The sequence below is a fragment of the Larkinella rosea genome (assembly GCF_003858635.1).
In the GTDB taxonomy this organism is placed as follows: domain Bacteria; phylum Bacteroidota; class Bacteroidia; order Cytophagales; family Spirosomataceae; genus Larkinella; species Larkinella rosea.
On sequence record NZ_RQJO01000017.1, the window covers coordinates 1 to 230,686 of the forward strand.

Consider the following 230,686-nt stretch of genomic DNA (forward strand, 5'->3'; position numbering starts at 1 on the left):
CCGGCCGGTTACGGCGCTGGACGTGCTTCCTTAGCACCGTAACGCAGGAGATGGCGATCAGCCACCAGGCTCTGCTGTGGCCGCATCCCGGTTTTTGCTCGGGGGCTTACTGGGCAGCAAGGCCCGGTTTTTTTCGAAAAAGTCCGGGCCTTACTTTTCAGGAAAGTCACTGGGTTACAGTTTGATGCCCAGTTTTTTGGCGATATCGGCAAACATTTGGGGGTCGATGTCGTCGGCCCCGGGAGCGTTGAGTTGCGGTTCTTCGTCGAGGTCGGGGGCCGGGAAACCTTCCGGCGATCCGAAAACCACCTCCACTTCCTGCCCGTCGTCGGGGTGCGGACCGTTCCAGATTAGCCCGGCCTGCTGGTAGTCATCCTGGCTGAAGGTATACAATTTCAGGTGCAACTTGTTCTCCATAAACTTTCGGGCCTCCGGGAAGGCATCGTTGCTCAAATCCGGAATCGGCAGCAGTTTGGTTACGGCCACGCCGGTCAGTTTTTCCAGCGCTTTGGCATAGGCCACCACGTGCAATCCCCCGCGAACCAGCAGATAGCCCACCATGGTCCGGGCGGTTGGATCATCGACCATTTCGTAGACCCGCATTTTATTGGCCCGGGCCCCACACTCCAGGAAGAAATTGTGCAGCAAATCCAGCTTCAGATTCCCGCTACTGAATACGTTGTCGCCGGTCCAGTAATGCCCCATTGAATCCATCGCGAGTGACGACTGGCCACTGGCAATAAAATGGTGGGTGTTGCGGGCATCGACGCCGTTGGCCAAGGGCCTGGTCGTGGGGTCGAAACCGCGTTTGCTGGCACCAGTAAGCAGCAGGTTGGTGGTATAAGAAACCACTTCGATGTGGCCATACTCTTCTCCAGCAATGCTGCAGATCAGGTCGTAGAACGGGCGAAGTTTTTTCCGGCCCCGGAAGTTAAACGACTGAAACGTGTAATTCATCAGGGTTGACATTTCCCCAAACTTGCCTCCGAGCAGTTCCTGTACCGCAGCCGCGCTGTTGGGCGAGGGGTTTTTCGGGGTAGGCAGCTCAATCGGCAGCCGGTCCATCTTCAAAATCATAACATGAGCTGGTTAAACGTGAATGTATTTAATCAACCATTCACCCTGCAGACGATCTCATTTTCGGGTTGAATAATGAGGATTCGGCCGGTTCAACTCAGGTAATTGCTACGGTTCTTGCCGATTTATTAAATACATTATTCAAGTTGCGAATTGAATACCCCAACGAACTGGCCATCCGGTTGATATGCTGTCATCTGGGGTTTGTACACGCCCTCAAACAAAGTTTACGCCGTACCCATGCCGCTGATTACCAGTGCTATCTGGAGCCGTCCGATCTGACCAGGCTCACCCGCTACACCACTATCCCGGCGGCTCTGCTGGATCGCCAGGCCGAGGATCTCCAGACGTTGCGGCAAACCGGCCCGGTGGATGGTTTCGCGTTCCTGGCCCTGAACGAATTGCTGGTTCGCTTCAGTGACAGCATGGGCCGCTGTGAGCGAATCAAAAACACGCTGTTTCCGGTGACGTACTGGTATTTTACCCGGGTGTTTATCTGGCTGCTGATTGTGATTCTGACCATCGATGTTGCCGAAGAAGCCGGCAGGTGGTCGATTGGGCTGGTTAGTTGGGTTTGTCTTTCATGTGACGCATCTGAACGGGCTGAATCTGGTCAATCCTTTCGATGGCAATCCGGCCAGCGTCCCGCTGGATTCGCTTGTGTGCACCATCGAAATCAACGTCTTGCAAACGCTTAACTCCTCTTCAATTCCCGGGCCGATCGAAGCGGTAGATGGCGAGTATATTCTATAGGTTGCCACTACTAAATCGAATCAACGTGCGGTTTTCAACTAGCAAACAATGTAGCGGTTCAGGGCGACATCCAGGTTTAGGAGGCAGAACGTCCGAACGCGTTGGAGGGTTAACATCGGCGATTTGAAAATTATACACTCGTCCTGGTCTGAACCACGAAAACCGGATTCCAGTCCTCATCCGGCGTATTTTCGTTACTTTTATCCCATGCAGACCGTTGAATCCCTACTTACGTACAATCGGCAAAACAGCAAGCTCGCCATCCGTCTTATTTCGCCTGCATTCGGACATCTCCCGTCTGAAATGGCGCAGCAATACGGCCTAACGCACCGAAAACCGCACTATTTTTTCCTCTTCATGCTAAAAGGTCATACCCGGCATGGTGTCGATCTCCAGCAATTTGATGTAAAAGCCAATGAACTTCTTTTTATCCTGCCTCACCAAATCCACCGGCTTCCGGCAACGAAGGAAGGGACGGATTACTTCAAACTTGGGTTTGATGAAAATTGCCTTTCCCGCTTACCCAAACACTATGCCTTCCTTGTCAACCCGTTTAACAGTCAAAAAATACCATTTTCGGCAGCGGCAACGGCGCGATTAAAAGCGATCTTCGAAATCCTGCTCAACCTGCTAAGCACAGTAGATACCGATCCTGAACTCATCCTGGCTCACCTCAACAGCCTGTTAGCCGAAATCAACAGCGCGTATTTTTCCACGGATAAAAGTCCGGCCGACGACAACCTGACCAACTACATCCGTTTTAAACTCTTCGTAGAAGATAACCTGACGGCTCATCCAACCATCCCTGAAATTGCCCAAAAACTTGCTCTCAACACCAACCGGTTATACACCCTTGTGAAACATTATTCCGGACGTTCTCCCAAAGAGTTCATCATCAGTCGTCTGATACTGGAAGCCAAGCGTCGTCTGTACTACGCGGAAAGTTCCACCAAAGAACTGGCTTATGACCTGGGTTTCAACGATCCTGATTACTTTTCCCGCCTGTTTAAAAAAGTAACCGGCCAGACCATCGCCACCTTCGTGCAGGATTTGTCCGGGAACTAATACGTTTTGTCCAGCCCATTCGCTGCCGGACTTCTGACCTTTGTTCCCGTACTTATTAATCAAGGTGATGAACAGAAAATTAGGAACAAATGGCCCACTGGTCTCATCCATTGGGTTAGGTTGTATGGGCATGTCGGGGGCGTACGGTCAAAGCGACGACAAGGAATCCATTGCGACCATCGAACGAGCCCTTGACCTGGGGCATAACTTTTTAGATACGGCTGATTACTACCGTTTGGGCCACAACGAAGAACTGATTTCCCAGGCCATTAAAGGAAAACGGAACAAAGCCTTTCTTTCCGTAAAAACCGGTCAGCTGGTCACTGCTGCCCCAGACGGCTCAATGGCACCCGGCCCGGTCAGCGGCCATCCAAATCACCTTCGCAACGCGGTTTTTTACAGTCTCCGCCGGTTGAAAACGGATTACATCGATCTTTACACGCCGGCACGGGTCGACCCGGCTGTTCCAATCGAGGAAACGGTCGGAGCCCTGGCCGACCTGGTCCAGAAAGGGCTCATCCGGTACATCGGTCTCTCGGAAGCCTCCGCTGAGTCGATCCGTAAAGCCGCTGCCGAACACCCCATCACCGCCTTACAGATTGAATACTCACTCTGGAGCCGCGATATAGAAGCCGAAGTCCTACCAACCATACGGGCATTCGGAATTGGGCTGGTTGCCTATGCTCCGTTAAGCCGGGGCTTTTTAAGTGGTGAAATCCGGACACCCCAGGATCTCAAGGACAGTCGCATCAACATGCCCCGCTACCAGGACGAAAACTTCGACAAGAACCTGGCGTTGGTTGAAAAGATCAAAACGCTGGCCACTGCAAAAGGCTGTACGCCCGCTCAATTAGCGATTGCGTGGGTCCTTGCCCAGGGGGACGATATCATTACCATTCCCGGCACCAAACGAATTCACTATCTGGAGGAGAACCTAGCCGCTGAAAACGTGCCGCTTAGCCGGGAAGACCTGCAAAGCATTGAAGCCATCGTGCCCGCCGGAATCGTTTCAGGCACCCGCTACCCGGAACGGTTTATGAATGCGCTAAATCGATAGGACTTCAAAGGATGCGCTGGTTCAGCGCATCCGAAATTTCTTTATTGGCCCAACCCCGTAATTCCGGCGTTTGCAAGCGATTCGCCAGCAACGGCCCGGTGGTGGCGCTGGAAGTAAAGCTATCGAATTCCCCAATTCTGAAGCGGGGCACATCAGTAGCGCAGGAAGAGTTGGGCCAGTTACCCATTCTGGTCGTAACGCCTTCGGCTGGCAATTATCCGTTTCGGGTGTGGAGGTAGTGGATATCGATTCGCTCTGGGATCGGTTGAGGGAAATGAAGACACTGGCTCAATCGAATTGAAAAGATAGATGCGGAGGCAAATGGATGGAGATCTATTTTTTCCAGGCATTCTAAAAATGGTCCAGCCAAAAAAAGACCGCTCAGCGGTGAATGGAAATAAGTTAGCTTCTAGCTGCGAAAACCACCGGTTTTGAATGGTCTATCTGGAAATGGGTAGCAAACAAAAAAGCCACTCACGGCTTTTTTGCTGTAAGTGGCTGATTGTCACTGTGGGCCCACTTGGAATCGAACCAAGCACCTACTGATTATGAGTCAGTTGCTCTAACCGAATGAGCTATAGGCCCCAACCGGAAAACCGGTACCTTTTCCAATTTGGAGAAAGGTAGGCAAATATACAAAAATCGGGTTCTCCTTCAAATCGCGGTCGTAAAAGTCGATCGAAATGCCCTGCAACACTCTTGGCCATTTTGGCGTATATTTGCCTTTGAACCTGTCCCATTCCACTTGGCTTCCCAGAACAAAAAAAAAATACTGAATGACCCCGTCTATGGGTTTATTACCATTCCAAACGATCTGACATTCGATCTGGTGGAACACCCGTATTTTCAACGGCTCCGCCGAATCAAACAGCTGGGACTATCGGAACTGGTCTATCCGGGCGCGTTGCATACCCGGTTTCACCACGCCTTGGGCGCCATGCACCTGATGGGGCAGGCCATCCAAACGCTGCGCAGCAAAGGACACGCCATTTCTGAACGGGAATGCGATGCCGTCCAAATCGCCATTCTGCTGCATGACATTGGTCACGGCCCGTTTTCGCACGTGCTGGAATACTGCATTCTGCAAGGCATTGCGCACGAGCGGTTGTCGCTTCTGTTGATGCAGGAACTCAACCGGCAATTCAATGGCAAACTCTCGCTGGCGATTCAAATGTTTGAAGGAACATACCACCGGCCGTTTTTTCACCAGTTGATTTCCAGTCAGTTGGATATGGATCGGATGGATTACCTGAACCGGGACTGCTTTTATACCGGCGTGGCGGAAGGAACCATTGGCGCCGACCGGATCATTAAAATGCTTGATCTGGTGGAGGATCATCTGGTAGTGGAAGCCAAGGGGATTCTGAGCATCGAAAATTTCCTGAGCTCCCGGCGGCTGATGTACTGGCAGGTTTACCTGCACAAAACGTCGCTCTGCGCCGAGTCGATGCTGGTGCAGATTATGCGACGGGCGCGGTTTTTGTTGACACAAACGGAGGGGAATCAGGATAAAAGTGATGCGGTTTTTACAACTCCCGCCTTGCGGACCTTTCTGTCAAAACCGGTAACGATGGAGGAGTTTGAAACCCATCCGGAATACCTGAACGCTTTTACGCAACTGGATGATTACGACATCTGGACGAGCATCAAATTCTGGAGCCAGCATCCCGACCGGGTTTTGTCGACGCTCTGTCACATGCTGCTCGACCGGCGGCTGTTCAAAATTACGATGTCTGATCAGCCGTTTGTCGGAGAATTGGTTCACGTAATTGAACAGCAATTGCTGAGTGCCGGTGTTCAACAGGATGAATTGTCCTATTTTCTGGTCGAAGGCGTTGCAACCAATTCGGCGTATTTACCGTCTATCGATAATATAAATATCAAGCTAAAAAATGACCGGATTATCGATATCGCCGATGCCTCCGATCTACCCGGTATTAAAGCGCTAACCAATATGGTCAGCAGATACTACGTCTGCTGGGCGAAAAACCTGTCTCAAAGGCCGGTTTGGTTGGTATAGTTCAATTTGTTCTCTACCTTAGCGGCACAAATATCCGAGTAATACAAAGCCCCAACGACGATTACGTCTACTCTATGGAATTTACAGTAAAGCAGATTGCTGCCCTGCTCGGCGGTACAGTTGATGGGAATGAATCTCTGAAAATCAGTCAACTGTCCAAAATTGAAGAGGGTAAAGAGGGGAGCATCTCGTTTTTAGCTAATCAGAAATACGAACCTTTTTTATACACAACAGCCGCTTCGGCGGTCATTGTCAGTAAAGATTTTCTGCCCAGACAACCCGTACAGGCCACCTTAATTTTCGTGGATAACTCCTATTCTGCGTTTACTATTTTATTGGAGCAGGTAAACCGGTTACAACGAGGGGATAAAGTAGGGGTTGAGCAGCCTTCTTTTATCGCCGATTCGACCCGGACGGGCGAGTACATCTACCGGGGGGCATTTTCGTACATTGGCGAGCATTGTGTGATTGGGCACAACGTTAAAATTCACCCACAGGCTTACATCGGTAACAACGTTACCATCGGCGATAATACCGTTATTCATACCGGAGCCCGAATCATCGACAATACGGTTATTGGGAAAAATTGCGTGGTGAAAGCCAATGCGGTGATTGGCAGCGAGGGGTTTGGGTTTGCGCCCGAAGCCGACGGCAGCTACCGGGCGATTCCTCAACTGGGCAACGTTATTATTGAAGACAACGTCAGTATTGGGGCTAATACCACGATCGATTGCGCCACGGTGGGTTCTACCATTATTCGACAGGGTGTCAAACTGGACAATCTGATTCAGGTGGCTCATAACGTTGAAATTGGTAAAAACACGGTGATTGCTGCACAATGCGGTATTGCGGGCTCAACGAAAATCGGCGAAAACTGCGTCATTGGCGGACAGACTGGCATAACAGGACATATTGTGGTGGCAAACCGAACGAAAATTGGTGGCCGGACGGGCCTCATGAACTCGGTGAAGAAAGAGGGATTATCGTTCAGTGGCATGCCCGCATTCGATGTGAAGGGTAATCTGCGCTCATCGGTCATTTTTCAGCGGTTGCCAACCCTCGAAAAACGCGTTGATCAGTTAGAAAAAAAACTAAACAAACAGTAGCTGCAAGCGAACGGTTCCTTACGGAATAACCGTTATCAAGTGGCAATAAAAGTCTTCAGGTCAGAAGCTTACGGAATGAATACCAAACAGCAGACAATACAAAAGGCAGTATCGGTATCGGGCGTAGGGCTACACACAGGCGTTATGGCAACCATGACGTTCCTGCCCGCACCCGCCCATCATGGTTACAAATTTCAACGCGTCGATTTGCCGGGCCAGCCGATTGTCGATGCCGACGTCGATAATGTGGTCGATCTGTCGCGCGGCACCACCCTCGAACAGAACGGTGCCCGCATTCATACCGTCGAACACGCACTCGCGTCGCTGGTCGGTTTGCAACTTGATAACATCCTGATTCAGCTCGACGGCCCGGAACCGCCCATCATGGACGGCAGTTCGATCAAGTTTATCGAAGCCTTGCAGGATGCCGGTATTGAAGAACAGAATGCGTATCGCAACTACTTCGAAATCAACGAGTACGTTCATTACAAGAACCCGGAGAAAGACATTGAAATTGCGGCTTTACCGCTCAGCGATTACCGGCTTACCGTCATGGTGGACTATAATTCGCGGGTGATTACGAGTCAGCACGCTTTCCTGAACGACATCAATCTGTTTTCGTCACAGATTGCCAATTGCCGGACATTCGTGTTTCTGCACGAACTGGAAATGCTTTATAAGCAAAACCTGATCAAGGGTGGGGATCTGACGAATGCCATCGTGATCGTCGACCGGGATGTCCGCGAAGGCGAACTGGATTACCTGGCTGACTTGCTGAATAAACCGAAAGTCAGTGTCAACAAGAAAGAGGGCATTCTGAATAACCTCGATCTGCATTATCCGAACGAAATGGCCCGCCATAAACTGCTCGATCTCGTCGGCGATCTGGCGTTGGTAGGCCGGCCCATCAAGGCGCAGATTCTGGCAGCCCGGCCGGGTCACGCGGCTAACGTGGCGTTTGCCAAGAAGATCAAGAAGTTGATGCAGAAAAATGCCGCGAACACGAGCCCGGCCTACGACCCGACTCAGCCACCGGTTTACGATTTCCACAAAATTGCGAGCTTACTTCCGCACCGCTATCCCTTCCAGATGATCGACAAAATCATCGCGCTGGACGAGAGCAGCGTTGTTGGCATAAAAAATGTAACCATGAATGAGCAATACTTCATGGGGCACTTTCCGGGAAATCCGGTGATGCCGGGCGTTCTGCAGCTTGAATCGATGGCCCAAACCGGCGGAATTCTGGTGCTGAGCACCGTTCCCGATCCGGAAAACTACTGGCCGTACCTGATCGGTATCGAAAACTGCCGCTTCCGGCGCAATGTCGTTCCGGGCGATACGGTTATTTTTCGGTGTGAGTTTATCTCGCCCATGAAGCGGGGGATTGTCAAAATGTCCGGGAGGGGGTACGTCGCCGGGCAGCTTGTCTGCGAAGCCGAAATGATCGCCAGTCTTGTTAAGAAAAAATAGGTTTAAGGTTTAAAGTATAACGTTTAAGGCAACAAACGGCTCCATTTCAGCGTCTATCCTTAAACATTAAACCTTAAACATTAAACATTAAACCACGAAGTTTAATGATTCAACCACTTGCATACATCCATCCTGATTCTAAAATAGCTCAAAACGTTGTTATCGAGCCATTTGCGATTATCCATAAGGATGTCGAAATCGGGGAAGGAACCTGGATCGGCTCCCACGCCGTCATCAATGAAGGAGCCCGCATCGGCAAAAACTGCCGCATTTATCCGGGGGTCGTCATTTCCGCCATTCCACAGGATTTGAAATTCAAAGGCGAGTATACGCTGACGTTTGTGGGGGATAACACCACCATCCGCGAATACGCCACGGTAAGCCGGGGAACGGAAGAACACCGCCGGACCGAAATTGGCAGCGACTGCCTGATCATGGCGTATGCGCACGTTGCCCACGACTGCCGGATCGGGAACCACTGCCTCATTGGCAATACCGTTCAGATGGCGGGCCACGTTCACCTCGGCGACTGGGCCATTATCAGCGCCTTCAGTGCGGTTCATCAATTTGCCAAAATTGGCATCCACGCCTTTATTTCGGGCGGTTCGCTGGTTCGGAAAGACGTTCCGCCCTTTTCCAAAGCCGCCCGCGAGCCGATTACGTACGCCGGTATCAACTCCGTGGGCTTACGGCGTCGCGGATATACTAACGAACAGATCAACCAGATTCAGGAAATTTACCGCTATATCTACCTCCGCGGGTTGAACAACGCCGAAGCGCTCACCCGCATCGACCTGGAATTGCCGCCTTCCGACGAACGCGACGAAATCGTCAACTTCATCCGCAACTCCGAACGCGGCATCATGAAAGGACCGTCGGGCCGGGAAGTGGGCGAATAATTAACAATGAATAATGAACAATGAAGCGCGTGTGTTTCATTGTTCATTATTCATTATTCATTTATGCAAATCACCACCGAACGACTTGGCAAGCGCTTCCGGCGCGAGTGGATTTTCCGAAACGTTGATCTGACGCTGCTGGCTGGAAACAGCTATACGTTTGTGGGGCCCAACGGGAGCGGAAAATCGACTTTACTGCAAACTATCGCCGGTGTCTTGCCCGCTTCGGAAGGAACGATCCGGTATTCAGTTGAAGAAAAACCGGTCGAAATCGACGACTGGTTTCGCCATCTGGTGATAGCCGCTCCCTATCTTGAATTGATTGAAGAATTGACGCTGCTCGAATTGCTGACGTTTCACCAGTCGTTCAAACCCTTCAAAAATGGGATCACACCCGATCAGCTTTGTGAATTGATGTACCTGAACCACGCCCGGAACAAGGAAATCAAAGCGTTCTCGTCGGGCATGAAACAGCGGGTAAAACTGGGGCTGGCCTTCTATTCCGACGCTTCCATTGTTATACTCGACGAACCGACCTCAAACCTTGACAAACAGGGTGTTGCCTGGTATAGCGAGCAGGTTCGACAGCTGTCCGGCCAACTGCTGCTGATCGGTTCCAACCAACCCGACGAATACGATTTCTGCCCCAACGTCATCGACATCAGCCGCTGGAAATAGGTTGCCTGTTCTTTTCGTAACACCCCAAAAACTAAGCATCGGTAACATATAGTTGCAACTCTTCCCGCCGTTATGGAGTCATGATGAGAAGATAGAGGTGAGACAAGAGAGTAGAGATCGTTTTTTTCCAAATTAGAGTAAAGTCTTTGCTCTCTTGTCTCACATCTTTCCTCTAAAATACCTATTTTAGAAATCGTTTTGATGTTGTCGGTCTATGTGGAGAACGTTTACTGTTTCTTTGATTTGGTTCACTTTCGGCCTGTTTGCTACGGTTTTTGCCGGTAAGCCCGGCGGAGCCGATCCGGCGAGCAATGCCGTGCGGTTTGTTCAGAATAAAGGGCAATGGGCTTCGGAAGTGCTGTTTCGGGCTGAATTGCCGGGCGGTTTTTTGTTTTTGAAAAAGCAGTCGCTTCACTACGTTTTCTACGATACCGAAGCGCTGGATCGAATCCATTTGGGCCAAACTACTCCGGCATCGGCCGCGTCCCGAACGGCGTCTCCTCCCGTACAATCCGAGCCCCTTGTGCGGGTTCACGGGGTGGAAGTTCAGCTTCAGAATAGCCGGTCTGACGCGCAAATCGAAAGTAAAAACCGCATTTCCGAGCACCTGAATTACTTTTTAGGAAATGATCCCAACCATTGGGCCAGTGCTGTACCGGCTTTTGGTGAGATCGTTTATCACGACATTTACCCGGGAATCGACCTGCGTATGTTTGCGTATTACCAGACAATGAAATATGAATTTCTGGTAAAACCGGGTGCGGACCCGTCGGTTATTCGAATGCAGTACGATGGCGCTACGGCGGTTCGTTCGGAGAAAGGACAACTGGTGGTTGAAACCAGTCTGTTGCCGTTTCGGGAAGAAAAACCGTATTCCTTCACCGAAAAAAATAACAAAACCACCGAAGTTCCGGCCGAATGGACGCTGGAAGGAAAAACCGCTTCGTTTCGTTTTCCGGCCCAATACGATTCCCATCAACCACTTACCATCGATCCGACGCTGATTTTCTCGTCCTATTCGGGATCGGTCAGTGACAACTGGGGCCATACGGCTACCTACGACAACGAAGGCAATTTGTATACCGCCGGAACCGTTTTCGGAAACAGTTTTAGCCCAGCCACCGGTGCTTTTCAGACCAGTTACGGAGCCGAAATTGACATAGCGGTTTTAAAATTCAGCCCGGACGGAAAGCAGTTGCTGTATGCTTCTTATTTAGGTGGTTCCACGGGCGAAACTCCTCACAGTCTGATTGTTAATAGTAAGAACGAACTGCTGATTTACGGCGTAACTTCATCCGTTAATTTCCCGACAACGACCAACGCTTACAACCGGAAATTTGCGGGCGGTACAGCGTATACGCCCATTGGAAATTCGCCACCCGAACCGGCCACTCCCATTCAGTCCATTTATTTCAGAAACGGAACGGACTTGTTTATTGCCAACATCAGCACCGATGGCCGGGCGTTGAAGAACAGTACGTACGTCGGGGGTTCATCGAATGACGGAATTAATTACGCCAGTTTATTTCTGGGTATCTACAATTACGGTGACGACCTGCGCGGAGAAATTGTGGTCGACAAGAACGACAACGTTTACGTGGCAACGGTAACCTTATCTGCTGATTTCCCAACAACTGCCAACGCTTCTCAAACAAAACTTCAGGGACCGGCCGATGCGATTTTGCTGCAATTGAGTCCGGATTTAAGTCAGTTAACCTGGAGTACCTATTATGGCGGTAGCGGTTACGATGTCGCCTATGCCCTCCGCACCGCCGAATCGGGAGCCATTTATGCCGTAGGAACCACGCTAAGTGCCGACCTGCCCGCCACCGCCGGAGCGTATCAGCCTCAGTTTGCCGGGCGGGAAGACGGTTTTCTGGTCAAATTCGTAAATAAGCGGCTGGAACGCAGCACCTATTTGGGCACCGTTGCCGACGATGCGGCTTATCTGATCGATCTGGATCCGCAGGAAAACCCACACGTATTTGGCTTAACCAAAGGGACTTACCCGGTTTCGGCGGGGGTTTATCAAAATGCCAGTAGTGGACAGTTCATCCACGCGCTTGATCCGTCTCTTTCCAAAACCATTTTTTCAACCGTTGTCGGTTCCGGTCGGGCCAATCCGGATATTTCACCGACGGCTTTTCTGGTCAACGAATGCGGTAACATCTATTTATCGGGCTGGGGAGGAACCGTAAACGTGCGAAATGGCATTCTGACCAGCAATACGAGGGGGCTGCCGGTAACCGCTGACGCGTATCGAAGAACAACCGACGGCAGTAACTACTGGATTGCGTTACTGGAACAGGGAGCAAAATCGCTCCTGTATGGCACGTTTTTCGGCAGCGAAAACCTGACCGGGCGGGGTGACCACGTCGATGGCGGCACCAGTCGTTTCGACAAAAGTGGGGTGATTTACCATGCGGCCTGTGCCTGCGGAGGTACCCATTTTCCGGTGACAACACAAGCATGGTCGCAAACCAACAAAAGCTCCAACTGCAACAATGCCGCGTTCAAGTTTGACATCGACCGTCTGAAGGCCACCTTCGATGCGTACCAGGGCACGCAAAAAGACGTGATCCAGGGATGTACACCCTTGACACTCAACTTCGTCAATACCAGCGAGGGGGGTATAACCTATGCCTGGGATTTTGGTGGCACCGGCACGTCGGCCAGCCCGACGCAGGTAAGTCATACGTTTGACAAACCGGGGGAATACACCGTTACGCTGACGGCCTTTAATAAACTAACCTGCAAGCGCGTCGATGTGGCTCAGAAGGTGATCAAAGTGTTTCCGGCCGATTTCAAAATCAGCAAAGACACGACCATTTGTGCCGGTCAGCCGGTGCAATTGCTGGCGAGTGGCGGCAAAACGTACGAGTGGACGCCGTCGCAGGGGCTGGCCAGTGCGACCGTGAGCAATCCGGTGGTCAATCCGACTAAAACGACCACATATGCCGTAAAAATGACGAACGAAAACGGGTGTTCAATGACAAAAAACGTCACCATCACGACGGATGATTCCTTCCGGCCCGTGGCTGAAGTCCGGCTGAGTTCGGAATGCGGTAAACCGATGAAAGTTGAATTGGTCAATAAAACCGCCGGAGCGACCGGTTTTCAGTGGGCGATGGGAAATGGCGATACGCTGAAGACCAACTCGCCGGAACCCTACCAATACGCGCAATCCGGGCAGTACCAGATTACGGTGACCTCCTCCAAAAACGGCTGTAGTCTGGCGCTCAATCTGCCGGTGACGATCGAAAACATGAGCGAAGTGCCCAATGTGGTAACCGCCAATAACGATGGCAAAAACGATGTTTTCAACGTCGGTTTTACGGGGGCAACACTGGAAATCTTTAACCGCTGGGGCAAGCAGGTGTACCGCAGCGAAAACTACAACAACTCCTGGGGGCGGGATGCCGCGAACGGTTTATATTATTACCTCCTGACAACGCAACGTGGCACCAAATGCAAGGGTTGGGTGGAGGTGCTGGAGTGATTTTTACGCCCAGTCTTTTTCTTCCAGCACGAAAATAGTCTCAAGGGCGACGTTAAATATAGAAGCAAGTTTCAACGCCAAAGTCGTTGAAGGAACGAACTTGCCAATTTCAATTGAATTTATCGTTTGTCTGGAAACGTTCACTTTGTCGGCTAGCTCAGCCTGCGTGATATTCAGCTTTGCCCGTTCAACTTTCAACGTATTTTTCATGTGCTGTCCGGTTATTCCCAGAAAAAATAAAATCGTACATAATAGATACTGAGGGCCAGGGCAAAAACGAGGATCAGAAAATGGTTAATGTCCGTGAGCTGGAACGAAATCAATTGATGCGTGTAGAGATTGGAACTGAGCAGTTTGAAACCGTAGGCCAGCGTGAGTGCAAGGAATGTTGAAGAGGCTTTCAGGAGAATGGCCCGTTCATCCTGTTTTTTCTCTTTGCTGATTAACAGGGTAAATAACCCGACGAGTAAAGGCAATTCTGCTCCCGCCGACGTGTCGATCAGGATGGTTACCATTCCGATTCCGATTAACAAAATGCCCACATATTTGATCAGGTGCCTCATGATACAAGAGTTTGGTTTTCTTGTCTAAAAGTACACTTTGTAAGATAAAAAGACAAATAAACTGTACTTTTATAAAGCCTTTTTTAATTCCTCCTGTTGGCCTGACGGGGGGAATATAAAAAAGTTTTCTCTGCCAATAGGGGTACGGTTTCTGACGCGGGTCATAGCGGCATACAACAACAAATGCATTCCAAATTGCTATGACAACGATGAAATTCACATCCATTCTTTCCGCATTTTTCGTCCTGGCCCTGGTGTCGCTGACTTCCTGCGACTTTGAGCGTATCGGCCCTTATGAGGAAGACGACCGTTCGTACGGGCTGACCAATTTCGATCGCCTGGATATGGGCAGTGCTTTCAACATCACCGTTCGGGCGGGGAGTACCTACAGCATCGAAGCGCGCGGCAACCGCCGGGATCTCGATGACCTCGATATGTATACGAGCAACGGTACGCTGCGCGCCAAATACCGGAACAATTCAAGAAACCGCCGGTACGACATGAACATCACGATTACCATGCCAACGCTTCGGGGCGTCGATTTTTCCGGTGCTTCCCGTTCCGACGTGAGCGGTTTTCAGGGCTTGCGCGAACTGGATATCAAGCTCTCCGGCGCTTCCCGCGCCACGGTTGATCTCGACGCCGACCGGACCAACATCGATTTGTCGGGCGCATCCGACCTCGATCTGGAAGGAGCCAGCGGTTTATTGATCGGCGATTTATCGGGTGCCAGCAAAATAGAAGCCTTCGATTATCCGGTCGATGAAGCCGAACTGGATTTGTCGGGTGCCAGTACCGCCCGCGTCAAAGTAGCCAAACGGCTCAATGTAACCGCCAGCGGAGCCAGCAGCGTCCGGTATCGGGGAACGCCGGTTATCAAGTCCAATACGTCCGGTTCCAGCACGGTTCGGCAGGATTGATTTTTTAGAGAAAAGAAGTGAGAATAGAGACAAGCGATTTCCATGGACTGTGATGACACAGTCCATTTCTTTGTCCGATATTCTGAAAATAAAGTGGGCTGTGAGGACATAGCCCCTGGAGAAAAAGAAAAGGAACACCGATAAGTGTTCCTTTTCTTTCTTCTCTATTCTCACTTCTTTTCTCTAAAAAATCAAACCACTTCCAGTTCCTGCGGTTTTTTGGGTTTTACTTTCTTCCCGGAAAACCGGGCAATGATCCGATCGACGACCAGGTACATGGATGGAACGATCAGCAGCGTCAGCAGGAGAGAAGAGGTCAAACCGCCGATGATGACCCAGGCCATCCCGTTTTTGGTTTCGGCTCCGGCACCACTGGCGAGCGCAATCGGTAACATCCCCAGAATCATCGCCAGCGTCGTCATCAGGATCGGGCGTAACCGCTCTTTTCCGGCTTCGATCAACGCATGGATCACGTCGTGCCCTTCGGCCTTCAACTGGTTGGCAAAGTCAACGATCAGAATCGCGTTTTTGGCCACCAGACCCAGCAGCATGATCATCCCGACAATCGAGAAAACCGTCAGACTTTCCATCGTCAGCGCCAGGGCCAGCAAGGCACCCACCAGCGCTACCGGAATCGAGAACAACACGACGAACGGATACACCACGCTTTCGTAGAGGGCCACCATGATGAAATACACCAGCAAAATGGCAATCATCAACGCCAGCCCCAGGCTTCCGAACGCGTCGGATTGTTGCTGCAACTGACCCAGATACTGAATCGAAACACCTTCCGGTAGTTTCACTTTCGCCATTTTGGTCTGAATATCAGTACCCACCGTTCCGACCGGCCGACCCACTACCTGCGCATTGATCGTCACCGATGAAAGGCGGTCGATGCGTTCCAGTACGCTTTCGCCGATCTGTTCCTGAACGGTTGCAAACTGCGACAGTTCAAACATTTTTCCCTGATTATTGACAAACGTCAGGCGACTGATGTCCTCCGGTTTGGTGCGATCGAACCGATCCAGGCTGATCAGAATGTCATATTCATTTCCGTTCTGTTTGAATTTCGACTGGTCATTGCCCCGAAATGCATTCTGCAGGGCCATCCCAACGTCGGCCGCATTGATGCCCAGTTGCGCCATTTTCTCGCGATCCAGATTCACGGTTACTTCCGGTTTTGGATCTTTCACCGAATATTTTACGTCCTGCGTACCCGGAATGGACTGGGTTACTTCTTTTACCTGCGCAGCCGCTTTCCGAATAGCCGTCAGGTTGGTTCCTTTCACGGCAATTTGAATCGGGGCCTGTTGCGCGCCCACGATACCCACCGGACTAACGGTTACTTTCACGCCCGGTATTTGTGCCACTTCTTTTTTCAGGATCTGCCCAAAACCTTCCGTGGAAACCGTGCGCAGTTTTTTATCGACCAGTTTCACGTTCAGATCGGCAATGTTGCTGTTCGATGAGGTCGCAATACCGCTGCTCGTATACCCCACATTCGTGAACACATTGGTCACTTCGGGGTGTTTCATGATGATTTGCTCGGCCCGTTGTGCCAGTGCATTTGTCTGGTAAATGGAAGCCGTCGGAGCCAGTTCAATCTGGACACTCATTTCGCTCTGATCACTGGCAGGCATAAACGCACCTCCGATGAAACCCGCTGGCACCAGCGCAATCGCCCCGACCAGCATGGCAAAGATACCCAGAAATACGTACCGTTTATGACCCAGCGCCCAGACCAGGATGCGGCCATAAGCCGCCGTCAGCCGATCAATCAAACTCTCAAAACCTAGGTTCAAACGGCCCCAGAGCGATTTTTTGCTCAATACTTCAATTTTGCCAAACCGCGAGGCCAGTAACGGCGTCAGCGTAAAGGACACCAGCAAACTCATCAGCGTCGAGAAAACCACCACCAGCGCAAACTCCCGCAGGATGTTCCCGATCAAACCGCCCGTCATTGCCAGCGGCACGAATACCACCACGTCGACGAGCGTGATCGCCAAGGCCGTAAAACCGATCTCGCTTCGGCCGTCCAATGCCGCTGTTCGTTTATCTTTCCCCATTTCGAGGTGGCGGTTGATATTTTCCAACACCACGATCGAGTCATCGACCAGAATCCCAACCACGAGTGACAAGGCCATCAGGGTCATCAGGTTCAGCGAGAAGCCCATCAGGTACATGAGCGCAAACGTCGGAATCATTGACGAAGGCAGCGCCACCAGTACGAACATGGCCGACCGGAAGCTGTGCAAAAACAACAGCATGACCAGCGATACGATCAAAACCGCCAGACCCATGTCTTCCACCACCGCGTGGGCCGACGCCAGCGTATAGACTGACTGATCGGAAGCAATGTTGAATTTCAGCTTGACCTTGCTGTATTGTTTCTCCAGCTGGGCGATTTTTGCCTGCGTCAACTGGCTGACTGACACCGCATTGGCATCCGACTGTTTCTGGATTTGCATCCCGATGGACGGCCGGGCGTTGATGTGGTTGATCGCCGTCGGTTTGGTCGTTGCATCCACTACTTCGGCAAGATCCTTCAATAAAACCTGGCTACCATTGGTTTTCCGGGCAATAATCAGTTCGCGTAACCGGTTGGTCGTTTCGACAGACGCGTCAAAACGAATCGAGTATTGCGATTCCTGTGTTTCCAACTGACCCGCCGGATAACTGGTGTTAGCGGCTGTAATAGCCTGCGAAACCTGACCAATCGATACGCCGTAGGCGCGAAGTTTTTCGGGATTGACGTTAATCTGAATTTCCCGTTCGTTCCCACCAATGATATTGACCTGACCAACGCCGGAAACGTTCGACAACTGCGGTTTTAAGTCATTGTCAATCAGGTCATACAACTCCGTCGGCGACAGGTCAGCCGTAACCCCCATCCGCAAAACCGGTATTTCATCGGTCGAGAATTTGTTCAGAATTGGTCGGTCAGCGCCGTCGGGTAACAGGTTGACAATCTGCTCCACTTTGCGCTGGGCATCCTGCTGTGCCAGCGTCGTGCTGACGCCGTTTTTGAGCTGAATAATCACAATCGACGCGCCTTCCTGTGAGGTCGAGGTCATGCGATCCAGACCTTCCAGCGACGACAGGGCATCCTCAATGCGTTTGGTGACGTTCGTTTCCACCTCATCGGCGGAAGCACCCCGGTAAGTTGTTGCCACGCTGATGACGTTGGCTTCGAACTTCGGCAATAAATTATAAGACAATTGCTTGTAACTCAGCGCACCGAACAGAATTAGTACGATGAATACGGTTGTTACCAGCAACGGCCGTTTGACAGCTATTTCGGATATTGACATTTTAGTAGTTTTTTAACGTACCCACGGACCGGCGGGCGCTCCCGTTTAGTCCGTGAAATCCTGATCAAGAGTGATGTTCTGGAAATTTAAGAATCTCACGGACTGAACGGGGTCGCCCGTGCGATCCGTGGGTACGTGCGGTTATTTCGTAATTTCTACGGGTTTGCCGTCGCTCAAATTAAGCTGGCCTGTTGTAACAACCTGATCACCAGCCGATAAACCGTCCAGAACCTCAATCGAATCGCCAAACTCCCGACCCACTTTAATGACGCGTTTCTTCACCGCATTGCCATTCACGATGTAGACGTACGGGTTTTTGATGCTTTCAACGAGCGCCATACGCGGAATCTGTAACGCTTTCTGGTTGGATTTCTGCGAGAAATCGACGTTTACAAATGTTCCGGCTTTTAAGCCACCGGCGTTGTCGATCGTAATTTCGACCGGATAATTGTGTTCGTCGGTGCCTTGCGGGGCGATGTACGAAATGCGGCCGTTGAAGGTTTTTCCGGGAAATACATCCGCCGAAACCCGAACCGTCTGGCCTTCGCGCAAACCGTATACATCACTTTCATTGACTGGCACCTGCACTTTCAGACGAGCCACATCCAGAACCGTTCCCAAAACCGTCCCGACCGTGATGTACTCACCCGGTTCGATGTTCTTCTTCACAATCCGCCCGCTGATCGGCGCTTTCACGTTTGCATCCGCAATTTGCTTCTGAATCTGTTCGGCCTGATTGATGGCGTTTTCGTAGTTGTATTTCGTCTCGTTCAACTGGATTTCAGTGGTCGCATTTCCGGCCAGCAAGGTTGTGTAGCGCGTCACGTCCTTTTTCAGTTTCTCGATGTTCAGCCGGGTGGCTTCCAGCGACAGTTCTTTCAGTTTGTTGTCCAGTTCCACCAGCGAAGCACCCTGACGGATCGAAGACCCCAGCTCAAAATTCACTTTCGTCACTTTTCCGGCAGTCGTGGCCGTAATATCCGCTTCCTTGAACGGAATCAGGTTACCGGTTTTGATCAACTGCTGGCTAACGGTCCCTTCGGCCACTTCCGTCACCGTCACCGGAATGGCCGTGCTGGTGTTGGTCGGCAACTGGTTTTTTTCGTCGATTTTCTTCTTGTTGGAAGCCAGCCGGAAGCCGATGAGTGACGAAACGGCTAAAATGGCTACTACAACGATGAGGGTTGTCTTTTTCATGGTATTCGGTTGTATAACTTGCTGTTGTTGACCGGTTTCGTGTTCATGTTGGTAACCCATAGCACGAAACCATGAACTCATTTATTGAAGTTGGTTATAAAAGCTGAGCAACGTGCCCTGCGATTTTTCGAGATCGAGCCGGGCCTGATAAAAATTGATGAGTGAATTGATGTAGTTCGACTGCGACTGTTGGTACGAATTGTCGGCGTTGATCAGATCCGTCAGCGTTTTGGTGCCCTGTTTGTATTGCAGGGTGGTGACGTTGTAAACCTCCTGCGCCAGTTTCACGTTCCGGTCGTCGTTCTGCACGTTGGCCTGCGCCCGCTGAATCTGCGATTGAGCATTATTGAACTGGAGCCGGTACGACGCCGTGTTCAACCGTTGCTGTTCTTCCTGCGTCAACACGGTCAGTTTGGCCTGCTGAATCTGGGCGTCGCGCTGAAAACCGTCGAAAATCGGAACATTCAGCCGCAACCCGATGCTTCCAAAGCCCATGAAGTTGCTGAACGAATTACTGAAATCATTCGCCAGCACCAGCGAGCCGTAGTTGGCCGAAAAATTCAGCGTTGGCAGATACCCGGCTTTGGTGCGCTGCAGCTGCAGCCGTTGCAGCGACAGATTGGTTTCGGCCTGCTGGAAAGAAACCAGGTTTTTAGCTTCGAACTGCGACGGCTCCAAGGTCGGTACCTGCTTCATAATCAGTGAATCGGTAAGCACCAGCGCCTGTTCCTGCGGCAAACCCATCTGGAACTTCAGGCGGTTCAGTGCCAGATTCAGATCGTTTTCGGCCAGCGACAACTGCGACTTTGAGTTGTTCTGATTCACTTCCGTCCGGGTGTAATCAACCGGCTGAATGACGCCGTTGTCCCGTTGCAGTTTCAGAACATCCAGTACCTGCTGCGTCCGTTCAATATTATCTTTCAGTAACGCAATCTGCTGCTGGGCGATAAACACCTGGTAATAATTGCTCGTGATGTTATAAATGATTTCCTCGCGGGTCTGGCGGGTGTTCAGTTCGGCGAGTTGCTGGTTCGGTTTGGCGGCTTTCAGGCCCAGCAACAACGATTTGTCATAAATCGGCTGGGTCACCTGCGCGTTGACGTTGGTCTGATATTTTGAACCCAGCGTAATCCGGGTGGGTTCGGTACTGCCTCCTAGACCGGCGGGCAATAAAGTCGATTGCAGTTTCAGGTTATCGGTGAAGTTTCCCGTTCCGCTAACCTGCGGCAAATACAGGCCGAGGGCCTGACGGGCTTGCTGGTTGGCGGTTTCGGTTTGGTACTGTGCAATCCGAACGGTGCCGAAATGCTGGAGGCCGTAGTCGATGGCACTTTTCAAGGTCCAGTTCGTTTGTGCCCAACCGGGCAGCGAAGCGGTTGTTGAAAGCATTAAAATAAGAGCAGCTAACTTTTTCATAATTGTATTATACTGAGAAAAACTTTTATTGTGGACATATCAACAGTAGACATATCAACTATTTATTCAAAAGAAAATCAAACTTCAATCAGTGTCATTACTTTCCGCAGTAACCGAACCAGCGTTTCTACTTCTACGGGCGTCAGCTGGCTGGTCACCTCGTCATCCAGTCGTTTCGCGGTATTGACAATTTTTTCGATAATCATTTTCCCGGCAGGAGTTAGCTGAATCAGATTCTTGCGCCGGTCGATACTATCGGGTGTAATCCGAAGATATCCGTCCCGTTCCAATGTGCGAATTGAACGTTGAATGCCCGATTTATCCTTCTGCAATATGTTGGCGATATCCTGTTGCGAGAGTAATCCATCCGGTGAACAGTTGACGACAAAAAGCACCGGAAGCTGTTCTAACTGGAGCGATGACCCGGCTTTGGCCAGATCCCGGTTTGCTTTCTTGGCAAATAAATGGGAAACCTGGTTGACATTAAATAGGACAAGATTACCCATCATGGCTACTATTCGTTCTTTGATCGTTGTTTCTTCGTTGGAGATCATGGCTGCAAACTTATAATCAGTTGATATATCAACCAAATTTTATCAAAAAAAGTTTTGTATTTTTTGAGGATACGGTTTCTTGTCGGGATGAACGGTAAACCGTACCCTCGGACCGGCGCGCGCCCCCGTTTAGTCCGTGGATACGTTAGTTATTCTTCATGATTCGGTCGGCAAGGGCGGGTGAAAACCGCTGGAGAAGCCGCAGGAGTTTTGTCTTGCCAATGGGAATCTCCAGCCGATCATTCCGAAAATGGGGCATGAATTCATCGACAAGTTGTTCGGGAGACATCTTTCCGGTTCCCCGGCCGGCCGTCATGGGCGTTTCGACCAAGGCCGGAATGATCTCGAAGACCTTAACCGACGTCGGTTCAAGCTGATACCGCAGTGCTTTCGTCACGGAGTGAATGGCTGCTTTTGTTCCGCCGTAAACCGGTGCCGATTTTTTGGGTGCATACGCCAAACCCGACGACACATTCACAATGGCGGCTTCGGGTTGTTTCAACAGAAGCGGCAACAGCCCATAAATCAGGTGCAGCGGGCTGGTCAGATTGACAGTGATTTCATTTGTAATTTTTCGGGAGCCATCCGGTTCGGTGGTCCAGTCGTAATTGTATTGCACGCCCGCGTTGTTGATCAGAATGGTAATGTCCTGATGTTCAGCCCGACAGCGCTGGATCAGCGCATCAACCTGGGCTGGATCGGCCAGATTGCAGGGAAGAGTGATGATTTCGGGAAACTGTATCTGGAGCTGATGCAACCTGGCCGGATCGCTGGCGACGACAAGCAGCCGGTTGCCGAAGTTGTAAAACCGCTTAACCAGTTCATAACCAATGCCCGAGGTGCCGCCTGTCAACAGGATCGTATGGTTAGTGACTTTCATGGGGAGCGGTTTTTAAACGTTCGTCAAATTCCCGGAAACCGTTTTCCTGCCCCATAATGAGATCGACCAGCTCGAAATACGGGCCACTGTAGATTTTGGTGTCCCGCAACCGCTCGATGAGCCATTGGTAATCCTTCAGATTACGCGTTCGGACAATTAAAAAATCAGAAACCCGGGCATGAAAATATTCGCTGTCAAACAATCGAACCTCGACCGTTTGGCTGACTTCCTGAAAAACAGGCCGTACCGTTTTTTCAAAATAGGTGTTTCGTTCGTTGCGGCTGAGCGAAAGCCATTGGGGCTTCGCGTTCAGCAAGAGCAGGATGGTGTATTCGGTTTCGCTTGTCATGGTCTGTTTTGGACGAGAACAGGTATTCGTCAGGGCAAAACTAGGGGACGCGAAACGGAAGAAAATTTACATAGGTAAAGAAATCAGCGACGGGCCATTTTTCGCCGAATGCGGCTTAACTGCGTCGGGGTGACGCCCAAATAAGAAGCAATGTGGTATTGCGGAATGCGTTGTTCCAGACCGGGAAACTGTTGCTGAAAGAGTTCATAACGGGTCTGGGCGTCGGACAAAACCAGTTCGATCTCCCGTTCTTCTTTTTGTACGAAAAACCGCTCCGCCAGCAATCGAGCCGCCCGTTCGAGATCGGGGGCGGTATCGTATAGGGCTGAAAAAGAAGCAAAATCGGTTACCAGCAATCGGCAATCGGTGAGCGACTGCTGCCAGATTTGATTGGGTTTTCCGGTAATCAGGGATGCGTAACCACCTATAAAAGACCCGGGTACAAAAAAATGTTTGTTGTATTCAACGCCCTCCCGGTTTCGGTAAAAAGCCCGCATGACGCCGTCTGTCAGAAAGCCAATCTGGGTCGCTTTCCGCCCGTCTTCCAGAAAAAACCGCCCTTTGGGTAGCTGAACTTCCGAAAAAAGAAGTTCCAGTTGCTGCCAGGTCTCTGAACGAATGGGCGTAAGACCGTTGAGGAAGGCTTTTAAGGTTTCCAAACTATATGTACCCACGGACTTTAGTCCGTGAGATGCTGGATAATTAAGTCGCTTGCTAGTAACGAAGTCTCACGGACTAAAGTCCGTGGGTACTAAACCGCATAACGGCCGGTGGCCGCGTAATGCTTCAGTTCGATGGTATCGCCCGGCAGCGGTTTGGTGTTCCAGTGGTGGTGAATTGCCAGTGCCGAGCCGAGTGCAGTGGCCTGCGCCATCGAAGCGGCAAAAACTTCCGTTTGCGGAAACGCGGATGCCAGCAAATTCATGTAGATCGGGTTTTTGCTAAAACCACCGTCCACAAAAATCCGCTTCACCGGAGAGTTTTCGAGCACCAGATTGGTCGAAATCAATTGCTGCGATACAATGTCCAGAATCAACTGGTGGTAGGCTTCTTCGTAGGTCCGGAAAGCCGACAGATCGCGGTATTTGAAGAGTGATTCCTGGAGCGGGGGCGCTTTTACATCTTTGAATTGATTGTCAGAATTCGGACGTGAATCCCGCAAATACTGGATGGTATCCGCGTCAAAATCCACCTGTTTGTAGAAATCGACGGCGGTTTCAAAATGCGCGGCAATGCGTTTGGTCTGCTGTTCGTGTTCGTACCCGGCAAAAAGCCGCGACGCCTTGATGGGTTGTCCCTGATAATGCAGGTAACACAGGCAATCGTATTGCAATTCTTCCGCCGTCAGCGGAATGGTATTGAACGGGTTCAGGCTGATCGACCAGGTGCCGGTCGAAATCAACACGAATGGTTCCTGAAACGACGCCAGATACGGGATCAAAGCCGCCGAACTGTCGTGCAGGCCGACGCCCACTTTGAGCGGATGATTCAGCCAGATGGCATTGAGAACGCTATCGGAGGTGAAAATGGGACCAAACAGTTTGTCCAGTTTTTCAGCAATAACCCAGTCGTGGTACTGTTTCTTGGTAAAATCCCACAACATCGTGTGGCAGCCAATGCTGGTAACATCCGTCAGGACCTGGCCGGTAAACAGGTAGCTCAGGTATTGCGGTAAGTGCAGCGAATACCAGATGCGACGGAATAACTTCGGTTTGTCATACTTGATGCGGTATAACATGAGTCCCGAATTCAGGCTGTCGAGCGCCGGAGAAGCGGTTTGCATCGCCAGGGTCGTCTCATCGCCGTAAGTCTGGTAGAATTTCTGCCGGATTTCTGCGGGGTACGGTTTCAGGTAATTATACAAATAACCGATCGGCCGGCTTTCTTCGTCGAGGTGAACAAAACTGGCGCCGTAAGTTGAGAAATTCAGGGCTTTGATTTCAAACTCGGGCAACGCCAGAACCTCCCGCAACAGGGTCTGAACCCAGGCCGTCAGCCGGGTCAAATCTTCGCAGGGATCACCATCATCGTCTACAATTTCCTCAAACGGCTCCGATCGTTCCCACACGATTTCATACCGCTCGTTGAACAGAAACAGCTTCTTATTCGTCTTCCCGACGTCGAAAATGGCAATAACTGGCGTTTTCATTTTTTGAATGAGTGACGGGGCCGCCCGCGCGGTGAGTGAATGATAGAATGAGTGAATAGCTTCGAAGGAAGTATGTAGTGGACGAAGCTATTCACTCATTCTATCATTCACTCATTCAAAATTAAATTTAAAGTCCTGTGGCGATGGTTTTTAGGCCACGTTCGCCGATGAGTTGCTGGCGGATGTTCAGTTGGCGGAATAAAGTCAGGGGTTGCAAGGCACCGCCCGCCCGCCGACGCGCTTCGGCCACCAGGGCGCGGACGTCGGTGCGGTAAGCTTCCTGCAAAATTTCCTGCGCCCGCACCACATCATTGGCTTCGCGGGCTTCTTCCAGTGCCACGCGATCGACCAATAAGGCTTGCGCGTACGCCAGTTGAATGGCTTCGACAGACTGCAACAAATCTTCCAGTGGATCCTTGACGTTGTGGCTGGCATCGATCATCCAACCCAGATCGGTCGCGTGATCCATGCCTTTGGCGTCCATGCCTTCAATCAATTCATTGAAAATCAGAAATAACTGATAAGGCCGAATGCTGCCAACCGTCAGATCGTCGTCGCCGTATTTGGAGTCGTTGAAGTGAAAACCGCCCAGTTTGCCTTCCATCAGCAGCAACGCAACGATTTGTTCGATGTTGGCATTTGGCAAATGATGCCCCAAATCGACGAGCGTGTAGGCTTTCGGACCCAGTTTATTGGCGTACAGCAAGGAGGCACCCCAGTCGCCGACGGTCATCGAATAGAAATTGGGTTCAAAGGCTTTGTACTCGACAAAGACTTTCCAGTTATCGGGCAATGCCGTGTAGATTTCCTGCAAACTTTCGTACGTCCGCTCAAACGCTTTCCGGAAATTGAGCTGTCCCGGAAAACAGGAACCGTCGGACAACCAGACCGTTAGTGATTCGGAACCCAAGGCAACGCCGTGTTTGATGACCTCAATGTTATGGTCGATCGCCTGTTGCCGAACCGCCCGGTCGACGTGCTGGAGCGAGCCAAATTTATAACTATGTTCCTGATCGGGCTGATCCTGAAACGTATTGGAATTCATGGCATCGAACCGTAACCCAAAACTGGCGGCCAGGCTTTTGATGGCTTCGCCGTCCTTCGGAATATCCCAGGGAATGTGCAGCGAAATCGCTCCACTGGATTGGTTCAGGGCATGCAGTAAGCCGACATCTTCAATTTTTTCCTCCAGCGAGCGCGGTTCGCCACCGCCCGGAAACCGGCCAAAGCGGGTTCCGCCGGTTCCCAGCGCCCAACTCGGAATGGCAATCTGGAAATCGATCAGTTTTTTGATGATCTCTTCCGCATTGGCAACTTCCTCCGTCCAGTACGACAGCTTCCGCTGGTGCGCTTCCAGTGCCTTCTGGTTATATTCGGCTATTTTATACGCTTCGAGTTTCATGAAGGGCTAGGGGTTTAAAGGGGTTATTTCGCGGAGATAAGCGGAGTAAAAGGAGTTTAGCAGAGAAAAAATAAACCTCTGCGTAACTCGGATTTACTCCGCTTAACTCTGCGAAACATTTGACTTTTATCTCACAAATGCCATTGCAACGCCACCATCGACGTTCAGGACGTTGCCAGTGGATTTGCTCAGCAGCCCGCCGACGAAGGCGAAACAGGCGTTGGCAATGTCGTCCGGCAGGATGATTTCGTTCAGTAACGTCCGTTTGGCATAGTAAGCGGGCAGTTCGGCCACCGTCACCCCGTAGGCTTTGGCGCGGCCTTCGGCCCAGGCACCGGCCCAGATTTTACTGTCGGAAATAACCGCATCCGGATTCACGACATTGACCCGAATGTGATCTTTGCCCAATTCGGCGGCATTCAGGCGGCTCAGGTGCAATTGCGCGGCTTTGGCCGAACCATAACCGGCATTGTTCGGACCGGAAACCAGACCGTTCTTACTGGCAATGTTGATGACGTCACCACCCAGTTTCTGTTTCCGCATGATTTCAACGCCCTTTTGCGTCACCAGGAACTGGCCTTTGACGAGCACGTCATACAGCAGATCCCAGTCTTTTTCCGTATGGTCTTCAATCGGTTTCGAGATCGACAAACCGGCGCAGTTGACCACGATATCGACACCGCCAAATGCCAGTGCTGCGGCATCGAATGCTTTGCTGATGGTTTCAGCGCTGGTTACATCAAGCGTCGCGGAGGTGTGCGTATCCCGGCCGTATTGCTGGCGGAATTCGTCGTCGGCACCTTTCAACCGATCCGGATCGTTGTCGTTGATCACCACCACCGCACCTTCGGCCACAAACCGCTTGGCGATGGCTTTTCCGATACCACCGGCGCTTCCGGTGATGAGCGCAATTTTGCCCGACAACGGTTTGGGTTTCGGCATCCGCTGCAATTTGGCTTCTTCCAGGAGCCAATATTCAATATCAAACGCTTCCTGACGCGGCAGTGAGGTATATTCCGATATGGCTTCGGCCCCCTTCATCACGTTAATGGCGTTGGTGTAAAACTCAGCCGCAACGCGGGCGGTTTGCTTGTCTTTGGCGAAGGCAAACATACCCACCCCCGGCCACAGAATGATCACCGGATTTTTATCCCGGATGGCGGGGCTGTTCGGGTGTTTACAGGTTTCGTAATACTCGGCATACATCGCCCGGTAGGCTTCGTAAGCCGGGGCGAGTTTTTCCTGAATGGCCGCCGTATCGGTCACATCTTCGTCGGGTTTCAGATCGAGTACCAGCGGACTGATTTTGGTACGCAAAAAGTGGTCGGGGCAAGAGGTTCCGAGTGGAGCCAGCCGGTCGAGGTCGTTGGAATTGATGAATTCGAGCACGCGTGCGTCGTCCGTGAAGTGCCCGACCATCGACGTATTATTTGAGCAGAAACCGCGTAAAATGGGCGCCAGCGTAGCGGCCTGATTCAGACGGGCGTCTTTTTCGAGACTTTCCAGTTTGGTACCCCCAAAAACCGGGCGGTTTTTACCGTAATTTTCTTCTAGGTATTCCGCGCATTTCTCAATGACTTCCAGCGTATTGACGTAGCTTTCGTAGGCCGTATCGCCCCAGGTGAACAACCCATGCGAACCCAGCATAATGCCCCGAATGCCCGGATTTTGCTGCAAACATTCGTCCATTTTCAGGCCCAGATCGAAACCGGGACGCTGCCATTCCACCCAGCCGATGGTGCCGCCGAACAACTCCTCCGTAATTTTTTTACCATCTTTGGCAGCCGCAATGGCAATGGCCGCGTCGGGGTGCAGGTGGTCGATGTGGGCAAAAGGCAGAAAACCGTGCAGGGGGGTGTCAATTGAGGGCGCTTTTGACGCTAAATCAAAAATGCAATGGTTGAACAATTCCACCATTTCATCTTCAAATTCGATACCGCGATAAATGTTTTTCAGGCTCCGCAACCGATCCACGTACAAAGCCGCCAACCCACTTTTTTTGAGCGTACCGATGTCTCCGCCGGAGCCTTTGATCCACATCACTTCGGTTTCTTTGCCCGTCAGCGGATCTTTGGCCATCGTTTTGCAGGAAGTGTTGCCTCCGCCGTAGTTGGTCAGCCGCAGGTCGGCACCTAAAAGATTAGAACGATAAATAAGGAGGGCAACTTCATCACCAGCCAGTTGAGCAGCTTTGGCTTCGTCCCACAAATAGCTTACATGACGAAACTCGTTCGCCTGCCGTGTTTTGTTCGTACTGAGCATATCGAATTGATGTCGGAACGCCGACGCGATTGAAACTTCAGGGCCTAATTAATCCATAAAGCGGTGATTTCACCAAATTATACCCAAAGATAAACGCTTCTGACAGGCTTACTTTCATGTACTGTCCTATTTTCTGTGTGAAAAATGAATTTTGTGTCTGTCAATCCGGCAATTTCAGGAGCATAAATACCATTTTCAGCGCATTTAAACTCTTTTTTGTTAATTGTGTTTTTTAAATAAAAAGTATAAAAACCGTATGTTGCCCATCGCCCCCGTCACCATTCAGAAAATCAGTCAATCTAATGACCCTCAGGAGCACACCGATTTACTGGCGGTGGAAGAGCCGCTGGAGATCCGGCTGGGATTTGGTCCTCCCGACGACCGGCAGCAGCGGAGCGTTGCGGTAACCATGCGGACGCCGGGACATGACGAAGAACTGGCACTTGGTTTCCTGTTTACCGAAAATATTATCGAAAATCCGTCCCAGCTCATTTCGGTCCGGCATTGTGTTTCCAACGCTGAAAAAAAAGGCAATGTGCTCCGTGTTGAACTGCAACCGAACGTCGAGATCGATTGGCAGCGGCTCGAACGGCACAGCTATACGGCATCCAGTTGCGGAATTTGCGGAAAAGCCTCCATCGAAGCCGTTCAGACGGTTTGCCAAACACCGATTCGTACCGGTTTTCACGTAGACCCGGAAATCATTCATGGTTTACCGGAACAACTTCGGGAAACCCAGCGGACATTTGCGTATACGGGCGGTTTGCACGCAGCGGCTCTGTTCGACGAAACCGGTCGGCTGGTCCTGGTTCGGGAAGACATCGGGCGGCATAATGCGCTGGACAAACTGATCGGGGCGGCTTTCTGGCAGGGCTGGTTGCCACTGAGCCGGTTTGGGGTGCTGCTAAGTGGACGCGTTGCGTTCGAACTGGTGCAGAAATCCTGGATGGCGGGCATTCCGCTGCTGGCGGCCGTTGGCGCTCCCTCAAGCCTGGCCGTCGAACTGGCGAAGGAAGCCGGAATAACGCTCCTCGGTTTTGTCCGCGATAACCGGTATAATCAGTACACGTTTGAGACGGCGCCATCCGGTTTTTCCGGATGAAAAATCAAGTGCCTTCATTACTTTTAGTAACCTTCTTCGTCTCAAGTGTATGTTCTGACATGGATTTATTCCTGCTGTTGTCAGAATTCCACCGTTAACACCTGAGCGTAATGACTTTACGAAAGACACCCCGACTGTTTTATGCCCTCGTTCTGGCAATTGGTTTCGCTTTTTCGGCCTGCGACAAGGACGATGACACAACAACGCCCGACACCGGTACATCCGTCGGAACCGACGTTCCCGACGTTTATAAAAAGATTTACGGCGCTTCGCAGATTTACGTCGAAGGCAATTACATCGTCGTGAAATCAACCGGTTTGCCGGATCATAAAACGCCGTATTATAAAGGAACGCAATGGGAATCAGCACTTTATGTGAATGATACGCGTTCCGGTTTTAAAATGAACAGCAATACCATTCTGTCGTTCAGCTACGTGTTTAAACTACCAAAAAATCCGACGGTAGCGTCGACGCATAAAGCGCTGGGAGCTGCCACCATCGGTGTGGCAATCAATGGTGTACCGCTTTTCAATCAATACCAGATGGAAAATCAGTTGCTGACGCCGGGCGCGGGTGAATACGTTTCGTTTGATTTGTACGGCGGGCATCCGACGCCTTTCAGCGAATACCACTACCACATTGAACCCAGCTACCTGACGGCCAGTAAAGGCAGCAGTTCGCTGATCGGTTTTTTGCTCGACGGTTTTCCCCTCTACGGCCCGGTCGAAAACGGTAAAACGCTGACGAGCAGCGACCTCGATGCCTATCACGGTCATACCAGCGCAACGGCGGATTATCCCAACGGCATTTACCATTATCACACCACCGCCGACGCTCCGTACATCAATGGGAATGGTTATTATGGCACGGCGGGTACCTGGTCGAAGTAAACTGCTCGGGTTACTGGCAGGAATCTGGATGTCCTGCCAGTCGTCGCCCGAATCCGTCTCCTTTGTGGATGCCAGTAAAATCCGGATTCAGGTCAAAGGAGGAATTACCTGCAGTGGTGATAAACCCATTTCAGGGATTTTATTTGAAACGGACAGACACGGCGATACAACCTTTCGGGTTTCTTTTGTAGACGGAAAAGAAGACGGAACCGCGCGATTTTTTTATCCCGGAAACCGCCTGCGCGAAGAGCGGTTTTTTGTGAATGGCTGGAAAGAAGGCGTTCACCGGGGCTGGTACGAAAACGGAAAACGCCGGTTTGAATACCATTTTCGGGATGATCTCTTCGAGGGAAATTACAGGGAGTGGTTTCCAAACGGAAAACCGTTCCGGAATATGCATTACGAAAAAGGGCAGGAATCAGGCGTTCAGCAAGTCTGGTATTCTTCGGGAAAAATAAAAACAAACTACCTCATCAAAGACGACCGGCGCTATGGTTTACTGGGCACCAAAAACTGCAGGAATGTGGCCGACAGTGTTTTTCGGAAGTAAGCTGCTGGCGATTGCGGTTTTTCTACTAGGCTGTCAGCACGAAACCGGTCAGCGGTTGCCGTATTATAATACCCCCGATTTTACACCGGTTTTTATCGAATCGGAAACCGAGGTAGCCGGAAAAATTCCGCACACGATTGGGGATTTTTCCTTCAAGGATCAGCACGGCAAAACCGTTAGTCAGAAGGACATCGAAGGCAAGATTCACGTCGCCGATTTTTTCTTTACCTCCTGCGGAATTATCTGCCCGCGAATGACCAAACACCTGAAATTGATCGAAAAGGCGTTTCCGAACGACCCGCATCTGGTGTTGCTTTCGTACAGCGTGACGCCCTGGATCGACAGCGTGGCCCGGCTGAAAAAATACAGCCTGACCAACGGAATTCAGTCGAAGAACTGGCATTTGTTAACGGGCCGTAAATCGGAAATTTATCAGTTAGCCCGGCAATCGTACTTTGCCGAGGAAGAGTTAGGGTTCAACAAAGACAGCACGGAGTTTCTGCATACCGAGCATTTTTTGCTGGTCGATCAACACAAACGCATTCGCGGCATTTACAACGGCACGCTCGAACTGGAAATGGAGCAACTGATTGCCGATATCAAAACCCTCCGCCAAAAACCGGAATAAGGCTGTAGTTGGGAGAATTGAGTCGGATTGCGTCAGATTAGTGGAGTTTTACTACCTTACACACGGCAACGCCGGGGCGGTTTTTGAAAACTATTCCCGATGACAGAAAGTTGTCGTTTGGGGCGTTTTTCCGCCCGAAGTTAGAACCCATGAAACTCGCTCCTGACACCTTAACCGGCCTGAGAATTACCAAACCAACAGAAACCGCTGCAGGGCTGACCGCCGTGACGGTTTCTTTGCAGCATGTCTTTCGGAATACGGACCTCATCCGGGGCTGGAAGGCACTTTATCACCTGAATCAGAAAAACGGGTACGATTGTCCGAGTTGCGCCTGGCCCGATCCCGACGACCATCGTTCGTCCATTGCGGAGTATTGCGAGAACGGGGCCAAAGCCGTTGCCGACGAAGTGATGACCAAACACACGGCCTCACCGGTTTTATTTCAGCGGTATTCGGTCGAGGAGTTGCGGCAAAAAGACGATTTCTGGCTGGGGCAGCAGGGCCGTCTAACCCAGCCACTGGTGATTCGGAAGGGCGGGACACACTACGAACCCATTTCGTGGGAAGACGCTTTTCAATTGATTGCCGGGCATTTGAATGCGCTGGATTCGCCGGATGAAGCGGTTTTCTACACCTCGGGCCGAACCAGCAACGAAGCGGCTTTTCTGTACCAGTTGTTTGTTCGGCAATTCGGTACGAATAACCTGCCGGATTGTTCCAACATGTGTCACGAATCGACCTCGGTTGCACTGGGCGAAACCCTCGGTTTAGGCAAGGCGTCGATTGTGTACGAAGACTTTGAGAAAGCGGACGTCATCATGATCATGGGTCAGAATCCGGGTACGAATGCGCCCCGCATGCTGACGCCACTGGAACAGGCCAAGCGCAATGGCGCGACGATTATCGCGGTTAATCCGCTGGTGGAAACCGGTTTGCTGGCGTTCCAGTTTCCGCAAAGTGTGCGCGACATGGTGTTGGGCGGGCAAAAACTGACCGATCTTTACCTGCAAATCCGCATCAATTCCGACCTGGCTTTCCTGAAAGCCATTTGCAAACTATTGCTAGACGAAGAAAAGAAAACGCCGGGTGCGGTGATCGATAAATCGTTCATCGAAAGATATACGGTTGGTTATGAGGATTTTATCACTAGTCTGGAACAGTATGAACTCAGTGATTTGGTCGGCCAAACCGGTTTATCGCTGGAAGAAGTGCAGCAGACGGTTGATCTTCTCAAACACACCCGGAAAATTATCATTTGCTGGGCGATGGGGCTGACGCAGCACCGCAACGCCGTTCAGACGATCAACGAGGTGATCAATGTCTTGTTGATGAAGGGCAGCATCGGCATCGAGGGTGGGGGAGCAGCTCCGATTCGGGGACACAGCAACGTGCAGGGCGACCGGACGATGGGTATTTGGGAGCGACCGAAGCCCGAATTTCTGGACAAACTGAAAACCGTATTCGGTTTCGAACCCCCGCGCGAACACGGTTTTAGTGTTGTCGAAGCCGTGCAGTCCATGCACAAGGGTGAAGCGAAGTTTTTTTTCGGGATGGGCGGGAATTTCCTGATGGCGGTTTCCGATACGAATTATACCGCCGAAGCGCTGCAACGCTGCAAACTGACCGTTCAGGTATCGACCAAATTAAACCGCAGTCATTTGATTCACGGCGAAACCGCTTTGATTTTGCCCTGTCTGGGCCGTTCCGATCGAGATAGCCAGGCTGCGGGTGATCAGTTTGTGACTACCGAAGCCACCACGGGTGTCGTGCAGCAGTCGCGCGGCACGCTGGAACCGGTTTCGAAACACCTGAAAAGTGAACCGGCTATTGTGGCCGAACTAGCCAAAGCCGTTTTCCATTCCAGGCACAACAACGTCGATTGGGACAAATTGATCAGCAATTACGATCACATCCGCGACCTGATCGAAAAAGTCGTTCCCGGTTTTGATCACTACAACGAACGGGTGCAGAAACCGGGCGGTTTTTACTTGCCCAATGGCCCCCGCAAACGAAAATTCGAGACCAAAGACGGCAAAGCCCATTTTTCCATCAATGTTCCCGAAAAGCTCGAACTTCAACCCGATGAGTTGCTGCTGATGACTATTCGCAGCCACGATCAGTTCAACACGACCGTGTATGGGCGCGACGATCGCTACCGGGGCATTCACAACGAACGGCGGGTGGTGTTTATGCACGCGGATGACATTGCGCACCGGGGCCTGAAACCGCAGCAGGTGGTGAATCTGCAAAGTCGCTACGACGGGAAAATCCGCACCGCCGAGCGGTTTGTGATCGTTCCCTACAACATTCCGCGCGGGTGTGCGGCTGCTTATTTCCCGGAAACCAATGTGCTGATTCCCATCGATCAGGTCGCGGAGGGAAGTCTGACGCCCATTTCGAAGTCGATTGTGATAACTGTGGAAAAGTAATGCTATTTATAAATGGTAACGAACTCAATCGGATATGAAAAATGTAGCCGGAATTTTAGCCGTTTTTCTGGGTTTAGTGTCTTTCTCCTACGGTCAGACACCCACCAGAATGCATTTTTTGAATGCAACTTCCAACATGTGGACTCCCCGAATACGCACCACCCGTAATCTGGATAAGGATATCAAAATTTTAAACAATGAATGGGCGGTTATACAAACGGACGAAGATAGCCTGGGAATCATGATCGAAGACCGACCCTATTACATTCATCTTGACCCGGGCAAAACGTATTATTTCGTTATCAATTCCAATGAGCACATGAAATTTTGGCTCCGGGAAGTATCCGAGCGGGAGTTTCTGTTTAATGCTCACTTTAACAAATCAACCCCGCCCAAAGAGTACCAATTAAGTGGCAAAGCAAACTGATGGGTAACCTTGCCTGCTTTTCTGCTGTGAATGGCGAGTTTCCGGATGTAGGTGCTACGATTCAATACACAGACGAACTTTTTTAAAAACCGGACTATTCTTTCCGTATTCATAAACACGCTTGAAACCGAAAATGTCTACTATTTTATTAACCGGCGGAGCTGGTGGCTTAGGCCGCTCGATTACCCAAAATCTGTTGAAAAACGGTCATACCGTCATTGCCACACTTGAACCGGGCGGCCACGCGCTCGATTCGCAACCCAATCTGTTGACGTACGAACTGGATCTGACGGACGAAGCCGGTTGTCAGGCGCTGGTTCAAAAACTGGTTGCTGAACACGGTGGTATCGACGCGGCAGTTTTATTGGTTGGCGGTTTTGCAATGGGTTCGATTGCCGAAACCGATTTTGCGGGTATCGAAAAACTGTTCCGGCTGAATTTTCAGACGACGTATCAGGTAGCCCGCCCGGTTTTTGAACAAATGAGCCAGCAGGCCGACGGCGGCCGCTTTATTCTGGTTGGTGCCCGACCTGCTTTGGTGCCGTCGGCGGGCAAACACATGGTGGCGTATGCCCTTTCCAAATCACTGGTGATTCAATTATCGGAACTAATTAATGCCGAAGGAAAGGATAAAAATATCGTTTCGACGGTTTTGGTGCCAAGCACGATCGACACGCCGGTCAACCGGAAAGCCATGCCCGATGCCGATCCGGCGAACTGGGTGAAACCCGAAGACATTGCCGAACTGATCGATTTTGTGACGTTCGGGGCCGGAAAAATGCTGCGGGAATCGGTTTTGAAGGTGTATAATAAGGCTTAAAAGGGCCTATTACCCTACGGCATCCTACTTGAATACAGTAATTTTCGCCTGGCAGCCGCTTTTAGAAATATGCACCTTTCTAATCTCTATTCACAGAAATTCTATTCTTTGTTAACCCCAAAAACCGCCCTGATTGGCCTGTTCTGGCTGATTGTTCATGCGGTTGCTGGTCAGAATCCGTCAGCCATCTGGTATAAACAGCCCGCTCGCAACTGGAACGAAGCGCTTCCGGTGGGCAATGGGCGACTGGGCGCAATGGTTTTTGGCCGGCCCGGTGAGGAATTGATTCAGCTGAATGAATCGTCGCTCTGGTCGGGCGGGCCGGTCAATACGAACCCGAATCCCGGCGTTGCGAAGTATTTGCCCGAAATCCGGGAAGCGCTTTTCAAGGAGGATTACGCGGCTGCGGCCAAACTGACGCAGAAAATGCAGGGTTTGTATACGGAAGCGTATCAGCCGCTGGGCGATTTACTGCTGAAACAGCGTTTTTCGGGGCAATCCACTGATTATTACCGCGATCTGAATATAAAAACCGCTACGTCGACCACGCGTTTCAAGGCCGATGGAGTCAGCTATACCCGCGAGATTTTCGTTTCGGCCCCCGATCAGGTCATTGTGTTGCGATTGACCGCCGATAAAAAAGGAACGTTGAACGTCACGGCGGCCACGCGGAGTCTGCACCCAGTCACAAAAGCCGTTGCAGGTCGCGATGAGTTGGTGATTCGCGGAAAAGCGCCTGCACATGCCGATCCGAATTACGTTAATTATAATCCAAAACCGGTTATTTACGGTGATTCTGCGGGTTGCAAGGGCATGCGGTTTGACTGGCGGGTGAAAGTGCGCTCGACGGACGGAACGGTTTCAGCCGACACCGCCGGAATCCGGATTCAGAATGCGACCGAAGCGGTTTTACTGCTGACGGCCGCTACGAGTTTCAACGGTTTCGACAAATGCCCCGACCGCGAAGGCCGGGACGAAAAACAACTCGCCGACGGGTATCTGAAAAAAGCACTTCCGAAACCGGTCGATGTGATCCGCAAAGATCATATTGCTGATTATCAACGGTATTTCAATCGGGCCAGCTTTACGTTGGCAAATCCGTCGCCGGTCAGTTTGCCGATGGACGAGCGATTGAAACGCTACGCGGAAGGTGGTGCCGATCCGGAACTGGAAAGTTTGTATTATCAATTCGGGCGGTATTTGCTCATTTCGAGTTCGCGACCCGGCGGCCCACCGGCCAATCTGCAGGGGCTTTGGAACCCCATGGTGCGGCCTCCCTGGAGCAGTAATTACACCACGAATATCAACGCCGAAATGAATTACTGGCCGGCCGAAATGGTCAATCTGTCGGATTTGCATGCGCCCTTGCTCACCTGGATCGGGTATATGGCGAAAACCGGCCGCGAAACCACAAAGAACTTTTACAACGCCCGCGGCTGGACGGTTCACCACAATTCCGACATCTGGGGGGCCTCCAATCCCGTCGGCGACAAAGGCAAAGGCAGTCCGTCGTGGGCCAACTGGGCGATGGGCGGAGCGTGGTTGTGTCAGCATTTGTACGACCATTACCTGTTTACGGGTGATAAAAAGTATTTGCAGGAATACGCCTATCCGTTGATGAAAGATGCCGCGTTGTTCTACACCGACTGGCTGGTGGAAGACAAACAGGGCCGTCTGGTAACCGCTCCGGCAACGTCGCCGGAAAACGTTTTCATAACCGAACAAGGCGCCAAACAATCCGTTTCGTTGGCCACGACGATGGATATGGGGCTGATTTGGGACGTATTTTCGAATGTGATTCAGGCGTCGTCGCAACTGGGGATCGATGCTGATTTCCGGAAGGAGTTGTCCGACAAAAAGAACAAATTGTTTCCGTTGCAGATTGGGAAAAACGGCAATTTGCAGGAATGGTATAAAGACTGGCAGGATGAGGACCCGCAACACCGCCACGTTTCGCACCTGTACGTGCTGCATCCGGGCCGCGAAGTGTCCCCGCTGACAACGCCGAAGTTCGCCGATGCGGCCCGCAAAACCCTCGAAATCCGGGGCGACGGCGGTACGGGCTGGAGTAAGTCCTGGAAAATCAACTTCTGGGCGCGGCTCCACGACGGTAATCATGCCTACAAACTGCTGCGCGAACTGCTGAAACTGACGGGCGTCGAAGGCACCGATTATGCCAGGGGGGGCGGTACCTATCCCAACCTGTTCTGCGCGCATCCGCCGTTTCAGATCGACGGCAATTTCGGCGGCACGTCGGGAATTGGTGAAATGTTGCTGCAAAGCCACGACGGTTTGCTGAACCTGCTGCCCGCCCGCCCCGATGTCTGGGCCACCGGTGAGGTGAAGGGTATGAAGGCCAGGGGCGGTTATGAAGTGGATATGAGCTGGAAAGACGGAAAACTGACCCGCGTGGCCGTTCGCTCGGCCCTGGGCGGAAACTGCCGGCTGCGATTGACGAACGCTCTCAAAGGAGACGGAAAAACCGCCCTGAAAATCGCCAAAGGACCCAATACCAATGCGTTTTACAAATTACCCGAAAACCGCTACCAAACCACCACGCCCGAAACCCCGGCCAACGGCGTCTGGATTTACGACCTGGCTACGGAACCCGGTAAAGAGTATGTTTTGCTAGGAGAAAAATAGACGTTGACGATGGCCCATTGACAATGGATGATTGACCATCGACCATTGACAAAATAGAAGAAAATAAAGATGTGAGAACCGGGAAATAAGGCGTATTCTTTACGCTCAAGTCCATCGACGATGGTCCATCGTCAATGGTCAACCATACTTTTTATCAACTTACCAAACCCAATTACCCATGAAAACCCTGACCTGCCTGATTGCATTATTATTGGTAAGCGGAACCCTGCTGGCGACCGAACCCACAAAAAAAGATGAGAAACAAGCCGTAGAACAGGCTGTCGAGAAGTTAAAGAAAGGCATTATTGACGCCGATGAATCGGCATTAAGCAGCATTACCGCCGATCAACTGACCTACGGACACTCGAACGGTCTTCTGGAAGATAAAACCGCTTTCATCAAGGCGTTGGTGACCAAAGAATCGGATTTTGTAACGATCGATCTGACCGATCAGACTATTTCAATTGTCGATAATACCGCCTGGGTGCGGCATAAACTATCTGGAACTACCAATAACAAGAACGTTGCAGGAAAAGTGAGTCTGTCGGTTTTACTGGTTTGGGTCAAGCAAAAAGGCGACTGGAAACTGCTGGCGCGGCAGGCCGTGAAGATTTAAAAACGTACCCACAGACTTTCGTCCGTGTTGTTAGAAGTCCATCTAGGAGGGTTCAAAACACGGACCAAAGTCCGTGGGTACGTTTCTACTTCTCCACAAACTTCTGCCCCTTCAACAGCCGGTTGACGGTTTCGGCCAGTCGTTCGATCTTCGTTTCTTCCGATTTCGCCGAATCGATCCAGCCGATGTACGCCTTTTGCTCTTCGGTGGAAAAGCTTAAATAAAATTGGTGCGCGATGGGTTCGTCTTCCAGACACAATAACAAATCGTTCTGGGTATCGACCGGCTGTTGGGCGGAAAATAAGGTGATTTGGACCCAGTCTCCTACTTTTTTACCAATGATTTTCCGGATTTCGGCTTTAACCGGCAGGAAAAGTTTCCCGTTTCCCATCGGCATCAGGGAGTAGTTTTTCAGTTCGTAACCATCGACATGGCCGTTTACTTTCACCCAGTTGAAGTAGGCCTTTTTGTCCGGAGTCACCTCGGGGAGCGCGGCATAGGTCCACCCCCCTTTTCCCTGAAATTTTTCCAGAAGGTAGGAGCCATCAACGAGCGGTTTTTCCATAGTGGGCGGGCGGATAATCTGCGTAATTCCCAAAGATAAGGGATAAATCCGACGCCCGGAATGAAACTGCATAAAGAGATTTTGAGGCTTTTAACGGCCTTTATTCAAGGTAAGAAACGCTTCTTCGGGCGACGATAGAAAGAGTTTATACAGATTGGCCGTGTTGCCGACATGGATTTCGTAGGTATTGTTTTCCAGCGCATTCAGCAGATCGTCAGCCACCACTTTGGGGGATATACCGTTAATTCCGCCGATTTCCTGCGAAAAATCCGTATTGACCAGGGGCGGCATCAACTCAAAAACTTTGATGGCCGTATCCTTCGCCAGGGTGTAGCGTAATGCCTGCGTATACGCGTGCAGGGCGGCTTTACTGGCCGAATACGTAGCCGTCGTGTGGCCGGGAACAAACGCCACAATGGACGAGACATTGACCAAGGCCGCTTCAGGTTGCTTCTTCAATAAGGGTAATATTTTTTCCGTTAAACCGATGATCGACAGGTAGTTGGTCGTCATTTCTTCCCCGGCTTTGTCAATCGCGTGAATGCCGTCTTCGGAAAGTGAATAATAAAAAGCCCGACCGGCATTGTTGATGACCAGATTCAGGTTTGGGAAGTCGTTGTTCAACCGTTCCACCAGTTGATCGACGTCCTCCGGTTTGCTGACATCCGACACGATCGCTGTCGTGTTTTCCAGTTGAGCAACTGCTTGTTGCAGGCGGTCGGCATTGCGCCCGGTGATGATGACCTGATTGCCGTTCTGGGCGAATAATTTGGCGATTTCAAAGCCGATTCCGGCACTGCCACCGGTAATTAAAACCGTGTTGTTCTGCGTTTTCATGATGCTAAAATGTAAGACTGTGATTGTTTGATTTTATATACCGATCGGTATATGATTGGGTAAAAAAATTAGCTCTCCGATTTGATCGTGATTTCGTGAATGAGTTGCCGGGCGGTTTCCAAAACCGTATTCAACACCAGTCCGTTGCGGGTGGTCCGGGTAATAAAAATCCCTCCCTGAATCAAGGCCAGGATTGATACCGCCATTTTCTCCGCGTCAATGTCTGCGTTAAATTCGCGAGCTACCATTCCGTTCCGAATGATGTCCGCCAGGTATTGCTGTGTTTTGGTCAGTTCTTCCGCAACTCGCATCCGTAGCGGTTCGTGCGTGTCATCGGCTTCGGTTCCGGCATTTAGCAGCGGACAACCGCCTTCCGGAAATTGCCGGATTTCTTCGGGAGAAAACAAATCAATAAAGGCCCCGAGCTTGTTTTTGTAGCCCGTCGTTTTGTCAAGTTTAGCCTGGATGATTTTCGCCCGAAGTGCGGCATTGAAATCAAAAACCGCCAAGGCAACGTCTTCTTTATTTTCGAAATTACCGTAAATACTGCCCTTCGTCAGCCGGGTCGCTTCCGTTAAATCGGACATCGATGTTCCCGCATACCCTTTCTTATTGAAAATACCGGCGGTCGTTTCAATAATGAACTGGCGGGTGGCCTCTGATCGGGGTGAAAATTTCATACGGCAAATATATACCGATCGGTATATGAAAAACAAACGTTTTCGAATTTATTTTTGATGACCATTTATTTTTCGCTCCTGACAGGCCTTTTCTGCCGCAATGGATTGTTGAATCCCCTTAATTGATGCATATTCAAGCTCAATATCATTGCTTTTGCGGTTATCGATAAGATGGAGCGTGTAATTTTGGCCATTCCAGTTTGTCGATTTGTAATCGACTGCCTTCACTTCCTGAGGCTGACCAAACTCCTGGCGATACAGGGCCTGTAGTTGGCCCGCCGATTCATACGAGTCTTTGGTATACAGGGTGGTTCGGATGAGCGTATCGCGTACAAATTCCAGTTCGGCGGTATGAAATTGAACCGCACCCATTTGTAAATACTTTTGCGAGGTGATCTGGTATTTTTTGGTGGCCTTGCAGGAATCAGCCAGCGTCAGCCGCATTTCAACTTTTCCCCTGAATTGTTCATAGGGAGCGTCTAACGTTAAATCTTTATAGCCCCGCTGGGCATCGACTCTGTCATAATGTTTTTCGGATGGTGTGCAACGGAGTACAACCAGCATCAATAAGCCGGGTAAAATCTTCTTCATTGAGAAACAAGGTTTTTTAGGAGAAGCGTGAAGCTACCCATTTTTGCAGTTATTCAGAAAAGCCGTTTTTGATTGGGGCATTGAACCGGAAAGCGGTACCGAGATGCCTCGATACCGCCCGGTGGAATCCGAATGATGCGCTCTGATTTTTGGGCACAAATCGGGTTAACTCATTTTCTCAATATTACCTTATCAGAGCTACTAATTTACTAGAAAGGAAGGTGTGGATAAGTGTCGTTTTCAGGGAGGGTACTCCAAATCATTTACTTAAAATCAAATAGGAACGGAAATAAAAAGGTTACCAAGGCGCACCAGAAACCGTAAATCGGCAAAAAGAGATTCATGGATTTGCCCACCAGCGAAAGGTCGGATTTGCGGCTTAATGCCCCCCAGAGCCGTATTCCGACCAGCAACAGATGAATCAGCATCAGTACATTCGCCCCCAGAACAGCCGCCCGGTTGGGGGTGAGGCCCCATTCCGAAATCCGGAACAATACCGCTGAAAGAGCAATTCCATTCACCAGGATAGTCACCGCCGACAAGAGAAAAAGAATGAGAATCTGAGTCGAATTCTTCCGTTCTGAAGATGCATCAGCGACTGAAAAAAAGATCAGCGCCATGACTCCAATCAACAACCCATTGAACAGCAGCAGGAACTCCCGGTCGTGATAAGGATCTTTTCCCGAGAAAACCATTGCCCCCAGATAAACCAGCAGCATCACCAGCGCAATCGGGCTGAACAGGTTGGCAATGAGCGGAGAAACCTTGTTGACCAGGGTAGGCTGCGTCTGGACGAGAAAAGTGCCTACCACGGGCACGGCGGCCAGCCCGGAAATGACAATGTATTCAAAATAAAACTTCTGGATGTCCCAGCCAATCAGCCTGAACAGGTTGATGGTGAGTGCGGTCATGAGTCCCCCCGAAATCAGCAGCAAGGCAATCATCACGGCCAGTTCGCCGTTGTACCGCAGAAAACTCAACCAGTTGATGCCATTTTTGGATTTTTCCCCGCCGAACGTGAAGCCCAGCAGTGCCCAGAGCAGCAGGGGTAAATGAATACACGACAGGATCAGGGTGTCGCTGCTCTGGTTTTGGGGTAAATAGTTGATGAACCCGACGGCAGCCAATATCACTCCGGCCAGCCAGAGCCCGGTTTTGGAGGCTATTTCATTTTTCCAGGCGAAATAGGCAATTAGCAGCGGGAAAACGATGAAGCCCAGATTACGAGTGTAGTAGAACTCTTCGTTTAGAGACAGGATTTTCGGAAGCTTGGCCAGCAAACCCGCCACTAAAGCCGCCGAAGCCACCAGGAGTCGCTCCTGCGGAGTTCCCCAAAACGAACTTTCGGAAATATAATTCAGTCGCTGGTACCAACCCTCGGCCAGCGGGTCGTTCTTCAGTTGAGGATACAGGGCATTAAACGCCGTTTTGAAGCTTGGCCGATTGGTCCGGTACAATTTTTCCAGTTGCCGGGGATTGTTCAGATTCAATAAAATTTCCTGATCCATGAATAAGTAGTCTTTTAAAGTACTTTGTGTTTCAAAGTTAAAGATGATTTTTAAATTCCAAAGAATTTGTGAAAACTTTTTTTCAGAGATATACCGTTCTTTTGGGCAAACGTTGGCCATAAACGCCAAAAACCGCTTGAGAGCGGTTTTTAGCGTAGACAACAAAATGGCTTTTCGGATTATTCCTTCGGTTTGGTCGACGAAGCGCCCCCCAAGGCGGCCGGGGTTGTGGTGCCTTCCGCCATGGCCGGATTACCATCCTTATCGAGTTCGACCACTTCATACCCAAGTTTTTGCAACCCCGGTTTGATCGCGGTTTTATTTCCGACAACCGTAATAATCAGGTTATTGACCGGTAACCGCTTTTTAGCGATGGCGTCGATTTCTTTCTTCGTCATGTTTTTCAGAATCTGGCTCTGCTGTTCCGCGAAGTTGCCTGGCAGATCATACTCAATAACCTGGTTGAGGAAGTTAGCTTTCTGGAATGAGGTTTCGTAGCGCAACGCATCCCGCTGACCCACCGAACTTTTCAGGAACGCCAGCTCGGATTCCGTAATTCCGGTTTTGCCATAATTCGTAATTTCCTTCACGAACTCGACCACCGAACTATCCGTTGCCGCGGCTTTTACACCCGCCTGAGCGGTGAACGGTCCGGGTGTTTTGGTGCTGCTGAACGACGACCGGGCGCCGTAGGTCCAGCCTTTATCTTCGCGCAAATTCATGTTGATGCGGCTGTTGAATGCACCACCGAGAATATAATTGGCGAGACCGGTTTTGAAGTAATCACCCGTTGCGTCGAAGGGCAGGTCGGTCAGATAACCAATCCGGATTTCCGATTGAGGCGCTTTGTCTTTGTCGATCAGGTAGATCCGGGTTTTGTCCACTTTCTTCGCGACACCCGGTTTGGGCAGGTCGACCGGTTTGGCGGGCCAGGTTTTCAGAAAACCGAGTTTCGGCAGGATAGCGGTTTTGTCGACATCGCCCACGACCACGAGGCTCGTAACGGAAGGCGAGAAGTTCTGCTGGTAAAATGCCTTCACGTCGTCGAGCGTAATGTTGGCGACGGTTTTCGTCGTTCCGCTCGTCGGTACGGCGCGGATATCGTCGCCGTACAGCAATTTGTTATACGCTTTGTTGGCGATCACCACCGGTTGCGTGCTCTGGTTGGCGATCAGTTCGATCTGCTGCTTTTTCAGGCGCTCAAAATCTTCCGAAGCAAACCGGGGCCGGAATAATTTTTCTTCCACCAGCGCCAGCGTTGCGTCCAGGTTTTTGGTTAGTGTCGAAACCGACACCTGAATATTTTCGGTGCTGGCGTAAATCTGGATGCTGCTGCCCAGTTTTTCGAGTTTCGCGTTGATCTCCTCGTTGCTGAAATTCTGCGTCGCTTCGTTCATTAAAGCCGCCGTGAGCTGGGCAATCCCGGCTTTCGATGGGTCTTTGGCCGAGAGCGTGTGGCCGCCTTTCACCGAAAACAACAGCGCCACTTCGGGCACTTCGTCGTTTTTAGCACCGATCACTTTCAGGCCATTCGGCAGTTTATCCGTCCAGAACGGCGGCACTTTAATGGCCGGATTTGGGCCGGAAGCCGGTTTTTTGCTACGATCGAACGCATCTTTGGCTTTCACGTATTTCAGTCCGTCATAACCATAATCCGGCGCTTTGTAGCCCTCGGTCACGATGGTGTAGTTGTCGGGATGCGCCACGATTTCCTTCTGATCTTTCGGGTAAACCGTCAGAATGACGCCACTTTTGCCTTTAACATACTGGTTGTACACCCGCATGATATCCGCCTTCGTAACGTCCTGATAGCGTTTTATTTCCTTTGGCAGGTAATTGGGTGTTCCGACAAACGTCTGAAAAGAAGCCAGTTGGGAAACTTTGCCCGACACACTCGACAGGTAACTGATGATGTCGGCTTCGCGGGTGGCTTTGAATTGAACCAAATCGTCGTCGGTTACCCCGCGTTTTTCAAACTCAGCCAGGGTATTACGAACGATCGCTTCGGTGCTATCCAGCCGCATTTTCGGGAAAGGTAAAACCGTGAACGTAAACTGGCCGGCCAGCTCCTGCGCCGGGTGGTCCACACTGGCCTGAACGGCTTTCTCGGTTTTAACCAGATTTTTGTAAAACAAGGAGCTTTTGCCACCCCCCAGAATTTGGGCCAGGGCGTCGAGCGGAGCTTCGTCGGGGTGAAAACGCGGGACGGTGGGGTACACCATTCGCAGCATCGGAAACCGGACGTTGTCTTCGTACGAGACGTAGCGGTCTTTGTCCAGCACGGCGGGCGGAACAATCGTCTTGCTCACCGCCGGACCTTTCGGAATGCTGCCGAAATATTTCTCCGCCAGTTGGACCACCTGCTTCGGATCAACGTCGCCACCGACGGTCAAAACCGCATTGTTGGGACCGTACCACCGCAGGAAAAAGTTCTTCAAGTCGTTGACATTCACCCGGTTCAGGTCTTCGATATACCCGATAGTGAGCCAGGAATAGGGGTGCCCGTACGGAAGCAGGTTCTTGGCAACGTACTCGCTGACCAAACCGTACGGCCGATTGTCGTAGTTCTGCCCCCGTTCGTTCTTCACCGTCGCGCGTTGAATTTCAAATTTTTTCTGGGTAACGGCATCCAGCAGAAAGCCCATCCGGTCGGCTTCGAGCCAGAGCGCGCGCTCCAGCTGGTTGCTGGGCACGGTTTCGAAGTAGTTGGTGCGGTCGGCGTTGGTTGTACCGTTCAGCGTTCCTCCGGCTTCGGTCACGATCTTGAAATGTTCATCGTCTGCAACGTGGTCGGAACCCTGAAACATCATGTGTTCGAAAAAGTGCGCAAAACCGGATTTGCCGATTTCTTCCCGCGCGGAACCCACGTGGTAGGTCACATCCACGTGAACGATCGGATCGGAATGGTCTTCGTGAACAACCAGCGTCAGACCGTTGGGTAAAATGTATTTTTGGTAGGGGATCAGTAATTCACCGTTTTTTCGGGTTACGGTTTCCACAAGTTTGGCCTGAGAGAAAGCCAGATGAGTGGATAAAAGGCTTAGAAGCCCAAGGCAATAGCTTATTTTTTTCATTGTATAGGCTGATGAAACTATACAAAGAAACCAGAATATATGCAGGATTGAAAGTGCAGTTCCTATTTAAGCGTGCTCATTCCGCCATCGACGCCCAAAATCTGGCCGGTGACCCAGCCGGATTCATCCGACAGTAAAAAGGTAACCATACCGGCAATATCGATGGGTGTGCCAATGCGGCCCAGCGGATGTCGCTTCCCGGCTGCTTCGATTCGGTTGGGCGATACCAACCCGACCGATTGTGCCAATGGTGTATCGGTGAGCGAAGGAGCAACGGCATTGAACCGAATGCCGTAGGGCGCATATTCGGCGGCCAGTGATTTTGTAAGTCCTTCGACGGCCGATTTCGACACGCTGACCGACGAATGAAGCCCGAAGCCGAGTTGGGCTGCTACGGTGCTGAACATCACGACACTGGCCGATTTCGACTGGATGAGGGCAGGGATGACGGTTTTCAGGATGGCAATAGCACCCAACACGTTCAGGGTAAAATCTTCCTGAAAATGTTCGGGCGTCAACCGGCCAAAAGCGGCCAGCCGAATACTTCCCGGCGCATACACCAGGCCGTGCAGGGTAGGCGGTAGTGCACTCAGATTGGCCTCGCCGGGCTGGGTGGCGTCCCACATTACATGCGTGGATTGGAGTCCGTCGGGTTGTCGCCGACCCGCCGTAAACAACGTTGCGCCTTCCGACTGAAGCTGCCGGGCGGTGGCCTGACCAATGCCGGACGACGCGCCGACAATCAGAATATTTTTTCCATTGAATCTGCTCATGTCCTGCAAACGCGGTGTGGAACCGTGTGGTTAGAAAAAAAGAAGATTTTTTGAAAAATTGTCGGTGACGTAAAACAAAATAAGCCCATTAGAAATCTAGTGGGCTTATCCTACTAACCTATGATGAAATAGTATTCTACGATTCAAAATTAGTATCTTAAAGTGATCTAACTATACCGTGCTGTCATGCTTTACAAAAATAGTTGGGTTATTTTTAAGTAATTTTATCGTTAGACCCGGCGGTTTTTCCGCTTTGTCGTTCAGGAGAGGGCAGGAAGGTCATTCTCGGGAAACTACACAGATTTGTTGAAAAATCACTATACATGGCTGTCATTTGGGGAGTTGTCTTGCATGCGCTCGGAGGATTTGCTTCCGGCAGTTTTTATTTACCCTATAAAAAAGTAGAAAGCTGGTCGTGGGAAAGTTACTGGCTCGTGGGCGGTATTTTCTCGTGGGTATTTGCGCCACTGGTTTTCGGTCTGATTACCGTGCCGAATCTGTTCGAGGTATTGGCGGCAGCACCGACTGAAACCAAATGGTGGGCCTATTTCTGGGGCGTCCTCTGGGGCTTCGGCGGTTTGACATTCGGCCTGACGATGCGGTATCTGGGCTTATCGCTTGGAATGGCCGTGGTTTTAGGGCTTTGTGCGGTTTTCGGCACCGTGGTGCCGCCCATCTGGCAGGGACAGTTCGGCACGCTGATGAGTACACTCTCGGGTCAAATCATCATTCTGGGCTTAGCGGTTTGTGTGCTCGGCATTTCCATCAGTGGCATCGCCGGAATGATGAAGGAAAAATCGATGACGGATGAACAGAAGAAGGAAACCATCGCCGAGTTTGACCTGAAGAAAGGGATTCTGGTAGCGGTTTTTTCCGGCATTATGAGCGCCTGCTTTTCGTTTGGACTGACGGCGGGACAGCCCATCGCCGAACTGGCCGTACAGAACGGCACGGATCCGCTTTACATGAACAACGCCCCGCTGGTGTTTATTTTGCTGGGCGGATTAACTACCAACGCGATCTGGTGTATCTATCTGAATATCAAGAATAAAACCTATACGGATTACGGAAACGTCACCGCGCCCGCGTTGAAAAACATTATTTTCTGTGCGCTGGCGGGCGTAACCTGGTACCTGCAATTCTTTTTCTACGGCATGGGCGACAGCAAAATGGGCGAATACCGGTTTTCGGGCTGGACGCTTCACATGGCGTTCATCATCGCCTTCAGTAGCTTCTGGGGGCTGTACCTCCACGAGTGGCGGGGTGCGAACCGGCAAACCATGCGAACGATCACGATCGGAATTGCCACCGTCGTTTTTTCAACCGTTGTGGTCGGTATCGGGAATTATCTGGCGGAATAAAAACCGTATGAACAGCCGAGTCTGGTATTTTCTGCTCCTTGCTATCGGTTTTTTCGGTACGTTTCCAAGCCGTGGACAGTCGGATAAACGCAAGGCGTTGTTCGTCATTGTCGACGGGATTCCGGCGGATGTGATCGAGAAACTGGCGAAACCGAATCTGGACGCCATTGCAAGAGAAGGCGGTTACGTCCGGGCGTATGTGGGCGGTCAGAAAGGGACCTATTCGCAAACGCCGACCATTTCGGCAGTGGGCTACAACAGTTTACTGACCGGCACCTGGGTCAACAAACACAACGTCTGGGATAACGACATCAAAGACCCGAATTACCAGTACTGGACCCTATTCCGGTTTTTCGAAATGCAGTATCCGCAGAAGAAAACCGCCGTTTTTTCGACCTGGCTCGACAACCGGACCAAACTGGTAGGAGAGGGACTTCCGGCCACCGGCCAGTTGCGTCTGGACTATTCGTTCGATGGTTTTGAGCTGGATACGCTCCATTTTCCGCACGACAAGGACAAGGAATACATTCACAGAATTGACGAAAAGGTCGTCGACGAAGCCGCTGCGTACATTCGACAGGAAAGCCCGGATTTGTCGTGGGTGTATCTGGAATTTACCGACGACATGGGGCACCGATACGGCGACAGCGAGCGGTTTTACCAGGCCATCCGCACGATGGACGACCAGATGGGGCGGTTGTGGAAAGCCGTTCAATACCGGCAGAAAACGTTCGGCGAAGACTGGCAGGTGTTCATCACCACCGACCACGGTCGTAGTGCCGACACCGGTAAGAACCACGGCGGCCAGTCGGATCGGGAGCGGAGTACGTGGATGGTCACGAATGCGAAAAGCCTGAATCCGTATTTCCGAAACGGAACGCCCGGCATTGTCGATATCATGCCGACGCTCGCCCGGCATCTGGACGTTACGATTCCCAAAGAACAGGCTTTTGAAATCGACGGGATTCCACTGACCGGAAAACTGTCGATCACCCATCCGACGGCGAAAAAAGAAGCCGGTAAAATTGCGCTAAGCTGGAAAGCTGCCGACGCCGAAGGCACCGTCAAAGTCTGGCTCTCGACGACCAATCACTTCGAAACCGGCCAGCGCGACCGGTATTTGCTCATGGACGAATTGCCCGTCAACGCCGAAAAAGCCGTCATCGACGTGTCGAAATTGCCGACCGGTTTTTACAAAATTGTATTGCAGGGACGCTATAACAGCCTGAATCGCTGGATTGTGGAGAAATAAAAAACAATCCCGGCAGATGAGCGAGTCACTTGCCGGGATTGTTTTTCGCTTACAAATTCTTCTTTTTCAATTCATTAACCGCATGATTGGCCGCCCGTGCCGTGATCGCCATGAAGGTCAGCGACGGGTTTTGGGTGGAGGTAGACGTCATGCAGGCACCATCAGTGACGAAGACGTTTTTGCAGTTGTGAAACTGGTTCCACTTGTTGAGCAGCGACGTTTTCGGATCTTTGCCCATCCGGACACCCCCCATTTCGTGAATGTCCAGTCCCGGCGCTTTGTCGGGTTTGTCGTGCGTCTGGATGTTCGTAAAACCGGCCAGCGTCAGCATTTCGGTCATCTGAGTATGAAAATCCTGAATCATCTTTTCGTCGTTGTCGTCGTACCCCACCGACACCCGCAGCAGCGGAATGCCCCAGTCGTCGGTTTGCGTTGAATCCAGCATTACGGTACTCGCTTCTTTGGGAATGGTTTCACCCATCATGTGCGAACCGACGCGCCAGTTGCCGTACTTCCGGTTGAAAAGACTCGTTTTTAATTCTTCGCCAATGCCCGCGGTATCGGCCCCGTTGATCCGGCTTCCGCTAAAACCGGCGGCATACCCGCGCAGAAAGTCCGTTTCCTGCTTGAAAACGTTGCGGAACCGCGGAATGTAACTGCCGTTTGGCCGGATTCCTTCGGTGGTTTTATCAAGTAAGCCTTCGTACTCGGCGGAAATGGTTGTTCGGAAATTATGGAAAGCCATGTATTTGCCCAGTAAGCCATTGTCATTTCCCAAGCCGTTCGGAAACCGGTTTGATTTGGAATTGAGCAGGATCAGGTTGGAGTTCAGGCAGGCGGCATTGACGAAAATGATTTTGGCATAATACTCGGTCGCCTGTTTCGTGTGCGCATCGATCACCCGTACGCCCGAAGCTTTGTTTTTCTTCTCGTCAAATAGAATCGAATGCACGACCGAATCGGGCCGTAACGTCATTTTTCCGGTTTTAGCCGCCCACGGCAGCGTCGAAGAATTGCTGCTGAAATAACCGCCGAACGGACAACCGCGCTGGCACAAATTCCGATTCTGGCACTGCCCGCGTCCCTGTTTCAGGTGAATTTCTTTGGGTTGCGTCAGGTGCGCACAACGTCCGATCACGATGGGCCTGGCGCCTTTGTAGTGCATCGCCATCTGGTCGGTGAAATGCTTCTCGACGCACGATTGCTCGTGGGGAGGAAGAAACTCGCCGTCCGGTAATTGAGCCAGGCCGTCCTTGTTTCCGGCCACGCCGATAAACTTCTCGACGTGGCTGTACCAGGGCGCAATATCGCCGTAACCAATGGGCCATTCGACGGCAAAACCGTCGCGGGCCGGGCCGTCAAAATCGTACTGCGACCACCGCTGGGTACCCCTCGCCCACATCAGCGATTTTCCGCCGACCTGATAGCCGCGAATCCAGTCGAACGGTTTATCCTGAATATAGGGATGTTCGGCATCTTTGACAAAGAAATGGGCCGCGTCCTCGTTGAACGCGTAACACCGGCTGGCAATCGGATTGGCGTCTTTCAGCGCCTTCGGAATCTGCCCCAGGTGGTCAAATTCCCAGGGATTCATCAGGGTCGTCGGGTAATCGGTGACGTGTTTGACATCGCGGCCGCGTTCCAGAACAAGTGTACGTAATCCCTTATCGCAAAGCTCTTTAGCTGCCCAGCCTCCGCTGATGCCCGAGCCAATGACAATGGCGTCGAAGGTGCGGTCCTTGACCGAATCAATATTGAAGTATGACATGAGTAGGAGAAATCAGTTGGTGATGACGTTCACGCAGCCGTGGTAAAAACCGGGTGCCATCACGTATTTCTGAACGTTGACCAGGTAATATTCCGAGTTGGTGTAGCCCCGGATGGTCAGCCCTTTGACCAGATTGGCAAATTGCTGCGTGGCCGGTTCGACGGAAGCTCCCATCTGCCGCAGCAAGTCGGTACGCTGGAGAGTGTCGCAGGATACGAACGGTTTGGTGTAGGCTTGCCGGGCGAGTTCGTCGGTTTTGGCCAGCCCTGCTTTCAGCAAATCCTGCGCCGACAGATCGTAGCAATCGTTGAGCATGCGCAAAATAAACTGGTGTACTTTCAGGGATTTGGCCCCCGGCGTGGTGGTTTCCGGAATGAACGTTTCGACCAGTTCGGCCAGCATTTCTTCCTCCGCCAGTGATCCGTAGGAAGTTTGCCCAACGGTTTCGGGTGTCCAGCCAGCGGCCCAGGAGGGGAGCGCGGCTATCGTTCCGGCAGTCACCAACAGACTCTTTAGTGCGTTACGGCGTTTCATTTTTTGCAGGTTAGTTAGCACTAAATTACGGAACACTTTTCGTTAATCCGCGTTGTCCGGTATTTTTTGCCCGAAAAACCGCCTGCTGACCTTTAAACAGAAATGTGTATCTTCGTGATGGCCGGGTAAGGGCCCCTCTTAGTTTTGTATGGGTGGTGATGCAGTTTTGTTTCTTTACGTTGGTTCGGTGGGGGCGATTTTCCTGCTGAACGCGTTTCAGTGGAGTTTTTCCCGTGACTGGATTTACGGCCTGTTTACCCTGCAGACGTTCATCTGGTTTGCTTACTCACTACTCCAGCGGTTGTTCCTCTCCAACGAGACCCTGACAACGGCTGATTACATGACAATCCATTCGACGGTGCATGGCCTGGCGCAGCTTGCGTACCTGGAGCTGGTGTATCGGCTGTTCAAGGTTGAAAACCGCCATCCCGGATTGCGACGCTGGTTTCGCTGCAGCCAGTTGATCGCCATTCTTTATCCGCTGACGGACGTTGCCCTGTTGCTTTACACCAACAAGGCGTGGCAGGCTACCTCGCTCAGTTTCGTTATTTCGACTTGTTACTGGATATTGCTGATAGGAAACTGCCTCTTGGGCATCTGGGTGGCTGCCCGGCGTCAGAATGCGGTTGGGTGGTTTTTTATGGCGGGTAGTTTTCTTTTGTTGTTGCACGAAACCAACTCGCTGGGCAATTACATTGGCCCCTTTTATCCGACGCCAACGACCGAATCGGGCATCAACCTGGCGAAACAGATTCTGGGCGGTGGCTTGATCCTCGAACTGATGTGTTTCTCACTGGCGCTGGTGTTACGTCAACGTCAGATTGCGGTGGCTCAGGCCGTGGAGCAAACACAACTGGAAGCCAAATTGGTGCAGGAACGGCTGGAAGCTGAATTAGTGCAGGAACGGCTTGAAAAGGAAAAAGCCGATGTGCAGCTCCGGGCGATGCAGGCGCAGGTCAATCCGCATTTTCTGTTCAACAGCCTCAATTCGCTGTCGTCGCTGATCGACGACGATCCGCAGCGGGCGGGCCGGTTTGTCGATCAGCTGAGCATTGTTTACCGGTATTTACTGCGCGCCAACGAGCAGCCTCTGACCACGCTGGCGAACGAACTCGACTTTATCCAGTCGTATTTTCACCTGTTAAAAACCCGCCACGGCGACGGCCTGACCGTCAATCTTCAGGTAAATGCCGACGATCTGGCGCAGTTGCTGCCACCCCTGACGCTCCAGTTGCTGGTCGAAAATGCCGTCAAACACAACGTCATCTCCTCCCGCCGACCGCTGTCGATTGAAATCCGCAGCGACGGAACCGGGCAACTCACCGTGCGTAACAACCTGCAACGCAAAACCACCCGTGTCTTTTCCAACGGCGTGGGCCTGGCCACCATTGCAACGCATTACCAGAAACTCCGCCAACCCGCTCCGGTGATCACCGAAGAAAACGGCCAGTTTGCCATTACGCTGCCGTTGATTGCGGCTTCGACGGATCTGGCGGAAGTGGAGTGAATCAATTAATAAACATCTCATCCACCAGCACCAGCCCCGGTTTGCCCTTACCGCCGTGCCATTCGGGGAGGGTGCACGGTTTGGCCACGATTTTCAGGTAGGCCACGGTCTGCGGTTTGAAGGTGCAGGTCACGTTTTTCAGGGAGTGTTCTTCCCCTTTGACGGGCATCGGCGGTTTTGTTGTCGAGAGCAGTTTTAGCTGTTCGCGGCTGTCGCCCCCCCAGACTTCGACGGAGCCCGGCGGGAAAATACCCGTGGCTTCTTCCACCATGATGCGCAGGGCGACGGACGAAACGTTGACCGGTTTTTTGAATTCGGCCATCAGCACCATGTCGTTGTTGCGAACGCCCGTCCAGTTGTTGGCCCAGGCCGGGCTGTTGGCGTTGAATGTGCCAAGTTTGTGATCAAAAAGCGATTTGGCACCTTCGGCCTGGTGAACCCGGTTCAGCGGCAGCAACAGGTTGACACTGTCGGGCGTGTAGGCACATTTGTAAAAATCGAAGGTCGCCAGACTGCTGCCGTACCAGCCATCCTTGTAGGCCTTGGCCTTAATGGTGGTCATATCGGTCAGGACGGTTTTGTTGTCGAAAACCGGTGAATGAACGCTATCGGGCTCCGTACCGTCGGTGGTGTACCGAATCTGCACGCCTTTGATCGGGTGGCGCAGCAGCAGCGGCATCGATTGCGCAAAGACCACGGAAGGGTTTTTGACTTCCGGCGGATTCAGCGTGAGCGGATTTTTGCCGTCGTCTTTAAAACCGGCAATAAACGTGATGTTTTTGTTCGCCTTTTGCAGTTGCTGAATCTCCGAACTGGTCACGGGCGTATCCCACAGCGCTACCGTTTTCAGGCTTTTCAATTCCCCGAGCTGCTTCTGCAATTCGGCGTAAGTCACCTTAGTTCCCGACAGCGTCAGGCTTTTCAATTGTTTTAAAGCAGCCAGATCGTTTAAGGTTTTTCCGGAAATATCGGTGAAATTCAGATCCAGTTTTTGCAGGTTTTCAAACTGGCTAATTGCTTTTAAATCCGCATCTTTGACCGGTAATTTGTTCAGATTCAGCGAAACAACCTGCTTTTTAATCTCACTTAATTCCTGCAATTTGTCGACAGAATACGTGCTTCGATTGTAAAGGTTAACCGCCAGGGCCGGCGATTCTTTGGCCAGTGGCGCAATCGTGCGGTAGTCATTGTTTAATTTCTGGACGGTTTCTTCATCAGCTGCTGAAAAATCATACTCCACTTCCACATGATCGGCGGGTTTAAACAACGAGGCAGCGATGCGACGTAGCGAATCGGAGGGAGGGAGGTCCAGCACCTTTTTGTTGAAGTCGGGGCGGCTTTTTGCCCACAGCGTCAGGAGCGTTAATTCGTCCGTTGTCAGCTGCGTTTTGCCCGTCGGCGGCATGTGTTTTTTGTCCTCCATCGGCATGTGAATCCGTTCGAACAACAAACCGGGATTCGCACTGTCAGCCTTGAATAACTTGCCGGATTTTCCGCCTTTCAGAATGGCTTCCACCTCCGCCAGATTCAATTGGCCCTTCAATTTTTCCGGATTGTGGCAACTGACGCATTTCTGTTCGAAAATCGGCTTGATCACGTCGTTAAACACCAGCGCCTGATCGATCGCAACCGGTTCAACTTTCCCCTGTTTGATGATTGGGCCGGTAATGAAGTTGTCGCCGTGCGTAATCACCGCGCCGTAATGACCCGCAACAATCAGGAATAAAACCGCTAAAACCGCTCCGGATCGGGCCACCGGTGCCTTGTACCACTCTTTGTTCCGGCTCCAGTAAATGAAACAGGAAAGGTAGAAAAGCCCAATCCCCGTCCACTTGTGCCACTGCAAAACGTCGCCGGAATATCCGTCTTCTTTGGACAGAAACAGGCCCATCACGACGGTTATTGCGGCCGACAACGCACCGACGAGTAGCAGATTAGACAGAAAACCGCGGTAAAATGCATTTGCCGCATACGAAGGATTGAAGCGAAAAAGCTCCATTGCCATCGCCAGCAACAGGATAACAATGGGAAAATGGAGAATAAGCGGGTGCATTCGCCCGAGGGGTTGGACCCAGGTCGGCACCACAATTTTACTTTCAAAAACCAACAGAAACAGTATAAAAATGCCAGAAGCAAACAACGCCTGCTCGGCCAGACTCTTGACCTTTTTAGTCATCACAAAAGCAATCCAGTGGGTTTAGGCAATCAGGTCATTAATAACTTTTCCGGAAACGTCCGTCAATCGATACCGGCGTCCGAGGTGTTTGAAAATCAGTTTTTCGTGATTCAGGCCCATCTGGTGCAAAATCGTCGCCTGAAAATCGTGGACGTGCACCGGATTTTGCGCAATGTTGTAACCCAGCTCGTCGGTTTCGCCGTAGACCATACCCGGTTTAATACCGCCACCGGCCATCCAGATGGTGAAGCAGCGGGGATGGTGGTCACGACCGTAGTTGTCGGCGGTCAGTTTACCCTGCGTATAGCTGGTCCGGCCAAATTCACCGCCCCAGATCACGAGCGTTTCATCGAGCAAACCGCGTTGCTTCAGGTCAGTCACCAGGGCCGCCGATGCCTGATCGACATCTTTCGCTTGTCTGGCAATTTCGAAAGGCAGGTTGCCGTGCTGATCCCAGCCCTGGTGGTACAGCTGCACAAAACGAACGCCGTTTTCGGATAACTTCCTCGCCAGCAGGCAGTTGGCTGCATAGGTGCCCGGTACCAGACAATCCGGGCCGTAGAGTTTGATAATATCGTCTGATTCTTTCGACAGGTCCATCACTTCCGGAACCGCCGTCTGCATCCGGTAGGCCATTTCGTATTGCTTCACTTTGGCCGTGATTTCCGGATCGCCAAACTCCTGATACGCCATGTCGTTCAGTTGCGCCAGGTTGTCGAGCATATCCCGGCGCGCGTGGCGGTCCATGCCTTCCGGGTCGCGGAGGTACAAAACCGGGTCTTCGCCCTTGCTGAACTGCACGCCCTGGTGAATGGAATCCAGAAACCCGTTCGACCACAGTTTGGAATACACGCCCTGCCCGTTTCCGATTCCGCGCGACAGCAAAACCGTAAAATTCGGCAGGTTTTTATTCTCATTTCCCAGGCCGTAACTCAGCCACGAACCCATGCTCGGGCGGTTTCCCTGCTGCGAACCGGTTTGCAGAAATGTCAGGGCCGGGTCGTGGTTAATGGCTTCGGTAAACATCGATTTCACGATGCAGAGGTCATCCACAATTTTGGCCGTGTAGGGAAACAAATCACTCACCCACGCCCGCGACTGGCCGTATTGTTTAAAATTGACAAACGAACCCACCAGCGGAAACGACGCCTGATTGGCCGTCATGCCGGTTAACCGCTGCGTACCGCGCACGGAGGGCGGGATTTCCTGCCCCAACATTTCCCGCAGTTTGGGTTTGTAATCGAACAGTTCCTGCTGCGAAGGAGCGCCGTTCTGGAACAGATAGATCACACGCTTGGCCTTGGGCGCAAAGTGCGGAATACCAGGTGGTAAGCTATCATCATCGGCGTTGTTTCCACCAAACAGATCCGGGATCATCAGCGATCCTAAAGCTGCGCTCCCCAGCCCCAGACTCAGTCGGGACAGAAAGCGACGCCGGTTAAAATTGAAGCCGTGTTCTAAGATTTCCTTTTCCATTTTATGACGTATCCACGGACTTGAATCCGTGTTTTTTGGCTTACTTTTCCTTGGGTTAATTTCGAAGATGAACTCACGGACGGGCAGTCCGTGGTACGTTAGGTTTTCGTGATCGTTTCTTCCAGGTTGTAAATCGTCGAAACGACGCGCATCAGGGCGGCCAGTTTCAAGCGATCGATTTGCGCCGGAATCGGGTATTCACCCACGGCCAGCGATTTTTCCGCCACCGGTTTTTTAATTTCCTTCAGCTCTTTTTCATAATAGGCCGTCAGCATATCAATTTCCTTTTCGCGCGGTTTGCGCCCCACAATCAATCGGAATGCTTTGCTGATCTTGTCCTTTTCTTCGCTTTTTTCCTGTAGTAAATTGGCCGCCAGAACGCGTGACGCTTCCAGAACCGTCGGGTCGTTCATCATCACCAGTGCCTGCAAAGGCGTATTGGTTTTCAGGCGTTTAACCTCGCACAAATCCCGGTTGCTGGCGTCGAAAATCGCCATCGACGGGGGCGGAACCGTGCGTTTGATGAGGGTGTACATCCCGCGCCGGTACAGTTTGGCACCGTGATCCTGCACATAAGTCGAGAGCAGACCCCGGCCCGAAGTGGCGCCTTCCCACAATCCCGGCGGTTGGTACGGTTTGACGCTGGGGCCGCCGATGGTTCGGTTCAGCAAACCACTGCTCGATAGTACCAGATCCTTGACGAACTCGGCCGCAATGCGGTACCGTGGGCCGCGCGCCAGGTAAATATTGTCCGGATCAACTTTCAGTTTTTCCGGCGTAATCACCGCCGACTGACGATACGTGGCCGACGTCACCATCTGTTTCACCAGTCGTTTGATGTCCCAGTTGTGGTCCATGAAATCGACCGCCAGCCAGTCCAGCAGTTCCGGATTGGTGGGCAAATCGCCCTGCATCCCAAAATCGCCGGAGGTTTTCACGATCCCTTTTCCGAAAAATTCCTGCCACAACAGGTTGACATAGACCCGGGCGGTTAGCGGATTCTTTTTGTCAAATAGCCACTGCGACAATCCCAGGCGGTTTTTGGGGTAATTTTTGTTGAAAGGCAGAATGGACGAAGGCGTTCCGGGAGTTACTTCATCCCCCGGCGCATCGTAAACGCCCCGCTTCAGAATGTAGGTTTTACGCGAGGTGTCCGGTTCCAGATCGCCCATGATCGACACAATTAATCGATTCGTATCCGGTTTATTGACAAACGTTAAAATGTTTTTGACCTCCGCATCGCTGATTTCCATCAGCGGTTTTTTGGCGTAGGTTTCCGGTCCACCAATCACCGATTCAATCCCGACTTCTTTCACATTATTGAAAAAAGCAAAGAGTTGATAGTACTCTTTCTGCGAAAACGGATCGTATTTATGGTCGTGGCAATGCGCGCATTCCATCGTAACGCCCAGTAACCCTTTCCCGAATAAATCCGTCCGGTCGGTGACGTAACCAATCCGGTATTCTTCCGGAATAACACCTCCTTCTTCCGTGATTTTATGATTGCGGTTAAAACCGGTCGCCAGCAATTGTTCCTTGGTCGAATTGGGCAGCAAATCACCCGCCAATTGCCAGGTCACGAAATCATTGTAGTGCATGTTTTTGTTGAACGCGTGGATCACCCAATCACGCCAGGGCCACTGCGTCCGGTAGCCATCATCCTGATACCCATGCGAATCGGCGTAGCGGGCAAGGTCCAGCCAGTGCAAGGCCATCTTCTCTCCGTAGGCCGGATTTTTCAACAATTGATCGACGGCTTTTTCGTAGGCGTTTGCACTATTGTCGGCCAGAAACTGATCCATCAGCGGCAACGACGGCGGTAAGCCGGTCAGGTCCAGACTTAACCGTTTCAATAACCGCTCTTTATCCGCTTCTTCATTGGGCGATAAACCTTTCTGTTCCTGTTTATGCAGGACGAAATAATCGATCTCATTTTTGGGCCATTCCTTTTTATCAACTTCCGGAAGAGCCGGTTTTTTCGGAGCAACAAACGCCCAGTGTTTCTCGTATTTGGCGCCCTGTTTTATCCATTTCTCAATCAGTTTAATTTGATGAGAAGTCAGTTTTAGATTGGACGAAGGCGGAGGCATTAACAACGACGTATCCTGCGTACTGATTCGCAAATAAGCTTCCGACAATTCCGGTTTTCCCGCCACCAGCGCGTGGGCCGTCGGGTTTTCCTGCAAGGCTTTAAAAGCATTTTCGGCAATGTCGAGCCGCAATCCTGCTTCCCGCTTATTGGCATCCGGACCGTGGCAAGCCAGGCATTTATCCGACAGAATCGGACGGATGTCAAAATTGTAGCTGACAACATCCGGCAGTTTCTCCTCCTCAACCCGACTGCCTGAACCCGTGTTACAGGCTTGTAGGGTAAATAAACTGCCCGCAAGAACACAGATCAAATAAAAGGACCACTTCAGCATATGAAAACAATCTTAATTCAATAAAAAGTCGAAATTCAGGAAATTTAAAAGAGGATGTGGGGCATTGCCATTCTGGAACAGGTAAGGCAATTTCATAAAATAACGAATCAGAACCTGATATGATTCATCCTGATAGTGATATTATTTCATAAATTTAGCCAAATTGTCCTTCGTTACCAACTGAAACGGGATCAGTATTTCTTTGTCGAATGCTTCGCCCTTGGCAATTTTGACGGCGGTTTCGATGGACTTGGCCCCCTGTTGCTCGGCGTTCTGGAAAACCGTCGCGTCGAGCGTGCCCTTCTGAACGGCCTGCAACGCATCCGGAATGGCATCGATGCTGACCACGATTACTTTATTTTTCAGGCCCGCGTCGGTCAATGCCTTGACGGCACCCATGCCCATTTCGTCGTTCTGGGCAAAAACCGCATTGATGTCGGCGCCGTACGACTGAATCCAGTTTTCCATCAGCGCCATGCCTTTGGCCCGGTCCCATTCGCCGGTCTGGTGAGCGAGCAGTTTCAGGTTTGGATATTGTTTCAGCACCTCCCGCGCGCCCTGTTCACGTTTGATCTGGGCGGCTTGCCCCATGTACCCGTGCATCATCACGACGTTGCCTTTGCCGCCCAGCTTTTCGGCGATAAATTTCATCGCAATCCGGCCTGATTCCACATCATCTGAACCGATGAAAGCCGACGGTTTGGCGGTGGTTTCAGAGTTTACATTGATGATGGGAATTTTAGCTGCCAACGCTTTTGTAACGGCCGGTGAACTGGCTTCTACTTCGCAGGGATTCATGATGATGACGTCGACTTTCTGCGCAATAAAACTCTCCACCTGCTCGATTTGCTTCAGGGCCGAACGCTCCGCATCGACGGTAATCAGCTCGACACCCAATTCCTTCGCTTTCTTCTCGATCTCGTCGCTGACATTGACAATAAATTCGTTCTGCATGCTGAGCATCGTAACGCCAACCGTCAGTTTTTTGCCTTCGCTTTCGCCACTTTTTTCGCTCGAAGTAGACTGGTTACAACCGCTTAGAAAAACGGAAAGAAGGAAGATGGCACTGAAAGAACTGAAATAAATACGTTTCATTTTTGAGGTTAAGGGGAATAGAGAATCAATTCTTAGTTTGATTTAAACTATCCAGCACAACGGCACCGATGATGATAATTCCCATCACAACCTGCTGGTAATAGGACGTGACGTTCATCAAATCCAGACCGTTGCTGATGACGCCAATCAGCAACGCGCCGATGAGCGTTCCGGTCATGGTTCCGGTTCCACCGGTCGTACTGGTTCCGCCGATAATGGCAGCGGCAATCGCGTCCAGCTCAAAACCAACTCCGGCGTTGGGTTGACCGGTTGTAATTCTGGACGTTAGCAAGATTCCGGCCAGCGCGGCCAGCCCACCGCAGAGCGTGTAAACGACCATTTTGACCTTGTTCAACTGAATACCGGAAGCTCTGGCAGCCGGTTCGTTGCCGCCCACCGCGTACATATACCGGCCCAATACGGTTTTTTTAAGAACGACCGAACAGACGATAAACAGCACAATCAGGATGATAATTGGAGTAGGAATACCCGCTAATTGCCCTCCGCCGATGAAATTAAACGAATCGGATAAATTCGAAATGGGACGTCCTTTACTGAGAATTAAAGCCAGTCCACGGCCAATGGTCATCGTGCCCAGCGTGACAATAAACGGTGGAACTTTGCTTTTGGTAATGACTAAACCGTTAAAAGCGCCGAGCAATAAACCAGCGGCTAAACCCGCAAGGATGGGAACAATGACGGGATAGGAATCCGGGTGGGCGAACATCGCAGCGACCACACTGGTTACGGCAACAATGGAGCCAATGGAAAGGTCGATGCCGCCCGTAATAATAACAAACGTTACCCCAAAAGCCAGTAATGCATTGATCGATACCTGCGTAACGACAATCAGTAAATTTGAGACCGTCAGAAACTTGGGCGTAACAACCGAAAGAACGAGGCAAATCAGCATGAATGCGATAAAAATACCGTATCTACCGATGCCTCTGATGCGTGTTTTATACGGTTTCTGGGTTGAATTACGGTCGGTTTTTAAAAGGTTTTCCATCCGGGTTAGTCAACGAAATGATCAATGTACCGCATAACTCATAATTGTTTCCTGCGTGGCTTCTGCTTTACTCAGTAAGGCGGTTTGTTTTCCCTGCGACAGCACCAGAATCCGATCGCTCATCCCCAGAATTTCGGGTAATTCAGACGAAATCATGATCACGGCAATGCCGTCGGAAACCAACCGGTTTATTAATTTATATATTTCAAACTTGGCACCCACATCGATTCCCCGCGTCGGCTCGTCGAGTATCACGAGATCAGGCGACGCCAGCAGGACTTTACCAATCACTACTTTCTGCTGGTTTCCCCCGCTCAGATACATCACTTTCTGATCCATACCGGCGGTTTTTATGCGCAGGTCCGCGATCATCTTGGTCGCCGTAGCCGCTTCGCTTTTGTCCTGAATAAACAGCCCGCGGGCGTGGTTCGGCAGGCTCGACAGGGTAATGTTGTGCTTCACCGACAGGCCGGGAATAAACCCCAGACCCTTCCGATCCTCGCTAACATAACCAATTCCCTGACGAATTGCATCCTGTGGAGTCTTGATAATAAGTTGTTTTCCTTTCAGGTAAATCTCACCGCTGTCGACGGCATCCAGTCCAAAAATGGCACGGGCGATTTCCGTCCGACCCGCACCCATCAAACCGGCAATGCCGAGCACTTCCCCGGCATGCACTTCAAAAGTGATATCGGAGAATTTCCCCGCCCGGCTCAGGTTTTTAACTGACAGAATCTCAGCACCTTTGTGACCGGTCGGTTCCGGAAATAGGCTGTCAATTTCCCGGCCCACCATCAGCTGAATCAGCGAATTGATCGTCAGGTCGGCGGCCGGTCTGGTGTCGATGTATTTGCCATCCCGCAAGACCGTAATGGTGTCGGAGATTTCAAATATTTCGTCCATTTTGTGGGAAATGTAAATGATCGCGACGCCTTTCTGCTTCAAATCTTTGATAATGCTGAACAGCGTGGCGACTTCTTTGTCGGACAGCGCGGAAGTCGGCTCATCCATGATAATGACCCGGGCGTCGTTGGAAAGGGCTTTGGCAATTTCCACCATCTGCATTTCGGCCACGCTCAGATACTTCATTTTGGCCGTTGGCGAAATGCTGACGCCCATTTGTTCCAGCAAAACCGCAGCCTGCTGATTCAGCTTTTTTTCATCGATCCAGCCGAATAAACCGCCGTTGGTTTCCCGGCCCAGAAAGATATTCTGCGCTACGGTCAGCTCGGGAACAATCAGGATTTCCTGGTGAATCATGGAAATGCCTTTCTTTAGCATTTCACTGACGTGACTGGCCTTCAATTCGCTTCCTTCAAAGAAAATCTCCCCCGAATCGGGTGTATGAAGACCGATCAGAATCTTCATGAACGTGGATTTCCCGGCGCCGTTTTCACCCATGAGCGCGTGAACTTCCCCTTTACGGAGGTTCAACTGAACCTGATCGAGCGCCTTTACGCCCGAAAACGATTTGGTTAATCCATGAACGGTCAGAATGTAATCCGGATTCATTATTGATGAAAACACAATGGGTTGGGAGAATTATCAGCCCACGCACGGTTCGAACCGTGGGAACAAAGAATAAATATTGGCTAAATCAAAACCGTTTTAACGGTTTCCGGGGCTCGGAAACCGTTAAAACGGTTTTGATAAAATCAAATATGATTCTGTCCCCGAAACCACGGTTCAGACCGTGGGCTGGTAATTACCTAAAACTATTTCTCCGTCCACTCGACGCCGGTGTCTTTCCAGCTTTTCGATTTGGCGGATTCGATGACGGCTTCGCACACTTTCTGGGTTTCCAGCGCATCCTTGAACGTGGGCGAGCAGGGCTCACCGGTTTCCAGACTTTTCAGGAAATCGGCCACCTGATGGACAAAACCGTGTTCGTAGCCGATACCCAGACCCGGCACCCACCATTTGTCCATGTAGGGTTGATCGCCATCCGTGACGTGAATCGAACGCCAGCCGCGGACAATGGATTCGTCGGAATGATCGAAGTATTCCAGTCGGTTCAGATCGTGCAGATCCCAGCGGATCGATGCGTGTTCGCCGTTGATTTCGAGCGTATAAAGCGCTTTGTGGCCACGCGCGTAGCGGGTCGATTCGAACAGACCCAATGAGCCGTTTTCAAAATGGCAGTGGAAAATACAGGCGTCATCAATCCCAACGGGTTGCACTTTGCCGGTCAGGGCGTGCATCCGCTCTTTCACAAAGGTTTCGGTAACCGCCGATACATCCGTGATGCCACCGTTGATCCACATGGCTGTATCAATACAGTGAGCCAGCAAATCACCCGTTACGCCCGAACCAGCAGCCTCGAGGTCCATCCGCCAGGTGCCGGTACCGCCCTGCGGAACGTCGGCGTTAATGGTCCAGTCCTGCAGGAAGTTGGCGCGGTAGTGGAAAATCCGGCCCAGTTTGCCGGAAGCGACGATCTGCTTCGCCAGTGAAACGGCGGGCAGACGGCGGTAGTTGTACCAAACCGTGTTGGCCACACCGGCTTTGTTGACGGCTTCCACCATTTTCTCGCCTTCGGCCAGGTTGCGGGAGAGCGGTTTTTCGCAGAGAATCATTTTCCCGGCGGCCGCTGCGGCAATGGCGATCTCGGCATGGGTATCGTTGGGCGTGCAGATATCAACGGCGTCGATGTCGTCCCGGGCTACGAGGGCTTTCCAGTCGGTTTCGATGGATTCGTAGCCCCATTGATCGGCAAACGCCTGTACTTTCTCGGCGTTGCGCGAGCAAACCGCCTTCAAAACCGGCGTGTATTCCAGGTCAGGGAAAAAATTGGGTACGCGATTATAACCATTGGAGTGCGTCCGGCCCATAAAACCGGTCCCGATCAATCCAATTCGGAGTTCTTTTTTAGCTGCCATTTTTTAAGTTAAGGTTTACAGTTTTCGATATACGGTTTTCGGCGTACCCATGGACTTTAGTCCGTGTTTTCCATATTGACCATGACTTAGCCCTGAAGAAAGAACACGGACTCAAGTCCGTGGGTACGTTAAAAACTGTATACTATTCACTCCATCCGTGCTGGTCGCGGACTTTGATGAGGGCTGCCAGGATGTCGTTCCAGGTTTGCTGTTTATACATGACCTCGTTCGGGAACATACAGCCATCCCAGCAAATGTGTTTGAAGGCTTTGGTGAGGTTGCCGTTTTCATCGCGGAGCCAGTAGCCCGCATCTTTGGCAATATCGAGTTTACCGTTCGGGTCGGTGGCCAGGCAGTGGCGACCGGTTTTGTCGTGCGAGCCGGTTCCGTGAACGGTTCCGTCATTCTGAGCCACGTGGAAATCGATGGTCCAGGGGCGCAGGGCTGCCGTCATTTTTTTCAGGCCTTCTTCCAGTGCAGCGCGGTCGCTCCAGTCGAAGTCGGCGGGCAGAATGCGGTCTTCGGGGCTGTTGTAACCCAGCATGTACAGCAAGGTGTGCGACATATCGGCCTGGAAGCCCATGTTCGGACGGTCGACAGCCGCCAGCGTATCGATCATCGTTTTCCAACTGTGCATACCACCCCAGCAGATTTCGCCTTCAGCGGCCAGTTTTTCGCCGTATTCAGCGGCTACATCGCAGGCTTCGCGGAAGGTTTCAGCAATCAGTTTGGTGTTGCCCGCCGGATCTTTCGCCCAGGTTTCGGGGGAACTGGCCGAGTCGATGCGAATGACACCGTACGTCCGAATGCCGATTTCTTTCAGGTATTGACCGTATTGACAGGCTTTCCGAACCATGTCGACAAAAACCGCCCGGTCTTCCTTACTACCCAGAACCGGTCCGCCCCAGATCGGAGCCACCAGCGAACCGATGACTAACCCGTGGGCGGCCACTTTATCGGCCAATTTCTTAGCCCCTTCTTTCGGGTCATTGATGTCGATGCTGGGATCGAACAGACCGACATCGACGCCGTCGAACTTCACACCGTCTACTTCCGCAGCCGCCGTCAGTTCCAGCATGGTATCGATCGGAATCAGCGGTTCAGAATCTGGACCTTTTCCCACCACACCCGGCCAGGTGGCGTTGTGGAGCTTGGGGAAACTATTTGTGCTCATGATGAAATGTTGGTTTAAGGTTTTAGAAAATCGTACCCACGGACTTTAGTCCGTGTTTTTTGAGCTATTTATTTGGTTACCTCGAAAACACGGACTAAAGTCCGTGGGTACATTACAATACTAAATCCGGATTAGCCGGGCCGAAGTGTTTCAGCATGACAATCGGATCGGTCGTCGACGGGTTGACGATGGTAACACCTTCCACGGCGGATTTTTCACTGATGAAAAATTCGTCGTTGGTCAGTTGGCCATAGCGAATCAGGGCCGGGGTTTCGATGTCCCAAACGCCCATTTTGCCGTGTCCCTGCATCACGATGATTCCGTAGGCGGCACTGTCTTTGATGGTAACGGTTTGACCCGGGAAAACCGTCAGTTCCTTGGCGCTGAACGCGTCGGATTTGTAGCAAACCCAGACTTCGCTGTAACCTTCGGCGGCCATTTCGGCGGAATCCTTCACCGGTTTCGGCACCATGTAGCGGTTGGCCATCATCTGCGGATCGACGTTCAGGTCCCAGTCAATGGCTTCCATCAGCTGGTCGTAGTCACCGATGCGGTCTTTCGGCGTGCCGTTCCAGAGCAATTCTTCCGGAATAATGGCCTCATTGACAAGGGATTGGTACATCGCAAAAACGTCAGACGCTTTTTGCGGTTCGTACGTACACAAACTACCCGGCGCGTGGAGCAGCCCCGGCGGAACATCCCAGCCCGTTCCCGGTTCCAGGCGATAGGCCATCGAGTAGTTGGTGATCTTGTTATCGCCTTTCGTGAAATTCTGCAGGCATTCCTTGATCTGTTCTTTGCTCGTTCCCGGCGCAATGCCGATGAACGTATAGGGGAAATCACCGCCGTGATTGTTCAGTTGCGGAGGGAAATAATAAGCCTCCGGTTTGCCCAACTGGCCGATCAGGGCTGCCTGCTCGTCGTTGTGGTGGAGGTGGTGGGGGAGTGGCCCCATGTTGTCGAAAAACTTGGAATACATCGGCCACGCACCGTATTCATTCCACAAGCGGTCGCCAATCAGTTCGCCTTTCAGCTCGTCGATGGCGTCTTTCAATAAAATTTTTTCTTCCGTTGTGCCGTCCGAATAAACGACTGCACTCAAGCCTTCGTTTTCGCCGGTCAGCGGACCATTTTTTGCGGGCGTTGTCGACGACAACCAGCGTTCGTCGATGCCACCGCGCTCACCGCCCAGGACGTAATAATCATCAGGATGTAACTTAATTCTCCGTCCGGGAACACAGAATGACCGGGGCACCCAGGTCGGAGCCAAACGCAAAATTCCTTTTCCCTGTTCCAGGGCTTTTTCTGCTAAACTCATTTTTCTCGTTGTTTTTAGTCAGCCAAATTTAAAAAATGTTCGATTTTATCGGTGGTATTCAGGATTTCAAGTTCCACATTGTAACTGCGGCTTTCGCCCGGCGCCAGAAAAATCAGTTCGTTCAACTCCCGGGCTTTGGCCTGTCCCATCGGTGGATGGGTGCCGGGTTCGATGCCCGTCACGTATTCGCCCGCGCCCCAGTGCTGCCAGTTGGTCAGCCAGGGAAGCTGCGATTTCTGAAACCGCATCGCCAGCGCAAAACCGAGCTGGGCGTTGTACAAACCGGCCGTACAGGTTCCGCTGTCGTCCGGGGTGGCGTCGATAATGGCGACTTCTTCCCCAAAACCGCTGTGGCTTTCCAGCGGAGCCGGGCATTTCCGGAAGTTATTCCCTTCCACAAAAATAAAATTCTCCTGATCGGGATGCCGGGGTTGCCAGGGGCCTTTCCAGATCAGATCAGTTCCTTCGTCGACCAGCGGCCAGCCAAAATTGAAATGGTACAGCAGCATGTGCGGAGCGGGCGTGTTGGCCCGGTTGATCACCTCGTCGTGAATCCGGATGGTCGGCTGCCCAAGCGTGCCGGAAATCGTCCGTCGTAATTCCAGACTCGGACCGAAAACCCGCGTCTGGCGAATTATCCCGGTGATGCTCATGTCCATCTTGCCGATGGCCGGATCAGGCTGAATGATGGATTCGATTTCGGCCGGAATGTTGCTGATTTCACCGTGCAAACCGCGCTCGCCGTAGGCATCCGATTCAGGACCGCCCACGTGCGTGAGGCCACAGGTAACCAGCAAACCGCCGTTGAACGTACGAAGCCAGTCGATTCCTTTATCCGAAAACGGCTGCGGAGGGGTAATGCCGGAATGGCTCAGCCAGGCCAAACCGTATTGGTTATAAAACGCATCGGCGATGTCCATCGCCCGGTCGATCACCACTTTGTAACGCAATCCGGTACCGGTATTGATCCAGGCAATGCGTGTACCGCGTCCGGCGCCGTTGTCCAGCACAGCGGTTTCGATTCCGCCCCATTGCGCCGGGTGAGAAAGTTTGGTATGCCAGTTTGGTTGTGTCAAATCTGTTTAAAGTTTACGGTTTACCGTTTTCAGTTTTCGGGAGCTGACGCATTTCTGTTCATGCGTCAGCTCCCGAAAACCGTAAACGGTAAACCGGACACCGTAACTTATTTTATTTCTTTCAGCAACAGATTGCGGTATTGCACCTTCATCGGCGGGCCGACGTGCACCTGAACGCCCAGCATTCCTTTGGCGGCTCCGTTAACCGTGTCTTCGTCGGTTACTTCACTCATCAGGATACCGTTGATGTAATGCTGCAGTTTGTTGCCTTTCACGATCAGGTGGAACGTGTTCCAGTCGTCGCTTTTAATAAAAGCCTTCAACGAGTCCGAACTACCCAATGAACCGGTTACGGTCAGGCCATTCCAGGCATTCCGGCTGACGTTGGCCCGAATGCCTTCCGGAGTTGCCGGACCCGTGTAGGGCTTGATGGTGGTTTTCTGCCCCCGGTACGCCAGCGTCGTCCGCTTGCGTTCCTCGTAATTCTGACCCGTGTAGTTTTTCTTGCCGTCGATGTCAGCCTGATAGCCCCGGAGTGCGAAGGGAATGTCGGTCAGTTGTTCACTGCGGTAATTGATACCGGAGTTACCACTTTCAGTAATGTTAAATTCACCTTTGAGCTCGAAATCAGCCGGTTGGCCGCCTTTCCAGATGATAAAATTGTTGGTTTTGAGGAGGGTTGTTGGGGTAATTTCACCGACCAGATTACCGTTTTCGGCCCGCCAGTACGTCGGGTCGGCGTCCCAGCCTTTCAGGGATTTTCCGTCAAATATTTTTACGTAGCCTTCTTTTTTTTCCTGCTTCGTCTGACCCACCGAAACCGTCGCTAAACCGCCGGTTAACAATGTTGTCAATGCCAGTCCGGTGGCAAGAAATTTAACATCTGATTTTTTCAGCATGGCATTTTCGATTTTTAACACTTGGACTATTTTCTACCAAAACGCAAAATCCCTGATTCCTCATGTAACGGAAGAACCAGGGATTTTGGTCAATTTATTTATCGCCTTTTGATGCTCCGCTACCGCCTTTGTACACAGCGTTATCCGGGTTTCCGCCCGCTTTCAGGAATGCCATCAGATCTTTCAATTCCTCCGGATTCAGCGAGTTGATCAGGCCCGGCAGCATGATCGATTCCGTCGAAAACTTGGTAGAAGTTACATCTTTCTTCGGAAGTTTCCGGGTTTGATCCGTAGCAAACGGGTTCTGGGAAATCGTATAATTCACTTTATCCTCAGAAAGCTGGCGACCGACAACCGATTGCCCGTTTTTCAGGTAGTAAATGGTGGACGCATACTGGTCCGAAACCGCTTTGTTCGGGTTGATGATGGCGTCCAGAATATCTTTGTTTGAAAACCGGGTACCGAGTTGCGTCAAATCCGGACCTACATCACCTCCTGAGCCCTGAACGGAGTGACAACGACTACAGAGAATGGCACCATAGATTTTTTTGCCTTCCTCAAAATTACGTCCTTTCAGATCTTCACCAACGGCAGCAACGGCATCGTCTAACTGCCAGCGCCGACCGGGGCCTTTGGGCGCATAGCCCATCGACAGGTCATTACCTGACGATGTGAGCAATTCGGCACCAGACATTTTGTTATACTTGTCAAACTGGTCTTTAGGAACATGGGCCAATGCCAGTTTGCGGGCGCGGTCAATAAAACCAACGTAACTACGGCCACCCTGGTATTTGAACGCATTTCCGAACCAGGTGAAGTATTTGTTCCGCAGTTCGGGCGTCCAGCCGGTTTCTTCGCGGCTCAGCATCACGGCGTAGTAGGTCTGTTGCAGTGGCGGTACTTTTTCCAGCATTTTGGCAATGTCCAGACCATACTGCGGGTTGCGCAGAATCAAATCGGAAGATGCCGTTGAAGGTGTCAGATTAAGATCGGCCATGCCCGGTTCTTCTTTCTTTTCCATCAATGCCAGTGTTTTGGACACAACACCCGGCGCTTCCAGGTAGATCAGCACTTTACTCAGTCCCCGGTTCAACAAGGCGGTTTTGGCCGGATAATACGGATTCAAATAAGCAATTACTTTGGCTTTGTCGGCGTCGGCAGGGGCGCCCATCCGAAGGAAAATCAGCTCAAAAGCCCGCAGCACATCGAATTGCTGCGATTCCGGCAGTTGAGCAAAGTTAATTTTCAACAGCGTATTGATGGCTCCGCTTTTTACGGATTCGCTGCCTTGCCGGGCCAGGGCTACGATGGCCTGCGTTGCGCGCTGCGGATTGGTTTCGGCCAGTGCCTTATCTTGCCACTGAGCGACCGGCTGATGTTCCACAGCAATCCGGGCCGCGTAACGGACAAACCGGTCGGGGTGGTTCAAATTCGGCCAGGCAGCGGCTAAAGCCGCCGGATTGGGCTCCAGGTGGTATTGTTCCAGACTGGTCCGCAGTTTATGCTCGGCTGTGATGTTGGGCGTCAAAGGTGCGGTTGACGTCGACTCGGAACCGTTGTAATAAACCCGGTACAGATCCGATTCCAGTCGACGACCACCGACCAGGAAGTACATGGCACCGTCGGGACCGATCGAACCGTCCGTCAGCGGCAGGGGAGAGCCCGAAATAAATTCTTCGCGTTCGCCTTCGTAGGTCGCGCCTTTTGGTTTGAGGTGAATCGAGTAAATAATCCCGAAACTCCAGTCAAACGCGTACAGCGACTGGCGGTATTTTTGGGGAAACTTCGCATTTGAGCCGTAAAAAACGTTGGTCGGGGAGCCCTGGCCAATGTTCACCAGGGGAGGTAAATTGTCCGGATTGCCGGGCAACCATTTGCTGTTCCCCGTGCGCCAGCCAAATTCGGCTCCGCTCGGAACGTGGCAAATGCGGGTCGGACGATACCAGGGGGTACCAAAATCCCACTCCATGTCGGAATCGTAGGTGAACATGTCCCCGTTTTCGTTAAAAGCCACGTCGAACTCGTTCCGGAAACCGGCTCCGATCAGTTCCCAGCGTTTTCCTTCGGGGTCGATATTGGCGACCCAGCCACCCGGCGCCATCCGGTCGTTGGCATGGCCACGAGGATCTTTGATCAACGGAAACAGGTTGTCTTCTTTCCAGTTAGAGGGCAACCGGTAAGCATCCATCTGGGGAACGTCCGTGTGGTTACCGGCAACCACATAAAGCGATTTTTTATCCGGGGACAACACAACGCTGTGTGGTCCGTGTTCTCCTTCGCCTTTCAATTCCCGGAGCAAGGTAACCTTATCGTATTGGTCGTCACCGTCCGAATCCTGCAGGCGGTATAAACCGCTGGACTTCGGAAAACGGGGATTAGACCGGTTATTGACCATTACATAAAGGCTATTGAATGCATAGAGCAATCCCTGGGCATAGCCCATTCCCAACGTATCCTTGCCAACGCTCAATTTCTCAACGGTGGGTTTGGTCGAGCCGGAACCGATCTTCGGAATAGTCAGTCGGAATAGACCGCCGTATTGATCGGAGCAAATCATACGACCTTTGTCGTCAAACGTCATCGAAACCCAGGAACCCTGGTTATTTTCGGAGGGACTGTACAAATGTTCTGCCTTAAAACCGGGCAGCAGTTTTAGCTTGTCGACTTTCGGACTTTCGGCCCCCTGGCGGTTCGTTTCCGGATACCGTAAGGTCACCCAGGATGCTCCGACCAAAACAAGAGCCGAGACCGATAACACGAGTTTGGCTGCGTTGAAGCGTGAAAACATAAGAAAATTAGATAAAGGTTTAATTAAGTACTGTTACTATTTGTCCGAAGACCACCGGTAACGATCCGGTTTTTATCTTAAAATCGTTTTGGCTGACTGTCCCGACTGATTCCCGGAATACGAACCGGTTCGGCCAGTCCGGCCGGAAGTAATGTATTTTCTTCCCCCTGAACTGCGCATACTTTTCATTTCTTCGTACAGCCTCGCCAATAAAGCCATTTCGGCGGGATGTCGTAACCTGTACTGTCAGGGTATTTTCACCCGGTTTCGGGAATTTGGTCACATCAAGTTGATAAGGCGCAAAGAGCCTTTTTCCTACTGACTTGCCATAAACGGATACATTCGCTGTAAAAAATACTTTGCCCAAAGCCACGCCGTAATGCATCGCCGGATCAACGGTTTTCTGGGTGAAAGAAGCCGAATAAACGCTTTCGTCGGACTTGTATGTCCGTTGATCGTTTCCGGACGCATACCGCTCCATCCAACCGTAAGGTGATACTTCGTAGCTGTCGTTTCCGGTTGCGGTCTTTATGTTATCGTTTTCGGGAAGGAGGTAATCGTAGGTTTTGTCAACGATCATCGGATCGAGGTGATCGATGACGTAGTTTGTTTTGGATGAAGCAATGAACGACGGATTTCCGACGGTCGGAATCGACCCGGCGACAACAATCCGCCCATTTATGTCGGCAGGAGCCTGCCAGCGAGCTTTCGGGTTCGTACCTATCGTGAGGGGTTGCACTTCAACACCGGCAAAACCGTTGTCGGCCAGTACTTTAATTGTGCGCCGGAGTTCCTCGCTCGTGATGGCGTTGCCGGGTAACCACCAGCGGGTAAAGGGGCCAAATGCCCGGGGCGCTTTTTGAAACGTGGCGGCATCGAAGTCAAAATACGGAAACCATTCGCTGGACTCAGCCGACGCGTTCGGTTCCGGCCCGCAGGCTAAACCGGCCAGACTGACCAACCTAATGACTAACGTACGTTTCTTCATAAAACCAGGTGAGCAACTCGAAATCGTATTTGTCAGCGCTACGCAAAGCGGCTAAAAAGAATAAAAACCCGACCGGTTTTCGGAAAAACCGGTCGGGGTAAGGTCATTAAAAATTAGGCGTCAAAGCCGCTTCAACGGCTGGCAGACCATAGTAGTCGTCCAGAACCGTAAAGGCGTTTGGTGGCGGAACCGCCCCTTTCGGGAAATAGTAGTCCAGCGGATTGGCCTTCACTTTCGCACCGTACGCACCGATGATTTCCTTCACACGGCCCGTCCGGGTCAAATCAAACCAGCGTTTGTTTTCGAAAGCCAGTTCAACGCGTCTTTCCTTAAAGATGGCTTCCCGCATGGTAGCCTGCGACGTAGCCGTGGTAGCGGCCAGACCGGCCCGGGCCCGTACCTGATTCAGATAGGTAGCTGCGTCGGCGGTTTTTCCCTGCTCGTTCAAGGCTTCTGCCAGGAACAGCAGTACTTCCGCATAGCGGTAAACCGGCCAGTTCTGGCCCGTGTTGTTGTGCAGCGAGTGCGGCCGAACGTATTTTTTGATGTACGGATACACCTTGTTGTCCCGCAGACTCTGGCTGAGGGTTACGTAACCAATGGAGATATCCTTCCGTTTATCGCCGGTTTCATAGGCCGCAATCAGGTCCGGTGTCGGAATGTTGTTACTCTCCTGCGAGGTAGGCTGCGCATTCGAAGTTCCGGTAAACGGTTGCAACTCAGCCGCGGTGATCGGCGAAGGCATGAAGCGGTACATCTGGTTACCGTTGTAGCCCGCAGATCCTTCCATATACTGAATTTCAAAAATCGACTCCTGGTTGTTCTTGTTGGTAGCCGTGAACGAAAAGGCATTGTTGTAATCAGGCATCAACATATAACCGTCGTTAGCCACAACATCCTTCAGCACGGTTTCTGCCTGAGCCCATTTTTTCTGGGTGATGTATAGGTTTGCCAGCAGCGTTTTAGCCGCACCCGAGGTGGCGCGTCCGGCTTCCTGTTTCGCTTTATTCAACAGGCCTTTGCTAGCGTCTGTCGCGTCTTTTTCAATTTGCGCGTAGACCTGATCGGCCGTTGCCAGCGGTGAAGCCGCATCTTCGCGACTGGTAACCGGCGTTAAGTGCAGTGGAACTTTACCAAACAGGCGGATCAGATCAAAATAAGCAAAGGCCCGCAGGAACTGAGCCTGTCCTTTCAAATTGTTTTTGGAGTCAGCTCCAAAATTGACTGCGTCAATGGTCGTTAGAATCTGATTGGCTCGCGCAATGATCTGGTAATTAAGGCGATACTGCACCAGCACGTTATCGTTGGCCGTTACACCGTTAGCCGTTGGAACCGCAAAATCGGCAACGTTCTCCGTGGCATCAACGGCACCATACAGTGTGTTCCGACCATAGTAGGTATTATCGGAGTGCATCTCCTCCAACACCCAGGCCCGCTCGTTAAACATCTGCCGAAGCGGTGCATAGGCCGCATTGACAGCCTGCTGGAAGTCAGCTTCCTTGCTGAAAAAAGTGGCCGAACTCAGAGCGGTTTCGGGCACAACGACTAAGAAATCCTTGCAACTGCTTAAGACAAAAGCCATAAGCCCGGCTGCGATGTATTTTGTTTTCATTCCTGATCAGAATTAAATAGTTTAAAAATCGGCCAGACTTAGAAATTCAGGTTGATGCCCAGCGTGTAGGTACGTGGAACCGGGTAGCTGGAGAAGTCAACCCCCTGGCTCAGGTTACCACCATCGCCATTTCCATCACCTTGTGCACTGGTTTCCGGGTTTGGTCCACCGGTGTATTTCGTGAATACATACACCTGTTGGATGGAAGCGTAGAGACGAGCCGATTTAAAGAATTTGTTGATCGCACCGATGTTGTAACCCAGCGTGATGTTTTTGATCGTGAAGAACGAGGCATCGGCCAGGAATTGCGTACTGTTCCAGTCGCGTTCGATACCGGTAAAGTTACCGCCGTTATTGGTGGCGCCAAACATGCCGGCACCCGGCGTGATGACGGTCGTAGCCACGCCCGCTGCGTTGTTTTGGACCCGGAAACGATCTTTCACACCTGCAACCATGTTGAAAACCGCATCGAGGTTGGCCGTGCTGTAGAGGTGGCGAACCCAGAGTTGGTTACCGTATGAACCCGATCCTACGACGGAGAAATCCCAGTTTCCGTACGTCAGGGTGTTGGTAATCCCGTAAAGGAATTTCGGGAAGGGCGTGCCAATGATGGTGCGGTCATCGGCATCACCACCGTACGTAATTACGCCGTCGCCGTTCACATCTTTCATTTTGATCGTACCAATGGCCGAGCGACCCGGAATGATCGGTGAGTTTTTCAGCTCTTCCGCGTTTTGGTAGTACCCTTCCTTGATCAAACCGTAGAACTGGCCGAACGGCTGACCCACCTGCGTAATGTGGAACGAACCGTATACGCGGTCGATGCCCGGAGCCAGCGAAACCACCTTGTTCCGGTTGAACGAAATGTTGGCGTTGGTCGTCCATTTCAGTTTGCCTTCCGTGTTACGGGTTGTCAGAGCGAATTCGTGGCCCCAGAATTTAATCTCACCGATGTTATCGTTGAAGTTACCAAAACCGGCTTCCTGTGGAATCTGTACGGCGTACAACAGGTTGGTAGTCCGTTTCGAATAGTAGTCATACGTGAACTGAATCCGGTCGTTGAGAATACCCAGGTCTAAGCCTAAGTCAAGCTGTTTGGTCGTTTCCCAACCCAGGTTGTTGTTCGCCAGGGAGGTTACCGCGGCACCCGTGGCTACGGTACTACCAAAAACCGAGTTGACGGTGTTGTTCACCAGCGCGTATTGGGTGTAGTTACCGATGTTGTTGTTACCGATTACCCCGTAGCTGGCCCGCAGTTTAGCAAAAGACACCTGTGAGATACTTTTTACGAAATCTTCATCCGAAATAACCCAGCCAGCGGATACCGACGGGAACGTACCCCAGCGGTTGGCCGAACCGAACCGCGAAGAACCGTCCGTCCGGATTGCGGCCGTCAGCAGGTATTTTCCTTTGTAGTTATACGACAAACGCGACAGATACGACGTCAGTGTCCATTCGTTCACGCCATTGGTCGTACCACCCCGGTTGATGTTCAGCGCGCCCTGGATTGTTGGCAGCCGGTCGTCGGCGTAGGTGTCGGCCTGAATTCGGGAGAATTCCTGGTGGTACCGCTGGTTCGTAAAACCGCCCAGCAATTCGAAGTTGTGCTCGCCGAAAGACCGCGAGTAGGTAGCCGTATTTTCGTTCAGCCAACCTACGTTCTCCAGACTTTGACGGATCGAAACGGCCGTGGTTGGAATCGGAACGTTGATTGCGCTCGTAGCCGTCGACGGGTTGAAGAAGAAAAACTTGTTGTTTTCAAACTCGACGTTGATTGTCGATTTCAGGTTCAGACCTTTGATCGGGCTATATTGAATGTACGCATTGCTCAGGATCTTGGTCTGTTTGGTTTCGTTGACCAGTTCCTTGGCGGCCCGTACCCAGTTCGGATAAGCAAAGATGTTCCCCGTACTGCCCGGGAACTGGTTAAACTTGGTCAATTCACCGTTTGCATCGTAAATCGGCATCACCGGCCAGGTGTGCAAAGCGTTGAAAAGAATACCGGTTCCGCGGTCACCGTCGGTACGGGGCGTGTTATCGAAAACATATTGCGGAGCCACGTTAAAGCCAACCCGGACTTTTTCAGAGATGTCGTAATCCGTATTCATCCGAAGGGAATAGCGGTTGTATTTGGTATTCAAAACCACCCCTTCCTGATTGAAGACCCCGGCAACAATCGACGTTCTGGATTTTTCCGTGTTCGATGAAATACTCAGGTTGTAGCTCTGAATGGGAGCTTTCCGCAGCAGGGCGCCATACCAGTCGTTGTTTTTTCCTTCGTATTGTGAAGGATTCTGGAATTCGACCGGAACCGCCTGGCCCTGATCTTCGTAGTATTCTTTTTTGAACTGCGCAAATTCAACGGCGTTCAGCATTTTAACCCGGCCTTTTTCCGGAACCTGCTGCATGCCGTAATAGGCGTTGAAACTGACGCTGGTCTGACCCGCTTTTCCGCGCTTGGTCGTCACCAGCACAACGCCGTTGGCAGCCCGTGAACCGTACAGCGAGGTTGAAGAGGCATCTTTCAATACCGTAATTTCCTCAATTTCATCGGGGTTGATGGCACCAATGCTACCGGTAATCGGAAAACCATCGACTACGTACAGCGGATCGCTACCGGCCGAAACCGATAACTGGCCCCGAATCCGGACCGACATCCCCTGACCGGGTTTCCCCGTCGTCTGGTTGATTTGAACCCCCGCCAGACGCCCCTGTAATTTCTGAGTCACCTGCGAAACCGGAATGTCTTTCAGTTCCTTTGCGGATACGGTTTGAACGGCACCGGTTACTTCTTTTTTCAACTGGCTACCGTAACCGACCACGACCACTTCCGACAGCGTCTGGTCATCGGGCTTCATTTTGATCGTCAGGTTGGTTTGCGAGCCAACGGTAATTTCCTGTTTCAGGTAACCCACGGAGCTGAAAACCAAAACCGCCCGTTCGCTGGTAACAGAAATTTTGAATTTACCCTGGGCATCGGTCGTGGTTCCCTGGCTGGAGCCTTTCACAACGACGTTGACACCGGGCAGGCCGGAACCGGATTCGTCGGTTACTGTTCCGGTAACATCGGCCAGAACGGCCGGGGCATTGGTTGTTGGCTTGTTCTTACTGACATCACCATCGGTATTGGCCCAAACGGTGCTGGTTACTAAACTCACTAACAGACACGGAACCAGCATCTGTTTTACATAAAATCGGGGATCACCCAATGGAGTAATACATCTTTTCATAATCGAGAAGGTAAATAGTTTAAGAAAATGAACGCCCCACGTTGACGTGGAGGTGAGGCCCTGACGATTCTGACATCCTGGACTCGTTTTCATTGTTTTGACTTAGAGCATGTTTGAGATTTGGTTAAGTTTCACTTACGACGTTAAGGTGGTGCTTTTAGGAATAATAAAAATCAAACCTGAAGCTTGCACGGATGCATTAAATGCATGAGCAAACTACAAGTTATTATCAAATTAGTTCAATTTACGGAGAGGTAAGGCAATAACTATCCTTTACTCTGCTGTTTTTTGCAAAAAAGAGCGTTTTTTTAGGATAATAAGTCCATAACGGCTTTTCCCTTGCCGTCAGGCGTCGTGTAGAAGGGGCGTTTTTCGATTTCGTATTGGGTGTCCGGCGCAATGCCCAGCGCGTGGTAGATGGTCTGGTGGATGCCGTCGATTTTTACCGGATTTTCGATGGATTTACACGGGCGTTCGTCAGCGGTTTTTCCGTACACAAACCCGCGCTTGATCCCCCCGCCAAACATCAGCACCGAGGCACCGTCGGTAAAGTGACGGTGCATTCCGTAAAACTTCATGTCCGACAGAATGTCCGGCTGGTTCACCTGTTCTTTTACTTTCTCGCCCGGACGACCTTCGACCATCATGTCGCGGCTGAATTCGCTGGCGAGAATGATCATCGTCCGATCCAGGTGACCGGTTTTGTCCAGATCCGCCACGAGTTGGGCCACCGGGCCGTCGATCAGTTTCTTCATGTCCACCATCCGCGTATGGCCGTTTTCGTGGGTGTCAAACCCTTTGAACGGTTCGTATTCGGTGGTCACACTGATAAACCGCGCGCCCTGTTCGGTCAACCGGCGGGCCAGCAGACAGCCCAGGCCAAACTTACCGGTATTGTAGATATCGTAGCTTTCTTTCGGCTCCGTACTCAGGTCAAAGACCTTTGCTTCGGGCGAATTTAGAAGCATATAGGCCTGCTCCATCGAACGTTTGAGCGATTCTTTCTGGTAGTCGCTGCCAAACTCACCGATCGGGCTGTTGCTCACCAGGTCGTTGTATAGCTGGTTCCGACGTTCAAACCGGCTCGAATTCATCCCCACCGGCGGACGCACGCTTTCCAGTCCCTGACTGGGGTCGGGGATAAAGAAAGGACCAAATTCATTGCCCAGAAAACCGGCGGTGTGGAAGGCCTTCAACTCTTCGGCTTCGCCCACCGTAAACCGCTGACCAATGTCGATAAACGCCGGAATAACCGGGTTTTTCGGCCCGAGTTCCTTGGCAATCCAGGAGCCAATGTGCGGAGCGGCAACGGTTTGAGGTGGTTCGTAACAGGTATGCCAGTGGTATTGGTGCCGCGAATGCAGAATAAAGCCCAGATCGGCCGAAACATACGACCGGATCAGCGTTCCCTTGTCCATCACTTTCCCGATGGACTGAAGTCCTTCCGAAAAATGAATGCCGTCCAAAACCGTTGGAGCCGATTTGAACGTACTCAGAACCCGGTTTCCTTCCATACCGGTTTCGAAAGGGGTATACCGCTTCGGATCGAAGGTTTCGGTATGGGCCATGCCCCCGGCCATCCAGAGCAGAATAACCGTGTCGGCAGTACCGTCGGTCTGACCGATTTTCTTGGTTTTACAGCCTGACAGGAGACTGGCCATGGGAGCGCTCGCTGCTAAAGCCGCCATCGTGGCGGCACTTGTTTTTTGCAGAAATTCCCGTCTGTTCCAGGTGCTTTTCATGGTTGTATTATCTTGAATAATTAATTAATCAATTGAAATTCAGGGTGCAGGCTGATGGCCCACACCAGATCCTGGATGCCTTCAATGCTCGGCTTCTTGCCGACAATTTTCTCGGCAACGGCCAGTTCCTTGGGTTGCGGCTCGCGTCCCAGGGCTTTTCGATACAACTCCTTCACGATCAGATCCGAAGTCGGGTACTTGGCTTTCCAGATGATGGCCCCATTTTTCAGCGCGGTGTTAAACTTGGCCCCGTTGGTCAGTTCGAGCGCTTGCAGGAGGTTGGCCTGGGAAGTCCGGCTGGTACTGACGGTTTCACGATTCGGACGACCCAGAGCGGTCAGGAACGGGTCGTTTTTCACGAGCGATGCCCGTGGGAACGGAATTTCCTGCTTGATGGTTTCGGGCAGGAGTTTGGTCGCCAGCGACGTATCGCCATAAACCGGGTTAAAGACAATGCTGACGGCGTCGGCAAACTGTTCGGCCGACAACCGACGGCGCACCATGCCTTCAAACACGTAGGTCGGAGCCGTCAGCAAGGCTGGGTCTTTCACGCTGATCGAGGGTAACTGATACGTTTTCGACGTCAGGATGGTTGTCATCAATCGCTTGATGTTGTAGCCATTGGCCGTGAAATCGGATGCCAGCCAGTCGAGCAGATCCTGGCTCCAGGGTTCGTTGTCCATCATATCGACGGGCTCGACCAGGCCACGGCCCAGCAATTGTGCCCAGATGCGGTTTACGAGCGTCCGGTAAAGCCGTCCATCTTTCGGTTGTACCATGAACTCCGCCAGTTGGCGAAGCCGTTCGGGCGTCGGTGCTTCGCCGTTGATTGTTCCCAGTTCCTTGAACAGAATCCGGCGTCCGGCCATTTTGCCGGTCGGTTTGTCGCAACGGTGAATTTCCAGCGTCGTATCGGAAAATACGTTGGCAAAGGCGTAGGAGTCGGCCAGTTTCCAGTCGCTGATGAAACTGTCGTGGCAGGATGCACATTTCAGGTTCAGTCCTAACAAGACCTGCGCCACGTTCTGAGCGGCCTGCATTTCAGTACTTTGGCTCGAATTAATGGTTCCGCGCCACTTGATGCCTTTGATAAATCCGGCCGATTCTTCGGTCGGGCTCACCAGCTCGCGTACAAACTGGTTGTACGGTTTATTATTTTTCAGTGACGCATACAGCCACTTCGTGATGTCGAACCGGCCTTTGGTGATGTAACCGGTGCCGGAATAATCATTGCGCAGCGCGTCATTCCAGAACGTGAGCCAGTGCTGGGCGTAATCTTCGTTGCGATTCAGCAATTCAGTTACCAGAATTTCGCGTTTGTTCGGGCGCGGATCGGCCGTAAAAGCCTGAATCTGTTCGGGAGTCGGCAACAATCCTATCACGTCCAGGTACACCCGACGAATGTAGGTATGATCGTTCACCACGGTTTTCCAGGCAATTTTATTCTTCTGGAAGTATACGTTAACAAACCGGTCGATCGGGTTGGTCAGGTCGCCGGTTGCCGCCGGAATTGCGGGCAGACGAGGTTCCAGAGCGGCTACGCGGTAAATGCTTTTTTCGGCACCACTGGGCCAGGGGGCACCTTGTTTGATCCAGAATTCGAGCACGGCGATTTCTTTTTCCGTGAGCCGTTTGCCTTTTGTCGGCATGGCGTCGTCGTGACCCGCCGGGAGTTTAACCCGCCGAATCATATCACTGTCTTCGGGGTGACCGGCTTTCAGAATCGGGCCGTTTTCACCCCCTTTGAAAAGGAGTTCTTTCTTGTCCAGCCGCAGTTCGCCCTTCGTTTTGGTGGCGCTGTGGCAACTGTAGCAGTTGTGGGCCAGAATGGACCGGACTTCCAGGTTCAGGTCCTCAATCTGCTTGGGATTCAGGGGTTGATTCGTAGTACTGATGAAGGCAAGGTTAGGATTGGGTGCCGAAGGCGATTCCTTTTCGCTCCCAAATGGCAAAACACTGGTCAGGTAATCTTCGCCGTGCGTTAACAAAGCGCCGTAATGACCGGCAATGGTTACGCCAAAAACCGTCAGAAAAAGCAGCGTCCGATACAACGCCTGACGACCGGAGCGCAGTGCAAAAACCGTAATCAGGGCGAGCGCCATGGTGGCAAGTCCTGACCACTGGTGGACAGTTACGGTTTGGCCGCCGTATTCCTCCTGGTTAATCAAAATAAGTCCGAAGGCTGCGGCAATCACCGAACTGATGGCGCCGATCCAGACCAGGGCGGTAATACCGGCCCGCATATCGTTCGATTTCCGGGACCAGCCGATGATTTCAAGCAACAGAGCCACACAAAGCAGACCGACCGGAAAATGGACGATCAGCGGATGCAGACGACCCAAAAACTGCCAAAGCCAAAAAGATTCTGTTAAAACGGTCACTGGTTATGTTGGGTTGTATGGGGTTGAAAAAAGGGTTACGGTTTGCGGTATTCAGTTTACGGTGGTGGAAGCATTCTGTTCCTGCGCCAGCCAACCGTAAACCAAAAACCGCATACCGTAAACTACTCTTTAAATTAAACGAACCAACACCGGTTTTTAGTAGCCCGGATTTTGGGTTAATTTACTACTGATCAGGATTTGTGGGGCCGGAATTGGAAGGTAATACTCGTTGTCCGTATACACATAATCCAGTGCGTTGAAGGCAATTCCTCCCCGGTCGACAGTCGGTTTCGCTTTTTCTTTCGCACCATACGCATTCATGAAAGCCGTTAGCTCGGCGGGCGTTTTGGTTCTGCGCAAATCGAACCAGCGGTGGTTTTCAAAAGCCAGTTCCACTCGGCGTTCTTTCATAATGGCATCGCGAAGGGCCACTTTGTCCAGCCCCGCAACGGCTGCCAGACCGGCCCGTTTCCGAACCTGATTCAGGTAATCAAAAACCTCAGCCGATGGGCCGGTCGCTTCATTGATCGATTCCGCCAGCATCAGCAAGACGTCGGCATACCGCAACACCGGCCAGTTGTTATCCGTCCGACCGGTAATGGTGTGCGGATACGTAAACTTGATGATATACGGAATATTAACGACCGTTCCGTTCAAGGTATAGCTGGTTTTCAGAGAAACATCTTTGCGCAGGTCGCCCGGTTCATAAGCCGCAATCATGTCGTTGGTTGGAATGTTCCGTCCGCCCGGCGTGGTGTTGGCAAAACCGGTAACGGCTCCGGCCGACAACCGGGGTGCAAAGGTGTAGGCAAAAGAACTCCACTCGCCAAGGTCATTACCGCCCTGAAACTGAATTTCAAAGATGGATTCGGGACCATTCTTTTTCGCCGGATTGAAGTTGTCGGCATACAGCGGGTTCAGCGTATAACCGGTAACCTGCTTCAGCGTGGTGACGGCATCGGCGTATTTCTTCTGCGTCAGATAGGTTTTACCCAATAAACTCAACGCAGCCCCTTTGGTCACCCGTCCGGCCTGAGATGTCGGGTAGGAAGCGGGAAGCACTGCTACAGCTTCTTTCAGATCTTTTTCAATCTGGGCCCACACTTCGGTTTGTGGAGAACGCGTCAGGTCAAAAGCCGCATCCGGTTTGTCGAGGGTTTTGGTCACCAGCACAACGTCGCCAAAGTATTGGACCAGATTAAAGTAGGCATACGCTCTGATAAACTTCAGCTGACCTTCGATGGGGGCTTTTACAGCCGCGTCGACCGAACTTCCCGCCATTTTCTCCAGCGTATAGTTGATGTTGTACATCATGGAATAATACTGATTCCAGACGTTGGCAATCTCCCCATTTCCCTGGTTGACGGTCGAAAATTCGAACGCTTCCCAACCGGCCGCACCCCCGCGGTCGAGCGGGTTGAAATCGAGGGTCGTGTTGTCCGACGGAAACTCCTGAAAGATGTAAGCCGATGTCGTAATGGTCTGTAATTGACCATATACCCCGTTCAAAGCCTGCAACAATTGGGTTTCAGTTTTGTAAAAGAGGTCGGAGCCGATCCGGGTTGGGTCGGTCGTCACCAGCATATCATCTTTGCACGAAAACTGAGCAAGACAAAAAAGAATTGTACCTATTGCGGTTATTTTTTTCATGTCTGATTCGATTAGAAGTTTAATTTGATACCCGCAGCGAATGTTCTCGGAATGGGATACGACTCGTCGTCGTTGTTTAGTTCGGTTCCACCGCGCACCCCGGCATCCGGGTTGTTACCCGGGTATTTCGTGAACATGAGCAAGTTGTTACCCGTTATGAAAATCCGTGCATCGCTCAGGATGGATTTCACTTTCGGCAGGTTGTAACCGATGGTGACGGTTTTCAGCCACATGTAGCTACCATCATAGACATACCGTTCGCTGCTTTCGCGTGACCATTTAAAGTAGCTGGTACCCCCCTGCGAGTTTTTCGCGTTTGGATTCGAGCCTGGATTTTCCGGTGACCGCCAGCGGTCTTTGGCTTTGTCCAACACGTTGAACACACCGTCCATGTTCATCGTCGATGCCTCGATGTTCCGATACACGTCGAAGTTCTGCGCACCCACGAACATCACGTTCAGGTCAAACCGCTTGTAATCGGCGGCAAAAGTCCAGGCCCAGGTAAAGGCCGGATTCGGATTGCCGATTTCCACCATGTCCTGCGTATCGTAGGTAATCACGCCGTCGCCGTTGGTATCCGCGAATTTCATGGCACCCGGAATGGCTCCGTCCTGCTTCGGCCAGGCATCGATTTCGGCCTGGGTATTGAAAATGCCCATCTTCTTGTAGCCGTAGATCATCCCGATCGGGCGTCCCACTTTCTGAACGTTGTAACCGCCGTAGAAACTACCGTAGTACAGCATGTCATTGGCTCCTTTGATGGCCAGGATTTTACTGCGGTTGAAGGTAATGTTGGCGTTGGTCCGGAAGTTGACCGGCCCGATGTTGGTGCGGAAATCAGCCCCGATTTCAAGCCCTTTGTTTTGCACTTTTCCGATGTTGGCCAAGCTGGTCGTAAAACCGGATACGGCTGGAATCGAAATCGGCAGCAGCATGTCGTTGGTAATCTTTTTGTAGTACTCCAGGTTCAGCGTCAGCTTGTTGTTGAACAAAGCCAGGTCCATACCGATATCCAACTGGTTCGATTTTTCCCATTTCAGCTCCGAGTTGGCAAACGAGCTAACGACTTTGCCGGCGGCAAACGCATTGCCCAGGATGTAGTTGTTGGCACCTACGAACGCCAAACTCGGGTAGTTACCGATGTCGTTGTTCCCCGTCACCCCGAAGCTGGCGCGGAGTTTCAGGTCGGAGAGCCAGTTCGTTTTGGGCATGAACGACTCTTCCGAAATCCGCCAGCCCACCGAGGCCGCCGGGAAATTACCGTATTTGTTTTTAGCCCCAAACCGCGAGCTGCCTTCGCGACGGAACGAAGCCGACAGCAGGTATTTGTCCTTGTACGAGTAGTTGGCCCGGGCCAGGGCGGCCAGGTTAACCCAACCAAATTCGTAAGATGTCGACGAACGAATGGAAGCGGATCCTAAGAAGGGAACCAGATCATCAGGGAATGTATTACCTGAACCGGTAAATCCGCGCACGCGCTCCTGCTGAGCCGTGTAACCCACCAGGAAATCCAGGTTGTGCTGATCACCGATTTTTGGATTGTACGTCAACAACTGATCCAACGAATAATTGACCAGTTCTTCCGTATTATCCGTTTCAGTCGCAATCCGCGGAGGAGCACCCGCTGTACCTGACGCTACCGACAAACCGATCGTCGACGGGACGTATTCCTTGTACGTATTGTTGTTCAGCTTGATGTTGGCCGACGTTCTGAACTTGAAATCTTTCAGGAACGAGACTTCGACAAACGCATTGGTCAACAGATCGGCGATGCTTCTTCTGCGCAGCACATTTTCCAGAACGTACAGGGGGTTCGGGAAACCGAATACGCCGTCGACCCCATTGCTATACGGCTTCAGGCTTCCGTCTGCATTGTAAGGCGTATCCCGTGGATCCATCAATAACGCACCACCCAGCAACGCACTCCGGCCGTCGGTATTGGCCAGATTTTGACGGGTATAGGTGCCGTTGATATTCAAACCCACATTGATGAACTTGTTGACCTGACCACCGAGGTTGGAACGAATCGAAAACCGGTCATAATTCGTTTTCTTGACGGTTCCGTTTTCCTTGTAATACCCTGCCGAAATCATGGCTTTCAGCGGCCCCTGACCGGAGGTAATGTTCAGGTTAGCGTCGGTATACGGAGCATTATCGTTTAGAATCAATCCGTACCAGTCGGTCGAATACTTGGTTTGCTCCGGATAGCGAAAACCGATGGGCACTTCGTCGAGTGTCGGCTCCCGTTTTTGCAAAATACGGATCTGATCTTCAAAAATCTCTTTCTTAAACTGGGCAAATTCCACCCCGTTCAGCATTTTCACCCGTCGGGTCATGGGCAGCGACTGAATACCGTAATCCAGCGAAAAACCTACATTGGTTTTACCTTCCTTCGCATTTTTGGTCGTAATCAAAACGACCCCGTTAGAACCTCTGGCTCCGTAAATAGCCGTCGAAGCGGCATCTTTCAACACCGAGATGCTTTCGATGTCATTCGGGTTCAGGTTCTGGCCGACGGATGTTCCTACGGCAAAACCGTCGATAACGTACAATGGGTTACTACCGGCACCCAGCGAACCGACACCCCGCACGCGCACTTCAAAGGCACCACCTGGCGTACCACTTTTCGTTTTGACAACGACCCCCGCAGCGCGACCCTGCAACATCTGGTTCATGTTGTTGGCCGGTTGCTCGCCGATGTCTTTCATGTTGATAACCGAAACCGCGGAGGTAATATCCTGTTTCCGTTGCGAACCGTACCCCACAACGACCACTTCTTCGAGGGCTTTGTTGTCGGCGGCTAACTGAACATCGATCCGGGTCTGGTTGCCCACAATCACTTCTTTAGAGACATAGCCCACGAACGAAAAAATCAGGGTGGCATTGTTTTCCGGTACATCCATCCGGTACGTTCCTTCGGCATTGGTCGACGTTCCCCGGGTGGTCCCTTTCAGAACCACGCTGACACCGGGCAGACCTTCTCCTTTTTCGTCTTTGACACTGCCGGTAATCGTCCGGTCGAGGGGGGCATTTTCGCGGGCATACAGGCTCGTGGCAGCCAGTATGGACAGGCAGAGCAGCAGGAGCGATGCTCGGATGAAGCTACCCGGGATGGGTATGAGTTGTAAGGGTTTTTTCATTGTTTTTTAGTTAAACGATAGAATAACGGTTATTTTTCCAGTTTGTCAATGGACACTTTGAAAGGCCGATTGAGCGAAATAGGGTACTGCCGATTAAGATGGGGAATTACCGTGTGGCTGGCCCTGAAAAGGCGCGGGAGTAAAGGGCTTTTAGCATAGTCGTTGGGTTTAGTGAAAAAATAAAGGGCGGTTTGGTGTCGGCAACCTATTTGTCATGCTGCCACCATTTTAGGTTGATCGTCTGATTATCGGTTGCTTTTTCGGCCTGTGTTCGGTGTTGAATTTTGGCCCAGAGTAGTTCTTCCAAGTGATTTCTGGGCAGGTTTTCGGTTTTTTCTTCGTGTTCCTGATCCAGTAAATCATACCAGTAATCTAGCATCTGTTTTTCGTCAGATGTGCAACTGCCATCCATGTAGCGTTGAAGCAGTCTTAAAAAATCGCTACGATTCGTGTGCATTCTCAGTGTAAAACCGGAATAATCAGTTCAGGGAAGGAATAGCCTATACAACTACGTCAATCCTGAAGAAAAAAACCGCAAATCGTTCTGTAAAATAGCGGAATATTTATATTATCATAAGGCTACTTACTAAAAGTTCTTAGTTTTATCACATCATTAGCCGCAAAGCGGACGAATTAGCCACGCAGTTATTATACTAAGTGAAAATTGAAATAAACCAAGCCGTTTGAATTATTAAATTTTTTCAAAAAAAGAAGGAAACAGGTAAGTACAGGATAGGGCGTAGGGCTAAAATGGAAATCTTAGAATATAATTTTAGTCTTTTCGGGGAATACTCTCCGCAAAAACGCACAGGCAGACCCACTATAGCGATCTTCTATGGAATATTCGGTTTTAAATGATGTCGTATTGGTAAAACTTCTCCAGACAGGTGATGAAGAGGCTTTTCAGGCGATTTATCGCAAATACTGGCATCCTCTTTTTGTCGTAGCCCGGAAGAAATTGTACTCGCAGGAGAACGCTGAAGAATTGATTCAGGACCTTTTTGTGGACTTGTGGGAACGGCGGGAAACGATTCAGATTGACGAACTGAAGAAGTATTTATTCGGTGCGGTGAAATACAAAATCCTGAACCACATCAAAGCCCTGATCATTCGGCAGAAATACGAAAATTTCAAGATTGCTGATCTACCCGAATCCGATTACCAAACCGAAAACCTGCTGGCTTACGAGGATTTGAACAAAGCCCTCGAGTTGGGCATTGCCCATCTGCCCGATAAAACCCGGCAAATCTTCCGCTTAAACCGTCTGGAAAACCACTCGGTCCGGCAAATATCCCTGCTGCTGCGCATCCCCGAACGGACGGTCGAATACCACATTATGCAATCGCTGCGAACCCTTCGGTTCCACCTGAAAGAATACGTGGGAGCGGTTTGACGGTTTAGCCGAAGCGGTTTTGGTTATTCTTTATACTTCTTATCCAGAATCAACTTAATTCCGTTCAACTCATCCACTGCAAAGACATTTTCCGGTGGTACGATGCCGCGTGCAATCCAGTTGCTTACAACCATTGTACTTTTCAGATTATGTCGCTTCGTATACTCTTGAAGTGTAATCCATTCAGTCAGGTCGAGCACTTTCCCTTCCGACACTAAAAACCGTTTTCCTTCCTCAATTAGCTTATCCGATTCGGCCAGTAGTTCCTGTATGCTCTTTTTTTGCGTAGTTTCCATAGAGGTTATTGTTAAAAGATACCGCTCGCATTACGCTTCTTCGAGACCCCGAATAATTTTCAAAAATTCGGCTATCCGGTCAAGCAGTTGATTTTTTCAGTTAATTCGTCACTTTGGTCTCGTAATGCTTGCTTAAGCGTTGCGAGTTGCATCCGAAGGTGTAAAATCAATTGTTGTTTTTGGGTCATAGGGTAAAGTTGCCAAGTAATATACCTCTTGTTTTGTTACAAAACAAGAGGTATATTTTTCATTAGTTCTATTTGCTCAACTTTAATGAGACTGTTTTTACCAGAAAGTGTCACATTTTTCAAATACCTTCAATGGAACTTCACGAAAGAACGGAATGCAACTCCCTAAACCCGTCCGAATTCAAATCGTTACCGCTCTACTTTGGGTCTTGACTGTTTTTGCGGTTCAGGCTCAGCAACTTTCGCCCGCCATCCGCTTGAATCAGGTCGGTTTTTATCCGAAAGCCACCAAAATTGCCATCGTTGTTGGCGAGTCTCCGGCCGATTTTCAGGTGACGACGCCGGATTTGAAGAAAGTCGTTTTTAAAGGGCAGCTCAGTGAGCCGCGTCAAAACAGCATTTCCGGCAAAACCGCCCGAACCGCCGACTTCTCGGCCCTGAAAACCGCCGGAACTTTCGTCGTACTGATTCCCGGTTTGGGTCATTCGCAGCCGTTCGAAATCAAAACCGATGTGCACCGCGCCGTGGCAATCGGTTCGCTGAAAGGCTTTTATTACCAGCGCGTTTCCGTTGATCTACCGGAAAAATATGCGGGCCGCTGGAGCCGCCCGGCCGGGCATGTGAAGGAAGACGGGCAGGTGCTGGTGCACCCGTCGGCGGTTTCGCCGGGGCGTCCGGCGGGTACGGTTTTGTCGTCACCGAGGGGCTGGTACGATGCGGGCGATTACAACAAATACATTGTTAATTCGGGTATTACAACCGGGACATTGCTGTCGCTGTACGAAGACTTTCCGCCGTTTTGCCAGAAATTTCAGACGAACATTCCCGAAAGCGGTAACCAATTACCGGACGTTCTGGACGAATCGCTCTGGAACCTGCGCTGGATGCTGACGATGCAGGACCCGGCCGACGGTGGGGTTTATCACAAGCTGACCAACGCCCGGTTCGACGGGATGGTGATGCCGGATAAGGCCACGAAAGAACGGTATGTCGTACAGAAAAGCGTAACGGCGGCTCTCGACTTTGCCGCCGTGATGGCGCAGGCCAGCCGGATTTTCAAGTCTTTTGCCCGGAATTTGCCCGGTTTAAGCGATTCCTGCCGGACGGCTGCTGTTCGGGCGTGGAAGTGGGCCCGTAAAAATCCGGATCAGTTGTACCGCCAGAATGCCCTAAATGAGCAATTCGACCCGGATGTGGTTACCGGCGAATACGGCGACCGCGACGCCAGCGACGAATGGATCTGGGCCGCGGCTGAATTGTACGTGACGACGAAGGATGATGCGTATTATAAAGCCGTCAACCTGTTTCCGGACACTAAAATGCCACTGCCTTCCTGGGCGCAGGTCCGGTTGCTGGGGTATTATACGTTACTGCGGTTCGAAAAAACGCTGACGCCAGTTGGGAAACAGGATTTACCCCGTTTGAAGCACCAACTGACCGGTTTTGCCGATGAGTTAATTCAAGATGTGGATAAACAGGCTTACCAGACCGTGATGGGAAAAACCGCCCGGGATTATATCTGGGGCAGCAGCGCCGTTGCGGCCAATCAGGGCGTCGCGCTCATTCAGGCGTATCGGTTGACGAACGACAAAAAATACCTGCGGGCTGCGCTAACGAACCTCGATTACCTGCTGGGCCGGAACGCGACGGGCTATTGTTTCGTCACCGGTTTTGGTGATAAACCGGTCATGAATCCACACCACCGTCCATCGGTGGCCGATGGTGTCGAAGCGCCGGTGCCCGGTTTGTTGTCGGGCGGGCCCAACGGCAATGCGCCCAAACAGGATAAATGCGAGGGCTACACGGCGACCTCGGCGGACGAGATGTTTATCGACGCGTCGTGTTCCTACGCGTCCAACGAAATTGCCATCAACTGGAACGCTCCGCTGGTTTATGTAGCCGCTGCATTGGAAGCGTTACAAACCAGCTTGTGAAACCGGTTTTCGAAAAAAGAGCAGGAGGTTTGCCAACCTGTTGCGGTTGACAAACCTCCCTTTTTATAAACCGGGTTAGTGTACTTAATTCGCTTTCAGAAGTTTAATGGTCTGTGCCTGGCGAAGACTCGAAACCCGCAACAGAAGAATACCTGAAGCCGAATTCGGAACCGATAACCGCTGAGGTTCGGTGGCAGCCGCCTGTTCGATGTGTCGTTCGGCGATAGTCCGGCCCTGCAAATCGGTTAGTAAAACCCGCAGCGGTTCACCTTCGGCACCCCGGACTTCAAACTCCACCTGATTATTCTGAATCGGATTTCCCAGCACCACTACCTCGAGCGTTTTTTGATTTTCCGCCGATTCAGTCGCCACTCGGCTACCACTTGGACAACTCAGGGTTTTAGGTGCCCATTTCAGGACGTAATTGCTGTTATAAACCTTTGCGCTGATCGTATACGTCTGCCCGTTTTTGATACTGGCCGGGGTCGGGAAGCTGTACGCGTGCTCGCCGTTGCCTTTTCCCTGATCTTTTAGATCCTGCCGAAAAATGTTGGCGTCGATGGTGCCGATGGAATTACCGTTGGCGAAAAACTCCAGTTTCATCACCGTATTCGGTTTGTCTTTGTCCCAGACCCAACCCCGGATACTCACACATTCCACTTTGTCGAGGTATCCTTCAAAATTACCGGTAACGACCGGACCCGGATTGGGATTATTGACAACGGGCTGCACAATCACCGTGGCACTCGATGTCGCACTTACGCAGCCGCTCACGTTGCAGGTGGCCGAATAGACAAAGGTGCCGGTGACGGAAGTCGGTACGGTGATGGTGCCGGTTCCGGAGGTATTGCCGGGACCGGTCCAGTTGAGCGTGCCGGTGCAGTTCGAAACCGTCAGGACCACCGCCGGCGCATTTTGTGTCACGGTAACGCTAGTCTGACCATTCGATGCCAGGTTTGGCGCGGGTGGAGCCACGCAGGGATTCAGGCGGAACAGTTGTTTCGATCCGTTGGAACCCGTTGCGGCAAAGTACAGCACGCCGTTGATCGGGGTTAATTCATAGGGCGAAGAATCGGCAGCACCGGGGTTCACATCGGCGACCAAAACCGTTCCTGCTTCGGTGCCGTTGCTTTTCCAAAGTTCAAAGCCCTGGGATGCGGTTTTAGCGCTCATGTATAAAACGCCCCCCATATCCGCAAAGCTCGTGGGTTCGGAGGCATCCTGTCCAGGGTTGATGTCTTTGACCAAAACCGTTCCTCCACTGGTGCCATCGGTTTTCCACAATTCGCGGCCGGTGCCGTAGTAATTGGCCGTAAAGAAAATCTGGTTATTGACCACGGTCAGAAAACCGGGTATGCCGTTCGCGTCAGCTATGCCGGGCCAAATATCTTTTAGCAGCGTCGTTCCGGCCGCTGTGCCGTTACTCTTCCAAAGTTCGGTTCCGGCGGTTGGATCATAAGCTTTGAAATAGGCGGTTCCGTTCAGGTTGGTAATGAAAGACACCTCAGAAGGAAAAGGGCCGGGATAAATGTCTTTCACCAGCACGGTTCCGGCGGATGTGCCGTCGCTTTTCCAGAGTTCACTGCCTGTCGCTGATTGCCAGGCTACAAAGTAGAGTGTGCCGTTGATATTGGCCGGATAGGCAATACTGGACCCGTTGATGCCAGGATTGATGTCTTTCACCATCACTGTTCCAACGGATGTGCCGTCGGTTTTCCAGAGTTCCGACCCATTGGCCCCGTTGTTCGCTTTAAAAAAGAGCGTCCCATTGACGTTGGTCAGGTACTGCGGATCGCCGTGGGCCGAGCCGTAGTTAATATCCTTCACCAGGGTAGTTCCGGCTTCGGTGCCGTTGCTTTTCCATATCTCAGAACCGTTAGTGCCATTATCGGCCCGAAAAAAGAGCGTCCCGTTGACGTCCGTCATCCAGCCCGGGGTGGAGTCGTAACCACCCGGGCGAATGTCTTTTACCAAAACCGTACCGGCCGCCGAACCATCGGTTTTCCAGAGTTCGATGCCGGTCGAACCGTTGTTGGCGGCAAAGAAGACGGTATTGTTGATCACAATCAGACGGGCTGGCGACGAACTGGCCGCACCGGGGTTAATGTCTTTCAGTAAAACCGTCCCACCGGCTGTGCCGTCGCTTTTCCAAATCTCCAGGCCCGTTGAACCGTCGTTGGCGCTGAAAATCAGCGTACCATTCAGGCTGACGATTTCGGTAATTCCGCCGGAAAAACTTTTGAGGGATATCGGTTGGGCCTTCGCCGAAAGAAAGGGAAGCCAACAAGCCAGCAAATGCGTGAGAAACGTAAATTTCTTCATGATGTTCAGTAGTAAATGGTGTGGATTCGTGACGAATGATGCAAAAGTAGAACTGGGAAGTAACCAGATGCCAGTCAGAATAAACAACCGGTCAGTCTGACCCAATAACCGGCGGCATTCGGGAATACCTGACGCATCCGGTTTGGTACCAGGCGGACGAACGGAAGGATGTATCACAAAAAAGGGATAGGATCGCCGAAAACCGGTGATCCTATCCCTTTTTTGTGAATGAGAACTTAACTAATTGACTTATTGTCAGCTTTATAGCTGGCGCATCGAAAACCGCTTTCCGGTTACATTTCAACCATCGCTTTAATAACGCCGTTGGCCGGATTCAGAAAACTGGCAAACTGGTCTTTCACCTGACCAAACGACACCCGATGGGTAATGTAGGTAACCGGGTCGATCAATCCTTGTTTCAGGGAGTTCAGAACGTGTTCGAAATCCTGCCGTGTGGCATTCCGGCTGCTCATCAGCGTGGCCTCCCGCTTGTGAAATTCCGGATGGCTCAAGGTGATTTCTCCGCGCTGGAGCCCCACCAGCACATACCGCGCGCCGTGGGCCATGTAGTGAAACGCGTTGTTGATAGCCGCCTGATTGCCGGTTGCATCGATTACCACCGTCGGCATGTCGCCGTTGGTGATTTCGCGCAGTTGCTCCGTTACATCGGCAGAACGGGCGTTGATCGTGTAGGGTACCTGCAATTTTTCCCGGCAAAACGCCAGTCGGGACTCGTTGACGTCCATCGCAATGACCTGACCGCCCGCAATCCGGGCAAACTCCATGACGCCCAGGCCGATAGGTCCGGCGCCAATGACCAGCACAAATTCGCCCGGTTGCACAGCCGCCCGTCGGATGCCGTGCGCCCCAATGGCCAGCGGTTCGGCCAGCGCCAGCTCGTCCAGACTCAGGCCGTCGCCGTGCACCAGCGAATAGGACGGCACTTTCAGGTATTCGACCATGCCGCCGTCCATGTGAACGCCCGACACCTTGAGCTGAACGCAGCAGTTGGTTTTTCCGGCGCGGCAGGCCACGCAGGTTCCGCAGTAGAAATAAGGAAGAATGGTCACTTTTTCGCCTTTCTCAAAACCGGATGCACCGTCGAACTCGACCAGCTCGCCCGCCAGTTCATGCCCCAGGATGCGGGGATATTCAAAAAAAGGCTGCGTTCCCTGAAACGAGTGCAGGTCGGTACCGCAAATCCCGATGCGTTTCATTTTGATGATGGCGTGGTCCGAACTCAGTTCCGGTTGTACACCGGGCCGGTATTCAAACTGGCCGGGTGTTGTGCATACTAAAGTTTCCATGGTCGATCAATGCCCGACTTTCCTGATGTGTTGAATCGGTTTTACAAAGGAAAGACAAGTGACTGAAGATTTTTTCTATTTTATTATCAGTATAGTAGGATATTTTAACATTCTTTCAATACGGGCTCCCAACCCGTTTTAAAAACAAGCCTCTGCTGCCTATTTAAGCGGTATTAATATATTTATTTTATAGAGACAGTATAAAATGTGGTTTTCTTCGTTATAAGATTTACATTGTCCAACGGTGGATCAATAGCACAATTTAGAATCAGGGGAGCGAATACGGTCGTCAGTAATAATTGGTTGACAGGTGCCTTGTAACCCGGCAGGTGAAATATGACGACGACAAACGTAAAGTTCCTTAACAAGGACAAGTCAACTTTTTTTCCGGTGCTCCGGACGCGAATTGAGCGGTATTTTCAGGAAAATGAAATCTGCAAATCCGGCGGCTCTCCCATGCTTGGCAAGGCCATTTTCATGCTGAGCCTTTATCTGGTGCCTTACGTGCTCATTCTGACGAATGTATTCCCCGCCTGGGCCATGCTTGTCATGTCAGGAATGATGGGAATTGGTATTGCCGGCGTCGGCATGTCGGTGATGCACGATGCCAACCACGGTTCTTTTTCGACCTCGCCCTGGGTTAACAATCTGTTCAGTGGCAGTTTGTATTTGCTGGGTGGGAATGTCTACAACTGGAAAGTGCAACACAATACGCTGCACCACACCTACACCAACATCGACCAGCTGGACAGTGATATAACGGGCAAACCGTTTCTTCGGCTTTGCGATCAGCAGCGGTTGCACAAAATGCACCGCTACCAACACCTCTACGCGTTTGTGCTGTACGGCCTGATGACGTTTTCTTTCCTGGTGAAAGATTTTCGGCAGGTGGGCGAATTCAACCGGAAAGCGAAACAGAAATTAACCAAATCGTTCTCTGCGCGCGAAATCGGTATTTTGTTGGTAAGCAAGCTAATGTATGTCTTTTTTGTTTGTGTTTTACCTTTGCTGATGACGGACATCACGTTCGGGCAGTGGGCAATCGGTTTTTTGCTCATGAACTTTGTCGCCGGTTTTGTATTGAGCGTCATCTTTCAACTGGCTCACATTATTGAAGAAGTCCATTCGCCGATTCGGAATGATCAGGGAAATATCGAAAATGCCTGGGCCATTCACCAACTGGAAAGCACGGCCAATTTTTCGGGTCACTGGCTCATGTCGTGGTGCATTGGCGGACTAAATTACCAGATTGAACACCATTTGTTTCCATCCATCAGCCACGTTCATTACCCGGCCATTGCGCCGATTGTTCAGGAAACCGCCCGGCAATTTGGCCTGCCTTATTACCAGAAAACATCGATTTTCGACGCCCTCGGTTCTCACATTAATATGCTGAAAAAACTGGGACGACACGCCGAGCAAACCGTAACCGCCCAACGTGTCGTGTGCACTCCCCAGCCGGTTATCAGCAGTTCCCAACCGATTGGATAAATCGGATTATCCCCGTTTTACTCTTTTTACCGTCTGAATCTGATCACGACCGGCAACGCACAGCAGATCCATGCCCACCGGATGATTGGCAAACGGCAAATGGTTTTGCTTAACTTCCAGCTGGCTTTCGGAGATGAGATGCCCGTTCAAATCGGTCTGAACCGGCAACCGGGCGGTTGGCAAAACCGTACAGCTGCGCCAGAATAAGGAATAAGAGTAAACAAGTTGTTTTCAGTAGTGTGTAGTTGTAATGTTCAGAATCTAAAATTACCGCGTCGGCTGAACACCCCGTCTATGCCCGACCAAAGGTGCCGATCAGGTGAATAAGTGAACCGTTTTGGCAGGGAATGCGCGATTTGTGCCCGATCCTTCTTAATTTGAGTTCCAACCTGATGACATCGCGACATGACTAAATTGGTACTGACTGCTTTTGCCCTGCTTGGTTTTGCCTTCGCAACGCGCTCTCAATCCCTTTCGCCCGACGAGAAAAAAGTTATTGCGACGGCCCGGCAGTTGCAACCCGAAACGGAGAAGTTTCTGGAAAAAACCGTGAACATCAACAGCGGAACGCTCAATCTGGAGGGGGTTCGGGAAAACGGGAAATTGCTGGCCGGTGAGTTCGAAAAGCTGGGGTTCAAAACCGAGTGGGTTTCGTTGCCCGACTCGCTCAACCGCGCCGGTCATCTGGTAGCCACCCGGCAGGGCAAGCGCGGTAAAAAGCTGTTTTTGATTGGACACCTGGATACGGTTTTTGAAAAAAGCCTGCCGTTTGATCCTTACAAGCGGGTCAATGATTCGACGGCGACGGGTCAGGGAACCAACGACATCAAAGGCGGTAATGTGATGATCATTGCTGCATTGAAAGCACTGCACACCCACGGTTTGCTGGACGATGTATCGATTACGGCTTATTTTACCGGTGACGAAGAAAGCAGTGGCGGACCCGAAAGTCGGCGGGATTTCATCGAACGGGCCAAAAAATGTGACATTGCGCTGGCGTTTGAAGGGGCGCAGGGACTTTCGCAGGTTACGACCGGTCGGCGCGGTTCCAGTAGCTGGACGCTCAACGTGGCCGCCCGAACGGGTCATTCATCCCGGATTTTCAGCGATTTAGGGTACGGAGCCATTTTTGAAACCGCCCGGATTCTGAACGAATTCCGGCGCGTGCTGGGGCAGGAACAATACCTGACGTTCAACCCCGGCCTGATCGTGGGTGGTTCGGAAGTGAAATACGATGATAATGCGGCCAAGGCCGAAACCACCGGCAAAACCAACATCGTGGCACCGGCGGCCCTGGTGAAAGGCGATTTGCGGTTTATTTCGGAGAAACAAAAGGAGAGCGCCCGCGTCCGGATGCGTGAAATTGTGGAAAAAAGCCTGCCGCTGACCAAAGCCAGCATTACATTTTCCGACGGTATTCCGGCAATGGAACCGTCGGAAAAGAATGAAAACCTGCGCAAAGTGGTCGATCAGATTAGCCGCGACATGGGGCTGGAGCCCGTTAAATCGGGTGATCCGGGGTCGCGGGGCGCGGGCGACGTTTCGTATGTGGCCGAATACCTGCCGTGTCTGGACGGTTTGGGTGCGTCGGGCAGAGGGGCGCACAGCATCGAAGAAGACATCAATCTGAAACACTATCCGCTGCTGATTCAGCGGACGGCCGTGTTGATTTACCGCCTGACGCGGTAGTAAACGGAAACCATACACCCAAACTCTTTTGATTTTTCATGGATCAAGATTCGGAAACCCTGATCATTGGCGCCGGTCCCTTCGGACTGGGCCTGGCGACCTATCTTCAAAAACGGCAACATGATTTCCGACTGGTCGGGCATCCAATGGCGTTCTGGAAGCGGCACATGCCCGCCGGAATGCTGCTGCGGTCGGGGGTAGAATGGCACCTTGATCCTGATAATCAGTGGACCATCGAGCGGTTTCTGACTGAACGCGGGGAATCAGCCGAACAGGCTGAACCGCTGGCGCTGGAATGGTATCTGGCTTATTGTGAGTGGTTCATTCGCCAGGCAGAGCTTCCGGTACAGGAAACCTACGTAGCACAGCTCAGTCGAAACGAGACCGGCTTTCGGGCAACGCTGGCGGATGGTTCCAGCGTACAGGCCCGGCAGGTGGTGATCGCGACCGGTTTTTATTCGTATGCCCATGTGCCCGCGTTGTTATCGGAACTGATTCCGTCCGCCCGATTGCGGCACACCCGCGATGCCATCGATCTGGCGGCTTATCGGGGCAAACGGGTACTCATTGTTGGCGGTCGCCAGAGCGCATTTGAGTGGGCGGCCTTGATACGGGAAGCCGGAGCCGCCCGCGTCGATCTGAGTTACCGACACGATACGCCCCAATTTACGGTTTCGGACTGGTCGTGGGTGGAAGCGCTGGTGGCCGGGATGGTCGCTCAGCCCGGCTGGTTCCGGCAATTACCGCCCGAAGAAAAGGAAGTTCATCGTCTGCGGCTTTGGACGGAAGGCCGGTTGAAGCTGGAGCCCTGGCTTGCCGACCGGATTTTTCAGCCGGAAGTGGGCCTTCATCCCCGAACACAAGTAAGGGCGGTTACCGAAAAACCGGGTGGATTGTCCGTGACGCTGGATTCGGGCGAAGAACTGGAGGTCGATGACGTGATTGCTGCCACGGGGTATCAGGTCGATATTCGACGGCTGCCGTTTCTGAGTGAGTCGTTGTTGACCGACTTGGAAATTACGAACGGTTTTCCGGTTTTGGACGAGGGGTTTCAGAGTAACGTGCCGGGTTTGTATTTCAGTAGTTTTCCGGCGGGGCAGGCCTTTGGGCCGTTCTTTGGCTTTACCATCGGCGTTCGGGCAGCCTCCCGGATTTTGGGAGCGGTTCTGAATCGGCAATAGGTTTTCGGTTTACGGTGGGCTGGCGCATTCATTTACAGGCGTTAACCGCCGAAACGACAACCCGCCGAAAACCGTATACTGTAAATCGAAAACCGCCTATCGAAAACCATTCACGAAATAACGCGTTTATTCGATGTCCACACGCTACATCGTATGAATCGTATCACTGTTTCGCGGGCGCTTGCGCCGGTTTTGTTGTTTCTGCTGGCATTGCCGCTACAGGCCCAGTTTAAGCTCGATCTCGAATCGGGGGTTGTCCTCGGAACGCCGTATACCGAGGTTCGAATTCCGAATCGGGGCGGCACGCTGGTTGATCTGGCCAAAGAGTTGAGCGTAAATCCTAAAGTATTTTACCGGGCCCGCCTGGGGTATACGATTGGTAACCGGCATACCATCTCGGCTTTGTACGCTCCCCTGACGGTTCGGTACCAGGGAAGTTTCGACCGGGATATCAATTACAATACCATCGTATTTCCGGCCAACCAGCCTACGACGGTTTTTTACAAATTCAACTCCTATCGGCTGACGTATCGTTACGATTTTGTGGTGCGCGAAAACTGGCGGGTCGGTGCCGGTTTTACGGCCAAAATCCGGGATGCCAACGTGCGGTTTGAAGGGGAATCCAATCAGACGGGCTATGATAACGTCGGGTTTGTGCCGCTGCTGAATTTCTACGCGGCCTATTCGCCCACCGATCGCTGGACGGTTTTGTTGGAAGGCGATGCGCTGGGCGCGAAGGTGGGCCGGGCGGAGGATATTTTTGTGGGTGCGGCTTACCACGTCAGTCCCCGGTTGGGTATTAAACTGGGGTATCGTGTGGTTGAAGGAGGAGCCGATTCGGATGAAATCTATACGTTTACCTGGATCAATTATGCCTCGGCGGGTTTGCTGCTGACGTTTTAACTCGCTAAAACAATATACGGTTTTCAGTAACTGCGCGCAGGAACGCATCAGTCACCGAAAACCGTATACCGAAAACTGCTAACCGATTAGATACCAGTTCCTTTCAGCTTCAGAATGGTGCCATAACCATAGTCAAGCAGGTAATACGTATCGCCCTCAGTCTCGCTCAATTCGATGTCAATCGCATGGCTAATGGGGTAGTTAGGGGTAATTGACAACGTGCCTGCGTTCTCATTCGCTATCCGGGAAGGATTGCTGGGATTAAAGGGCCAGCCATATTCCGTTACGATAGGCTTTCCGCCGGGTGTTAATACGATGTCAGTACCTGACGTAAAGCCGGTTTTATAATCTGAAACAGCAGGTACAGCCCCGGGAGTTATCTGGAGAATTCGCGAAGCTCCAGGGAAGAAAGGTCCTCCGGTTAGGGTAGAGATCAAAAATTTAGAGCCATCGTAAACAATACCGGTCGGCACCGCATCCGGGGAGCCACCGGGAGGGGTAAATGGACCTACTTTGGCGTAAACAGTGAATACTTTTGTGTTTTTGTTTCGGCAAAGAATAAGGTTAGCGGCCGCATCGGCGATGAATAAGTTTCCATCCGGACCCCAGGTCATGTTGTACGGGTCAGATTCGCCCGGCGTTTTACCGCTTTCAGGTTTGCTAATGGCGCCAATGTCTTCTCCTACCAAGGTACTGGCAGCCACGGGTGCGGTTGTACCCGGAACAAAACCCGAAACATCGTAAACGAAGAGTTTCGCATCGATTCCGTGCAGGATATACAGTTTTCCTTCTTTATACTTTAGGTGGGCCAACCCTTCTGCAAACCCTGATTCCTGAGTCGTGTACGAGTTGAAGCCGGTAATGACCGGATATTTAACTCCTGCCTGGGTGATAGCTGATACACTACCATCATTATTCCCCGTTCCATTTTCGGTAACGAAAATCACATCGCCTTTTCCAATCGTCAATCCAATGGGTGATTTCAGATTCTCAACGGTTGTGCGGGCTGTAGGGGGAGCTCCGTAAAAGAATGAAGCCGTAAAACCGGCGGGGCTTGGTACCTTGTGATCTTCTAACGTACCGCAACTATTGGCGGCAAAAAGTAAGCTGCCGATAACCAAAATGGTCAGCAGAAATTGACTTGTAGAACGAATTGTATTCATAATTGGAATTGTTAGGGTAAAATAGAATTAAACTTATTGTAGGGCACTAACTAAACGGAACGCGGTAACCGGAAAAGAAAAGACTGGAAATCAATGGGGGCGACTACGTGCTTATCGGATAAAATTAACCTCCAGTACATTATCGTAATGATATTTTTTGCAACGAGCTGAAATGCCATTTTAAGAATGAAATTGTAGGCTTGCTTACGAATACGGTACGAATTTAAGGTGAATCCTGTCCGATTTACTGCCGGAGACGGCTTCAATCAGAAACGATCGGATCCCCTAAATGGCTCTAATAACTTACGTAAAACGTAATGGTTTCAAATGTATAAACCTTTGCTCATCCATCAGGCGATAATTTATTATGTGGTGACATTTTCCCGGATTGAAACCGCATTTAAAGTCGACTAAGCGGTTTTAGGCAGATAGCCTTAGCCCGGCAAACGATCTTTAACGAGATTGCTTTTCGCTCTAAAATCCACTTCTTCCAGAAACCAACAAAATGTCTCGGGAAGTCAATAAATATGTATAGGAATGTTGCAAAATAGACAATACAAATCCAAAGAAAAATTTTTCCTAAGACCGGTATTCTGAACGAGGGGAAACAGAGGAGGTTACGGCAAGTCCGCACACTTTATCCGTTTAATAACAGACTGCCAAATGTAGGGTATTGAGAATGATTTTTCCAACTCAACCGCATTTATTTTTATTTTAAGGCACATTCTGATCAAGGCAGTGTCTTCTCAAATTGTTCATAAACCTGTCGGTAACGCCGGTGACGGTCGGCATCCGGTTCGAACGTCTGACCAAAACCGACCTGGTGGGCGGCTTCCACCAGCGACGAAACCCGTCCGGTCGCTTTCATCGTCAGTAAAATGGCGCCAATGGCTCCGCTTTCGTTGCTTTCGTTCAGCCGAACCGGTACGCCAAAAATATCCGCCATCATCTGCACCCAGAACTCCGATTGGGCAAAACCGCCGTTGGCGTGAATCACTTTGGTTGGACCGGTATGGCGTGATAAAATCCGCTCGATCCGCAGTAAATTAAACAAAACACCTTCCAGGGCCGCCCGCACAAAATGCGCCCGTCCGTGCTGCCAGTCCACGTTCAGGTATGACCCGCGCACGGCCGCATCCCACAAAGGTGCGCGTTCGCCCTGCAAGTAGGGCAAAAACAGCAAGCCGTCGGAACCGGGGGGAACGGTGGCGGCTTCGGTCAGCACAGCCGCAGTTTCAGATTGCGTCAGTTTCTCCGAAACCCATTGCAGCACATTCGCTCCGTTGTTGGTCGGCCCGCCGACAACATAGTAATTCTTGTCGGTTGGGTCATTTACGTTCAGGATGTAGCTGAACAAACGGCCCTGTTCGTCGCGTAATGGCCGTTGCGAGGTTCGCCGAATGGCACCGCTCGTTCCAATGGTGATGGTGGTAATTCCCGCTTCAATCGCGCCCGCACCCAGGTTTGCCAGACAGCCATCCGACGCCCCAATGTATAATTTAGCCTCCGCCAGTTCGTCGGAAATGACTTTCGGTACATTCGAATTCTGCAACGGAACGGCGTAGGTTGTGGGCACCGGTTCCGCCAATTGTTCGATGCGCACCCCGGCAAACTCGAGCGCAGGCGCGTACCATTCCCGCCGGGCACTATCGAACAAACCGGTTGCGGTAGCAATCGAATAGTCGATCTGGTAGCGCCCGGTCAGTTTGTGCCAGATGAATTCTTTCAACGAAATCCAGCCGGTTGCCCGTCGCAAAAGCCGGAGGTTGTGATCGCGAAACCAGGCTAGTTTGCACAGCGGAATCATCGGGTGCAGGGGCGTACCGGTTTTTTGGTAGATGTCTTTGCCAAGTGGAGTTTGACGGAGCGCTGCCGCCTGCTTTTCCGCGCGGTTGTCCGACCACAAAATGGCGTTGGTAAGCGGTTTCCCCTGGTCATCGACGCCCAGAATGCTGTGCATGGCCGAACTGAATCCAACGGCTTCGATATGCCCCTTTTGCTGATTAACCTCCCGGCAAACTTCTGCCAGCACGCTGGTTAGATTCGTCCAGACGTCAACCGGGTCCTGCTCCGCGTAACCCGGTTTGGGGTTCAGCGTGGTCAGAGGAGCGGAGGCATGGGCGATAACCTGCCCGGTTTCGGGTTGAAAAGCGAGGGCTTTAACGTTTGTTGTGCCGATATCGACACCAAGGATGCAATTCATGAGTAAAGGAATGCGGCTTTTATCGTGCAAAGAAATGATAAAAACCAATAGCGATGACGGAAAAGGTCAGGTCACGTTATGGCGTCGGTTGAAAAACAGGCGGTTTTTTGATAAATTTGTTGTGTCTTTTTTCATACTATGTCTTTCCATAAATCAATTTCGGCGATTGTTTTTTTGCTTTTTGCGGGCTTACTCCTGGCCTGCAATTCAAAACAGAAGTCAGCCACACCCACTGAACCGTCTGGCCTGAGTGGTCAGGAACTGGCCCAAACCTATTGCAAAAGTTGCCACGCCTTTCCGTCCCCGGATTTGTTGGAGAAACACATTTGGAAACAGAAGGTTTTGCCGCAGATGGCCCTGCGGATGGGGTTTTCGGCCGATTCACTGTCGCCTTTTCGACAAATGAGCGACCCGGAAGAAATTCAGCGGGTGCTGGTTTCCGGCAGTTTTGCCAATTCACCCATGATACATCCCGACGATTGGGCGAAAATCACGGCGTATTACCTAGAAAAAGCACCCGAAAAACCGCTGCCCCAGGCACCGAAACCACCGGTTTCCTACGATTTACCTCTTTTCAAACTCCGCCAGCCCGCGCAATCGGTCGATAATCTGGTCACGTTGCTGCACTATGAACCGGAAAACCGGCGGATTGCCGTGGGAAGCCGACGCGGGAACTTATTTTTCCTGAACAATGAACTTCAAAAAGTCGACTCGGTCGTCACGTTCAGTGCGCCGTCGAGCCTGCGTACCCGAAAAGACGGAAGCCTGGATGTGCTGACGATGGGAACGATGGACCCAAACGACCTGCAGAACGGTGAACTTCTGCACATTAACCGAAACCCGGGGACGCAGAAAATTGAACGATCGGTTTTATTGAAACGGCTCCAGCGCCCGGTTGAAGCGACCTATGCTGACCTGAACGGCGATGGCAAAGAGGATATTCTGGTTTGTCAGTTCGGCTTTTACGTCGGCCAGTTGACCTGGTTTGAAAATGCCGGCTCGACCTACATTGAACACATTCTGGAGCCCGTGCCGGGAGCCATTCGCGCAACTGTAACCGATATGAACGGCGACGGCCGGGCCGAAATTGTCGTTTTGCTTTCCCAGAGCGACGAGCAGGTGGCCATTTTCAACAACGAAGGCGGGGGGCGGTTCTGGAAAAAAACCGTGTTGCGGTTTCCACCGGCTTTTGGCTCCAGTTACCTGGATATTGTCGATTTTGACCAGGATGGTGACATGGATTTCCTTTACACCAACGGCGACAACGCCGATTTTTCAAACTCGCTGAAGCGTTACCACGGCATTCGGCTGTTTCGGAACGATGGTAACTTCAGGTTTAAACAACAGTGGTTTTATCCCATGCACGGAGCGACGAAAGCCCTGGCGCGGGACTTCGACGGTGACGGTGATCTGGACGTCGCCGGCATTGCCTTTTACCCGGATTTTTCGCGCCGGCGCCCCGAGGGTTTTGTGTACCTGGAAAACCGGGGAAATAACCGGTTTCGGCCTAAATCGTTCCCGGAGTCGGCAATGGGGTCCTGGCTGACGATGGATGCCGCCGACGTCGATCAGGATGGGGACGAGGATATTCTGCTCGGTTCGTTTGCCTTTCGGGTGACTCCCACACCGAAGGAATTAATGGATCGCTGGCGAAAATCAAAAGCGGGCGTTATCCTGCTGGAGAATCAGACAAAAAACCGGGAGTGACATTCGGATTTGATTTGTAACTGGATTGTTATATTTATTTCCTTTAAGTAAAAATACTGTCTGAAAATAGGTCAATTACTCTTGCTTTGATTTTAGATTTAATTTAATTTCAAGCCGTTGACCAATCTCTGCCCCGTGAAAACCTCCATCGTAATTGCCGACAATCATCACGTACAGGCTCAGGCCCTCGTTGATCAGATTCAGAAGTTTGAGAATTATGTGGTGTGTTTTGTAGCCAAGAGCGGGCGTGATTTGATCCGGTATCTGAGCCGTGGCACGAAAACTGATATTGTATTGCTGGACGTCAGCCGGACTGAAACAGATGCGTTCGAAACGGCGGCTTACCTGAAAGATCATTTCCCGGGCGTTAAAGTGGTTGCCTTGTCGGGCGCCGAACAGGATGAAAATCTGCTGCGGATGTTCCTGAATGGCGTGCGGGGGTATTTACCCAAAGATTGTCGCCCCGCCGAACTGCGCCGGGCGCTGGACGAGCTGCGGGGCAAGGGCTACTATTACTCCGAATTTTCGACGGACCGGTTTTTCAGAAGCCTGCATTCCACGGCAAACCAGCCGCCAAAACCGTATTATAATTTCAGTCTTCAGGAGCACGTTTTTCTGAAAATGGCGTGCAGCGACCTCACCTACGCCGAAATTGCCGATAAGATGTGTGTCAGTACCCGCACCGTCGATGGCTACCGGGAGGCTTTATTCCAGAAAATGAACGTAAAAAGCCGGGTTGGTATGGCGCTGGAAGCCGTTCGCTGGGGTCTGGTCCAGTTATAAGCCGATTATCTGCAATTTTTCCAGTATTTTTGCGGTTGAGTAAGGCTGGGTGGTAACTACAGCTTTACGTTTCCTAGTTTCCGCTTCGGTACAGGTTACCTGTGCCGTTTACTGTTCCAAAATACCACATGGCTAAAGTTTCTGATCACATCCGTCAGGCAAACGGAAAAACGATCTTTTCAATTGAAGTTATTCCCCCCATTAAAGGCGACAATCTCAAAAACCTGTTAGATAATATTGAGCCGCTGATGGAGTTCAGGCCGCCCTTCATCGACGTTACCTACCACCGCGAAGAATATATCGAACGGCCCGAACCCGACGGTACGATCAAAAAAATCGTTACCCGAAAACGACCCGGAACGGTGGGCATTTGCGCGGCAATTCTGCACAGATTCGGCGTTGATCCGGTGCCGCACGTTTTATGTGGCGGTTTTACGAAGGACGAAACCGAAGATTTTTTGATCGACCTGAATTACTTAGGCATCGATAATGTGCTGGTGTTGCGGGGTGATCCGGCCAAACCGTTCGATACGTTCAAACCCAAGACCAACGGCTATTCCTACGCCAGTGAGCTGGTTAGGCAGGTCGCCAACATGAACCGGGGCATTTACCTGCACGAAGGCGAAACCCCGATGACGCCCAGTAATTTCTGCATCGGCGTGGCGGCTTATCCCGAAAAACATTTTGAAGCAATCGATCACGATACTGATTTCAACTACCTGAAACTGAAAATCGAAAATGGCGCCGATTACATCGTAACCCAGATGTTTTTCGATAATCGGAAGTACTTTGATTTCGTGAAGCGGTGCCGTCAGGAGGGCATTACGGTGCCGATTATTCCGGGATTGAAACCGCTCACTACACGCAGGCAATTGCAGGTGCTGCCCCGGCTTTTTCACCTCGAAATGCCGTCTGATTTCGTTAAAGCGGTGGAAGCCTGTGAGAACGACACCCAGGCACGGCAGGTCGGCATCGAATGGTGTATCCAGCAGAGCCGCGAACTGACCAAAGCCGGTGTGCCGGGGCTTCATTTTTACACGATGGGGAAATCGGATAATATTGTGAAAATTGCCCAGGCGGTTTTTTGATCGCGTCAGCTAAAATCTGAACTGGGATTACGCCGATTAAAAGATTAACTGGATTAAATAATAAGTAAAGTCATGCCAGTTAATCCTTTAATCGGTGTAATCCCAGTTCAGACTCCTTTTTCTTATGAAACCCTTCCTTCTTTTTGTTAGCCTATTCATTAGCTCATTCGCTTTTGCCCAAAATTCTGCCGCTGAAAAAGCTGTTCTGGAAGTTGAAAAACAGCGCTTCGATGCCCAGGTGACCCGGAATTATGCGGTTTTGGAAAAAACCTTGGGTGATGAGCTGCTCTACAATCATTCCAACGGCAACCAGGATACGAAGCAGTCCTATATCCAATCGCTCAAAGACGGCAAACAGTCGTACGAATCTATTGGCGTGCAGGAACAGACGGTTCACGTCTACGGCAACACGGCGGTGATTACCGGAATTTGCCTGGTCAAAGCAACCAATAACGGGCAGAGCATCAATTCAAAACTGCGCTACACGGACGTCTACGTGAAGAAAGGGGCGCAGTGGCAAATGGTGGCCTGGCAGTCGCTGAAATTGGCTAACTGAACTATGATTACGGTGATTTTGATGCTGGAAATGATCATTAGATTCCGGTGAAGTGATTAGTAAAATCACTTTTTATCATCAAAATCACCGTAATCATAGTCCACGACGCACCGTTCTTTCTTCAGCAATTCCAGCCCGCCGTCTTCGAGTCGCATGCGGGATTTTTCGTTGTCGAAATCTTCCTTGTAGGCTTCTTTCAGTTCTTTCCGTTTCATGGCTTCCAGAAACCGCCGGGTTTCGTCGGGCGTTTCGAGCAACAGGGGCGGCACTTCGGTCGTTTTGTGGTCGTCGTCGGTGGCTACCATCGTGAAATACGAGGTATTGGTGTGTTTGATGGTTCCGGTACGGACGTTCTCGGCAATGACTTTGATGCCGATCACCATCGACGTCCGGCCGACATAATTGACCGACGCCATCAGCGAAACCAGTTCACCGACTTCCACGGCCTGCCGGAAATTGACGCCATCGACTGAAACCGTCACGCAATAAGCCCCCGAATGTTTGGACGCGCAGGCAAAAGCGACTTTGTCCATCAACGACAGCAGAATACCGCCGTGAATTTTGCCGCCGAAATTGGCGTAGGAAGGAATCATCAGCTCAGTGAGCGTGGTGCGGGAGGAAGCGACGGATTTGGGGGCCATGAACTGACTATGATTACGGTGATGGTTATGATGATAATGATAAATCAATTTTTCAAAATAATCATAAGCATCATTGAAATCACCGTAATCAAAGCCCAAAAAAAGGCACCGCGTGGAAGCCGACGGTGCCTTTAACAAACCTAATCAAGAAATATTTTTTACAGGAAGAAGGGAGGAAAGGGCGAAAGGAGAAAAGTATTGTTACCGCTCTTTTTCTCTTCCTTCTCTCTTCCCTCCTCCTTTTTTCTTAGACCGAAAAACTCTCTCCGCAGCCGCAGGTCCGGCTGGCGTTGGGGTTTTTAAACTGAAATCCTTTGCCGTTCAGGCCGTCGGAAAAATCCAGTTCGGTGCCCGCCAGGTAGAGCAGGCTCTTGCGGTCGACGTAAATTTTAATGCCTTTGTCCTCCACAATGTGGTCATTGGGTTGCTGAGCCGTATCGAATTGCAGATCATACATCAGACCGGAACACCCTCCGCCCTGCACTGCGACGCGAATGGCATAGTTGTCGTTCAGACCATCTTTCTGGCGAAGTTCGACAATTTTATCTTTGGCTTTATCCGTTACCGAAACCATGTTAGTACGTAATAGTTAGACGCTAAGGTAAAAACCGCTTCCCGAAAAGAAAAGTTTCTTCAAAAACTCTGCGTAACTCTGCGGTTCTCTGCTCAACTCTGCGAAATAACTTTATAACTTGAAAGCGGTTTCGCGGAGTTAAGCAGAGAACATTAGAGATTAGCGGAGAAATGTTGACGAATGTAGAGCATATTGGGATTGCGGTGAAGAGCCTGGCGGTTTCCAATGACTTGTTTACGAAGCTGTTGGGCTGTAACCCCTACAAGTCCGAAGCTGTGAAATCGGAGGGCGTGACCACCTCATTTTTCAAGATCAATCAGACGAAAATCGAATTGCTGGAAGCCACCAACCCCGACAGCCCGATTGCGAAGTTTCTGGAAAAAAAGGGCGAAGGCATCCACCACATCGCCTTTGAAGTCCCGGATATTTACGCCGAAATCGACCGACTAAAAACCGAAGGATTTACCCCGCTCAACGAAACCCCCAAACGGGGTGCGGACAACAAACTGGTTTGCTTCCTGCACCCGAAAGAAACGAACGGCGTGCTGGTGGAGTTGTGTCAGGAGATAAAACCGTCTTGAACCAGGATTACACGGATTAAAGGATTTACAGGAGAGTTCGACTTAAATGATGGACAGGACTTCGACGAACTCGCGAAACAATCCCGTTCCTTCAAGCATTTTCATGAGCAAGTCGTTACCTTTCTGGCGAAATACTAAAACCACAGACCTATGAAATACTACCATTCCATCATAGATACCATCGGCGATACGCCCCTGGTGAAGCTGAATAAAGTGACCAAAGGCATCCGGGGGACGGTTTTGGCGAAGGTCGAATATTTCAACCCCGGCAACTCGGTGAAGGACCGCATCGCCGTTCGGATGATCGAGGACGCGGAGAAAGCCGGTACCCTCCAGCCCGGCGGCACCATCATCGAAGGGACGAGCGGCAATACCGGTTTTGGGCTGGCGCTGGCGGCCATTGCGAAAGGCTACAAGTGCATTTTCACGATGGCGGATAAACAGTCGAAGGAGAAAATCGACATTCTGCGGGCGGTGGGCGCCGATGTAGTGGTGTGCCCGACCAACGTGGAACCCGACGATCCGCGCTCGTATTACTCCGTCGCGAAACGCCTGAACCGCGAAATTCCGAATTCGATTTACCCCAATCAATACGATAATCTCTCCAATACGGCGGCTCATTACGACACGACCGGCCCCGAAATCTGGCGCGATACCGAAGGCAAAATTACGCACTTTGCTGCGGGCGTCGGAACGGGCGGAACGATTTGCGGAACGGCCAAATTCCTGAAAGAGCAAAATCCTAACGTTGTTACCGTCGGGATCGATACGTACGGTTCGGTGTTCAAAAAATACAAAGAAACTGGTATTTTCGACCAGCGTGAGGTCTATCCGTACCTGACGGAAGGAATTGGCGAAGACATTTTGCCGCAGAACGTCGATTTCAGCCTGATCGATCATTTTGTGAAAGTAACCGACAAAGATGCGGCCATTATGGCCCGGCGGTTATCGAAGGAGGAAGGGCTTTTTGTGGGGTGGTCGACGGGTTCGGCGGTGCATGGCGCGCTGGAGTGGGCGCGGGAAAACCTGAACGACGACGATGTGATGATCATTCTGTTGCCCGACCACGGCACGCGCTACCTCGCGAAAATTTACAACGACACCTGGATGAAGGACCACGGTTTTCTGGAATCCCGCGAGTTTTCGACGGCCCGCGACATTGTTCGCAGCAAAAATGGAAGTGGGGCACTAACGACCGTTGACAAGAGCCTGAAAGTAGGCGACGCCATCCGGTTGCTTAATCAGCACAGCATTTCCCAGATTCCGGTGACGGAAACCAACGGCGATATCGTCGGCAGCCTGACCGACTCGACCATCCTCAGCAAATTGATCGAAGACCCCGCTGTCAAAGACCTGACCGTTGGCGAAGTGATGGACAAACCGTTCAAATTTGTTGCACTCGACAACACCGTCGATGTGCTGTCGTCATTGATCGACCGCGACAACAAGGCGTTGCTGGTTCGCGATGAGAATCAGCAGGTTCACATCATCACGCAGGCGGATTTGCTGGCAGCGATCACCAATTAAATGATGAATGATGAATGATGAACGATGGATTGAAAAACCGCAATCAAGTCGCAGGGATTTTCTCAAAACCGCCTTGGCGAGCGGGCCGCTGTTGGCAACTGTGCCGTTGGTCGGGCAGTCCGGTGCGCTGACTGAACGGGCGGATTGGAAGAATGTGCGGCTGAGTTGCAATCTCTATTCATTCAACGAACCGCTGACGAAAGGCCAGATGACGCTGGAACAGGTGCTGGAATTTTGTGCCGACCTGGGTTTCGATGCGGTTGATCCGACCGGCTATTACTTCCCGAATTACCCGGTTCTGCCCGACGACAGTTACGTTTACCAGATCAAACGGAAAGCGTTTCGGCTGGGGCTCGACATCAGCGGCACCGGCGTTCGGAATGATTTCACCCTGCCCGACCCAAGTCGCCGAAAAGCGGAAATTGAGCTGGTTCGGAAATGGATTGGCGTTGCGGCCCGTCTGGGAGCACCGGTTTTGCGAATTTTCTCCGGAATCGGCAAGGAACTGAAACCGGGCTATCACCGCGATGAAGTGACGACCTGGGTGGTCGATGCGATCCGGGAATGCACCGAACACGCAGCCCGTCAGGGCGTTATTATTGTGCTGCAAAACCACGCGGATTTTATCCAGACGGCGGACCACGTGCTCGACATTGTCAAACGGGTTGATTCGGAATGGCTGGCGGTTAATCTGGACATTGGTAGCTTCAAGATCGGCGATCCGTACGCGCAAATCGCCCGCGTTGCGCCGTTTGCCGCGACCTGGCAGATTAAGGAAAACCTCTTCGTCGACGGACAGGAAACCGTAACGGATTTAGCCAAAATTATGGAAATTGTCCGCCATTCCGGTTATCGTGGGTACCTTCCCATCGAAACCCTCGGCAAAGGCGATCCCAAACAGAAAGTCCCCGTCTTCTACGAAAAAGTCAAAAAAGCGCTAAAGAGTTAAGGATAAAAAAGAACGCGTCAGCCAATTCATAATTCATTTCCGGTTGTCTTCGCCCGAAACCATCCCAATGTAACTCCAGTAGCGGCTTTCGGCGATTTCCTCGTTGCCGACAGCGTCTTTGATGGCGCAACCGGGCTCGTTGATGTGCAGGCAGTTGTGAAACCGGCATTGGTTCAGGCGGTCGCGCATTTCGGGGAAATAGTGACTGATTTCTTCCTTTGCCATGTCGGCTAAACCTAATTCTTTGATACCGGGCGTGTCGATAATGTACGTATCGGGCGCAATTTCAAACATTTCGGCGAAGGTCGTCGTGTGAACGCCTTTGTTGGCGAAGGTCGAAACTTCACTCGTGCGGAGTTGCAGGTCGGGCGCGACGGCATTGACCAGCGACGATTTTCCGACGCCCGAATGCCCCGCTAACAGACTGATTTTGTGATCCAGTAAGTTTCGGAAAACGTCGACGTTGGCGCCTTCGGTGGCCGATGTTTCCAGACAGTTGTACCCAATGCTCTCGTAGAGATCAATGATTTCGCGCTGGTAGTCGAGGGCTTCGTCTTTCAGAATATCGGCTTTGTTGAAAACCAGCGTGGTCGGGATGCGGAACGATTCGGAGGTCACTAAAAACCGGTCGATGAAACCGAGTGACGTTCGCGGAAATGCCAGCGTCACGATCAAAACCGCCTGGTCGAGGTTGGCGGCCAGAATGTGTCCGTGGCCGGTTTTATGGACGGATTTTCGGATGATGTAATTCTCGCGGGGCTCGATGTCGGTGATGACCACGGTATTTTCGAGTTCGTCTTCCAGTTCGAACTGCACGCGGTCGCCCACGGCAATCGGATTGGTGACCTTCAGGCCCTGAATCTTGAATTTGCCTTTCAACCGGGCGCGGTAAATGTGTCCGTCGTCGTTGCGGACTTCGTACCAGGAACCGGTGGAGCGTATGATTAAGCCAGTTTGCAATGCTTTACGTGTTGTTTCGCGGAGTTGAGCGGAGTAAAATAGAGTTAAGCGGAGTTTTTAGATCGGGATTGAGAACTCGGCTTATACCTTCTTTTAACAAGGTTACGTGAAAATTGATTAATAAACCTAATCGAAATTGGCCTAACTTTAGATAGGTGAGCAGTTGGGCAAAATGAACATCCGTTAAGGCCTCAACTGTTTTTGTTTCCACCACGATTCGCCCTTCCACCAATAAATCCATTCGATAACCGTGATTCAACCGAACTTCTTTATAAACAATTGGCATTGGCTTCTCCCGCTCCACATACAACCCATATTCCGATAGTTCATACTGTAAGCACTCCTGATAAGCGGATTCCAGCAAACCCGGCCCCAGCGCCCGATGAACCTCAATCGCTCCTCTAATAATCTGATACGACAACTTACTATCCTCCATATACCTCCGCTAAACTCAGTGAAACTCTGCTTATCTCCGCGAAACAACCGTGCCCCTCACGATTTCCATCACTTTAGACGTAGCACCCGTATTCAGAGTAACGTAATCACCGGAAATCGCTGAAGCCTTCGATGGGTCTGCATAAATCCGCCGGAAAACCGTATTGAGTTGATCGGAGTCGGAAACCGGAAAAGCCGCCCCGGCCTTCACCAGATCGACCGCTTCCTGAAACTTGCCGTAGTTTGGCCCGAAAAACAGCGGCATCCGAAACGTGGCCGCTTCCAGAATATTATGAAGCCCTTTCCCAAACGCGCCACCGATGTAGGCAAATTCGCCGTATTGATACAGCGACGATAGCATGCCGACGTTGTCGATGATCAACGTGCGAAAGGGGTGGAGGGTTGAATGGTTTCCTGCCTCCGAAAACCGCACGGTTTGGCCGGGGAGCTGGCTGCGCCAGCGCTCAATTTCGTCGTCGTGGATTTCGTGGGGCGCAATGATGACTTTCAACGGCTGGTCGAATTGCTTCAGGAACGGAATCAGCACGTCCATGTCAGCCTGCCACGCGCTGCCGACCACCAGCAGGGGCGTGTCGGCTTTAAAATTCCGGGCAATCGGAATGATTTTTTTAGCGTCGGCTACCTGCTTCACCCGGTCAAACCGTGTATCACCGGCCAGTGTCACGTTGGTCACGCCAATGCTTCTCAGCAGATCGACCGATTCCTGATTTTGCACCAGAATGTGATTGAAAAACCGCAGGAAATTTCGATAAAAACCGCCATACGGTTTGAAAAAGATCTGATCGGGGCGGAAAATGGCCGAAAACGAAAAAACCGGGATGTGCCGGGCGTTGAGTTCGCGCAGGTAGTGATACCAGAATTCGTACTTGATAAAAAACGCAACTGCCGGTTTAACACAATCGATAAATTGGCGGGCGTTGGCGGGCGTATCGAACGGCAGATAGAAAATATAATCCGCACCGGCGTAGTTTTTCCGGACTTCGTAGCCCGAGGGCGAGAAGAACGTCAGCAGAATTTTATAACCGGGATACTGTTGCCGAAAAGCCTCCATGACCGGTCGTCCCTGTTCAAATTCGCCCAATGAAGCGGCATGAAACCAGGCAATTGGTGCTGCATTATCAGCCAATTTTGCGTTAATTTGTTGTAACCATCCATCCCGTCCCCGAATCGCCAGTCGGGCTTTGGGGTGAAAGAAAGCCGCAACCTGGAGGGTGGCCTGATAAAGTCGGATGGACGTTGTATAGAGTGCGGAAAGCAAGCGGGTGGTTCGTTGGTTCGAATCCGTAAAATTACAAACTCAATCGGTATCTTTTAACTCATAAGCCCATGCAATCGTATGATACACTCGTCGAAGCCCTCGACGACCTGAAAAAGAAGGGGTACACGCTCGATTTCAATCTGGCTAATGACGGCCTTTTTTGCCGGGATAAAGACCTGCAACTCAGCCCCCGACAGTTTCACATCGTGGATTATTACCGCTTCGAAGGCATGAGCGATCCGGACGACAACACGGTTTTGTACACCATCGAGTCGATCGACGGTCACAAGGGGACACTGATCAGTGCGTATGGGCCTTACGCGGATGAAATGTCGGGCGAAATGGTGGAAAAATTAAAAATTGCCTGATCCGGTGCGAAACTTTTCTAACCCAATATGGCTTATATGCACGTAGTTACGTGTGAACAAGCATATGAACTGGAACAAACTGCAGGATAACGCCCAAATTGCCCAAATCAAAGAAGAGTCGGCTGAACAGCCGGTTTTGATTTTCAAACACAGCACCCGCTGCTCCATCAGTTCGACGGCTTTAAGCCGTTTAGAGCGCAACTGGAGCGATTCGGCCGGAATTAAACCGTATTTTTTAGATCTGATTTCGTACCGTCCGGTGTCGGGCGAGGTGGCCGACACGTTCGGCGTTGATCACCAGTCTCCGCAGGTTCTGCTGATTCAGAACGGCGAATGCATTTACGATGCCTCTCATTTTGAGATTTCGTTCGATGAGCTGAAACAACAGGTTGTCACGGTATAATTCAATAATCGAATTTGATAGAAGCACCCGTATCTTGGTAAAGACCGGGTGTTTTTTTGTGTGCGAAACCTGTCAGCGCCGGGCCGTTGATACGGTTGCAGACAGGGTTTCATCCTTACATTTGGCACTTTGCGCAAGACTGTTGTAATTTCGTTTGTAATCGCTATCGCAGGAGGTCTTCTGATCGGAATCGGGCGGTAATGACCTTTACTCGTTCTCAGCAAAAATGACATCAAAATTCATTTCGATCAGTGATAGCATTATTGAGCAGATCAAAACCGGCGAATTGCAGCCGGGTGATCAGATTCCGTCCGAAAATGAGCTGATTAAACATTTTAAAATCAGCAATACGACGGCGCGTAAAGCGCTGCTTGAAATTGAATCGAAAGGCTGGGCCAAGCGTATAAAAGGGAAGGGAACGTATGTTTTAAACCGGACCGACGATCATCATTTAATCCGAACATTGGGTTCGATTTACGCGACGCGACGCGGTTTTCACGATAGCCTGATTGCCGAAGGATTTACGCCCAAAAATATCGTTCTGGAAAAAACCATTCTCGAAGATGGCATTTCATCCGAAATAAATGGCCGGCATTTTATCATCGAAGGGCCGGTTTTAAAACTGCATCAACTTCGCTACGCCGATGATTTACTGATCAAAGACGAAGTCAAATACATTTCACTAACGCTGTGCCCGAAGATCAATAAAATGCCGACAGAAATCTCGTATTTTAAAGTCTACGAGAATAGTTATCACCTGAAAATCAATGAGGTGCAGCAGACGTTGGGCGTAACGATCATGCAGCCCAATACCAATAATTTCGAACTGACCAAAGCCACTCCGGCCTTCGTATTAGACAGCGCAGTCATCTGTACGGGTGAGAAAGTAGTCGAAATTGAACGGTCTTATTACCACGGCGATAAATACAAGTTTGCCGTCATTGCCAGTCCTGAACATGATTACCGCCCCGCCAAACCGATTACTTCGTAAACCACTTGACCAACTCGTTCGCAATCAATTGGTGCCCGGCCAGATTGGGGTGATTGACGGATGCCATATACTTCACTAAATCGCCCCGAATCGCTATTTTTTTGAATTGAGCGTACGAATCGACCAGGCCGATATGGTGCGTTTCGGCTAGTTTTATAATCTGGTTGGTGTGCAATTCCAGATCATTTCCGGCGGTTTTTATATCGACCCGCTGATCGGGTGATGGCGTCAGTAAAATGATTTTTATATTTTTTGAAAGCGCCGATTGAATCATTTTCTCCCAGGCTTCTTTCGCTTTCTCAAGCCCGGCACCGCGATCGTTCAGTGCATAATCGATGAATAAAACATCCGGTTTATGAACGAGCACTTCCTGTTCGAACCGCTTCTGGCCGCTCAATGAATTTTCTCCCCCAATCGCCGTAACGATCACATTAATAACCGCATACGGATATTTTTCTTTCAATTTTGCCAGCACCAGATTCGGGTACGATTCCAGCGTATGGACTTCATGATTCTCCCAATACCCCGCCGGAACCGAATGGCCGTGAAATACCAGATTGATCGTGCGATTTTTCGGCCATTCGATGACTAATTCCTTTTTTAGATCGGACAAATACGTCTCAGAATCAGCAATTTGGGCTCTAATTTTAAACGTCAATCCCAGAAACAGGGCAAAAAACAGCGTAATTTTATTCATTGAAAAACTGGTTTTAGGGTCAATTTTTACTTTTTGGATCGGGCATGTATTTCTCAAACCAGTCGGCCAGCACGCCCAGATCGGTCTCCCAGGTTTCATCCCAGCCGTGCGCACCGCCCTGGTGAATAATGAGTTGCGCCGGAACACCCTGCGATTTGAGTTTGGCAATAAACCGCTCCGACTGTTCGAGCGGCACCAGCGGATCGACGGTCCCGTGAAGGATGAGGGTCGGGGCCGAGTCTTTGGAAATCGCGTGAAAAGGCGACAGATCCTGCATCACTTTCCATTTTTCCTCCCGCGATTTACCTTCGACGCCAAACTGCGGCCAAAACCGCCGAACGGTGTCGCATTCGACAAATAACCGCCCGGTATTCCCGTAATTGGTCAGATCGGCGGGCGGAAAAAAACACGCAACAGCCTGAACCTGGCTGGAAACCTGATCGATGGGGTTAACGCTTTGTCCGTTTGCGGCAGTAGCTATCGGAGGCCGAGCCACGCCCGTGCCGATGGCCGTGGACAAATGACCGCCGGAACTCATGCCCGAAATGCCCAGCCGGTTGGGGTTTACGCCGTATTCTTCCGCGTGGTAGCGAATAAACCGGACGGCCCGGTGAATATCCTGCACCGCTTCACTCACCAGAAACCGGGGCGCCGAACCGTGGTACACCAGAAAAACCGTTTGCCCGCGATCCGTAAAGTAGTGAAACTGAGCCATCCGCTTTTCGAGCATGTTCAGGTCGGAATGCCAGCCGCCACTGGCCATAAAAATAACGCCAATGCCGTTGGGTTTGGCAGGTTTCAGCACGTCCAGCGTAAGCGCCATTCCGAACTTGGTGCCGTATACGACGTGGCGAATGCGAACCGGTTCGTCAACGCCAATCCACAGCCGCTCCCGAAGGCCGGGAACAGCCGCATGGCTAATTCCATAAAAGCCCAGGAGTACGATTAAAAGGATATGTTTCATAAGCCTGTCAGCGAATGGTTTTTACGGTTTTAATCGTCACCGGCCCCAATAAACCAGATTCGATCAGGGGCAATTCACCCCAGGGAACGAAGTTTTTGTTGGCTTTTGTAATGTTGGTTTTGGTGAATTTTTCACCGGTAAGGGCGTCACCGGTGAGCCGGTTCGACCACGTATTGGCGACTTCTACTTTTAACGTATTGTTTCCGGTTTTGACAACATCGGTAATATCAACCCGATACGGCGGTGTCCAGACGATTCCCAGCGGCTGAGTGTTCAGCCAGACTTCACCGACTTTCGATACATTCCCGAGATCGAGATAAACCCGCTGATTTTGCGCTGAACCGGAGGTTGGGTTGTACTCAAAAGACGTTTGGTAGGCGGCTATACCCGAAAAATAACGAATACCTTGCTGCTCCGATTGGGTCCAGGAAATCAGCTTCGGAAAGGTGGCCGACTCGGGAGCGCCCCAACCCTTCGGAAAAGTGAGCTGCCACGGTCCAGCCAGTGTTACGTCGAACAAGGAATTATCAACCTGCTCAAAACCAGCTTCTTTTTTTAACTCAAAGGCACCGGCCTGAAAAAGGGTCAACCCGTTGGGCGTAAATGCCAGATGCGGTGGATTTTCGCCGGAACCGGTTAGTTCGGTATGGTGAGCCGGAGCAGTTTCTTTCGAAAAAACCACGAAATAAGAACCGTAAGGCGGCAGCGAAACTGGGAGTTGCGTGCGTCCATCGGCCTGATAATACACCGTAACCGGAGCGGTTTCGCCCGTTTGTGGGTTCCAGATTTCGGGGGTTTTATCCGCCTGACGGAAGGAACAATTCCGCGAAATCCATTGATTGGTCGTGTTTCGGATCAGGTAAAAATCTAATTCGCCGTTTCGGTGGTGAATGTAATCCAGGGGTGTTTCGCGTTGATCCACTTTTTGATCGCTATAACTGAAATCGGGCAAAATTCTCAGTTCTTTCAAAACCGGTAAAGCCGGTTTTTGATCCACCAGACGACCACCTTGATCCACCAGTTTTTTTAATTTGTTCCGAACTTCCGACGGAATAATACCTTCATTACCAATGCTTAGTACTTTATATCGCCCGACTCCCGGCAACACCCATTCACCGTTTTCAACGGTCAGATCACGCAGGAGAACTTCTGTATTGACAACCTCGTAATCATATCCCGGCCCGACTGAAAACCGGGTGTTTTTGGGCGGAATCAGGTTCGGAATGGCGTCGCCGTAATAGTGCAGCACATCAGCGACGAACACGGTTTTTTGCAAAATGTACGACACCCGGCTGAGGTAATCGTTGAACGGTTTTACCTTCGGCCACCAGGTGGTCCGGTCGTTGTAATGCGTACCGGCAAAATAGGCAATTCCGGGATGCCCCATAACCGCCGGATTGTGCGGAAAACCGTGAATGACCAGCCGGTTCATGCCTTCACAGAACGCCCGGTCGGCAATCACTTTCAGGTCGGAGGGACCTTCCTGCCAGTCCCAGTAACTCGTAAACGATTCTTCCTCGACGATGCCACGCTTGTAAATGTGCGACGCAGCCGCGATTTCCTTCACCAGCCAGATCATGTCGACCAGGCTATCTTTGTCGTTTTCCAGAAAAAACTCCCGGTTATACCAGTATTCCCCGCGCGGAACGTCCAATGAACCCAATGCCTTTAGCGTTTCGACCGGAATGTGGTGCAAATGACCCGGCCCGCCCGATTCGGAAATGATCTGCAACCCGTAACTATTGCAGATTTCCTTGGCTTTCCGGTAATGGTTATTGATCATCAGTTCGGACAGCGTTTTGTCAAAATCGAACTGGAAATTTTCCGCCACCTCCGGCCGATACCAGTCTTTGTTGTAAATGGCCGGCAGAAATTTGTAGAGATCGTAGCCATTCAGTTTTTTAAAAGCCGCCGGTAGGGAGGGCGTCCAGGTAAATTCTTTCGCTTCGTAACTGGCTAGATACAAGTTCTTTAGCGCGCTTTTGCTGAAATCGCCGAGCACCGGTTTTAACCGATCGATGAAATACATCACGTGCATCCGCGTGGCTGTCGAATCAAAATGATCGATGATCGGGCCGAGCGAATTGGGCGTAGGGCGGATCAACTGCTCACCCGAATTGGAACAAACGTAGCGGTAAACATCCCACGCACCCGCCGGCGCTTTCCAGTTGAGCTTTTCGGTTTTGGGGTCGAAAAAAGCCGTCACGTTGATGACTTTTGTCGTATCGAGCTGCGAGGTTTGACCGGCAGGCAGGGCAATCACGGCCACTTCTTCATGGTACGCCGGTTTGCCGTCGGCTCCGTAAACGATGGGCCGGGGCTGGCCTTTTTTGTCGGGTGTAATGGTCGGAAACGGTAATTTAATAGTCTGATCACCAGCGGTTTTTAATGTTGTTTTGGAATAATAAATGGTTTTGGCCGCGTGCTGCGGTTTTACCCAACTTCCCCCGGCGTTCCAACTGCTGGCGAGGTTCAGGCCCACTTCCAGGTCGAGTTTTCCGGCTTCCCGAATCGCCATCGCAATGTTTTTGACCGACTCTTCACTCATGAAAGCCGGACCCGCCGGAATGAGCTGATTCGGGTCGCTGGCCGGTGGCAGACCGATCTCGAACAAATCGACGCCACCTAATCCGGCGTTTTTAATCGCGACCAGTTCTTCCTTCAGCCGGAGCGTATCGACATACCCGTTCAGCCACCACCAATAGACTTTCGGTCGGGCCGGAATCGGCGGATTTTTGAAACCTTCTTTCAAGGTTGAGTAACTTAACGTTTCGGTTTCGGGGGCGGTTTTCTGGCACGAAACCATTGAAACGATGAGTCCTATTCCCAACAGGCAGGAGTTGAATTTCATCGGAAGGGGAAAGTTAAGGGTTAGGAAATCTTACCAGAATGCCACCAGATCACCGGTTACATTCTCGACGACATAATGTTTGCCGTACTTTTTATCGCCGGTTTTAAAGGCGGTTTTGCCTTTTTTCCACGGATAACTCGCGTTGGTATAGACGTTTAAGCCTTGCTCCGTGACTGCATCGTCCGGGTAAATCCGCACGGTGGCATTTTTCAGGCCCGTCAGTCGAACGCAACGTTTCATCCGTTGAACCCCCGAGGTCATTTCCTGACAGGAAACCATCCCTTCCGGTTGATCGATGAAAAACCGGCTTTCGCGGTGCCAGGCTTTGGGCAGGGAATAAACTGAAAAGCCGTCGGCCAGTTCGGTTTCGTAGCCCGTCAGAATAGGCGCGCCCTGCGGCAGTTTGAACCGGTGGGTGAGGGTGGTGTTGGGACAATAGCCGGAAAACAGAAAACCGTTGCTGCTGCGGGAAATGGTCAAAACCGGGTTTTTGACCGATGGGTTCTTTTTATCGACCCGGTAATCGACGCCGAATTCCTTCAAAACATACCGCATCAGCAGCGGTCCGGTGAACAGTTCTTCCGGATTGTCGGGCGTCAATAGTTTGCCACCGGTGAACCTGCTCGAATTGGTGCCGCGCACATAAGCGACTTTTCCGCCTTTCCACTCCGGTTTTGCCCGAACCCACACTACGTCGCGTTCGTTGCCGGATTGCGTCATTCTGGCCAGGATTTCTGTTCCGTGGTCGGCTTTGTTTTTCACCTGCGTTGCAACACCGCCCCCGGAAAAGAGGGCCTGATGAATCAGTTTGTCGGGATATGGTTTGGCCAGTTTGTCGAGCGTAATCGATGAATTGACCTGAAATTCGCCTTCGAGAGCCGTGGTATTCTGCAGGTTCAGGAGGTTCAGAAAAGCGGTTCCTGCGTGATCGGCAGGGCCGTAAACCAGCAATTTGCCGCCGTTCTGAACGAAATCGATCAGCTTTTTTTCGAGTGACGAACCGGCTTCCGGCACAATCGAAACCAGAATCGACTCGTTGAAAAAAGCCGGTTTTTCGGTAATCACTTTCTGGAATGAACCGGTCGAAAGGATGGTATTCAGCGGAAAACCGTTGTTGATGGCTTGTCGGATGAGCCAGTCGCCGTAGTAAATTTCCGGCAGTCGATCGGGTTGTTTGTACGCCCAGCTGTGGTATTCCTCGAACGGATACACCCAGACAAGCGGCCCCGGCGCCGTCGGCGAATCGTAACGGGCTTTCAGAATGTGCGGAATCACCTCGTCGGGAACCTGCGCGGGCAGCTCGCCGTACGAATTGTCGGCGGTCAGAAAATTCAGGTGCGTCGGAAGCCGGATTTCGCCTTTCGCGTTGATGCGGGCTACGGCCATCGGCAGGTAAATATCGTGCGGTTCCTGCCCGTAGCGATCCAGCCACGGACTGTTGACCCACCACGGATCGTGGGTGTAATACCGAAACAGATACCGCTCGTCGGGCAGTTCGGCCATGCGCGACATGTATCCCACCATTTCCAGCCCGAAATCGCCGTCCAGAGCCGCCCAGGGCGAATTCGGTGGTGGCAATATATTGTATTTTCCACCGTAAATCTGCATTAAATCGACGCCGTCGCGCGCCAGATCCGCGCCAGTGGAGAGGTTCGTGCCGCGCGTCTGGATCTGAAATTTCGGGCATTCCTTGCGGAACAGATTCCAGAAGCCGGCAATCAGTTCTTTCGTGTTCGCCAGTTTTTCCGGCAGAAACGCTTTTCCGGTGAACGTCGCGCCCGTCGACGACCAGCCTTCGACGCCGAAGCCAAAACCGTTGCTGAGCCAGATGTAATCATAGCCCAAATCCGTTAGAAAATGCTGGCTCTGGCGACCCAGAAAGGTGCCGAACGGCGTATTGGCCGGGATGCCTTTCGGAAAACCGGCGTAGGATTCTTTGTCGGCGTTCAGGGTCGAATAGCAACTGACCATCGTTTTGTGGCCCATGGCGTTGCCGCCGAGGATTTCGGGGTGTTTTTTGTACTTGAACTCCGATTTGGCAAACTCCGGGCCGGGGTCGAAGGTCGCGCCGATCCGAACCGGTTTTCCGGTGATTTTTTGCCCGGTCGTTTTCAACGTCTGAATGATGAATTTCAGATCGCCGTAGGTAAACTTAGGTGGGTTTTCCAGGTATAAGTAAGCGCGTTCGTGCAGCGATAATTCCTTCGGCCCCGACCCCACTTCGTGTTCCGTATTCGGGTTGCCGATGTAGCGCGCCCATTCCAGCGGCTGATTCAGATTACCCTTGTAGTCCAGAATCTCCGATCCGTCGGAGGTCCAGAGCATGACGGAAACCGTATCGGTGTGGCGCAGCAGCGACTGCCACTGGGTGAATAACTCGGTGGCAACCTGCTGAATATAAGCCTTGTCGTTTTTCTTGAACGGCTTGAGCGAGGCTTCCAGCGTGATGTTGTGAAACGGTTTTCCTTTCAAGGTCGAGTCATCCAGATTCGGCGTTTCGACCGGATTTGTAAAACCGGTTAGGAGCAGGGTTAGTAAGATAGCTAGGCGCATGTTAAAAAGGTTGTTTCGCGGAGTTAAGCGGAGTAAAAAGAGTTACGCAGAGGTTTTATTTATCTCCGCTCAACTCTTTTTAACTCCGCTTAACTCCGCGAAATAGTTTAGTCCTCAATACCCAGGATTTTGCTTGATGACCGTCGGATTCAGGTCGACTTCGTTCTGCGGAATCGGGAAGATCAGCTCGAAATCATCCACTTTAAACGTCAGTTTCAGGCTGGCATAATGGGCATTCATCACGGTTTGCACCCGTCCGGTCCGCACCAGATCGAACCAGCGCTGCCCTTCAAATAAAAACTCGAGTTGGCGTTCTTTTTCAATGGCCAGCCGCAAACCGGCCTGGGTGGTTTCGGTTACATTCGCCAGTTTGGCCCGATTCCGCACCTGATTGATAAAGGGCAGTGCGTCGGCGGTTTTACCCTGTTCGTTCAACACTTCGGCGTACATCAGCAGCACGTCGGCGTAGCGGAGTTCCGTAAACGTAACGCTGCCGTCGGAAAGATCGATGGCTTTGAAATCGACAAATTTCAAGCCGTAGCGGCTGTACGATTTCTTGCCGCCGATCAGTAAAACCGAATCGTTGACCGAAACCGCCTTGCGGGCGTCGCCGGGTTCGTAGGCCTTAAGCACATCCAGCGTCGGTACGATCCGGCCGGAACCCTGCAGGTTGCCCGTAAAAATCGCCATGCTGGTAATGGCCGGGGTAAACAGCGCCGAATAATTGTTACCCATACTCCGGCCCGACACGTATTCAATCTCGAAAATGGACTCGCTCAGGTTGTTGTTTCCGTTGGTAAACAGCGTTTTATAATCGGCAACGAGTGAGTACGTTTTGGCATCGATGACTTCTTTCAACTTAGCCGCAGCCTGTTCGTAGTTTTTCATCGTCAGATACACTTTGCCTAAAACCGCTTTGACGGTCGGGCGCGAGGCCCGGGTGCGGTCGGTGTTGAGCGCAACTGGCAGCAACGTTTCGGCGCTTGTCAGATCCGCCAGAATCACCTGATACACCTGCGCGGCCGGTTTCGGCGCCAGATCGGCCGCGGCCACTTCTTCCGGACTGCCGAATTCCTTATCAACAATGGGTACATTTCCAAACAAACGAACCAGGTAAAAATAGCTGTAGGCCCGCAGGAATTTGGCTTCACCTTTGATGCGGTCTTTGGTCGCCTGGTCGAACGAAACCCCGTCGATGCGGTTGATGATCGCGTTGCTGCGTGAAATCGTATACAAACAGGTATTCCAGGCTCCCTGGATGTTACTGTTCGTCGAAACCACCGCATTCTGATCCAGCTGCATCTCGTTTACCGAGGGCGATGACCACTGAATTTCGGCGTTATCGGTCGTCAAATCACCCAGGTATTGCACGTTGGCGGTGCTGAACAAACCGCGAAACGTGCTGTAAACGCCCGTCAATGCTGTCTCAAAATCGTTTTGATTTTTGTAAAAAGTCTGGTCACTGATCTGGTATTCAGGGCTCAGGGCCAGAAAATCCTTGCAGGACGAGGCCGTAACGAGCAGAATGAGTAAAAGGAATAGGTTCTTTTTCATGGCAGTATCCAATTGATTGTCCTATGGCTGGATTAGAAGGTGACCCGAAGTCCAAGTGTGTACGTCCGCGGATTGGGATAGGCGAAAAAGTCGATGCCGCTCCGGGCAATGTTGTCGCCCGTGGTGCTGCCTTCGGGGTCGTAACCGGGGTATTTCGTGAACGTGTAGAGGTTGGTTGCGTCGGCGTAAACCGATAAAGCCTGTAATTTTAGTTTCGTCACCAATTCCTGCGGAAACGCATAATTGAGGTTGACATTCCGGATCCGGACGTACGAACCGTCGAACAAATACTTCGTGGTACCGGCGCTGAAACCGAACGCGTAGTCGTTCCGGATGGCTCTCGAATAGTCACCTTTACCCGGATTGGCTTCCGACTTCCAGCGGTCGGCCATGATTCCCAACTGGTTTTGAACACCGGCGCCATTCAGTGAAACTTCTCCTCCCTGAAAGTAAATTTCATTTCCCTGCGAACCGTTAATGCTGATATTCAGGGAGAATGATTTGTACGAAAACCGGTTGCCCATTCCCCACGTAAAATCCGGCCAGGGATTACCCACAATCGTGCGGTCGTTTTGGGTGATGGTTCCGTTTCCGTCGGCATCCTGATACTTATAGTCACCCGGCTGCACGCGTGGATGCTGTTTCGGGCTGGCGTTCACTTCCTCCTGCGTCTGGAAAACGCCCAGAATGTTCAGCAAACGGAAGCTGGAAATCGGATAGCCAACCTGAGCGACCTGGTAATCCGAGGTGGCGATGCGGGCCGTTGCGGAGTTAAGCGCCAGCACTTTGTTGCGGTTCCAGCTGATGTTAAAATCCGTATTCCACTGAAAACCGCCTTTGCGGATATTCTCCGAATTGATCGTCAGTTCAAGCCCTTTGTTTTCGACTTCGCCGATGTTCTGGAGCGAACTGCTGAAACCAGATGCTGCGGGCAGAATCACATTCAGCAACAGGTCTTTTTTGTGGGTACGATACGCATCGACCGTAACGCTCAGGCGGTTCTGGAATAACGCCAGATCAATTCCGACATTGGTTTGTACCGATTGCTCCCAGGTCAGCACGTTGTTGGCTAAACTACTGGGAACCACGCCCGAAACTACCTGCCCATTCGACACATTCCGCGAGATGCCCAATAACCCCTGACTGGCGTAATTCGGAATCAGGTTGTTTCCGGAAATACCGTAGCTCGCCCGGATTTTCAGGTCGCTGATAAAGCTGACCGGTTTCATGAACGACTCGTCGGTAAGCCGGTAAGCGGCTGAAAACGAGGGGAAGGTTCCCCAGCGGTTCTCGCGTCCAAACCGGGAACTGCCGTCTTGCCGGATGGTGGCTGTAAACAGATATTTGCCGGCCAGGGTGTAATTGACGCGGGCCAGCCACGACAGCATCGACCACTCACTTTTGAAATTGGTCCCGGACGTAACGGCTCCGGCGGCCAGGTAATGCACGTCGTCGGTCGGAAAATCGGAGGCTCCGGCCTGCACCACTTCGTCGGTATTTTTCTGGATTGTATAACCAATCAGGGCATCGAGATCGTGCTTTTCGCCAAATCGGTGCCGGTAATTCAGGGTGTTCTCGTTCAGCCAGTTCAGACTTTTGCCTTCCGTAACGCCCGCCGTGGCCGCGCCCGTCCGGCTGGTGGCCAGACCTACTTTTGAGGACTTCCACAGGCGGGTGATGTTGTTGGAATAGTTGACCCCAACCGACGTTTTGAAAACGAGTCCGTTTGCGATTTCGTATTGTAAATAGTTGTTGGTGAACACGTTGGTGTTATTCCGTTTGTCCGAAAACTCGGCCGCAATAATCAGCGGGTGTTCGACCGGAATGCCCGTTGGGTCCGAAAATTCGGAGTAATAATTGCCGTTGGCATCGTAAATCGGAATGGTAGGATCGCTGGCCAAAGCCGCCGAAATCAATCCCCGGTATTGCAGGTGACCTTCGGCGCGGGCAAAATCACCGTACGAATGCGCCCCGGAGAACGATGCCCCCAGTTTCAGTCGCGGAGTCAGTTGAGCGTCGACGTTCGTACGGAGTGTGAACTTCTTGAAATTAGAGCCAATGATGATGCCTTTCTGGTCGAAAAAACCGCCCGAAACGTAGTAGCTGACGTCTTTGCTGGTGCCACTGGCGGCCAGTTGGTAGTTCTGAACAAAGCCCTGCTGGAAAATAACGTCCTGCCAGTCGGTGCCATAGCCGGAATTCGCAAACTGATCGGGTGTCCGAAAACCCGGTTTGACCTGCGTGGCCGTGCTGCGGAGGTTGTTCGGATCCGAAGCTTTTCCGCCCGCAAACACCCAGGCGTTATCGCGCCCTTCAGCCACGTATTCGGCATACTCGCGGGGCGTCAGCAAGTCCAGTTTTTTCGCCAGTTGCTGAATACCACTCGAATGCTCAAAATTGAGGGTCGTTTTGCCCTGCTTGCCGCGTTTGGTCGTAATAATCACGACGCCATTCGCTCCGCGCGATCCGTAAATGGCGGTGGCCGACGCGTCTTTCAGTACCTGAATCGATTCGATGTCGGACGGATTGATGGTGCTGAGCGGATTGACCCGGTTGGTCGAACTGCTGCTGGCAATGCCGCTGGCGGTGTATGAACTGGAACTGAACGTGCTCAAATCGGAGCCGCCACCACCCGTTCCGATGGCGTAGCCATCGACCACATACAGGGGCGAGTTTCCGCCGGTTATTGAACTGATGCCGCGAATGACGACGTTGACGTTCCCGCCCGGTGCGCCCGACGTTTGGGTGATCTGCACCCCCGCGACTTTGCCCTGCATCATCTGATCGACACTCGTAGCCGATGGCACCGGTACCAGATCTTTGCTGGACAGGTTAACGATCGAACCCGTCAGATCCTTTTTGCGCTGGGTTCCGTAGCCGACCACCACCACGTCCTGTAATTGTTGCTGGTCGGTTTTCAGGGCGACATTGAGTACGGAGCGGTTTTTGATGGCGGTTTCAAAAGGCGAATACCCGATGAAACTGACGACGACGATGGCATTGGGAGCGATCGAAAGTTTGAAAGCGCCTTCGGCATCCGAGGTCGTTCCGTTGGTGGTTCCTTTTTCCGTAACGGTGGCGCCCACCAACGGCTGACCGTCTTCTTCGGCGGTTATTTTTCCGCTGATGGTCACTTTGGCGGTCGATTGCGCCCAGGCACCGTTACCGAGGGTGACGATTAACAGGCTGACGATCAGGAAGGATCGCAGACGATGGGTTAAGAAATAATTCATAGGACAAGGATTTAGAAGTGGTCTACCCGGGTTTTATCACTGAATAATGACGGATTCGATTTTCAGGTAATCGGCGATTTTTTGAATCGTTTCAGCGTGGTGGCCAACGCCCAGCGCGAAATGGTGGGTTGGGCCTTCTTTGATCCAGCGTTTCAGGAAGGTTCGCACGTCGGGTTTGAAAAAACCGCGCGTATTCGTGTTGCCCGTCGGCGGAATTGGCCCGGCCAGCGACTCGCCTTCGGCAATAATGAATTTCATCTTTCCCTCATACGTCGAACTGATACTCAGCATTGTAATCGGCCCCTGCTTGATCTTGAACTCGACGCCCGCGCCAAAACCGGGTTTGCCGTGGTATTTTTTTAGGCTTCGCAAAACCGGCTGGCCGTCGGCGATGGCGATGTTGTGCGGCCCGTCGTGGCCCACCAGCACAAAATCTTCTTTGAAATCGACCGGGTGAAATTCGGCGAAGCTGCCGCCGATGCCCAGGCGTTCCATGATCAGCATGGCGATGCAGGTTTTCAGATCCGATTCGCCACACATCGGAAAACCGGCACCCTGGAGCAGCGAGTTGCCCACAATCAGGTTCGACATCACCACGCGGGTGTCGCTGCCGTCCGGGCCATCGTAGTAGTACGCCAAACCGTCCAGTTTTTTGGCTTTGACAAACTTCTCCAACGCGACGGTTACCTGAGCGGCAATGCGCAGATCCGAGTCGCGGAGTTTTTCGGAAATGGGGTCAGAAACCGGGTCGGGGGTATCGAAAAAAGCCAGAATCCGCTCCTGCACCAGCTGAATTTCTTCTTCCGTGGCCTGCTGATACTGCGAGACAATTTCGTGCGCTTCACACTGGACAATGTGGGCACCGAAATGGGCGGTCAGCATCGTCGAGTCGGAATGCATGTCCAGCATGGCTTCGATGGGGTGACCAATATGACCGATTTTGGAAGTTTTGAGGTCGTGTAAAACCGTGGCAATCCGGCAATATTCTTCAATTTCGGCGTCGGCTGCGGGATCGTCATACAGCGTTCCAATGATCGTCTGGGGTACTTTTTTACCCATTCGGACGGCGACACCGGCAAATTCGGGCAGGGAGCAGATGTCGTCGTTATAAAGTTGTAAGTAGGTTGACGCGCGACTGTAATCCATCGCTTTATCGGGTTGAAGAGCCACCAGGACAATGGGCGTATCAATGCTTTTGATGACAATTCCAAACGTGCTCGAGGTCGCGTAAGTGAGCATGTCGCAGAAAATCAGGTCGAGGTTGGCAGCCTGGAGTTTCGGAACCAGTTCGTAGGCCTTGTTGACGTCGTCGACCAGGCCAAAGTCAATGATCTCCACCGAATTGAGCACTTCAATTTTTTCGATGAAAACCGCCTGCTTTTTCAGCATATCTTCGAGCAATCCGTCGAACTGGCTCCAGTATTTGAAATAGCCGACGCCAAATACACCAATTCGGGCGCGTGTTTTTTTTCGTTTGATAAAACCGGTCTGATCGACAGCGGTCGCGTGGTTCAGCGATTCGTTTTCCATATTTTGAAGGTTTATGTCTTTGTTTCGGTATGTTAACGCACTAAGTTGATTGGAGCAAAATTTCTGGAATACAGCGTTATAAATCAGAAAATCAGGTTATTGCAAACAGAAACCGGACCATTGGCGGATGACCTCATTCGTCAATCCGTCTGGACGCTTTTCGGAATGATTTCTACCGGTTGCGAATTGCTGAATACGGGTATGATTTTAGGAATCAGCCCGATCAGTAGCAGGAAAGCCAGCGGATACAGCAAGCCTGACGCGATCCAAAGCGGGCGGTATGAATAGTTCTGAATCACTACACCCATCAGCGGATTGAGCAATAGACCCGAAACCGCTCCCGCTGTTCCCGACAAACCAACGACGGTGGAAGTGGCTTTCTGTCCGAACATATCGGAAATGGCAGTGATGTAATTGGTGATCCAGAAACCGTGGGCAAACATGAAGACCGCCATGAGTGCAATGGCCAGATTGACCGACGAAACCCACTCGATCAAAGGGGTTGAAAGCGTGAGCGCAGCTGCAATCCCCATCACGGTTTTTCGGGCTTTGTTCACCGAATAGCCACGGGCAATCAACTGGCCGGAAAACCAGCCGCCGAGGATGTTGGCGATGCCCAGCGCCAGAAACGGAATCCAGAAAAGCCCTCCAATTTGCTCAAAGGACACATTTCGTACCGAACTGAGGTATTTTGGAATCCAGAACATCATGAAATAAAAAACCGGATCGAGCAGAAAGCGGATCAGGATGAATACCCAGGTCGGCTGCTTTTTGAACAATTCCAGAAACGGGATTTTAGTGGTTTTTTCGGAGTCGATGGGAGATTCTGTCACTAGCTGTTCTTTTTTCCAGGGAATACAAACCCACACAATGACCCAGGCAATACCGATCAAACCGGGGATCAAAAAACCGCCCCTCCAGCCGTAATGGGTTGATAGCCAGATTGTCAACGGCGGAGCCACAACTGCCCCAATGGCCGAACCACCGATGGCAATGCCGTTGGCGAGCGCCCGTTCTTTTTTGTCGAACCAGCGGAAAACCGTCCAGGCAGCACCCGGAAAACAACCCCCTTCGCCCACACCGAGCAAAAACCGGAAGGTTAGCAATTGCGAAAAACTGCTCATTACCGCGTGCAAGCTGTTGGCAATCGACCAGACTCCAACTGAAACCGCCAAGCCCATTCGGCCCCCAATCCGGTCGATGAGCCAGCCGCCCAGCGTAAACATGATGGCATAACTGATCAAAAAACTGGTATTGATCATGCCGTATTGGACATCCGTAATGTGAAACTCCTCCTGAATCTTCAGAATGGCGATCGACAGGACCTGCCGGTCCAGAAAGCTCAGGCCGGTTGCGATGAAAAGCAGGAAGACGATCAGCCAGCGGATGTTTTTTTGCATGGTTGGGAATAGGAATAGCGCGATTGAAAGTGAGACAGAGAGTAAACCCGTCTCGCTTCTCTGGTCTTAGCTCTTTTGTCTACACGCTAACTTAACGCACTAAGTTAGCGTTAACAAAGATAGAAGTGTGTTGAGGAGAAAATCAAGAGGTCCTGGTACTTTTTTTTAAATAAATTGCAGGAATCCAATCAGTAGGCCAGTTGGGTGAAATGGCAGAAACGAAGAACGGGCAGCGATGGTGAGTAATTTACGGGACAATTTCGGTCGTTTGCTGGTACCATTTTTCAAACTTAGCCATGAGTTGCTCCAGTTTGATGGGTTTATTGATGATATCATCCATCCCGGCTTCCAGGCAACTTTGTTCCGTTCCTTCGACGGTATTGGCGGTCAGCGCCACAATAACCGGTTGTTTGATCGGGGATTGGCGAATTAGCCGGGTCGCTTCCAGCCCGTCCATGACCGGCATCTGCATATCCATCAGGATCATGCTATACGCTTTGTCACGGATCGCTTCCAGTGCTTCCTGTCCGTTACTGACCATATCGGCCTGATAGCCCAACCGCTGGAGAATGTGCATGATCACCCGCTGGTTCATCACATTGTCTTCCGCCACCAGCAGAACGAAGGGATATTTTTCACAAAAATCGGCCGACAGTTTTTTCTGCAAAACCGGTTCCGGAGATTTCGGGATTTGCTGGTGAAGCGCATTCTGAACGTGTTTCATCAGGACGTGCTGTTTGATCGGTTTGTTCAGAACCGAAACAAAAAGCTGCCGCTGTTCATCTTTTAACTCCTCGCCAATGGAACTGAGCAGAATGAGGGGAATTTTGGGCAAACGGGTGCGGATCTGCCCGGCCAGCATCAGTCCATCCATGCCCGGCATTTGCATATCCGTAATCACCAGATCAATTTCCGGCGTTTTCGACAGAATCTCCAGCGCTTCGTCTCCGCCCGTAGCCAAAACCGGTTGGAGCTTCCAGGTTTCAAACTGTCGCTTCAGAATCGTCAGGTTGGTCGCGTTGTCGTCTACCACCAGGACGCGTTTCCCCTCCAGATCGATCAGGTTGTACCGGGTATAGGGAGTGAGCGTTTTTGTTCCGACGCGCGTCTGGATCGTAAAGGAAAACGTAGAGCCAATGCCCGGTTTGCTCAGCACGTCCATTGCTCCGTTCATCAACTGAACCAGTTTCAGCGAGATCGCCAGGCCCAGACCGGTACCGCCGTATTGGCGGGTGGTGGAGGCATCCACCTGCGAGAAGGACTTAAAGAGTCGCCCCAATTTATCGGCCGGAATACCAATACCGCTATCCTGGACATCGAACCGGATCGTCAGGGTGCCGTCCGCAGCGACGTGGTCCGGTTTTACAAATACACAGACTTCACCCTTTTTGGTAAATTTCAGGGCATTGCCGACCAGGTTGGTTAAAATTTGCCGGAGCCGCAACTGATCGCCCACGATTTGAGCCGGTACGTTTTCGTCAAGTTCGTAAATGAGGTCAAGGCCGAGCTGAGTGGCCCGGGTTCCGAAAATATCCAGTGTGTCTTCAATGCACTGCCGGAGGTTGAAATCCTCGTTTTCCAGCTCCAGGTTTCCCGATTCGATCTTGGAAAAATCTAAAATATCGTTAATCACGTTGAGCAGCGTATCTCCGCAACTGGCAATGGTTTCGGTGAACATTTGCTGCTCTTCCGTCAACGATGTTTCCTGCAAAAGAGCCACCATACCGATCACGCCGTTCATCGGGGTTCGGATTTCGTGACTCATCGTGGCCAGGAAGATGCTTTTGGCCTGATTCGCTTTTTCAGCCTCAATACGGGCTTTCTCCAGTTCCAGGTTGGAGGTGCTGAGTTGTTGGTTGATTTGTTTCAGTACTTCTTCGTTTCGTTTCCGTTCCAGCGAGAGTTGCGCTTCTTTTTGCAACTCCACCATTTCCATTGCCTGATGAAGCTGAATTTCGTTGTATTTCCGAAGCTGATAGGACCATAAACCGCTAATCAGAAAGATGACGGCTGCCAGCAGGATATGGATGACGAATGTCAATAGATCAAAGTAATCCAGCCGGGTGAAATAAATTTCGTTGACACCGCTGTTTTGGAGGTAACCAAAAACCGCATGGTGAACCAGCACAACGACCATCATGGGAATCTGCAATTTCCATTTCTGATACGTGATCAACACCGCGCTGCCAATAAAGGCAAAAAAATGCATTTCGAAGAGTCCGTGCATCTGGTAGATATACTGGGCCATAAACACCCCGTAAACCGCACTCAGAACATACTGATAAAGGTCGGAAGCAGGCAGCAGGGTTTTGGCGGAGTAATAGGCGACCAACGAAAGCCCGCCAACCCCAAGCGCAATCAACCAGGTGTCGTAAAACAAAGCCAGGGCGAGTCCGATCAGGAAATAACCGCTCAGAAAATAATTCATTAAGCGGTCGGACCGCACCTGAACGCCCGAGAGAAAGTCGTGGGTTGGGTTAAGGGATACGGCGGGCGGATACGCCACACGGGGTTGTACCGGAGGTGAAGTCATTTTTTACAGTAGGGCAGGCTACAGCCGTAAGACGTATGGGCAAGTTGGTCGAACACACGACCGGATTCGTTCTGCAACAACCCAGCAAGGGCCATTTTTGCGTAGCTGGTTTTCTCATCTGTGCAGTAGCGGCTCCGGTTGTAATTTCCACGAAAATAGAGACGATGTTGTGCGTCCAGCAAAACCGCCTGGGGAGTGGAATAAACCCCACACGATTTGGCGATGGATGGATCAAATAAAACCGGGATGTCCAGCCCTATTTTTTCCTGTATTTCCTGAACCGAGTACATTTTCGCACTCATCACAACGACGACGAAGTTTACTTTTTCCCCGAATTGTTTCACCAGGGATCGAAAATGGGGTGTATTGAACCGGGAACAGGGGCAGTTCGGATTGAAAAAATGAAGCAAAACCGGTCGGTTAAATGGTAACGCAGCCAGTTCGTTTACGGGAATGACGGTTCCGTTAGCTACCGGTTTATAATTTTCAGGAACAGGTGTGGGCAGTTGGTACATCCAATCGTTGTACCAGAATAATCCTCCCACGGCGGAAAGTAAAACGAGCAGCCACAGTAATACCAAACCTTTTTTTACCATGAGTTGAGCGCTCTTTTTGCCGGGAATCGGGTCGATAGATGGATGAAATCGGGGAATAATTCAATTTTATTCCTTCCGATTTTGATCTTATAAACGATCAAAATCGGGCAATAACAGTGCCATTTTCGTTTCAAAAGTTACCGTTTTTCCAGTATTGGTAATTTATAGGTGACAAATGGGGGCAGATACTGGGCTGATCCATCCGAAAAAAGCCGGAAAGCGATCCCAATTTCCAGACGTTCCAGACGAATTCTATTGGTAAGTTCTGGTGTGGATTAGCCCCGCAACGTAATCTTCGCGCGGTGGCAGACACCCCCGATGGGTGGGTTGAATTTGGAGACACTGACCTCAACGGTTTCGACGTTGGGGTAGCGTTTGCGGATTTCGGTGATGATGTTGTGAGAAATGTGTTCGAGCAGGCGGGCGGGGCGCTGCATGGCTTCGTGGGCGATGCGGTATAATTCGCCGTAGTTGACCGTCGTACTCAACTTGTCGACGCGGGCGGCTTCGGATAGGTCGGCAACCACCGTGATATCGACGGAGTACTTGTTGCCGATTTTCTGTTCTTCGTCGTAGAAGCCGTGGTAAGCGAAAAATTCGAGACCTTCAAGCGAAATTGTTCCCATACATGAGGAGGCCGACGGATTTCGGCCCGCCCGGCCAACCGGTTTGATTTTCGCCCAAAAGTAGAAGAAAAAAAGCGGACTCGGTGCCCGCCTGGTGTGATTAAATCTGATCGAAGAACGATCCGGCGCCTTTTTTCTTTTCGCCCGAATCCGATTCTTCGTGAACGGCCTGGGGTTCAGCGGTTTCGTCTTCTTCCGCTTCCTTTTCATCAACCGGTTCCGTAACGGGCAATCCGGCTTCGGCGGGTTCTTCGCCTTGAGCAGCTACCGGGTCTTCAAGGGTTTCAGCAGTTGACGTTTCCGCTACTTCGGCGGTGTGTTCTACGGCGTCATCCGTGGTTTCGACGTGCAGGGTTTCGGGATCGACCAGTGCCGAATCGCCGTCAGCTGGGCTTGTCCCCTTGGCCGCTGCGGGTTCTTCTTCCTGGTGCTGCGCGGTCACTTCGTCGATTTTGGCCTGCAGCGATTGCTGGTTGAATTTTTTCTCAAACCGGTCGACGCTGTCGATGGCGTTGTTGGCCAGCGTCCGGATTTGCTTGATGAGTCCTTCCTTGTATTTTTCCATCGCCTTGAAGTCGTGTTCCATCGACTTCAGGTCGTTCAGAATATTTTCCTTGATAAACCGGGCCTGATTCTCCGCGTCCTGCACCATCAGCGTCGAGCGTTTGCGGGCGTCGGCCAGGATTTCATCGGCTTTTTGTTTCGACTCGCCCAGGTATTTTTCGGCGGCTTTGTTGGCCTGATCCGTAATCTGGGTGCTGGTATCGTCGGCGGTTTTCAGCGTCTTGAACAGCGTCATCTCGATGTCCTTGAACTTGTTAAGTTCTTTCTCCGCCAGTTCAAGCTGCATCTTCAGCATTTTGCCTTCACTCGTCACGCGTTCCCATTCCTGCGAAAGAGACGCCAGAAAAGCATCTACCTCATCGGGGCGGTAACCGCCGAATCCTTTCTTTTCAAATGTATGCTGCCGTATCTCGATGGGCGTAATTTTCATAACTGAAAGGGTTAATGGTGACAAATGGTCACTTGTCTGCTAAAAGTAAAGTTATCCGACCGAAAATATCAATTTTTTACGCTGAAATTTGCCAAAAATCCGAAAAGTAACCAAATCATTTACCTACCGGGTAATTTCCCACACCGAAATCAGCCGATCGTCGCTGGCCGAAATCAATTGCTGTTGGTACGGACTCCAGAGCAATTTATTCACCGATGTGCCGTGTCCGGCGTGTCGGGCCCGATCGATGACCTTCAGGAGCCGGAATGTGGCAGCATCCCACACCTTGATGGATTTGTCCATACTGCACGTAGCAAATAACGCGCCATCCGGGCTGTAGCATATATGATTGATTGCGAATAAATGGGCGGCAATGTCATTTTGTTGACTGTACTTATCGTCGACAGCCCAGATTTTCAGGTGTGCATCGCGCCCCGCCGAGAGTAAAAACCGCCCGTCGGGCGAATACTGAACCGCAAAAATAGAATTGGTGTGCGCCGGAATGATTTTTTTTAGGGTGAGCAAATCGAGGTCGAAAATTCGGATCCCGTTATCGCTGTACCCAACGGCCACTTCCCGGCTGATGGGATTGATCGTGATGCTGCGGGCACTTTTATCGCTTACTTTCAGGTGTTTTTTGACGACAAACTCGGCCACATCCATCACCACAAGAACACCGTCGGACAAGGCCACCCAGGCCTGTCCTTCGAAGATTTTGATGTCGAACAGAGCCGCCGACGTAATTTGCGCCGAACGAATTTCCTGCTTCTGAACCGGATCAATAATGTGAATCCCGTCGTAATTTTGACCCACCCAAAGCTGTTTCCGTTCCGGATCGAATGCCAGGGCGTAGACCGACGCCGGAATGCGGGCCAGCAATGAACCCAGATCCGGTTTGTCCAGTTGCCAGCGAACCACCAGTCCGTCGGCACCAGCCGAAAAAAACTCGGTTGGCGAAGCGCCCGCATCCAACGTGTAAACGCAGTCGCGGTGACCGGCAAAGGTGTCAATTTTATGAACTTGCATACCTGAAAAAGGCTGAAAAATAGTGAATATCGAACCTTGGCGGGGCCGCCCGCGCGGTAACGAATATTGAAGAGGACTTCTACTTCCTTATTCGCTATTCATAATTCGCTATTAAATAAGTTGCGCCTTCGGCTATTTTATAATTTCGCAGTAAAACTAATTAGAAAACCGGGATATGTCCGTTTATCAAATCCATCGCCTTGGGGCCGACTGTACGGCGGTGTTGTGGGAAATCGAGGAAAGTGAGGAGGAGTTGCACGCGCAGGTAACGCTGACGGTTCCCGAACAGATGGAGTTGATCGAGATTACGCACCCGGCCCAGCGCGTCGAGTGGCTGGCGTGTCGGGCCGCTCTCCGGTCGCTGGTGCAGACCTACTGGTCGTATGCCGGTTTGTATAAAGATGAATTCGGAAAACCGCACCTGATTGGTCTGAAAGCGCATGTTTCCATTTCGCATACGTCAGGCTGGGCGGCTGCCGTCGTTCATCATTCCAAAGCCGTCGGGATTGATATCGAACCGTTTCGGGACCAGTTTGTGCGGGTGGTTCCGCGCGTTTTGTCCGACGAAGAAATCAGCCATGCCAACGGCGACCTGCATCGGCTGGCGGTGTACTGGTGCGCCAAAGAAGCGCTTTATAAATTGTATGGAAAACGCCAGCTCACGTTTCGCGAACACCTGCACGTCGAGCCTTTTGCCGATGGTGCCGGATTGCTGACGGGCCATGTTCGGTTACCGGACGATGTCCGCGAATTGAAAATTCACTATTTTGAAACCGGGCCGGGCATGCTGGCCATTGCGTTTTAACGTACCCACGGACAAATTGATTTAAGTTAAATAACCGACGAAATAACCACTTAATAGCCCACTGCTTTAGCTGTGGGTAGGCGAAAAGTAACCGACTGGAACGGAACCGTTTTAACGGTTTTTTCGGATGCGAAACCGTTAAAACGGTTTTTAATTTGGTTGTCTTTTCTCTTTACCCACAGCTAAAGCAGTGGGCTGATAAAAAGCCATTCGTAGGTACGCTATTTGTTCGTATAATCCGACAACGGCGGAGTCGCATCTTCGTCATACACCGCATTCAGTAATTGCTCGACCTCTTTCACCCGACCGGTATCGCCGATTTTCTCGAACGCCAGCATCAGATTCCGCAGGACGCGCCGGATGATATCCAGATTCGTGCAGGGCTGGTAGTAGGTGTCCGCCGGTTTCAGATTTAGCTGACCGATGTAATGGTCGATGTCCGACTTCGAGAACACCAGGCCGCGGTTGAACACATTGATGTAGAACTGCGTATGGTCTTTTTTATAGGTTAACACGAATAGGCTCGGCAGATTGACGCCGTAGATCGGCAGGTCGAGCTGCTGGGCAATCATCATGTAGATCACGCAGAGCGAAATGGGGTTGCCGCGCCGACTTTCCAGCACCACATTGATCATCGAATTGGACGGCGAATGAAAATGTTTGGTGTTGGCGGCAAATTTCAGTTTGTTAAAAAAGACGGTATTCAACGTTTTTACCTGATCGATCGGGTGCATTTCCGACTTGCCTTCCAGCCACACATCAAGGTAAAGTTGCTTGATTTCCTGCCGGATTTTATCGAGCGACAGATCCGGATATTGATAAGTTGCCACGATCCACAAGCCTTCCAGCAGGTCGATACCACCGGTTTCTTTCCAGATTGTTATTCGCTCCAGCACAGACTGGTATTGCAAATCATGGATCAATTCCTCAATTTTCTTCTGATGAATTGGATTAAAACTATCTTCCCATTCACTTTCCAGGTAGGGGATCAACTGGCCGCCCAACTCACGGATTTTCTGTTCAACATGTTCGGTGATTTCCTGGTCTTCATCGTCCAGCAAAGAAATCAATGCTTTTATTTCGTTGTCGTTTATCATGCCACTTCTGTGGGTTACGGTCCGACGTTTCGTTGGTTGAGTGCCAATAGGAACTTACCCGAAGATAAAAACTTATTTTTAGAAACCTACTGAATTTTATACTTTTGCCCCGCAAGAAATGGGCTAAACCCAAATTCTAAACTTCACTTTTTGAAAAATGATTTTCTTCTCAACCGGTTTGGGGAGAGAAATAATCCGGACATAACGGCAAGTTTTTTGCTTGATTCCGTCGTAAACTCAACGTTTGAACGAACTCCTTAAATGCCATCACTCAAATGAAAATTCTAGTCACTGGCGGAGCCGGATTTATTGGCTCGCATACGGTCGTTGAACTGCTGAATGCGGGCTACGAACCCGTTATTATTGATAATTTTTCCAACTCAAATCGCTCCGCTCTGGCTGGTCTCCGTCAGATTCTGGGCCACGATGTCCCCTTCTACGAAGCCGATATTAACGATCGGGAAGCCTTAAATGCCATCTTTGAAACCGAGAATTTTCAGGGCGTCATTCATTTCGCAGCCCACAAAGCCGTAGGAGAGTCGGTGGCAAAACCGTTGATGTATTACCGCAACAACCTGAATTCCACCATTCTGCTGCTCGACCTGATGCAGCAACACGGTGTTCCGAACCTGGTTTTTTCGTCGTCCTGCACGGTTTATGGGCAGCCCGACCAGCTTCCGGTAACTGAAGAAACGCCCCGGCTTCCGGCCCAGTCGCCCTACGGAAATACGAAAGCGATTTGCGAAGACATTATCCGCGACACGGTTCGGTCGGGAGCACCCATCAAATCCATCGCGCTGCGGTATTTCAACCCGATGGGCGCTCATCCATCCGGACTGATTGGCGAGCTGCCGTTGGGCGTTCCGGGCAATCTGGTACCGTTTATTACCCAGACGGCGGCCGGTATTCGGGAAAAACTGACGGTGTATGGCGATGATTACGATACCGCCGATGGCACCTGCATCCGGGACTACATTCATGTAGTGGATCTGGCCAAGGCCCACGTTCAGGCCCTGCGATTGCTCGATTCGCACCCAGAAACCGGTTTTTACGATATTTTCAACGTCGGAACCGGTCAGGGCAATACCGTGCTGGAGATCATCCGGACGTTTGAGGAGGTAAACAACCTGAAATTGAATTATATCATTGGCCCGCGCCGTCCGGGTGACGTCGAGAAAATCTACGCTCAGGTCGACAAAGTGAATAACGTCATGGGCTGGCGCGCCGAAAAAACGCTGGCGGAAGGCTTGCAGGATGCGTGGCGTTGGGAGCAAAACTTACAATTGAAAAACTCAATCGTTTCGGAGTAGAAATCATGTCAAAAAAGATTCTGATCACCGGCGGGGCCGGATTTATTGGTTCACACGTTGTTCGGTTATTCGTGACGAAGTATCCAGATTATCAGATTGTTAATCTCGATAAGCTCACCTATGCCGGAAACCTCGCCAACCTAACGGATATTGAAAATGCTCCCAATTATACCTTCGTAAAAGGCGATATTACGGATGCGTCGTTTCTGGATCAATTGTTTCGGGAACACAACTTCGATGGCGTGATTCACCTGGCCGCAGAATCCCACGTCGACCGCTCGATCACGGACCCAATGGCCTTTGTGCTTACCAACGTGGTGGGGACGGTAAACCTGTTGAATGCGGCCAAAAACAGCTGGAAAGCGGATTTTTCCGGGAAGCGGTTTTACCACGTCTCCACCGACGAGGTGTACGGTTCGCTGCATAATCCGGAAGATTTCTTTCTGGAAACGACTTCGTACGATCCCCAATCGCCGTATTCAGCTTCCAAGGCAGCTTCCGACCATTTCGTGCGGGCTTACGGCAATACCTACAAATTGCCCATTGTGCTGTCAAACTGCTCGAACAACTACGGCCCGAATCACTTTCCGGAAAAACTGATTCCGCTGATGATTCATAACATCCAGACCAATAAGCCGTTACCGGTTTACGGAAAAGGAGAAAACGTACGGGACTGGTTATACGTCATCGACCACGCGCGCGCCATTGATACGATCTACCACAACGGCAAAACCGGTGAGACCTACAACATCGGCGGTTTCAACGAGTGGAAAAACATCGACCTCGTGCATTTGCTGTGCGGGATTATGGATCGGAAACTAGGTCGGGCCGAAGGTACTTCCGCTCAATTGATTACGTATGTAACCGACCGGGCAGGTCATGACCTGCGTTACGCCATCGATGCCCACAAACTGATGAACGAACTCGGCTGGCAGCCTTCATTGCAATTCGAAGAAGGTCTCGAAAAAACCGTTGACTGGTTCCTGGCCAATCAGGAGTGGCTCGAAAACGTCACCTCCGGCGCCTATCAGAAGTATTACGACTCCATGTACGAAAATAGATAATTAATTGTGAATGATAGAATGAGTCAATAGATCGAAGATCACGCTACAAGGTAACGGACTGCGGTAGCTATTCACTCATTCTATCCTTCACTCATTGAACTATGAAAGGAATCATTCTGGCCGGTGGCTCCGGCACCCGTTTGCACCCGTTGACCCTGGCGGTCAGCAAGCAACTCATGCCGGTTTACGACAAACCGATGATTTATTATCCGCTGTCGATTCTGCTGCTGGCGGGCATCCGCGAGGTGCTGATTATTTCGACACCCCACGATTTGCCGCATTTCAAAAAATTGCTGGGCGATGGGGCGCAGGTGGGCTGCTCGTTCAGCTATGCCGAACAACCGCTGCCGAATGGGCTGGCGCAGGCCTTCGTGATTGGCGAAGAATTCATCGGCGATGATAAAGTCGCGCTGATTCTGGGCGATAATATTTTCTACGGGTCGGGCCTGTCGAAACTCCTGCAAGCCAACAACGATCCCGATGGCGGTGTGGTGTTTGCCTACAAGGTCAATGATCCCGAGCGTTACGGTGTCGTGGAATTCGATGATGACTTCAAAGCCCTGTCGATCGAAGAAAAACCGGAACAGCCGAAGTCGAACTATGCCGTACCCGGTTTGTATTTCTATGATAATGAAGTGGTTAAGATCGCTAAAGAACTGGAGCCGAGTCCCCGGGGCGAATACGAAATCACGGACGTCAACAAGGTTTATCTGGAACGCGGCAAACTGAAAGTCGGTATTCTGGATCGCGGAACCGCCTGGCTGGATACCGGAACCTTTGTATCGCTGATGCAGGCCGGTCAGTTTGTTCAGGTCATTGAAGAACGCCAGGGCATGAAAATCGGCTCGATCGAAGAAATCGCGTATCGCATGGGCTACATCGATGCCGCTCAATTGAAAGAAATCGCTAAACCGCTGGTCAAAAGCGGGTACGGACAATATCTGCTGAATTTGCTGAAGTAACAGACGCCAATTCGGAGGGTGTAAAGGAGGGCTAAATCGCTTCTTTACGCCCTTTTTTTGTGCTTTTCGTTAAAAAAAAAGCCTGGACAATGTCCTGGCCTTTTCCAAACCTAACCTATGAGATGAGAAAATCGGCCCGTTTGGTCGATTGACCGGACTGACCAACTCTCTGCAAATGTGCAGGGAAGTTACTAAGAATGGCAGAGAAGAAATACTGAAATAGCCCAGAACCGATAATTTTTTTACCAAAAGGGTATAGAATGCAATAAAATGCGGGATATTCCCTGATTGAGTACGTATTTATACCTGTTTTTCAGAGGACTACAACTATCCCACAGGAAATCAATTTAACTTGGTAAAGCAAAACAAACTGCTCTACCATGCACGAACCGCGTAAACCCTCCGACAAATTTCACGGGGATGTTGGCTCTTTTATCACCGCTGCCGACGCCAAAAACCGTACCCGCCAGCATCGCGCTTTTGAAGAAGGAAAACTGGGTCTGAAACCAGACGAAGTGACCAAGGCCGAGTTTTTTGGCATCAACCGCATTAGCAAATTGATGGGGCGTAAAGATTGCGTAGGCATCCGGATTTACTACGGCAAACGCTACGAAGACGCGGACGGCGACCCCACGACGCACGACAAAGGCGAGCTCAAACCCCGCTTGGTATTAGTAGGTGTCCGCGCCGACGGTTCCGATATTTTTGAAGATAAAGAAGGGTTGAAAGATCTGATGGGCGATGGCGATGCATTGGCCGATGGAATGCCTTGTCCGCAATCGTGTTAGTCGTAGCATTCAACGAATGAAATGTTAGAAAGATTCTTTCATTTATATTTAGAACATCCTTTAGAGTTAACCCATGATTTGGCAACTGTAATACCTATTGTTGTCGGATTATTTTATGCCAACCCAAAACGAAAGGAGATAAGATTCCTGTTAATATATTTCGTTTTCCTATTTTTCAGGAATCTTATTTCTAATATTTACGCTACCTATAGAATAAATAATATTTTTTTATATAATTTTTTTAATTTTATAGAGATAATTGGCTTCGGATTAACTTATTATTTTAATATCAATAAGTCTAATTTTAAGTTTTATATTCTTATTGGTAGTATATTAGTAATTATCATAAATGTTTTTTTCTGGGAAACCAACGAATTTTCTGCTGGTATCCTTACTTTAACAAGAATCTTCGGTTTATCTATTGCGCTATTTTATTTTGTAGAATTATTGGCCGAGATGAAAGTGAAAAATATCCTGAAACATTCTTTGTTTTGGGTAAGTAGCGGAATAATCATTCATTCTACCGGTACAATCCTTATTTTCTTATTTTCAAAAATAATCCTATCAACGCGAGCTGCACCAGATATTTTCTTTGCTTATTGGAATTTTATATTAATAATGTATATAGTATTTTGCCTGTTTGTCTCCGTGGGTTTTTGGGTTAGTAAATATGATGAAGATAATTATGCTTGATTTGGTATGTAATTATTTAGTTACTTTCTGAATGCAATATCTATTTAAATCAATTGGGATTAATCCCCGATTTAAATCAGAAAACCGGCCTGAATAATCAACAAAACAGGATCAGAAATGCATTGTAAACATAGCCCGGTTTTCCGTTTACTCAAAGGTTTCCGCGTTAATTGCATTCCACACCAGGCTTGTGCAACTTTGGAAAACTATTTCAAACATCATTTTTACCGTATAACCTCTTTTTTCCATGAGTTCAATTAATAGCGGTGCGGGACGCTTCATTTCGAATGAAGAAGCCAATCAATTCAAAGGAGCCTATGAGAATCGCAAAAAACAGCAACTGATTCCGGAACAGGATACCGTTCGCTCCGAATTCTTTGGCAGCACCAATCTGCAGCAGATACTCGATCAGCCGGGCTGCATCGGTATCCGGATTTATCACGCCAAGCGTCGGGAAAAGGTGAATGGGACCGAACACCTGGTGCCCCGGGTGGTGCTGGTTGGTGTTGACAAAAACGGGAAAGAAATTCTGCAATTGACTGTTCCGACCGAAACCGGTATGAAAGATATGCCTGCTGGAAAAGAAGGACAATTGGCCGATGGTCCGATCTGTCCGCCGGAGTGTAACGGGTAACGCAAGGAGGGAAAGCCTATGCTTGATCACCCCTATATATCATTAATTCTGAAGTATCCGGATTCATTTTTACCAGATCTGTTCCTGCTTCTGGCAATCGGGGCAGGTCTGGTCAACTATTCTTTTCTGGATAGGCCCAGTCGGTGGTTATTCAGAATGCTGGTTCTCTCGTTGGTCATTAGCCTTATTCAACTTCATGATGCGGCCTACCGGCAGAATAACACGTATTTACACAATCTGAATTCACTGGTTGAAATGGGCTGTTTTGCCGCAGCTTATCGGATTGAATTAAAAGCCCGGAGTAATCAGGTAATTGTTTTTACGGGATTGGGGATATATTTATTGGTATTCCTGAATGATTTCAGCTGGACCCGCATTGCCGGTGTTACGCTCGGTGTGGAACGAATTGTCATGATTGTCTACGCCTTGTTGTATTTTCATTACATTCTGGCTCGGATGCAGGTACAAAACCTATTGATTCATTCAATGTTCTGGGTGAGCGCCGGAGCCATTGTCCATGCAGCCGGAACGTTATTTGTCTTTCTGTTTGTCAAAGTGACACTGGGTGACCTTAGTTCAAACGGCAGTTACGCATTGTACATCACCATCGTACGAACCTTTTCGGCCTTTTTTTACATCATTCTCGGCTTCAGCTTCTGCATTCGACGGCGCGAATTTCGGCTGGCTGAGCGGTTTACCGTTTAATACATCGTTCTTGCGCAAATGACTCCAGAGTTTTATATTTCGCAAATTGAAACTTAATCATTCCCCGTGTATGGGAACGCACTTCGCTTCTGGCCCGCTGTGAACGAGGACATGAAATTATATATTGCCGTTGGAACGGCCGTTTTGCTGGTGATGGCTATTTTCATCATTGTATTTGTTGCCTATTACCAGCAAAAACAAATTCGTCAGCAACTGATTCTGAAAGAGTGGCAGGAGAAATACCGCAAAGGTCTTCTGGCCGCAACGCTTCAGGCGCAGGAACACGAACGTCGGCGGATCGCCCAGGATCTGCACGACGAAATTGGAACGATGCTGTCGGTTACAAAATTGAGCCTCAATCAGCTGGGTAGAACCGTTGAACACAACGACCCCGGCTCAACGGTTTTGGTTCAGAAAACCCGCTCACTCCTGGACGAAACCATCGCCAACGTCCGGCGCATCAGCCGCGATCTGGTTCCTACTACCCTCGAACGGTTCGGCCTTGTTTCGGCGCTGGAAGAACTGGCCGAAAAAGCCAGCAATGGCGAAGTCCATGTCGAGTTGTCGTGTTCGGATAAAATGCCGACCTTGCTGCCGCAGCTGGATCTGACGCTGTTTCGGATTGCGCAGGAGTTGATCAACAACGCGATTAAACACGCCAATGCCGAGAATATCATCATCGATTTGCATTGTCAGCCCAACGGCGTCCTGCTGTCGGTGATCGACGACGGACGCGGTTTTGATCTGGACGAAATTCTGAAAGACAAAAAACGCGGGTTGGGACTGCGGAACATCGAAAGCCGGTTGAACGTCATCGACGGGCATGTAACGTTCGATGTCGAAGAAGGCCGTGGCTCCCGGATTCACATCCAGGTGAAAAATTTAAAACCAGAAGTGGAGGTTGAAGTAGAAGCGGTATAAAATCAGCCATCTAACCCTAACCATGAAAAAGATCAAGATTGCTTTAGCCGACGATCATAATCTGTTCCGGAAGGGAATGGCTTCGGTGCTGAGTCAGGTGCCGGATTTTGAATTGGTGCTCGAAGCGAGCAACGGCCAGGAACTGATCGACAAACTGACCCGCCGAATGCCCGACGTGGTGTTACTGGACCTGGAAATGCCGGTCATGGACGGTATTGCGACCACTGAATACATCCGCGAAAACCACCCCGACGTCAAAATCATCATGCTAACCATGCACGACGAAGACCGGTTTGTATTGCACTTACTCGAAAAGGGCGTCAGCGGGTACGTTCTGAAAGATGCCGACCTGGATGAAGTGGAAAAAGCCGTTCATCGGGTCATGGACGATGGCGTTTACCTGAACGATTTCGTCTCGAAGGTAATGCACCGGAAAATGGTCAACAAAACCACGGTTATCAAGCAATCCTCGACCACCACACTTTATAATAGTAAGGTATTGCTGTCGGAACGCGAGAAAGAAGTGCTTAAGCTGATCTGTGAAGGGTTATCGACCGCCGAAATCAGCGAGAAAATCTTCCTCAGCCCGCGCACCGTCGAAGGCCACCGTCTGCGGATTCTGGAAAAAACCGGTACCAAAAATACGGCAGGAATGGTGGCTTACGCATTCAAAAATAATCTGGTATAAAAAACGGAAAAAAGGAGGAAGGGAAGGAAGGAGAAACGAGTGCCGTCAATGCACCTCTTCTCCTTTCTTCCCTTCCTCCTTTTTTCCATTCAATCCGGCTTCCCTTCTCCCTTTTTTCAACTTATTTCCGATCGGTATTGTTACCAAAACAGAATCACTTCAGGTATTAATAAAGAATTGAAAAATAGTAGACAATCTTTCTATTTGAATCGTTTAACTTTGCCAACCGAACATGGGTGATTCCGAATTATGGACAGATTCTCGTATATAGCTAACTCTGAAGCAGCGTACATCGACGACTTATACCGGGCTTACAAGCAGGACCCCGGCTCAGTGGATGGAAGCTGGCAAAAATTTTTTGAAGGTTTTGAATTTTCCCAGTCGTACGGCGAAAATGGCAACGGAACCAATGGCCATTCCGGTGCTGACCAAACGACTACAAAACCCGTTATTGACACCAAACACGCTGAAAAGGAAGTATCGGTCGCCAGTCTGATCAAAGCGTACCGCTCACGGGGTCACCTTTTAGCCAAAACCAATCCCATTCGCAGCCGGAAAAACCGCAATCCGCGGATTGGCCTCGAAGACTACGCCCTGACCGAAGCCGACCTCGACACGGTTTTTGAAGCCGGTAGCCTGTTGGGAATCGGGCCGAGTACGCTGCGAAAAATCATGGAGTCGCTGGAGAAAATTTACGCCGGAACCATCGGTTTCGAGTACATGTACATCCGCGAGATTGATGTCAAGAACTGGCTGCGGAATAAAATCGAGAAGGAAGCCCTTGTTTTCGATCCGACAATTGACGAGAAAAAGCGGATTCTGGAAAAGCTGAACGAAGCAACGGTTTTCGAGAACTTCCTGCATACCAAATACTTGGGCCAGAAGCGGTTTTCGCTCGAAGGCGGAGAAACCACCATTCCGGCGCTGGATGCCATCATTAATTACGCATCCGAACTGGGGGTGGAAGAAATGATGATCGGGATGGCCCACCGCGGTCGTCTGAACGTGCTGGTGAACATCCTGGGCAAATCATACGAAAGCGTTTTCAGCGGTTTTGAAGGCAATGTTCCCGACCAGGTCTTCGGCGACGGTGACGTGAAATACCACCTGGGCTATTCGAGTCTGATCGAAACCAAGGCGGGCAAGCAAATGAGCCTGAAACTGGCGCCGAATCCGTCGCACCTGGAAGCGGTTAATCCGATTATCGAAGGATTTGTTCGCGCACAGGCCGACGAAGAATACGCCGGTAATTTCGACAAGATTCTGCCGATTCTGATCCACGGCGATGCAGCTGTGGCGGGGCAGGGGATTGTCTATGAGGTGACTCAAATGGCGAAACTGGCTGGTTATCAAACCGGTGGAACGCTCCACTTTGTAATCAATAACCAGATCGGTTTTACGACTGATTTTGAAGACGCCCGCTCGTCGATCTACTGCTCGGATGTTGCCAAAATCATCGATGCGCCGATTTTCCACGTCAACGGCGACGATCCGGAAGCGGTGGTTTTCTGCGCCAAACTGGCGGTCGAGTTTCGCGAAAAATTCAACCGGGACGTTTTCATTGACATGGTGTGTTACCGTCGCTACGGCCACAACGAGTCGGACGAACCGAAGTTTACGCAACCGGATTTGTACAATATCATTGAAAAACACGCCAATCCGCGCGAAATTTATAATAAAAGCCTGATCGATCGGGGCGAAGTCGATGCCGAACTGGCGACGAAAATGGACGTTGCGTTCAAGAAGGAACTGCAGGATCGGCTCGACATGGTGAAGCAAAAGGCCGAAATTCCGTACAAACCGCTGCGTCTGGACCGCGAATGGGCTGAGTTGCGGGTAAGTACACCTGCTGATTTCGACCAGTCGCCCGAAACCGGTGTTCCGCTGGAAACACTGGAAAAAGTGGGCAATGCGCTCGTGACGATTCCGAACGGTTTCAAGCCGTTGAAGCAGATCGACAAACTGCTGAAAGATCGTCGGCAGATGCTGTTTGAAACGAAACAGGTCAACTGGGGGACGGCGGAATTACTGGCCTATGGTTCAATTCTGAGCGAAAATAAAGTGGTTCGGCTGAGTGGCCAGGACGTGCAGCGGGGAACGTTCTCGCACCGCCATGCGGTTTTGCACGATTCGGAAACCAACGAATCGTACAGTTCACTCGACCACATTGAGGGCAGTCCGCAGAAGATGCAGATTTACAACTCGTTGTTGTCGGAATACGGTGTTCTGGGCTTTGAGTTCGGCTATTCGATGGCGGCTCCGCATGCACTGGTGATCTGGGAAGCCCAGTTTGGGGACTTCTCGAACGGTGCGCAGGTCATTATCGACCAGTTTGTGTCGTCCTGCGAGTCGAAATGGGGATTGATGAACGGTCTGGTGATGCTGTTGCCGCACGGCTACGAGGGTCAGGGGCCGGAACACTCCAACGCCCGCCCGGAACGCTACCTGCAACTTTCGGCGGAGTATAACATGGTGGTTGCCAACGTAACAACCCCAGCCAACTTCTTTCACCTGTTGCGTCGCCAGTTGACATGGCCGTTCCGAAAACCGTTGGTGGTGATGTCACCAAAATCATTATTACGTCACCCACAAGTAGTTTCTCCGTTGGAGGACCTTACCAAAGGTACTTTTAAAGAAGTATTGCCGGATGGTTATGCAACGGGCAAGAAAGTGAAGCGGATTTTGCTGTGTACGGGTAAAATCTATTACGAATTGCTCGAAAAACAACAAGCCGATAAGCGTGAAGATGTTGCCATTGTTCGGTTGGAACAGTTACATCCTTTCCCGCAAAAACAACTGGATGCGATTTTAGCCGGATACGCTAAAAACGCTGAACTGATATGGGTGCAGGAAGAACCGTCGAACATGGGTGCCTGGACATACTTGCTGCGTTCAGCCCTGGATTTGAAATTGCGCGGGATTACCCGGAAAACGAGTGCGTCGCCCGCAACCGGTTATTCCAAAGTTCACAGCCAGGAACAAGCCGACATCATTCGCCGGGCATTTGAATAAGAGTTTACAGTTACCACCAATCCTCTGGTAATTGACAACTGAAAACGAAGAAAAAATGGCAATAGAAATGAAAGTACCCCCGGTTGGGGAATCGATTACGGAAGTGACCGTTGGCGCATGGCATAAGAAAGAGGGTGATTCGGTGAAGCGGGACGAAGTGTTGTGTGAACTGGAATCCGACAAAGCCTCGTTTGAATTTCCCGCCGAAGCGGATGGCGTATTGCACATTCTGGCACAGGAAGGCGATGTATTGCCCATCGGTGCGGTTTTGTGTACCATCGAAGCCGCTGGTGCATCCAATGGCGCGGCTCCGGCACCGAAAGCTGAAGCTCCGGTCGAACCATCTAAACCCGTTGAACAACCGGCTCCCCAGCCCGTGGCGGTTAAACCGGAACCTGCACCGCAACCCGCAGCCCCTGAACCCGCTGCGGCTTCAACTGCAAAATCCATAGAAATGAAAGTGCCTCCTGTCGGTGAGTCGATCACGGAAGTGACGATTGCCTCCTGGAGTAAAAAAGACGGTGATCAGGTCGCCCTGGATGAGGTCCTCTGCGAACTCGAATCGGACAAAGCCACGTTTGAGCTGCCCTCCGAAGCCGCCGGAACACTCCGGATTGTGGCCGAAGCGGGGTCAACGCTGGCGATTGGTGCCGTAATCTGCCGGATTGAAGTCGGTGCGGGGGCCGCACAACCGGTTGCACAACCAGCAGCCCCGGTGCAACAGCCAGCTGCTCAACCCGTTGCTGCTCAGGCTGATGGCTACGCGGCCAATCATCCGTCGCCGGTTGCGGCCAAAATTCTGGCCGAAAAAGGCATCGATCCCAAAGAAGTGAACGGTACCGGAATTGGTGGCCGGATTATGAAGGAAGACGCCGTGAAGGCCGAAAAATCGGCGGCTCCGGCTCCACAACCAGCGGCAACTCCGGCTCCCAAACCGGCCCCTGCTCCGGTTGCTGCGGCTCCGGCAGTCGAAGGTGGCAATCGCGTTCAACGGCGCGAACGCCTAAGCTCGTTGCGGAAAACCATCGCCCGGCGGTTGGTGGCCGTGAAAAATGAAACCGCCATGCTGACGACCTTCAACGAGGTCGACATGAAGCCGATCATGGATTTGCGGGCCAAATACAAAGATAAATTCAAGGAAAAACACGCGGTTGGGCTGGGCTTTATGTCCTTCTTCGCCAAAGCCATTTGCATGGCATTGCAGGAATTCCCGGCGGTGAATGCCATGATCGACGGCGATTCGATTGTCTTCAACGACTATTGCGATATTTCGATTGCGGTTTCGACGGAACGCGGGCTGGTGGTGCCGGTTATTCGCAACGCGGAAAGCATGAATTTCGCGGGCATCGAGAAGGAAATTATCCGGCTGGCGGGTCTGGCACGGGATAACAAACTGACCATCGAGCAAATGACCGGTGGTACGTTCACCATTACCAACGGTGGTACGTTCGGTTCCATGTTGTCGACGCCGATTATCAACGCTCCGCAATCGGCCATTCTGGGCATGCACAACATCGTGGAACGCCCGGTGGTTGTCAACGGCGAAATCGTGATTCGCCCGGTTATGTACGTGGCGCTTTCGTACGATCACCGCATCATCGATGGCAAAGATTCCGTGAGCTTCCTCGTTCGGGTGAAGCAACTGTTGGAAGATCCGGCCCGGATTTTACTGGGTGTTTGATAAATAAGTAGGACGGATTATAAAACCGGCTTTGCTGCGTGCCTTTTTGGGCTTGTTGGCAAAAACGGTATAATCCGTCCTACGTTTGTATATAAGATTATTTACCTGCAAAAAGATCTACTGTTTATGCAATACGACGTCATCGTCATCGGCTCCGGGCCGGGCGGCTATGTGGCCGCGATTCGTTGCGCCCAGTTGGGTTTAAAAACGGCTATCGTGGAAAAATACAAGACGTTAGGCGGAACCTGCCTCAACGTTGGTTGTATTCCGTCGAAAGCCCTGCTCGATTCTTCGGAGCATTTTTACAATGCCGCCCACACCTTCGCCGAACACGGTATTAAACTGGCCGATTTGCAGGTCGATCTGCCGCAGATGATCAAACGGAAAACCGGTGTTGTCGACGCAAACGTAACCGGTATTGCGTTTCTGATGAAGAAAAACAAGATCACGGTTCACCAGGGGTTTGGTTCGTTTGTCGATGCCAATACGCTGAAAGTCAAGAAAGACGACGGCAGCGAAGAGCAGATTACGACGAAGAATTTCATCATTGCCACGGGTTCCAAACCGTCGTCGTTTCCGTCGATGCCGATCGATAAAAAACGCGTCATCACCTCAACCGAAGCGCTGACGTTGCAGGAAGTACCGAAACACCTCATCGTGATTGGCGCGGGGGTTATTGGTGCCGAACTGGGGTCGGTTTATGCCCGCATCGGCTCCAGAGTGTCGTTCGTTGAATTTGCCGATTCGATGATTCCGACAATGGACAAAACGATGGGGAAAGAACTCCAGAAAGCCGTCAAGAAACTGGGTGCCGATTTCTATTTCAGCCATAAAGTAACCAGCGTCGAAAATACCGGCGAAGGTGTGGTCGTGAAAGCCGATGCCCCGAATGGCCAACAGATTACGCTGGAAGGAGATTACTGCCTGGTGTCGGTCGGTCGCCGTCCGTATACCGATGGCTTGAACCTCGAAGCCGCCGGTTTGGCTGCCGACAGCCGGGGACGGATTGAGGTGAATGATCATTTGCAAACCAAAGTTCCCAACATCTACGCCATTGGCGACGTGATCCGGGGGGCCATGTTGGCGCACAAAGCGGAAGAAGAGGGCGTTTTTGTGGCCGAAACCCTGGTCGGGCAAAAACCGCACATCAATTACCGCCTGATTCCCGGCGTGGTCTATACCTGGCCGGAAGTGGCCAGCGTGGGTTTCACCGAGGAGGAGTTGAAAGCAGAAAACCGGGCTTACAAAGTCGGTTCGTTTCCTTACAAAGCGCTGGGCCGCGCGCGGGCCTCAATGGACGTTGACGGTTTGGTGAAAGTGTTGGCCGACAAACAAACCGACGAAATTCTGGGGATGCACATCATCGGTGCACGAGCCGCCGATATGATCGCTGAATGCGTCGTTGCCATGGAATACCGGGCTTCGGCCGAGGACATCGCGCGCATTTCACACGCCCACCCGACCTACACGGAAGCCATCAAGGAAGCCTGTCTGGCTGCAACGGACAACCGGGCGATCCATATGTAGTAGTCGTTTGTACCCACGGACTAAAGTCCGTGTGATTCTTGGTTAACTATTAGCTTTTAACATACCCAGGATTACACGGACTAAAGTCCGTGGGTACGTCATATACTGAACCCCAAATTGCAATCCACTGACAATCAATTGGATTTATTGCATAATTCTCAACCCGGCTTTGGAATTCAGGCCGGGTTTTTCTTTTTTAGAAGATACCCAATCCCGCGATGAAAAAACTATTACTTGCCTTCTGTCTTTTCGCGACCGGCGCTCAGGCCCAATCATCCGCCGACTCCGTAACCATTCGCAAAATCTACACCGAAATCCTGGCCAACAGTCCGTCTTATGAATGGCTACGCCAGTTAACCAAAGGCGTTGGTCCGCGATTGAGCGGTTCGACCGGGGCGCAGAAAGCCGTCGACTGGTCGAAACAACTGATGGAAAAGCAAGGGTTTGACCGGGTGTTCTTGCAGGAAGTAATGGTGCCGCATTGGGTGCGGGGCGCGAAGGAAGTGGCTTACATTCAGAATGGTAAACAGAAAATAACCGTGCCAATTGCGGCTCTGGGTGGTTCGATTGCCACGGCACCCAAAGGCGTTGAAGCGCCGGTGATTGAAGTGAAAAACTTTCAGGAATTGCGGGATTTGGGCGCGGAAAAGGTGAAAGGCAAGATTGTGTTTTTCAACCGCCCGATGGACCCCACCAGGTTGAGTACCTTCGAAGCCTACGCCGGAGCCGTCGATCAGCGCGGCAATGGCGCGTCGGAAGCCGGAAAACTCGGAGCTGTGGGCGCCATTGTTCGTTCGATGACAACGGCAATGGACGATAATCCGCATACGGGGGGCATGCGCTATGCCACCGGAGTACCCCTGATTCCGACGGCCGCCATCAGCACCAACGGTGCCGAATTGCTCAGTAAGTCGCTGAAAGAGAACGCCAACCTGACGTTTTACTTCAAACAAAATTGCGAAATGCTGCCCGACGCCAAATCGTACAATGTCGTTGGTGAAATCAAGGGATCGGAAAAACCGGACGAGATCATTGTGGTGGGCGGCCACCTCGATTCGTGGGATCTGGGCGAAGGAGCACACGACGATGGCACTGGCTGTGTGCAGTCGATCGACGTATTGCGTACCTTCAAAGCCTTGGGTATCAAACCCAAACGCACGATTCGGGCCGTGATGTTTATGAATGAGGAAAATGGATTGCGGGGCGGTGTGGGCTACGCTGATTATGCGAAGAAGAACAACGAAAAACACATTGCCGCGGTCGAGTCAGACGAAGGCGGTTTTACACCCCGGGGCTTTGGAATTGTCGGCACGGCTGAACAGCGGGCAAAAGTGATGCCGTGGAAACCGCTGCTGGTTCCCTACGGATTGTACGACATCGGTGCCGGTCCGGGCGGAGCGGATATTGGACCGCTGGCGCAGTTCGGCACGGTTTTATTCGGTTTCAAACCGGATACGCAACGGTATTTCGACTTTCACCACACGGGCATCGACCGCTTCGAAGGCGTCAACAAGCGCGAACTCGAACTGGGAGCGGCTTCGATGACGGCCCTGGTGTATTTGCTGGATCAATATGGATTGTAAGGAGAGTTAAGAAATTGTTTCGCGGAGTTAAGCGGAGAAAAGGGAGTTAAGCGAAGGTTTTAAAAGAAATCTCTGCTTAACTCCCTTTTCTCCGCTTAACTCCGCGAAACAATTTCAACTTAAGTCCAAAGCCACAATCTCGTGGTCAAGGATTTTAGAAACTGTTACCAATACTTTACCATCCTTCAGCTCAAATTTAGGTTTGGTATCGCTCATCAGTAGCTTGACACCGGTCACTTTAGCCCCCGCCGGAACCGGTACGCTCACCTGTGCTTCGACCGGAATCAGCTCCCGGAAAGGCCCTTTCATCATCATCGGGTTCGTCAGATTCACCAAATGAACGGTCATGGATTTGGCCTGTCGCCAGACCGTTACGTCGATGACGCCCGGCCCCGATACAGTGGCAATCGGTTCTTCATCCAGCGCCCAGTGGATAACGTTGCTCAGCAGTTGCCCGTGATCGGTGTTCAGCAGTTGCCAGAATGACCGGTCCAGATCGCCGGGGATATAGGCTACCCGCCCTTTGCCCACCTGCCGCAGGTACAATTCCCGCGTGTCGGTTTCGGCCACGCGCGGATATACATCTTCCATCGGTAAGTCAGGATACGTCGGAATGAGCGTAACCGGACTGGGAAAAGCCGCTGTCGGTTTGACGTTGACTTTATAAATCGAGTTGATGATGCGGGGCGTGTCGTCCAATCCCTGCAAAATCAACCGATTCTGGCTGTTTTTGGCATCGTGTCGTAATTGCAGGTAGCTATTCCGCAACGGGCCTTCCACGTTTTGACTGTAGGAAACGCCGAACAAACCGGCCAGCCCGAAATCCGGTCGTTGTTGCCCTTCTTCGTTGTACAGCGAGGTTTCAAAAGTAGCTACCAGACTGCCACCGGAGTCGACAAACGCCTGTAACTGCCTGCACTGTGCGTCGGAAAGAGCCGCGATGTTGGGTAGAATGAGCAATTTAAACCGCTTCAAATCATCCGGCGACAGCAGCCGGTCGTTCACCATATCGAACGGAATACGGTTTTCTACGAGCGAATGGTATATGCCGTCGAGGTGGTCACCGGTTTTCTGCTGCCAGGGTTTACCTCCGTAATTTCGGTCGGTTTGTTCGGAATAAACCACGCCAACCCGCGCCATCGGAGCCGTGTTGCGCAGGTATTTTTCGTTTTTATAATACCCTTCATAGAGTTTGGCGACGGCTTCCATCCACCGTTTGTCGTAAATGTCCCCACCAAACTTGACAAAACACGGACGCATTCCGTTGGCCGTTCCTTCGGCTACCCAGATTCGGATTTCGGCATCGCTCTGCACCGAATCTTTCCAGCGAAACTCTTCTTCGATGCCCACACTGAAAATCCCGATGAGCGGTTTTAAGCCGAGCGTCGAACGGAGTTCCTTCGCGCCTTTGCCGTTCGACCAGGGAGCCGTCAGACCGCGCCGGGCCTGTTGATCCGCAAAAAAAAGATCGGCTTCCCTGCCGGTGACGACTTTGTCCGGAAAACCGTTGGGAATGAAACGGGACGTGGGCCGGTGTTTGCGGATTTCATCGTCCCAGACCGACCAGAGTTCCCGCAACCGCTTCATCCGCCAGTCCGTCCATTTCCGGTAGGTGAGATCCAGCTTATCAATCTTAGAAGGTAAGGCCAGACCGGAAGCGGTTTTAAAATTACGCTGGCAATGTTCGCAGTAACAAATGTCGTGACCCGCCCAACGGTTGGAGAAAATTCCTTCCGGCTGAAACCGCTGCATGATTTCGCCGGTCACCTGCTTCATGAACTCAAAATTGTACGGCCCCAGGGCGCAGGTGACCCACAAATCCGGGTTGGCCCAGTGACGGCGTTTTTGCCCGTCGGCGGTTACGGCGATCCAATCCGGGTGGGCGTCGTAAACGTTTTGTCGGGCGGCATGCGGGTCGGTGCGGAGCATAATTTTCATGCCTTGCTTTTTACACCCTTCCACCAGGTAACCGAGCGTGTCGGAATTCCCCAGAAAATCGCTCCGGTGGTGGAGCGGAATTTGCGTCGGGTAAAAAGCCACTACGCCACCCGCACTGAGCAACGCCCCGTCGGCGTGAATCCGCTTGAAGTAACTGAGCCAGAAATCAGGATCGTAATGACCGGGGTCGCGTTCCACAAAAGCCAGCTGCGCCCACCGCATCGGACCGTCGAGCCAGAACGTAGGCGTCTCGATGGACGGTTTGGCGAGCGTATCGGGACCGGATAGGGCATAAGCCCCACCGATAAGGCCAGCGGTTTTAATAAAATCTCTTCGTTCCATAAGTGGGGTTTAGGTTTATGAAGAAGAGTTGTTTCGCGGAGTTAAGCGGAGGAAAGTAGAGTTAAGCAGAGAAAGACTTTTTAAATTAAACTCCGCTTAACTCTGCGCTTCTCCGCTCAACTCCGCGAAACAATCCCTATTTCAATTTCTCATTTTCCAGATGCCGCGTCGCATCCCGCACGGTTTTCTTCTCCAGGTTTTTCTGAAAAGCCGCCGTCAGATCGACACCGGTTTGGTTGGCGAGGCAGATCAGCACCCAGAGGACATCGGCCATTTCGTCGCCCAGATCTTTGGCTTTATCCGATTCTTTTTCCGATTGTTCACCATACCGCCGGGCAATGATACGGGCCACTTCGCCGACTTCTTCGGTCAGCATGGCCAGGTTGGTCAATTCATTAAAATACCGTACGCCGATGGTTTTGATCCATTCATCGACGGTCGTCTGTGCTTCGCGTAACGTCATTGTTTTAATTTCCGTGGTCTGAGTATATCAAAGCAAATTTATCAGTAAATAATACCAAATTTTGCGGGAATCGGTTAAGTTTGTCAATCAGCGGCCTAAAATGGGTCCGTTGACCGAATACAAATGAACGCCCGCCCAGACTCCACCAATGACCAGACGCACTGGAATGCTTTCCGGGAGGGAAGTGAGTCGGCATTTGCAGCTTTGTATTCGACGTATTACCGGTATTTGATGAACTACGGCCGGCGATTTGGCGCAACCGATGCCACCACCGAAGATGCGATCCACGACCTGTTTATCGAGTTGTGGAATTACCGGCAAACCCTCAGCCAGCCCCAGTCGGTTCAGGCTTATCTTCTCAAATCGTTTCGGAATCGGCTGGTGACCCAACTCGCCGAACGGCAACGGCGGTTTGCCGACGTGGATGTGGAAGAGCAATTCGGTTTATTGTCGCCCGAGCCCTCCGCCGAAGAACAGCTGGTTGCGGACGGATTGAATCGGGAACAGCACGAACAGGTACAGGGCGCGTTCACCACCTTATCGCCCCGCCAGCGGGAGGTACTGTACCTGCGTTATTTTACCGATTTAAGTTACGACGAAATCTGCGCCGTTATGGGCATTACGTACCAAACCGCCCGCACGCAACTCTATCAGGCGCTGACCGCGCTCCGCAAACGTCTCCAAACAAACTGGCCGGTTTTGGTCCTGCTGTTCAGCCTGTTCGACAACTAGCTGAAACTTTTTTTTACAAATTTTTCTTCCGTTCCTACTACAAAAACCGCATTGTCTTCTCTTACGGATGATTGACCTCTCAACACGGCATGAAACCGCTGGAATACTACGCCACTATCGATACCATTGAGCTTGCCCGCGATCCGGATTTTCGGATGTGGATTCTTCAACCAACATCGGAACGAAACCGGTTTTGGGATTCGGTGAAAACGCTTTATCCGCACCAGCAAGGCACGATGGAACAGGCCCGTTTGCTGGTGGCCGGGCTGGAGGCAACCTGGCAGGAAATTCCCGAAACGGCGGTTATGGCTTCCTTTCAGCAACTTCAGAAAAAGCAGCTGGAACAGCAACCGGAACCCAGGCGGTTATTTTTCAGCCCCCGGTTTTTCCGGTATGCCGCTGCCGTAACATGCTTGCTGATGGCCGGATTGGCGGGATGGTTTTACCAGCGAACAGATTCCGTTCTCGAATATAAAACCGCTTACGGACAGATTCAGACGGTGAGCTTACCGGATGGTTCGGTAGTGACGCTGAACGCGAATTCGGTTTTGCAAATGGCGGGCGACTGGGAAACACAGGAACGCCGGGAGGTACGGCTGACGGGCGAGGCTTTTTTTGATGTCAGTAAAAAACCGCAGGGCCGTCGGAAACCGTTCGTGGTGCACACCGGCATGGGCGATGTGGTGGTGTTGGGAACGCGCTTTAACGTAAACACCCGTCATACGCACACGCAAGTGGTTTTGCAGGAAGGAAAAGTAAAAGTAGCGCTGCCGAAACACCCCGACGTGCTGATGCAACCGGGCGATCTGCTGGAAACCACGAACGGAAAAACCGCCATCCGCCGGGCGAAGGTGGATGCCAACCGCTACGTGGCCTGGCGCGAGAATCTGCTGGTGATGGAAGATGTACCACTCGGCGAAATTGTTGAGCGGTTGAACGACCAGTACGGTTTGACGGTGTTAATTACCAATAAAAAATTACTTACCGAATCATTTACCGGTTCGGCACCGGTTGATCAGCCTGAGTTGTTGCTGCGGCTGGTGGCTGCAACGTTCCGTTTAAAAATGAGTAAAAAAGAAAATCAGATCGTGTTATCCAACTAAACCAATGAATAAAACCGTACCAAATCTTATCCGACTGGCGATTTTGGGCGTGTGGAGTCTGTCAACCACCGCCAAAGCGCAGATGCTGGCGTCGAACACGCTGCGGCAGCCATCCCGATTGGCCCAGGACTATTCCCGGCCGGTCCGAAACGTCCGAACGTTGAGTGATGTATTGCGCGAACTGGAGCGCAAATTTGGGATCAAGTTTGCTTTTCAACGTAAAACCCTTCAGGATAAAACCGTTAGCCTGCCGTTGCCGTCGTCGGCCGATCGGGAAATGGTTTTGAAAGCGGTTTTGAAACCTAACAACCTGACGTTTAAGAAAGTCGATGACCATTATTACGTCATCATCGAAGCCGACGAAGCCACGAGCCGCGTCGCTCCGTTTCTAGCCCCGCTGGAAGAAAGCCAACTGTTGCAGACCCGCTCGAACCCGATGCCGGACGACCGGATGAGTATGGTGGTGCCATCCTCGCTGCACATGCGTCAGCCGCTGGAAGTGATTGTTCAGGAGCGCCGGATTTCGGGCCGAGTATCGGCGGACGAAAACGCCGACGGTCTGCCGGGGGTGAGCGTGGCCTTGAAAAATTCGACGCGTGGCACTACAACCGACGGATCAGGAAACTATTCGGTGACGATCCCGAACGAAGGTGGCACACTGGTGTTCAGCTTCATCGGGTATGTGACGCAGGAAGTGCCGGTTGGCAGCCAGTCTACCATCAATATTTCGCTGAAACAATCCGATCAGACGCTGAACGAAGTAGTAGTAGTGGGTTACGGTACACAGCAAAAGCGCGACGTAACCGGTTCAATTGCGTCGATTAGTACCAAGAATATTAAAGACCAGCCGGTTCCGAACATCGTAGAAGGTCTGACGGGGCGGTTACCGGGGGTTTTGATCCAGCAAAATACGGGTGCACCGGGCAACAGTCCATCCATCAAAATTCGGGGTTTGGGTTCCATCAGCGCCGGGAACGGACCGCTGGTCGTGATCGACGGGCAACCGCTGAACTCGGGTGACCTGGCTAACGGCGGAGGTCTGAACCTGCTGAATCCGAACGACATCGACAAGATCGACATTCTGAAAGATGCGTCGGCAACCGCCATTTACGGTTCGCGGGGTGCCAATGGGGTTGTGGTTGTGACGACGAAACGCGGGAAATCCGGGCAGGCACGTCTGACCTTCGATTATTACACCGGGGTGCAGCAGATCACCAAAAAAATGGACATGCTGAACGCCCAGCAGTTTGCCGAATTCTCGAAAGAAGCGTTCAACAATGCGTACCTGGAGCGGGTTCCCGGTTCCAAAATTGATGATCCGAACAGCGTTCGGGCGGCCGGGCAGCGGTACCGGTATCCGCGCGGTGAAATCGCGGGAGTGAGCTTCGACAATCCGGGTGCCCTGTCAAGTTACGATTACCAGGATATGATTTTTCAGAATGCGCCCATCAGCAGCTACCAGTTGAGCGCATCGGGTGGCAGTGATAAAATTCAATACATGGTTTCGGGTAACTACCTGAATCAGAAAGGGGTTGTGAAGCGTTCGGGTATCGACCGATACACCATTCGTACGAATATCGACGCTCAGATTACGTCTTTCCTGAAAATGGGGGTAAGCCTGAGTCCATCGTTCTCGGTCGAAAACCGGGCCAATACGGACGGGCACTGGGCGAGCAACGGGGTGATCAATGCCGCGTTGAGTTTGCCGCCTTTCATTCCGATTTACCAGCCGAATACGACGGTTTACAATTCGCAGGCTTTCTACGCAGCTCCGTACGACTGGCCGGGCATCACCAATCCGGTCGCCAATATTTACGAAATTGATAACCAGGTTCGGACCACGCGTCTGCTGGGCAATGCCTATGCCGAGGTGAAACTGCCGTTCGGAGTTCTGTACCGCGGAACGATCGGGGGCGATATCCGGCAATTGCGCCAGAATTATTACCAGACGTCCGCGTTGCCCCTGAACCAGTTATTGCCGCCGACGGCCAACTCCGCCTACGCCGAAAATTCGCAGGAGCTGAACTGGGTAACCAATCATACGCTGACGTACAATAAAGAGATCGGACCCGATCACCGCTTTGAGGTGCTGGTGGGTCTGGAAAGCCAGAAAAACGATTTTGAGCGGACCCGGATCGATGCCAATAACTTCCCGAACGACATTGTCCGGACAGTAAACGCGGGTACGATTGTCGGAACCAACTCTTCGCGGAATGTTCGGGATCAGTGGTCGCTGGCGTCGTATTTTGGCCGGGTGTCCTATTCGTTCAAGGACCGGTATCTGGCCAATGCTTCCTTCCGGCGCGATGGTTCGTCGCGGTTTGGGGCCAATAACCGCTGGGGTACATTCCCCTCGGCCTCGGTCGGCTGGCGGGTTTCGGAAGAATCCTTCCTGAAAAATAACCGCATTATCTCCGAATTGAAAATCAAAGCAAGCTATGGTCTTTCGGGCAATAACGCCTTCACCGGCAATTATCCGTCAATTGGTTTGTTAGGCCCGGATAACTACGTGCTGGGTAATGCGCTGGCCAACGGTCTGGCCGTCAACTCAATCGGAAACGATAACCTGACCTGGGAGAAAAGCCGGCAAACCGACATCGGTCTGGAACTCGGAATTCTGAGCAACCGGATTTTCCTGACCGCGGATTACTACAAACGGATCACCACCGATTTGCTGCTGGCGGTTCAGGTGCCAACGCTGACCGGTTTTACATCCGCCGTGAAGAACATCGGGAAAGTAGAAAACAAAGGGTTGGAACTGGCGCTGAACACACGTAACCTCACCGGTGCCTTTAGCTGGAATACCGATCTGAACTTCTCGTTCAACCGCAACAAGGTGCTGGCACTCGGACCCACGGGCGACCCGATCCGGAGCGGAACCGGCGTTGGTGAAACGAACATTACCATGATTGGCGAACCGCTGGGCAGTTTTTATGGCTACCAGCAACTGGGCGTTTTCAAGAACCAGGCTGAACTCGATGCCTATCCGCATTTTGCCGATGCCCGGCCGGGTGATGTGAAGTTTGCGGATGTGAATGGCGACGGAAAAGTCGATGCCAACGACCGTACACTAATCGGTAACAACCAGCCGGATTTCATTTACGGGATGACCAACACCTTCACTTACAAGGGCATTGATCTGGGTATTGTAATTCAGGGCGTTCAGGGATCAACGATTCTGAACCTGTCGCGCCGGTTTTACGAAAACCTGGAAGGGAACGCCAACGAGCTGACCACGGTGCTGAACCGCTGGCGGTCGCCCGACCAGCCGGGTGATGGCAAAACGCCCCGCGCCAACACGCGGTCGACCGGTAACAACAACGCGGTTTCGTCGCGGTGGATCGAAGATGCCAGCTATTTCCGGATTCGGAACATCACGGTCGGCTATAACCTGCGGAAAACGCTGATTCAGAAGGTCAAACTGCAAAGTCTGCGGGTGTATGGCGGTGTTCAAAACGTGCTGACGGTTTCGAAATACCTGGGCTACAACCCGGAAGTCAGCGGGTATGAAGGTCCGCTGACCGGCGGAGTCGATTACGGCAGTTACCCACTGGCTCGTACCTACACGATTGGCGTAAACATTGGTCTTTAATTCTGAACATCCATGAAACGAAAATATTTAGTTGTTGCCCTGCTGAGTCTCGCGTTGACGAGCTGTAAGGACGAGTTTCTGGCCTTGTCGCCAATTTCGCAGGCCAGTACGGCAACGTTTTACAAAACCAGTTCCGACATGCTGAATGCGCTGAACGGCGCTTACGGAGCCCTGCAACTGGCGGGTCAGTATGGCCAGTTTTACGTTGTTTCGGAAATCCCGTCCGACGACACCCGACCGGTTTTGTCCGGTTCGGTCACGGATCAGGATGAGTTCGATAAATTCTATATGCGGACGACCAATCCGTATACACTGGCTCGCTGGAGCGATGGTTACAAAGGTATTTACCGCTGCAACGCCATCATCGACCGGAGTGCCGGGGTGACGATGGACGAGACCCTGAAAAAACGGGTTGTCGGAGAAGCCAAATTCCTGCGGGCGCTGATGTATTTCAACCTCGTCCGGGTGTTTGGCGATGTGCCGCTGGTGGTGAAGGAAATCGTCGATCCACAGGATGGATACGAATACGCACGCGCTCCGGTGGCAGATGTCTATACGCAGATTATCAAAGATTTAACGGATGCGGAAGCAGTTCTGGATGCAAGCTATACCGGCGCTAATATAGGTCGGGCCACGCGCGGAGCGGCCAAATCGTTGTTGGGAAAAGTATACCTGACGCAGAAGAAATACGCCGAAGCATCTGCGAAGTTGAAAGAGGTTATCGACGCCAATACGTATGATTTGCTGCCAACGTATGCAGCGGTTTTTCAGGCTTCGAACAAGAATCACAAAGAGTCGATTTTTGACGTTCAGTACAAAAAAGGCAGCATCGGGGAGGGCAGCGGTTTTGCGAATGCCTACGCTCCCGAAAACTCGGGCAACGCGGTGATTCAGTTTGGTGGCGGTGGGAACAACCAGCCCACGGCGGACATGGTGGCGGCTTACGAAGCGGGTGATTTGCGCAAGGATGTGTCGCTGGCGACGAGCTACGTAAATGCCAGTGGGGTAAAAGTGGATTACAATTTCATTCGGAAATACAAAGATCCACCGATCGTCAATGGCGATTCGGAAGACAACTGGCCGGTTTTGCGGTATGCTGATGTGTTACTGATGTATGCCGAAACGCTGAACGAAACCGGTAAAACTGCCGATGCGCTGCCCTTCCTGAACCGCATTCGGACCCGGGCCGGACTGGCAGCCAAAACCGCTGCCGACGCCGGAACGCAAGCCGCCATGCGGTTGGCACTGGAACAGGAACGTCGGGTTGAGCTGGCCTTTGAAGGACACCGCTGGTTCGATCTGGTCCGGACGGGCCGGGCGTTGGACGTCATGAAAGCCAAGGCGACCGCGATCGGGATCAAAACCAATTTGACGGAAAACAACCTGATTTTTGCCATTCCGCAGAGCCAGATCGACATCAATTCCTCGAAAATCAAGCAAAATCCGGGGTATTGATGGGAATAGAATAAAGAGATGAGACAAGAGATGTGAGAGTACGGTTTTGTCTCACGTCTCATCTCTTTATTCTCATCAGTAGATTATTGACAGTCAGCGGCTTTGGGTGTTTGAGAAATCAGCATCCAAAGCCGCTTTTTGTATGAATCGACGCTATTTTCTGAAAACATCCGCCGTGGCCGGTTTGAGCGGACTGGCATTTAGTCGGGCCGTTGGAAAACCGTTGGACGTTCCAATTCGGGCGTTGACGAAAGGTCCCGGTTTTCACTGGTTTGGGTATTACGACAAGCGGCAGTTCGATCCGACAAACCGCTACGTGTTGGGGATGCAGGTCAATTTCGAAGGTCGTTCGCCAACCGCCGACGATGTAATTAAAATCGGCCTGATCGATTTACAGAAGAACGATTCGTGGACGGAACTGGGTGAAAGCCGGGCGTGGGGCTGGCAGCAGGGGTGTATGTTGCAATGGATTCCGGGTTCCAAATCCGAGGTGATCTGGAACGACCGCGTTGGTAATCAGTACGTCAGCCACATCGTCGATGTATTTACCCGCAAAAAGCGGACGTTGCCGAAAGCCGTCTATGCCCTGAGTCCAGACGGAAGCTGGGCAATCGGGACCGAGTTTAGCCGGATTCAGGATCTGCGACCCGGTTATGGCTACGCGGGCATTCGGGATCCGTATTACGATATCAAAGCGCCGAAGGAAATCGGCTTGTATCGGATGGATTTAAAAACCGGTACAACAAAATTACTTCTGTCACTGGAGGATGCGGCTGCGATCCCGCACAACGGTGCGTCGGTTGCGAATAATTTCCACTGGTTCAATCATTTACTGATTAACACAGACGGAACACGGTTGACGTTTCTGCACCGCTGGCGGGCCATGCGCGAAGACCGGCAGATCATGGCGCGGACCCATTTCGTCACCCGCATGTTCACGATGAATCCCGACGGCAGCGACCGGTTTATCATCGACCCGTCCGGCTTTACGTCCCACTTCATCTGGCGCGATCCGACGACAATTTGCGCCTACACCAAACCGGAAGGACAACCGCAAACCTTTTATATACTGGAGGATAAAACCGGTAAAACCGAGCGGATTGTGACGGAGAAAATGCCTGTCAATGGCCATCAGACGTACGTTCCTGAGCGAAATAATGCGTGGTTGATCAACGACAATTATGCCCAGAACGGAGGTTCGGGAGCCAAAGACCGGAATCAGACACCGTACCTCTATCACCTGCCCACCGACCGCCGGATTGACCTGGGCCATTTTCCGGCGGGAGAAAGTTACGTGGCCGAGTGGCGCTGCGACCTGCATCCCCGCACGAGCAACGACGGCAATTTCGTCTGCATCGACTCCACCCACGGCGGCAACGGACGGCAATTGTATTTACTGGATTTGCGGCCGGTGTGGCAGGGGGAATATTGACGATCGACCATTGACGGATGCCAATAGAGCGCTGACCATGGGCGATTAGCAATGGTCGGCTGTCAATGGTCAATCGTCTATCATCGTCTCACTCCTCAAAAGCCAGTTCCCGCAGCATGTCGATGGTGACGTAGTTGAGAACCTGCTGGTGGGTGCTGGCGAGCAAAACCGGGGGCGCAACGCCCGCTTCGTAGGCTTCGCGCCAGCGCAGGACGTGCAGACACCAGCGATTACCGGGTTTCAGACCGCGAAAGCGTAATTCGGGGCGGGGAGTGATCAGGTCGTTTCCCCGGCTGCGCGAAAACGCCAGAAATTGCTGGGTGATGATCGCGCAGACGAGGTGTTGACCCTGATTTTCGTCGTCGGTCCGGCAAAAACCGTCGCGGAAAAAACCGGTCATCGGGTTTGTGCAGCAGCTTTCCAGTGGATTGCCGTAGACGTTTAATTCAGCCATAAAAAGGGCGCAGGATGTTCGGACGCCCAAGTTAGCGGATAACGGCTTTGATCACAACCGGTTGGTGGTCCGACGGATACCGCTGTTCTTTGGCATCGGTCAAAACGCCGTATTTCAGCACGTCGATGCCTTTTTTGACGAAAATATAATCGATGCGGTTTTTCATCGGCGCATCGAATTTAAAGCTGTTGAAAGTGCCTTCGGGACCGTAAACCGGTGTTTTGGTTACCTCGTGCGAATCGCTCAGCAACGTCTGAATGGTTTTAATCTGCTCCGTTTCGGGCGTCGAATTGAAATCACCGACCAGCACGACGGGTTCGTCCTTCGCGATTTCCTGAATTTTCTGCACCATCAGTTTCCCCGATTGCCGACGCGCTTCCACGCCCTGGTGATCGAAGTGAACGCTGAAAAAATAGAACTTCTTTTTCGTCGTTTTATCCCGGAACTGCGCCCAGGAGCAGATGCGGTTGCAGCAGGTCGCGTCCCAGCCTTTGCCCGGTTTGTCGGGCGTTTCGCTGAGCCAGAAATCGCCGGATTTCAGGACTTCAAACCGGTCTTTTTTGTAGAAAATCGCCGAATGTTCCCCGGCCTGCTGCCCGTCGTCGCGGCCTTTCCCCAAAAACGCAAATTCGGTCAGTTCGGCGATGCCATCCAGTTGTTCCCGCAAGCCTTCCTGGGTGCCGAACAGGTCGAATTCGTGGAAGCGGATCAGGGCTTTGACATCTTCCTTGCGGTTGGGCCAGGCGTTGATGCCGTCGTTTTTGGTATTATAGCGGATGTTGTACGTGGCAATGGTAATCGGCGTGTCTTTCTGGGAAAAACCGTCCTGGGTAATCAGAATGCTAGCCAGCAGGATTAGGATCGTTAGTTTCATCGTTTGACGTTAGGTTTAAATAATAGTTTCGCGGACGGGGCCGCCCGGCGGTTAAGCGGAGCAAAAAGGAGTTGAGCAGAGTAAAATAAAACTTCGCTTAACTCCCTTTTTCTCTGCTCAACTCCGCGAAATAACTCTTTTACTCATCACCACCCCGGATTCTGGCCGATTTCCGGGTTCAGCAGCCGGTCGTTTTCGGGGATGGGGTAGAGGTAATATTTTTCATCCCATTTTCTGGGGATATTGCTCAGCCACGTCAGTTCGCCGGAGGTGTCGTTCGACAACCGCTGCGGATTCGGCACGCCGTTGACGGTTTCGGCCACGTTGATGTACGTAACTCCCGCCAGTTGCGTCGCCGGTTTCACTTTGTAGAACACCACGTCGTTTTTACCGTCTTCGTTCAAATCCATCGGTTTGTCGAGCGCCGGGACGTAAAAGCCGTTCCAGACCTGCTGCATCAGCTCCCCGCGTTTCCAGCGAATCAGGTCCGGGAACCGGAAGCCTTCCAGCGACAGTTCAATACCCCGCTCGCGCCGGATTTCCAGCAGCGACGGGTCCGAAATACCGGGGAAATAATTGGCTTGCAGGTACGGATCGGCAACGGTCGGTTTGGCCGTCAAACCGCCCGTGATGCCCGCGCGTTTCCGCAAAGCGCCGATGGTTTTCACCCAGTCGGCATCGGTAAAGGTACCCAATTCGGCTTTGGCTTCCGCGTAGTTCAGCAGAATTTCGGCGTAGCGCATGGTCGATATGGAATTATCATTCCGGGTTCCGCCGTCGTAATACGTATCATCCAGCGACCATTTGATGGGCATGTAACCGGTATAGGTGTACGAAAAAACCGGTGGGCCGGGCTCCACAGTCCCGCCGTTGACGCGGGTGTAGCCCGGAGTCCGGATGGTTTGCATCAGGCGTTTGTCACGCCCTTTCACTTCCTCCGTAAAGGTCATGGTTTTATACGCCGGATTAGCCGTAAAAGGCGTGCCGTCGAGGTTCAGATACGTGTTGACAAACGTGCGGGTCAGGCTGACCCGGGCGCCGTACGTAGCGCTCGTCCACCACCAGTTGGCATCATTGAAAACACTCAGCGCGGGGTCTACGACTGCCGAGAGCATGATCTCGTTCGTCACCGGGGTTTTGTTGATAAACAGTTGGCGGTAGGATTTGTCGGTTCCACCGGCTTCGTTCAGCGAAAAACCGCCGTCTTTCATCACCGCATCCGCAGCGGCCACGGCTTCTGTCAGCCATTTTTCGGCAGTCGCTTCGAGCTTGTACGACGTCTGGTATTTGCGGAACGTGCCTTCAAACAGACAAACGCGCGATTTGAACCCCTGCGCCACCGATTTGGTGATCAGCGTACGCGAATTGTCGGAGGTGGTGCGGATGTTTTGAGTGGCATAATTCAAATCTGCCAGCACCGAATCCATCACCATCGTACGCGAATCGCGGCCTTTGAACAGATCCTTATCCGTTACGTCCATTGCCTTGTTGATCCAGGGCACATTGCCAAACCGCTTCACTTTATCGAAGTAGAACCAAGCTCTGAAAAACCGGGCCAAGCCGATGTAATGCCGCCGAACATCCAGCGGAATGGCCGGATTAGTCGTATTGGCAATGAAATAATTGATGTTCCGCAAAGCTGTCCAAGACCAGCCGGTGCTTTGCCGAGGTCCGTAAGCGCCATCCCGAATGAAATCAGGTACCTGCGTCCGGGCCGCAAAATCGGCCATTTCGTCGCTCCGGATGATGTCATTGGCAGTAGGTAAATTATCGTAAAACGAGTTGGCGTATAATTCCAGACCCTTTTCGCTACTGAAAACTGCGTTTTTTGATGCGGTGGATTCCGGTACCTGTTCCAGCTCGCTGCATCCGGCGAAAAGCAGACCGGCTAGAAAAAGACTGATATGTTGTAATTTCATTGTGTTGCTGATTTTTAGGTTAGAAAGTAACGGACAAACCCATCGTGAAGCTCTTCAAAATCGGGTAATTATGCCCGTTTCCGCTGTTGCCATCCGTCAACACGCGGTCGGAAGCCGTGGCACTCTCCACATCCAGATCTTTCGTGCGTTTGTAGAGCGATGCCCACGTCAGGAAGTTTTCGGCCGATACAAAAACCCGGGCGTTCGTCATTCCCGCCTTGCTGATCAAGAGCTTGGGCAGATTATAGCCCAGTTGAATGTTTTTCAGCCGCAGATACGCCAGGCTCTGGAGGTATTTGGTTTGTTCCTGACGAAGTTCACCGGCCGCATTTTGGGCCACATACCCGCGGTACCGGGGCAGGTACGCGTTCGGATTTTCGGGTGACCAGATGTTGTCCAGATGCCAGGTTGGCAGGCGGTTATAGGGGCGGTTATATTGTCCCCAGAACGTTCCGGCTTCCGCGCCCGGCCACCAATCCTGCTTGCCAACTCCCTGTAAAAAAGCCGAGAAGAAGAAGTTGTTCCAGTCGGCGCTCACCATAATCCCGTAGGTATAGCGGGGCGTTGAGTTACCAATCACGGTGCGGTCGCCGGGTTTGTCGACCGTATTGTCGCCCGGATCGATCACGCCGTCGCCGTTCAGGTCGCGGAACTTGATGTCGCCCGGTAACAACTGGTTGGTGTTCGACGCCTTGAACAGCGTTTGCTTGGCGGAGTTCTTAATGTCATCGGCGGATGTAAAATAGCCTTCCGTCGTATACCCCCAGATTTCTCCGACGGTCTGACCGGCGTAGTAATCCGTCAAGCGCTTGTTCGGATTGTTGAACTTGTCGATTCTGGCCGTGTAATCCGCCATCGTCAACCGGACTTCGTAGCCAAACGGTTTACCACCGACGCTGGCTTTGTCGCGCCAGGCCAAAACCGCTTCCCAGCCTTTGGTGGTCAGATCGGCGTAGTTTCCTTTCGGTACGTCGGTTCCAAAAACGGCGGGCAAGGTCATCCCGGTCGTAAACATATCCGTCGTTTTTCGGACGTACGCATCGGCCGTCAACGTCAGGCGGTTATTCAGCATGCCCAGATCCAGACCGAGATCCGAGGTTGTGGACGTTTCCCAGGTCAATCCATCCGGTATTACACTCGGCTGACCGGTTTTCTGCGGCCGAACGCCGTTCAGAATCCGACCCGACTGGGAGATCGAGAATTTTTCCTGGAACGCGTAGGAAGCAATCGTCCCGTTGCCCAATGAACCATACGACCCTCTGATTTTCAGGTCCGAAATGAACTTCGGTGACACTTTCCAGAACGATTCGTTGATGACGCGCCAGCCCGCCGAAACCGAAGGGAAAAAGGCATACCGCTGACCCGCCGGGAACTTGGACGAACCATCGTACCGACCGTTCACTTCCAGCAGATACCGGTCTTTGTACGAATAATTCAAGCGGTAAAAACCACCCACAATGGCCCAGGTTTCGCGGCCACCGGCGGTTGTAATCGCCTGACCGAGAGCAAGGTTGATGTCATCGGCATCTTCATAAATCAACCCGTTCCGAACGGCCTCCAGACGGCGGTAATTCGAGGTTTCGTAGTTGTACCCCGCCAGCACTTTCACGTAGTGGTTCGCGTTGATCTTGGGTTCATATTCGGCGTAGAGGTTGGTAGCCGTGTAGAGCGTTTCGCGGAAAATGTTCTGCAAGTCGTTGGTATTGGTTCCCACGTACTCGATTACGCCCGGTTTGCGGCTGTACGGCACCGGCACCCGCGTGCGGTATTCGTTATCGTCGGTATTCTGAAACGTAAAGTTTCCTTTTACCCGTAACTGGTCACTGAAAAAACTGGTAGCGAAATCGGCGGTGTTCCGAAACACGCGCTTGTCCATATCGATGCCATTCTTTCCGTACCAGAAATCGCCAACCGTGTAAGCCGCTGAATACGAAAGCGTTCCGTCGGGATTGAACATCGGCGACATGTTGTGGCCTTCGTCCGAAATGTTCCGCCAGATGCTGCCGCCTTCGCCGACGTTCAGTGGATTGTGGTATTTCATGGACGAATAATCGGCGTTGTTCGACACCTTCAGCCACGGAAACACCTGAACCGAGCCTTTGGCGCGCAAGCTGATGATCTTGTAATCATCAGAGTTATAGCGGAACAACCCTTCCTGGTTGTAATAGCGGCCGGTTACGTAAAAATCAGCTTTTCCGCTGCTGCCCGAAACCGAAAGATTGTGTTCCGTCGCGCTGTTCTGATTTTTGTATAACTCTTTGTACCAGTCGGTATTTTCGTAGTAGACATATTCACCGGTCGTTGGATCGACCACGGTTTTGGGTAAACTCGGGTCATTGTTTCTCCGCTCCAGTTCGGCCAGATAAGCGGGCGAAAACCGGACGGTTTTGTTGACGTTCTGCGGAGTCTGCGAATAATCATTCCAGGCCGACCAGCCTTCGTTGAAATTCTTGGCAAAAATGTAGCCGTTCGTTACAAAATCCGGCACGCTCGTTGGGCTCTTGATCGAATGATTCAGCGAATAGGTGACACTGGTACGATCTTTCGTCGGGCTTTTTGTGGTGATCAAAACAACCCCAAATGCTCCTCTGGCGCCGTAAATGGCCGCCGAAGCCGCATCTTTCAAAACGGAAACCGAGGCTACGTCGTTCGGATTCAACCGGCTTGGGTCACCTTCCACGCCATCGATCAGCACCAGGGCATTTCCGCCCTGACCAATCGAGGTGGTTCCCCGAATGTTATACGACGGCGATTGAGTCGGTTTTCCGTCGCCCATTTTCAGGTTCAGGTTTGGAATCGTGCCCTGCAAACCCTGCGTCAGGTTCGGCAGCGACCGGTTATCCAGCACTTCGCTCGTGATTTGATCAACCGCGCCGGTTAGGTTCACTTTTTTCTGTGTTCCGTAACCCACAACGACGACTTCATTCAGCGTTTTGGTATCCGGTTTCAGGGAAACATTCAGGCTGGTGCGGTTGCCGACCACAATTTCCTGAGATTCGTAGCCCACAAAACTGAACACCAGCACCGCGTCAACTGTCGGTACGGCTAGCCGATACGTTCCATCGGCACTCGTCGTTGTGCCTTTTGTTGTTCCTTTCAGCACGACACTGACGCCCGGAATGCCGTCCCCTTTCTCGCCATCCGATACGCGCCCTTCGATGGTGACATCAGCGGGAACCGCTTTTTCCATGGGCGAAAGAATCAGCGGTGTACTGGCTGTCGTCCGTTCGACGGAAAGATTTTGGGATTGGGTCGGCTGAATCAGCGACGACTCTTCCCGGCCGCGCGGAGTTTCTTTTTCTTCCCGTTCGCTGGTGATGATAAACGTGTTTTCCCGGATTTTCTTGTACCGTAAACCACTGCCTTTTAGCAAGTTGTTCAGGTTTTTCTGCGCAGAAAGGTTTGAGTTCAGTGCATTCGCCGGAGCGGTTTTTCCGGTCATGAGTTTGTCTTCAAACACGATTTCGACGCGGTACTGCTGTTGCAGATCAAGTAGGGCATTTTTGAGTTGAACCGTCATTTTCCGGTCAGACGGCTGTTCCTTCTGCCGGGCATAGGCGAGGGTCTGGCTGAAGCCTGAAACCAGGCAGCCGGTCAGCAAAACTGCCAGTAGACAGGCGTTTCGTACAGGGTTTTTCATAGAGATTTGGATAGAAAGCATTTGTGAATCAGTTTTTTAGTAAAATTACATCACCACTCGGTTCGGCTTTTAGGTTGAATACTTCGGTTAAAATTTCGAGAAGTTCGTCGGCATTTTGCGCTTTGAAGTTGCCGGAAACCGTGCGTTGCGCCAAGACGCCGTCTGTGATGACGATTTTGACGCCAAAATTTTCACGAATCAGGTAGCAGACCTCCCAAAGGGAGGTTTCGTTAAAGACAAACCGATGCTCTTTGGAGCGGGCCGGCGTTGTGGGCGGGGTCAACTGCCGGAGGTGGATTTTCCCCTGCTGATTGACCGTCAGCAACTCGCCCGGTTTCATCAGCACCTGGCGTTTCTGCGCTCCGTCGGCGTAATTGATCCGGATTTTACCCCGGTTCAGTACCACATTTGTTCCACGCTTCCGGGCATAAACCGTAAACTCGGTTCCCAACACTTCTACCTGAAACTGATCGGAAGTCTTGACGATAAATGGCTGATGGTTAGGTTGGTGAGCGACATCAAAAGCGGCTTCACCGGTTAGTAAAACCTGTCGGGCGTTTCCCCAGAAACCAAAGCGCGGGATTTGCAACTGCGAGTTGGCATTTAGCGATACCCGGCTGCCGTCGTTCAGTGTAAGTGTTAGATTCTGAGCGGGCAAAGTCTGGTACGTGCGGTACAGGAATACGTTTTTTAGCGGGCTCAGCCCGATTCCCAGCACGATCAGGACCACAGCGGCCGCCAATAGACCAAACAGCGGATAGAGCGGTTTGGGGTTGGGCGCGGGTTCTTCTGCATCGGTGGGCAAGGACGTGCCGATTTGGGCAATGCGCTGGTTTAATTTTTCAAAAGCAGCTTCCGGGTCCGGGCCGTATTGCAACGATTGCGTTTCCCATTCCAGCAGCCATTCGTGAAAAGTCGCGAGATTCGCCGGATTCTTCAGCCAGTCTTCCACCGTTTGCCGTTCGAGGGGATTTGCCTGCCCGGCCAGGTACATGAAGAGCGTCTGCTTCGTCAAGGAATGCTTCATCTTCGATAATTGTTGAGGATTAGACTCGGAGACAATCCGTTTCCCTTAGTTGGGCAGCAAAAAAGAGAGCAGTAAAACCGCCAGTTGCCACTCGCCCCGCAGCGAAAGCCGCAGGTGTTTGAGGGCTTTGGACATATGGACCTCGACCGTTCGGGCCGAAATTTGCAGTTCGTCGGCGATTTCTTCGTATTTCTTGTTCTCGAACCGACTTAACAGAAAAACCCGTCGGCATTGCGATGGCAACTGACCGATGGCCTTGTTAACCGTTAAGAACAGGTTGTTAAAATGCACCTCTGCATCGGGTTGCAACTGCGGATTGGTCAGCAGGTGTTCGGTCGTAGTTTCAATGGAATCCGTTTTGCCAAATTCCTTCCGTAAATACGTATACGCTTCGTTCCGAACCGCCGTAAAGAGATAACTGATGAAGGACGTGCGGATTTTGAGGTGCGCTTCGGTGCGGTAAAACTGGTAAAAGACTTCGCTGACGAGGTCTTCGGCAATTTGCCGGGAATACACAAACCGCACCGCGTGGCTGCACAGGGGCGCGTAATAATGACGGAAAAGCAGTTCAAACCCTTTGCGCGGTTCGCTCTCGAACGTTTTTCGAAGGAACGTCTCACTGTCAAAAACCGGTACGGACGGATTCTCCTCCGGTTCGGATCGGAAGGGCAACGGGTCGGTTGAAGCGAGTGGATAGTGCAAGGTAGAGTTAATCATTGCGTCGATGAAATTAAAACAAAACAAAGACTTTTTTTAACTATTTTACCCTTAGTCTTTTTTAAGGTTTTTTGTAAAAAAAGTTTAAACCGGTTTTATTGAGCTAATTACCGAGCTGATTTGGCAGATTTTGTTATACAAGAAATAACTAAAACAATAGTTTTTTGCCGAAAAAGCCAGAAACGAAGGCGATGGAATGGCAATTGATCGCGTTTTTACCCCTATAATGGTATGGCATCAATTAGGCTGCGAAGAAAGGGGATAATTGGATTTTCCTTATGAAGGAGTGCGTTATGAAATTGTGATTTTGAACGACAGAATGATCAAAAAAGAATAACGTAAAACGTACCCACGGACTTTAGTCCGTGTTTTCTTAGTACTCGAAAAGCTAGCTAAAAACACGGACTAAAGTCCGTGGGTACGTTAGATGCGGTTTTTGGAATCGATGACAATCGTGACTGGGCCGTCGTTAAGGAGAGCTACTTTCATATCTGCACCAAATTCGCCGGTTTCGATGGGTTTGCCCAGATCGGCGGAAAGTTGGTGAATCATTTGTTCGTAAAGTGGTATGGCAACCTCGGGCCGGGCCGCATCAATGAACGAGGGGCGGTTGCCTTTTTTCGTGCTGGCGTGCAATGTAAACTGGCTGATGAGCAGGATAGAGCCGTCGACGGTTTTCAGATCCAGGTTCATTTTGCCGTCAGGATCACTGAAAATCCGCATGCCGACGATCTTTTTGCTCAGCCATTCGAGGTCTTCGCGGGTATCATCGTGGGTAATTCCCAATAAAATCAGAAAACCGGTCCCAATCCGGCCTTTTACCTGCCCGTCGATGGTAACGGAAGCTTCGGAAACACGTTGAATGACTGCAATCATAGGTAGATTGGTTTAGGGTTTACGGTGGCTGACGCGTTATACTTATCGCGCTAGCAAACACGCGTCAGCCACCGTAAACTGAAAACCGTAAACTTTAAATGCTCAATAACAAACTGGCAATCAGGAAATAAACGCCAATGCCAAGCAGGTCATTGACGGTGGTAATGAACGGTCCGGATGCGATGGCGGGGTTGATGCCAAACCGATTGAGTGCAATAGGTGTGATGGTTCCCATAAACGATGCCAGCAATACCACGGTTAGCAGGGCGAGTGAAACTACCGGAACCAGTCGCGGTTCGCCGATGAGCAGACAATAGGAACCCGCTAAAGAACCGATTATCAGGCCGTTGATCAGCGCCACCAGCACCATTTTGGCCAATCGCTGACCCACCGTGGCGCTCAACCCGGATTTTTCGGCCAGACTTTGCACAATCAGCGATGCAGTTTGAATACCAACGTTTCCGCCCGTCGATCCGATAATTGGAATAAAAGCCGCCAGAGCCGCGATTTTGGTCAGTTGTGAATTAAAGGTGTTGATGACCGTAGCCGCCATCAGACTGCCGACGGCCCCCGCAATCAGCCACGGCAAACGCGCGCCGACGAGTTTCCAGATCGTATCGTCTTCTTCTTCCACATCCCCCGTAATACCGGTAATCGCCTGAATATCCAGTTCAGCCTGTTCGGTAATGACGTCGACGACGTCGTCAATCGTTATCTGACCCAACAGTCGCCCCTGTACGTTTACGACCGGAACGGCGTCAAGGTCATACCGCTGCATCACTTCCGAAACTTCCTGTGCCGGGCGGTAGGTTTCGACAAAAATGACGTCCTCTTCGTAGATGTCGGCAATTTTGGCGTTTTTGCGCGCCAGCACGATTTTTTTCAGCGAAACCCGGCCGAGGAGTTTGTCGGCATCGTCAACGACGTAAACCGAGTAGACATTCTCCACATTTTCAGCCTGTTGCCGGATTTCTTCGATGCACTGATTCACCGTCAGGTTGATGTTGATCTTGATCAACTCTTTCTGCATCAACCCACCGGCCACGTCTTCGTCGTAATGGAGCAAATCGAGAATAAACCGCGCCTGTTCGCGGTCGCTCAGTAGGGCAATGACTTCCTCGCGGGTCTGGATGGGCTGCTCGTTCAGCAAATCGACGGCATCATCCGAATCCATTTCATCGACGTACTGCGCGAGGTCCGGCGACGTGAAGCTCTGTAAAAACTCCTGACGATCAATAACTTCCAGGTTGGCCAGAATTTCGGCCCCTACTTTCCGGTCGAGCAACGCCAGTAAATACCGGGCGGTTTCGGTATCGAGCTCGTAGAGAATGCCGGAAATATCAGCCGGGTACAGCTCTTCCATTTCGGCCCGGAGCGTGGTGTCGTCCTGGGCTTCGATAGCCGCCTGAATGTGCTCTACGTATTCTTTGGTAAGCTCGAAAGTCATGGTTTTAAAAGAATGAACCGCGCGGGCGGCCCCGAATGAATAAGTAACGATGAACAATCAGAGGAAGCGGGCCGCCGATTCAATCAGCCGACTTTTCATTGTTCATTATTCATTGTTCATTAACAACGTAAGTTGTACAAATTCTGCAACGCCCAACTGTTCCGCGCGTTTGTCCAGCAATGGGTGAGACAACATCGACTCCGGAGGGTTTAATGGTTTCAGTGCGTTGCGCAACGTTTTCCGGCGGTTGTTAAAACCCTGTTTGACGACCTGAACAAATTTCTTTTCATCGCAGGGCAAGGCTACAACCGTGTTCCGGCGGAGTCGGATGACCCCCGACTGCACTTTGGGAGGTGGCGAAAAAACGCTGGCATCGACCGTGAATTCGTAGGTAATGTCGTAATAGGCCTGCAGCAAAACGCTCAGAATACCGTAATCCTTGTTGCCGGGTGGAGAGGCAATGCGCTGAGCCACTTCCTGTTGCAGCATACAAACTACTTCCTGCACCTGCTGGCGGTGGTCCAGTACTTTAAATAGAATTTGGGACGAAATGTTATAGGGGAAATTGCCAATGATGGCAATGGGCTCCTGAAACAGTGTCGATAAGTTTTTCCGGAGAAAATCGCCCTCCAGAATCCGTCCGCGCAGCATCGGAAAATGCGCAGTCAGGTAGGCGATGGATTCGGTATCGATTTCGATCACATGCGTTGTAAACGGCAGATCGCTGGCCAATAGATATTGTGTCAGAACGCCCATGCCGGGGCCGATTTCGAGTACGGTTTTGTAGCCATTATGGCTGGAAAGTAAACCGGCAATGCGTTCGGCAATGCTGAGGTCTTTCAGAAAATGCTGACCTAAATGTTTTTTGGCGCGGACCAAATCTTTCTGAACCGAATGTTCCCGGGGGGGCGCGGTTCGTTTTGAATTTTTTCCGTAGGAACGTTCAGACATGCTCAATCGGTTTTGATACCGCAAAGGTACACCGATCCTGCTGATGGAACCGTATAAAATTCATGGCTTTCCTGGGAGATTTGGTTAATTTTACCGTTTTGTGAGTAACCAGTTATTTTTTCATGCAGAGGGGCGTTATTCATTACGATGAGTTGACCGAATGTGGCCTGTTCAAGGACGCCAGCGGCCATATCCATACTTTCCGAAAAGGCGATCCGGTTTTTCAACACGTCTGGACGTATGAAGTAGCTGAAAAACCGCCCGTTGCCGTTTCGGCCTCATCCCAGCGACCCCCGATCCCCCCCGCGATGGCCGTGGTAAAACCGCTGGTACCCACTTCCCGACCGGGTTCGACCAGTAGTTCTCCGACCAGTCGGTTGAGCATTTTGAACTGGGCCGGACTGGCGTTGTCCGGGTTGGCGTTGTTGTTACTGATCAACATTGGTGGGGAACCCCGAAAAGATGGTGTTGGTACCAATCCGAAACTGATCGACTCAATTTGGGCCGTTATCGCCGGCGTTTTGTTACTGATTCAACTAATTTATTTCAGTGTGGGCGCGGCCCGCTGGCGCATACGTACGAATTACTGGGGTATCGTCGTTTGTACAGTATTTGCCAGCGTGCTCATGAAAGGCTGCGATCATTACCAGGCCGACAAAGTAGCGGACGTTTACACGATTGTGTTAGCTATTTTACTGCTGGTGGTTTATCTGTTGCCAAAACAAAAAAACGGGTAATCGATTTATTCAGAGCTAGATGTGGGGAAATGGCCGGCCGGGAACCGGTTTCCAAACCAGATATAATACAACGTGCACAAACTAATGAATCAATCACCCCTTCGGGCAACCAGCCTGGTGTTTCTTGCGCTCCTCCTGTTTTTCCAAAGCTGCGGCCGGAAAGAGAAAAAAACCGAGAAACAGCCCGAAGCCAAACCCGCCGGAATCAGCAATATCCTGTTTTTCATGGAGACTTCGGCCAGCATGGGCGGTTACCTGAAAGGCGAAACCAATTTTAAAGTGGCTGTTTCTGAGGTGGTTACCAAACTGAATCAGATTGCCCCCGTTGAAGTCTGGACGATTGCCGGAAAACCGCAACCGTTTGTGGAAGGCTACAACCAGTTTGTGGTCAACCTGGCGACAACGCCCCTGGCGATGGAACGGAGTTCGGAACTGCATCACATTTTCAAGGAAGTAGGCGAGAAAGCCAAAGGCAATACCGTCACATTGCTGGTGTCGGATTGCATTCTGTCGTTTCCGGATGCCGAAATCAAAAAGAACCCGGAAATCAATCGGCAGAATGCGGAAAGCGTGCTGAAAAGCCAGATTAACGATCAGTTTTCCAGTCTGAAAAAGAAGGGCATCAGCGCGACAGTTTTGGCCTACAGCTCCGGTTTCAACGGAACCTATTACGATTATCAGAATAAAAAGCACACCTTGTCCGGCGAATCTCGACCATTTTACATTTGGGTTATCGGTAAACAGGAGCTCGTTGGCGACCTGAACCGGAAGCTGAACGAACTGATGATCACCAAACCGGCCAAGCAACTCGATTTTGGGGCCAGTGGGGCATTGAACCAATACGATCTGTTCTTTTCGCTGAATAAAAAAGGCGAGTGGCGTGTCGAAAAATCGGCTATTGCGGAGCTTTCCGCCAAACCGACAGCTCCGGCCGAGTTTGCGGTGGGCGTCAATCTGGGCGGTTTACCGGCCTACGCCCAGGCTGAAGAGTTTATTAAGAAAAACCTGGTGGTTACTGCACCGAGCGCTACGGTTAAGCTGGTGAATGTGCAGAAAAAAGAAAAGGTTTCGACCAATCGCCTGAAGGAACGGGAGTTGAAACTGCTCAACCAGAACACCCACGTGCTGACGTTCCGGGTTGAGAATCTGTATGACCAGAAAGCGGATGTTACCGCTAAACTGCCGGTCCGGTTCGACGACTGGTACGCGTCCGGCTGGTCGACGATGGACGACCGAACGTCCGAAAACCGGTTTAACAAAACATTCGCGCTGGTTCATCTGATGAACGGCGTCAAAGAAGCCTACCAATCATCGACCAACGATTTTCTGGTCCTGAATTTTAAATTGGAAAAATAAAAAATATCCCCATGTTTGTAACCCTGTATGAACTCTGGCTGGGCCAGAACAATGATCCTATCTACGCCGACGAAATTTTTACCCCCGTTGGTCTCATTACGCTCTTATTTTCAGCCGGTTTGGCGGCTTTGTTTTACCTGATTCTGGGTCGCTGGAAATCGGTTTTTTACCGGACTTCCCATTGGATCATTACGCTGGTCGTTGCCGGTATTTTTGGCTTCGGTTACGCGCTCTGGTTTGCGCTGGATGCCACCGATGCCGAGAATACCGACAGTTACATGCAGGGCTTTGGTGCCGTAAACTTATTGTACGCACTAATTTACTTCTTCATTTTTTCGTTACTCCTGAAGCGGTTTTCCATCTTTGCGAAACGAACTCCCTTTTAATTCTTCTGAACTGGGATTACGCGGATTAAAGGATTAAGAGGAAATTCTTCGGATTTAAAAAGCAGGAATAGGTAATCCCAGTTAATCCTTTAATCCGCGTAATCCCAGTTCAAGACGGCTTTTTGTCTATGAAACTATTTCTTTTTGGTATCGGCGGCACGGGCGCCCGCGTTCTTCGGTCGCTGACCATGTTACTAGCTGCCGGGTCGAAAACACCTGCGGATCTGACCATCATCCCGATTCTGCTCGACATGGATATGCAGAACGGCGATACGGAACGGGCCTTACGGGAAGTTGAACTCTACCGCGCCATTCGCCGGACGGCGTATAAAGATACCGCGGCCAGTCAGGGAAGCCAGACGGAACGACGGACGTTTTTTGCGACTCCGTTGCAACCACTCGGGACACTTCAGGCCGAAAATGCGCAGGAGAAAATCGGCGACTCGGTGTTGCCCAAACTGACCGATCACGAAGGCACTTTCGAAGAGTTCCTGAGCGTCAGTAACATGGACGACATCGACCGGGAACTGCTGAAATTGCTGTATGACAACTCGGCCAAACCGACCAGTGCGGAGCTGAAACTCAATCTGTCGGTTGGTTTCAAGGGCAATCCGAACATCGGTAGTGTGGTGTTCAATGCGCTGGAAGATTCGGCGGTTTATAAATATTTTACCGGCGCGTTCAACGACCAGACCGACCGGATTTTTGTGATCAGTTCCATTTTTGGCGGTACGGGCTCGGCCGGTTTTCCGCAACTGGTGAAACTGCTGCAGCATCCGAGTCAGAAAATCCAGATTCGCAATGCGAAGAAAGGAGCCGTGACGGTGATGCCGTATTTTGCATTGGAAGAAAACAACCAGAGTGCCATCGATCAAAACCGGTTTTTGTCAAAAACCAAGGCGGCTCTTTCCTATTACCAGACGCAGGTGAACCTGGATGCGCTCTATTACATCGGCGACCGGCCCGGCAGTAAGCTCTATCCCAACGTCGAAGGTGGTTCGAAGCAGACCAACAACGCCCACGTGGTCGAGATGCTGGCGGCTGCGGCTATTCTGGATTTTGCCAATAAACCCGATGCCGAATTCGGTGATGCGAAGCGGTATTTTGAATACGGTTTGAAACGCAACGACCGCACGCTCGATCTGCCGCATTTTTACGACCAGACCTACAACGGTTTGCTCGAACCCCTCATCCGGTTTGCCTACGCAACGAAGTTTTTTACGGATTTTGTGCCCGCGAACCTGGGCGAGGCCTTTGCCAAAAACCTGGCGCTTTCCCAGAACCTACGCACCAATACGTTTTACACTTCGCTGGAGAATTTCATGACGCACCATTTCAAAAACTGGCTGAACGAAATGGCGCAGAACGACCGGGCGTTCTTTCCGTTCGACCTGCCGAACGAGTTCAATGCGATGGTGCGCTCGAAACGAATTGAAACCAGTTTTTTCGATAAGGGCCTCAGCGACAAGTTTTTGCGGGATCAGGCCGGGAAGATTGAAAACACCCTGCAGACGCCCTTTCCCCAACCGGAAATGCGGTTTATGCAACTGCTGATTGATATTGCGGAAAAAGCCCGCGAAAAGCTCGGCCCGCTGAACCGGCAGCTTTCCGATGCTACAGTTTAAAAAGTTGTTTCGCAGAGTTGAGCGGAGGAAAAGGGAGTTAAGCAGAGAAAAGAAAAATAAAACCTCAGCGTAACTCCCTTTTCCTCCGCTCAACTCCGCGAAACAACCCTCTTTGACTCTTGAACTCAACTCATGGCACATATTCTCAGAATTGATAACGACCCCAACGTCAGCCAGCAGAACCACCAGGATTGGACGGGTTCGCACACCGGCTTGACGGGAAACCGCATTGAACACATTCCTGATACCCTTTCCGGCGCAGCTGGTGGGGCGGCCGGGGCTGCGGCCAAAGCCGGAACCTCGATTCCGTCGCCGTTTGCGCGGCTTTATCTGTTCGATACGGCGTTTCGGATGGTCAAAAACAACCAGCTTCCCCGCGAACTGTCGTTGTACCACGTGCTGGTTTCGCACGCGCTCGACATGCTCGAACTCCTGTTTCAGGCGGGTAACAGCGCGGATTTGACCTACCGGGTCTGGAACCGGCAGGAACGGCTGGACGCGCTGCGTAAGAAAGCCAATCCATCAAGTACGGTTCGGCATGCGCACCAGATTCTGGCCAAAGCGCTGGAACTGGATTTCCGCAATGAACTCGGTACCATTCAGCAGTTTACGCTCATCTATTACAAGGGCGCATTGCTGGGCGGAACGTCGCCTTTGTCACTGGTTTTTACCTCGCCGAACTGGGAGCAGGAACGCCAGAATAAGTTTATCGACCCGCCGAAAAGCACGACGGGCCGGATGCTGTTCCAGAATGAATATGTGCCGCTGCACGAACGCGACACGGCTTTTGTAACCTATCTGCGAAGGCTTTACGACCAGTATAAAGATTATTTGTCGCCCAAAGGCGGTTTTTCGGAATTCCTGTACAAAGCGTTTTTCGACAACGTCGTGCAACTGCCGGTGGAAGCCAACACAACGCTGGCGAATTTTGAGCCGATTCAGATTGGCGGAGAAGGCAATTCGACTTTGCAGGTGTTGCCGGGGCTAATGCTTTATAAAGTCCGCGAAAACGATGTGCTGGACGACATCGAAGAGAACAGCGATTTTGTCATGCAGCCCACGGTTTCGTATTACCAGCAGGAGTCCCGCAACGGGGCACCGACCAATGTGCGGAAACCACTGGCGCTGGCGTCGCGGATGGATGTGGCCGGGCGATATGTGAAAAATACAAACTGGAATCCGCAAACCGTGATCATGCGTTCGCTGCTGAACAACCTCAGCGAGGGCGGTTTGCTGGCCGAACGGTATTTGCCGGGCGTCGATAACGTGCGGTATCCGTTTCTGACGACGGATGATTTTCTGGAGGATTTCCTAATTCAGGTTCCGTTCAAGATCAATAACAAGCGGTTTTTTACCGGAACGATTGGTGAATGCGAGTTTCTGCTGCCCATTCGGAAAGAGTATTTCAATTTCTTCCGGATTGAAGATGTGCAGAAACAGTTCGCTTTTTCGTCCGAACACCGGGGAACGGACAAGATCATTACGGCCACGTTGCGGATTCCGATCCGGAATAACCGTACGATTGAGTTCCGGAAAGAATACAATCTGGCGCGCTCGGAAACGGTGATCGATTTCCGGGCCGGACTGGCGTTTTTCCCGTTCTACCGCGTAACGGTGCCGGATCTGCAACACCTGAACCAGTATCACGTCATGCTGGCCGACGTCAGCGATCCGAACATCGGTTTTCGAGCCACCAACTCGGTGCAGTTTTACGAACTGGCGAACATCATTGCCGGAAAACCGCTCAACGTACCGACGCCCGAAGCGCGTTCGCCCAAAGTCGATCCGCTGCCCGCGTCGTATTTCTACAAAGTGCCGCAGGCGTTTGACGTGATGGAAATCCGGCTGGAGCGGGGCGGTATTCCGTACCGGGGGCTGGTGCTGCCGCAATTCACGCTGATTACGGAGAAAGGCTATAAGAATTTCACATTTGCCATCGACTTCGGGACGTCCAATACGCACATCGCCTACACCGATGCCGCGCTGGGCGATGTGGAGCCGAAAGCCCTGACGGTGAGCGACCAGAATACGTCGCTCGACAAGGATGAACTGCAAATGGTGCTGTTCAACAAACCGTATGAGGGCTACGAAGCGCAGACGATTTACGATAAATACGAAAAACGGGTTAGTTTCGGCGGCATGGTTCAGCTCGACCAACTGGTTCGGCGCGAGTTTATTCCGGCCATCATCGGCAAAGAATTTGGCTCGCCGTTTGCCTTTCCGCTGCGGACGACGGTTTACGAAAAGAGCGGTTTTACCGACAGCACGAACAACCTGTTTTCCAAAGTCAATCTGGGCTTTAACATCGACCTGGAAGAAGGCAGCACGGGCGTCAACCACTACGTCACGAACCTGAAATGGTTGTTTGAAAACCAGCCGACGGATACGCTGAACCGCCCCCGCGTTCGGGCATTTTTTGAAACGTTGTTGCTACTCATTCGGAACAAAGTAATTCTGAATCAGGGGAATGTGCAGCAAACCGCCATTGCCTGGCTGGCTCCGTCGAGTATGCGGGCCGTTACGGAAGACAATCTGGTGCACGAGTGGGAGCAGGCGTTTCGGAATGTGTTTGGTTCAACGAATAACTTCCGTGCCAAACCGGTTCCGGAGTCGCTCGCGCCGTATTTTTACCTCGTTAAGAACGGTGTGAAATCGTTTGCCGATACCGTGAATGTGGACATTGGTGGTGGAACCGCTGATATTATGTTGTTTATGAAGCAACAGGGCCGGTATCTGAACACCTCGTTCCGGTTTGCCGGTTACGACATCTGGGGGGGCGGTCTGGACGAACAGGGGCACCCGTCGCACCGGAAAGACAACGGGTTTGTCAAAAATTACCTGGCCTACCGCCGGACGCTCAACCAGTCGCCCGCGCGGGAGGATTCCATTCTGGATACGTTCGTCAATAAACCGGAACTGACGGCGGAGGACATCGTCAGTCTGCTGTTCAAATACGATAATCACTTCAAGTTTACGCAGTCGATTCAGGACGGAAAACCGGCCTTACGGATTGTGTTGTATCTGCATTATAGTGCCATTGTTTACCACCTGGTTCAACTCCTGGAATCGCACAACCTGACCTTGCCGCGCTACCTGACGTTTACCGGTCGGGGCAGTCAGTATCTGGCCATGCTGGGGTCGCGTTCGCGGCTGATTCAGTTTACAAAAATGCTGTTCAAGGCCTATTCCAACCAGTCGATTCCACCGGATTTTGAGGTAATCCTGTCCGACAATCCGAAGGAAACAACGGCCAACGGAGCGGTTTTGTACGAAAATGCCGGTGGCGAAAAAGCCCAGTACGAAAACCGGGAAACTACCTGTTACTGGGGCAATGAACCCGAAACGCCGGAGGAAGGACAGGAGCCAAAGCCTCAATTCGCCTTTGAATACCGGCGGACAAAAATCGGGGAAGTCAGCCCGCAGCGGGAGTTTCACCACTCGGTTTTGCACAACATGAAGCGGTTTCTGGAACAGACCCTGCTCGACCGCGACATTGCCTATTTCCTGAGCGAATACAACATTCAGACGCCCGAACGGTACGTCGAATACCTCGTCGGTTCGGATATTACGCGCGGAGGACGGCTCTACGATAGTTACATGCTGGCCCGAATGGGTTTTGAACAACGACCGAATGATGCATTGGGCGAAACCTATTTCTTTCTCCCTCTGAAACACGCTTTGTACGAGCTGTCAAAATACATTGCCGAATCGTAATGACCATCTAACCATCGACTCAACGGATGATTTGTCAGACTGCCCGCTGGCTTTTGCTGTTTAGCGTTTTGCTGCTAACCAAACCGGCTTTTGCCCAACTGGACGCCGACTATCGAAAAAAACTCGATCAGGCTGCTTTTCAAATGATTAAGGCCACGGCCGAGTTTCTGGCAACGGATAAACAAACGTTTCCGGAGGTTCAAACTGCTCAGTGTACTTGTGATGAGTATGCCGGTCTGAACGAATTTATTGCGAAAAATAAGCTTGTCGGGGCGGATAAACTGGTTGAAGATGCCCGTCGGCGAGCGGCTCAGAATTTTGCGCAAATCAATCAGCCGCGGACGGCGCTGGATGAAATCAAGACGTATTTGGTTCAGAAAGTGGCTAGTGGTGATCGGGCAAGCCGTCAGCAATTACCGGGTTATAAAGCCTACGAAACCACTCTTACCGACCTCGTCAACGCAGCAGTAACGCCAGGCACAACCCCTACGGCAACCGTGCAACCGGCTGAAACCCCGGAGCCGACAACCCCGGCGGACACGGCCGAAAAAACGCCAACACCAACCACTTCAACTACGCAATCAAACGGAATTTCTATGGATAGTTTTGCACTAATTTTATCAATTCTAAGTCTGGCGGGAGTGGCCTTTCTGGCTTATGTCGTGCTAAAGGACCGGAAGCCGGAACAATCGGCCCGGGACGTACAGTTTGACTCACAATTGGCAAAACTGAATGATCGAATTAGTAAACTGGAGGTTCGAAAAAACCAGACAAACGAGACGTTTCATTTGAATTCGCAACTTGAAGCACTGGAGCGGGCGGTCCGGCAATTGGAACAAAACCGGGCAGAAAAATCGGGGGCTCCGGTGGCCAAAGTTCCGCTGGAAGTGATAGTGCCGATGCAGGAAGCCCCGGGCGAGGCTGAAGTTCCGACGCGACCGGCGAATCGGTTTCGTCCTACGCCCGTTTTGCCCACAAAGCCAACCGCTTTCTATGCCCGGACAGCGGATTTGGGCGACGGTTTTAGTGCGGGCGGTTTGTTGACAACGCCCGAACGCGATACGGTTTTTGACATTAATCTGCAAAATGAAACGCAGGCTACGTATCAGGTTTCGGAAAACGCCGATGCCCAGCGGCTGGCGTTGAGCGACCCGTATTCCTACCTCAACGACGCCTGTGAATACCTGACACAACCAAACCCAAACAGCCGGATTCGTACGGAACAGCTCGGTCGGTTAACGCTTCAGGGGGACAAATGGAAGATTACGGAAAAAGCAAAAATTCGTTTTATTTAGTAAATTAATACCGGGTCCGGAGTATGTGGTATCAAGTCAATAGAAAATAGAAATATTCTGATAATCCATTAAAGAGCAGCCGGTATTCGCTACACCAAATAGGTATTTACGGGCACAATGACACTGGAAGAATTACGGGATCGTATTAAAAATGAGGTCGTTCTGTATGAGGGCGAACTAGCTGACTGGCAATGGCGCCAAAAGGGACTCGTGGCAGATGCCAGTGAGTTGGGAATCACCGACTTCACCCGATTAGTGAATGACATCAGCCGTCAGGTAAACCGCGATTTTGGTAAAATTCTGGACCTGAAAAAGAAGATTGTAACCGTTGCGCTGCAACGGCAGAATAAGTTGACGGAAGCCGATGTCAATCAGTTCGTTATCGAAGCCGAGCGCGTGCAGTTGTCGCGGACTTTTGTGACGGAACAATGGATACCGGCTATTCTGGAAGCCCTACCGGTTTCTTCGACTAATCGGTTCGAACCCCCTTCCGTTACGGCTGGGGCCAGCGCGGTTTCGGCAGAAACAAAACCGCCGACTCCCGTCATTCCGGACCCACTTCTTGCCGTTGATAAGGTTGAATCGGTTCGGAAGAAAATCAAGAGTATTTTAGACGACTACGACAAGCATATTCAGGCCCAGAGCCTGAAATTTCTGTTTAAGGCCGTTGATTACGACGAAACCGCGCTGGCGGAGGAAATACGGCTTTATTTGTCGGAGAATTTTTACGCATCAGTCAACCCTCCCCGGGGCGCTACACTTAAGGAAAAATTGATTTCGACCGATTGGCGTCACCTGAGCTGGTGGGAAAAGGAGCAGCCCAAGCCAAATCCAGAACCGGCGGGTTACGTTAAAACGCCAACGGGCTATGCGTCACCCGCTGCCGCTGCCAATAACGGGAACGGTCAGACCAGCCGAATGGCGGAGAGCGCATGGACACCGCCGGATCGTCCGCAGCCTGTTCCACCTCAGCCGGTGAATTTGCCGGAGTCGTCCAAAAAAAGCAGTTTTTCGGATGCTGCGTTGATTGGCCTGGCCATTTTGTCAGCTCTGGTTTTGATCTGGGTGGTGCTGCGGATGACGCGTGGGGGAGATGCTGAACCCGAACCTGAACGGAAACGCCCCAAAACGCACACCAGCATTGAGCAGAAGAAGGGAAAGTCGGTTGAGTCGCAAAACCGCACTAAAAAGAAAAAATCTGCCAGGGAGAGTTACGCTCCTTCGGATGTGGGTGAAGACACGGAGTTCCGGCCTGCTGGTGAAAAAAAACAGTCGGGAAATACGGAGAAAACCGGATCGAAAAAAACGCAGCCATACGATCAGGTTGATGATGCCGTCGGTGAGTTTGGGTTGCGGGCGGCCCGGAAAGGGCGCTTCTGGGGGTATATCGACGATCGGAATAAATGGATAATCGAGCCCCAGTACGACCTGGTAACTTCCTTCAATAACGGAAAAGCGAGCGTCGAACTGGATGGTATTCAATTTTTTATTGACCGATCTGGAAACCGGATTCGGGAGGATAACTAATTCAGAACTAAACGAATAACCGTCAGGCATAAAAAATTGCTGAAAAAAAAGAGTAATTTGTCATTGCCGTATGATCAAATTAATAAACAGACAAAATGCTGTACGGTTCTTTACAGGACGAAGGCAACCGCTCACCTAATTAATTATGATGAGAATTTGACTTTTTGTACCTTTTGGAAGTCTAAAAAGAATGGGGTACTTCGTTTATTAAATTAAGCCTGAAATGATCGATACCATTCGTCAAAAAATTGAAGAAGTTTTTGGGCCTGATAACCAGCACGTTCCAGCCGACGTGATCAATCGGTTATTTGTTGCCACGTCCTACGATGAAGTTGCCTTAACGCAGGAAATCATGGGTTACCTGCTCGAGCATAATTACGAAGCGTTAAAAACTCCCAAAGGTCAGTCGTTGCGGGAACAACTTATTTCGACGGATTGGCGGCAAAAAGAGACCAAAAAATGGGCTTCTGAACCCTCTCAACCACATGCCATGCCGGCAACTTCCAGTGCGCCGGCCCATCCCATTCAAAACCGGCTGGATCAATCGAATCGGGTATTGATTGTATTTGTTCTTCTGATTGCCAGTGTGTTGTTATGGCTCTGGAACGGAAAACTGTCTGAAATTGACAACGGAGCTGGCCAGATTGACGCGACCGAGACGGAATCGGAATACAGCGGCTCCTCTGTTCAAACCAGAGAAACGCTGCAACGTCCGAATACCGGTACATCCCCGAAAAAAACGGCTCTTCCGCCTGCCTCTCAGAAGGCTCTTGAGAAAAATAACAATCATTTAATTTCAGCTGTTTCGACTGCGGAGCAGCTTCCGGTTGCCCCGGTTTTGGAGTCGCCCGTCGCGGTTACCGGTTCCAAAGTCAGCCCCTATGATTCAATCGATAACCACGTTGGTGACTTTGGTTTGCGAGCGGCCCGGAAGGGAGGGAAATGGGGGTATGTCAACCAGAAAGACCAGTGGCACATTGATCCGGTTTATGACGACGTGACGCCATTTTTAAATGGAAAAGCCACCGTGGTGCTGGATGGACAGCAAATTGTGATTGACCGGGATGGTGCCCGGATCCGGGATGAGAGCTAACGGGAAGCGGCTCCGGAACTGATCATTAAATTTTGAAAAGTTGTTCCGTCAGTGGTTGTTACAAACCCGATTCCCGTTCCCTGATACTGTCGAAACTGGTACGGGCTTGTCGGTATTTCGCGTCCATTCAGGTAAAAATGAATCTGATCGGTTTTCTTCCGAACAGTCAGTGTATTTTTTGTCGCCGATAGCGGTATTCCGGCTGGCACATAATCCCCCCGCATGTAAATGGTGTAACTCAGGCCGTTGATCACGTACTTGACCGACACCTGATTTTTGTTATTGATCCGAAAATGACAGTAGTTCAGTGAGTCTTTGACGCCCAATAGTAAACCCGCATCGGGAATGATTCCGCTCGGACCGGCCAGGTCCACCTGCACCATAAACGTATCCAGTTTGTTCAGATCGAACGTTGGTGGCAGCTTGATGATACTCTGCCCGGATGCCGGAGAATTGCTGGCCTGTTTATAGATGTGGTACATGTTCTGGGAAATATCGTACGAATAATCTCCCTTTCGGCCAATGAGCCAGCGGTTTCGGTTATCACTGAAGTCTTCGGTAAACAACCGGTTTGAGGCCGGTCCCGAAGTTTTCGACTTGATTTTGACGTGCACCCACGAACCTGAAGCCGAATAGACGCCCACCTGTGCCAGACTCTCACCGAACAGTGCAAGCAGAACTCCCAAAATCATTGCGAATCGCATCCTATGTCAGTCGTTAAAATTTGTAGTTGAACACCGCTACCGGAGCCCCCGATTGAGCACCCAGCCGCAGACTCACCTTGGGTTCAGCGGTTTTCATGCGTTCTTTCTGGTTACGCATGCCCTTGATAAACGTCGCGACAATATCGGTTACCCAGATGGCACCGGAAAGTCGGGTAGCCAGGTAGTAGCGGTGGTGATGGGTGTTGGCCCGGTCGTAATAGGGTTGTGCCGTTGTGCGACTCCGCTGCTGTTCGTAGAGTGTGTACTCATCCCGTGATTTTTTACGCTCCACCAAACCGTAGATCATTAGGCCGTAACAAGCCGCCGTCACCCCGAGTCGGTGACCGATTATGGGTTTGGGCGATTGCACAAAAATATTGCCGACGCCCGGAGCCACCACGGATAACAAGGCAAATTCGGGTCCGCCGGGGCGGTATTTTTTCCTGGGCAGGGTATCGATAACCGTTGTAACCGCTTCAACGGGTTTCCGTCCGTTGACGGGTGCCACTTTGACCAGAATGGTCGCCCGGATATTTTCATCCAGTTCCACGCCATTTTCCAGGGCTTTCCACAGAATGCGACGATTGGCTCCCGGTTGCACCTCCTGGCCCCAGTCACCCGAGATAAACCGGGCCGAGGGGCTTAATAAACCGGTCGATTGGCCACGAATGCGAATAAAAACCGAGTCAGCAGGTTGGTTACCCGCAATATCGTACAGGATTTCGACTGCCGATTCGTCTGTTGAGTTCACGCGGATATTGGTTACCGTGACCTGACTAAAAGCCGGAAAAGTATAGATCAGGAAGCAAAAGAAAAGCAGTGGTTTCAGCCAGGTATGTGCGTAGTGCTGCTGCATAGCGGAAAAGAAGACTAATTGGTGACTGAAACCTGGCGTGAAATCGTGAACTTATCGTCACACTGATTGGCGAGCACCATCGTTACGTTGTAAGTGCCGGCTTTCGCATATACCGCCGTGAATTGCGTACCGGAGCGATTGCGCCCGTCGCCCAAATCCCAGCCAACTGCGCCAATATCGCCTTTCTGATTTTCGAGATAAAAAGTAACTTCCAGTTTCGTTGCCGAAAAGCCGATGGAGCCCTCCGGTTTTTCACAGATCGGGAAATTCTTCTGATCCAGATCAAAAGGTTCGCAGGCAGAACAGCACAGGCTGATCAATACCAACGCAATAAAGACTTTTATCATGAGTAGGCAATAAGCTTGCGAAACTAATCAAATTCACCTTAACGTACTTCCAAAATAATGCCATTCCGACAACCAACCAAACGTTTAGCACATTGCCCGTATTTTTTTGTAAATTTATCCAGTATTGCGAACCGGTTTCGGTAAATCCAGTCGTGAATTACTGGTTCGAAATGGTTGAAAGTCAATGGTTTATCTGAGTTTCCAAACACCCACACGTACGAATGTCCTCGACAGCGAAAACAAAAAATGAACTACTGGCCGAAATTCGACGGCTTAGTAAGGAAGTAGATATTCGAAACTCCCTGGATGGAATTTCACAACCGCAGCCAGCGTCGGTTTTTGACGTCAGCAAAACGGTTGATCAATTAAATCTGATTGGGTTAACGATTGAAAAAGACGGAACTGTAACGTTTTGTAATCAATATACGCTGCGAATTACTGCCTGGCAACCCACTGACGTGATCGGGAAAAATTTCTTTGAAATTTTTATTCCGGCAACTGAACGGGTGCAGATGCAACGCGATTTTGACGAGGCCATCGAGCGGGGCGGTTTGGTCGACCAGAAAGAGATCAACTTGCTGGCCAAGAGTGGGGCCGTGCGTAATGTTCACCTGAATTCATTCATTATCAATACTGTAGCTGAGCATTCTGCCGTTGCCTCATTTACAATTATTGGTGAAGACGTTACCAACAAAAAGCGGGTAGCCTCGGCTTTGTCCTATTCCAACTCGCAATTGCAGGACCTGGTCGACAACACCAGTGACCTGATTCAACTGGTGACGCTCGACGGCAAATTTATGTTTGTCAACCGGGCATGGCGCGAAGTGCTGGAATACAGTTCCGACGAAATTGCCTCACTAACCTTGCAGGACGTTTTGCACCCGGATTATGCCGAAAGTACGCTGATGCGTCTGCAGCGCGTTCGGGATGGTGAGAAATTTCCGTATTTCGAAACGGTTTTTCAGAGTAAAAAAGGCAAAACCGTCTTTGTGTCGGGCAGCGTCAATTGCCGCTACGATCAGGGAAAACCGACGGCTTACCGCTGTATTCTGCACAACATTACAAGCCGGATACGCGCTGAAAAAGCACAAAAGCTTTATTATAGCATTGCCAACTGGACGCTCAATGCGCCCAATTTGGATGAGCTCTACCAGAATATTCACGATGAACTGAGTAACATCATCGACGCCCGTAACTTCTTCATTGCGTTGTATGATCAGAGCAAAAGCTTTCTGTATTTCCCGTATTACGTCGATGAATATTTTACAGGAATGCGGTTTACGAAGCGGAGATTGGGCAACGGGTTGACGGAGTATGCTATTCGGGCCAACCGGCCACTGTTTCTTTACGAACAGGATATTCAGCAATTAGCCGACACCCAGAACCTGTACTTATACGGTCAGATTCCGAAAGCGATGCTCTGCGTTCCGCTCCGGATCGGCGATCGGATTACGGGGATCATTGGCGTAAAAGCCTATGATAAAGCCGATACGTACAACATCCGGGATCTGGAATTGCTGGAATTTATTTCGGGGCAGGTGGCGCTGGCCATTGCCCGCAAACAGGACGAAGCGGCCATTAATAAACAAACCGCGCGGCTCAATGCCATTTTTGACAGCAGTTCTCACCTGATCTGGTCGGTCAATAAAAGCTTTCAGTTGACCTCGTTCAACCGCAATTATACCCGCCTGATCGAGAATCAGTTGGGCGAAATACCGCAATTGAACGTAACAACCGAGAAACTGGGCTGGCGAATCATTGGCGCCGGAAACCGGAAGCTGCTGGAAGAAAAATACCGCCTGGCATTCCGCGGGTTGCCGCAAACGGTAGAACTCCATTTTCAGACCACCAAAGGGGAAGCCTGGCTGGAAGTACACCTGAATCCGATTCTGCTTTCGGGGGGCGTTATCGAGGAAGTCTCCGGAATCGCCCGCGACATTACGGCCCGGAAGCGGACCGAGCTTGAACTCCGGGGAAGTGAAGAAAAATTCCGGGGAATTTTCGACAATTTACAGGATATCTACTGTCGCGTTGATCGGGAAGGTCGCATTACGATGATCAGCCCGTCGGTGCTGAAACGGACGGGATATACCCCGGAAGAAGTGCTGGGTCAGCCCATTACCGATTTTGTCGATAAGCAGGACATTCGCCGGGCGCTGGTGCGGTTGATTCGGAACAAGAGCCTTCGGAACTTCGAGGCAACGCTCCACCGCAAGGACGGTTCGGTCCGGCAGATTATGCTCAACATGCTGACCCTGAACGACAAAAATGGTCGGGTCGATGAGGTAGCCGCACTCGCGCGCGATATTACCGAACTGAAACGCAACGCCCAGGAATTGATGAAAGCCAAAGACGAAGCCGAACGGTCGCTGAAGGTGAAGGAGCGGTTTTTGGCCAACATGAGCCACGAAATCCGAACGCCCATGAATGGCGTAATCGGGATGATCGATCTGCTGAACGATACGCCCCTGGATCGAGATCAGAAGGATTACGTGCTGACGATCAAAAAATCGTCGGAAACGTTACTCAATATCCTCAACGATATCCTTGATCTGTCGAAAATTGAAGCCGGGAAGATGGTTTTGCACGATGCGCCGATCCGCCTTCAGGAGGTTTTCGAAAAACTGGTGTCGCTGTTTGGCCAGCAGGCCAGCGTAAAAGGCAACAAACTCAGTTATCACCTGGCCGACGATCTGCCCAAATATGTCATTGCCGATCAGACGCGTCTGCTGCAAATTCTGTCCAATCTGACCTCCAACGCCATTAAGTTTACCGAAAATGGGGCTGTAACCGTACGGGCCACCCTGGTGAGCAAAAAAGGCAAGTTCAACCGGATTAAGGTCGAGGTCAAAGATTCGGGCATTGGCATTGCCAAAGACGATTTGGGCCTGTTGTTCAACTCGTTCAGTCAGGTAGAAATGTCGTCGCGCAAGTCGTTCGGAGGCACCGGGCTCGGTTTAGCCATTTCAAAAGAACTGGCGGCTTTGATGAAAGGCAGCATCGGGGTGGAGTCGGTTGCCGGGCAGGGGAGTACGTTCTGGTTCACGATCGAACTAAAAGAGACGCTGATCAGTCCGACCAGCCAGAAAGCCGATCAGCCCGAAATTTCCCTGCAAAACGTCTTCACCGACCATAAACCGTATCTGCTGTTGGTCGACGACAATGCCGTAAACCGGAAAGTGGCGACCGAGATTTTGAAAAAATCGGGTTGTGAGGTTGAAACGGCGTCGAGTGGTCAGGAGGCAATCGATAAAGTAACGGCGGCCATGCAGACGAACGGAAAACCGTATGAACTGATTTTTATGGATATCCAGATGCCGGATATGGACGGCGTTGAAACGACCGTGAAACTCCGTAGCCTGTTCGGAACACAGTTGCCACCGGTTATTGCCATGACGGCGTATTCCATGAAGGAAGACCGTGACCGGTTTTTGAGTCAGGGCCTCGACGATTACATTGCCAAACCGATTCGCGCCCAGAGCCTGATTGCCAAAGTAAAAGAAACGGTGGACGCCCGGCAGGAATTCCGGGAAGCGGCCCAGATGCGCTCGAAACAGCTGGAAACGATTCGGGAGCCGGAAATGCCAATGATTGACAACGAAATTATCGGTCAGCTTGAACAGGTTGGGGGCTGGGATCTGGTGCTGTCGATTTACGAAGATTTTGTGATCGAAGCGACCACACTCGTTCAGGAGTCGCTGCAGGCCTTTTCCATCGGTGATGTACCGACCGTTAAAAGTCATCTGCATACGCTGAAGGGAAGTGCCGGTACGATCGGCGTCGCCCGCATTGCGCAGGTTGCCCGCGAAGCCGAAGCGAAACTGAAGGTGAGTGACATCAGTTCGCTGGCCGACGACTTGCAGATGCTGGATAAGGAATTTACCGTATTTTTAAACGAGCATAAATCCGCATTGGATAGATTGGTGGCTGAAAAAGCCGGATAATGAAAGCAAATTAATTTATGTCGCAGCGTCAGCTTATTTCTTCGGGTACTCCCTGGGAGCCCTTGGTTGGTTACAGCCGCGCCGTTCGGGTCGGCAATCTGATTGAAATTTCGGGAACCACCGCGATGGATGGGGACGAGCTGGTAGGAAGGGGGAATGTGTATGAACAAACCCGGTTTATACTCCAAAAAGTCAGTGCAATTCTTGCGGAAGCCGGGGCAAGCCTGTCGGATGTGGTGCGTACAAGGATGTACGTTACTGATATTTCGCAGTGGGAAGACGTCGGAAGGGCACACGGTGAGTTTTTCAGAGATATTCGTCCGGCGGCTTCGATGGTGGAAGTCAGCGCCCTGATTTCTCCTGATTTGCTGGTTGAAATAGAGGTTACTGCGGTTTTGCGCCCTGTTGGATAACTATTTTTTAAATTGCTAATCATTTTGTAAAACGCGTTCGGTGGATTGATTTAAAAGCTTACTTTTGCATAAAATCAACTTTAATAACCTACTAATCAGTGTGTTACCCACCAATAGGTAAGTAAGCATAACGAATGACACCGGAAACAAAACAAACGAGCGAAGAGATTATTACTACCGAACTGATTATCAAGAAGGCTGTTGAAGTGATTTGCGGGAAATGGCGAATGATAATTATTCACCTGCTGCGTGAAAAAGTCCTGAGATACGGAGAAATTAAGCGTGGCGTACCCGGAATCAGCGAAAAGGTGCTGGTTCATGAATTGAAGCAGCTCGTTGAACTGGGAATGGTTGAAAAGGAGTCATTTGGTGAAGTGCCCCCCCGGGTCGAATATCGGCTCACTGACAAAGGGCGCACGATTTTGCCGGTTATTGATCTGCTGAGAGAAGTAGGCCGGGCTTTTATATGAGGTAAGACCGCTCGGACGCAGTTAGGGCAAGGTCTGCGTCCGAGCGACAGTTCTTCAATCAGAAATTGACCAGTTTATACCCCAAGGTTAGCGTGGCATACCCGACAAAACCGGTGATTCCGCTATCATTGAACACCCCTCCAATGGGCAAACCGTAGCGAACGTCGACTTCCAGTCGTTTCAAAAGCGTTAGTCCGGCTCCCACTTCGATCCCAAAATTGAAATTTTTAACCTGTAAAATACCGGCCTGTTCCGCATTGGTCAGATCAATTCGGTCGGTGATGTTCGTAATGGTGTAACCCGGAAAATTAATGCTGGCGTTGGGCCCCACGATTCCGGAGGCATTCCGAATCGCTTCAGCTTTGTGCGTAAACAGAAATGTTGGTCCGCCATACGCGCGCCATTTGCCTTCCTGCCACTCTTTTCCCACATAAACGGGAATGGTAATCGTGTTCAGTGTTGATTCAGAAGTGGTGTTTAAGCTGGCAAACAAGGTTCCCGGCGGAAGATTGATGGGCAAACTAACGCCAAATTCCGTTGCAGCAGTGACATCAATGCGTTCGATGGGCGCTTTCTGCTTTAAAAAGAGCGTGGAATAATTTACTTCGGCCTGAAGGAAAAACCGGTCGGACTTTTTTCGAATCCAGACGCTCCCCAGATAACCGACACCAATGCCGTTGTTGGTATTTCGAATGCGGGGCACTTCCGTACCCTGCGCCAGCGATTGGGTCGGAATAACGGCATACCCGTGGCTAAAAGTTGCTCCCCCTCTGATTCCCAGTTCCGTTGTGCTTTGCGCCTGAGCGGTTAATGCGCCCAGAAAAACAAGGCAAGTAAGCCCCCAAAAATTCATTTTAAAAAATAGGTTTGGTTGTTTCATTGTCGCTCCAATTGAACGCAAGAACGGAAAACTCCGTCAAGTCAAAAATAGAATTTCAACTATTTTATGGATAATTGATTACTTACCGATAATTTGAGCGTCTAAAGAAGGATTGTGAAACCGACTCGACGGACTATTTAAACAGTTCGCGGCATTCGCAGTTATTCTATTCGAACCCCAATTCATCGTTAACTAAATCAAACTCACAAATCCATGGGACTGCTCAGTTTTTTCAAAGGCGTTGGCGAAAAAGTTTTCGGCCAGGAACACACCGCTCCGGCTTCCGAACCGGCCAAAGCTGCCGAAGTAGAACCGCTGAAAGCCAGCGCATTGCTCAACCACGTGAAGCAGCTTGGCCTGTCGTATAAGAAACTGACGGTCAAAACCGCTGGTGATACCGTCGTTTTGGAAGGTCAGGTGGCCAGCCAGGAAGATGCCGAAAAACTGGCGCTGGCCGTTGGCAACGTCGAAGGCGTTCATCAGGTCGATAACCGGCTGGTGGTGGATACGCCGGAACCGGAAGGCCAGTTCCATACCGTCGAATCGGGCGATACACTGTCGGCCATTTCCAAGAAAGTGTACGGCGACGCCATGAAATACGGGATTATTTTCGAAGCCAATAAACCCATGCTGAAAAGCCCCGACCTGATTTATCCGGGCCAGGTGCTGCGGATTCCGAGGTTGTAATTACAAAACCATTTTCAGAAAGTACGAAAACCGCTTCGCAAGAGGGCGGTTTTTTGTTGGATTTTACGAAATTTGCAGAGCTTGTATTGCTTGATCAAACAATATTAACTTTACAATTGACCATTTACCTTTTTCGATCATTGCCGATATAGTCGTAAAGCTCCTGTCAACACCACATTTTATCGTTTTTACGCATGAAAACCGTAGTTCGTTTTTTTCTAATACCTCTTTGGTTACTGATTATTTTCACTTCCTGTACGGTGCAGGATCATTTACGGCCACAGCCAGGAAATCCGTATGAAAACTGTTTGATCACCAGAATTCGGGATGTGCAGAAAATCAAGCTGGGGCCTGATTCGAAATTAAAAGTGGGTGATCCTTTTTTGGATTATTTACCCGAAGTAGGTCCGATCAGTGAAATCATTGAGGTCGATGGTCAAAAATATGCCCTGGGGCCTTTGTCTGACCTGATTGACGAATTCAAGTATGATTCGCAGAAAAGAGTAACTGAGCATGTGCATATTCTGACAACCGCGAAGGGGGCTGAAGTATATTCGTATGAATATCCGTCGCCTAACCAATTGATTCAGAAGTACGTGCACGAGGGGTTTCCTACCCAATCGGGAACAGTTACGTATCAATTAGACAATGAAGGCTTGATTGACCGGACGAAAGAATCCTTTGTCTCCGGTGATTATTTTGGACATTATTCCTACGGAGGAAATCCTGCCAATAACCCGGTTTTTAAGAATAATCCGTCGGTATCAGAAGGAACAAATCCAATAACCGGGAAATACACTTCTATCGTGGAATTTGATTTATCAAAACCCAATTTGCCGAATCCCGTTCCGTTTTTTGGTAAAACCGATTTGAATCTTCCCCTGAATTCAACATTAACTTATGAGACGTATATACCCAAAGTTGTTGGAGTTGAACATCGGTATACATTTGATAGTCAGGGAAAAGTAATCAGACGAATTACAATAAACACCTACGATAGCGATAAAGGCGTAACCGTTACGGAGTACGAATATAAATGTCAGTGAGAATGGTTATCAAATGCTGAGGTATCTAAGGTAAATACTGCAGATTCCCGGCTTATAAAAATTGAGTGTTTTGAACTGGCGGCTCCGATTGGAGATGTCCCTTACTATTTAGAATGACTTACCCAGCGTATATCTTTTCTTAATTCTTGACGTCCTAAAATAAATTTCTGTTTACAACCAAAACCATCGATGAAAAAAATTAACCGAATCGCCATTCTAATAATTAGTGTATTGATAGTGTTCGAATCCTGCTCCGTGCAGGATCATTTACGGCCCGCAGCATCAGATCCGTACAGCAACTGCTTACTGATTCAAGATTACGATATTGCGATCATCAAAATTCAGCCGGATTCGAAATTAAAAGTGGGCGATACCCATCCAGGTCCTTCTGGGTTTGGTGAAATCGTTGGCAAAGTCACCGAAATAATTGATATAAACGGGCAAAAATATGCACTGGCGCAAGGCGGTGTTGGTGGGAATGACTATGGATACGATTCGCAGGGAAGAGTGAGTCATTATGTGACGGATTATTTTTTAGAAAGAGGTGCTCCAACTTACGACTACGCGTATGAACCGGGCAAAATCATCGAAAAATACCAGAATGCTGGTTTGACACCGGTTTATACAACCACATATACCCTGAATGAGTACGGACTTATTCCTGCGAAAGACGTTACGTACGATAAGGACGGGTATGAAATTGAGCGTCGCTTCCTGATTGATTACGAGGGGACAACCGGGTACACCAAAAAAACGATCCTGGATGGAAATGTAGTCAAAACCGAAACGAAGGATAAGAGTGGTGAATACTTCACAACGTATGAATATGATCTAACTAAACCGAATCTACCCAATCCACTTCCGTTTCTTGGTAAAAAAGATCGCAATCTCCTGATAAAAACGACGACGGTTTATACCAAAATAGCTGATTCGTCCACATCCACGAACTCATCGATTGAGTACCGCTACACATTTGACGGTGATGGAAAAGTGATTCAGAAGTTCGCGATATCTACGTATGATGGGAAGCAAAATGTATCGGCCCGGAGTTATAAATACAAATGCCAGTAACGGATTTGAATGGATGCTTTACCAAATACAAAACGCCTTTTACAAATGACTTGTAAAAGGCGTTTTGTATGCTATCCTTTCATTTATTCCACCTTGAAATGCGGGTTTTCAATAATACCCAGCACATTCCCGAACGGATCTTTCACACTAGCCACTTTGATGTCTTCGCCTACTTCCTCGATGCCGGAATGCACGCTGGCGCCGTGGCTCATTAAATGCTCCCAGGCCTTTTCGATGTTCGGAACACCCCAGTAGGTGATTGTACTGCCATCAGACGGTTTTGCCGCCGGGTCCAGGCCTAACTCGTAGCCACCCACTGAAAAACCCACGTAAAATGGTTCGTCAAAATACGGTTTTACTCCTAAGATCGTTGAGTACCACGTTTTTGCGTAGGTTAAATCGGGTGCTGCGTAAATAATTGTCCGCAGGCCCAGAAAAGCGGATGCCATAGAAAACAGTTGAGTTGCCCATACCAACAACCGCCGGATGGAAATGAAATGGAAAAATAACAAAAAAGATTAAATAGCACGTATAGAATTTCTTTTCCGGTTTATAACCTTTCCGGGAATGAGACAATTAGTGGCTTTATCATTTCCATGGATCGTATTCAGGTTGGACCCGGCAAGGTATTTGCGGGAATAGTACCAACTGGATTCGGATTTGCTCATTCGTAGCTATTGATTTTTGATGGAATCTTGCCAATTTTACACACAAGTTTTCAGTAGCAAAGTTGTTTCGCAAAACAAATAGAGAATTGCCGTTAAAAACTGACCTGCCCTGTTCGTATGTCTAAAAAAAATCAGTCCTCATCGGGTCAAAAACCGCTCATTCGTCCGACTGCCGGGGGAGGCAACAAGCCTGTTCCGCGTCCGGCAACTACCCCGGCCCGGCCCGTAAGTGCACCGGCCAAACAGCTACCCCAGGCCACCCCCGAACCGCTCCCTGCCCAGCCGATTCAGTGGGTCTGGGCAGGGCTGGTTGCCGTCGTTGGATTCGCTTTATACATCAATACGTTTAATCACGGGCTGGCACTGGATGACATTGCCGCCATCACCCAGAATCTGTTTGTCCAGAAAGGAATCGAAGGTATTCCCGACCTGCTCAAGACGGAATTCTGGCACTTCAGCAATATTTCGCTGGGCTATTACCGCCCGCTGGCGCTCATTACGTTTGCGCTGGAAAAAGAATATTTCAACGCCGATCCGCACATCAGTCACATCATTAATGGGATTGTGTACGGCATCACCGGTTTTTTTCTGGTGATCCTATTGCAGAAATGGATGCCGGGCCGCGTGGTTCTGACCACCCTGATCGCGCTGTTGTTCATGGCGCATCCACTTCATACCGAGGTAGTTGCCAACATCAAAAGCCGGGATGAAATGCTGAGTTTCCTGTTCATCACGCTGGTCATGCTGACCTACTGGAAGTACCTCGAAACCCGGCAAATCGGCTGGATCGCGTTTTCGGCATTCTGGATGTACCTCACGTACCTGTCCAAAGAATCGTCGCTGGTGGGGCTGGGCCTGATCGTCATCATGCAGTATACGTTTGCCAGACGTAATTTCTGGCAGTCGCTCCTCAGCATCTGGCCGTATCTGCTGGTGACGGCGCTGTTTTTCTGGCAGAAAAAGGCGATGATCGGCACCTTAAGCGGAAATCCCCCGGTCGACTGGGCCAACTACCCTTACGCCCTGCAAAACACCAAGTTCCTGACTACGTTCAAGTTTTTTGCGCAATACCTGCGGTTGCTGATTTTTCCGCTCCACCTTTCCTACGACTATTCCTATGATGTCATTCCGTCCGGTAAGCTGAGCGATTGGGAGACCTTGCTCGGTCTGTTTTCCTTTGGCGGGCTGGTCTGGCTGGCCTGGAAAGGCTTCTGGAATCGGACGGTGTGGGGTTTTGGACTCACCTGGATGTTTATTACCATGACACCGGGCCTGGGTTTCGTGTTGTTCCGGGGCGGTATTCTGGCCGAGCGGTTTTTGTATTCGCCGATTCTGGGGTTCGTCATTGCCGCCATCGCCGGGCTGGATCTGCTGCTGGTCAAGCGAATGAATCTGTCCGAGCCGATACCGGTATTGAAACGATACGGAGTTCTGATTGGTCTGTGTGTGGTTGTTGGTGGGTTATTTAGTTTTCGAACTGTGGTGCGCAATGAGGACTGGAAGGATAACTTTACGCTCTTTAACAGCGGTCTGGATTATGCGTCCAACAGTTGTCAGGTAAACCGCCACGTGGCGAATGAGTGGATCAACAAGTGCGCGGAAGAGAAAGATCCGAAGCAAAAACGCATTTATTTCAATAAAGCGATCTACCACCTGAAACGCTCGACGGAGATTTACCCCGGTTTTGGCGAAGCCTTTTTCTCGATCGCCTATTCGTACCAGAAGCTGATTCCCAACCGGGATTCGGCGGTCTATTACTACAAACAGGCCATTCGGGCGTCTTCGAACTACGCACCCGCCTACAACAACCTGGGCGTCATTTACCAGGGCGAGCGCCGGTATCACCTGGCGTCTTATTTCTACAACATGGCGATGCTGGTCAACCCTGCGTATCAGGACGGCAAAAATAACGCGAATATTATGAAGACCCAGCTGGGGTTGGATGTGAAGATTTTACCGGATAGTTTGAAAAACGAAGCGGTTTTGCCGGGCACTCCAATGCCTACGGCCGTTCCGGCACTGCGGTTTCCGGTGAGATAAAATTACGGTATTCGGTTTACAGTTTACGGGGGCTGACGCGAGCGAAAAAAAGCAAGCGTCAGCCCCCGTAAACTGTAAACCGAATACTTATTTTGCGTAGGCGACCGAACGCATTTCCCGGATAACCGTAATTTTGATCTGGCCGGGATACTGCATTTCTTTCTCAATTTTCTGCGAAATATCGAACGACAGCGTGTTGGCTTTTTCGTCGGATACATTCTCGGCATCGACCATGACGCGCAGTTCGCGACCGGCCTGAATGGCGTAGCACTTGGTCACGCCCTGAAAGTTCATGGCCAATTCCTCGAGTTCTTTCAGTCGGCGGATATACGACTCCATCATCTCGCGACGCGCGCCAGGGCGTGAACCCGAAACCGCATCACAAACCTGCACAATGGGCGAAATGAGGGTTGTCATCTCGATTTCGTCGTGGTGCGCACCGATGGCATTGCACACTTCCGGGTGTTCCTTGTATTTCTTCGCCAGTTCCATGCCCAAAACCGCGTGCGGCAGTTCGGCTTCTTCCGGCCACACTTTACCGATGTCGTGTAAGAGTCCGGCACGTTTGGCTAATTTGGCGTTCAAGCCCAGTTCGGCAGCCATCGTAGCGCACAGCTTGGCTACCTCGCGGGAGTGCTGGAGCAGGTTCTGTCCGTAGCTGGAGCGGAACCGCATCCGGCCAATCATCTTGATCAGTTCGGGGTGCAAACCGTGGATGCCCAGGTCGATCACCGTCCGTTCGCCAATTTCGACGATTTCGTCTTCGATATTCTTGCGGGTTTTGGCCACAATTTCCTCAATCCGGGCGGGGTGAATCCGGCCATCCTGCACCAGCCGGTGGAGCGAAAGACGGGCAATCTCACGCCGTACGGGGTCAAAACCGGAAATGATGATCGCTTCCGGCGTATCGTCTACGATGATTTCAACGCCCGTGGCGGCTTCCAATGCCCGGATGTTCCGGCCTTCGCGGCCAATCACTTTCCCCTTGATGTCGTCGCTTTCGATGTTGAAAACCGATACGCAGTTTTCGATGGCATGTTCCGTCGCCGTCCGCTGAATGGTTTCGATCACCACTTTTTTGGCTTCTTTCGTCGCCGTCAGTTTGGCTTCTTCCACGATACTTTTGACATAGGAAGAGGCTCTGGAATCAGCTTCGGCTTTCAGCGCATCAATGAGTTGGTCACGGGCCTGATCGGCGGTCAGATTGGCAATTTTTTCCAGAGCTTCCACCTGTTGCTGCCGCATGCGTTCGGCTTCTTCCCGGCGTTTGCCGATGGCTTCCTGCTGCTGATCCAGTTTCGCTTTCTGCTGGTCGAGTTCGGCTTCTTTCCGTTTGCTTTGATCGGCCTGTTGCTGGAGCTGTTGTTCGCGTTGTTTGAGTTTATTTTCGTTGGTAATCAGAATGTTCTTTTTCCGGTTGGTGTCTTCTTCAAACTCAGCTTTCAATTTCAGGTACTTTTCACGCGCTTCCAGAATGCGGTCTTTCTTGATATTTTCGGCCGTCAATTCGGCATTTTTGATAATCTCCGCCGACCGTACTTCGGCATCTTTCTCACGCTGGGCAAACAGGCGGCTCAACAGCTTCCTGCCAATGTAGATGCCCACTGCTATCGAAAGCATATCCGACAGGAGCATCACCCAGAAATCAATTTTATTCATGGTCCGTAGACGTTTGTGTGAAAAATATAGTTTTCACAGATCCCTACAGTACCGAAAAAGAAGCGGGCCAACTGCGGAGCAGTCAGCGACAGAAGTGTACGGGGAGAAGGTGGTTATCGCGTTTGGTTTTCTACTTTGTGTCAATTAAGTAGTTAACGTCGAGTCAATTAACTCGTCTAAACGGTTTATCCGTTGTGTTATCTTTTCTTGCAGCACCGCTTTTTCAGTGCGCGCTTCGAGCCATCTAACGGTATTCATGACGGCAATAACCGCCAGAATGTCCACATCGTCGCGCTTTTTCTTCTTATTTTTCTCCTCCAAAAAACGTTCATTGACGAGACGTCCGGCTTCCCGGGCGGTTTCTTCGTCTTCAGGAAGAACGCTAAGCGGATAGTTCCGGCCTGCAATTCGGATATTTATTGACAATAACTCTTCCATCCGTACGGCTTGTCCAACCGGCACTGAAAACGCTACCGGCGCTTTCGGTTTTCCGATAATCTGATTTATGACAAGTCACTTAAATAGGCAATGCAACGATCCAATTCTTCGATGTATGCCGTCAACTGTTGCTTCAATTCGGCAGTAGTCTCTGCGTCATTGTGTTTGTTATTTACAATCTTAGGAATATTTGTTGGTTTTGAAAACTCTTTTGGCGAATTATTCACCATTTTTTCCAATTGCCTCAGTTGATTTTGCTGTTTTGTTACTTCAATGGCCAATTTTGTACGTTCCCGCTCCAGTTCCGCTTTCTCCTGTTCCAGCGCAATAATGCGTTGCCGACCCGCATGAACCATCTCGACCAGGCGGAATGCCTTGTCCTCGAAAGAGTCCATTTGTGACAAAACCGGCAGTGTCTCGCTCATGACTGGTTTACTATTGACCGTTTGAAATTGACTGATTGCAACTGAAAAATCAAGCAGTCCCCAGACTTCTAGCCTATTTTCTGATAATTGCCCCCAGCTCCCGTTCGAATGCCGACATCAGTCGATTCATTGTTTTATCGATAACCGTATCGTTCAACGTTTGAACCGGATCCTGCAAAATGAAACTGACGGAATATGATTTTTTGCCTTTCTCCAGGTTCTCGCCTTCGTACACATCGAAAACGTTTAGATCCCGCAGCAGCTTCCGTTCGGTCTGGAACGCCAACCGACTGATTTGCGCATACGTAACGCCCGTGTCCAGCACCAGCGACAAATCGCGCCGAACTTCGGGGAAACGCGATACTTCTTCAAAAACAACCTTGCCGTTGTACAACTTCACCAGATACTGCCAGTCGAAATCGGCGTAAAAAACCGGAGTCTGCTTCAATTCAGCCAATCGGGTCAAACCGGCTTTCACCAGCCCCAGTGTAACAACCGGTTTTTTATTCACCAGCAACGTCAAGCCGTACTGGAAGATAGCTGGGTCAGCGGGCTGGTTGTCAGTTACTTTTACCCGGAACGAAGTCAGCACTTTCTGAACAACCCCCGCGAGGTCATGGTAGGTGAGTGCTGTGTCCGCAGAGCGTTGATTTCCGGTGAGCCAGCTTTCCGATTGCATGCGTCCGGCCATCCAGATTCCCAGGTGGGGACGTTCGTAAAAACGCTCGCCGTCGCGGCTGTAGGTTTTGCCAAACTCAAAAATTTTCAGGTCTTTCTGCCGACGGTTGATGTTATACACCAATGTTTCCAAACCGGAAAATAGCAGGGTTTGCCGCATCACCGACAGCTCTTCACTCAACGGGTTCAACAGCTTGACATCCGCCTGTGGCAAGGTGTCCCGAATGGCGTCGTGATATGCCGGCCGGGTCAGCGAATTGCTGAGGGTTTCGTAAAAACCGTTGGCGGCCAGCAACTGACTGGCGCGTTCCTGCAATTGATCCGGGTCGGTTTCGGGAAACTCAGAAAGAAAATCCGACGACAGGTGATCCGAGAGCGGCACGTTATCGAGTCCGTAAATCCGGAGAATTTCTTCGATGACATCCACTTCCCGCTCCACATCGACGCGGAAAGGCGGAACCGATGCCGTGAAACCCAGCTCGGTCTGGTTGCTGACCCGAATGTCCAGACTTTCCAGAATCCGGCTGATTTCAGCGCGGTCGATCGGAATACCGATCAGTCGGTCAACGTTTTTGTAGCGAATTTCAACCGTGCGGTCTGAAACCGGGGCAGGATAGAGGTCAATAACCGACGAGCTAATGGTTCCGCCAGCCACTTCCTGAATCAGCAAAGCCGCCCGTTTAAGCGCAAAAACCGGCATATTCGGGTCCGTTCCCCGTTCGAACCGGAACGACGCATCGGTTTTCAGGCCGTGGTGCTGCGACGTTTTCCGAATCCAGGCCGCGCTGAAATAGGCCGATTCCAGAAAAATCCGGGTGGTCTGGGCGTTCACGCCCGATTTCTGGCCACCAAAAACGCCCGCAATGCACATCGGTTCAGCAGCATTGCAAATCATCAGGTCGCTGGCCGACAATTTCCGCTCCACGCCGTCGAGCGTAACGAACGGCGTTCCTTCCGGTACGGTTTTGACAATCACCTGGTTACCCGCAATCTGATCCGCATCGAACGCGTGAAGCGGTTGCCCCAATTCGTGGCAAACGTAGTTCGTCACATCGACAATGTTGTTGATCGGATTCAACCCAATGGCCCGCAGCCGTTGCTTCAACCAGTCGGGCGACTCGCCAACGGTCAAACCGTCCATCGTCAAACCGGTGTAGCGGGGCGCTCCGTCCGGACTTTCAACAATAACTTCAATCGGTAAACTCGGGTTGTCGATTTGAAACCCTTCAATCGAAGGCCATTGAACCGGGCGTTGTAAAACCGCCTTCAGATCGCGGGCCACACCGAGGTGCGAAGCCGCGTCGGCGCGGTTGGGCGTCAGTCCGATTTCAATCTGATAGTCAGCTTCCAGCCCAAAATACCGGACGGCAGGGGTGCCGTTCGGCAGGTCAGTATCCAGGACCATCACACCGGCGTGCGAGGTTCCCAAACCAATTTCATCTTCCGCGCAAATCATGCCTTCGGAAGCCGCTCCCCGGATTTTCGCTTTCTTAATCGTAAACGGTTCTCCGCTCACCGGATAAAGCGTCGCCCCCACCAGCGCAACGACCACTTTCTGTCCGGCCCGCACGTTGGGGGCTCCGCAAACGATGTGCAGAATTTCCGGCTGACCTGCATCGACCGTCGTCAGACTCAGCTTATCGGCTTCGGGATGCTTTTCGCAGGTCAGCACTTCTCCGATCACAACCCCTTCCAAACCGCCCGGAACCGACTCTATTTTTTCAATACTTTCAACCTCTAAGCCCGTGTCTGTCAGTATTTTACCGACATTCTCGGGGCTTTCACTCAGGCTAATCAATTGATTGAGCCATTTATAAGAAATCTTCATAGATCAACTGGAAATGGATTGCAAAGATAACTAGGATTACGGTGAATTTTAATGATGATGAATGATGAATTATGGATGATGAGAGATGAAGCCAGGTTACCGTGTAGTAATTCATCATTCATCGTTGCTCATTCATCCTGAAAAATCATAGTCATCACCGTAATCACTGGTCATATTTTTCGCCCGCCCGGACCTCCACCGGCAAGGTGTTTTCGGCTGGCGGCAGCGGACAGGCGTATTCGTGGTTGTAGGCGCAATAGGGGTTGTAGGCTTCGTTGAAATCGATCAACAGGCGGTTTTCCTTCGCATCGTCGGGTTTGAAGTCGAGGTAGCGGCCCCCGCCGTAGGTTTCCTTACCGCTGGTTTTGTCTTTGAATAAAACCGACAGTGTATTGTCGTGCTTGAGCACCAGCAACCGGCAGACTTCATCGTGCAGCGTAAAAACCGCATGAGCGTATTTCTCATACACTTCTTCGCTGCCATCGGTTAATTTAACCACCACTTTTTTTCGGTCGGCGAAGGGCTCCAGCCGGGCCGAAACCCGGTAGTTGGGGTCGGGATTGAAGTAGATCAGGCTTTTGAATTTGGATTTATCGGTGTAAGGCGATTCTGTACTGGTTCGGAAAAATTCATCTTTCTCCTTTCGCTTCGTTGCCATTTCCGTCCGATACGTTTCCGGATTGGTCACGGCTGGTGAATCGGTATTTCCGGAGTCGAAAAAGGAGAAATAAATGATCGCCAGTAGAATCAGAAAGAGACCCACCAGCAAAAAACGGTTCCGAGGCATAGGGTTGACGGTTTAAATCGTGAAATTACGGATTCATTGCGTGATTTTTAGGATAAAATCGAATCGTTTTTGGGCGGATGCGTGGGGGACTGACTGGGTTTCCGTACCAAACCGGGTCGTGTCAATGCAGAAATTATGTTTTACTTTTAGCGGTTTCTTGGCCTTGTTTCAGCTTTTCAGCTTCCTGGTTAACGGGCAACGATCCCGATAAGTGGGGGCAAGTGATCGATTTTCCATATGGCCCAACTTTTGAAACTGGATACATTTACGGCTGAATCCGGCGATCTGACGGTTTTTGAGAAACTAATGCCGGGATTCATCAAGCGTTTTTTTTACGTTTACGAAACCGACGAACCGGAGCGGTTCGGATACCGGCACCGAACGGCCTGGCACGCCCTGATTTGCCTCAACGGAAGTTGCCGGATGTATACGAACGATGGAGCCGACGAATCATTTTTTGTGCTGGACAACCCTCAGAAATGCCTGATCGTTGAGCCGAAGGACTGGTACCAGATCGACCAGTTTAGTCCGGGAGGTGTTCTGCTGGTGATGTCAAATGACTATTATCATCCGGAAGACATTATCTACGAGAAATATCCGTAACGTACCCACGGGGGTACAGGTGGAATTCTTACCACCGCCCGCCTGTTATCCGATTAAGCTAATGTGAGAAAATATGTTTACCGGAATTGTAGAAGCCACTGGCGAAGTGACCAACATCACTGCCGAAGGCACGAATTTGACATTTCATCTGAAATCCCCCATTGCCCCTGAATTGAAAGTGGACCAGAGTCTGAGCCACAACGGCGTTTGTCTGACGGTGACGGCGGTGGAGGGTGATACGTATACCGTAACGGCGGTGGAAGAAACGCTGAAGAAAACCAATCTCGGTCATGTTAAAACCGGCGACCGGGTCAATCTGGAACGGTGCATGCCCGCCAACGGGCGTTTCGATGGGCACATCGTGCAGGGACACGTTGATCAGACGGGCATCGTGACCCGCATTGCCGACCAGAATGGGAGCTGGCTGTTCGATTTTCAATACCCGCCGATCTCCGGCGAGCCCGAACACAACAATATTACCGTAGAAAAAGGCTCCATTTGTATCAATGGCGTTAGTTTGACCGTTTTTAATTCGGAACCGGATTCGTTCCGGGTTGCCATTATTCCTTATACGTACGAACACACGACTTTTCGCGACCTGCGGGTGGGCGATGTGGTCAATCTGGAGTTCGATGTGGTGGGGAAATACATAAAAAAAATGCTCGGGTTGTATCGATAACCGCCCGGCAAACCGCTAATATTGTGGTTTAACGAAGCGCATCTCATTGGTTTCATGGCGAAAATCAGCACGCGTACCACGGCCGATCTGCTCACTCATATTGGTATTATTCTGAGTTTATTAGCCGTCCTGTTTCTGGGATTTTTCTTTCTATACTTACCCTTTACGACTCACCACGGGCAAACGATTACGGTTCCGGACCTGAGCCGGATGAATACATCGGAACTGGAAGATTTTTTGAACGACCACGATCTGCGGTTTGAAGTCAGCGACAGCACGTACGTAGCCGGAGCCGAACCACTGACGGTGGTTGCCCAATACCCCAAACCGGGTTTCAAAGTGAAGGCCGGACGGAAACTGTACATCACCATTACGACGGAAAACCCGCCGATGATTCCGATGCCTAAACTGGTTGACCAGACGTATGTCAGCGCACAATATGCCTTGTCCAGCAATGGGTTACAGATGGGAAAGCTGAAATACGTTCCGGATCTGGCGCAGGGGACGGTTTTGCAGCAACTCTTTAATGGCAAGGAAATACTGCCGGGTACGCGCATTGCCAAAGGATCAAAAATTGACATTGTTGTCGGCGACGGTTTGGGCAATACTATGTTTGCCGTTCCGGACGTTGTAGGTAAACCGCGCGACGAAGCCGAAATGTTGATTCGCGGGTCCAATTTGCAGGTTGGCACGATTCTTCCTGTAGAAGACCCTGAAAAAGAAGTCGGAACGGTTGTCCGGCAGAACCCGGCCGCCAAACCCGGTGCTACCATCCGGGTGGGCGATGTCATTGACCTTTGGGTGGTGGGGCCGGTCGAAAATGATGATACGCAGTAAGTAATGAAGCACCGTTTAGGACGTAATCAGCAAGTTCATTTTCTTCCGTTGGCGATGCGGGCCTGGCAGCGGCTGATCAGGCAGGCATGTGGTCCGAAATTCCCGCTTGGGCTGACCTTTGTCGTTTACTTTTTTTGGGGCCATGCTTCGGCCCAGATTCAGGTTGTTCCGATTGAATCTTTCCCGCAATCCGTTGCAATCCCAGCTCCCGGCGGAGCCCGGATTCAGGCACTGAGCCTGCCTTTTTTTGACGACTTTTCAACCGTCACCGAACATCCCAGCTCCGCCTTGTGGCAACGGAGCAACGTTTACATCAACAACACGCTGCCGATCAACCACCCCTCGATCAATGTGGCCACGTTCGATGGCCTGAAATCCGACGGGACGCCCTATGATGTTATCAACCAGATTGCCACCGGCCCGACCGATACACTGACCTCGAACCCCATCGATTTGTCGGGAACGACAGCCGCCGACGCCATTTACCTGAGTTTTTACTGGCAGCGCAAAGGCTTGGGCGAACTGCCCGACACCGAAGATTCCTTACAACTCCAGTTTCTGAACAGTGCGGGAGTCTGGGAACCCAAATGGACAATGAAGGGCGATACGGCCAACAATAACTTTACCCAATCGTTTGTTGCGGTTACAGAATCCCGGTTTTTACACGCTGCTTTCCAGTTCCGGTTTCAGGCATTCGGGCGGACATCGGGCGCGTTCGACACCTGGCACATCGACTATATTTATATGAATCGGGGACGGTCGGCAACGAACCTCTCCATCAAGGACATTGCCGCCCGCCAGCCCGTATCGTCGTTTTTGAAACGGTATACGGCTATGCCCATGAAACAATACCTACTGAACCCGGCTGCCGAAACCACCGATACGATTCGGACGGATATTGTCAATCTGTTCAGTAACTTCAACACAACGAGCTTCAACACCATCATTACCGATCAACTCAGCAGGCAGGTTTTACAGCAGTACACATCGACTGAAGCTAAATTAATTTCCGGATTCAGTTCCCAACCGGTCGGAATGAAACCGGCGCAGCTTCCGGCTGGTTTTGCCGCCCCAAAAGCCGTGCTACAGACGCAGTTTGTGGTTCAAACGACCGATCAGGCCAACATTCCCGGAGTCGATCTGCGCCGAAATGACACCATCGCCGGTATAACGGTTCTGGATAATTATTATGCGTACGACGACGGAACCGCCGAAGCCGCCATTCAAAACACGCAGCGGCAGGGGCGCGTCGCGATGCGGTTTTTGCTCAATAAACCGGATGCGGTTACCGGGTTGCAGGTTTGTTTTGCTCAGGTAAAAACCAGTCTGGCCGGGCAAACAGCGGTTTTTAGCATTTATGCCGATGAACGGGGCCGACCGGGTCGCACCTTGTATCAGAAAGCCGCCGTGATTAGCTACGGCAGTTCGCGCAATGGTTTTGTTGAGGTTCCCTTCGAGTATGGAGTGGCCGTTACCGATACTTTTTACGTGGGCTGGACGCAGGTGAGTGAAGACTATACCGTCGCCATTGGGTTCGACAAAAACAGCCGGTTTGGCACTCAGGTTTTCGAAGGCCGGGGAACAAGCTGGGACCCGAATAATCCGGGTGGGGTGCCGATGATTCGACCGGTTTTGGGTACGGGCAAGGATGCTCCCATCACGGGCATCGATGACGAACCGGAAGCCCATACGAAACTGATGGTGTTTCCGAACCCGAATCCCGGAATACTAATCTGGCAAAATCCGGCCCTTGAGCAAATCGAGATTGCCGATATAAGTGGGCGCATCGTTCTGAACGCGCGCCCGGCAACCGGACAAAACCAGTTGAATGTGAGTCAGTTAGCTGACGGTTTTTACATCATTCGGTTATCGGATGGCAAAAAGACCGTCGTTCAGAAATTAATTATCCGAAAGTAAACCTACTTTTGGCATTCAATACCTGACAAAAACAAAAATTGATATGGACATTACCGTACAGGAACTGAAAGAACGACTCGATAAAGGCGAGAAAATCAACCTGATCGACGTTCGGGAAGAATACGAATATGAAGAAGATAATCTGGGTGGCGAACTGATTCCGCTGGGCGAACTGCCGAGCCGCATCGATGAGCTGGAAGATCGTCAGGATGAGGAAATTATCCTCCAGTGTCGGTCGGGTGCCCGCAGCGGTCGGGCGCAGCAATTTCTGGAACAGAACGGTTTTTCCAACGTTCGGAACCTGATCGGCGGCATCCTGGCGTACCGGGACTTTGAGCGGAAAAGCAAATAAGTAACTATTGAATAGCGAATGTTGAATAACGAATATCGAAGTCATTTCGAAATTCATTATTCAACATTTCCTATTTTATGGGTGCATCAAAAAATGCTTTATGGAGACGATCGAAATAAAACTGACGAATCAGCAAGCGCTGAACGATGGCAGGATTTGGAAGATCTCAATCTAATTAAGTCATCAAGAGAACATAAAAAAATCATCTCTGCGCGGTACAGACCCAAATGAGCGAAAAGGAGATCCATACGCAGTTGGCCCCATTTGTGACGAATGGCCGATCTCCGTCTGAGCTCCTGTTGAACGCATTTCGTTATTCAACCAACTTCAAAATTTCTTCATATTCCTCCGCGCCAAACCAGCGGTAACTTCCCTGATTGCGAAACCAGGTTAACTGGCGTTTGGCATACCGCCGGGAGTTGCGTTTGAGCAGCCGGACCATTTCTTCGTAATCATAGTCGCCATCCAGATACCCGAAAACTTCCTTGTAACCGACGGTTTGCAGCGCCGTCAACTGGCGGTAGGGCAGGAGGGAGCGCACTTCTTCGAGCAGCCCGTGGTCTAGCATCTCATCCATCCGGCGATCGATTCGTTTATAGAGCTCGTCGCGCGGCCGATCGAGCGCGATAAAAACCGTTCGGAAAGGCCGGGGAGTCGATTCTTTTTTTCGAAAGGACGAATACGGTTTTCCCGAACTTAAAACCACCTCCAGTGCCCGGACAACCCGCTGCGAATTTTGCAGATCGGCAGTTTCGGCATACACCGGATCGAGTTCGCGGAGCTGTTGCTGCAATGGCGCTAAGCCCCCGGTTTCCAGTCGTTGCATCAGTTCGGCGCGGAGTTCAGGTTCGGCCTGCGGAACATCGTCGAGTCCGAAACAAACCGCATCGATGTACAAACCGGTACCACCCGACAAAATCACGACTTCTTTTTCCTGAAACAACTCATCCAAGATGGCGAGTGCTTCGCGCTCGTATTGCCCGGCGCTGACCGGTTCCAGAATGCTGTGTGAATCAACGAAATGATGTCGAACGCCCTGCATTTCTTCCAGCGTTGGCTTGGCCGTGCCGATGCTCAGTTCCCGGTAAAGCTGCCGTGAATCGGCCGAGACGACCTCGGTTTGTAGCGCTTTTGCCAGCCGGACGCAGAGGCTGGTTTTTCCGACGGCGGTAGGTCCGGCAATGACCAGCAATAATTTATTCATTTCGTGTGAGAGACCAAACCCGGTTTTCCGCGTCTTAAATGTAATCAGATCATCTTTGGTAGAACTGCAAAAGTCTGTACCTTTCGTCAACTATCCAACTTAAACATGGAGTCCTCGAATACGTTATTTATTCTAATTACGCTGCTGTTGGGTGGGTTCGGCGGTGTGGCCCTGACAAACTGGTGGCGCAAAAAGAAATCGGCACCGGTAACCGACGTGCGGAAAGAGTCCACGATGTTACTGGATCGGATCGAAAAGGTATTTAAAGTAGTCATGGCTGAAGGTTATTTTACCGAAATACTGAGTTATCAGGACGATAAAAAGTTTTTGTATTTCATAAATGACCCTAAAAAAGCGTTAATCATTGCGAAGGCAAAAGTGTTGGTGGGGTTCGATTTTGCGAAAATCCGGTTCCGGCAGCCGGAATCTGGCGAAAAGAAACTGATCATCGAGTCATTTCCCGAACCGCAGGTGTTGTCGATCGATACCGATTATAAGTTTTACGATATTGATCCGGGTTACCTGAATCATTTCCGGAGTGAGGATTACACCCGCTTGCTCGATGAGTCGAAACAGACGATGCTGGAGAAGGCGATGGAAAGCGATTTGCCCCGGATTGCGAACAACCAGATTCAGTTCATGATGTATCAACTGGCCGACTCGATGGGCTGGCAACTCGAACTGCCGGAAGCCGAACAGCGTAAATTGAACGAAATAAACGAACAGTATAACCTCCTGAAAGCCGAACCCAAGGCGTTGCCGGGGGATATTCTGGATGAAGATAACTAACGCATGAAAGCACCTTTCCCCGAAAGTAGACTGCGCAAACAGGTTCAGCTCGTGATCCTGTTTTTATTTTGCCTTACCGCATCGGCCCAATCGCCCGACGAGGGCGTGGCGGCTTGTCAACACACCCGATTGAACTACTTCGGTTCGCTGGCGAAAACCGGGCGTTCGGCCCGCATCCAGTATCCCGGTGATGCAACGATCGACATCACCTATTACAAACTTGACCTGAATATTACCTACACACCCAACTACCTGCGCGGGGCTGCAACCGTCGGTTTGAAAAGTGTTGGCGATAACCTGACCCGGTTTTTTCTGGATTTGGATACTAGTCTGAAGGTGGATTCGGTGAAAACCGGTGCGCAGAAACTCGTTTTTTCACAGCAGAACAATCAGCTTTCCATCACACCAGCGCAAACCCTTGGCAAAGGTCAGGCGTTGACAGTTACGGTCTTTTACCAGGGCGTGCCGGGATCAAAAGGGATAGGAAGTTTTGTGTTTGAAACACACGGTTCTCAAAACCAACCGGTTATCTGGAGCCTGAGCGAGCCTTATGGTTCCAGTGAATGGTTTCCGTGTAAAGACACGCCGGGCGATAAAGCGGATTCGTCGGATGTCTGGATTACGGCTCCCAAACAGTTTGTTTCGGTTTCGAACGGTCGGCTGGAAAAAATGATCGAAAATGCCGACGATACCCGCACCTATCGCTGGCGAAACCGCTACCCGATTGCCCAGTACCTGATTTCGGTGGCGATGAGCAATTACGCGCTTTACGAGCAAACCTTCCGCCCAACGCCCACCGATTCGATGCCGGTGACGCATTATGTGTATCCCGAAGGGCTGACCGACAACTTCCGGAAAACGCTCGATCAGACCACGAACATGCTGGATGTGTTCACGAAATATTTTGGACCGTACCCGTTTCTGAAGGAAAAATACGGACACGCGCAGTTTGGCTGGGGCGGTGGCATGGAGCATCAGACCATCAGCTCGATGGGGGCATTTAACACCGATATCATGGCGCACGAGCTGGCGCACCAGTGGTTTGGCGACAAAATTACCTGCAAAACCTGGGAGCATATCTGGCTCAACGAAGGCTTTGCGTCGTACGCGGAAGCGCTGTATCGGGAAGCCGTCGGCGGAACGGCATCCTACCGCTCTTACATGAGTGCGTATTTGCTTCTTGCCCGCCGGGCGCGTGGAACGATCTTCGTGCAGGACCTAACCAATGTGAGCAACGTTTTCGATGCCAACCGCACGTATTACAAAGGAGCTACCGTTTTGCACATGCTCCGGGGCGTGGTGGGCGATCAGAAGTTTAAGGAGATCCTCCAGAAATACGCGGCATCGGCCTTTGCCTACAACTCGGCGACGACCGAAGATTTTGTCACCATTGCGTCGCAGGTGTACGGGCAATCGCTCGATTATTTTTTCAGGCAGTGGATCTACGGCGAAAATTATCCGTCGTATCAGGTCAAATGGAGCAGTGGCGCCATCGCCAGTCAGCCTAATCGATTCCGGGTACAACTGCGTCTGCAACAAAGCACCAGCACCGCCAATCCGACGTTTTTCACGATGCCGGTTCCGGTGAAAGTGCTGACCTCAGTGGGCGATACGACAATTGCGGTTTTTAACAACAGCGCCGATCAAACGTTTGAACTGACCGTCAGAGGGCAACCCACTGAAGTTCAAATTGATCCGGATAACTGGATTTTGAAACAGGTCGAAGTGACGGAGGTGATTACTGCCTTGAACGATCCCGTTTCCATCACACAACTGACGGTTTTGCCTAACCCCACCCGTGATCAACTGACGGCCCAGGTCGATGTCGCCAAACCCTTTACGGGACGACTGGCGTTAACGAATCTGGCGGGGCAGGAAGTCATTACCTTGTCCGACCGGCCGTTCACAACGGGCCGCCATATCATTTCCTGGCCGGTACAGCAACTGCCCGTTGGTCGGTATCAGTTGACCCTCACAACCGGCAAAAACCGGGTATCGAAGGCGGTTTTGATTGTAAAATAAAATGAACAATAAATAAGTGCGCCAGCTATTTAGTGTTCATTTTACAACGACCGGTTTTTCAAAATCCGCTTTCATCTCCGCCGGTAACTGAAAGACCTGCCCCTGCCGGTTGCCGAAATAAAGAAAAGAAGCCGACGGTTTTCGGGCGTTGCCATCCGCCCAGAACGCGTAAAAACCAGGATTGGCGGCCACCGGCCGTCGCGGATATGTGTGGTTCCGGACGCTGTTCTGCGTTACGGTTTTCACGGACTTCCAGGTTTTTCCGGCATCGCGGCTTTCCAGCATCGCCAGTTCGCCACCCGTACCAAACGGCTGCGGACCCGCTTCAACGGAGCCAATGATTCGCCAGAGGTTCCCTTCCACGTACAGCGAACCCATGTCGTAGTTGTGGTCCGATTGCGTAACGGTATGAATGTCCCAGTGCTGGCCGGTCCAGTGGGCAACGTGCCACTCGTAAGGTCCGTTGCCCGGCCCCGGTTCCGGGCCTTTGCTGGTGATGTACAGGATGATCGGGCGGTTTTGGGAATCGTAATTCACATCCCCGATGTATACATTCTGGCGCAGTTTCCGGTAGTCATTCACCAAAGCCGGATTGAGCGTGTCCTTTAATGGCAACTGAACCGGTTTTCCGTCGGCGGTATGCCAGCTTTTGCCAAAGTCGTCGGTTTCCACGTAATACAGATTGGTGCGGTAATCGAGCCCGGCGCCTACTTTGGTGTTCGGATGGTAATTAAAGGCGCTGCCAATTTTGTTCCCCTTTTGCCCGCTGCTTTGGTAATGCCCTTCTTCGATGATCGCAATATCCTGCCAGGCCGACCAGTTTTTGCCGTCCGGGCTGGTGATGTAAGCGATGGTTCGGCGGGGTTTATTGGCTCCGTAAACCAGAACATTCCGGTCGTAATGCGTCATCAGATTGAAAAAACCGCGTCCGTTCTGGTAATAACTTTGGACGTACGAAAAATTCGAGAAGGGTACGGTTTCGCCTTTTTCGTTTTGGCGGTTAGCGTCAATCCGGTCGAAGGTATCGATGTCGTACGGTTTTCGACTCCGGTGAATGAATGACGGTCGTTCGGTGCCGTGTGAGGTCGAGAAAATCCAGATATAGCCCTGATTATCAATCTGAATAATCGGATTGTCGTGAGCGTCGTCGGTCTGTTTGTTGAGTAAAAGCGTGGGCCGTGATACCATCCCGGTTTTGTGATCGAAGAAACCAATCAGGTGACACAACTCGCGGGAAGTGGAGTCGGTGACGCCACCGTAACAGAAAAAAGTCCGTTGAACGGCGGGAGCATACACCGAAAACGGATAGTGATTGGCCGGATACGTCCCCAAACCGCCACTGTATTTATAGGCGTATTCGTTTTTCGTTGCACCAATAAAATACCAGATGCCCCGGTAGCCCGCTGCCTTCCGGTTGAGCGTTTCAACCTGTGAATGCGCCGGAAAAAAAGTAATTACAGCAATGAAAATCAATAGAATACGAGCCAGCATGGTTAGGTTGTTTTGAGTAATCCTTCGTCTTTCGGCACTACGAGAATCACTTCTTCTTTCTCTACTTTTACCTGCCCGGCCGCCAGCCCTTTGGGTTTGCGAACGAACTTTTTTGGGGTGTAAATAACCGGGCAAAGCGAATCCGTCCGGCGTTTGGAATACCAGGCCGCCAGTTCGGCCGCCCGCTCGATAACGGTTTTCGGAAACGGTTTCCCGGCTTTGTATTTAATGATGACGTGCGAACCCGACACATCGCGGGCGTGGAGCCATAGATCGTCTTTGTAGGCGTATTGCTGGGTCAGCAGGTCGTTGTTTTTCGCATTCCGGCCAATCAAAATTACGAAGCCCTCATGGATGATCTGTTTGAAAAGCGGAGCGGTACCATCGGCGGCTTTTTCTTCTTTAATTGGATTGGCTTTCAGGTATTTCCGTAATTCCCGCAACGATTCGATCGGTTCAATTCCCGCGATCTGCTGCTGAATTTCCTGAATTTCACGCTCCCGGTTTTCAAGTTGTTCCTGAAGAAGCGTGGTTTCTATTTTTTCGTTTTTGGCCTTTCGGTAATAGTGTTCCGCATTTTTCTGCGGAGTTAAATCCGGTTTAAGTTTGATTTTGATGGGCTTATTCCGGTAAAAATCGTCCAGTTCCACCACTTCGGGCGAGCGCGAACCGGGACTTTCGGGAATCTGGTGGAGATTGGCCATCAGAATGTTGGCAACTTCTTCATTCTTAACGGCTTCGTCTAAACCGATGAGCCGTTGCAGGTTGGCGTCGATGTAGGCCTGCGTCTTTTTTAACCGCTTTTCCAACAACCGCAACGCTTCTCCCTTCTCGCGGCTCAGCGTGTTTTGTCCCATAAACGCCGAATAAAACCGGTTACTGGCGGCCAGCGGATCGGTAAATTCCTGCCGGATTTCACCGTAGGGCAGGAGCGAGAGCGTCGGTTTATGCTGAAAAGTGGTCAGATAAAACCGAGGGTGCGTCAGTTGCTGAACAGTTTCCTGAATCAGCTCCCATTTTTCTTTTTCTCCTTTTTCCTGTATTCCCTTCTCCTCCAGATACGCATTGACCAGTTTGCCGAAGGTTGGAAACAGCTTTCGGTGATCAAAACCGCTTTGCTCGTAGGCTTCCCACGACTGGTCGAGCGGACGGTCGAGGGCCGACCGAATTAGTTGGGTATCGGTAGTCAGTTTGTTATTGAACAATTCGACGACTTCGTCCTGCGAGAAAATGAGCAGATTGGGGCGGTTACCGAAAAATTTGAACAACAACGTAAAACCGCCTTCGAGCGTAATTCCCAGACAGCGCTCGTTCAAAAATGAGCGAACGGCCACGACTTCGCGGTCGTAATATTCCTCGAACAAATCGACGCTGTTGATGCGCGCGCGCTGGATGCTTTCGGGAAATAATAAGCCTGAAAAATCCGGTCGGAGGGTGGCTTTGATGAAAAAGGGGCGGTAAAAATTGATTTTTCCCCGGGCGTGGGCGAACACCAAAACCAGCTCGTCGCGATCCTGACTGAAACATTCCATGAATTTCAGGCCGGTGAGCTGCGGTTCCAGCGATGGGGCAAGCTGGCGGAGAAAATAATAATTGGTGTGCATACCCTACAAAAGTACCGCTCCAAACAATTTTCCCTACTTCCGGTTAAATTCTTATACCAAATAAGCTGAAATCATGGCACACAACAAAACGACGAACCTGCCCGGTTCGAACGATAAGCAGCCCGGTTCAGACAATAACCGGAATTACAACGCCCGCGATACGTCCGGACAAACACCGAATATGGCCCAAAGCCGGTCGAATCAACACAAAAGTAAGCAGGATAACGGCGGAAAAGGGAACAGCAATATGCTGAACGAGAGCGATCCCGGAAAGTAGATAAAGGAGGAAACTAAAAGGAATATAGCGTATTGAAAAACGAATATTGAATAGCGAAGTAGAAAAAGTCACTTCATTATTCGATATTCGTTACTCGATACGCTTTATTCCTTTTTTACCTTTTCCTAACCCTTCTATGTTCGATTTGCGAACAATCCGGCAAGAACTCAATCAGGAGTTGAAAGATATTCTGGCTTATTGGCAAAAATACGGTCCTGACCCGATTGAGGGCTACTATGGGCAAGTCGATTACCAGAATGTGCCAAAAACCGATGCCGCCAAGGGCATTGTGCTCAACAGCCGCATCGTCTGGACATTTGCGGCAGCCGCCCGGCATATGCAGCACGACGAGTATCTACCCTACGCCGAACGGGCCTACAACTACATCGATAAGCATTTCCGGGATAAAGAACACGGCGGAGTTTACTGGTCGGTCGATTACAAAGGCGAGCCGCTGCAAACCTTCAAGCAGCAATACGGACAGGCGTTTGCCATTTATGGGCTGAGCGAATATTACCGCGCCAGCAAACACCAGCCCGCGCTCGATTTTGCCAAAGAAATTTACAACAAAATGATCAAACACGCCTACGATCCGAAGCGGGGCGGTTTTTACGAATGCCTGACCCGCGACTGGTCGGGCATGGCGGAGGAGTATGTGATCAGCAAAAAAGACAATCAGGAGAGTAAGACGATGAATACGCACCTCCACATTCTGGAGGCTTTTACGAATCTGTACCGCGCCTGGCCGGATAAAGGGTTAAATCAGCAGATTCGGAGTTTGATCGATGATTTTACGAAATACATCGTCGATCCGAAAACCTACCGGATGAACCTGTTCATGGACGACGACTGGAAAGTTCGGAAAACCGCCATTTCCTACGGGCACGATATTGAAGCGTCGTGGTTGCTCGTCGAATCGGCCGAAGCCCTGCACGACGAAGCGCTGGTCAAGAAAATCAAGACACTTTCGGTCAAAATGGCCCGCGCAGCCGCCACCGGTCTGGCCAGCGATGGCGGAATGAATTACGAATACGATCCGAAAGAAAATCACCTTAATCATGAACGCTCGTGGTGGGTGATGGCCGAAGCCATGGTCGGTTTCATGAACGCGTATCAGCTCACGAAGGAAAAGCAATTCCTGGATAAGTCATTGAATACCTGGGAGTTTATTAAAAGTTACCTACTGGATAAGAAGAACGGCGAGTGGTACAGCGGAGTGGACGAAAATCACAAGATCCTCGGCAATTCCAAAATCAGCATGTGGAAATGCCCCTATCACAACGGGCGGGCGTGTATCGAGATGATTGATCGGTTGGGGTGAAAAAAGGAGGAGAAAGGAGGAGGAGAGGAGAGGAAGAAGGGGGGAGAGAAAAATCGCATTCGTCCTTCTTCCCCTCCTCCTTTCTTCCTCTTTACATTTCAATTTTCAGGCCGTCGTAGCCCAGGCGGATCGAAGCGGGGAGTCGTTTTTCAACCTCCCGGTGCAGGCCAATTTTGTGGCTCATGTGCACGAAAAAGGTTTGTTCGGGCTGGATTCGTTCCACCAGAGCGATGGCTTGCTCGAGCGTAAAATGGGAAATGTGCGGTTCAATTTGCAAAGCATCGAGCACCAGAATCTGCGTTCCGTAGACTTTTTCCAGCTCTTCGTCGGAGATGTAATTGAGGTCCGTTAAGTAGGTAAAGTTGTGAATCCGGTAGCCAAAAACCGGTAGACGGTGGTGCAACACGTCGATGGGCGTAAACAGAACTCCCTCAATTTCAAACGCTTCGTTCCTGATTTCGTTGAGCTGGATGCGTGGAATGCCGGGGTATTTTTTCTCCGCAAAAATGTAGGCGTATTCGGTTTGTAGCTGGCTCAGAACGCGCTTATGGGCATAAACCGGGACATCTTTCCCCTGCAGAAAATTGTAGGCGCGGACCTCATCCAGCCCGGCCGTGTGGTCTTTGTGTTCGTGCGTAAACAAAACCGCATCCAGCCGCAGAATACCGGTGCGCAACATCTGCTGTCGAAAATCCGGACCGGTATCGACAACAAAACTTTTTCCATCAATGTCGAGATGAACGGATGTCCGCAATCGCTTGTCCCGGAAGTCAATCGAGCGGCATACCTCACACGCGCAACCAATCAGCGGTACACCGGAGGATGTTCCAGTTCCGAGCAGCGTAACAATCATAAGAAGGAAAGCAGCAAGGAGACGGGAGGAAAGAAAAGCAGTAAAACCCTCTTTACTTTCCTCCTGCCTCCTTTTCTCCTTATTTATCCGTCAGCTGATTCACGACCTCTACCAGTCGGTCGAAGTTCAGGGGTTTTACCAGAACATCGTTAAAACCGGCGGTTTTGAATTCTTCTTCCGTATAATTTTTGGCGTTACCGGTAATGGCAACGACGGGCACAGCGGCTTTGTCTTTGTCGGCCAGCGCCCGAACCCGGCGAACGCATTCCATGCCATCCATGATGGGCATATTAATATCCAGCAGGATGATGCTAAAATCTTCCTTCTCCAGAATTTGCAGGACCTGTTCCCCATTTTTAACGGAAGTGATGTCGTAATTCTGAAATTCTAGAATTTTGCGGGCAAGGTTCTGGATAACGGAGCTGTCTTCGGCAATCAGTACTCGTTTGGTAGACATAAAGTCAATGGCTTGTGGTGAACTGTATCTTCACAGGAAGTTTGGACAGGTGAAATTAACGACTATTCCAATAAGACAAAAAAAATGTTCGCATACCGCCCCACTAAAATCCCTTTTACCGGACAATAAAGCGGTGACTCTGAATTATTTCTCCTTAAGGTAAATTTTTTAAGGGGAAATTAATATAAAATTTCCGCCGGAGTTGTATTTTTACTATACTATTGAAGTAGAATATGAGTTGTGGTTGAATGGCTAACGGTATGTTGTTGAAGCCGAAATGGGTTTCTCGCTTTGCGTTAGCTGCCTCGTGCCGAAATTGTATTGCGTGACTATCCTGCTTACTTCGGTCTGTTGCTGGCAGATCGGCTGACTTCTAACCCATGAAACTGACTGGCCCCGAGTCTTCCTTTGAACTGGATATTCTGGATTACGAATACAGCGATTCGAAATACTTTATGGATCGTAACTGGCTGTTGATCAGCCTCAGAACCCGTTATCAGAATAAAGAATACACCACCACGGCCCCGTTGCTGTCGACCTGGGAGATCGAATTGCTGATCAACTGGATGCGGTCGGTGGCGGCTCAGCGGGAATTATCGCCCCGGCTTTCGTTTGTCGAACCCTGTCTGGGATTCAGTAATTCGTCGGACGGGTTGAGCGGTTATGCGTTTGGAATCAAACTCGATCAGGAAGCAGCACCAGATTGGTACAATGACCATTCAAAACCGTTCTGGCTGTCGGTCAACCCAAACGATGATGAGTTACAATCGGCCATTCAGGATCTGGAAGGGCAATTGGGGCGGTTTCCGGTGCGGGAATGATTTGTTCCTCAGTCCGTAATGGCTGTCGATTCCCAGGATGCGGTTTTAAAATCAGAAAGGTCTGAAATCTGCTTCGCAATCACCAAACCCATTCCGAAACCCGATCTCGTATGGAACCGGGCCTGCTTAAACCCGAACCGTCGGTAGCGTTCCAAACCCCCTCAGCAACAGATTCTTGCGTTGAACCGCCTTGGACAAATCGGCACGCAGGTCGGGAAATTGTTGGATCAATACCGGAAACGCCTGCATGGCCTGCATTCGGGCCAGGTTGGCACCCAGGCAAAAGTGAGAACCATACCCAAAGGCCAGGTGCTTGTTTTTTACACGGGTAATCTCCAGCCGGTCTGCGGCTTCAAACTGGCGTTCGTCGCGGTTGGCGGAACCCAGACAGACGTAAATCTGCTCCCCGGCCCGAATGGTCTGGCCCGAAATCTCCACATCTTCCAACGCAATTCGGGACGTAATCTGAACCGGGCTGTCGTACCGCAGCATTTCCTCGACGGCCGGTTTTAGCAGCTCGGGTTGGTTTCGAAGCAGTTCATACTGATCCGGATACGCTGTCAGAGCTGCAAAACCATTGCCAATCAGGTTGCGTGTCGTTTCTTCACCCGCCACAAACAGGTTCGCAATCAGGGAAATCAAATCATCCCGGTCCATCGGCTGGCCGTCGGCACTCCGTTGCGCCAGCAATTTTCCGATCATGGTATCGACCGGTTTTTGTTCGTGCGCCGTAAGGCAATCGTCGATAAAAACCAGAAAATCAGAGGCCGCCTGATTGATTTCAACCATTTCGGTCTGGGTCAGCATCGGTTCAAAAACCGTTGCCAGCCGTTCGCCCCAGTGTTTCAGCTGTTCAATGTGTGAATCGGGAAAGCCCATTAGCCGCGAAATGACCCGAACGGGTAGTGGTTTGGCAAAATCGTCGATGAGATCGATGGCGGTTTTCCGGGCCATTTCGGCGGTCAGTTCCGCTAAAACGGCTTGCACACATTCCGCAAAATTCAGCGAAGGCCAGATTTTCATCACCATCTCCCGCGTCCGGCCGTGCATCGGGCGTCGCAGGTACAGCAACCAGTTATACGAAGCCTGATAAGTCGGGTACATTTCGATGGCCGTATCGTTGACGGTCAGGGTTTTATCCCGAAAATACGACGGCATGTCGATGACGTCGATTCGTTTGTCCATCAAAACCGTACAGACGTCGGCGTAGCGGCTAACCACCCAGTCGCCGGTTTTAAGCTGGTGAACGGGATCGAGTTCGCGCAGGCTTCGGTACATCGGATACGGATTAATCCGGTTGATCGGGGAAAAAGGAGCCCAGAGCGTCGACAAACCTTTGCCCATCAGCGTTCCTTGCGAAGCGGGTGCATTCATTACGATGGCGTTTGCGTGGGAAGATATTCGTCAACTAACCAGTCGGACAAACTGGCGATATCGGGCATTTCCCAGAAAATAGACGGGTCGATGGCGGTGCCGAGCCAGGTTTCCAGATCAACGGCCAGGGTAACGACGAAAACCGAGTCGAGCCGCAGCGAAGCAAAAGGCTGGTTGACATCGATCCGGTCGGGGGTAATTTTTAATTCAGTTGCAATTCGTTGAGTTAGCCAGTTTTGAATGGCCGTTGACGATGGATAGAAATCAGGCATTACTTCAATTTAGGTTTGTTTCTCGTTTACTTGAATGGAATCCCAACGGTAATGCTCGGCCAGGCTGTTCTCCAGGAAAGCCCGCTGGCAGGCCGAACGCTGCACCTTGCCGCTCGTTGTTTTAAATAACCCATTGGGCCGCAGCAATACCACCGCCACGGGCGCCAGCGCGTGTCGCAACCCGATTTCGCGCAGAATCGCGTGGGCAATGTCCTGTACAGGCGCAGTCGGTAAAGCCGCCCGCTTCAGTTCGTGGATGACCACCAGTTGCTCTCCGTCATTGGTGTAGACCGAAAAAGCCGCTCCGGCGTTGCTCGCCAGGGCTTCGTGACATTGCTCAACAGTCAGTTCAATGTCCTGTGGATAATGGTTCGCACCCCGGATGATAATTAAATCTTTGAGCCGACCGGTTACAAAAAGCCCCTCTTTTTCCCGGAAATAACCGGCGTCACCCGTTCGCAAAAATGGCCCTTCGCCCGTTTGGGTATAGCCGGCAAAGCTTTCGACAGTCAGCTCCGGCTTGTTCCAGTAGCCGCGCGTAACGCTGGGGCCTTTGGTCCAGATTTCGCCAATTTCGCCTTCTTCACAAACCCGACCGGTTTCCGGATCAACGATTCGAAGAACACTATCGCTCATGGGCCAGCCTGAACAAACCAGTTCGCGGGCATCGGGCGTTCCGGCAGGTCGGCCGATAATCCGGCCTTCGGTCAGCGCGTCGGCATCCACGGTTTCCCGGCTGGGTTGGCGGTCGACACGACACATGGTGACAGCCAGCGTCGATTCGGCCAGACCGAAGCAGGTAAATAAACTTTTCGGGCTAAAACCGCTGACGGCAAACGCTTCGGTAAACCGGTGCAGGGTGGAAGCCCGGATGGGTTCAGCCGCGTTGTAAATGTGTTTAACCCGGCTTAAATCCAGTTGGGCGCGTTCGTCGGGCGTGGACCGATCGACGCAAAAATCAAAGATAAAATTGGGTGCACCGCCGTAGGTTCCACCGTATCGGTCGAAAGCCCGTAGCCAGCGCAACGGACGTTGCACAACGTGTACGGGGTTGAGCAACACGGCTTTAAAACCGCAGTAAATGGGTTGCATAATGCCGTCGATCAGGCCCATGTCGTGGAACGACGGCAGCCAGCAGACCGATACGCTCGAGGAATCGTTCTGAAAAGCGTGTTGGATGAAGGCCGAATTCGCCATGATGTTGGCGTGGGTTACCATCACCCCTTTGGGCTGGCTGGTCGAGCCGGAGGTATATTGCAACAAAGCCAGATCGTCGGGGGCAGGCAGCGGAAATTCCGGCGTTTCGGTGGTCGGAATCGTATCGGTAACCAGCCAGTTCAGCGATTGGAACCAGGGATCATGACTAAAATTTTTCTGGAGCAGTTCGTAGGTTTTGGTGGTGGTCAGACCGGTTTTTATACCGGCATCTTCCACCAGAAAACCAATTTTGTTGGCCCCCCGGTTTTTGCCGGGAACGGCAATCGGAACCGCCACCGCACCAGCGTATAAACACCCCAGAAAAGCTTCGATAAATTCGAGCCCTTGCGGATAAACCAGTAAAAAAAGCGGACGGTCTGATGTCGCGGGTAAAGTGGGCGAAAGATGGCGGGCAATGGCCCGTGCGCGCGAATGCAGCTGGTTATAAGTCAGTGATTCTTCATCAGTTTCGCCGTCTTTCAAATAGACAAACGCAGTTTGATCGGGAGTGTGAGTGGCACGAAAACGAACGGTTTCAACGATGGTTTTAAACGTTCCAATCATAGTCAGGTTATCAAATAAAACTGAGTAAGTAACTATTGTATAATAATAGTAAACTTACAGATAGAATACCAGCGTTAGCCGGTCAAATTCTACAACAATTCTTCTTAATCGTGTAAACGGCGGGAAACGGTTATCCCAGTTCGGGTTCTTCCGTTTGCCGGACTTTCTGGTGCTGCCACATTTCCTGAAAAACCGCACTTCGCTGCATTAATTCCGGAAAACTGCCTTCGTCGATAATCCGACCTCTTTGCAATATATAAATATGATCAAACATTGCCAACAGGTGAAGCCGGTGGAGGGTAGAAATAATGGCTTTATCACGAAAATCAGCGAGAAGATGCTGGTAAATCTCGAATTCGGTCTTTGAATCAACACTGCTGGTGGGTTCATCCAGCAAGACCATGTTACTGCTGCGAGCCGCCAATATGCCCCGGGCCAGCGCCAGCCGCTGTTTCTGTCCGCCCGACAGGTTGACGCCTTTTTCCTGAATGTTGGTTTCCAACCCATGCGGCAATTGACTGACCACGTCCGTAAACCGCGCCGTTTCGCAGGCTTGCAACACGTCGGCTTCGTCGAAGGGCAGGCCCAGCGTAATGTTGTACGCAATGGTGTTTTCGAAGATTTCCGGTTCCTGGGGCATCAGCGTCACCGTGTCGGCAATCAGGCTCAATTCCGGGTAGCTTTGCCCGTCCACCCGGAGTTCCAGATTGGGTTCGGGATTGTATAAACCGCGCAGAAGTGCCAGCAGCGTACTTTTTCCGCTGCCGCTTTCGCCAATCAGGGCAATTCGTTGACCACGCCGAATCCGAATGGTCAGGTCGTATAAACCGGCTTGGTGCGGCTTTTCGGTCGGGCGGTTTTCCGGGGTATGTTTGAAATTCAGACGGTTGATGTCGATGGTTTGCCAGGTCGATGGCAATGACTCGGTGGCTTCCGGGCGGTGTTGCTGCGCGTACGCTTCGCCAATCCTGCGGGCGGTCTGAACGTCGGTATTGTGCTGAACGATGTCGGTGTATTGGTAAGCGACATCGGTAAAAACACTGCTGAATTTATTGATGTAACCCAGTAAGGTCACCAGTCCGCCAATCAGAAACACCTCGCCGGGCACGTAATGCTGGTACACATAGCCAACGGTAATGACGCCGTACATGATGGCAATCAGCATACTGGCCGCAAACCATTTCCATTCGTTGATGCGGACATGCCTTCGGAAAGGCGGAAGAATGGCCATAATTTTACCCAGCAGACTGGTTTCCATCTGCTTCTCCAGCCGGAGTGTAATGACGGTGATGATGTTGGAAAGGCTGTCGAAAAGCGTAGACGACACCTCGTGTTCGCGCTCGTTGGACTCATCGACGGCCTTGATGAACGGTTTATCGAATTTCAGGATTACCCAGATGGTCAACGCACCCAGCAGAACGCCGATGCTGCCGAATAGGGGCGAGAAATAAACCATGGCCGCAAACGAAAACACGCATTTCGAAATCGTGTGCAAATACAGAAAACCGCTCTGAAAAAAGTCCTTGAGCGCATCGTTGGCTTTCCGAATCCGGTTGATCGTCGCCCCGCTGTGGTGATCTTTGTGCCAGCTAACGGGCAGATTGAGCGTCTGATGATAAAGTTCGGTCAGGAAATTGCGGCTCAGCGAAAACGCCAGTTCGCGTTCCATGATGCGGGCGGGGCCGTGAAAAACCCATTCGCCCAACTGAAGTCCCACATAGGCCGCGGCATACCACAACACGATCGACGTGACCGCAGCCTCTTTTTGCTGAATAGCGCCCACAAACCAGCCGAACAGCAGCGGTTCCATCGCCGAAACCACATTGGCCAGGATGAACAGGAAATAGACCAGTAAAAACCGCCTTTTTTCGTGACGGGCATAGTGCCAGGCCGTGCGAAGCAGAGCCAGGTAGGGATTTTGCATGCAGGTTGTAATTACGTTCCAATTGCTTTTGGAAAGACTTTATTTCCAGATGGATTGCGCCGTAAACAGTTCAAGATTCTTGACTTCGATGCGGTTTCCCCAAAATTGAAGGCTTTCTTTGGCCGTTGAAATGGGTTTTCGTTCCATTGAATACGAGTAAGCACCGTTGTCGATAAACACTTCGACCGAGGTTCGATCCACGTAAATGTCGGCGGTAACTTCCATGCTGGTCATGTCTTCGGGCGAGTAGAAAACGCCATTGACCAGGTTCGAATTCAGGTCGTAGTCGAGTATCCGCTGACCAAACAGCGAAAGGCCCGCGCTGGTAGCATGCGACAGTTTCAGGGTTGCCTTGATCCGAAACCGCTCCAGTGATGGAAGCGATTTTAACTTGTCATTCGCTTCCGCGGCTGGTAACGACGTCCATTGCCCGACCCGGTTAAACAATTGCTCCGTTTCCCTGACCGGAACACTACTGAGCCGAAGCCCATTTTTAGTCGTCCGCAACCGCAGTTCGGTGGGCAGCAGCATCATGTGGTTAAACGGCATTCCCGGCTGCGGAATCCGGCCCCAGCCGATTTGAATGCGCCGTGGATCGCTTTCGGGCATGTTGGTAAAAGTCTGGGCCGCATAGATGCTCCCGGTCGTATACGAATGTTTGCCCGATTCCGGTTTGAACGTTTTTCCATCGAATGAACCAATCATGTACGTCGTGGAAGCGCCGTACATGACCCATTTCGTGCGGTTTTTATCCCCGTCGACGGGTAACTCGAATAAGTCCGGGCATTCCCAAAAACCGGTCACGTGACTCTCGAAATGCCACTCCTTCGCGTTTTTGGACGTGTAAATGGAATGACCATCCCGCTCGTTGAGCACCATCACCCAGTGCCTGCCGGGCTGGTACCAGAACACGCGCGGATCGCGGGTATCCTTGCTGTTCCATTTCGCTTTCGAATCGATCAGCGGATTTTTGCTGTATTTTGTCCACGTTCGGCCTTTATCCAGGCTATACGCCAGGCATTGAACTTGCTTTTCGGGATTGTCGACCGTAAAAAAAGCAAGCATGGCAGGTACGTTGCCCCGATTAAATCCGGCTGTATTGGTGTAGTCGATCACGGTGGAACCCGAAAACATCGTTCCCAGGCTGTCGGGGGAAAGCGCCGTTGGCAGTTCTTCCCAATGGATCATGTCGTTGCTGACCGCGTGCCCCCACGACATGTTTTCCCATTCCCGTTCGTAGGGATTGTGCTGGTAAAAAAGGTGGTATTCGCCCTCGTAAAAAATCATGCCGTTCGGATCGTTGATCCAGCCCCGGCGGGTTGAGTAGTGGAATTGCGGGCGGTTTTTCTCGTGATAAAGCGAATCCTGACCGGCAAAGGTGTCGTCCTGATAAATTTTGCTCAATCCGGCCGAATTACCATCATACCTAATCGTGATGGTTTGTCCTTTTAAAGCCGCCATGTCGCAGAATACCCAATAGTCGGGTTGATCGGTTGCCAGCCGTATTTTGAACGAGCGTTCCAGTTTATCGTTTTGCCGGAATTGCATGATGCCCCGGTTTTGGGCCTGCGACACCGGCAGGTTCAGGTACCGTTTCGTAATCTTCAGGGCAAGAGTCTGCGCTGAAAGCAAATGGCTGCCAAACACCAACACCGTTAGGGCAATGAGCGTAAAAGTTGATTTCATTCGTTGGGGAATTAGAAATAATGAGCGGTTTTTTCCTTGAAAGGAGTTGGGCCTGGCACCATCCACTTACAAATCATAGGTAAAATTAAAGAAAATACCGGTCTGGCCCTGCCGGTTGACGGAGTAACTGATCCGTCCGACGATGTTGTAGAACGTTGCAATGTCCAGCGCAACACCACCGCCATACAACCACGAGTTTGCCAGGCGGCTTTGGTATTCCTGCGCCAGCGTGCTGTTGACGTAACCCATATCGCCGAAAACAGAAAGATACAACGCCAGTGGAACCGTACTGAATTGCTTCATCGGGACCCAGTTGAGCTGCTTTCTGACGTTTAATAATTGGTATTTCAGGGTATTTCTCACCAAACCATACCGTTGTCCGTCAATGACATACAATTCGTAACCCCGAACAAAATCTGTCAGATAACCCAAACCGCGCAGGTTGATATACGGCTGGCGGTCGGGCCAGGAGAGTTTGCCGCGAACGCTATTGCTGGCGTAAAACTTCCCGCCCAGCGGCCAGTAGCGGGTGTAGCTGGCCGTCATTTCGAACAACCGCACTTCGTCGGACCGCAGCAAACCGTATTGATTGGCCATCAGATTGAGGTAATGCCCCCGCAACGGATACGCCACGGCATCACGCCGGTCGTGCGTAAACAGGTAACTCAGCAGAAAATACCGCTGCCGGGTTCGGCCATGCAGAAAATAATCAGGGTTGAGTTTGGCCACGGTGTCGGCAATCGAGTTGCGGACGAACCGGAGTTCCAGGCGGTGGAAATTGTAAAACTGATTCCGGCGCGTCAAAATGACGTTGGTGAAAAACCGGTCGCGCATGAGGTCTTCGCTCCGAAAATAAACCAGTTTGTCGAACGCCGAGCGGTAGGCTACTTCCTTGTTGGTCTGGTACGAAGCACCTACACTGATGCCGGTTTTCTGCGCCTTGTCAATGTACGGAAGGGTGTATAAAACCTGTGTTCGGCGCGTAAATCCAAATTCGAAAATGGCGTTGATTTTGTCGGCATTGCCGGTCACGTTTTTGTAATTCAACCGAGCGCCGTAAATCGTTCGCCGGAAACTGCGGCCCCGTTCATACCACCATTCGTTGAAGTTGCGGTCGGCCAGATCAAAAACCGGTATCACGAAAATGTACCAGCGTTCCTTCACAATCACTTCAATGTCAACGTAATGTGGTTCTGCTTCTTTCGCAATTACGTCGACGGTGACGAACAGATTGGTGTTGGCAATTTTGCGCTGATCCCAGGCCAGTTTTTCGGTCAGTTGCTGCCGCTGAATGGTGTCACCGGTTTTCACTTCCAGTTCACGCAGAATGATGCGCTCCCGCGTTTTGTGATTGCCCTGAATGGTCACCGACCGAATGACCCGGAAATCCTGCGGCACCGAATCCGCCACGGACTGCGGTTTTGCCGTCGAATCGGCCAAAGACAACGTCCAGAAGAGAAAGGAAAGTAGCATCAAACGGCGGCTGGAAATGTGGGCATTTGCAAAAATACCGGAATAAAAAAATAGGTAAAAACAATCTTAGAATCTTGCAACAAAATCAGTATTATTGTCAGAATGGCGCTCTTTTTTGGCCCTTCTACGAACCTAAACACATTCTTACTCTTTGTT

At 51.2% G+C, this 230,686-nt stretch carries 183 protein-coding genes and 1 tRNA gene; 84 read left to right on the plus strand and 100 right to left on the minus strand.

Annotated features, from left to right (window positions below):
- The coding region (locus EHT25_RS33080) for a hypothetical protein (protein WP_221622356.1) at positions 1-185 on the plus strand (185 nt) is incomplete at its 5' end.
- On the opposite strand, the gene EHT25_RS31295 is transcribed toward EHT25_RS33080, so the two are convergent.
- Entirely contained in the window at positions 175-1,077 is a 903-nt protein-coding gene (locus tag EHT25_RS31295) for a manganese catalase family protein (RefSeq protein WP_124879402.1), read from the minus strand. The two genes, EHT25_RS33080 and EHT25_RS31295, sit on opposite strands and share 11 nt — an antisense overlap.
- Positions 1,078-1,223: 146 nt before the next feature.
- On the opposite strand from EHT25_RS31295, the gene EHT25_RS31300 reads away from it, so the two are divergent.
- The 4 genes from EHT25_RS31300 to EHT25_RS31315 all read left to right on the plus strand — a co-directional run bounded on the left by EHT25_RS31300 (position 1,224) and on the right by EHT25_RS31315 (position 4,191).
- On the plus strand, positions 1,224-1,775 hold the full coding sequence (locus tag EHT25_RS31300) for a bestrophin family protein (protein WP_185731555.1): 552 nt from the start codon (positions 1,224-1,226) through the stop codon (positions 1,773-1,775).
- Positions 1,776-2,037: 262 nt separating this feature from the next.
- Positions 2,038-2,895, plus strand: coding sequence for a helix-turn-helix domain-containing protein (locus tag EHT25_RS31305; RefSeq protein WP_124879404.1), 858 nt, complete (start codon positions 2,038-2,040; stop codon positions 2,893-2,895).
- A gap of 67 nt (positions 2,896-2,962) precedes the next feature.
- A complete protein-coding gene (locus EHT25_RS31310) occupies positions 2,963-3,952 on the plus strand; it encodes an aldo/keto reductase (RefSeq protein WP_229311864.1) in 990 nt (329 codons plus the stop codon).
- A gap of 11 nt (positions 3,953-3,963) precedes the next feature.
- Entirely contained in the window at positions 3,964-4,191 is a 228-nt protein-coding gene (locus EHT25_RS31315; RefSeq protein WP_124879406.1) for a hypothetical protein, read from the plus strand.
- A 272-nt stretch (positions 4,192-4,463) separates the two neighbouring features.
- Here the strand turns inward: EHT25_RS31315 and EHT25_RS31320 are convergent.
- Positions 4,464-4,537: transfer RNA gene (locus EHT25_RS31320), tRNA-Ile, on the minus strand.
- Positions 4,538-4,697: 160 nt separating this feature from the next.
- Here EHT25_RS31320 and EHT25_RS31325 point away from each other — a divergent pair.
- The 6 genes from EHT25_RS31325 (at position 4,698) to EHT25_RS31350 (ending at position 13,624) form a co-directional block, all read left to right on the plus strand.
- Entirely contained in the window at positions 4,698-5,972 is a 1,275-nt protein-coding gene (locus EHT25_RS31325) for an HD domain-containing protein (RefSeq protein WP_124879407.1), read from the plus strand.
- Between the two features lie 74 nt (positions 5,973-6,046).
- Positions 6,047-7,078 (plus strand): UDP-3-O-(3-hydroxymyristoyl)glucosamine N-acyltransferase, encoded by a 1,032-nt coding sequence (gene lpxD, locus EHT25_RS31330; protein WP_124879408.1) that lies wholly within the window; start codon positions 6,047-6,049, stop codon positions 7,076-7,078.
- A 75-nt stretch (positions 7,079-7,153) separates the two neighbouring features.
- Positions 7,154-8,548, plus strand: coding sequence for a bifunctional UDP-3-O-[3-hydroxymyristoyl] N-acetylglucosamine deacetylase/3-hydroxyacyl-ACP dehydratase (locus tag EHT25_RS31335; protein ID WP_124879409.1), 1,395 nt, complete (start codon positions 7,154-7,156; stop codon positions 8,546-8,548).
- 104 nt (positions 8,549-8,652) lie between these two features.
- Positions 8,653-9,447 carry an acyl-ACP--UDP-N-acetylglucosamine O-acyltransferase gene (lpxA, locus tag EHT25_RS31340; protein WP_124879410.1) on the plus strand — a complete coding sequence of 265 codons (795 nt, stop codon included), beginning with the start codon at positions 8,653-8,655 and terminating at the stop codon, positions 9,445-9,447.
- Positions 9,448-9,510: 63 nt separating this feature from the next.
- On the plus strand, positions 9,511-10,125 hold the full coding sequence (locus tag EHT25_RS31345; RefSeq protein WP_124879411.1) for an ABC transporter ATP-binding protein: 615 nt from the start codon (positions 9,511-9,513) through the stop codon (positions 10,123-10,125).
- A gap of 238 nt (positions 10,126-10,363) precedes the next feature.
- Positions 10,364-13,624, plus strand: coding sequence for a T9SS type B sorting domain-containing protein (locus tag EHT25_RS31350; RefSeq protein ID WP_229311865.1), 3,261 nt, complete (start codon positions 10,364-10,366; stop codon positions 13,622-13,624).
- 3 nt (positions 13,625-13,627) lie between these two features.
- Here EHT25_RS31350 and EHT25_RS31355 read toward each other — a convergent pair whose 3' ends face one another.
- Complete coding sequence (locus EHT25_RS31355; protein ID WP_124879413.1) at positions 13,628-13,834, minus strand: helix-turn-helix transcriptional regulator; 207 nt, start codon at positions 13,832-13,834, stop codon at positions 13,628-13,630.
- Between the two features lie 11 nt (positions 13,835-13,845).
- Positions 13,846-14,187, minus strand: coding sequence for a hypothetical protein (locus EHT25_RS31360; protein ID WP_124879414.1), 342 nt, complete (start codon positions 14,185-14,187; stop codon positions 13,846-13,848).
- 209 nt (positions 14,188-14,396) lie between these two features.
- Here EHT25_RS31360 and EHT25_RS31365 point away from each other — a divergent pair, with 209 nt between their 5' ends.
- Complete coding sequence (locus EHT25_RS31365) at positions 14,397-15,107, plus strand: head GIN domain-containing protein (protein ID WP_124879415.1); 711 nt, start codon at positions 14,397-14,399, stop codon at positions 15,105-15,107.
- Between the two features lie 191 nt (positions 15,108-15,298).
- On the opposite strand, the gene EHT25_RS31370 is transcribed toward EHT25_RS31365, so the two are convergent.
- The 10 genes from EHT25_RS31370 to EHT25_RS31415 all read right to left on the minus strand — a co-directional run bounded on the left by EHT25_RS31370 (position 15,299) and on the right by EHT25_RS31415 (position 28,627).
- Positions 15,299-18,418 (minus strand): efflux RND transporter permease subunit, encoded by a 3,120-nt coding sequence (locus EHT25_RS31370; protein ID WP_124879416.1) that lies wholly within the window; start codon positions 18,416-18,418, stop codon positions 15,299-15,301.
- A 141-nt stretch (positions 18,419-18,559) separates the two neighbouring features.
- On the minus strand, positions 18,560-19,615 hold the full coding sequence (locus EHT25_RS31375) for an efflux RND transporter periplasmic adaptor subunit (protein ID WP_124879417.1): 1,056 nt from the start codon (positions 19,613-19,615) through the stop codon (positions 18,560-18,562).
- An 81-nt stretch (positions 19,616-19,696) separates the two neighbouring features.
- Complete coding sequence (locus EHT25_RS31380; RefSeq protein WP_124879418.1) at positions 19,697-21,031, minus strand: TolC family protein; 1,335 nt, start codon at positions 21,029-21,031, stop codon at positions 19,697-19,699.
- 77 nt (positions 21,032-21,108) lie between these two features.
- The gene (locus tag EHT25_RS31385; protein ID WP_124879419.1) at positions 21,109-21,585 is read right to left on the minus strand and encodes a MarR family winged helix-turn-helix transcriptional regulator; all 477 of its coding nucleotides are present in this window, start codon (positions 21,583-21,585) and stop codon (positions 21,109-21,111) included.
- A 145-nt stretch (positions 21,586-21,730) separates the two neighbouring features.
- A complete protein-coding gene (locus EHT25_RS31390; RefSeq protein WP_124879420.1) occupies positions 21,731-22,465 on the minus strand; it encodes an SDR family oxidoreductase in 735 nt (244 codons plus the stop codon).
- On the minus strand, positions 22,452-22,814 hold the full coding sequence (locus EHT25_RS31395; protein ID WP_124879421.1) for a darcynin family protein: 363 nt from the start codon (positions 22,812-22,814) through the stop codon (positions 22,452-22,454). Before EHT25_RS31395 ends, EHT25_RS31390 begins: the two co-directional genes overlap by 14 nt.
- 83 nt (positions 22,815-22,897) lie before the next feature.
- Positions 22,898-23,473, minus strand: a complete 576-nt coding sequence (locus EHT25_RS31400; RefSeq protein ID WP_124879422.1) for a Crp/Fnr family transcriptional regulator — start codon at positions 23,471-23,473, stop codon at positions 22,898-22,900.
- Between the two features lie 92 nt (positions 23,474-23,565).
- Positions 23,566-24,963: an FGGY-family carbohydrate kinase gene (locus EHT25_RS31405; RefSeq protein WP_124879423.1), complete on the minus strand. Its 1,398-nt coding sequence runs from the start codon at positions 24,961-24,963 to the stop codon at positions 23,566-23,568.
- A 127-nt stretch (positions 24,964-25,090) separates the two neighbouring features.
- Positions 25,091-26,365 carry a sugar isomerase gene (locus EHT25_RS31410; protein WP_124879424.1) on the minus strand — a complete coding sequence of 425 codons (1,275 nt, stop codon included), beginning with the start codon at positions 26,363-26,365 and terminating at the stop codon, positions 25,091-25,093.
- A gap of 126 nt (positions 26,366-26,491) precedes the next feature.
- Complete coding sequence (locus tag EHT25_RS31415; RefSeq protein WP_124879425.1) at positions 26,492-28,627, minus strand: bifunctional aldolase/short-chain dehydrogenase; 2,136 nt, start codon at positions 28,625-28,627, stop codon at positions 26,492-26,494.
- Positions 28,628-28,883: 256 nt separating this feature from the next.
- Here EHT25_RS31415 and fdhD point away from each other — a divergent pair, with 256 nt between their 5' ends.
- The 9 genes from fdhD (at position 28,884) to EHT25_RS31460 (ending at position 38,732) form a co-directional block, all read left to right on the plus strand.
- The gene (fdhD, locus tag EHT25_RS31420; RefSeq protein WP_124879426.1) at positions 28,884-29,729 is read left to right on the plus strand and encodes a formate dehydrogenase accessory sulfurtransferase FdhD; all 846 of its coding nucleotides are present in this window, start codon (positions 28,884-28,886) and stop codon (positions 29,727-29,729) included.
- A gap of 110 nt (positions 29,730-29,839) precedes the next feature.
- Entirely contained in the window at positions 29,840-30,619 is a 780-nt protein-coding gene (locus tag EHT25_RS31425) for a YHYH protein (protein WP_124879427.1), read from the plus strand.
- Complete coding sequence (locus EHT25_RS31430) at positions 30,591-31,169, plus strand: toxin-antitoxin system YwqK family antitoxin (RefSeq protein WP_185731556.1); 579 nt, start codon at positions 30,591-30,593, stop codon at positions 31,167-31,169. The genes EHT25_RS31425 and EHT25_RS31430 overlap by 29 nt, the downstream gene beginning before the upstream one ends.
- Positions 31,141-31,797, plus strand: coding sequence for an SCO family protein (locus EHT25_RS31435; protein ID WP_229311866.1), 657 nt, complete (start codon positions 31,141-31,143; stop codon positions 31,795-31,797). The genes EHT25_RS31430 and EHT25_RS31435 overlap by 29 nt, the downstream gene beginning before the upstream one ends.
- A gap of 149 nt (positions 31,798-31,946) precedes the next feature.
- Positions 31,947-34,226, plus strand: coding sequence for an FdhF/YdeP family oxidoreductase (locus EHT25_RS31440; RefSeq protein WP_124879430.1), 2,280 nt, complete (start codon positions 31,947-31,949; stop codon positions 34,224-34,226).
- Between the two features lie 34 nt (positions 34,227-34,260).
- Positions 34,261-34,653 carry a hypothetical protein gene (locus EHT25_RS31445; RefSeq protein ID WP_124879431.1) on the plus strand — a complete coding sequence of 131 codons (393 nt, stop codon included), beginning with the start codon at positions 34,261-34,263 and terminating at the stop codon, positions 34,651-34,653.
- A 133-nt stretch (positions 34,654-34,786) separates the two neighbouring features.
- Positions 34,787-35,473 carry an SDR family NAD(P)-dependent oxidoreductase gene (locus EHT25_RS31450; RefSeq protein WP_124879432.1) on the plus strand — a complete coding sequence of 229 codons (687 nt, stop codon included), beginning with the start codon at positions 34,787-34,789 and terminating at the stop codon, positions 35,471-35,473.
- 108 nt (positions 35,474-35,581) lie between these two features.
- Positions 35,582-38,116, plus strand: a complete 2,535-nt coding sequence (locus EHT25_RS31455; RefSeq protein WP_229311867.1) for a glycoside hydrolase family 95 protein — start codon at positions 35,582-35,584, stop codon at positions 38,114-38,116.
- A gap of 178 nt (positions 38,117-38,294) precedes the next feature.
- Positions 38,295-38,732: a nuclear transport factor 2 family protein gene (locus EHT25_RS31460; protein WP_124879434.1), complete on the plus strand. Its 438-nt coding sequence runs from the start codon at positions 38,295-38,297 to the stop codon at positions 38,730-38,732.
- Between the two features lie 85 nt (positions 38,733-38,817).
- On the opposite strand, the gene EHT25_RS31465 is transcribed toward EHT25_RS31460, so the two are convergent.
- From EHT25_RS31465 to EHT25_RS31495, 7 genes are all read right to left on the minus strand, one after another.
- A complete protein-coding gene (locus EHT25_RS31465) occupies positions 38,818-39,369 on the minus strand; it encodes a YdeI/OmpD-associated family protein (protein WP_229311868.1) in 552 nt (183 codons plus the stop codon).
- 18 nt (positions 39,370-39,387) lie between these two features.
- Positions 39,388-40,134 (minus strand): SDR family oxidoreductase, encoded by a 747-nt coding sequence (locus EHT25_RS31470; protein ID WP_124879435.1) that lies wholly within the window; start codon positions 40,132-40,134, stop codon positions 39,388-39,390.
- A gap of 68 nt (positions 40,135-40,202) precedes the next feature.
- Entirely contained in the window at positions 40,203-40,814 is a 612-nt protein-coding gene (locus EHT25_RS31475) for a TetR/AcrR family transcriptional regulator (protein ID WP_124879436.1), read from the minus strand.
- Between the two features lie 48 nt (positions 40,815-40,862).
- Positions 40,863-41,405 carry a hypothetical protein gene (locus EHT25_RS31480; protein WP_124879437.1) on the minus strand — a complete coding sequence of 181 codons (543 nt, stop codon included), beginning with the start codon at positions 41,403-41,405 and terminating at the stop codon, positions 40,863-40,865.
- A gap of 263 nt (positions 41,406-41,668) precedes the next feature.
- Positions 41,669-42,913 (minus strand): DUF4153 domain-containing protein, encoded by a 1,245-nt coding sequence (locus EHT25_RS31485; protein ID WP_124879438.1) that lies wholly within the window; start codon positions 42,911-42,913, stop codon positions 41,669-41,671.
- A 179-nt stretch (positions 42,914-43,092) separates the two neighbouring features.
- Entirely contained in the window at positions 43,093-45,987 is a 2,895-nt protein-coding gene (locus tag EHT25_RS31490) for a M16 family metallopeptidase (RefSeq protein ID WP_124879439.1), read from the minus strand.
- Between the two features lie 62 nt (positions 45,988-46,049).
- A complete protein-coding gene (locus EHT25_RS31495) occupies positions 46,050-46,760 on the minus strand; it encodes an SDR family NAD(P)-dependent oxidoreductase (RefSeq protein WP_124879440.1) in 711 nt (236 codons plus the stop codon).
- 323 nt (positions 46,761-47,083) lie between these two features.
- Between EHT25_RS31495 and rhaT the strand changes: the two genes are divergently transcribed.
- Both rhaT and EHT25_RS31505 read left to right on the plus strand, forming a co-directional pair.
- Positions 47,084-48,121, plus strand: coding sequence for an L-rhamnose/proton symporter RhaT (gene rhaT / locus EHT25_RS31500; protein ID WP_124879441.1), 1,038 nt, complete (start codon positions 47,084-47,086; stop codon positions 48,119-48,121).
- Between the two features lie 7 nt (positions 48,122-48,128).
- The gene (locus EHT25_RS31505) at positions 48,129-49,373 is read left to right on the plus strand and encodes an alkaline phosphatase family protein (protein ID WP_124879442.1); all 1,245 of its coding nucleotides are present in this window, start codon (positions 48,129-48,131) and stop codon (positions 49,371-49,373) included.
- A 49-nt stretch (positions 49,374-49,422) separates the two neighbouring features.
- On the opposite strand, the gene EHT25_RS31510 is transcribed toward EHT25_RS31505, so the two are convergent.
- Entirely contained in the window at positions 49,423-51,141 is a 1,719-nt protein-coding gene (locus tag EHT25_RS31510; protein WP_124879443.1) for a GMC oxidoreductase, read from the minus strand.
- A 12-nt stretch (positions 51,142-51,153) separates the two neighbouring features.
- Positions 51,154-51,675 carry a gluconate 2-dehydrogenase subunit 3 family protein gene (locus EHT25_RS31515; protein ID WP_124879444.1) on the minus strand — a complete coding sequence of 174 codons (522 nt, stop codon included), beginning with the start codon at positions 51,673-51,675 and terminating at the stop codon, positions 51,154-51,156.
- Positions 51,676-51,823: 148 nt separating this feature from the next.
- On the opposite strand from EHT25_RS31515, the gene EHT25_RS31520 reads away from it, so the two are divergent.
- A complete protein-coding gene (locus EHT25_RS31520; RefSeq protein ID WP_124879445.1) occupies positions 51,824-53,182 on the plus strand; it encodes a sensor histidine kinase in 1,359 nt (452 codons plus the stop codon).
- Between the two features lies 1 nt (position 53,183).
- On the opposite strand, the gene EHT25_RS31525 is transcribed toward EHT25_RS31520, so the two are convergent.
- The 20 genes from EHT25_RS31525 to EHT25_RS32855 form a co-directional block, all read right to left on the minus strand.
- A complete protein-coding gene (locus EHT25_RS31525; RefSeq protein WP_124879446.1) occupies positions 53,184-55,358 on the minus strand; it encodes a c-type cytochrome domain-containing protein in 2,175 nt (724 codons plus the stop codon).
- 21 nt (positions 55,359-55,379) lie between these two features.
- Positions 55,380-56,834, minus strand: a complete 1,455-nt coding sequence (locus tag EHT25_RS31530; protein ID WP_124879447.1) for a DUF1501 domain-containing protein — start codon at positions 56,832-56,834, stop codon at positions 55,380-55,382.
- A gap of 98 nt (positions 56,835-56,932) precedes the next feature.
- Entirely contained in the window at positions 56,933-59,257 is a 2,325-nt protein-coding gene (locus EHT25_RS31535) for a PSD1 and planctomycete cytochrome C domain-containing protein (RefSeq protein WP_124879448.1), read from the minus strand.
- A gap of 141 nt (positions 59,258-59,398) precedes the next feature.
- Positions 59,399-60,352 (minus strand): sugar ABC transporter substrate-binding protein, encoded by a 954-nt coding sequence (locus tag EHT25_RS31540; protein WP_124879449.1) that lies wholly within the window; start codon positions 60,350-60,352, stop codon positions 59,399-59,401.
- Positions 60,353-60,377: 25 nt separating this feature from the next.
- Positions 60,378-61,265: an ABC transporter permease gene (locus EHT25_RS31545; RefSeq protein ID WP_374756177.1), complete on the minus strand. Its 888-nt coding sequence runs from the start codon at positions 61,263-61,265 to the stop codon at positions 60,378-60,380.
- A gap of 117 nt (positions 61,266-61,382) precedes the next feature.
- Positions 61,383-62,873 carry a sugar ABC transporter ATP-binding protein gene (locus tag EHT25_RS31550; protein WP_185731563.1) on the minus strand — a complete coding sequence of 497 codons (1,491 nt, stop codon included), beginning with the start codon at positions 62,871-62,873 and terminating at the stop codon, positions 61,383-61,385.
- Positions 62,874-63,076: 203 nt separating this feature from the next.
- Complete coding sequence (locus EHT25_RS31555; RefSeq protein ID WP_124879451.1) at positions 63,077-64,240, minus strand: Gfo/Idh/MocA family protein; 1,164 nt, start codon at positions 64,238-64,240, stop codon at positions 63,077-63,079.
- A 142-nt stretch (positions 64,241-64,382) separates the two neighbouring features.
- Positions 64,383-65,414 (minus strand): sugar phosphate isomerase/epimerase family protein, encoded by a 1,032-nt coding sequence (locus tag EHT25_RS31560; protein WP_124879452.1) that lies wholly within the window; start codon positions 65,412-65,414, stop codon positions 64,383-64,385.
- Positions 65,415-65,526: 112 nt separating this feature from the next.
- Positions 65,527-66,732, minus strand: a complete 1,206-nt coding sequence (locus EHT25_RS31565) for a class I mannose-6-phosphate isomerase (RefSeq protein WP_124879453.1) — start codon at positions 66,730-66,732, stop codon at positions 65,527-65,529.
- A gap of 14 nt (positions 66,733-66,746) precedes the next feature.
- The gene (locus tag EHT25_RS31570; RefSeq protein ID WP_124879454.1) at positions 66,747-67,808 is read right to left on the minus strand and encodes an aldose 1-epimerase family protein; all 1,062 of its coding nucleotides are present in this window, start codon (positions 67,806-67,808) and stop codon (positions 66,747-66,749) included.
- A 107-nt stretch (positions 67,809-67,915) separates the two neighbouring features.
- Positions 67,916-68,707 (minus strand): 3-keto-disaccharide hydrolase, encoded by a 792-nt coding sequence (locus EHT25_RS31575; RefSeq protein WP_124879455.1) that lies wholly within the window; start codon positions 68,705-68,707, stop codon positions 67,916-67,918.
- A 94-nt stretch (positions 68,708-68,801) separates the two neighbouring features.
- A complete protein-coding gene (locus tag EHT25_RS31580; RefSeq protein WP_124879456.1) occupies positions 68,802-71,495 on the minus strand; it encodes a c-type cytochrome in 2,694 nt (897 codons plus the stop codon).
- Between the two features lie 19 nt (positions 71,496-71,514).
- Complete coding sequence (locus EHT25_RS31585) at positions 71,515-72,483, minus strand: hypothetical protein (RefSeq protein ID WP_124879457.1); 969 nt, start codon at positions 72,481-72,483, stop codon at positions 71,515-71,517.
- A 106-nt stretch (positions 72,484-72,589) separates the two neighbouring features.
- Positions 72,590-74,095: a RagB/SusD family nutrient uptake outer membrane protein gene (locus EHT25_RS31590; RefSeq protein ID WP_124879458.1), complete on the minus strand. Its 1,506-nt coding sequence runs from the start codon at positions 74,093-74,095 to the stop codon at positions 72,590-72,592.
- 38 nt (positions 74,096-74,133) lie between these two features.
- Positions 74,134-77,325, minus strand: coding sequence for a SusC/RagA family TonB-linked outer membrane protein (locus EHT25_RS31595; protein WP_229311869.1), 3,192 nt, complete (start codon positions 77,323-77,325; stop codon positions 74,134-74,136).
- Positions 77,326-77,633: 308 nt separating this feature from the next.
- Entirely contained in the window at positions 77,634-79,067 is a 1,434-nt protein-coding gene (locus EHT25_RS31600) for a DUF1501 domain-containing protein (RefSeq protein WP_124879459.1), read from the minus strand.
- Between the two features lie 20 nt (positions 79,068-79,087).
- Entirely contained in the window at positions 79,088-81,448 is a 2,361-nt protein-coding gene (locus tag EHT25_RS31605) for a DUF1549 domain-containing protein (protein ID WP_229311870.1), read from the minus strand.
- Between the two features lie 156 nt (positions 81,449-81,604).
- Positions 81,605-83,098 carry a RagB/SusD family nutrient uptake outer membrane protein gene (locus tag EHT25_RS31610; protein ID WP_124879460.1) on the minus strand — a complete coding sequence of 498 codons (1,494 nt, stop codon included), beginning with the start codon at positions 83,096-83,098 and terminating at the stop codon, positions 81,605-81,607.
- 11 nt (positions 83,099-83,109) lie between these two features.
- Complete coding sequence (locus EHT25_RS31615; protein ID WP_124879461.1) at positions 83,110-86,238, minus strand: SusC/RagA family TonB-linked outer membrane protein; 3,129 nt, start codon at positions 86,236-86,238, stop codon at positions 83,110-83,112.
- Between the two features lie 205 nt (positions 86,239-86,443).
- Positions 86,444-86,617, minus strand: coding sequence for a hypothetical protein (locus EHT25_RS32855; protein WP_185731557.1), 174 nt, complete (start codon positions 86,615-86,617; stop codon positions 86,444-86,446).
- A 456-nt stretch (positions 86,618-87,073) separates the two neighbouring features.
- On the opposite strand from EHT25_RS32855, the gene EHT25_RS31620 reads away from it, so the two are divergent.
- Positions 87,074-87,631 (plus strand): RNA polymerase sigma factor, encoded by a 558-nt coding sequence (locus EHT25_RS31620; protein ID WP_124879462.1) that lies wholly within the window; start codon positions 87,074-87,076, stop codon positions 87,629-87,631.
- A gap of 23 nt (positions 87,632-87,654) precedes the next feature.
- Here the strand turns inward: EHT25_RS31620 and EHT25_RS31625 are convergent, their stop codons facing one another.
- Positions 87,655-87,927, minus strand: a complete 273-nt coding sequence (locus tag EHT25_RS31625; RefSeq protein WP_124879463.1) for a hypothetical protein — start codon at positions 87,925-87,927, stop codon at positions 87,655-87,657.
- 343 nt (positions 87,928-88,270) lie between these two features.
- Between EHT25_RS31625 and EHT25_RS31630 the strand changes: the two genes are divergently transcribed.
- Positions 88,271-90,049, plus strand: coding sequence for a glycoside hydrolase family 9 protein (locus tag EHT25_RS31630; protein ID WP_124879464.1), 1,779 nt, complete (start codon positions 88,271-88,273; stop codon positions 90,047-90,049).
- An 84-nt stretch (positions 90,050-90,133) separates the two neighbouring features.
- Here the strand turns inward: EHT25_RS31630 and EHT25_RS31635 are convergent, their stop codons facing one another.
- Both EHT25_RS31635 and EHT25_RS31640 read right to left on the minus strand, forming a co-directional pair.
- Positions 90,134-92,548 carry an ELWxxDGT repeat protein gene (locus EHT25_RS31635; protein ID WP_124879465.1) on the minus strand — a complete coding sequence of 805 codons (2,415 nt, stop codon included), beginning with the start codon at positions 92,546-92,548 and terminating at the stop codon, positions 90,134-90,136.
- Between the two features lie 116 nt (positions 92,549-92,664).
- The gene (locus EHT25_RS31640; protein WP_124879466.1) at positions 92,665-93,678 is read right to left on the minus strand and encodes a zinc-binding alcohol dehydrogenase family protein; all 1,014 of its coding nucleotides are present in this window, start codon (positions 93,676-93,678) and stop codon (positions 92,665-92,667) included.
- A gap of 336 nt (positions 93,679-94,014) precedes the next feature.
- Between EHT25_RS31640 and EHT25_RS31645 the strand changes: the two genes are divergently transcribed.
- Entirely contained in the window at positions 94,015-95,169 is a 1,155-nt protein-coding gene (locus EHT25_RS31645) for a fatty acid desaturase family protein (RefSeq protein ID WP_124879467.1), read from the plus strand.
- A 6-nt stretch (positions 95,170-95,175) separates the two neighbouring features.
- Here EHT25_RS31645 and EHT25_RS32860 read toward each other — a convergent pair whose 3' ends face one another.
- Positions 95,176-95,352 carry a hypothetical protein gene (locus EHT25_RS32860; RefSeq protein WP_185731558.1) on the minus strand — a complete coding sequence of 59 codons (177 nt, stop codon included), beginning with the start codon at positions 95,350-95,352 and terminating at the stop codon, positions 95,176-95,178.
- 222 nt (positions 95,353-95,574) lie between these two features.
- Between EHT25_RS32860 and EHT25_RS31650 the strand changes: the two genes are divergently transcribed.
- The 3 genes from EHT25_RS31650 to EHT25_RS31660 all read left to right on the plus strand — a co-directional run bounded on the left by EHT25_RS31650 (position 95,575) and on the right by EHT25_RS31660 (position 98,942).
- Positions 95,575-96,858 (plus strand): M20/M25/M40 family metallo-hydrolase, encoded by a 1,284-nt coding sequence (locus EHT25_RS31650; protein WP_124879468.1) that lies wholly within the window; start codon positions 95,575-95,577, stop codon positions 96,856-96,858.
- Positions 96,859-96,896: 38 nt separating this feature from the next.
- Positions 96,897-98,039, plus strand: a complete 1,143-nt coding sequence (locus tag EHT25_RS31655) for an NAD(P)-binding domain-containing protein (protein WP_124879469.1) — start codon at positions 96,897-96,899, stop codon at positions 98,037-98,039.
- Between the two features lie 153 nt (positions 98,040-98,192).
- Complete coding sequence (locus tag EHT25_RS31660) at positions 98,193-98,942, plus strand: hypothetical protein (RefSeq protein ID WP_229311871.1); 750 nt, start codon at positions 98,193-98,195, stop codon at positions 98,940-98,942.
- A gap of 86 nt (positions 98,943-99,028) precedes the next feature.
- Here the strand turns inward: EHT25_RS31660 and EHT25_RS31665 are convergent, their stop codons facing one another.
- Positions 99,029-100,105 carry a ScyD/ScyE family protein gene (locus EHT25_RS31665; protein ID WP_124879470.1) on the minus strand — a complete coding sequence of 359 codons (1,077 nt, stop codon included), beginning with the start codon at positions 100,103-100,105 and terminating at the stop codon, positions 99,029-99,031.
- A gap of 730 nt (positions 100,106-100,835) precedes the next feature.
- Positions 100,836-102,308 (minus strand): gluconokinase, encoded by a 1,473-nt coding sequence (locus EHT25_RS31670; protein WP_124879471.1) that lies wholly within the window; start codon positions 102,306-102,308, stop codon positions 100,836-100,838.
- A 138-nt stretch (positions 102,309-102,446) separates the two neighbouring features.
- Between EHT25_RS31670 and EHT25_RS31675 the strand changes: the two genes are divergently transcribed.
- The 4 genes from EHT25_RS31675 (at position 102,447) to EHT25_RS31690 (ending at position 106,442) form a co-directional block, all read left to right on the plus strand.
- Positions 102,447-104,015, plus strand: coding sequence for an FG-GAP repeat domain-containing protein (locus tag EHT25_RS31675; RefSeq protein ID WP_124879472.1), 1,569 nt, complete (start codon positions 102,447-102,449; stop codon positions 104,013-104,015).
- Positions 104,016-104,150: 135 nt separating this feature from the next.
- A complete protein-coding gene (locus EHT25_RS31680; protein ID WP_124879473.1) occupies positions 104,151-104,798 on the plus strand; it encodes a response regulator transcription factor in 648 nt (215 codons plus the stop codon).
- Between the two features lie 128 nt (positions 104,799-104,926).
- Complete coding sequence (gene metF / locus EHT25_RS31685; RefSeq protein WP_124879474.1) at positions 104,927-105,886, plus strand: methylenetetrahydrofolate reductase [NAD(P)H]; 960 nt, start codon at positions 104,927-104,929, stop codon at positions 105,884-105,886.
- A 124-nt stretch (positions 105,887-106,010) separates the two neighbouring features.
- Positions 106,011-106,442 carry a nuclear transport factor 2 family protein gene (locus EHT25_RS31690; protein WP_124879475.1) on the plus strand — a complete coding sequence of 144 codons (432 nt, stop codon included), beginning with the start codon at positions 106,011-106,013 and terminating at the stop codon, positions 106,440-106,442.
- Between the two features lie 65 nt (positions 106,443-106,507).
- Here the strand turns inward: EHT25_RS31690 and EHT25_RS31695 are convergent, their stop codons facing one another.
- Together EHT25_RS31695 and EHT25_RS31700 are read right to left on the minus strand one after the other, a co-directional pair.
- Entirely contained in the window at positions 106,508-107,083 is a 576-nt protein-coding gene (locus EHT25_RS31695) for an acyl-CoA thioesterase (protein WP_124879476.1), read from the minus strand.
- Between the two features lie 247 nt (positions 107,084-107,330).
- Positions 107,331-107,657 (minus strand): HesB/IscA family protein, encoded by a 327-nt coding sequence (locus tag EHT25_RS31700; protein ID WP_124879477.1) that lies wholly within the window; start codon positions 107,655-107,657, stop codon positions 107,331-107,333.
- Positions 107,658-107,827: 170 nt separating this feature from the next.
- On the opposite strand from EHT25_RS31700, the gene mce reads away from it, so the two are divergent.
- The 3 genes from mce to EHT25_RS31715 all read left to right on the plus strand — a co-directional run bounded on the left by mce (position 107,828) and on the right by EHT25_RS31715 (position 110,714).
- Complete coding sequence (gene mce / locus EHT25_RS31705) at positions 107,828-108,238, plus strand: methylmalonyl-CoA epimerase (RefSeq protein ID WP_124879478.1); 411 nt, start codon at positions 107,828-107,830, stop codon at positions 108,236-108,238.
- A 150-nt stretch (positions 108,239-108,388) separates the two neighbouring features.
- Complete coding sequence (locus tag EHT25_RS31710; protein WP_124879479.1) at positions 108,389-109,765, plus strand: cystathionine beta-synthase; 1,377 nt, start codon at positions 108,389-108,391, stop codon at positions 109,763-109,765.
- Between the two features lie 7 nt (positions 109,766-109,772).
- The gene (locus EHT25_RS31715; protein ID WP_229311872.1) at positions 109,773-110,714 is read left to right on the plus strand and encodes a sugar phosphate isomerase/epimerase family protein; all 942 of its coding nucleotides are present in this window, start codon (positions 109,773-109,775) and stop codon (positions 110,712-110,714) included.
- Between the two features lie 33 nt (positions 110,715-110,747).
- Here the strand turns inward: EHT25_RS31715 and rsgA are convergent, their stop codons facing one another.
- From rsgA to EHT25_RS31730, 3 genes are read right to left on the minus strand one after another with little or no spacing between them, the layout of a single operon-like run.
- Positions 110,748-111,674, minus strand: a complete 927-nt coding sequence (gene rsgA / locus EHT25_RS31720) for a ribosome small subunit-dependent GTPase A (RefSeq protein ID WP_124879480.1) — start codon at positions 111,672-111,674, stop codon at positions 110,748-110,750.
- Between the two features lie 4 nt (positions 111,675-111,678).
- A complete protein-coding gene (locus tag EHT25_RS31725) occupies positions 111,679-112,110 on the minus strand; it encodes a GxxExxY protein (protein ID WP_124879481.1) in 432 nt (143 codons plus the stop codon).
- Positions 112,111-112,140: 30 nt separating this feature from the next.
- Positions 112,141-113,388, minus strand: coding sequence for a 3-deoxy-D-manno-octulosonic acid transferase (locus EHT25_RS31730; protein ID WP_124879482.1), 1,248 nt, complete (start codon positions 113,386-113,388; stop codon positions 112,141-112,143).
- Positions 113,389-113,456: 68 nt separating this feature from the next.
- Between EHT25_RS31730 and EHT25_RS31735 the strand changes: the two genes are divergently transcribed.
- The 3 genes from EHT25_RS31735 to EHT25_RS31745 all read left to right on the plus strand — a co-directional run bounded on the left by EHT25_RS31735 (position 113,457) and on the right by EHT25_RS31745 (position 115,150).
- The gene (locus EHT25_RS31735; RefSeq protein ID WP_124879483.1) at positions 113,457-113,756 is read left to right on the plus strand and encodes a phosphoribosylpyrophosphate synthetase; all 300 of its coding nucleotides are present in this window, start codon (positions 113,457-113,459) and stop codon (positions 113,754-113,756) included.
- A 64-nt stretch (positions 113,757-113,820) separates the two neighbouring features.
- Positions 113,821-114,159 (plus strand): bacillithiol system redox-active protein YtxJ, encoded by a 339-nt coding sequence (gene ytxJ / locus EHT25_RS31740; protein ID WP_124879484.1) that lies wholly within the window; start codon positions 113,821-113,823, stop codon positions 114,157-114,159.
- A gap of 226 nt (positions 114,160-114,385) precedes the next feature.
- A complete protein-coding gene (locus EHT25_RS31745; protein ID WP_124879485.1) occupies positions 114,386-115,150 on the plus strand; it encodes a GntR family transcriptional regulator in 765 nt (254 codons plus the stop codon).
- On the opposite strand, the gene EHT25_RS31750 is transcribed toward EHT25_RS31745, so the two are convergent.
- The 13 genes from EHT25_RS31750 to EHT25_RS31810 all read right to left on the minus strand — a co-directional run bounded on the left by EHT25_RS31750 (position 115,140) and on the right by EHT25_RS31810 (position 135,707).
- Positions 115,140-115,847: an SGNH/GDSL hydrolase family protein gene (locus EHT25_RS31750; protein ID WP_124879486.1), complete on the minus strand. Its 708-nt coding sequence runs from the start codon at positions 115,845-115,847 to the stop codon at positions 115,140-115,142. The genes EHT25_RS31745 and EHT25_RS31750 overlap by 11 nt on opposite strands.
- Positions 115,848-115,866: 19 nt before the next feature.
- Positions 115,867-116,811, minus strand: a complete 945-nt coding sequence (locus EHT25_RS31755; protein ID WP_124879487.1) for an alpha/beta hydrolase — start codon at positions 116,809-116,811, stop codon at positions 115,867-115,869.
- A gap of 7 nt (positions 116,812-116,818) precedes the next feature.
- Positions 116,819-119,662 carry a glycosyl hydrolase gene (locus EHT25_RS31760; RefSeq protein ID WP_124879488.1) on the minus strand — a complete coding sequence of 948 codons (2,844 nt, stop codon included), beginning with the start codon at positions 119,660-119,662 and terminating at the stop codon, positions 116,819-116,821.
- 30 nt (positions 119,663-119,692) lie between these two features.
- Positions 119,693-122,215 carry a hypothetical protein gene (locus tag EHT25_RS31765; RefSeq protein WP_124879489.1) on the minus strand — a complete coding sequence of 841 codons (2,523 nt, stop codon included), beginning with the start codon at positions 122,213-122,215 and terminating at the stop codon, positions 119,693-119,695.
- Between the two features lie 114 nt (positions 122,216-122,329).
- On the minus strand, positions 122,330-123,769 hold the full coding sequence (locus tag EHT25_RS31770; RefSeq protein WP_124879490.1) for a RagB/SusD family nutrient uptake outer membrane protein: 1,440 nt from the start codon (positions 123,767-123,769) through the stop codon (positions 122,330-122,332).
- 32 nt (positions 123,770-123,801) lie between these two features.
- Positions 123,802-127,002, minus strand: a complete 3,201-nt coding sequence (locus EHT25_RS31775) for a SusC/RagA family TonB-linked outer membrane protein (RefSeq protein ID WP_124879491.1) — start codon at positions 127,000-127,002, stop codon at positions 123,802-123,804.
- A gap of 36 nt (positions 127,003-127,038) precedes the next feature.
- Positions 127,039-128,532, minus strand: coding sequence for an L-fucose/L-arabinose isomerase family protein (locus EHT25_RS31780; RefSeq protein WP_124879492.1), 1,494 nt, complete (start codon positions 128,530-128,532; stop codon positions 127,039-127,041).
- 140 nt (positions 128,533-128,672) lie between these two features.
- On the minus strand, positions 128,673-129,932 hold the full coding sequence (locus EHT25_RS31785; RefSeq protein ID WP_124879493.1) for an MFS transporter: 1,260 nt from the start codon (positions 129,930-129,932) through the stop codon (positions 128,673-128,675).
- Positions 129,933-130,179: 247 nt separating this feature from the next.
- Positions 130,180-132,465, minus strand: coding sequence for a response regulator (locus EHT25_RS31790; protein ID WP_124879494.1), 2,286 nt, complete (start codon positions 132,463-132,465; stop codon positions 130,180-130,182).
- Positions 132,462-133,061 (minus strand): TlpA family protein disulfide reductase, encoded by a 600-nt coding sequence (locus EHT25_RS31795; protein WP_124879495.1) that lies wholly within the window; start codon positions 133,059-133,061, stop codon positions 132,462-132,464. The genes EHT25_RS31790 and EHT25_RS31795 overlap by 4 nt, the downstream gene beginning before the upstream one ends.
- Positions 133,062-133,336: 275 nt before the next feature.
- Positions 133,337-133,687, minus strand: a complete 351-nt coding sequence (folB, locus tag EHT25_RS31800) for a dihydroneopterin aldolase (protein ID WP_124879496.1) — start codon at positions 133,685-133,687, stop codon at positions 133,337-133,339.
- Between the two features lie 100 nt (positions 133,688-133,787).
- The gene (locus tag EHT25_RS31805) at positions 133,788-134,681 is read right to left on the minus strand and encodes a DivIVA domain-containing protein (RefSeq protein WP_124879497.1); all 894 of its coding nucleotides are present in this window, start codon (positions 134,679-134,681) and stop codon (positions 133,788-133,790) included.
- Between the two features lie 123 nt (positions 134,682-134,804).
- The gene (locus EHT25_RS31810; RefSeq protein ID WP_124879498.1) at positions 134,805-135,707 is read right to left on the minus strand and encodes a WD40 repeat domain-containing protein; all 903 of its coding nucleotides are present in this window, start codon (positions 135,705-135,707) and stop codon (positions 134,805-134,807) included.
- Between the two features lie 175 nt (positions 135,708-135,882).
- Between EHT25_RS31810 and EHT25_RS31815 the strand changes: the two genes are divergently transcribed.
- Complete coding sequence (locus tag EHT25_RS31815; RefSeq protein ID WP_124879499.1) at positions 135,883-136,512, plus strand: 4'-phosphopantetheinyl transferase family protein; 630 nt, start codon at positions 135,883-135,885, stop codon at positions 136,510-136,512.
- 221 nt (positions 136,513-136,733) lie between these two features.
- On the opposite strand, the gene EHT25_RS31820 is transcribed toward EHT25_RS31815, so the two are convergent.
- Positions 136,734-137,606 (minus strand): transglutaminase-like domain-containing protein, encoded by an 873-nt coding sequence (locus tag EHT25_RS31820; RefSeq protein WP_124879626.1) that lies wholly within the window; start codon positions 137,604-137,606, stop codon positions 136,734-136,736.
- Positions 137,607-137,884: 278 nt separating this feature from the next.
- Here EHT25_RS31820 and galE point away from each other — a divergent pair, with 278 nt between their 5' ends.
- The 13 genes from galE to EHT25_RS31885 all read left to right on the plus strand — a co-directional run bounded on the left by galE (position 137,885) and on the right by EHT25_RS31885 (position 153,177).
- Positions 137,885-138,919, plus strand: a complete 1,035-nt coding sequence (gene galE, locus EHT25_RS31825; RefSeq protein WP_124879500.1) for a UDP-glucose 4-epimerase GalE — start codon at positions 137,885-137,887, stop codon at positions 138,917-138,919.
- 5 nt (positions 138,920-138,924) lie between these two features.
- The gene (rfbB, locus tag EHT25_RS31830; RefSeq protein ID WP_124879501.1) at positions 138,925-139,983 is read left to right on the plus strand and encodes a dTDP-glucose 4,6-dehydratase; all 1,059 of its coding nucleotides are present in this window, start codon (positions 138,925-138,927) and stop codon (positions 139,981-139,983) included.
- Positions 139,984-140,084: 101 nt separating this feature from the next.
- Complete coding sequence (rfbA, locus tag EHT25_RS31835; protein ID WP_124879502.1) at positions 140,085-140,945, plus strand: glucose-1-phosphate thymidylyltransferase RfbA; 861 nt, start codon at positions 140,085-140,087, stop codon at positions 140,943-140,945.
- A 380-nt stretch (positions 140,946-141,325) separates the two neighbouring features.
- Positions 141,326-141,733, plus strand: coding sequence for a hypothetical protein (locus EHT25_RS31840; RefSeq protein ID WP_124879503.1), 408 nt, complete (start codon positions 141,326-141,328; stop codon positions 141,731-141,733).
- 21 nt (positions 141,734-141,754) lie between these two features.
- Positions 141,755-142,426 (plus strand): hypothetical protein, encoded by a 672-nt coding sequence (locus tag EHT25_RS31845; protein ID WP_124879504.1) that lies wholly within the window; start codon positions 141,755-141,757, stop codon positions 142,424-142,426.
- 247 nt (positions 142,427-142,673) lie between these two features.
- Positions 142,674-143,060 carry a hypothetical protein gene (locus tag EHT25_RS31850; protein ID WP_124879505.1) on the plus strand — a complete coding sequence of 129 codons (387 nt, stop codon included), beginning with the start codon at positions 142,674-142,676 and terminating at the stop codon, positions 143,058-143,060.
- Between the two features lie 156 nt (positions 143,061-143,216).
- Complete coding sequence (locus EHT25_RS31855) at positions 143,217-143,765, plus strand: hypothetical protein (RefSeq protein WP_124879506.1); 549 nt, start codon at positions 143,217-143,219, stop codon at positions 143,763-143,765.
- 111 nt (positions 143,766-143,876) lie between these two features.
- The gene (locus EHT25_RS31860; RefSeq protein ID WP_124879507.1) at positions 143,877-144,686 is read left to right on the plus strand and encodes a sensor histidine kinase; all 810 of its coding nucleotides are present in this window, start codon (positions 143,877-143,879) and stop codon (positions 144,684-144,686) included.
- 22 nt (positions 144,687-144,708) lie between these two features.
- Entirely contained in the window at positions 144,709-145,374 is a 666-nt protein-coding gene (locus tag EHT25_RS31865) for a response regulator transcription factor (protein ID WP_124879508.1), read from the plus strand.
- Between the two features lie 249 nt (positions 145,375-145,623).
- On the plus strand, positions 145,624-148,386 hold the full coding sequence (locus tag EHT25_RS31870; RefSeq protein WP_124879509.1) for a 2-oxoglutarate dehydrogenase E1 component: 2,763 nt from the start codon (positions 145,624-145,626) through the stop codon (positions 148,384-148,386).
- 55 nt (positions 148,387-148,441) lie between these two features.
- Entirely contained in the window at positions 148,442-150,067 is a 1,626-nt protein-coding gene (gene odhB, locus EHT25_RS31875; protein ID WP_124879510.1) for a 2-oxoglutarate dehydrogenase complex dihydrolipoyllysine-residue succinyltransferase, read from the plus strand.
- A gap of 126 nt (positions 150,068-150,193) precedes the next feature.
- The gene (lpdA, locus tag EHT25_RS31880; RefSeq protein ID WP_124879511.1) at positions 150,194-151,594 is read left to right on the plus strand and encodes a dihydrolipoyl dehydrogenase; all 1,401 of its coding nucleotides are present in this window, start codon (positions 150,194-150,196) and stop codon (positions 151,592-151,594) included.
- Positions 151,595-151,812: 218 nt separating this feature from the next.
- Positions 151,813-153,177 carry a M28 family peptidase gene (locus EHT25_RS31885; protein ID WP_124879512.1) on the plus strand — a complete coding sequence of 455 codons (1,365 nt, stop codon included), beginning with the start codon at positions 151,813-151,815 and terminating at the stop codon, positions 153,175-153,177.
- Positions 153,178-153,291: 114 nt separating this feature from the next.
- Here the strand turns inward: EHT25_RS31885 and EHT25_RS31890 are convergent, their stop codons facing one another.
- Both EHT25_RS31890 and EHT25_RS31895 read right to left on the minus strand, forming a co-directional pair.
- A complete protein-coding gene (locus tag EHT25_RS31890) occupies positions 153,292-155,457 on the minus strand; it encodes an alpha-amylase family protein (RefSeq protein ID WP_124879513.1) in 2,166 nt (721 codons plus the stop codon).
- A 136-nt stretch (positions 155,458-155,593) separates the two neighbouring features.
- Complete coding sequence (locus tag EHT25_RS31895; protein WP_124879514.1) at positions 155,594-155,920, minus strand: nucleotide pyrophosphohydrolase; 327 nt, start codon at positions 155,918-155,920, stop codon at positions 155,594-155,596.
- 123 nt (positions 155,921-156,043) lie between these two features.
- Here EHT25_RS31895 and EHT25_RS31900 point away from each other — a divergent pair, with 123 nt between their 5' ends.
- The 5 genes from EHT25_RS31900 to EHT25_RS31920 all read left to right on the plus strand — a co-directional run bounded on the left by EHT25_RS31900 (position 156,044) and on the right by EHT25_RS31920 (position 164,234).
- Positions 156,044-156,652 carry an RNA polymerase sigma factor gene (locus EHT25_RS31900; protein ID WP_124879515.1) on the plus strand — a complete coding sequence of 203 codons (609 nt, stop codon included), beginning with the start codon at positions 156,044-156,046 and terminating at the stop codon, positions 156,650-156,652.
- A gap of 89 nt (positions 156,653-156,741) precedes the next feature.
- Positions 156,742-157,755 carry a FecR family protein gene (locus tag EHT25_RS31905; RefSeq protein WP_124879516.1) on the plus strand — a complete coding sequence of 338 codons (1,014 nt, stop codon included), beginning with the start codon at positions 156,742-156,744 and terminating at the stop codon, positions 157,753-157,755.
- A 4-nt stretch (positions 157,756-157,759) separates the two neighbouring features.
- A complete protein-coding gene (locus tag EHT25_RS31910) occupies positions 157,760-161,347 on the plus strand; it encodes a SusC/RagA family TonB-linked outer membrane protein (RefSeq protein WP_229311873.1) in 3,588 nt (1,195 codons plus the stop codon).
- Positions 161,348-161,359: 12 nt separating this feature from the next.
- Entirely contained in the window at positions 161,360-162,802 is a 1,443-nt protein-coding gene (locus tag EHT25_RS31915) for a RagB/SusD family nutrient uptake outer membrane protein (RefSeq protein WP_124879517.1), read from the plus strand.
- 142 nt (positions 162,803-162,944) lie between these two features.
- A complete protein-coding gene (locus EHT25_RS31920; RefSeq protein ID WP_124879518.1) occupies positions 162,945-164,234 on the plus strand; it encodes a hypothetical protein in 1,290 nt (429 codons plus the stop codon).
- An 88-nt stretch (positions 164,235-164,322) separates the two neighbouring features.
- Here EHT25_RS31920 and EHT25_RS31925 read toward each other — a convergent pair whose 3' ends face one another.
- From EHT25_RS31925 to rsmA, 9 genes are all read right to left on the minus strand, one after another.
- The gene (locus tag EHT25_RS31925) at positions 164,323-164,688 is read right to left on the minus strand and encodes a DUF2237 family protein (RefSeq protein ID WP_124879519.1); all 366 of its coding nucleotides are present in this window, start codon (positions 164,686-164,688) and stop codon (positions 164,323-164,325) included.
- A 31-nt stretch (positions 164,689-164,719) separates the two neighbouring features.
- On the minus strand, positions 164,720-165,562 hold the full coding sequence (locus EHT25_RS31930) for an endonuclease/exonuclease/phosphatase family protein (protein ID WP_124879520.1): 843 nt from the start codon (positions 165,560-165,562) through the stop codon (positions 164,720-164,722).
- Positions 165,563-165,708: 146 nt separating this feature from the next.
- Positions 165,709-167,481, minus strand: coding sequence for a RagB/SusD family nutrient uptake outer membrane protein (locus EHT25_RS31935; RefSeq protein ID WP_124879521.1), 1,773 nt, complete (start codon positions 167,479-167,481; stop codon positions 165,709-165,711).
- 19 nt (positions 167,482-167,500) lie between these two features.
- Complete coding sequence (locus EHT25_RS31940) at positions 167,501-170,671, minus strand: SusC/RagA family TonB-linked outer membrane protein (RefSeq protein ID WP_124879628.1); 3,171 nt, start codon at positions 170,669-170,671, stop codon at positions 167,501-167,503.
- A 478-nt stretch (positions 170,672-171,149) separates the two neighbouring features.
- Complete coding sequence (locus EHT25_RS31945) at positions 171,150-172,148, minus strand: FecR family protein (protein ID WP_124879522.1); 999 nt, start codon at positions 172,146-172,148, stop codon at positions 171,150-171,152.
- A gap of 45 nt (positions 172,149-172,193) precedes the next feature.
- Positions 172,194-172,865: an RNA polymerase sigma-70 factor gene (locus EHT25_RS31950; RefSeq protein WP_124879523.1), complete on the minus strand. Its 672-nt coding sequence runs from the start codon at positions 172,863-172,865 to the stop codon at positions 172,194-172,196.
- Positions 172,866-173,288: 423 nt separating this feature from the next.
- Positions 173,289-173,741: a D-aminoacyl-tRNA deacylase gene (dtd, locus tag EHT25_RS31955; protein ID WP_124879524.1), complete on the minus strand. Its 453-nt coding sequence runs from the start codon at positions 173,739-173,741 to the stop codon at positions 173,289-173,291.
- A gap of 94 nt (positions 173,742-173,835) precedes the next feature.
- A complete protein-coding gene (gene mgtE / locus EHT25_RS31960) occupies positions 173,836-175,188 on the minus strand; it encodes a magnesium transporter (protein ID WP_124879525.1) in 1,353 nt (450 codons plus the stop codon).
- Between the two features lie 105 nt (positions 175,189-175,293).
- A complete protein-coding gene (gene rsmA, locus EHT25_RS31965; RefSeq protein WP_124879526.1) occupies positions 175,294-176,139 on the minus strand; it encodes a 16S rRNA (adenine(1518)-N(6)/adenine(1519)-N(6))-dimethyltransferase RsmA in 846 nt (281 codons plus the stop codon).
- A 122-nt stretch (positions 176,140-176,261) separates the two neighbouring features.
- Between rsmA and EHT25_RS31970 the strand changes: the two genes are divergently transcribed.
- From EHT25_RS31970 to EHT25_RS32005, 8 genes are all read left to right on the plus strand, one after another.
- Positions 176,262-176,876, plus strand: coding sequence for a hypothetical protein (locus tag EHT25_RS31970; RefSeq protein ID WP_124879527.1), 615 nt, complete (start codon positions 176,262-176,264; stop codon positions 176,874-176,876).
- 84 nt (positions 176,877-176,960) lie between these two features.
- Positions 176,961-178,232 carry a hypothetical protein gene (locus tag EHT25_RS31975; RefSeq protein WP_229311875.1) on the plus strand — a complete coding sequence of 424 codons (1,272 nt, stop codon included), beginning with the start codon at positions 176,961-176,963 and terminating at the stop codon, positions 178,230-178,232.
- Between the two features lie 11 nt (positions 178,233-178,243).
- Positions 178,244-178,618 (plus strand): hypothetical protein, encoded by a 375-nt coding sequence (locus EHT25_RS31980; protein WP_124879528.1) that lies wholly within the window; start codon positions 178,244-178,246, stop codon positions 178,616-178,618.
- A gap of 128 nt (positions 178,619-178,746) precedes the next feature.
- Positions 178,747-180,243, plus strand: a complete 1,497-nt coding sequence (locus EHT25_RS31985) for an FtsZ/tubulin family protein (RefSeq protein ID WP_124879529.1) — start codon at positions 178,747-178,749, stop codon at positions 180,241-180,243.
- A 132-nt stretch (positions 180,244-180,375) separates the two neighbouring features.
- Positions 180,376-183,957: a hypothetical protein gene (locus EHT25_RS31990; protein ID WP_124879530.1), complete on the plus strand. Its 3,582-nt coding sequence runs from the start codon at positions 180,376-180,378 to the stop codon at positions 183,955-183,957.
- A gap of 26 nt (positions 183,958-183,983) precedes the next feature.
- On the plus strand, positions 183,984-185,252 hold the full coding sequence (locus EHT25_RS31995; RefSeq protein ID WP_124879531.1) for a hypothetical protein: 1,269 nt from the start codon (positions 183,984-183,986) through the stop codon (positions 185,250-185,252).
- A 117-nt stretch (positions 185,253-185,369) separates the two neighbouring features.
- Positions 185,370-186,779, plus strand: a complete 1,410-nt coding sequence (locus EHT25_RS32000; RefSeq protein WP_124879532.1) for a WG repeat-containing protein — start codon at positions 185,370-185,372, stop codon at positions 186,777-186,779.
- Positions 186,780-187,002: 223 nt separating this feature from the next.
- Positions 187,003-187,872, plus strand: coding sequence for a WG repeat-containing protein (locus tag EHT25_RS32005; protein ID WP_124879533.1), 870 nt, complete (start codon positions 187,003-187,005; stop codon positions 187,870-187,872).
- Here EHT25_RS32005 and EHT25_RS32010 read toward each other — a convergent pair.
- From EHT25_RS32010 to EHT25_RS32020, 3 genes are read right to left on the minus strand one after another with little or no spacing between them, the layout of a single operon-like run.
- Positions 187,869-188,576, minus strand: a complete 708-nt coding sequence (locus tag EHT25_RS32010; protein WP_124879534.1) for a hypothetical protein — start codon at positions 188,574-188,576, stop codon at positions 187,869-187,871. The two genes, EHT25_RS32005 and EHT25_RS32010, sit on opposite strands and share 4 nt — an antisense overlap.
- A gap of 13 nt (positions 188,577-188,589) precedes the next feature.
- The gene (locus tag EHT25_RS32015) at positions 188,590-189,432 is read right to left on the minus strand and encodes a hypothetical protein (protein WP_124879535.1); all 843 of its coding nucleotides are present in this window, start codon (positions 189,430-189,432) and stop codon (positions 188,590-188,592) included.
- Positions 189,433-189,446: 14 nt separating this feature from the next.
- Positions 189,447-189,779 (minus strand): PKD domain-containing protein, encoded by a 333-nt coding sequence (locus EHT25_RS32020; RefSeq protein ID WP_124879536.1) that lies wholly within the window; start codon positions 189,777-189,779, stop codon positions 189,447-189,449.
- 221 nt (positions 189,780-190,000) lie between these two features.
- On the opposite strand from EHT25_RS32020, the gene EHT25_RS32025 reads away from it, so the two are divergent.
- The 3 genes from EHT25_RS32025 (at position 190,001) to EHT25_RS32035 (ending at position 194,606) form a co-directional block, all read left to right on the plus strand.
- On the plus strand, positions 190,001-193,723 hold the full coding sequence (locus EHT25_RS32025; RefSeq protein WP_124879537.1) for a PAS domain S-box protein: 3,723 nt from the start codon (positions 190,001-190,003) through the stop codon (positions 193,721-193,723).
- 17 nt (positions 193,724-193,740) lie between these two features.
- The gene (locus EHT25_RS32030) at positions 193,741-194,136 is read left to right on the plus strand and encodes a RidA family protein (protein WP_124879538.1); all 396 of its coding nucleotides are present in this window, start codon (positions 193,741-193,743) and stop codon (positions 194,134-194,136) included.
- Positions 194,137-194,270: 134 nt separating this feature from the next.
- Positions 194,271-194,606, plus strand: a complete 336-nt coding sequence (locus EHT25_RS32035; protein ID WP_124879539.1) for a winged helix-turn-helix transcriptional regulator — start codon at positions 194,271-194,273, stop codon at positions 194,604-194,606.
- Between the two features lie 58 nt (positions 194,607-194,664).
- Here the strand turns inward: EHT25_RS32035 and EHT25_RS32040 are convergent, their stop codons facing one another.
- On the minus strand, positions 194,665-195,486 hold the full coding sequence (locus tag EHT25_RS32040; protein ID WP_124879540.1) for an outer membrane beta-barrel protein: 822 nt from the start codon (positions 195,484-195,486) through the stop codon (positions 194,665-194,667).
- Between the two features lie 213 nt (positions 195,487-195,699).
- Between EHT25_RS32040 and lysM the strand changes: the two genes are divergently transcribed.
- The 3 genes from lysM to EHT25_RS32055 all read left to right on the plus strand — a co-directional run bounded on the left by lysM (position 195,700) and on the right by EHT25_RS32055 (position 198,290).
- Positions 195,700-196,173 (plus strand): peptidoglycan-binding protein LysM, encoded by a 474-nt coding sequence (lysM, locus tag EHT25_RS32045; RefSeq protein WP_124879541.1) that lies wholly within the window; start codon positions 195,700-195,702, stop codon positions 196,171-196,173.
- A 308-nt stretch (positions 196,174-196,481) separates the two neighbouring features.
- Positions 196,482-197,219: a hypothetical protein gene (locus tag EHT25_RS32050; RefSeq protein ID WP_124879542.1), complete on the plus strand. Its 738-nt coding sequence runs from the start codon at positions 196,482-196,484 to the stop codon at positions 197,217-197,219.
- A 189-nt stretch (positions 197,220-197,408) separates the two neighbouring features.
- Entirely contained in the window at positions 197,409-198,290 is an 882-nt protein-coding gene (locus EHT25_RS32055) for a hypothetical protein (RefSeq protein ID WP_124879543.1), read from the plus strand.
- An 83-nt stretch (positions 198,291-198,373) separates the two neighbouring features.
- Here EHT25_RS32055 and EHT25_RS32060 read toward each other — a convergent pair whose 3' ends face one another.
- The gene (locus EHT25_RS32060; protein ID WP_124879544.1) at positions 198,374-198,739 is read right to left on the minus strand and encodes a VOC family protein; all 366 of its coding nucleotides are present in this window, start codon (positions 198,737-198,739) and stop codon (positions 198,374-198,376) included.
- Between the two features lie 336 nt (positions 198,740-199,075).
- On the opposite strand from EHT25_RS32060, the gene EHT25_RS32065 reads away from it, so the two are divergent.
- Positions 199,076-200,998: a tetratricopeptide repeat protein gene (locus EHT25_RS32065; RefSeq protein WP_185731560.1), complete on the plus strand. Its 1,923-nt coding sequence runs from the start codon at positions 199,076-199,078 to the stop codon at positions 200,996-200,998.
- 87 nt (positions 200,999-201,085) lie between these two features.
- Here the strand turns inward: EHT25_RS32065 and rny are convergent, their stop codons facing one another.
- The 5 genes from rny to EHT25_RS32090 all read right to left on the minus strand — a co-directional run bounded on the left by rny (position 201,086) and on the right by EHT25_RS32090 (position 206,813).
- A complete protein-coding gene (rny, locus tag EHT25_RS32070) occupies positions 201,086-202,657 on the minus strand; it encodes a ribonuclease Y (protein ID WP_124879545.1) in 1,572 nt (523 codons plus the stop codon).
- Positions 202,658-202,801: 144 nt separating this feature from the next.
- Positions 202,802-203,095 carry a cell division protein ZapA gene (locus EHT25_RS32075; RefSeq protein ID WP_124879546.1) on the minus strand — a complete coding sequence of 98 codons (294 nt, stop codon included), beginning with the start codon at positions 203,093-203,095 and terminating at the stop codon, positions 202,802-202,804.
- Between the two features lie 65 nt (positions 203,096-203,160).
- Positions 203,161-203,520 carry a hypothetical protein gene (locus EHT25_RS32080; protein WP_124879547.1) on the minus strand — a complete coding sequence of 120 codons (360 nt, stop codon included), beginning with the start codon at positions 203,518-203,520 and terminating at the stop codon, positions 203,161-203,163.
- Between the two features lie 73 nt (positions 203,521-203,593).
- Positions 203,594-206,026, minus strand: coding sequence for a phenylalanine--tRNA ligase subunit beta (gene pheT, locus EHT25_RS32085; RefSeq protein ID WP_124879548.1), 2,433 nt, complete (start codon positions 206,024-206,026; stop codon positions 203,594-203,596).
- A gap of 163 nt (positions 206,027-206,189) precedes the next feature.
- Positions 206,190-206,813: a DUF1684 domain-containing protein gene (locus EHT25_RS32090; protein ID WP_124879549.1), complete on the minus strand. Its 624-nt coding sequence runs from the start codon at positions 206,811-206,813 to the stop codon at positions 206,190-206,192.
- A gap of 237 nt (positions 206,814-207,050) precedes the next feature.
- On the opposite strand from EHT25_RS32090, the gene EHT25_RS32095 reads away from it, so the two are divergent.
- From EHT25_RS32095 to EHT25_RS32115, 5 genes are all read left to right on the plus strand, one after another.
- Entirely contained in the window at positions 207,051-207,416 is a 366-nt protein-coding gene (locus EHT25_RS32095) for a sugar 3,4-ketoisomerase (protein WP_124879550.1), read from the plus strand.
- A gap of 73 nt (positions 207,417-207,489) precedes the next feature.
- Positions 207,490-208,095: a riboflavin synthase gene (locus tag EHT25_RS32100; RefSeq protein ID WP_124879551.1), complete on the plus strand. Its 606-nt coding sequence runs from the start codon at positions 207,490-207,492 to the stop codon at positions 208,093-208,095.
- Positions 208,096-208,149: 54 nt separating this feature from the next.
- Positions 208,150-208,932, plus strand: coding sequence for a PASTA domain-containing protein (locus EHT25_RS32105; RefSeq protein WP_124879552.1), 783 nt, complete (start codon positions 208,150-208,152; stop codon positions 208,930-208,932).
- Positions 208,933-208,935: 3 nt separating this feature from the next.
- On the plus strand, positions 208,936-210,849 hold the full coding sequence (locus tag EHT25_RS32110; RefSeq protein ID WP_124879553.1) for a T9SS type A sorting domain-containing protein: 1,914 nt from the start codon (positions 208,936-208,938) through the stop codon (positions 210,847-210,849).
- Positions 210,850-210,892: 43 nt separating this feature from the next.
- Positions 210,893-211,201 carry a rhodanese-like domain-containing protein gene (locus tag EHT25_RS32115; RefSeq protein ID WP_124879554.1) on the plus strand — a complete coding sequence of 103 codons (309 nt, stop codon included), beginning with the start codon at positions 210,893-210,895 and terminating at the stop codon, positions 211,199-211,201.
- 313 nt (positions 211,202-211,514) lie between these two features.
- Here EHT25_RS32115 and miaA read toward each other — a convergent pair whose 3' ends face one another.
- Complete coding sequence (miaA, locus tag EHT25_RS32120) at positions 211,515-212,405, minus strand: tRNA (adenosine(37)-N6)-dimethylallyltransferase MiaA (protein WP_124879555.1); 891 nt, start codon at positions 212,403-212,405, stop codon at positions 211,515-211,517.
- A gap of 105 nt (positions 212,406-212,510) precedes the next feature.
- On the opposite strand from miaA, the gene EHT25_RS32125 reads away from it, so the two are divergent.
- Positions 212,511-213,194: a DUF4230 domain-containing protein gene (locus tag EHT25_RS32125; protein WP_124879556.1), complete on the plus strand. Its 684-nt coding sequence runs from the start codon at positions 212,511-212,513 to the stop codon at positions 213,192-213,194.
- A gap of 3 nt (positions 213,195-213,197) precedes the next feature.
- The gene (locus EHT25_RS32130) at positions 213,198-215,216 is read left to right on the plus strand and encodes a M1 family metallopeptidase (protein ID WP_124879557.1); all 2,019 of its coding nucleotides are present in this window, start codon (positions 213,198-213,200) and stop codon (positions 215,214-215,216) included.
- A 36-nt stretch (positions 215,217-215,252) separates the two neighbouring features.
- Here EHT25_RS32130 and EHT25_RS32135 read toward each other — a convergent pair whose 3' ends face one another.
- Together EHT25_RS32135 and EHT25_RS32140 are read right to left on the minus strand one after the other, a co-directional pair.
- Positions 215,253-216,707, minus strand: coding sequence for a BNR-4 repeat-containing protein (locus EHT25_RS32135; RefSeq protein WP_124879558.1), 1,455 nt, complete (start codon positions 216,705-216,707; stop codon positions 215,253-215,255).
- A gap of 2 nt (positions 216,708-216,709) precedes the next feature.
- The gene (locus EHT25_RS32140; protein WP_124879559.1) at positions 216,710-218,311 is read right to left on the minus strand and encodes an NFACT RNA binding domain-containing protein; all 1,602 of its coding nucleotides are present in this window, start codon (positions 218,309-218,311) and stop codon (positions 216,710-216,712) included.
- 73 nt (positions 218,312-218,384) lie between these two features.
- On the opposite strand from EHT25_RS32140, the gene EHT25_RS32145 reads away from it, so the two are divergent.
- Both EHT25_RS32145 and EHT25_RS32150 read left to right on the plus strand, forming a co-directional pair.
- Positions 218,385-218,588: a hypothetical protein gene (locus EHT25_RS32145; protein WP_124879560.1), complete on the plus strand. Its 204-nt coding sequence runs from the start codon at positions 218,385-218,387 to the stop codon at positions 218,586-218,588.
- Between the two features lie 136 nt (positions 218,589-218,724).
- Entirely contained in the window at positions 218,725-219,909 is a 1,185-nt protein-coding gene (locus tag EHT25_RS32150) for an AGE family epimerase/isomerase (protein ID WP_124879561.1), read from the plus strand.
- 91 nt (positions 219,910-220,000) lie between these two features.
- On the opposite strand, the gene EHT25_RS32155 is transcribed toward EHT25_RS32150, so the two are convergent.
- Both EHT25_RS32155 and EHT25_RS32160 read right to left on the minus strand, forming a co-directional pair.
- On the minus strand, positions 220,001-220,762 hold the full coding sequence (locus EHT25_RS32155; protein ID WP_124879562.1) for an MBL fold metallo-hydrolase: 762 nt from the start codon (positions 220,760-220,762) through the stop codon (positions 220,001-220,003).
- Positions 220,763-220,841: 79 nt separating this feature from the next.
- A complete protein-coding gene (locus tag EHT25_RS32160) occupies positions 220,842-221,219 on the minus strand; it encodes a response regulator (protein WP_124879563.1) in 378 nt (125 codons plus the stop codon).
- 380 nt (positions 221,220-221,599) lie between these two features.
- Between EHT25_RS32160 and EHT25_RS32165 the strand changes: the two genes are divergently transcribed.
- Positions 221,600-222,040, plus strand: coding sequence for a WapI family immunity protein (locus EHT25_RS32165; RefSeq protein WP_124879564.1), 441 nt, complete (start codon positions 221,600-221,602; stop codon positions 222,038-222,040).
- A gap of 126 nt (positions 222,041-222,166) precedes the next feature.
- Here EHT25_RS32165 and EHT25_RS32170 read toward each other — a convergent pair whose 3' ends face one another.
- The 6 genes from EHT25_RS32170 to EHT25_RS32195 form a co-directional block, all read right to left on the minus strand.
- Entirely contained in the window at positions 222,167-223,414 is a 1,248-nt protein-coding gene (locus tag EHT25_RS32170; protein WP_124879565.1) for a cytochrome P450, read from the minus strand.
- Entirely contained in the window at positions 223,414-223,686 is a 273-nt protein-coding gene (locus EHT25_RS32175; RefSeq protein ID WP_124879566.1) for an acyl carrier protein, read from the minus strand. Before EHT25_RS32175 ends, EHT25_RS32170 begins: the two co-directional genes overlap by 1 nt.
- A 9-nt stretch (positions 223,687-223,695) precedes the next feature.
- Entirely contained in the window at positions 223,696-225,447 is a 1,752-nt protein-coding gene (locus EHT25_RS32180) for a fatty acyl-AMP ligase (RefSeq protein WP_124879567.1), read from the minus strand.
- Positions 225,448-225,577: 130 nt separating this feature from the next.
- Entirely contained in the window at positions 225,578-227,371 is a 1,794-nt protein-coding gene (locus tag EHT25_RS32185) for an ABC transporter ATP-binding protein (RefSeq protein WP_124879568.1), read from the minus strand.
- Between the two features lie 39 nt (positions 227,372-227,410).
- Positions 227,411-229,057 (minus strand): glycoside hydrolase family 32 protein, encoded by a 1,647-nt coding sequence (locus EHT25_RS32190; protein ID WP_124879569.1) that lies wholly within the window; start codon positions 229,055-229,057, stop codon positions 227,411-227,413.
- A gap of 66 nt (positions 229,058-229,123) precedes the next feature.
- Entirely contained in the window at positions 229,124-230,530 is a 1,407-nt protein-coding gene (locus EHT25_RS32195) for a POTRA domain-containing protein (RefSeq protein ID WP_124879570.1), read from the minus strand.
- Between the last annotated feature and the right edge of the window lie 156 nt (positions 230,531-230,686).

What these genes read in the sequence shown, in the direction of transcription:
- EHT25_RS31295 (WP_124879402.1), bottom strand. Translation starts at nt 1,077, where the DNA reads ATGATTTTGAAGATGGACCGGCTGCCGATTGAGCTGCCTACCCCGAAA.
- EHT25_RS31305 (WP_124879404.1), top strand. Translation starts at nt 2,038, where the DNA reads ATGCAGACCGTTGAATCCCTACTTACGTACAATCGGCAAAACAGCAAG.
- EHT25_RS31310 (WP_229311864.1), top strand. Translation starts at nt 2,963, where the DNA reads ATGAACAGAAAATTAGGAACAAATGGCCCACTGGTCTCATCCATTGGG.
- EHT25_RS31315 (WP_124879406.1), top strand. Translation starts at nt 3,964, where the DNA reads ATGCGCTGGTTCAGCGCATCCGAAATTTCTTTATTGGCCCAACCCCGT.
- lpxD (WP_124879408.1), top strand. Translation starts at nt 6,047, where the DNA reads ATGGAATTTACAGTAAAGCAGATTGCTGCCCTGCTCGGCGGTACAGTT.
- EHT25_RS31335 (WP_124879409.1), top strand. Translation starts at nt 7,154, where the DNA reads ATGAATACCAAACAGCAGACAATACAAAAGGCAGTATCGGTATCGGGC.
- lpxA (WP_124879410.1), top strand. Translation starts at nt 8,653, where the DNA reads ATGATTCAACCACTTGCATACATCCATCCTGATTCTAAAATAGCTCAA.
- EHT25_RS31345 (WP_124879411.1), top strand. Translation starts at nt 9,511, where the DNA reads ATGCAAATCACCACCGAACGACTTGGCAAGCGCTTCCGGCGCGAGTGG.
- EHT25_RS31355 (WP_124879413.1), bottom strand. Translation starts at nt 13,834, where the DNA reads ATGAAAAATACGTTGAAAGTTGAACGGGCAAAGCTGAATATCACGCAG.
- EHT25_RS31360 (WP_124879414.1), bottom strand. Translation starts at nt 14,187, where the DNA reads ATGAGGCACCTGATCAAATATGTGGGCATTTTGTTAATCGGAATCGGA.
- EHT25_RS31365 (WP_124879415.1), top strand. Translation starts at nt 14,397, where the DNA reads ATGAAATTCACATCCATTCTTTCCGCATTTTTCGTCCTGGCCCTGGTG.
- EHT25_RS31370 (WP_124879416.1), bottom strand. Translation starts at nt 18,418, where the DNA reads ATGTCAATATCCGAAATAGCTGTCAAACGGCCGTTGCTGGTAACAACC.
- EHT25_RS31375 (WP_124879417.1), bottom strand. Translation starts at nt 19,615, where the DNA reads ATGAAAAAGACAACCCTCATCGTTGTAGTAGCCATTTTAGCCGTTTCG.
- EHT25_RS31380 (WP_124879418.1), bottom strand. Translation starts at nt 21,031, where the DNA reads ATGAAAAAGTTAGCTGCTCTTATTTTAATGCTTTCAACAACCGCTTCG.
- EHT25_RS31385 (WP_124879419.1), bottom strand. Translation starts at nt 21,585, where the DNA reads ATGATCTCCAACGAAGAAACAACGATCAAAGAACGAATAGTAGCCATG.
- EHT25_RS31390 (WP_124879420.1), bottom strand. Translation starts at nt 22,465, where the DNA reads ATGAAAGTCACTAACCATACGATCCTGTTGACAGGCGGCACCTCGGGC.
- EHT25_RS31395 (WP_124879421.1), bottom strand. Translation starts at nt 22,814, where the DNA reads ATGACAAGCGAAACCGAATACACCATCCTGCTCTTGCTGAACGCGAAG.
- EHT25_RS31405 (WP_124879423.1), bottom strand. Translation starts at nt 24,963, where the DNA reads ATGAAAACGCCAGTTATTGCCATTTTCGACGTCGGGAAGACGAATAAG.
- EHT25_RS31410 (WP_124879424.1), bottom strand. Translation starts at nt 26,365, where the DNA reads ATGAAACTCGAAGCGTATAAAATAGCCGAATATAACCAGAAGGCACTG.
- EHT25_RS31415 (WP_124879425.1), bottom strand. Translation starts at nt 28,627, where the DNA reads ATGCTCAGTACGAACAAAACACGGCAGGCGAACGAGTTTCGTCATGTA.
- fdhD (WP_124879426.1), top strand. Translation starts at nt 28,884, where the DNA reads ATGTTGCCCATCGCCCCCGTCACCATTCAGAAAATCAGTCAATCTAAT.
- EHT25_RS31425 (WP_124879427.1), top strand. Translation starts at nt 29,840, where the DNA reads ATGACTTTACGAAAGACACCCCGACTGTTTTATGCCCTCGTTCTGGCA.
- EHT25_RS31430 (WP_185731556.1), top strand. Translation starts at nt 30,591, where the DNA reads ATGGCACGGCGGGTACCTGGTCGAAGTAAACTGCTCGGGTTACTGGCA.
- EHT25_RS31435 (WP_229311866.1), top strand. Translation starts at nt 31,141, where the DNA reads ATGTGGCCGACAGTGTTTTTCGGAAGTAAGCTGCTGGCGATTGCGGTT.
- EHT25_RS31440 (WP_124879430.1), top strand. Translation starts at nt 31,947, where the DNA reads ATGAAACTCGCTCCTGACACCTTAACCGGCCTGAGAATTACCAAACCA.
- EHT25_RS31445 (WP_124879431.1), top strand. Translation starts at nt 34,261, where the DNA reads ATGAAAAATGTAGCCGGAATTTTAGCCGTTTTTCTGGGTTTAGTGTCT.
- EHT25_RS31450 (WP_124879432.1), top strand. Translation starts at nt 34,787, where the DNA reads ATGTCTACTATTTTATTAACCGGCGGAGCTGGTGGCTTAGGCCGCTCG.
- EHT25_RS31460 (WP_124879434.1), top strand. Translation starts at nt 38,295, where the DNA reads ATGAAAACCCTGACCTGCCTGATTGCATTATTATTGGTAAGCGGAACC.
- EHT25_RS31465 (WP_229311868.1), bottom strand. Translation starts at nt 39,369, where the DNA reads ATGCAGTTTCATTCCGGGCGTCGGATTTATCCCTTATCTTTGGGAATT.
- EHT25_RS31470 (WP_124879435.1), bottom strand. Translation starts at nt 40,134, where the DNA reads ATGAAAACGCAGAACAACACGGTTTTAATTACCGGTGGCAGTGCCGGA.
- EHT25_RS31475 (WP_124879436.1), bottom strand. Translation starts at nt 40,814, where the DNA reads ATGAAATTTTCACCCCGATCAGAGGCCACCCGCCAGTTCATTATTGAA.
- EHT25_RS31480 (WP_124879437.1), bottom strand. Translation starts at nt 41,405, where the DNA reads ATGAAGAAGATTTTACCCGGCTTATTGATGCTGGTTGTACTCCGTTGC.
- EHT25_RS31485 (WP_124879438.1), bottom strand. Translation starts at nt 42,913, where the DNA reads ATGGATCAGGAAATTTTATTGAATCTGAACAATCCCCGGCAACTGGAA.
- EHT25_RS31490 (WP_124879439.1), bottom strand. Translation starts at nt 45,987, where the DNA reads ATGAAAAAAATAAGCTATTGCCTTGGGCTTCTAAGCCTTTTATCCACT.
- EHT25_RS31495 (WP_124879440.1), bottom strand. Translation starts at nt 46,760, where the DNA reads ATGAGCAGATTCAATGGAAAAAATATTCTGATTGTCGGCGCGTCGTCC.
- rhaT (WP_124879441.1), top strand. Translation starts at nt 47,084, where the DNA reads ATGGCTGTCATTTGGGGAGTTGTCTTGCATGCGCTCGGAGGATTTGCT.
- EHT25_RS31505 (WP_124879442.1), top strand. Translation starts at nt 48,129, where the DNA reads ATGAACAGCCGAGTCTGGTATTTTCTGCTCCTTGCTATCGGTTTTTTC.
- EHT25_RS31510 (WP_124879443.1), bottom strand. Translation starts at nt 51,141, where the DNA reads ATGTCATACTTCAATATTGATTCGGTCAAGGACCGCACCTTCGACGCC.
- EHT25_RS31515 (WP_124879444.1), bottom strand. Translation starts at nt 51,675, where the DNA reads ATGAAACGCCGTAACGCACTAAAGAGTCTGTTGGTGACTGCCGGAACG.
- EHT25_RS31520 (WP_124879445.1), top strand. Translation starts at nt 51,824, where the DNA reads ATGGGTGGTGATGCAGTTTTGTTTCTTTACGTTGGTTCGGTGGGGGCG.
- EHT25_RS31525 (WP_124879446.1), bottom strand. Translation starts at nt 55,358, where the DNA reads ATGACTAAAAAGGTCAAGAGTCTGGCCGAGCAGGCGTTGTTTGCTTCT.
- EHT25_RS31530 (WP_124879447.1), bottom strand. Translation starts at nt 56,834, where the DNA reads ATGGAAAAGGAAATCTTAGAACACGGCTTCAATTTTAACCGGCGTCGC.
- EHT25_RS31535 (WP_124879448.1), bottom strand. Translation starts at nt 59,257, where the DNA reads ATGCTGAAGTGGTCCTTTTATTTGATCTGTGTTCTTGCGGGCAGTTTA.
- EHT25_RS31540 (WP_124879449.1), bottom strand. Translation starts at nt 60,352, where the DNA reads ATGAAACGTATTTATTTCAGTTCTTTCAGTGCCATCTTCCTTCTTTCC.
- EHT25_RS31545 (WP_374756177.1), bottom strand. Translation starts at nt 61,265, where the DNA reads ATGCTGATTTGCCTCGTTCTTTCGGTTGTTACGCCCAAGTTTCTGACG.
- EHT25_RS31550 (WP_185731563.1), bottom strand. Translation starts at nt 62,873, where the DNA reads ATGAATCCGGATTACATTCTGACCGTTCATGGATTAACCAAATCGTTT.
- EHT25_RS31555 (WP_124879451.1), bottom strand. Translation starts at nt 64,240, where the DNA reads ATGGCAGCTAAAAAAGAACTCCGAATTGGATTGATCGGGACCGGTTTT.
- EHT25_RS31560 (WP_124879452.1), bottom strand. Translation starts at nt 65,414, where the DNA reads ATGAGCACAAATAGTTTCCCCAAGCTCCACAACGCCACCTGGCCGGGT.
- EHT25_RS31565 (WP_124879453.1), bottom strand. Translation starts at nt 66,732, where the DNA reads ATGAGTTTAGCAGAAAAAGCCCTGGAACAGGGAAAAGGAATTTTGCGT.
- EHT25_RS31575 (WP_124879455.1), bottom strand. Translation starts at nt 68,707, where the DNA reads ATGCTGAAAAAATCAGATGTTAAATTTCTTGCCACCGGACTGGCATTG.
- EHT25_RS31580 (WP_124879456.1), bottom strand. Translation starts at nt 71,495, where the DNA reads ATGTTTTCACGCTTCAACGCAGCCAAACTCGTGTTATCGGTCTCGGCT.
- EHT25_RS31585 (WP_124879457.1), bottom strand. Translation starts at nt 72,483, where the DNA reads ATGAAGAAACGTACGTTAGTCATTAGGTTGGTCAGTCTGGCCGGTTTA.
- EHT25_RS31590 (WP_124879458.1), bottom strand. Translation starts at nt 74,095, where the DNA reads ATGAAAACAAAATACATCGCAGCCGGGCTTATGGCTTTTGTCTTAAGC.
- EHT25_RS31595 (WP_229311869.1), bottom strand. Translation starts at nt 77,325, where the DNA reads ATGAAAAGATGTATTACTCCATTGGGTGATCCCCGATTTTATGTAAAA.
- EHT25_RS31600 (WP_124879459.1), bottom strand. Translation starts at nt 79,067, where the DNA reads ATGAAAAGCACCTGGAACAGACGGGAATTTCTGCAAAAAACAAGTGCC.
- EHT25_RS31610 (WP_124879460.1), bottom strand. Translation starts at nt 83,098, where the DNA reads ATGAAAAAAATAACCGCAATAGGTACAATTCTTTTTTGTCTTGCTCAG.
- EHT25_RS31615 (WP_124879461.1), bottom strand. Translation starts at nt 86,238, where the DNA reads ATGAAAAAACCCTTACAACTCATACCCATCCCGGGTAGCTTCATCCGA.
- EHT25_RS32855 (WP_185731557.1), bottom strand. Translation starts at nt 86,617, where the DNA reads ATGCTAGATTACTGGTATGATTTACTGGATCAGGAACACGAAGAAAAA.
- EHT25_RS31620 (WP_124879462.1), top strand. Translation starts at nt 87,074, where the DNA reads ATGGAATATTCGGTTTTAAATGATGTCGTATTGGTAAAACTTCTCCAG.
- EHT25_RS31625 (WP_124879463.1), bottom strand. Translation starts at nt 87,927, where the DNA reads ATGGAAACTACGCAAAAAAAGAGCATACAGGAACTACTGGCCGAATCG.
- EHT25_RS31630 (WP_124879464.1), top strand. Translation starts at nt 88,271, where the DNA reads ATGCAACTCCCTAAACCCGTCCGAATTCAAATCGTTACCGCTCTACTT.
- EHT25_RS31640 (WP_124879466.1), bottom strand. Translation starts at nt 93,678, where the DNA reads ATGGAAACTTTAGTATGCACAACACCCGGCCAGTTTGAATACCGGCCC.
- EHT25_RS31645 (WP_124879467.1), top strand. Translation starts at nt 94,015, where the DNA reads ATGACGACGACAAACGTAAAGTTCCTTAACAAGGACAAGTCAACTTTT.
- EHT25_RS31650 (WP_124879468.1), top strand. Translation starts at nt 95,575, where the DNA reads ATGACTAAATTGGTACTGACTGCTTTTGCCCTGCTTGGTTTTGCCTTC.
- EHT25_RS31655 (WP_124879469.1), top strand. Translation starts at nt 96,897, where the DNA reads ATGGATCAAGATTCGGAAACCCTGATCATTGGCGCCGGTCCCTTCGGA.
- EHT25_RS31660 (WP_229311871.1), top strand. Translation starts at nt 98,193, where the DNA reads ATGAATCGTATCACTGTTTCGCGGGCGCTTGCGCCGGTTTTGTTGTTT.
- EHT25_RS31665 (WP_124879470.1), bottom strand. Translation starts at nt 100,105, where the DNA reads ATGAATACAATTCGTTCTACAAGTCAATTTCTGCTGACCATTTTGGTT.
- EHT25_RS31670 (WP_124879471.1), bottom strand. Translation starts at nt 102,308, where the DNA reads ATGAATTGCATCCTTGGTGTCGATATCGGCACAACAAACGTTAAAGCC.
- EHT25_RS31675 (WP_124879472.1), top strand. Translation starts at nt 102,447, where the DNA reads ATGTCTTTCCATAAATCAATTTCGGCGATTGTTTTTTTGCTTTTTGCG.
- metF (WP_124879474.1), top strand. Translation starts at nt 104,927, where the DNA reads ATGGCTAAAGTTTCTGATCACATCCGTCAGGCAAACGGAAAAACGATC.
- EHT25_RS31690 (WP_124879475.1), top strand. Translation starts at nt 106,011, where the DNA reads ATGAAACCCTTCCTTCTTTTTGTTAGCCTATTCATTAGCTCATTCGCT.
- EHT25_RS31695 (WP_124879476.1), bottom strand. Translation starts at nt 107,083, where the DNA reads ATGGCCCCCAAATCCGTCGCTTCCTCCCGCACCACGCTCACTGAGCTG.
- EHT25_RS31700 (WP_124879477.1), bottom strand. Translation starts at nt 107,657, where the DNA reads ATGGTTTCGGTAACGGATAAAGCCAAAGATAAAATTGTCGAACTTCGC.
- mce (WP_124879478.1), top strand. Translation starts at nt 107,828, where the DNA reads ATGTTGACGAATGTAGAGCATATTGGGATTGCGGTGAAGAGCCTGGCG.
- EHT25_RS31710 (WP_124879479.1), top strand. Translation starts at nt 108,389, where the DNA reads ATGAAATACTACCATTCCATCATAGATACCATCGGCGATACGCCCCTG.
- EHT25_RS31715 (WP_229311872.1), top strand. Translation starts at nt 109,773, where the DNA reads ATGATGAATGATGAACGATGGATTGAAAAACCGCAATCAAGTCGCAGG.
- EHT25_RS31725 (WP_124879481.1), bottom strand. Translation starts at nt 112,110, where the DNA reads ATGGAGGATAGTAAGTTGTCGTATCAGATTATTAGAGGAGCGATTGAG.
- EHT25_RS31735 (WP_124879483.1), top strand. Translation starts at nt 113,457, where the DNA reads ATGCAATCGTATGATACACTCGTCGAAGCCCTCGACGACCTGAAAAAG.
- ytxJ (WP_124879484.1), top strand. Translation starts at nt 113,821, where the DNA reads ATGAACTGGAACAAACTGCAGGATAACGCCCAAATTGCCCAAATCAAA.
- EHT25_RS31745 (WP_124879485.1), top strand. Translation starts at nt 114,386, where the DNA reads ATGACATCAAAATTCATTTCGATCAGTGATAGCATTATTGAGCAGATC.
- EHT25_RS31750 (WP_124879486.1), bottom strand. Translation starts at nt 115,847, where the DNA reads ATGAATAAAATTACGCTGTTTTTTGCCCTGTTTCTGGGATTGACGTTT.
- EHT25_RS31755 (WP_124879487.1), bottom strand. Translation starts at nt 116,811, where the DNA reads ATGAAACATATCCTTTTAATCGTACTCCTGGGCTTTTATGGAATTAGC.
- EHT25_RS31760 (WP_124879488.1), bottom strand. Translation starts at nt 119,662, where the DNA reads ATGAAATTCAACTCCTGCCTGTTGGGAATAGGACTCATCGTTTCAATG.
- EHT25_RS31765 (WP_124879489.1), bottom strand. Translation starts at nt 122,215, where the DNA reads ATGCGCCTAGCTATCTTACTAACCCTGCTCCTAACCGGTTTTACAAAT.
- EHT25_RS31770 (WP_124879490.1), bottom strand. Translation starts at nt 123,769, where the DNA reads ATGAAAAAGAACCTATTCCTTTTACTCATTCTGCTCGTTACGGCCTCG.
- EHT25_RS31775 (WP_124879491.1), bottom strand. Translation starts at nt 127,002, where the DNA reads ATGAATTATTTCTTAACCCATCGTCTGCGATCCTTCCTGATCGTCAGC.
- EHT25_RS31780 (WP_124879492.1), bottom strand. Translation starts at nt 128,532, where the DNA reads ATGGAAAACGAATCGCTGAACCACGCGACCGCTGTCGATCAGACCGGT.
- EHT25_RS31785 (WP_124879493.1), bottom strand. Translation starts at nt 129,932, where the DNA reads ATGCAAAAAAACATCCGCTGGCTGATCGTCTTCCTGCTTTTCATCGCA.
- EHT25_RS31790 (WP_124879494.1), bottom strand. Translation starts at nt 132,465, where the DNA reads ATGACTTCACCTCCGGTACAACCCCGTGTGGCGTATCCGCCCGCCGTA.
- EHT25_RS31795 (WP_124879495.1), bottom strand. Translation starts at nt 133,061, where the DNA reads ATGGTAAAAAAAGGTTTGGTATTACTGTGGCTGCTCGTTTTACTTTCC.
- folB (WP_124879496.1), bottom strand. Translation starts at nt 133,687, where the DNA reads ATGGGAACAATTTCGCTTGAAGGTCTCGAATTTTTCGCTTACCACGGC.
- EHT25_RS31805 (WP_124879497.1), bottom strand. Translation starts at nt 134,681, where the DNA reads ATGAAAATTACGCCCATCGAGATACGGCAGCATACATTTGAAAAGAAA.
- EHT25_RS31810 (WP_124879498.1), bottom strand. Translation starts at nt 135,707, where the DNA reads ATGCAAGTTCATAAAATTGACACCTTTGCCGGTCACCGCGACTGCGTT.
- EHT25_RS31815 (WP_124879499.1), top strand. Translation starts at nt 135,883, where the DNA reads ATGTCCGTTTATCAAATCCATCGCCTTGGGGCCGACTGTACGGCGGTG.
- galE (WP_124879500.1), top strand. Translation starts at nt 137,885, where the DNA reads ATGAAAATTCTAGTCACTGGCGGAGCCGGATTTATTGGCTCGCATACG.
- rfbB (WP_124879501.1), top strand. Translation starts at nt 138,925, where the DNA reads ATGTCAAAAAAGATTCTGATCACCGGCGGGGCCGGATTTATTGGTTCA.
- rfbA (WP_124879502.1), top strand. Translation starts at nt 140,085, where the DNA reads ATGAAAGGAATCATTCTGGCCGGTGGCTCCGGCACCCGTTTGCACCCG.
- EHT25_RS31840 (WP_124879503.1), top strand. Translation starts at nt 141,326, where the DNA reads ATGCACGAACCGCGTAAACCCTCCGACAAATTTCACGGGGATGTTGGC.
- EHT25_RS31845 (WP_124879504.1), top strand. Translation starts at nt 141,755, where the DNA reads ATGTTAGAAAGATTCTTTCATTTATATTTAGAACATCCTTTAGAGTTA.
- EHT25_RS31850 (WP_124879505.1), top strand. Translation starts at nt 142,674, where the DNA reads ATGAGTTCAATTAATAGCGGTGCGGGACGCTTCATTTCGAATGAAGAA.
- EHT25_RS31855 (WP_124879506.1), top strand. Translation starts at nt 143,217, where the DNA reads ATGCTGGTTCTCTCGTTGGTCATTAGCCTTATTCAACTTCATGATGCG.
- EHT25_RS31860 (WP_124879507.1), top strand. Translation starts at nt 143,877, where the DNA reads ATGAAATTATATATTGCCGTTGGAACGGCCGTTTTGCTGGTGATGGCT.
- EHT25_RS31865 (WP_124879508.1), top strand. Translation starts at nt 144,709, where the DNA reads ATGAAAAAGATCAAGATTGCTTTAGCCGACGATCATAATCTGTTCCGG.
- EHT25_RS31870 (WP_124879509.1), top strand. Translation starts at nt 145,624, where the DNA reads ATGGACAGATTCTCGTATATAGCTAACTCTGAAGCAGCGTACATCGAC.
- odhB (WP_124879510.1), top strand. Translation starts at nt 148,442, where the DNA reads ATGGCAATAGAAATGAAAGTACCCCCGGTTGGGGAATCGATTACGGAA.
- lpdA (WP_124879511.1), top strand. Translation starts at nt 150,194, where the DNA reads ATGCAATACGACGTCATCGTCATCGGCTCCGGGCCGGGCGGCTATGTG.
- EHT25_RS31885 (WP_124879512.1), top strand. Translation starts at nt 151,813, where the DNA reads ATGAAAAAACTATTACTTGCCTTCTGTCTTTTCGCGACCGGCGCTCAG.
- EHT25_RS31890 (WP_124879513.1), bottom strand. Translation starts at nt 155,457, where the DNA reads ATGGAACGAAGAGATTTTATTAAAACCGCTGGCCTTATCGGTGGGGCT.
- EHT25_RS31895 (WP_124879514.1), bottom strand. Translation starts at nt 155,920, where the DNA reads ATGACGTTACGCGAAGCACAGACGACCGTCGATGAATGGATCAAAACC.
- EHT25_RS31900 (WP_124879515.1), top strand. Translation starts at nt 156,044, where the DNA reads ATGAACGCCCGCCCAGACTCCACCAATGACCAGACGCACTGGAATGCT.
- EHT25_RS31905 (WP_124879516.1), top strand. Translation starts at nt 156,742, where the DNA reads ATGAAACCGCTGGAATACTACGCCACTATCGATACCATTGAGCTTGCC.
- EHT25_RS31910 (WP_229311873.1), top strand. Translation starts at nt 157,760, where the DNA reads ATGAATAAAACCGTACCAAATCTTATCCGACTGGCGATTTTGGGCGTG.
- EHT25_RS31915 (WP_124879517.1), top strand. Translation starts at nt 161,360, where the DNA reads ATGAAACGAAAATATTTAGTTGTTGCCCTGCTGAGTCTCGCGTTGACG.
- EHT25_RS31920 (WP_124879518.1), top strand. Translation starts at nt 162,945, where the DNA reads ATGAATCGACGCTATTTTCTGAAAACATCCGCCGTGGCCGGTTTGAGC.
- EHT25_RS31925 (WP_124879519.1), bottom strand. Translation starts at nt 164,688, where the DNA reads ATGGCTGAATTAAACGTCTACGGCAATCCACTGGAAAGCTGCTGCACA.
- EHT25_RS31930 (WP_124879520.1), bottom strand. Translation starts at nt 165,562, where the DNA reads ATGAAACTAACGATCCTAATCCTGCTGGCTAGCATTCTGATTACCCAG.
- EHT25_RS31935 (WP_124879521.1), bottom strand. Translation starts at nt 167,481, where the DNA reads ATGAAATTACAACATATCAGTCTTTTTCTAGCCGGTCTGCTTTTCGCC.
- EHT25_RS31940 (WP_124879628.1), bottom strand. Translation starts at nt 170,671, where the DNA reads ATGGAAAAAGCGGTTCCCGCTGATGTCACCATCGAAGGGCGCGTATCG.
- EHT25_RS31945 (WP_124879522.1), bottom strand. Translation starts at nt 172,148, where the DNA reads ATGAAGCATTCCTTGACGAAGCAGACGCTCTTCATGTACCTGGCCGGG.
- EHT25_RS31950 (WP_124879523.1), bottom strand. Translation starts at nt 172,865, where the DNA reads ATGATTAACTCTACCTTGCACTATCCACTCGCTTCAACCGACCCGTTG.
- dtd (WP_124879524.1), bottom strand. Translation starts at nt 173,741, where the DNA reads ATGATTGCAGTCATTCAACGTGTTTCCGAAGCTTCCGTTACCATCGAC.
- mgtE (WP_124879525.1), bottom strand. Translation starts at nt 175,188, where the DNA reads ATGACTTTCGAGCTTACCAAAGAATACGTAGAGCACATTCAGGCGGCT.
- rsmA (WP_124879526.1), bottom strand. Translation starts at nt 176,139, where the DNA reads ATGTCTGAACGTTCCTACGGAAAAAATTCAAAACGAACCGCGCCCCCC.
- EHT25_RS31970 (WP_124879527.1), top strand. Translation starts at nt 176,262, where the DNA reads ATGCAGAGGGGCGTTATTCATTACGATGAGTTGACCGAATGTGGCCTG.
- EHT25_RS31975 (WP_229311875.1), top strand. Translation starts at nt 176,961, where the DNA reads ATGAATCAATCACCCCTTCGGGCAACCAGCCTGGTGTTTCTTGCGCTC.
- EHT25_RS31980 (WP_124879528.1), top strand. Translation starts at nt 178,244, where the DNA reads ATGTTTGTAACCCTGTATGAACTCTGGCTGGGCCAGAACAATGATCCT.
- EHT25_RS31985 (WP_124879529.1), top strand. Translation starts at nt 178,747, where the DNA reads ATGAAACTATTTCTTTTTGGTATCGGCGGCACGGGCGCCCGCGTTCTT.
- EHT25_RS31990 (WP_124879530.1), top strand. Translation starts at nt 180,376, where the DNA reads ATGGCACATATTCTCAGAATTGATAACGACCCCAACGTCAGCCAGCAG.
- EHT25_RS31995 (WP_124879531.1), top strand. Translation starts at nt 183,984, where the DNA reads ATGATTTGTCAGACTGCCCGCTGGCTTTTGCTGTTTAGCGTTTTGCTG.
- EHT25_RS32000 (WP_124879532.1), top strand. Translation starts at nt 185,370, where the DNA reads ATGACACTGGAAGAATTACGGGATCGTATTAAAAATGAGGTCGTTCTG.
- EHT25_RS32005 (WP_124879533.1), top strand. Translation starts at nt 187,003, where the DNA reads ATGATCGATACCATTCGTCAAAAAATTGAAGAAGTTTTTGGGCCTGAT.
- EHT25_RS32010 (WP_124879534.1), bottom strand. Translation starts at nt 188,576, where the DNA reads ATGCGATTCGCAATGATTTTGGGAGTTCTGCTTGCACTGTTCGGTGAG.
- EHT25_RS32015 (WP_124879535.1), bottom strand. Translation starts at nt 189,432, where the DNA reads ATGCAGCAGCACTACGCACATACCTGGCTGAAACCACTGCTTTTCTTT.
- EHT25_RS32020 (WP_124879536.1), bottom strand. Translation starts at nt 189,779, where the DNA reads ATGATAAAAGTCTTTATTGCGTTGGTATTGATCAGCCTGTGCTGTTCT.
- EHT25_RS32025 (WP_124879537.1), top strand. Translation starts at nt 190,001, where the DNA reads ATGTCCTCGACAGCGAAAACAAAAAATGAACTACTGGCCGAAATTCGA.
- EHT25_RS32030 (WP_124879538.1), top strand. Translation starts at nt 193,741, where the DNA reads ATGTCGCAGCGTCAGCTTATTTCTTCGGGTACTCCCTGGGAGCCCTTG.
- EHT25_RS32035 (WP_124879539.1), top strand. Translation starts at nt 194,271, where the DNA reads ATGACACCGGAAACAAAACAAACGAGCGAAGAGATTATTACTACCGAA.
- EHT25_RS32040 (WP_124879540.1), bottom strand. Translation starts at nt 195,486, where the DNA reads ATGAAACAACCAAACCTATTTTTTAAAATGAATTTTTGGGGGCTTACT.
- lysM (WP_124879541.1), top strand. Translation starts at nt 195,700, where the DNA reads ATGGGACTGCTCAGTTTTTTCAAAGGCGTTGGCGAAAAAGTTTTCGGC.
- EHT25_RS32055 (WP_124879543.1), top strand. Translation starts at nt 197,409, where the DNA reads ATGAAAAAAATTAACCGAATCGCCATTCTAATAATTAGTGTATTGATA.
- EHT25_RS32060 (WP_124879544.1), bottom strand. Translation starts at nt 198,739, where the DNA reads ATGGCATCCGCTTTTCTGGGCCTGCGGACAATTATTTACGCAGCACCC.
- EHT25_RS32065 (WP_185731560.1), top strand. Translation starts at nt 199,076, where the DNA reads ATGTCTAAAAAAAATCAGTCCTCATCGGGTCAAAAACCGCTCATTCGT.
- rny (WP_124879545.1), bottom strand. Translation starts at nt 202,657, where the DNA reads ATGAATAAAATTGATTTCTGGGTGATGCTCCTGTCGGATATGCTTTCG.
- EHT25_RS32075 (WP_124879546.1), bottom strand. Translation starts at nt 203,095, where the DNA reads ATGGAAGAGTTATTGTCAATAAATATCCGAATTGCAGGCCGGAACTAT.
- EHT25_RS32080 (WP_124879547.1), bottom strand. Translation starts at nt 203,520, where the DNA reads ATGAGCGAGACACTGCCGGTTTTGTCACAAATGGACTCTTTCGAGGAC.
- pheT (WP_124879548.1), bottom strand. Translation starts at nt 206,026, where the DNA reads ATGAAGATTTCTTATAAATGGCTCAATCAATTGATTAGCCTGAGTGAA.
- EHT25_RS32090 (WP_124879549.1), bottom strand. Translation starts at nt 206,813, where the DNA reads ATGCCTCGGAACCGTTTTTTGCTGGTGGGTCTCTTTCTGATTCTACTG.
- EHT25_RS32095 (WP_124879550.1), top strand. Translation starts at nt 207,051, where the DNA reads ATGGCCCAACTTTTGAAACTGGATACATTTACGGCTGAATCCGGCGAT.
- EHT25_RS32100 (WP_124879551.1), top strand. Translation starts at nt 207,490, where the DNA reads ATGTTTACCGGAATTGTAGAAGCCACTGGCGAAGTGACCAACATCACT.
- EHT25_RS32105 (WP_124879552.1), top strand. Translation starts at nt 208,150, where the DNA reads ATGGCGAAAATCAGCACGCGTACCACGGCCGATCTGCTCACTCATATT.
- EHT25_RS32110 (WP_124879553.1), top strand. Translation starts at nt 208,936, where the DNA reads ATGAAGCACCGTTTAGGACGTAATCAGCAAGTTCATTTTCTTCCGTTG.
- EHT25_RS32115 (WP_124879554.1), top strand. Translation starts at nt 210,893, where the DNA reads ATGGACATTACCGTACAGGAACTGAAAGAACGACTCGATAAAGGCGAG.
- miaA (WP_124879555.1), bottom strand. Translation starts at nt 212,405, where the DNA reads ATGAATAAATTATTGCTGGTCATTGCCGGACCTACCGCCGTCGGAAAA.
- EHT25_RS32125 (WP_124879556.1), top strand. Translation starts at nt 212,511, where the DNA reads ATGGAGTCCTCGAATACGTTATTTATTCTAATTACGCTGCTGTTGGGT.
- EHT25_RS32130 (WP_124879557.1), top strand. Translation starts at nt 213,198, where the DNA reads ATGAAAGCACCTTTCCCCGAAAGTAGACTGCGCAAACAGGTTCAGCTC.
- EHT25_RS32135 (WP_124879558.1), bottom strand. Translation starts at nt 216,707, where the DNA reads ATGCTGGCTCGTATTCTATTGATTTTCATTGCTGTAATTACTTTTTTT.
- EHT25_RS32140 (WP_124879559.1), bottom strand. Translation starts at nt 218,311, where the DNA reads ATGCACACCAATTATTATTTTCTCCGCCAGCTTGCCCCATCGCTGGAA.
- EHT25_RS32145 (WP_124879560.1), top strand. Translation starts at nt 218,385, where the DNA reads ATGGCACACAACAAAACGACGAACCTGCCCGGTTCGAACGATAAGCAG.
- EHT25_RS32150 (WP_124879561.1), top strand. Translation starts at nt 218,725, where the DNA reads ATGTTCGATTTGCGAACAATCCGGCAAGAACTCAATCAGGAGTTGAAA.
- EHT25_RS32155 (WP_124879562.1), bottom strand. Translation starts at nt 220,762, where the DNA reads ATGATTGTTACGCTGCTCGGAACTGGAACATCCTCCGGTGTACCGCTG.
- EHT25_RS32160 (WP_124879563.1), bottom strand. Translation starts at nt 221,219, where the DNA reads ATGTCTACCAAACGAGTACTGATTGCCGAAGACAGCTCCGTTATCCAG.
- EHT25_RS32165 (WP_124879564.1), top strand. Translation starts at nt 221,600, where the DNA reads ATGAAACTGACTGGCCCCGAGTCTTCCTTTGAACTGGATATTCTGGAT.
- EHT25_RS32170 (WP_124879565.1), bottom strand. Translation starts at nt 223,414, where the DNA reads ATGAATGCACCCGCTTCGCAAGGAACGCTGATGGGCAAAGGTTTGTCG.
- EHT25_RS32175 (WP_124879566.1), bottom strand. Translation starts at nt 223,686, where the DNA reads ATGCCTGATTTCTATCCATCGTCAACGGCCATTCAAAACTGGCTAACT.
- EHT25_RS32180 (WP_124879567.1), bottom strand. Translation starts at nt 225,447, where the DNA reads ATGATTGGAACGTTTAAAACCATCGTTGAAACCGTTCGTTTTCGTGCC.
- EHT25_RS32185 (WP_124879568.1), bottom strand. Translation starts at nt 227,371, where the DNA reads ATGCAAAATCCCTACCTGGCTCTGCTTCGCACGGCCTGGCACTATGCC.
- EHT25_RS32190 (WP_124879569.1), bottom strand. Translation starts at nt 229,057, where the DNA reads ATGAAATCAACTTTTACGCTCATTGCCCTAACGGTGTTGGTGTTTGGC.
- EHT25_RS32195 (WP_124879570.1), bottom strand. Translation starts at nt 230,530, where the DNA reads ATGCTACTTTCCTTTCTCTTCTGGACGTTGTCTTTGGCCGATTCGACG.